Here is a 230,686-nt window from a genome sequence, read left to right on the forward strand (position 1 = left end):
CGTTGCGCGGTACCAGCGGGCTGGAGGGCAGCACCGTGTGGCCGTTCTTTTCAAAGTAGCCAAGAAACGTTGATCGGATATCGTTAAGCGTCTTCATATGCGGGGCCTTTCGAGGGGCAAAAATGCGTTGCATTCAAATAACCCTGCGGCGGGGCACTGTCCACAGGCCCATCCCACGAAAAAGGGCGCGCCGGTTGGCACGCCCAGTCTGAAATCCAGTTTTGGGGCAATTATGCCTCAAGAATGTCGATGTCATCCTTGTCTGAACCCGCGAAATCAAGCCCGTGGGCGGCGCGGATTTTATCTTCGATATCCAGCGCCATGGCTTCATTCTCTTTCAGGAAGGTTTTGGCGTTCTCGCGCCCCTGCCCGATGCGTTCGTCGCCATAGCTGAACCATGATCCCGATTTATCAACCACGCCGGCCTTGACGCCCAGATCGAGCAGTTCGCCCATTTTCGAAATGCCTTCGCCATACATGATGTCGAATTCAACCTGTTTGAACGGCGCTGCGACCTTGTTTTTCACGACCTTGACGCGCGTGGCGTTGCCGACAACTTCGTCACGATCCTTAAGCGCACCGATGCGGCGGATATCAAGCCGTACCGAGGAATAGAATTTCAGCGCATTACCGCCCGATGTCGTTTCGGGAGAACCGAACATAACGCCGATCTTCATCCGGATCTGGTTGATAAAGATCACCATGCAGTTCGAGCGAGAGATCGACCCGGTCAGTTTCCGCATCGCCTGTGACATCAGCCGCGCCTGAACACCGACTGAACTGTCGCCCATGTCGCCTTCGAGTTCCGATTTCGGCGTCAGCGCCGCAACCGAATCGATGATAACCATGTTCACGGCACCAGAACGCACCAAAGTATCAACGATTTCAAGGGCTTGCTCGCCCGTGTCGGGCTGCGAGATCAGCAATTCGTCAATATCGACGCCCAGTTTTTTCGCATATTGCGGATCAAGCGCGTGTTCCGCGTCAACGAATGCACAGACACCGCCCTGTTTTTGCTGCTCGGCAACGCAATGCAGCGTCAACGTGGTCTTGCCCGAGCTTTCGGGGCCGTAGATCTCGATGATCCGGCCCATCGGCAAACCACCGATTCCCAATGCGATATCAAGGCCAAGCGAGCCGGTTGAGCTTGATTTAATGTCCTGAATGGCACCTTCGGCACCAAGTTTCATGATCGACCCTTTGCCGAACTGGCGTTCAATCTGTGCCAGCGCGCTATCAAGGGCCTTTTGCTTTTCAGCTTGTTTCTTGTTGTCCATTGTCAAAAGATCTGCCGTTGCCATTTTAGGGTATCCCTTTACTGTCACAGTGGTCATCAAGCCGCAATCGTTGCCTGTGCCACCTGGATTTTGTTCCTTATATGTTCCGTATGGGACCAAAAGCAGAACATTTCAATCGTTTTGTTTCATGTTCCATCTTTTATCCGAAGTGATTAACATGTGGTTTACTGGGACAAGATCGGCTGAATTGAGTTTGGAATATCGTATATATGCTTGTTTTCTTTAAAGAACGCCTTGCCTTTCTATCCGTCCCCAAGACCGGGACGACGGCCTATGAAACTGCCTTGGCCCCGCGTGCAGATATGGTGATTTCCGAACCGCCGATGCTGAAACATGCCCCTGTCTACCGCTACAACCGATTCATCCGGCCGATGTTTTTAAAGGTGTGCGATGCAGAACTGGAGCTGATGGCCGTCATGCGCGAGCCGATCAGCTGGCTGGGCAGTTGGTACCGGTACCGCCGCCGGCCGTTCATGCAAGGCAAACCCAATGCGACGTTTGATGTCACCTTTGACGAGTTTATTCTGGCCTATATGAAAGGCAAAAAACCCGGATTCGCCGATGTCGGCAGTCAGCTGAACTTTATGGCCGCACAACCGAATGGCACCGGGATCACGCATTATTTCCGCTATGAAGATCAACCCAGACTTCAGCAGTTTTTATCTGATCGGCTTGGCGTAACCCTTGATCTTAAACGTGAAAACGTCTCTCCCGAGATGGAATTGACGCTGTCGCCGGATATAGAAGAACGGTTTCGCCGCAAATTCGAGGACGAATTCGCGCTTTACGATTCTATCGCCTAGTTGCGATTTGCCGGTCACCGCATTTGATTATGTACGGTCGTTGTTAAATCGGTCAGTGAAAACGGCTTTGGCAAAAACACCGAATTAGGGATTGTTGTCTGTTCGGCACCAAAGCTGTCTTCGGCATAGCCCGATACGAAAACGACAGGAACACCGGGCCGGTCTATCAGCGCTTTGCGAATCCAGCTGGGCCCGTCCATGCCCGGCATGATGACATCGGTGACGAAGACATCGATGTTCAGCGTCTCATCCTCAAGTGTCTTAAGCGCAGCTTCGGCAGATTCAGCCTCGAGCACGGTATAGCCGCGCATCCGCAGTGCACGGCTGGCAAAGGCCCGCACGGGGGCTTCGTCCTCGACCAGCAGGATGATCCCGTCGTCGAAACCGGCTGGTGGTGCCGACACGACGGCGGGCTTGGCCGGTGTGGTCAGACTATTGGCCATAACCGGGAAATAAAGGGTAAATATGGTGCCGACTCCGACGGTGCTGTCGATAAAAATGAACCCGCCAGATTGTTTGATAATGCCATAGGCTGTCGACAGGCCCAGCCCTGTCCCCTCGCCAGTGCGTTTGGTGGTGAAAAACGGCTCGAACACCTTTTGCAGTTTATCTTCGGGAATACCGACACCTTCGTCCGACACTTGCAAGGTCACATATTGCCCGGCCGGAACGGTGGCGCGGTCGCGCCTTAACGGGCTTTGCAACTTGACGCATTCGGTGGTGATCTTGATCTCCCCGCCTTCCCGCATTGCGTCGCGCGCATTGACCACCAGGTTCATAAGAACCTGTTCCAGCTGCCTTTTATCAGCCCGAATGGGTTTCAAAACCGGATCATGGCTGAGCGTCAAAGTCACCTTTTCCCCGACCAACCTGTTCAACAAATGTGTCAGGTCTGCCAGCGTGTCGCGCAGATTCAATGTTTCGGGCCGCAGGGTTTGTTTGCGCGAAAACGCCAGCAGTTGCCCCACCAAAGCGGCGGCGCGGTTGGCATTCTGGTCGATCTGGACAAGATCGCTGAAATCAGGATCCCCCTGATCATGGCGCAACAGTAACAGATCGCAATGCCCTGAAATCGCTGTCAAAAGATTGTTGAAATCATGGGCAACACCGCCGGCCAACTGCCCGATAGCTTGCATTTTCTGGCTTTGCACAAATTGCGCCTCAAGCGTTTTCAATTCGGTTGCATCGTTGAGGACCGCGATCAGCGCGGGGGCCCCCTGATCGGTCACCAGGTTCAGGGTGACCTGCACGAAAGTCTCTCGATCGTCGCGTTTCAACCGCAGGAATTCCGATTTCTGGATCAACCTGCCTTCCAAGGTGTCGGTCAGCCAATCATTGATCGACCGACCCAGCCCTTCCATGAGCGATGCCAAAAGCGCATCGGGCTGCAACCCCGGGCCAACAAGCTTTGCGGCCAGCTGATTATAGGACAGCACTGCGCCGTTCGGGGCAATCTTGACCAAGGGTATGGGCAGTTCCTGAAACACGTTCCACCCTGAATCCTGAGCGCGCGGTGCGTAAGCGGGAAGCAAATACAATGCCTTACGCCCTGCCCCCGCATCCAGTTCCGCGACCAGCATCTTTGTTTCGCCCTGTGTCGTCGTCACCTCGGCCAGATCGCCATGGGCGACAGGCAATGATTTGAACAAACGATCCAGTGTTTTCACCCGGGTACCGATAAGGGCGCGGGACGCTTCGTTCATGAACAAAACGGCACCCGACCGGCCAACCATCAACATCGGCAAGGACTGTTCAAAGTCACGCGACCGCGCGGGGCCTTTTTCCTGAACGGCTTCAAGGCGCCACAAATAACCGGTTGCCACGCGGTGGGTCGAAAGGCGCATCGGGCCAGTGCGGGTCATGATATCTTCACGTGCCGCTCCGTCTATTTCCGCGCGGTCCTGAAGACGGAACACATGCGCCGAGGGGCTTGCAAGCAGGCTTGACAGAAAGGCAGCGACAGTCGTGGTCGGGTTCGCCTTGCACAGGAGGGACGCTGCTGGATTTTGCGCGGTGACAAGCCCGTCTTCGGTCGCGAAAACACTGGGGCTGGCGTCATTTGCGATAAAGTCGGAGACAGCCTGCACATCCCGACCGATCCGTTTTTCCGTCAGGATATCAGCAATAAAACCTATCCCCGCGACACATCCAAGCGCCGCACCGGCAGAGATGAAAACGCGCGTCAGATAGGGTTGCTGCGCCACAAAGGCCGCAACAAAGGTCAAAATGGCAGCGATAAAGACGACCAGCATCCGCCTGCGTCTGACTAAGGTAACGCTGTTCAATTTTGACAAAAACGACCCTCCCCTCGCATAAACATACAAACGGTTTACGTCCAGGAAGGTTAAGGTACCGTCAATTAATGAAGCTCAACCCGATAAACACGTTCAGGTTGATCGTATACCTCATCAATCTCTTTTCAAGTGTGCCGTGAAAAACCCGTCACCGTCGTCATTCGGGTCAAAACGTTTTTGGAACCCGACAGACCAGCCGCTGTTGCGTGCCAGGAATGCGGCGATACGGTCTTCGTTTTCGCATGCCAGAACGGAACAGGTCGCGTAGACCAGAACGCCGTTCTTGGCCGTCAATGCCGTTGCGGCGTCTAGAATACTGTCTTGAATTTGAGTTAACTCGTCCAGACGTGACGCGGACAGGGTCCATTTGCCTTCTGGCGACCGGCGCCAGGCCCCGCTGCCCGAACAGGGCGCATCGCACAAGACCACATCAAACGGGGCCTCGTTCGCCAGCATGTCGGCTTCAATCTGGCGGATCGTCCTGCCTGCGCGGTCGGCACGGGCGGGCAAATCCTGCATCCGGCGGGGGTCGATATCATGGGCCATCACCGTCGCAGCCGGGTCAACGGCCAAGGCCAGCGCCTTGCCGCCGCCGCCCGCACAGTAATCCAAGATCCGGCCTGTGCCGGAAATCGCCGCGACAACCGCCTGGCTGGACGCGTCCTGAAGCTCCACATTGCCCTCCAAGTAACTGACAGAGTTGCGGATTTTCCGCTCGCCTTCGGTGACGGTCAATGCAGTTTCGGCCAGAGGATTAGCGCGCGTTTGAATGCCCTGTTCGGCCAGTTCTACCACAGCGGCAGCGGGCGTGATATTGGCTGTATTCACCCGCAAGGTGATCGGGGCACGGGCCTGAAGGGCCAATGCCACGGCTTCGGCGCGGGGGCCGAGCGACGCCTTGAACTGGGGGATAATCCAGTCCGGCAGGTTCCACTCGATTGCTTCGTCAGCCTCGGTTTCGATACCCTGCTCTGCATCGGTCAAGGGCTGTGGCGCATGGCCGACACCGTTGAAAATCGCAGCAAGATCAGCGCCTTGCGCCCGCAAAATGCCGATCATCAAGGCGCGTCCAGTCTCGCCTCCGCCCAGTTGGGCAGCGGTGCGGCGCTGGCGCAACACGGCAAAGACATGATCCCGGATTGCCGCGCGATCCTTGGAGCCCGCAAAGCGATTGCCCCTGCCCCAACGGGTCAGGGATTGCTCGGCCGGTTGGCCATCGGCCATCGCGTTCAAGATTTCGATCGCCGCTGCGACGCGCGCGCCGGGGGTCATGTAACTGCCACGTTTAGTTGCCTTTCAAAGCGAGACCGGTGAGCCATTAGCCAACCCGATAGTTCGGGCTCTCGCGGGTGATTTGAACGTCGTGCACGTGGCTCTCTTTCAGGCCCGCACCGGTGATCTTAACGAAAGAGCAATTCTTGCGCATCTCGTCCACGGTCGCACAGCCGGTATATCCCATCGCCGCGCGCAAACCGCCGACCATTTGATGCACCACAGCCGCGGCAGAGCCTTTATAGGCGACCTGACCCTCGATCCCTTCGGGGACCAGTTTGTCGCTGGCCGCATCTTTCTGGAAATACCGATCGGCAGAGCCGCTGGCCATCGCACCAAGCGACCCCATGCCACGATAGCTTTTGAAGCTACGCCCTTGATACAGAATAACTTCGCCGGGGGATTCGTCCGTGCCGGCGATCATCGAGCCGACCATGGCACAAGACGCACCCGCCGCGATTGCCTTGGCAAAATCACCCGAGAACTTGATGCCGCCATCGGCAATCACCGGAATATCACCGGCTGCTTTTGCACAATCCATGATCGCCGTCAGCTGTGGAACGCCAACGCCCGCCACCATCCGTGTGGTGCAGATAGAGCCCGGCCCGATGCCAACCTTGACCGCGTCCGCCCCCGAACCGATCAGGGCACGGGTCGCCTCGCCCGTTGCGACGTTGCCCGCCACAACCTGTACTTCGTTGCTTAGCTTTTTGGCGCGCTCGACCGCGATGGCCACGCCTTCGGAATGCCCGTGCGCAGTGTCGATCACGATCATATCCACGCCCGCATCGACCAGCGCTTGCGACCGTTCAAAACCGGCATCGCCCGTGGTGGTTGCTGCGGCCACGCGCAAACGGCCCAGACCGTCCTTGCACGCGGTGGGGTTCAGAACCGCCTGTTCGGTGTCCTTGAGGGTCAGAAGACCCGTCAATTTGCCCTCCCCGTCGGTCACCAGCAATTTCTCGATCCGGCGGGCCTTCATCAGGCTGATCGCTTCTTCGCGGTCGGCGGGTTCGTGCAAGATGGCCAGTTTGTCGACGGTCATCATCAGATGCACCGGTGTGTCATCGGCAGTGGCGAAACGCATGTCGCGGTTGGTCACAATGCCCACGACGCGGCCCTTTTCATCCACCACCGGAAAACCGGTGACGTTATAGCGCTGCTGCAATGCTTTGGCGTCCGCAAGGGTCTGGTTGGCGCGCAGGGTGATCGGGTTGTAAACGATCCCGCTTTCAAACCGTTTGACGCGGCGCACCTGTTCGGCCTGTTCGGCGATGGTCAGGTTGCGATGCACCACGCCCATGCCGCCCGCCTGGGCCATGGCAATCGCCATGCGGCTTTCGGTCACTGTGTCCATCGCCGAGCTGAGCAGCGGGATGTTCAAAGCGATCGAATTTGTCACATATGTGCGTGTGTCAGCCGTTGACGGCAACACGCTCGATGCCGCTGGCACCAGTAGTACATCATCAAAGGTCAGAGCCTCACGAATCTCCATAATTGCACCTCGGGTTGCATGGGTTCATTTGGCGGTTTCCTATTTCACGGATAGTACCGATTGGAAAGGGCCATTTGCCGCGCAGCACCATTGCAAAACCGCATAGCCCGGTCAAAGCTGGGCCAAACCGGTTTCAAAGGAGCGTCAGAATGGCAAATCACGGATATGAGGGCGGCAGGCTTGATCTGCCTTTTGTGGGCATTTCGACCTTTGGCAAGCGCCCATATCAGCCCGATTGGACGGCCTTGGATGCCGATGTCGCGATACTGGGGGCCCCGTTTGATGCGGGCACCCAATGGCGGGCGGGTGCGCGGTTTGGCCCGCGCGGGGTGCGCGAGGCGTCCACCCTGTTCAGCTTTGGCCACGCGGGGGCCTATGATCACGAAGACGATGCGGTGTATCTGCCGGGGGATGTGAACATCGTTGATATCGGCGATGCGGATATCGTGCATACCGATACAGAACAAAGCCATGCCAATATCGAAGCCGGCGTGCGGGCCATTCTGGATGCCGGTGCCCTGCCCGTGGTGATTGGCGGCGATCATTCGATCAATATCCCGTGTATCCGTGCATTCGACGGGCAAGGCGACATTCATATCCTGCAAATCGACGCGCATCTGGATTTCGTCGATGAACGCCACGGTGTGCGCCATGGCCACGGCAACCCGATGCGCCGCGCCGCCGAGCAGGACTATGTGACGGGGCTGACGCAGGTCGGCATCCGCAATGTCAGCTCGACCGCCCGCGAAGGCTATGATGATGCCCGCGCCATGGGGTCGGATATTATTTCGGTCCGGCAGGCGCGCAAGATGGGCACATTGGGCGTCTTGGCCCATGTGCCAGAGGGCGCGCGGCTGTATGTGACAATCGACATTGATGCGTTTTGCCCGTCGATTGCGCCCGGCACGGGCACGCCTTCCCACGGTGGGTTCCTGTATTACGAAGTGTTGGAACTGTTGCAGGCCGCAGCCAAGCGCCACGAGATCGTGGGCATTGATCTGGTCGAGGTGGCACCGGATTATGACCCGACGGGATCGACCAGCATTCTGGCGGCGCAGGTGTTGTTGAACTTTCTGGGGTTCATATTTCATGCACGTGGTGCGCGGGACATTTAGGGTTTGTTTCGATTGCAGGCGGTTGGGGCTCTGCCCGTCGCGCCAAAGGCGCGCCGTGATCAAGGGGCGACCCTTTGGGTCGACCCCCGGGATATTTAAGAGCCAGAGAAGCGAGGACGCGGATGCGGCATTTTGCGACGTATCTTGGCTTTCGTCTGGCGCAGCCTTCGCTATGTTGCGGCAAAGGTTTTGAGGACAGATTTGATGAGCAACGATCCACTGGTGGTATTCACGCCTTCGGGCAAGCGCGGGCATTTTCCAAAAGGAACCCCCATTCTGACGGCGGCGCGCCAGTTGGGGGTCGATCTGGATTCGGTCTGTGGCGGGCGCGGCATTTGTTCGAAATGTCAGGTGTCGCCGGGGTATGGACAGTTTCCCAAGCATGGTGTGACGGTTCAGGATGATGCGCTGAGCGAATGGAACTCGGTCGAGCAGCGCTATAAGGACAAGCGCGGTTTGATCGACGGGCGGCGGCTGGGCTGTCAGGCACAGGTGATGGGCGATGTCGTGATTGACGTGCCCGCCGAAAGCCAGGTGCACAAGCAAGTGGTGCGCAAGCGCGCCGAGGCCCGTGACATTGTGCTGAACCCGTCAACCAAGCTGTTTTACGTCGAAGTGCAAGAGCCCGACATGCATGACCCCTCGGGCGATCTGGAGCGGCTATGCGCGGCGTTGAAAGAGCAATGGCAGCTTGAGAATGTGAAAGCGGATTTGCAGATCTTGCAGGTGATGCAGAAGATTCTGCGCAAGGGCGGCTGGAAGGTCACTGTTGCCGTGCATCTGGGCGATGACGAGAACCCGCCGCGCATCATGCATCTGTGGCCGGGTTTCTACGAGGGGACTGTCTATGGGCTGGCTGTCGATCTGGGGTCTACCACCATCGCGGCGCATCTGTGCGATTTGCAAACCGGCGATGTCGTGGCGTCGTCAGGCGTAATGAACCCGCAGATCCGCTTTGGCGAAGACCTGATGAGCCGGGTCAGCTATTCCATGATGAACGAGGGTGGCGCGGAGGAGATGACCCGTTCGGTGCGTGCGGGCATGAACACCCTGTTTGACGAGATTTGCGCCGAAGGTGGCGTTGATAAAGGCCTGATCGTGGATGCGGTTTTTGTTTGCAACCCCGTCATGCACCACCTGTTTCTGGGCATCGACCCGTTCGAGCTGGGCCAAGCGCCTTTTGCCCTTGCGACGTCCAATGCGCTGCGGATGCGCGCGGTCGAGCTGGACCTGACCATTCACCCGTCAGCGCGGATATATTTCCTGCCCTGTATCGCAGGCCATGTCGGGGCGGATGCCGCTGCCGTTGCGCTGTCAGAGGCACCGGATAAATCCGACGATCTGGTCTTGATCGTCGATGTGGGCACCAATGCCGAAATCCTGCTGGGCAACCGCGACAAGGTGCTGGCCTGTTCATCGCCCACCGGACCAGCCTTTGAGGGTGCGCAGATCAGCAGCGGCCAGCGTGCCGCCCCCGGCGCAATCGAGCGGGTCGAGATTGACCCCGTGACCAAGATCGCACGGTTCAAGGTGATCGGCAGCGATTTGTGGTCTGACGATCCGGGCTTTGACGCCGCGATTGGCGCAAGCGGTGTGACTGGCATTTGCGGGTCCGGCATCATCGAGATGGTGGCCGAGATGCGCATTCACGGCATCGTGGATGCCCCCGGCCTGATTGGCACGGCCGAACAAACCGGATCGCCGATGGTCTTTGCTGACGGGCGCACCAATTCCTATCTGGTTTATGACGGCACGGCCAATGGCGGGCCGAAAATCACCGTGACCAATCGCGATATCCGCGAAATCCAGATGGCCAAGGCCGCGCTGTATTCCGGTGCGCGCCTGCTGATGGACAAGTTCGGCGTCGACAAGGTGGACCGTATCGTGCTGGCCGGTGCTTTTGGGGCGCATATCAGCACCAAACACGCGATGGTGTTGGGCATGATCCCCGATGCGCCGCTGGACAAGGTCACCTCGGCGGGGAATGCCGCAGGAACCGGCGCGCGGATTGCCCTGCTCAATAGCACCACACGGGCCGAGATCGAGGAGACCGTGCGCAATATCCACAAGATCGAGACCGCAATCGAGCCGCGTTTTCAGGAGCATTTTGTGAACGCATCGGCGATTCCGAACGCGGTTGAACCTTTCCCGATCCTTAACAGCATCGTGACCCTGCCCACGGCCACCTTTAACACCGGCGGCAGTGGCGGCGATGGTGCGGGCGGCGGGCGTCGTCGCCGGCGCGGATAAAACAGCTACAGAAAGCACCCCATGTCACAGGCAAATCACGACCAAGAAGACTTCTGGACCAATAATGCCGGGCCAACATGGGTCGCCTACGAGGCCCCCTTGGATGCGTTTCTGGCACCGGTTCTGGACGGGGTTCTTGGCCGTGCAGGGGTGCAAAACGGCCATGGGGTTCTGGATATCGGCTGCGGCACCGGCGGGTCGGCGCTGCTTGCGGGCGATGCTGTGGGCCCCGATGGTCATGTCATGGCGGTTGATATCTCGGCCACCATGGTTGCACGCGCAAAAGAACGGACAGCGGCACAGCCTTGGGTCCGTATTGAACTGACCGATGCGGCGGATCACCCGTTTCAGATGCCGCAATTCGATCACGTCATCTCGCGGTTTGGGGTGATGTTTTTTGCCGATACCGCTGCGGCGTTTGAAAACATCGGCCGGGCGATCAAACCCGGCGGCACGCTCAGCTTTGCCACATGGGGCCAGATCCCCGCGAATCCATGGTTCACCCTGCCCGCGCAGATCGCCAAGGCCGAACTGGGCGCGCCGCCAAAATCTGATCCCGATGCCCCCGGCCCTTTTGCGTTGCGCGACATCGACCGGACATGCGCCATGCTGGCGCGCGCGGGGTTCAACGATGTAATGGGTGTCGCCGAAAACATGGCCTTTACCCTGCCCGGCGGAGCCCACGAAATCGCGGCGCTGTCGATGCATGTCGGCCCTGCTGCCGGGACGATCAAACATTTCGATGCAGACGCGTCTGCGAAATCCCGCATTCAAGCGGCCATGACGGATGCATTTGCGCAATTTGACGGTCATGCCATCCCCGCCGAGATTAACTTTTTCACCGCCACCAAGTCCTGACTTGACGCTCTGCGCGCCACAACCTAAATCAGGGTCATGGCGCGCGGGTATGGTGAAAAGGTATCACGGCAGCTTCCCAAGCTTTAGTTACGAGTTCGATTCTCGTTACCCGCTCCAGCCACAATAATCTTCATAACAGACACCAACCTTGCGCTTTGCAAAGCCGCGCCCGTTTTACGCGACTTTCATGCGACTTTCTCAAGGCTGACGTCGGCTTCGGCGCTTGGCAATCTTAGGCTAAAGGTGCTGCCCTTACCCAATGTGCTGGTCAGCGAAAGCGTGCCGCCGTGCAGTGCTGCGAGTTGTTCGGAAATCGCAAGACCAAGGCCCAGCCCCCCGCTTTGACGCGTCATGGAGCCATCAACCTGTTGGAAACGCTGGAAGACCCGTTCGAGGTTTTCCTCGGAGATGCCATGGCCCGTGTCCGTCACATTGAACACGACAAAGCCGTTCTCTTTTTCCATCGACAGGTGAATGCTGCCCTTGTCGGTGAATTTGACCGCGTTGTTGATCAGGTTGTACAAGATTTGCTTCAACCGTACTTTGTCGGCCATGGCTTCGGCGGTCCAGTCACCGGAATAGGTCAGCGACAGCCCTTTCGCCTCGGCGTTGGGTTTCAGATCCTGCACCACGGAACTTGACAGCTCATCCAGTTGCAGACGCTCCATATCCAGGTCCAGCTTGCCGCGGGCAACCTTTGTCCAATCAAGCAGGTCTTCGACAAGACGGATCATGTGCTGGGCCGAATCTGCGATCCCTGCACCCTGGTCAGATACGAAGCGTTGATAATTCGTAACCGCGTTGGCCAATTCTTCGGGCGTGGTGCCCTCCGCCTCGATTGCGCTCAACAGCCGCTTGGCATGGGGCAGTTTTTCGCTGTTGCGCATGAATGTCGCGCGCCCGAAAATCACGGTCAAAGGTGTGCGCAATTCATGCGAGACGTTGTTAAGGAAATCTGTTTTCTCGCGGTCGGCGGCCTCTGCGGCCTCTTGGGCGCGTTTTTCAGCAGTCACGTCTGTCCAGATGCCCACGGTATAACCATGTGGTGTCTTTGCCTCTGTCACCTTAAGGCAATACCCGTTCCCGATTGTTTGCAGGAATGAATCGCCCGGATTGCGGAAGTCCTCCAAGCGCTGCGCAACCCATGCTTCTTTATCCTCCATATCATGAAGAATATCCTGATTTTCGACGGCCAGCCTTACGAGGCTCTCCATCGTCATTCCGGTAACCACATGATCGGCGATATCGGTATGGTAATCCAGATACTTCTGGTTCACGATCATCAGCCGTTCCTTGTCATCAAAGGCGATAAAGCCTTCGTTGATGCAACCCACGGCTTCGGCCAGCAAGGAATGTGCATTTTCTTTCTTCACCGCAAGCTTGCGATAGGCCAAAAGAACCACCAGCAGAACCAGCGCAGAGAAGAATGCGGACCCCACCAAATAGCGGCTTTCTGGCGAATAGGCGGGCCAACCGTTCGCAGGAATCGCTGTCGCTCTCCACTTGCTGCCAAGCATGCTGAATTCGTTCACAACCGGTTGGAACCGCATCGGAGTTTTCGCAACATCAAGCGACGACAAGACCTCCGGCGGCGTGCGCAGTTCATTCAGTTCGAAGACGTATTTCTCGGCATTGCCGAAATCATGCTGGTTGGCGTTCAGCAGCCCGTCCGCGTTAATAACGATTGAAATGATACCCCAAAACTTGTCGGACTTCAAAGCAGGGCTTTGCAAGAATACAGGATAGCGCAGGATGTAACCGGTGCCGCCCTGTACAAGTGCAACAGGCCCGGACACAACGGAGCTTTGGGTCCGGTAGGCTTTTGCCACGCTGGTCATCTGGGCGGGCACCTGCCAATATTTCAGACCGATCGACTTTCTGTTTTGGGTTTGTGGAAAGCTGTGCGTGATCTCCAAGCCGGGGGCCAAGGCGACAGCGATGATTGCCGGATTATGTCTTTGGAATTCTTCCACTACCCGCGAAATGTGGGTTTCCACAATCCCGCCGGACATGCTCAGGATACTTTCGACGTTTTTCGCGACCAGAACGGTCTCGAAGAACCGAAGCTGGATTTGTTCGGTGGCAGCGTAAAGCCCTTGCTCCACATCGCGTTTGACCGAGGATAAGTGGCTGTCGTGGTCCATTTTGATGATCGAATACCCGATCCCGGACACGCTCAGCATGACCACAGCGGCAACCAGAATGAATGCTTTTGATGAAATATAGTCTCTGAAATTATTGATCACGTGTAAGACCCTCCGGGAGACCTGCTAAAGTATCGCCGTCCAAATTGACGGGCTGCTAATGGGTTCAGGTTCCTCAAGGTCACTCTTTAGCAGGCGCAAGACGAATTGCGGGCGTAAAATCGGCAATTTTGTGTCTTTCCATCGGGCGGGCACGAGTGACCCCTTAAGTATCTGATTTTATTAAATACTTAGTGCAGCCCATCGTGAGGAAAATTGCGCTAATCTGTGAAAATATAAAAGGATATTCCCTGTTCAGGGGGGTATTTATCAGCTTTGGTTGAAACCCCCAAGGGTTGACGCCCCCAGAATCACACATCCATTGGTTGTTTTCCACAAGTCACAGGATGGATACGTCACGCGGACTTCGGGTCAGCGCGTTCGGCACCGGCTGTCAGCGTGCGATAACAATGTCGGCGCGCAACCCGCCCAGATCCTCGGACACCCCCAACCGCAACACACCGCCATGGGCGCGCGCGATGTCCGTGGCAATGGCAAGCCCAAGCCCGACGCCACCGCCCTTGTTCTGGTTTCGGGCGGGATCAAGCCGCGAAAACGGACGCACCGCATCCAGCCTGCGGTCTTCGGGGATACCGGGGCCGTCATCCTCTACGCGGATGCGCAAGGTCTTGTCTGTCAGCAGCACCGACACCTCGGCCTTTGCACCATAGCGCACAGCATTGGAGATCAGGTTGTCCACCGCCCGCAAAATCGCGCCTTTGCGCAGCCGCACGGTGCCTGATCCGTCACCTTGGGGTGATAACAGGGTCACGTTGCGCCCTGCCCGCTGGGCCTCGGCTACGGCAGATTTCAGCAAGGCGTGGGGATCAAGCTTTTCGAACTCGCCCTCGGCAGCCCCTTTGGCGAAATCAAGGAATTCATCCAGCATCCGCTGCATGTCTTCGACATCCTGCAGCAAGGGCCCGGCTTCGGGGTCCTCCATCATCGACAGGCTCAGCCGCATCCGCGTCAGGGGGGTGCGCAGATCGTGGCTGACCCCCGACAACATCAGCGTACGCTGTTCGATGTGCCGCTCGATCCGGGCGCGCATGTCCAGAAACGCACTGCCGGCTGCGCGCAATTCAACCGCACCGGCAGGGGTATAAGGGATGTGGCGGCCCCTACCAAAGGCTTCGGCAGCACGGGCCAACCGTTTGATCGGACGCAATTGATTGCGCAGATAGAGGAATGCAATCAGCGTCATCAAGAACCCGAAGGAAAACGTATAGACAAACAGCTGATGCGGATTGGACGCTGAAATGCGCCCGCGGTCAAAGCTGATCTGGATCGGGCCATGGTCTGTGTCGGCAAATAGATGCACCCGCCCCGGATCGGTCAGATCCAGCGTGCGGAACTCAGCAAGGCGTTCCTGAAACAAGCCGATCATGACGCGGCCCGAATAATCATACCAGGACAGCTGGTTCTGCTGCACCTGCTCCTCCGGCATGACCGGTTCCACCTGCATCATCAAAGGGGAAAGCCGTTGTCGGACCATCGGGGCAATCTGATCCGCCGATGGTGCATCTGCGGCGACGTTCAGAACCAATGCCACCTCGCGCAGCACGGTGATGGTCATTTGCGTGGTCACACCTTCGTAATTGCGCTGCGCAAAAATCACGGTCACCACCAGCTGCAAAATCACCACAGGCAACAGCAGGATCAGGGCAGCGCGCCCATAGATGCCACGGGGCATATATCGTTTGAGCCAGACAAAGAACATGTTGTAGACCTTAGCCAGCCCCCTCCCGCCGCGAAAGGCCAAACCATGCTCCCCCCCGACGAATTTGACCCACCCATAGGCGTTGCCCAGAGTCTGGAACCCGGTTTGCGCCGGATTGTGGCGGATAACCCCTCGCCGATGACCTATCGCGGGACAAACACCTATCTTGTCGGCACGCGCGGTCTGGCTGTGATCGACCCGGGCCCAGCGTCGCCGCGCCATCTGGCCGCGATTCTGGCCGCCATCGAGCCAGGCCAGCACATCAGCCATATCATCGTCACCCATACCCATCTGGACCATTCCCCCCTGGCGCGCGATCTGTCCCAAGCCAGCGGCGCGCCGGTTATTGCCTTTGGCGATGCGACCGCCGGGCGCTCTGCCGTTATGACGCAGCTGGCCCAAGGCGCACAGATTGGCGGCGGCGAAGGCATCGACGTCGATTTTCGCGCGGACCGGATCGTGGCTGACAAGGACCAGATCGAGGGCGATACATGGTCGCTGGACGTGATCCACACCCCCGGACATATCGGCAATCACATCAGTCTTCGCTGGAAAGACGCGTGTTTCACCGCAGATCACGTTATGGGCTGGGCCAGCTCGCTTGTGTCGCCACCTGATGGCGATCTGACCGATTTCATGGCCTCCTGCACAAGGCTGAATGAACAAAGCTGGCGGGTGTTCTATCCGGGCCACGGAGCCCCTGTTGATACCCCCCATGACCGTCTGGCCTGGCTCGTCGCACATCGCCAATCCCGGGAGGCCGATATTCTGGCCGCCCTCACCGCCGGCCCCGCCACGGCCCATATGCTGGCCACGCTCATCTACACCGAAACGCCCCCCGCGCTGCTGGGGGCCGCGTCCCGCAACGTCCTTGCGCATCTTGTTGATCTTACCGGAAAAAACCGCGTTTCGCCTGTCGGTGCCTTGTCAGGAGACGCCAAATTTCGACTGATTTGAAATCAATTTGGAAAAAGCTGAAAAAACTGCCGAAACCCACTGGACGCCACAAAATACCACTGCTATATCGCCCAGACCGTTCCGACGTAGCTCAGCGGTAGAGCAGTTGACTGTTAATCAATTGGTCGTAGGTTCGATCCCTACCGTCGGAGCCAATTAATTCAAGGGCTTAGCGATTATTCGCTAAGCCCTTTTATTTTATGGGTACGCAGGCGTTTCCGCTCCATTCAAAAATGAAACGCCGCCCTCCCGGACGACCTTCCTGACATTTTCCTGTGCACAATAACGCCAAGGCCAAAGATCAAGGCCAAGGCCAAGGCCCCCACTATGCCGCAAGGACTGATCGGTCCAGAATAGCGCCTGGTCTCGGTTTCGATATGGACACGTAACCGTTCCTTATCGCCGGATAAGCTACCGGCTAAGCTGACTAGGGCTGTCTTTTGTGTGTCACGCTCACCGTCATCTCCTTTGATCCGCTGGAAAAGACCTTAAAATCTGGTCACACCCACCAACCGGCACTGCGGCTCATCGCGGCGCTTTTTCCGAAACGCATCGATCCAACCCTGTCTGTCGGGCACCTTGAAAATTGCCCTACGTCAAAGGCCATCAAGGCAAGTCTACTAATAAAACACCCCAGCCGCGCGGCTCTTCCTTTTTCACTTGTGAAGACCCGCTAAGCTGTTGAAACACTTGGCGGGCGTGCGTCTGAAGAAATCTGCTAGGGTGATCGCACATGATCCCTTTGAATAGGAGACCGCAGTTGCGAAGAATCCAAGTGAAATGGAACCGGCGGGACGGCATCGTCAACTCGTTCTGGCATGGCGGCCGTTTGACCTGGATCGAGCGGGCCTGCATGCGTTCCTTTCTGGACAAGGGTATAAAATTCCGCCTTTACGCCTACGGGGAGTTGGATGGCGTTCCGGACGGGGTCCAGCTGGAGGATGCCGCCGAAATTCTGCCCGAGACTGCCATTATTACCTATCAAGGGGATGATCTGCCCGAGGCCAAAGGCACGCCCGCGCTATTCTCAAACCTGTTTCGGTACGAATTGCAGCGGTTGGGCAAAGGGTTATGGGTCGATTGTGATTTTTACTGCCTCAAGCCGTTTCGCTTTTCCAGAATGCCCTTTGTGTTCGGCTATCAGCACAACCGGACAATCGACGGTGCCGTGAATACTGCCGTTCTGAAACTGCCCAAAGACAGCCGGATATTGGCCGATCTGATCAAACTCTATCAGCCCCCCTATTCCATTCCGCCATGGGTGTTCCAAGACCACCGCGCGCGCCTGGCCAAGCAATGGGGCAGTGAGGATGTTCACCCAAGTTACCTGCCCTGGGGCAGCTTTGGCCCCAAAGCGCTGACTGCACTGATCTGGCGTCACGGGCTTGAGGAACATATTCTGGGCCGCGACCGGTTTTACCCGATTACCGTGGCCGATATTGAAAAGATGTTCGATCCGGCGGTCGACTGCGCCGATTTCTTTTCGCCCCGGACCTTTGGCGTGCATCTTTGGAATAACGAAATCCGCCATCGCGCAGCAGAAACGCCCCCCGAGGGCAGTTTCGCCCACCGGCTTTGGCTCGAAGGGCAATAGCCCCTGACGGGCCCGTGCAAGAGTGCCGACCACTGGCTTGCGCCCCGTGCAGACGGGCGTTTCCAGCGATCCTGTCGATTGATCTAACTCAATCCCGAGCGGCAGTTCTTGTCTTAGACTCGGTAAAATGGAACATATTGCCCGCACATTCACGGATCGCACTGACGCAGGTCGCCAACTGGCCAAGGTTTTGGACGCGATGGAGCTTGATCACCCGCTGATCTATGCCCTGCCCCGTGGCGGTGTGCCTGTCGCCGTCGAGGTCGCGAAATGGCTTCACGCGCCGCTGGATCTGATACTGGTGCGCAAGATCGGTGCCCCGCGAAACCCCGAAGTCGCCCTTGGCGCGATCGTCGAAGGGGCCACCGAGGAAATCGTGATCAACGAAGAGGTCAAGCGCCTGTCCGGTGCCAGCGATGCCTATCTGACCGAGGCCGTCGCCCAGCAACGCGCCGAACTGGACCGCCGGAAAAACCGGTATCTAGGTGACCGCGCAAGGCTGGACCCGACGGGGCGCACAATTGTTGTCGTCGATGACGGGCTGGCGACCGGTGCCACGATGAAGGCCGCGCTGATCGGGCTGAAACGCAGCAAACCGGCGCGGATCGTCGTTGCCCTACCTGTCGCCCCGACAGAGGCGCTGGATGACATATCGGATCAGGCCGACGACATCATTTGCCTGCATCCTGCCACGGTCTTTCAGGGGGTTGGCGGCTTTTACCGCGACTTTCACCAACTGACCGACGACGAAACGGTGGCCCTGCTGGCACAGGCATCGACCAACCTGAAAAACAACCCGCAGCCCGCCGCAGCCCCGATGCACAAACGGCAGGTGGCCATCCCGCCGCTTGGGTTGCCCGGTGATCTGACGGTCCCGAAAAATCCGCGTGGCATCGTGTTGTTTGCCCATGGCAGCGGGTCTAGCCGACACAGCCCGCGCAACCGATATGTGGCTGAAAAGCTGAACGAAAATGGGTTTGCCACCGTCTTGTTCGACCTGCTGACCCCTGAGGAAGAACAAGACCGCCGCAATGTGTTCGACATTCCGCTGCTGGCGGACCGCGTGGTCGAAGCGTCGATCTGGATCACCTCTGAACCCGACCTCGAAGATTTGCCGCTTGGCCTTTTCGGAGCAAGCACCGGCGGTGGTGCGGCCCTTGTCGCGGCGGCCGAGCTCAAGGGGCGGGTGTCTGCGGTGGTATCACGCGGCGGCCGGCCTGATCTGGCCTCGGATTTCCTGCCGCAAGTCATCAGCCCGACGTTGCTGGTTGTGGGCAGTCTGGACCATGATGTCATCAAGCTGAACCAGCAGGCTCTTGCCGCGCTGATCTGTACGAAAAGGCTGGAGATCGTGCCGGGTGCGAGCCATCTGTTCGAAGAGCAGGGCACGCTGGACCTTGCCGTTGATCATGCGGCCTTGTGGTTCAAGACCCATCTTGGGGCAGAGGTGGCAAAACGGCCCGCGCCGCCACCCCCGCTACAACCGGCGTCCGCACCGGCCATCCTTGCCGCCGCAGCAGAGCCCCTGCCCCCGATCAACGACCCCGATTTCGCCAAGGCCTTCGACCGCTTCGGATCAAAACGCGTCGTGCTTTTGGGCGAGGCATCACATGGCACATCTGAATTCTACCGCGCCCGCACCGCCATCACCCGGCGGCTGATCGAAGAACACGGGTTTTCCATCGTTGCCGTCGAAGCCGACTGGCCCGATGCCGCCGTGGTCAACCGCTATATCCGCCACAAAAGCCACCAGCCCATCAAAAGCGGGGCATTCGCGCGCTTTCCCACGTGGATGTGGCGCAACATCGAATTCGACGCCTTCACCCGCTATCTGCACCAGTATAACGGCACCAAGGACGCCAAGGATCAGGTCGCGTTCTATGGGCTTGATCTGTACAACATGAACGCCTCGATGGCTGAGGTGCTGAGCTATCTTGACCGCGTCGACGAAGGGGCCGCCGAGATTGCCCGCTCGCGCTATTCATGCCTGTCTGCCTGGTCGCATAACCCCTCCGCCTATGGCAGGGCGGCCCTGACGCCGGGGTTTTCCATGTGCGAAAAACCCGTGACGCAGATTCTGGTCGATCTGTTGAAAAAGCAGTTGGACTACAGTGCCAAAGACGGGGACCAGTTCTTTGATGCGGCGCAAAACGCGCGGCTGGTGGCCAATGCCGAACGGTATTACCGCGCGATGTATTACGGATCGCAAGTGTCCTGGAACCTGCGCGACCAGCATATGTACCAGACCCTGCGCCAAATTCAGGCCCATGCCGGAGCCGATAAAAAGATCGTGGTCTGGGCGCATAATTCCCACATCGGCGATGCGCGGTATTCGGACATGGGCCGCAGCCGGGGCGAATTGAACATCGGTCAGCTGTGCCGCGAGGCATATGGCAGCGATGCCGCCCTGATCGGTTTCGGAACCGCCACCGGCACGGTTGCTGCCGCATCCGAATGGGACTCCCCGATGGAGATCAAGACCATACGCCCGCCCCGTGGCGACAGCTACGAGGCGCTGTGCCATGACGTGGGTCACGAGCGCTTCTTGTGGGACTTCGCAAAAGACCGGTCCGGCGCGTTTTACCGGCTGCTCAGCACCCCGCGGCTGGAGCGCTATATCGGCGTGATCTACCGCCCCGAAACCGAACGCGCGAGCCATTACAGCCCCGCGTCCCTGCCCGATCAATATGACGCCTTTGTGTGGTTTGACAAAACCCAGGCCCTCAGCCCGCTGCCCGCCCTGACAAACACAACCGAAGACGAAACCTATCCTTTTGGCCTGTGATGGTCCGCATCCTGCTGGACCACAGACTGGAATATCAAAGGAGAAACGCAATGCCTGTTCGACTTTCCCGGCTTGGCCCCATCGCGCTGGCACTGTGCATTTTCACCTCGGGCCTTGCCGCGCCAGCGCTGTCACAAACCGCGGATCTCCCGCTTTACCGCAATGACCAGGGGCTGCCGACGCTGGCCCCCTTGCTGGCCAAGGTAACCCCTGCGGTCGTCAATATTTCGGTGGAAAGCCAGCAATCAACCGATCAGAACCCGCTTTTCAACGATCCGTTTTTCCGGCGGTTTTTCGATTTGCAGCCTTTGCCGCAACAGCCGCAGATGCGCCGGCAAATGAGCGCGGGTTCCGGGGTGATCTTTGATGCCGCCAAAGGCTATGTGCTGACCAACCACCATGTCGTGGAAAACGGGGAACGGATCACCGTGACCCTCAAGGACCGACGCCAGGTCGATGCAGAACTGATCGGCAGCGACCCCGGCACCGATATCGCCCTGCTGAGGATCGATGCGGCAGGGCTGAGCGCGCTTGAGATGGGCGACAGCGACCGGCTGCAAGTGGGCGATTACGTCCTTGCGATCGGAAACCCCTTTGGCCTTGGCCAGACGGTGACATCGGGGATCGTCAGTGCCTTGGGGCGCAGCGGGCTGAACATCGAAGGCTACGAAGACTTTATCCAGACCGACGCCTCGATCAATCCGGGCAATTCGGGCGGGGCCTTGGTGACGCTGGACGGTCGGCTGGTCGGGATCAACACGGCGATCATCGCGCCGTCGGGCGGCAATGTCGGGATCGGTTTCGCGGTGCCTGCAAACATGGTCAATGCCGTCGTCAGCCAGCTTATCGAATTCGGCGAGGTCCAGCGTGGCCAGCTTGGCGTGATGATCCAGGATTTCACCCCCGATCTGGCCGAGGCCTTGGGCGTGGATGCCGGTGCCGGTGCCGTGGTCACGCAGGTCGAACCCGACAGCCCCGCCGAAGCGGCGGGCGTGCAACCCGGTGATGTGATCGTGTCTGTCGATGGTCGCCCCGTGGCCAGCTCTGCCGATCTGCGCAGCCAGATCGGGCTCAAACGGTTGGGTCGGCGCATCGAAATCGGCATCCTGCGCAACGGCGAACTGCTGACCCTGCAAGCGGCATTGCACAAAGGCCCGCAATTCGGGCCAAAGTTTGGTGAACCTGCGACGGGGCGGCTTTCCGGGGCCAAATTGCGTGACCTGCAATCAGGCGATCCGCTTTATGGCGATGTTTCCGGTGTTGTTGTCATGCAAGTCGACGTCGACAGCCGCGCGGACCGCTCGGGGCTGGAAGCAGGCGATATCATTCTGGCGGCCAATCAGGTCCCCGTCGCGTCAGTTGCCGCCTTGCGCCAGCAACTTGCGTCCATCGACGGCGCGCTTGCCCTTACCATTCAACGCGGATCGGCCCGTCTATTTCTGCTTATCCGCTGATCTGCACATCCCAAAATCACGATAGGAACCCGCTATGGCAAAGAACACAAACACCCCGACCACTGACACATCTGCGTCAGGTACATCCCATGCCGCCACCCCCGATCACGCGGCAGAAATCGCGGAGCTGACGGACAAGTGGAAGCGTGCCCTTGCCGATGCAGAGAATGCCCGCAAGCGCGCCGACGCGGCCCGAATGGATGGCCGCGAACATGGCGTTGCCCTTGCCGTCGAAGCCCTTGCCCCCGCCTATGACGACATCTGCATGGCGATTGAGGCCGCACGCGCCAGCCCCGATGCCGACACACCGCAGGGATCGGCACAGCTGGAGGGTCTGAACAGAACCAAGGCCGCCTTCGAAACCGGCCTCAGGGCGCTTGGCGTCCGGCAGATTGCCCCCAAAAACACCCCCTTCGATCCGGTGCTGCATGAGGCCCTGCAAATGGAAGAAAGCGACAAAACCGAGCCGGGTCAGGTTCTGCTTTTGCATCGTCACGGATTTGCGATCGGGCAGCGGCTTATCCGGCCAGCGCATGTGACTGTCAGCGCGCGCCCCGGCACTCCGCCAAAGGAGTAATACCCCTAGCGGATCACGCCGACGCGTTTGATGTATGTCAATCGCGTCGATCCGCAGACGGGCTAGTTTTTACCAAGGCGCAGTTTGCCTTGCGCCTTGGTAGCAGACGCCCCGGAAAACGGACCTATTCGACCATCTGCACAGACCCGAAACCGGCACAAACCATCACAAGGAGGAAACCCCGATGAGAGTCAGAAATGCTTTAATCACAGCGGTTGTTCTGGGAATGGCCGCCACCACCGGTGCCGTGGCCCAAGATGAATCCGGCGAGGCATTGTATATGAATGCCTGCGCTGTGTGTCATGGCACAACAGCCGCCGGAGACGGGTCGCTGGCCGAATTCATGAATGTTCCCGTTCCCAACCTGCGTCAACTGAGCCAGAGAAACGACGGTATCTATCCGATGCTCGAAGTCATCCAGACCATTGACGGGCGTTCGGGTATTCGGGCGCACGGGTCGGAAATGCCGTTCTGGGGCGACCTGTTTAAAGCCGACGCCGTTGATGATGGCGGGATGTACGGCAGCGAAGTCATCGTGCGCGGCCAGATGTTGTCGCTCGCCCTTTATCTCGAAGAATTGCAGGAAGAATAGGAAAAATTACAAAGGAGAGACTGATGGAAGACGTTGAAAAACTGTTGAAAAACACGGTCCAGGAGTTGGACCAACTGCTCAATGCGAAAAACGTTCTTGGTGACCCGATAGAGCGCGAAGGCGCGACGGTTATCCCGATTGTCAGCTATGGCTTTGGGTTTGGCGCGGGCGGCAGTGCCACCCAGAAATCGGGCAGCTCGGCGGGAACGGGTGCAGGTGGCGGGATCAAACCCCTTGGTGCGATCATCTTTGACCAAGACGGTGCCCGTGTTGAATCCGTGAAAGGTGCATTGACCAATATCACCCAGATCGCCGCCGAGGCCGCCACCGATGTTTTGGGCAAGATGGCGACCTCAAAAGGCAAGCCGGACGCCAGTTGACCCGCCATGGCGTCGCTGATCACGATCATCCTATGGCTCGTGCTGGTGATGCTGGTTCTGGTCGTTCTGGCCGTGGTCACCCCGGTCTTGGCCAGCGTGCATCTGACCACATCGCCGCACCTGTCCTACCGGGTCGAGCTGCGGGCCTTGGCCGGGTTGGCCCCCCGCATCCGGCTCACCGGGGGGCTGCCAAAAGCCATGGCCGTCGAAACGGCTGCGAAACCGGCCAGGTCAAAGCATCATAAAAGGCCGGAATTCGGGCGCGCAAATCGCGCCGCAATCCGGCACATCCCGTTGTTGATAAGGGATATTTTACGGCGCATCCATCTGGTAGAACTTCACGTCGATGCAGAGTTTGGTCTTGGCGACCCTGCCGATACCGGGCAGGTTTACGGGCTGTTAATGCCCCTGAAATATTCAGGTCTTTTGCCCCGATCGGTGTCGCTGGACTTGCGGCCGGATTTCACCGAAACCTGCCTGTCCGGTTGCCTCACGACGGTTTTTCGCGTCACGTTGGCGGCCCTATGCGTTCCGATCCTGGGGTTCGCGTGGCAGATATACGGGCCACGCCGATGACTGTGGTTCTGGATCAGACGATGACACTGGGCCCGTTGCGGATATCTGTGCTGGCCGAATGTCGCGTCATGGCTGGCCACGCGAAGGGCGCTGTTTTCGTTTCCGCACAGAAACGGCCCGTTGCGTTTCTGATCAAGCAGGATGCGAAACTGGCGGCCTTCGGGCCCGAGGGGAGACCCATGTCGCGCGCAGAAATCGAAAGCCTGTGCGCCGGCGCGTGGCAATCAGCCCTCACACCCTAAGTGCCCCGATACCCCTGCCCCCACACGCGCAGCCACGACGATCCTCGCTTCAGTCCAGAAGCTCGCGCAATGTACGGCCCAGTTCATGCAAAGCGTAGGGTTTACGCAATATCGGATGGTCAATTCCGCCGCTTTCCCCGTTCGGTTCAATCCCTTTTTCATAGCCGGTGGTCAGCAAAATCTTGATGCCGGGCCGCAAAGCCAAAGCCTGCTTGGCGACGTCAAAGCCCGTCATCCCGCCCGGCATGACAACATCGGACAAGACCAGATCGATATCATCGCGCTTGTTCAATATCTCGATGGCCTTTGGTCCGTCCGGGGCCGCAATCACCTTGTAGTTCAATTCCTCAAGGCGGGTCACGGTCAGGCGGCGGACGTTTTTGTCATCTTCAACCACAAGAATTGTCTCGGTCCCGGTTTGCGAAGCTTGCTGGAAAGGATGGGTTTCCATATCGGCCGCAGGGCCGTCGGTGGCGGGCAGAAACAGCTTGAAGGTCGCGCCCTCGCCGATCTTGCTTTGGATCGTGACATGCCCGCCCGACTGTTGTGCAAAACCATATACCATGCTCAACCCCAGCCCGGACCCGGCACCGGGGCCCTTTGTGGTAAAGAAGGGTTCGAACACATGCGACTGTGTTTCCGGTGTCATCCCGACGCCCGTATCGGTCACAGACAGGCAGACGTAATCACCCGGCGTCACATCAACCTGCGTTGCGGCATCGGATTCATCCAGCGTGACATTGCTTGTCTCAATGGTAAGTGTCCCGCCATCGGGCATCGCATCGCGCGCATTGAGCGCAAGGTTCAAGATCACGCTTTCGATCTGACCGGGGTCCGCCACCGTCGCAGCCAGATCATTGGCAAGCCGCTTTTTGATCTCGATCTTTTCATCCAGCGTCCTTGTGAGGATCGGCAGCATGTTTTTGATCAGTTCGTTCAGCGCGATATTTTCCGGCGCAAGCAACTGCTTTTTCGCGAAAGACAGCAACTGGCTGGTCAGGGCAGCCCCCATATTTGATGCCTCCAACGCCTCTTTCAACAGCTCATGCAGCTTGGGGTCATCTGTGCGCATCTCAAGAAGTTCGAGATTGCCAATGACGACCGTCAACAGATTGTTGAAGTCATGGGCCAGACCGCCCGTCAACTGGCCCACGGCCTCCATCTTCTGGGCGCGCTGCAATTCGGCCTGGCGTTTTCTTTCGGTTGTCAGATCATGGATGATCCCCAGAAAATGGCGCGCACCGTCAATCTTCAGTTCGGACACGGTCAGCCGGATCGGAACCCGCGTGCCGTCCTTGCGTTGGGCATCCATCTCGCGACCTAACCTGACGGTCTGCTTTTCTCCGGATTTGACATAGCGCTCCAGATAACCGTCATGATCGCTGCGGTCGGGCTCTGGCATCAGCATCTTGACGTTCCGGCCCAGCACCTCCGAGGCCTTGAAGCCGAAAATACCCTCCGCTCCGGTGCTGAAAGTGCCGACAATGCCCTGCTCGTCGATTGTCAGGATCGCCTCGGGGGCCGCATCAAGAATGGCGCTCAGCCGTGCCTCGCGATCCAGAATGGCCTGTTCGTTGGATCGCTTCTCGGTGACGTCTTCGACGGCGAGCAGGATCGCCGCCTCCTCCGCAGGGGATCCCACCACCTTGCGCGCGTTCAGGATCATGTCGCGTCTTCCAAGATCACCGACATTCAACGCCAGTTCAAAGGCCTCTACCGTCGTTTTCTGGGGCAGGACGTTTTCCATCAGTTGACGCAGCTTTGGCGCATCCCATTGCCGGTCCTGGATGGAAAACAGATTTTTCCCGATAATATCAGCCGGTCTGGTGGCAAACACACGGTTGAACGCACGGCTGGCAGCAAGGATATTCAGGCCGCTGTCAAGCACCAGCATTGGTTCACGCACGGTGCTGATGATGCTTTCGGAAAACTCGCGGGCGGCCATGGATTCGCGCTGCAAGGCCTTGAGGTCGGACACTTCGGAAAAGGTCACCGCGACGCCACTGATCTTGCCGCTTTGTGTCCGATATGGATGGATGCGCCGCACGTACCACCGCCCGTCATCGCTTTCGACTTCGCGTTCGGCGGGGATCAGTGTTTCGAGAACTTTCTCGGCATCCTTGAGCAGATCGGGATCCTTGACCTTGGCCGTGATGTCACTGAACAAACGCCCGGTGTCTTTGCTGATCAGGTTGAACAATTCGCGCGTCGCAGGCGTGAACAGCATGATGTTAAAGTCAGTGTCCAGAAACAGCGTTGCAATGCCCGAACTGGACAACAGATTGTTCAGATCGTCCGATGCCCGCCGTTCGTCGTCGATCTTTTGCTGAAGCTGGGTGTTCAGCGCAGTCAACTCTTCGTTCAGCGATTGCAGCTCTTCCTTCGAGGTTTCCAGCTCTTCGTTGGTCGACTGGAACTCCTCGTTCATCGACATTGCCTCTTCGTGGGCAGCCTTCAACTCTTCGGTGGACAGCTCGTAATCGCGGATGGTTGTGCGCAGCTCTGAACGGGTGGTTTCAAGCTCTTGCTCGACCCTGCGAAAAGCCTCTGCGTTGCGTTCGTCAGGGGGGGGCGCAAGGGGGCGTTTGGGTTGGTCGGCAAAGGTCACCAGAAACAGCGTGGTATCGTCCAACGTCACAGGATGGACCTGGATCGTGACCCCTATCCTTTTGTTGCCCCGTGTGATTGTGCCGCTTTCCTTGGCCGCTGTGCCGTCTGTGCGCGCCGTCCGGATGGCGTTGTTCAAGGAGGCGCGCAGCCCCTGCCGCGCCATCGCCAACAAATCACGGCTTATTTCGCCCGATGGCACCCGCAGGTACTCATCCATTGACCCCTCGAAATACAGCGCCTCGGACTGGGCGTTGATAAGAACGGCCGCGGGGGCATATTGCTCGACCAGAAGGTTGCGGCTTAGCTCGGAGAGGTTATCCCCACCAACGGAGATGTGGTTGCGTTTCGGGGCGAATGTCCCGCTGTTGAAAGTGCGTTGCATGAAGGGCAGATCAGTGGCGCGCCTGCGTCCGTGGCCCACCCTTTTATAGACGCGGTATTTGTTCGACATCGGCTCGAACAACGCATCCTCACTGCCCGTTGTCTCGGACATCCCCAGAAACAGAATGCCCCCATCATTCAACGCGAAATGAAACATCTTGATGACGCGTTCCTGCGCACCGGGCGTCAGATAGATCATCAAATTCCGGCACGACACCAGATCAAGCCGCGAAAAAGGTGCGTCAGACAGGATGTTGTGATTGGCAAAAACGACTGCATCGCGCAGCTCTGGCGACACGCGGTAGCTGTGGTCTTCCTTGGTGAAAAACCGTTTTAGCCGGGCCGCTGATACATCATCAGCGATGGAATCCGGATACACCCCGTTGCGGGCTGTTGTGAGGGCGCGTTCATCGACATCCGTCGCAAAAATCTGCAACTTCACATCCTTGCGCAATGCCGACGCTTTTTCGATCACCAGCATCGCCAATGAATAGGCTTCTTCGCCCGTGGCACAGGCGGGCACCCATATCCGCAGCGGCTTTCCCGCCTCGTGCGACCGAAGCAGCCCGTCAAGCAGGGTTTTTTCGATGTAGTCAAAGGCGTCTTTGCCCCTGAAAAACGAGGTCACGCTGATCAAAAGATCCGCGCACAGGCCCTGCGCCTCTTCCGAGGATTCCTTTAAAAGCGCGAGGTATTCTTCTGAATCCGTAATATGCCTGAGCGCCATGCGCCGCTCGATCCGGCGCAGCAAGGTGCCATCCTTGTAGACGTTGAAATCAATCGGCGAATGGGCTTGCAGAACCTTGATGATCTGGCCCAACGACCCTTTGGCATTGTCGCCAAGGGCTTTTTGCGCCTTATCCTTTTGGACAAAGGGATGACGGATGTAATTGGTGATAATGTCGGGCATCTTGTCGATCTCGACAATATAATCGGGCACCCCGGTCGCCATCGCGCTGCGCGGCATCCCGTCAAGCGCGGCCTCGACGGGGTCTTGCACCAAGACGATGCCGCCGTGTTCCTTGATCTCGCGAATGGCCGCCGACCCGTCACTGCCCGTTCCCGATAGAATGACAGCGATGGCGTTTTTGCCAAGGTCTTTGGCAAGTGATTTCAGAAACAGGTCGATCGGCAACCGCGTGCCGCGACGGTCCGTGGGTTCCGAAAGATGCAGCACGCCTTGCCTGATCTCGAGGTAATTGTTGGGCGGAATGACATAGACATGATCTGCCTGAATGGGGCTTTGGTCCTCGGCCAGCACCACGGGCATCTTGGTGTGTTTTGTCAAAAGATCAGCCATCAGGCTTTTGTGATCCGGGTCGACATGATGGACCAGAACATAGGCCGCGCCTGTGTCGGCAGGAATAACGTCAAAAAACGCGCTGTAAGCTTGCAACGCCCCGGCAGAGGCCCCCAAGCCCACCACAGGGATCGTGGTGCGCGCATCCGGTTTTGCCACGGCTTTGGCAACAGCCGGACGCGCAGGCGTCGGTTGGCCCTGCGCTCCTGTTTGCTTGGACTTTCGCGCCATAACTTCCCAAACTCCTGCCAAGGGCATCGTGCTGCTTTGCTACACTATCTCGGAAAACCAGCACACGGTAAAGTGGAGGCTTGGAACACGCGCATATCGATTGACAGGCATCAATTCCGAGAAGTCTAGGTTACCGGACATTTTAACTAGATATCAGCCGCTTGTCGACCACTCTGCGTGCCTGTCAGCCAATCCCTTTGTGGTCCGGGGTGCTGCTTTGGCAACTCTGGCCAGCCCCCGCGCATCCGCGCCTCAACAGCTTGAGGACCATTTCGCGATCAATGGGGCATAACCGCGTCCAAAGCCCCCGCCCAAGGGCATATCTCCGCAAAACGCGCCGGTTTTTGCCAATTGCGTTGAAGATCGTCGGCAATATCCTGCCTTTGCCCGCGCGAAATTCCGGGCTTTTGATCCTGATCATTCCGCAGACAGGATTCACTGCAATTTGTATCCTGATTATGGCTGCCGTGGGACCTGCACATGAATGATAAAGACACTTCCCATATTTCTAGACTGGAATCCGGCAATGCGGCCCCATCGCCGCATGCACAAGTACCGCCCAGGATCTGCCCGCATATCGCCGAGCTTGGCGCAATGCCAAGACGGGTTTTGGAAACCTTTGTTGATCTGGGTTTGTCGGATGGCGAAATCGCGCGCTATTTCAAAATTCCCGAAACCAGCGTCAGCAAGCTGCGCAAAATCTGGCGCATCCACTGATTGGCCGAGACCCCTTGCGTTGACCACCCGACCCCGGGCGCGCGCCCGAAATCGGGTTACTTGACCACCACAACCGTCTGCGTGGCGTTGTGAATTACCTTTTGCGAAACACTTCCCAAAACAGCGCTTCTGATTTTCCCCAACCCTCTGGAACCGATCACAATCATATCGGCCCCCGCCTCGTTCGCGGCATCCAGAATTTCTTCGGCATGGTCGCCCAACCGCACCGATCCGGTGACGTTTTGCGCACCCAGTGTTTTGCAGCGCTCTTTTGCATTGGCGACCAACTGGTCCCCCAACGCCGAGATCACCCGCGCTGACCCACCATCCAAGGCACCCTGCCGCAGCATCTCGGCGGGCCGCCCGTCGGGCAGCACAAGCTGGAGCGATGGGCTGGTTTGAACCTGCTTGACCAGATGTTCGACCTCGGCCATCCGGACCAGTTCCTGCGGCGGGCGACCGTGCATCAGGACGTGAACGATCTTCAGGTCAGCCCCGAGTTTTTTGGAAAACTCGCAAGCCGTTTCCAAAGCCCGCCGCCCGTTGTCAGAGCCGTCATATGCCAGAAGGATATTGTGAAACATGGGTCCGTTCCTTTGTGAAAATCGGGGTGTTCAGCATGGTTGCGCTGCGACACCAAACCACCGGTTGCAGGCCGTGCGTGTGGCCCTTGGCAGAATGCAACTCTCTGCCGACCCATGCCCGACCTGTAGCATTGTCCTTGAATTAGGGTGGCCCCGCCCCTGCGCAGCCACCCCCGGAAATCTACTTGTCGTAGCCCACATTGATTTTCTTGGTCTTTGTGACGGCTTCCGGCGGCTTGGCAATTGTGACCTTTAAAACGCCGTCTTTCACCACGGCCTCGACCTTGTCGGGGTCGATCGTGAACGGCAATGTCATCATGCGCTCGAACGATCCCGAGGTGCGTTCAATGCGATGATAGGCGCGGCCTTCCTCGTCGCCTTTCTCTTCTTTCTCGGTTTTCTTTTCGCCCTTGATGACGATGCGGTCGCCGGTCACGGACACATCGACATCTTCTTCGGTCAGACCGGGCAATTCGGCGGTGATGGTGAATTCCTTATCGGTCTCGCTGACGTTCGAGCGCACCAACACCTTGTTCGCACCGGTGAAAATGCCGTCGCCAAAATCGTCAAACAGGCTGTCGACTTCTTTGCGCAGGGCGAAAAAGGGGTTAACGGCGGGGTTCTGGTTCCTGATCCAATTTGCAGGAAGAAAGTCTTGGTAGGACATGTGAAGTCTCCATATTACTGGTTAGGCTCTTCATCGTCTAACAAGCGAGACGTCGCGCCGATTGAGCAAAATCAAAAAACGCAATCCATTCGGGTAAAATTCATCCGCCCGCAGGCCGGGGGAATGAATTGGCGGCATCACAAAACCCTAAAGCGTATCATCCACAATGCGCCCGTCCTCCAGGGTGATGACCCTGTCGGCCTGATCAAGGATGCGGTTGTCGTGGGTGACCATGACCGTGGTGGTGCCGCGTTCATGGCCAAGGCGCTTGATCATCGCCACGACATTCGCGCCGCTTTCACGGTCCAGCGCGGCTGTGGGTTCATCGGCAAAGATCACATCGGGGTTGCCCACCAAGGCACGCGCCACGGCGACCCGTTGTTTCTGGCCGCCTGACAAATTGGCGGGCAGATACGCCAGACGGTCCCCCAGCCCGACCAGGTCCAGCACATGGTCCGCCGCAGCTTCGGCCTGACCGGCGGACAATCTGCCGTGAACATCCAGCCCCATAATCACGTTTTGCTGCGCGGTCAGGCTTTCGTGCAGGTTATGCGCCTGAAAGATGAACCCGAGCCTTCGGCGCAGGCTCGTCAGCAGCGTCGGATGCGCGCCGTGCAATTCATGCCCCAACAGGTGCACCGACCCGTCCTGCACCTCGCGCAGGCACCCCAGCAGCGTCAGCACGGTGGTCTTGCCAGACCCCGATGGCCCCACAAGAACCGTCAGGCTGCCGCGCGCCACGGTCAGGTTCACATCGAAAACCGCCTGTTTGCGGGCCTCGCCTGTGCCGAACCAGTGGTTCAGCCCCGTGACGGCGATCGGATCATTGCTGCCCATTGCGATACCCCATCAGAACAGATCGGCGGGATCAGCGCGCACCAACCGCCGCGTGGCGATGGCCCCCGACAAGGTGCAGGCGATCACGGTGCCCACAAACACCGATGCGGCCATGCCAAAGGTCATCTGCAAAGGCAGCGTGGTCGCCGCCGCCATGCCGGTCAGGATCGCCGTTCCCACAAGGAAACCCGGGATAAACCCCAACACCCCAAGGATCAGCGCTTCCTCCAGCACGATGCCAAGGAAGAAACGATGGCTGTATCCCATCGCCTTGAAGGTCGCGTATTCGCGCATGTGGTCGGACACATCAGTGGACAGCACCTGATAGACGATCACGATCCCCACCAGAATGCCGATGATCACGCCAAAGCCGAATATGATCCCCGTGGGCCGTTTGGTTTGCTGGTAGGACAGGTCTTCCTGCGCGGCGGCGGCAAAGCTGCGCACCCGCAAGCTCTTGTCCGAGATCAGCCCCGCCAAACGCGCGGCAACCGTGTCGGGATCAGCCCCCGCAGCGATGCGCAACAAGATATGATCGGGGGCCGCTGAGGTGCGCGCCGGAAAAAGCCGCAAAAAACTTTGGTCGGACAGCATCATATAGCCGTCACCGCCAAAGCCCCCGCCCCCTGCGAATGTGTCGAACAGGGTCAATGTTTCGCCCGACACCTCAAAGGACAGCGGGGTCTGGGGGCGGATCGCGGCGGCCACGTCTTTGGGCAGGCCACGGCTGAACCGGTCCAGCAACCCCGCCCCCGGCAATTGCAAAACCGCCGCTTTGCCAGCGATCGCGGGGGCAAAAAAACCGACCGTCGGGTCAAGCCCATAGGTCGTCAGGCCCAGCGTCTTGGTCGGGCGTTGCCATGATACGTTTCCGACAAAGAGCCCCGCGCCCGAAACCACCTGCGGATCGCCAAGCGCCTGAAGCAACCATTGCCGTGCGACATTGCCGCCCTCGGTCATGGAATTCGCATCCCCAGACGATATCATGATGTCGGCGTTGAAAAATCCGTAAGGCTTCATGGTCGCGGTCGCCATCGAATTCATGATCCCCAGTTGCACAAACACCAGCACATTGGCGAAGGCCACACCGGCAAGGGCGGCGGCAAAGCGCGGGCGGCTGTGGGTCAGTTGCAGCCAGCCAATCGGCAAACGTCCCAGGATCGCGCGCAACAGACGTTTCATTTCGCCACGGCCGCGTGGGTGTCGATACGGGCGATGACCTCAAGATTGGTAAAGCGCGATGCCAGCAGGGATGACGCCGCATCCAGTTCGATCAACACGCGGATCACCCGTGCATCGGTATTGGCCGCCGTATCATCCGACACCAACCCCTGCCGTCCGACCGTCAGCCCGATAAAGCTGACCCGCCCCTGAAATGTCCGGCCAAGCGCAGTCGAGACCAGCTCCACCGGTTGGCCCTTTTGAACCTGAACGATCCGGTCCTGATAAATCTCGGCCTCGGCCATCATGTGATCGGTATCGCCGATTTCCATGATGCCGTCTGCGGGCGGGCGTTGCCCCGCTGTGGCGTGGATGTTCAACACCGTCCCCTTGATCGGGGCCAGCACATCAGCGCGTGCCAGATCACGCCGCACGCGGGTCAGATCGGCCTTGACCGCATCCAGATTGCGCGCCGCCACGATCACATCGGGTTGCTGGTCCACCGCCACGGCGGCAAAACGCGCAAGGGTCGCTTGGGCTTTGGCAACCGCAAGCGATGCCTGCTGGCTGGCCGCCGATGCCGCATCCAATGTGCTGCGGGTGGCAACACCGCGGTCAAACAGCGCGCGGGTGCGGGCCAGATCGGTTTCCGCCTCGGTTGCCGCGCTGCGGGCCTGATCCAGCGCCGCCTGCGCTTCGTCACGGCTGTTTTGGACACTTGCACGGGTCTGCACCAGCGCGGCCTCGCGGATGGCAACCGTGGCCTCGGCCAGCAGAACCGCACCGGCCAGCACGTCGTGATTGTCCAGCCGCGCCACCGGCGTGCCTTTTTCGACCCTGTCGCCTTCGGCCACCAGCAGTTCCGCCACCCTTGCATCGCCCGCACCAAACGGGGCCGCCACGACCGACACATCGCCGCGTGGCATCAGCCGCGCAAGCCCCACCACATCGGTCACGCGCATGGTTTCGACCATGTCCTGAGGCAGATCAATGTCGGGCGGCAGCGCGATCGGGGACGCAGACCCGCCGCCCGGCTGCAACCCTGTCAGCGCATAGAATTTTTGCAGGCCCGGCGGCTGGAAATACATCCCGATCACCGCACCGGTAAACAGGAACACCGGCACCAGCAGCACCAGCAGATAGCGTTTGCGAAACCAGCCACGTGCCGCGACGCCTGCGGGGCTGCCCCCGTTATGATTGATGATTTCCAAGGGCAGTCCTGTATCGCTTTTATCGCTCATTCGATGCCTCGTCGGCTGGGCAATCGCCCCGCAAATTCATGAAAAACCGGGCGAAACGCTGATGGTCCTGACAGAACTCCCCACGCGGCTTTGGCGGGGCCAAGGTTAACAGCGAAAGTATGTTTCATCTCGGTGTCCTTTGGGACGGGGGTGGATCAGGCGCGGCTTTGCTCTGTGCCAAGGCCCTTTGAACGTCTCCGACGTCCCTTGATTGATGCGCCAAATACATTCGCCCATCTGAATTTGTCTTTGACACAGATCAACTTGGCCGGAAAAATGCTGCCTATCGCGCGAAATGTTTCACCCCCGCCGCCTTTGATCACAAAGTTCTCACTTGAATTCCGCGCGCGCCAAAGAGATTAAGAGCGCATGAATGGTAATTTGCACAAATCAGGACCTTGGTCCAAGCTGCGCGGGATAGGATCGTTGGTCCTTGTCCTTGCCTTGCTGATGAATGCCATTTTGCCAAGCGCCGCTGTGGCTTCGCAGGACGCGCCAACGCTGCACCAGATGGCATCCGGTCCGATGGACCATGCCGGAATGGATCATTCGGCGATGGGTCATTCGTCGATGGCACCTGCCGCGCAGAGTACGATACCAGACCACAGCGATCACGAAAATACGGTGCATTGCATGTCCTCGGTCTGCTGCTTCCAGGAAGCATCCGTGCCTGTCGCCTCGGTCGCGTCAGACGCCTTCCTCACGAATGGCCAGCCGTGTGATTATCACAGCGGCCTGCCCTCATTCCCCCGCGAGACAAAAGACCGCCCTCCTCAACAGATTTGATGAATTTCGGGTGACTGCCCCTGCTTTGCGGGCAGCACATTTGTGATTGATCAAACACGGCTTCGCGAACGAGGCCGGTGTCGAGGTGACCATGCGTGGACGATATTCAGCCCTGAGTGTTCTTGCACTCTCTGTCGGTGTGGCAGGTGGCGTATTTCTGGAAAGACTGTATCTGAACCCGTCCGAAATGGCCGGAAACGGAGCGGATGAAATCTTGTATTGGGTCGCCCCGATGGACCCGAATTTCCGGCAACCCGGCCCCGGAAAATCGCCGATGGGGATGGATCTGATCCCTGTGATGGCGGGGCAGGAACCGTCGGGCGATCCCGCAGAAGTGACGCTGTCGCGCGCCGAGATCAACGCCATCGGGGTGCGCACGGCGATTGCACAGACCGCTGAAATCTCGCCGCGCATCGAAACCGTGGGCTTTGTGCGCTATGACGAACACCTGACCAGCCATGTTCACACCCGCGTTGACGGCTGGATCGAAAAGCTGAACCTGCGTGCTGTTGGCGATCCGGTGCGCAAAGGCGATGTGCTGTTCGAGATGTTCTCGCAGGTGATCGGGTCGTCCTCGGGGGATCTGATCCGCGCGCTCGAGGCCGGTGACCGCCGCATTGTTGACGCCGCCCGCAGCAAGCTCGGCAGTCTGGGCATGTCCGAACAGCAGATCAAAAAGGTTGAAGCCAGCCGCGAAATCGCCCGAAATATCCAAGTGCTTGCCCCGCAGGACGGTGTTGTCATTTCGCTCGAGGCCGCAGAGGGTATGTATTTGCAACCCGGCGTGAGGGCGATGTCGCTGACCGATACCAGTGCGGTTTGGCTGGTCGTTGATGTGTTTGAACGCGATATCGCGCGGTTGACCGATAACATGCAGGCAGTGGCGCAGTTCGAACATCTGCACGGGCAGGTCTTTGAGGGCAAAGTCGATTATATCTATCCCGAACTTGACGCAAAGACGCGGACCTTGCCGGTGCGTCTGCGCTTTGACAATGCAAATGGCCTGCTGCGTCCCAATATGTTTGGCACCGTCACCCTGACACCGAACCAGTCGCGCATGGCGCTGACCGTCCCGACCGAAGCGATTATCCGCACAGGGTCGGCCGAACGCGTGATCCTGAAAACCGGCGAAGGCACGTTCAAACCCCGCCTGATCACCACCGGCCTGCGCGACAGTTTCGGCGAAGGGGGCCGGACCGAAGTTGTACAGGGTCTTGCCGCCGGAGAAGAGGTTGTGGCCTCTGCGCAATTCCTGATCGACAGCGAAAGCGCGCTGAATGCGGGATTGATGCGCATGGCCCCGACCGATGCAACACCTGCACGCGGCACCGGCACATTGGTGGCGCTTGACGCCAAGACGCGGGTCGCCACGATCCGCCACGGCGCGCTCGAGGCGCTGGACTGGCCTGCCATGACATCGCGCTTTGCCATCCGTGCCGACCTAGCCCTTGATCGGCTTGCGGCGGGTCAGGACGTTGCCTTTCAGGCCGCGCGCGGTGCCGATGGCCTGCTCAGCCTGATCGCCCTTGGCAGCGACGATGGCATTGCTGCCACTGGCATGGGGCGTGTTCTGGCCGTGACAAGCGACGGCAAACTGACGATGGCCCATGACCCCATTCCCGCCTTGGGCTGGCCTGCGATGCAGATGGACATGGATGTCGCGGGAATTGATGCCGCCGATGTGCCGCTTGACCAGCCTGTGGAATTCGACCTGTCCAAGGGCGAAGACGGGTTGTTCACCATTGTTGCCCTGCGCAGCGACGCGATGCCTGAAGCTGTGGCTGAACCAACGCCTGAACCTGCGGCCCCACCCATCGTGGTTTCCGGCACGATTGATGCAATAGACCCCGCCACCGGAATGGCGACGATCACCCATGGCCCCATGACCCAGATCGGCATGCCGGGCATGACGATGGGCTTTGCCGTAGACCCCGCGCTGGATACGGCTGCTCTGGCCATCGGCCAGAAAATGACCCTGACATTCGCGCGCCCTGATGGCATGACCATGATCCTGTCGGCAGCCGACCCTGCCGCCCCGCCAATCGAGGTGACAGGCACGATCAATACCGTTGATCCGGCCGCAAGGATGGCGAACATCACCCATGGGCCGATGATGGATATCGGGATGCCCGGCATGACGATGGGTTTTGCCGTTGATCCTTTGGTCGATCTGGCCAGCCTGCCGCTGGGTCAGGAAATCAACCTGCTTCTCAGCCGCAATCCTGATTTCTCGATGACGCTGGTCGGGTTCGCCAAACTGTCGGGGGCGACCCAATGATCGCCGCCCTGATCCGCGCCTCTATCGCGAACCGGGTGATCGTGATTGCCTTGGCGCTTATGATGGCTGTGGCGGGGGTCTGGGCCATCCGCACGACCCCTGTGGATGCGATCCCCGATCTGTCGGACGTGCAGGTGATTGTGCGCACGTCCTATGCCGGTCAGGCCCCGCAGGTCGTCGAGGACCAGATCACCTATCCCATTACCACCGCGATGCTCGCCGTGCCGGGGGCAAGCGACGTGCGCGGCTTTTCGTTCTTTGGCGACAGCTATGTTTACGTCGTCTTTGAAGACGGCACCGATCTGTATTGGGCGCGGACGCGGGTGCTGGAATATCTGGGCCAGATCACCGCCAATCTGCCCGAAGGGGTGGCCCCCCAGCTTGGGCCGGACGCGACCGGTGTGGGCTGGATCTATCAATATGCCCTGATCGACCGCAGCGGCGGGCATGATCTGGCTGAACTGCGAACGCTTCAGGACTGGTTCCTCAAATACGAATTACAGACCGTCGATGGTGTCTCCGAGGTGGCCACGATCGGCGGCATGGTCAAGCAATATCAGGTCGTGGTCGACCCCAACAAACTGCGCGCCTATGACATCCCGCTGGCACAGGTCAGGGCCGCCATCCAGGGCGCAAACCGCGAAACAGGCGGCAGCGTGATCGAGATGGGAGAGGCCGAATTCATGGTCCGCTCGACCGGCTATGTTGACGAATTGGCCGACCTCGCCAAAGCGCCGTTGATCGTGAACGCGCGCGGTGCCGCCATCACGCTGGGCGATGTGGCCGACATCCGGCTTGGGCCGGAAATGCGACGCGGTGTGGGTGAATTCGAGGGCGAAGGCGATGCCGTGGGCGGCGTGGTGATCCTGCGGTGGGGCGGCAATGCGCTGACCACGATCAAGGCCGTCGAGGCGCGCATAGACGTCTTGCGCGCCAGCCTGCCCGAGGGCGTGGAGATCGTGACGACCTATAACCGCGCAGGCGTGATTGAGCGCGCGATTGAAAACCTGCAACACAAGCTGACCGAAGAATTCATCGTGGTTGTGCTGGTTTGTGCTGCGTTCTTGCTGCATTTGCGATCATCGCTGGTGATCCTGCTGTCGCTGCCCTTGGGTATCTTTGCGGCGTTTATCATCATGAAGCTGCAAGGGGTGAATGCCAATATCATGTCGCTGGGCGGCATTGCCATCGCGATTGGCGCAATGGTGGATGCGGCGATTGTGATGATCGAAGCCATGCACCGAAGGCTTGAGACCGAAAAGCTGACCAACAAGAACCGCTGGCGCATCGTGACCGAGTGTTGCGAGGAAGTCGGCCCCGCGCTGTTCTTTTCGCTCGCCATTATCGCGGTCAGCTTTCTGCCGGTGTTTGTGCTGGAAAGCCAGGAAGGCCGGCTGTTCAAACCGCTCGCCTTTACCAAGACCTATGCCATGGCCGCTGCCGCGATCCTGTCGATCACGCTGGTGCCGGTGCTGATGGGGTATTTCGTGCGCGGCCGGATCATCCCCGAACGCAAGAACCCGCTCAACCGGCTGGTGATCTGGGTCTACCGCCCCTTTCTGGATGCAGCGGTTGCGTGGCCGTGGGCGACGACCGTTCTGGCAGGTGTGCTGGTGGCGTCGATGGCGTGGCCCTTGCAGCGCATCGGGACCGAATTCATGCCCGAGCTGAACGAGGGTGATTTTCTGTACATGCCCTCGCTTTACCCCGGTGTGTCGATTGGCAAGGCGCGTGAGGTGCTGCAACAGACCGACCGCCTGATCGCGACCGTGCCCGAGGTGCTGACCGTGCATGGCAAACTGGGCCGCGCCGATACCGCCACCGATCCGGCCCCCTTGACCATGATCGAGACGACGATCCAGCTGAAACCCGAAGCGCAATGGCGCGCGGGCATGACGATGGACAAGATCCGCGCCGAATTGGACCGCGTCGTGCAGATCCCCGGTGTGACCAATGTGTGGATACAGCCGATCAAGAACCGGATCGACATGCTGGCCACGGGCATCAAAACACCGGTGGGGGTGAAAATATCTGGTGCCGACCTTGGCGTGATCGAACAGATCGGGATCGAGGTCGAACGCATCACGTCCAAAATTGACGGCACGACCTCGGCCTATGCCGAACGTCCCATCGGCGGGCGGTTCATCGAGATCAACCCCAACCGCGACGCCGCCGCCCGTTTTATGATGAGCGTGCGCGACATTCAGGACGTGGTGCAAACCGCGATCGGGGGCATGCAGGTGTCTGAATCTGTCGAGGGGCTGGAACGCTTTCCGATCAATCTGCGCTATCCGCAAGACTGGCGCGACAGCCCCGAACGCTTGCGCGATCTGCCGGTGGTCACGCCGTCGGGGGCGCATGTCCCTCTGGGGGCCCTGGCCGAGATCAGCATCGTTGACGGTCCCGGCATGATCCGGTCCGAAAACGCACGGCGCACGGGGTTTGTGTTCATCGACATCGCGGGCCGCGATCTGGGTGGCTATGTCGACGAAGCCCGCGCCGCCGTGGCCGCCGGTGTCACATTGCCGGCCGGCTATTCGATCACGTGGTCGGGGCAGTATGAATACATCCAGCGCATGCAAGAGCGGCTCAAGCTGGTCGCCCCTGCAACCTTGCTGATTATCACATTGATGCTGTTCATGGCATTCAACCGTGTGATCGAAGTCGGCATCATTCTGGCCGCCCTGCCCGTCGCATTGGCGGGGGGCGTGTGGTTCTTGTGGTATCTGAGCTTTGACATCTCGGTCGCCGTTCTGGTGGGGTTCATCGCCCTTGCCGGTGTCGCGGTCGAGACCGCTATCGTCATGCTGCTCTACCTCAACCTGTCATGGGAAAAGCGCCGCAAACTGGCCGCAGCCGAAGCGCGGGCGATGACCCCGCTGGACGTCGAGGAAGTTGTCTTTGAGGGCGCATTGCTGCGTGTGCGCCCAAAGGTGATGACCGTTGCCACGATCTTTGCCGGGTTGATCCCCATCATGTACGGCACCGGCACCGGATCGGAAATCATGCAACGCATCGCAGCCCCGATGCTGGGCGGTATGGCAACCGCCACGCTGCTTACGCTTTTCGTCATTCCGTCGATCTTTGTGATCTGGAAGCGGCTGGCCCTGAAACGGGTCAACCGCAGTTTGTTGCAGCCAGACGGCATCGCCGCAGCTGCCCACCCCGCCGAATAACACCCCAACCCGAAAGGACGATTTATGAAAACCCTCTCTCTCTTGATTTCTGCACTGACCCTGACCGCGCCCATGGCGATGGCGCAAACAAACCATTCGACCATGGACCATTCCAACATGCCGATGAGCGACGCACAGATCGAAGGCGCTGTTCACGCCAAGGCCATCGTCAATGCCATCGGTGACGGCACCGTCAATGTCAGCCACGAACCGATCCCCGAAATCGGCTGGCCTGCGATGACGATGGACATGGCCCTGACCCCCGACGCCGTCATCGACGGTGTTGCGCAAGGCGATGAGGTCATCTTGATGCTGATCAAGGGCGCGGATGGCATGTATGCCGTCAACGCCATGATGCCGGAATAAACGAACACGCGGCTGGCCGGGGTTATTCTCCGGCCAGCGCCCCTTTGAGTGAAATGGAAGACAACACAATGCGCATCAAAATCGCCGTGATCACCGCCGCCGTTGCGACCCTTGGGGGCCTGTGGCTTTTATGGCCGACAGTGTCAGAACCGGTGACCGAAACCACGCCGGGCGGTCCTATGGTCACCGTAACCCTGCCTGCATCACTGAGCACGCGCGAGAAGATGGGCGAAACCGCATTCAACGCCAGCTGCGCGGATTGCCATGGCACCAACGGTGCCGGACGTGACGGCATCGCCCCGCCGCTGATCCACAAGATTTACGAACCCGGTCATCACGGCGATATATCCTTTGAGCGGGCCGCCCTGTACGGGGTAAAATCGCACCACTGGACTTTCGGCGACATGGCCCCGGTCAAGGGGCTGACCGCCGCAGACATCGGCACAATCGTGGCATATGTTCGCGCGGTGCAACGTGCTAACGGTATCAACTAGACTGTTTTAAAAGGAATTTGCCATGAGACGCCCCATAACACTTGCCGCGGTTTTCCTGTTTGCCCTGACCTTTGCAGCGGGCCAGACCGCCGCACATTCCAAAAAGCAGGCGACGGTGCCAGCGGATGGTGCGGTCCTCGCAATATCGCCCGAAACCATCGCCATGACCTTTGACATGCCCCTTCGCGTGACCCTGATTTCCTTGCGCGACCAAGACGGTACGGACCACGCGTTGACACGCAGCGATAACATGCAACCCGTCAGCGATTTTGCCGCCACACCGCCCGCGCTTTCGGCGGGTACATACACGGTGGAATGGCGCGGTCTGGCAGCGGACGGGCATCCCATGCAGGGCCAGTTCAGCTTTGACATCGCCGAGTAGAAGGCCATGTTGGATGCAATAGCAGGGGCCGACGCGCTGGTCTGGATCGCGATCTGCGTCAAGGCGCTGGTCTATGCCACGTCCCTGACTGCAGCAGGGTCCGTGTTGTCCTACGTCTCATTGCGCCCCCTGCCCGCCGTTGAGCGCGGGTGGCTTGTGCGCCTTGCGGTGTTCTGCGCGCTTGCAGCGGCGGTTTTGTCAGTCGCGCGGCTGCCCCTGCGGGCCAGCTTTTTGATGGGCGGCACCTGGGAGGGTGCTTTTGACCCGATGATTTTGACAATGGTCGCGCAAAGCCCGCTGGGGACAAGCATTGCCCTGCGCCTCCTCGGGCTGGCGCTTGTTCTGGCGCTGCTGATCCCCGCGCGCATCGGAACTGCCCTGTCGGTGATCGGCGCAGTGCTGGTTGCCGCGTCCTTTGCGTTTCGGGGGCACGCGCTGGCCGAACCGCGCATCGTGCTTGGCCTGCTGATCACCCTGCACATTGTGACCGTGGCGTTCTGGATCGGAGCCTTTGCGCCGCTTTACCGGCTTGCGGGGACGGATCGGGCAACTGCGGGGATGCTTGCCCATCGTTTCGGCCAATCTGCCGTCTGGTTTGTCGGGGTGCTTGCGGTGTCGGGCGTGGTCACCTTATGGCTTTTGACGGGCACCCCCCTGACCGCGATCACCACAGCTTACGGGCAGCTTTTCATCCTCAAGATCGGCAGTTTTACGGCGCTGCTGGGGTTGGCGGCTTGGAACAAGCTGCTTTTGACACCCGCGTTGCTGCGCCAGGATCAGGACGCCGCGGTAAAACTGCGCCGTTCCATCGCGATCGAAGCCGTCCTTGTCGCGCTTATCCTTCTAACCACCGCAACGCTGACAACGGTGACTGCCCCAGCGGGGATGTGAAGGGGCGGTCTGATCGGGTTTACCGCCCCCCGATTGCCGCCCTTAAACGCTGACCCCAAAGAGATGCCCCACAGCGGCCGTGATGGCCATGGCAGCGGCCCCCCAGAACAAGACGCGGGCCGTCGCGCGCAGCTTGGGCGCGCCGCCGACTTGTGCGCCCAAAGCACCCAGACCGGCAAGACAGATCAAGGTCGCGATCACCACGGTCGGGATAATCTTGTCACTAGGTGCCAGAATGGCTGCGATAAGCGGCAGCGCCGCGGCGATGGTAAAGGTGAAGCCCGACGCAAGTGCCGCTTGCATCGGATTGGCCGCATGGACATCGGACAGGCCAAGCTCGTCGCGGATATGCGCGCCGAGCGCGTCTTTTTCGGTCAGTTCGCGTGCCACCAATTTGGCTGTTTCAAGCGACAGTCCACGGGCATGATAGATCGAAGCCAGCTCTGCTTCTTCGGCTTCCGGCGTGTCGATCAGGGCCTGCTTTTCACGCGCGATATCGGCGCGCTCCACATCCGATTGCGAACTGACCGACACATATTCGCCAGCCGCCATAGACATTGCACCCGCCGCAAGCCCCGCCGCCCCGGCCACCAAAATCGCATTCGGGCTTGGGTCCGCCGCCGCAACACCGACGATCAGGGATGAAACCGATACGATGCCGTCATTGGCCCCCAAAACAGATGCCCGTAACCAGCCCGAGCGATTGATGTAATGCAATTCTTCATGGGCGGATTCGTAAGGTAGGTTCATGGTGATCTCCTTTGAAAAGCTGGCTGCAACACGATTGGAGCATGATCCGAGAATAACGTGTCAGGCACAGGGATGTCCAACGCAACCCTTGATCCGCCCAAAACGAGGGCCAGAAACGCACACCCCGCCGCTGGCGACAGCGACGGGGGTAATGGCGGCGATCGGGCCACAGCGGGTTTGACCAAGCCCGCAACATGCAAACAGTGGTTAGACGATTAGAAGGCGCTAAGCGTCAGCATCCCCGAGATCACATAGTCGGACTGGTTGGTCAGCGACTCTTTGATCGGGGCCGCAATCGACAAGGTGCCGCTTGCGTATTTGCTGAAGCTGTAGTTCACGCCAAGCCCTGCCGAGATCAATGTGGTGTGGCTTGGGAAGGTTGAATAGACCTCGCCGAAATCCGCAAAGACAAACCCGTCCAAGGGCTTGCCCTTCACCTCGAACTGTTTGTGCAGTTCCGAGCTGACGTAATAGCCGCTATCGCCCGCAACACCATCTGCCGGATAGCCGCGCACCGTTGTCGGGCCGCCGATCTGGAACAGCAGGTTGCCGGGCAACAGCTTGTCGTTGGAATGTTGCCATGCCCCGGAGCCCACATAGGTCAGCCCGTTGGCAAAACGGTATTGTCCGTTGAACGACCCCGCCAGCAGAAAGATATCACGGTCGGTGCTGGCGATATTATCCGTTGATTTGGCGAATACGCCCTGAATTTGTGTGGCAACCGACCCGTTATCCCCGCGATAGGACAGGGTGACGCCGGGCGCGTATTTGACGGTCTTGCTGTCCACAAGCGGCACCCCTGCGGATGCAGATGTGCTGGTTCCGGCAAAGGCCGATGCCGTGCCAAGCACCGTCCAGCGGTCATTGATGAACAACGGGTGCGACAGGCTCAGGTCTGCCGATTTGGATTTGCCCCTGATATCAAGCACCGTGGTCGGCCCTGCAACAACAGCAATGTTGGACGCCGTGACGCTTGCGGCCAGACGTGTGCCATAGGTGTTGATCGGAAACTCGTAGCGCAAAGTGCCCGAAGAGCTGCCTTCGCTGAAGGACAGATAGGTCAGGAACGTATCGTCATTGCCCATGATGCCATAGCGACGGTAAAGCGCCGACAGCTGGACTTCGCCCGTGGAGGTAACGCCTTGGTTATCCACGTAAACCTCGAGCTCGGTTTTGGGCGGCTCCGTGATGCCAAGCAGCAGATCGGTATAGCCAAACTCGGCTCCGGGCTGCAACAAAAGCCGCAGCTGGGCGCGGTTGGTCGCGTTGAAAAGTTCAATGTCCTTGCTGGCGGTGGGCACATCAACGGTGGTGCCTTTGGCAAGGGTCACACGGTCAAAGACAAATTCATCTGTCGACGTGCGTTCACCGACCAAAGCCACATTGCCCAACTGCCCTTCGACCAACCGGATCTCGAGGTTGCCTGCATTCAGGTTCTGCGGCGGCAAGATCGCGGCCGCGGTGACGATACCCTTTTCGGCGTATAGATCGTTAACATCCCGGACCAGTTCGGAAATCTGCGAGAAATCCACCCGCTTGCCACGGTATTTCGCCGCGATCGGTGCCAGTTCTTCCTGTGTCAGAAAGGCAGACTCGGGCCCGATGGTGACGCTGCGCAGCAATACGGTTGGCCCGCCGCTCGGCGGTAGATCGCGGCGGTTGATCTCGTCTGTAATAACCCCCGGCCCTGACTGCCGCGTGCTCGAACCTGCGTCTTCCTGTTCAAGGCGGCGGCGGTTTTCATCGGCAATCCGGCTTTGGATGTTGGCTTGCTGCGCGGTAACCTGGGCGGATACGGGCGTTGGCAAAGCCATCCCCCCACCGATCAGGGCCGCTGCGGATGCATGAAAGAGAATGGTACGGATGCTATTTTGCATGAAGTAACCTTCTTTGGGTTTTAGAGACGTTTTTTGATTATGCTCGATTGTTTTATGTTTCATTTTCTTCATCCGTTACTGGACCCGCAGCATGACTGCCGGACCCGAGCCGCGCACAAAGATCATGTACTCTACGCCGTTGATAACGACGACTTCGCCGTCAAACTGCGCCAGATCCAATGTATCTTCCTCATCAACGGCGACGGACCCAAAGGAACGGATCAAAGGATCATCCGCTTGTTGGATATTGCGAACCGTATCGCGGATCAAACTGATGCCGCCCAGTGGTGTTGGCAAGACGTCGATCAGTTTTGATGTTGTGTCATACTGAACCACGATGCCGTTTGTTGAGGTCGTGTTGTCATCAAGGGTCAACCCAAAGCCGAAGGACGGCACAAAGACCTGCACGTTACTGCCCGATTGCGGCACTGGCGTGCGATTATCAACCTTGATCGTCTGGATCGGCGATGTCAGCAGCAATGATCCCGGCACATAGGCATTCTTGATCTCGGTGCGTGTTGCCGTTGTCATCAAGGTTGTATCGACCACTTTGAGGTCATCCACGATAATGCCGGCAGGTGCATCAACCGTCACGGCGGCAGAGGTGCCGACCGTGTCATTCGCCCCCGTCAATGACATGTTCAACGGGCTTGGGCCGCTTGGGGTCTGTGTGACCGCCGCGCTAATCTTGTCTGCGCGCAGCTCGATCGTGTCGGCCACCTGAACATCGGTGAGGTTCAATTCATTGGTGGCTTGCAGATACAGATTGCGCCCGCCGATCACCCGGATGTTCAACGATCCGGGCAAACCGCCTGCCCCTGCGGTATTGGTCACATCGCCAATCGCGATTTCGGTATCGCCCGTGATATCGCCGGTCGATGTGATTGTTGAATCAACCCCTGTCCGGATGGCGTTAAAGGTCACACCGTCGCCCGTGATCTCGCTTGATCCGGTTGTGGTGATGTCCGTGCCGCTGACCGCCCCGGCCTTGGAGGTGATGGTGGAATCGCCCCCTGCCATGATGGTGTCAAAGACCACGCCATTGCCGTTGATGACGCTTGACCCGTTGGCATCGATATCACCACCGGTGACCGACCCGTTGACCGACGTCACGCCGATGTTTCCAACATCAGTTGGCAGGCCAGCCGCTGTCAATTTCGTAAAGGTTACAGCGTCTTGCGCGACAAAGCTCTGGCTTCCGCCAGCGGTCGCATTAACGATATCCATCGCGCCTGTACCTGTGACCGTGATCCCGCCTTGGTTTGCGGTCAGCGCGGTCAGTTTGATATCGCTCAGCGCGTCAACACTGATCGATCCGTTTGCCGCCGAAGCGTCAAGCAGACCGGTGACGATACGCAATGGATTTGCAACATCTGTAACCGTGTCATCATCGGCTGTTTCATTGGCACGGGTTTTGTCGCCAATACCCTGACCCGCGACGATCTTGACCCCTGCGCCCGCTGTTGTGGCGCTGATGTCAAAGGCACGTCCCGCAAGGGTACCGGCAAAGACCTGCCCCCCTGCATCAATATTGACCGCATCCGTCGCACCGCTGGAGGATTTGACCGCAGTAAGTTGCGCATCCCCGACCGTGGTGATGGCGACCTTGCCTGCGGCTGTCAGCGCCGCACCGTTCAACATCTTGAGCGACTCCGCGTCAACAGACGCTGCCCCCGCACCGGATGTGACTTGCGCGTTCTGACCCAGAACTTGACGCCCGCCCGCTGTCAGGATGATCGCACCTGCTGTGTCAACGACACCGTCGATGACGCTTTCGCCCGCAGCACTCAGCGTGATATCGCCGCCATTTGTTGATTTGGCTTCGGTCACGATGAATTTCGATCCCGACGGCCCGTTCAGATCAATGCTGCCTTGGGCATTTGCGGTGATCTTGCCTTTTGGGTTCACCCCGACGTTCAAGGCATTGCCCGGCGCACCGATGGTCCCGTTGGCCGCCGTCAATTCGACTTCGGTGCCCAGAATGTTGATCAGCAGATCGCCGTTCGCATTGGTCAGTGATCCGTTCAAGGCGTTCAGTTTCACATTCTGTGGCGAATAGATCGTGTCGATGGCACCACCGTTTGCAAACTCGAGGTTCACGGAGTTTTGCGCCCGTGCCGTAGTTGTGGCACCGGCGTTCAATGCAAGCCGTACCGGAACGGTGTCAGTCCCGATACCACCTTGTGACGATTCCAGGATCAGGTTGCCTGTCGAAATCATGCTGCCGCTTGCCGCGTTTGTGATGCCGTTGCGCACCTTGATGCGGGTTTCGCCTTTTGTGGTCACGGCCCCCAACAAGGCACCGCTGCGCGACGCAAGGAAGGCCTTGCCGATGTCGCTTTTCACGTCGGTCCCCGCGGCGGTTGCCACATCGAGGTTCAGCTTTTCGGCCGCAGCAAAGTTCAACGGACGTTTGCTCAGCACGGTCAGCAAGGTGTTTTCAGGCGACACCTGCCCCGCAGCCGCCGCATCAAATGCTGCTTTCTGCGTTGCGCTAAGGGTGTCGTAATCTTCCCAAAGCGGAATTTCGACATCGCCGCCCGCCGTGGTGATGGTCAGCAGCAGGTCGGTACGTTCTGCGGCAGCCAAAGCGACTTTTTGATCTGGCGTCAAAAGCGCCGGATCAAGGCTGGACCGGATGGAGACACCCAGATTGCCTGTGCTGTCTTTGACGGTTTCACCAATGCCCTTGTTGGCGAGGATCGTGACTGTCCGACCCGAAACGTTTGGATCCTTGATCACCGGGTTCGTCCCCGTGACCGTTTTCAAGGCACCCGGCGCGATGGAGAACGCCAATTCGCGCTCGGTCCAGACCGACCCGCTGGTCAATTGCGCCCGTTCATCCGTGGTGGCACCTACCTTGTGCCCCTCGACATAGACACCGCCGGTTTCGGAGCCGACCGTGGCGTCCAGTTTGCGGTAGCTCTCGGTTTGTTCGGTTTCATAGGCGCTGATCTTCAACGCGACTTCGGCATCGACTTGCGCCGTTGTATAGGCCGGATTGGCCGCCTTGATCTGGTCGCCGTAATAGCTGGTCAGCGCCTTGTGCTGGGCTGATGTCGGGTCGACTTTTACGGTGAACGCGGCATCAAATACCGTTGGGTCAGCCTGGGTTTGGCGGATTTCCCAATATTGATGGTATTGCTTGGTTTTGACGTTTTCGAACGCTTTGATGGTCTGCTCTTGCTTGAGCGCGTTATTATTGCCGATGGCATCGACGCTTTGAACAACGCCGGCACCGTCCGTTACGGTACGACCGGTGGATTTATCCAGCAAGCCAAGGCTATCCCAATACCCCAACAACTGGTTGTAAGTGCGGGTATCAATGGTTTCGACCGGATTGTTGTCAAGGATCTGACCCTTGGACGCGAGGGTGACATTGCCCCCCAGCGACAAGGCCTGATTGACCAGCATGGTACCGTCAGTCGTCGAACCATCCGTATTGCCGGCCCAGCTTCCTGAACGGATACCGATGTCGCCAGTTGCAACAGCCGTCAGACCCAGCACCGCATTTTGGGGTGTTTCGCTGAACGGACGGAAAGACTGGTCGCTGGTAAAGCCGGTGTTCACGCGCAGCAGCTTGCTTTCTTTTGCCGCGTCCCATGTGGCGGGATCATAGTCGGGGGTTTCACCGATAGATCCGCCCAAGGCCGTCAGATTGGCGCGCCAGCCCTGCACAAGCGACCCGCCAGCACCAGCAAGTGCCGGGGATGTGCTGGCAAGGATCGACCCGAAGGACACAAGGCTGACATTCCCGCGCGAGGTGGCCTCGTCCAGGGTTGCCGTGCCTGCCGCCGTGATATGGCCCGCAATAATGTCGCCGCGGCTGATCGCCGAGACGTTGCCGTTGCCAGCATTGGCCGTGAAATACCCGTTACCGGCGCTTGCGCCTGTTAGGTTCACCGCCAGTGCCAAACCGGGTGCATTTACCGGATCGGTTGGCTTCTTGATGCCACCCACAGACCCGCTTGCATTCAGGATCGCGGTTTGCGCGCTCAGCAGGGAGTTTTTCGTGCCCTGAATGATCGAGCTTTCCGTTCCGTTTGCCGTGATCGTGGTGGTGCCCGCAACGTTGGTCAGGTTGCCGTCGAGGATGACATCGCTGCCGGAGGTGATGTTGATCGAACCTTGGTCCTGACCGATAAATTCGACCGCGATCGGGTAATCCGCTCTGAGCGACTCCGTGGTGATGGTCGTATATTCCTGCGTCAGCTTTGCATAATATGTCTTTTCGGACACGATACACAGTGTCCACCAGTTACAGCTGCGTGAGCTGGAGCCAGTGTTTTCGAACTCGTTCTTTGTAAAGGTGGTGTCGTTCGCTGTGGTATACTGGGTCCCTGCATTGGCCAGGTCGGTATTTTTTGAGATGGTAGATGGCGGCTCTTGGAAATAGGCACCGTTCTTATTGGTCAGTCCCCCACCGGTTTTCGTATTGACGGTCGTGACATAGGTACCATCCTCCAGCCGGGCAATGCTCAAGCGGGCCGGGTTACTATCGAGGGTAAGGCTATTGATGCTCGCCACCGTCAGATCCGACGAGCCGAACAACTCGGTCGAGGTTTTGGAGTAGTTCGAGGTTTTCGAGAAAGTCTCGCCTGTGGTCCAGACATAGCGTTGGTTGGCTTCGGGATTAAAGGTCGCATCGCGATCTGTGCCGTCTTTTGCGACGACGCCACCCGTGAATACCAATGCGCCCGTTGCATTGTTGATCGTGCCGGTCTGCGACACGCTTTTTACGACACCGCCCGTTGCGCCAGGCGTATATTCCCGCTCATAGGTCGTCTTGCGGATCGACACGACCGGATTGGTAGGGTCCGTAACATTAACCCCGATGACATCGGTGATCTCGATCTTGCCTTTGGTGCCCCGCAGATCGCCGGCTGGGTCTTCGCCCGTGCTAAGCGATTTCAGCACAACAGGAATATTCCCGGTATTGGTGATATCAATTTTGCCGAAACCATCCAGAACATTCAGCTTACCGGCACCATCCGAGGTGTTCATGATCTGGCCGAACAGCTGGATATAGCCGCCGCGTACACTGGCCCCGTTCACAAGGTACTGTTTGTTCTTGGCGTCATAAGACGCGCCGATGTTGTTGTCCGGTCTGGTCGAAATCACCGAGAAGATGCCGTCGCCGCCATTGGCTGCGGTGTAGTTATCGGCAAAGGTCTTGTCGAATTCCAGACGGCCTTCGATCTGGCCTGACAGGTAATCCTTGATGTTGACCTGTGTGGCCACACCGCCGATTGTCAGCGTCCGCACAGGCGACGCGTCCGGGTTCTTGGCCAGTTCACCCTCATATTGCGCGTTGACCAAGGCCAGTTCTTCGGGGTCGATCCCGACAGGGACAAAGCTAAGGATCAGCCCGCCACCCAGGTCTTTGCTCAGTTCCTTGACGGTCGCGTTTTTGTTTGCGGTGACAAGCGCGTTAATTTCCGCCTGCGTGCGCCCGACCAATTCGGGTGCGCCCGTCAATTTCGGTGCCCCGTCCAGATCAAGCTTCCAATTGGCAATGCCGCTTTGGATGGTGCTGTTGATGTTCAGATACCGCGCCGCAATCGATACCGAGCCATTTGCGGTGATGCCCTTGCCTGCTTCGGTTGCGTCTTTGGGGTCCGAAAAACTGGCCGGGTCGCCGCCGATATGGTTGAACCCGTTGACATAGCTGGAGACGAAATCACCGTTTCTGGCCAGAATATCGACCGAGCCCGCGTTGATCTTGCCGCGGATATAGATGTTGCCCGATGCGCTGTCGATTTTCACCGCACCGCGGGTGTTCTCGATCACGGCACCTGTCTTCAGGATGATATCCGGTGCAAGGCGCTTGTTGGCAAGCTGGGCCTTGGCGGACCCCGGTACGTAGTAATCGGAATCCTCGGTGTTGTATTCCGAATAGATCTCGACGGCACCGCGGCTGGAATTGCGCGATGTTTCGATGTTCTTGAAATTGCCTGCGACGCCACCGGCGTTCAGGCGGGTGATATCGTCATTGTCATAGACCAACACGCCATTCAGACGCACATTGCCAGCGTCGTAATCAGGAATGATCAGGTTGTTCAGCTTCAGCGTGTTGGACGTCTGGTTGCGGATCACGATCTTGGCGTCACCTGGCGCGTTCAGATATCCCGTGCTGCTGGCAGCGGAAGTTGCGGTAGATTTCAAGACATCCGCATTGAACGACAGGTTGCCCAAACGTGCGGCTGCATCGTTGATCTCAATGGTAAACGCCGTCGGCGTGCCGCTTGAATTCGACGCGGTCGCGGCCTCGTTGGATTTGACCGCATAATCGGCGGATAGACCGTTCCAAACCGTAATATATTGCGTCAGCGACTTGTTCGGTGTCGTCGCATCTGCCGGGGTCGCAGTGACCGCGTTCAGCGTCGATACCTTGCCGTTAACGGCCGTCACGGCCGTGTTCAAAACGGTCTGAACACCGACCATGCCTGCTGCGGCCTTGTTCACCCGTGTCAGCGCGCCGTTTTGCGTCGGCACTGTGGCGCTTTCTTGCAACAGGGCTGTCTGCTTGGCAAGGTTAGCGTCGTGGTTTGCCTGAGCCGTATTTCTGGCATTCAACGCGTCTGTCTTCTGGGCTGCCGTCGATCCAGCAGCTGCATTTACCGTTGTCAGGTTCGTTTCGGCTGCCGCGAGGTTGTTGGCAGATGCAGTAATTGTCGTGTTCAACAACGAGGTCAGATTAGATTGTGCCGTCGCCGCGCGGTCTTTGGTAACCACTGATTGCGCCGACACGATAAGGTTGTTGGCAGTGATCGTATCAAGGTTTGACTTGATGACATTCTTGGCATTGCCAATGGCAAGGCTTGCCGCCGTAGCCGCAGTGGTATCGCCCACAATCAACGCCGCTGCCAAAGCTGCCTGTTGCTGGCTGATCTCGGTTGTCTTGGCGGTGATGATGCCTTGCGCCGCGACGCTATTGGCCTTGGCCGTTGCAATCTTGTCTGCTGCGGCCTTGCCTTGGGTCAAGGCTGTGTTTGTGTTGTTCACGAACGTGGCCTGGCTGCCCGTCCCAGTATAGGTCGTGATGGTGCTGATTGTGGTCAGCGTCGTTGCGCCGTTTTTGGTCAGACCGAAATTTGCGTCATCATAGCTTGTGCTGGTGAGATTGGCGTTATCAACATAATCACCCTCAATACCAAGATAGGCTGCGGCGCTTAGGTCGTTGCGCACAAGCGAGATGTTGTCGTCAATAATCGCAACTTCCTTGAGGCGCGCAGCTTTTGGAGACGGGCCGGCGTAATCACCGGGAATGTATTTGCCAGTTCCGTCAAATTCACCCAGCCCGATATCCACCAGCTTGCTTTGCAAGAAGGTGATTTCGCTTTGATAGGCCGCTTTTGCAATCGGATCGGAAGCGTAGTCTGTCAGCAGTGCATCCAGTTCGGCAACCCGATCCAGAATATTGGTGCCCACTGGCGCGCTGACGGGGGCTTTATAGGTAATATTCGATCCGGGGTCCGCAGCAAGACAGGCCGATGCATCCGCATCACATGATGTGTCCACATAGCGCAAGGTGAGTGTTTTGTAACGCTGGATACCGGTCTGGATCACACCATCGGCGGTGATCTGCGATTTGCCTGCATTCGTATGGGTCGTGCCGCCATGGTAATCAAAGGTCACATCGCCGCCGCCGAACGCGTTGGAAACAGCGCTTGCCACTTTTGCCAGTGCTTCACGGTAGATATCCTTGCCCGTGCCAACTGCCTTGGCATCAATTTCCCCACGGCTTGCGCTGACCGTGATATCGCCTGCGGCGCGCACGCCTTCGGTCAGGGTCGGGTCACTTTTCAGGATATCCACGGTGCCGGTCGAACTTACGGTCACAACCGGGTTCGGGGATGCCGGAATTGGGATCGCGGTCTTGTTAAAGATATCCAGAACCGCGTTGAAATTCAGCTGGCCATCAACGCCCGCTTCATCCTGCCCTGCCGTGATCGCGATGGTGCCGTGGCTCGGTGCCGTGCCATCCACAGGGTTCACCCCGTCAGAGACCTCGAGCAGCGCGTTTGCACCGATGGTGACTTTGTTGTCGCCGGTATAGTTGACGTCAATGTCGCCCGATGGTGCCCCGGCAAGGCCGTATGTCGTGGCCGCCGCGCGGTTGTCGATGTCGGCCGCACTCCAGGCGTTCATCACCACGTCGCCCTTATCGACGATCACCTGCGCCTTATCACCAACGCTCAGCGAGGTGTTCGATATCACACCGGTCTTGATGTCGGCATTGGCCAATGCAATCGCACCACCCGAGTCGATCTTGACCTTCTGCTGGGAGACAATATCGCTCATCGCGCTCATCTTGAGCGTCGACAGGGCCGACGCGCCCGAGGTCATCAGATGGACCGCGCTATTTGCGCCAATCGACGCATTTGTGGTGTTGTGATGGATCGTAACCGTGGCGCCGCCCGCCGGAAGATTGGCAAGACCGCCCGACGCGGAATTGACGTTAAAGGCACCACCGGCTGCGAAAGGGTTCACCGTCCGGTTTTGTGCATCAATGGTCAGGTTCGCCGCATACAGCCTCATCCCGTCGCCAAGATGCGCGTCGACATCGCTGACAACCGTATGTTTCATCGCAGCACCGCTGCCCCCAATAAGGGAGGCTTGCGTGCTGTCGACAGTGCCGCCGAATTTGCTGAGGTGTGCGGCGCTTAGCTGCGCGTCACCGCCCGTGATATCGGCGGTAAAGGTACCGTCAATGGCCGCCTTGGTATTGCTATCCGCACGTGTCGTGCCAGATGCGGCGGACCCCGCCACAAGGCCGCCACTGCCCGCGACAACCACAGCCGTGTTATCATCCGTGCCATTGGCGTTCACGGTCAAGGAACCCGCCTTGAGCGAGGTCAGACCGGTCAAGGTGGCTTGGGTTTTTGTATTGGATTTCGCCGTTGAATCGTTGAAACCGGCGGCGACAAAGCCAAGCGCAAGGCCAGATGCATCGGCATTCTGAAGCGTCGAAGACGTGGCATCGACATTCACAAGGCCCGTGGCTTTCAGCGTGCTGCCTGTCACATTCGCAAGGGTTTCAGCCTTGTTTTCTGCGGTCGATACAGTTGCCGTAAGCCCGACCAGCGCCCCTGCCGCGCCCAGCGATTTCGCTTTGGCGCTTGGGGTGGAGGTAAGTGCGGCAACCTTGATGCTGCCTGCGGTGATGTTTGCGCCGTTGATGATCGACGCTTTGGCCTTTGTGGCGATTGTCGTGTCGGCACCCGATCCGCCAACGGCCAGACCGCCCGCGACAGCCACACCAATGGAATCTGTGCTGGCCTCGGATTTGGCGGTTGCAAGCACCTCAACGGCATTGCCGGCCGTCAGAATGGCATTATCGACTGTCGCCGTGACAGTCGGGTCGATCGTTGCAATCGTCGCAGCCCCGGAAATCGCGGCACCCAGGCCACCACTTGCGGCAATCGCTTCTGCGGTGGCTTTGTCATCGGAAGATGCACTCACCGTGACGGCCCCTGCCCCGATGTCCGAATTCTTGATATAAGCATCAATCGCGCCGCCAATCGTTGCGGTTGCCACAGATGCACCAGCGCCAACCCCGAACAGGCTGACCGCCGCGCCAAAGCCCTTGAGCTTGGCCGTGCGTTTGGCATCGGCACCCACATTGACCAAGCCGCCAACGGTCATTTTCTGCCCGTCTGCAAAGGCTTTGGTGCGTGATGTGTCATTGACCACGATAACATCCGCGCTGAGCGCGACCGTCCCTGCAATGGTCCCGGCATAGCTGTCGCCGGTCAACATATGGCTGGAGAAGGCGTTGATGTTCACGCCACCGCCCGCCGTAATGCGCGGCAGGATTCCGTGTACATCAGCACCGGTTCCAACGGCCTGTGCCGTGCTGCCGGTATTGACGTTCAACACCGCAATACCCGCGCCAACCGCGCCGCCGCCAGCAGCAAAGCCGCCCGTGGTGATGTCGACTTCCAGCTCATCCGAGCTGTTCAGCGAAACGTCACCACCCGCATTGATCAGCACATTGCCAACACTTGCCGAAGTGCCACCCGGTACCGCAAGGGTCGAGGCCGCACTGGCCACATCAATCGTGTCACGCTTGGCCTTGGCCGAGGCGTTGATTGCCTTGACCCGGTCATCATCCGACGATTTCAGAAGGTCGAACACCACATCGTTCTTGGCCTGATCCTGTGCCTGTGTGTTGACCTTATCCATGTCCGCGGCACCATCACTGGAGTCGCTCAATTGCTTATCCGCTTCGCCACCCGAAGCCACGCCATCGCCGTAGCTATAGACCGAAAGACCCACAGCAAGGGCAAAGACGCCGCCCGATCCGCTGACCACTTTGGAGTCGCCCGCCTTGTTGGACAAACCACTGATCAGCACGTCGTTCTTGGCATTGATCGATACACCGTCTTCGACATAACCGGCTGTGGTTGTCTTGAACACGCCAACGTCAATCGCACCCGAAAGCCCGACAAGCCCACCCGAAACGGCCCCTGCCGCCACCGAAGACGTGGTTGAATCGCGCGCTGCGATCACGACGTCCTGGGCCGCATGACCGCTGCCGTTCGCCACGTTGATCTTGCTGTTGGCCCCGATAAAGGCCGCTGTTTTCACGGTGACCAGATCAAGCGACAGAACACCCGCGATCCCTGCATACAGCCCGCCTGCGCCCGACACGACAAGCGCCAGTGCAGATTGCTCGGACTCCGCCTGGACATTCAGACCACGTGACGCGGTTTTTGCGCCAAATCCACTGCCGTTGAACACATCGCGCGTGCCATTGCCGCCATAGGCCGACACATCTGCACTGCTGGCGATCGACGCGGTCACGGTCTTGTCGACAAGGATGACCCCCACTGCGGCACCAACGCCGGCGGTGCCACCAATGGCAACGGAACCGGCCATCATGCCGGTGCGGGTGATATCTTGTGCCAGAACGTCAACATTGCCCTGCGCCACGGCTGTGCCGCCCAGTGTCGCTGTCGTCTCGGTGGTCAGGTCAAGCGCCGACCCGCTGCCCGCAATCGCAGCAACGCCGCCGCCACTGCCCGCAATCGCCCAGATCCCGAAGTCTTCGGTGGCTTTGGCCGACACCAGAATATCATCCATCGCGGCAATATCGGATGTACCGCCGCCAACTGTGGCTTTGGTGGTTGAATTCACGATCATCGCGTTCACGCCCGCGCCGCCGCCGACGGACCCGCCAATCGCAACCGCCCCCGAGAAACCGAGCGCATAGACATCGCTGGCCGCCGCAACCGAAACCGATTGCAAGGCATCCGCAACACCGGCCATTTTGTTGATCTGGGCGTTCAGGCCGATCACCGCTTGGGTGTTCATGGTGATGACCGGAACGCTTGCCGAAATCGACACGGCAACGCTGCCCGCCGCCGTACCGGCAACCGCCATCGAGCGTACAGAACTGACACCGGAGGCGTTTACGATAACGCCCTTTGCCGCATCCAGAATGGCAACCGATTTGCGTTCTTTGGTCAGCAGATCGAAACCTGTCTGGCTTGCTCCGGCAGATGCCGTGCGTGTGCCAACATCAGCCGACTGGAACCCACCCGACCCACCATAGGCCTGGAAATCACCCCGGTAGCCGGTGGTGAACTGTTGCGTGCCGCCATTGCCAAGGGCCGTGACCCGCGCGTTATCCGCGACTTTTGCAAGGGTTGTGGCATCAATGACCGTGACACCGACCGACGCACCAATGCCCGCCGATCCGCCGCCCGCAATTGCACCATCCAGCATATCGATGCTGACCTGATCATCCGCCAGCACCGCGACGTTGCCATCGGCATAAACGCTGGCCGTATCGCCGATTTCGGCAGTTGTTTCTGTGGTCACCGCATAAACCGCAATCGCGCCGGCAAGGCCCGCAGACCCGCCGATCCCCACGCCAACCGTAATGGCGGACAGGTCTTCCACGTTCTTGGCATCCAGCACGACATTGCCCGACGCAACAACCGAAGACGCGCCGATCTTGGCGGCTGTCTTTTTGCCGATCACACCAACGCCGACACCGGCACCGGCACCCGCACTGCCCCCACCAGAGGCCGCACCACCGATCGACAGCAAGGTCGATACATCACGCGCGGTCATATCAAGCGATCCGGCGTTATGGGCATTGCCCACTTTGCCAAAGGCACCGACCAACGCTTCGGTTGTGGTATCCAGAACGTAAACGGCTGCACCTGCACCCACGGCATTGCTGCCGCCTGCGGCACCCGCTGCGGCAATCACCGTGCCGGTTTCATTTGCGGTCGCCGAAATGGCAATCGCGCCGCCTGTGTTGATCTCGGCGCGGTTGGCAACGCTTGTGCCAGCGGCCATCGCCGCGCGTGTCACGTTATTGATCGTGACCACGGCTGCGGATGCCCCAACCCCGTTCGATCCGCCACCGGCGGCCCCGCCTGCAAGGCTGAACATGCTGAAATCATTGTCGGCAATCAGGTTGACCGCCCCGGACGCGGTCACACGCGCGCCAACCCCCATCAGGGCCTCGGCGCGGTTTTGCGAGGTGATCACGGTGGCCACACCATTCACGGCATTGTTTGCCGCCGCGGCGACCGACACGCCAAAGGCCTGAATGTCCTGGGCTGCAATCGCGCTGTTGGTAAAGCGCGCGGCGTTTGTCACAACCGCATTATCGCCAAGTTTGCTGATGGTCGTTCCGGAACTGACGATGACCGATCCTGCAACGCCAACACCTGTGCCGCCACTGGCCGAAATCGCGCCGGACAGGGCTTTGGCAAGGAATTTGTTATCCGCCTGAAGGGTTACATCATTGTTGCGCGCATTGATGGCACCGCTGCCGATTGTGGCTGACACATCATCGTTGAACACCATCACCGCAAAGGATCCGGTGATAGATGTCTTGCTGCCCGCAGACCCGCCGATCGCCTCGACGTAATAGTTGTTTTCACCCAGCAACTGGCCCGTGGTCAGTTTGGTTTTCAGATCGTCAAGATCGGTGAATTTGAACAGCGTTGGAGAATCGATCTTATGATTCAACGCCTTGACGCTTAGGCCGCTGGCCGTGATGTCGCTGCCCGTCCCGATCGAGGCCGTGTAATCCTTGTCGGCAACCACAACTGCGATGGATGCACCGATCCCTGTCCCGCTGGACCCGACAGCGCCCGCAAGCGCCTTGGCGGCCAGATGGCTGGTGTTCTCGGTCTTGACCGAAACCGCGCCGCCATTGGTGATTTTGACGTTGTTGCCAATCGCCGCCTTGGTTTCGCCGGTAGAAATGCCGACCGCCATAGCCCCTGCAATGGACACCTTCTTGCCGGTAGCACCAGCGATGCCAAGTGCGGTCAGTTTCGCGCCATATCCGTCATCCGCATTTTCGCGCGATGTCGCAGAAATCGATACGCTGCCGGGGGAATTGATTGTGGCCCCGTCGCTGACGGTCGCGGCTGTTTTATTGTTGATGATCCCCAGACCCACACCGATGCCGATGCCGGTGTCGCTTTTGGGATTTGCAGCAAGACCACTGCCGGATGTTGCCATGCCAATCTGGTTGCTGGCCGTGACGGACACCGCCCCGCCCACATTCAAGGTCACGTCGCCCAATGTTGCCGACACGTTGTCCTGCGCGGCCGCGATCCCTGCGGCGGCGGCGACGGTCAGCTTGGAGCCGCTTGACTTACCCTTTGAATCGCGCTGCGATCCTTTGGTTTTGTCCATTGTGTTTGCGGATGTTGACGTGCCGCCTGTGGTCTCGTTCTTTTTCTCGTCCGTCTGGTTGAACTTGCCGCCTTCGGCCGTGGCGCTTGCTGTGGCGTCGTAGGTGCGGGCCGATGTTGCCGAAATCGCCAATGATCCCGCCGTCAGGTCGCGCGCCAGAACAGCGCTGGTCAAAGAGGTGTTCTCGAGCGCGCCATCAGATGCGCCGTTGCCCAGAATAAGGGCCGCAGATGCACCAACGCTGACCTTGGAGGATTTGTTTTCACCCTTGGATTTGGCCGTGTTTTCGCCCGTGTTGGTGGCAGAAATCGTAACCGCCCCCGCGCCCATGCCCAGACCGTTGCCCGTGCCAACCCGTGCGGTTGTGCGTTCGTCCAACATGGCCAATGCCACCGATGCATCCACCGCGATACCGCCCGCCGCCCCGGCAGAGGCGTCCGTGACCGTGTCGATGTCGGTGTTGGCGTCAACCTCAAGGCCTGTCCCGTTGGTGAATGTCGCACCGTCTTGCAGTTCGGCCGTGGTGTTGGTTGTGATCAGGTTCAACGCAACCGATGCGCCAACCCCGACCGACGCGCCCGCGCCGCCCTTGTCGCTGGGGGCCGCGATTGCTGTCGCCAGCATTTTTTCTTCGGCCTTGATGCTGGACGTCCCTGTCTTGGCGTCAACACTTGCAGCGCCTGAAATGGAGGCAGTCGTCTCCACATTGACGATGTTCAAGGCCAGCGATCCTGCGATCCCGACCTTGCTGCCGCCTGCACCCGATGTCGCCTTGGCGAATATCGTGTCGGTCGGGGTCGCTGCACCTTGCAATGCGGCGATATTCACGCCCGCAGCGCTATGGGTCCCCTGCCCGAGTTTCGCGGTATTCTTGGCCGTAATCACGTTGACCGACACGGCCACGCCGATACCGACCTTTGACTGACCACCATCCGCGCCCTTGACCGCAGACCCGTCCGAGGTTGCAGAGCCGTTGGCGTTGCTGGCCGATGAAATATTGAGCGACCCGCCAGAGGTAATGTTCACCCCGTCATTCGTGACCGCTGTGACAGAAGATTTCTGGACGTTGACGGCAACTGCCGCGGCCGCTGAAACCTTGCCTTCGGATGTTTTGGCCGAACGCCCGCTTTCATTGCCAGCCTCAGTCGATGTGGCGCTGCGTTGATCGGTCGAACCGACCTTGGCCTTGCCCTGCTTGTCAGAAGCCGAGGTCAGCTTGGTCGTGGCTGTTTTATCGACACTGTCGCCGGTGCTGGTGGGGGCGGCATTGGCATCATCGCCCTCTTTGGCACCCGAAGCTGTTGCCGTGGCCGAGAGCGTCGAGGAAGACACACCGATCGCGTTGAACGTCACCGAGCTTGCCGCGCCTGCTGCGCTGACATCACGGTCGGTTGTCGCCAATACACGATCATCAATCAGGGCCAGCGCCAGCGATGCGCCGATGGCCGCTTTGGTGCCTGCCGCAGCGGCCTTGGCCGTTGTCGTGACGGTTGAATCCTGTGTGGCGGAAACCGAAACCGCGCCGGTGGTTGCAAGGGTTGCCCCCGTGCCCAAACGCGCGGTGGTTGTGTTATTTACCAAAGACAGCGCCAGAACAGGCGTCAAAGAGAAGCCCCCGGACGACCCTGCTTCGGCGGTTGTGGTGACGGTATGTTTCGCGGAGGCGTCAACAGACACCGCACCGGCCCCTGTTACAGTGGCGGAATCAGACAATTCGGCAACGGACCGGTTTGCGATGATGTTCAGACCAACCGATGCACCGATCCCAAAGGAAGACCCCGATGCGCCGCCGCCAACGGGTTTGGCTTCGGCGGTGGTTGTGGTTTGGTTATCTGCTTTCAATGTAACAGCGCCCGCACCGGTGATGGCAACACTGGCCGCACTCGAAATCCGGGCGGTGCTTTGCGTATCAATCAGGTTCAGCGCCAGCGATCCGGCAACCCCGACTTTGCTTCCGCCCGCACCCGATGTGGCGCTGGCAAGGAATTCATCCGACTTCGTGTCTGTGCTGGCAGGGTTCGCCATCAGTTTGGCCACATCAAGGCTCAGCGCCTCGACCGTCAAGCCACCCACGGTGTGGGCTGCGACACCCAAGGTCGCGTCGTTCTTGACCTTGACCGAATTCACCGCGACTGCGGCACCGATGCCAACCTTGGACGGGTCAGGCGTGTTGCCCGCCGCATCTTTCTGGCCAACGGCGGCACCAGTTGCTGTGGTTTTGCCTGTTGCATTGCTGGCGCTGCGCAGGGTCAACATGCCCGCTGTCGAAATCACCGTGGCATCCGGCACGATGGCCGACACGGTCGCATTTTGCACGTTAATCGCCACGCCCGCCGCGACGGAAATCTTGCCTTCGCTGGTCGAGGCAGACCGGCTGTCGCCATCCGCCAGAGCCGTATCCGTGGCACCGCGTTGCTTGGTGTCGCCAACGCCCTTGCTTTTTTGCTTGTTCGAGGCCGAGGTCAATTGCGTGGTCGCAGCACTGTCTACATCGGCTTCGCCGCCCGCAGGCGCTGCGCCTGAATCGTCGGCCGCGGCGGCCCCTTGGGCGCTGGCTGCAGAGGTGACTTCGGAGGTGGACGCACCGATGGCGCTGAACGTGACGGTGCCGCCTGCGCCCGTGGTCGTGACATTGCGGTCGGTCGTGGACAGCACCTGATCGTCAACCAGCGCCAGCGCCAAGGACAAACCAACGGCTGCTTTTGCACCGGCGGCATCGGCCTTGGCCGTGGTGGTTGTGGACGCGTTTTGCGCCGCTGCAACCGACACTGCGCCAGTTGTTGACAGGCCGGACCCCGTGCCCAACCGTGCGGTGGTCGAATTGTTGACCATCGACAGCGCCAAGACAGGCGTCAACGCAAAGCCACCCGATCCGCCTGCCTCGGCTGTGGTGATAATATCATGGGTTGCCGATGCCGACAGCGTCAGTGCGCCTGCCCCTGTAACCGTTGCCCCATCGGCCACTTCGGCCCGCGACCGGTTGGCAATAATGTTCAATCCGACCGAAGCACCAAGGCCCAGCGTGTCGCCTGTGGCACCGCCGCTGGCGGGTGTCGCCGCGACTTCGGAATCCGTTTTGTTGTCGGTCGTCGCCTCGACAGCGCCGCCACCGGTGATGTTCACCGCAACGCCCGCGCCAATGGTTGCCGTGGTTTGCGTGTCGATCAAATTCAGCGCGAAAGACCCTGCAACCCCGACATTCGAAGACCCCGCACCCGAGGTGGAAGACGTCTTGAACGAATTTCCGATCTTTGAGGTAAGCGGATTGTCGGACAGCGCCGACAAATGAATGCTGCCCGCTGAAACCGCACTTGCAATGATCGCGTCATTTTTGACTTTGGCAATGTTGATGCCGATCGCGACGCCAACCCCGTTTGCCGATTTAACCGCCGTGCCATCGGCTGTTACGTCGACGTTGTTTTCGGAACTGCTGGCAACCCGAAGATCACCCGAAATCGTGGCAGATGTCGTTGAATCGTAAGCAGATTTTGTGGTCGAGGTCAGATCGGAAATCGCCAATGCGCCGGCGACCGAAAGCTTGCCCTCGCTTGTGCTGGCGTCATCACCGTATTTGGCACCGGACAGGAATGTCGCGGCTTGCGATCCTGTTGACGGCTCTGTCGCACCGCCTGCCCCTGCGACGGCTTTGACCGTGACATCAACGCCCGTGGAGGCATCAAGGTTCAGGCTGCCGGCCGTAACATTTGCATTGCCGCTCAGCTCGGTTGTGGTGATCGCGTTGATGACACTGACCCCGACACTGGCACCGAATGCCGCCGCTTGCGGCGTTGCATTGGCGACCGAGAGGATCTTGTTCATTGCCGTCACATCAATGGCATTGGTCGCCTTGACCTTTGCATCGCCGGTGATGCGCGCAATCGCGGTGCTGTTGATGGTCGATACGGCCACTGCCCCATCTGCGGCACTGTTGGCCGGTGCCAATGATTCAGTCGGGATGTTCGATGTGACGGTCGATTTTGCAGACAAAGCTACGCTGTCGGCTGTAATGTCGCTGGTGCCGCCGACCTCGACCGTGGCGGCGGAATTGGTCACAACCACCCCGACCGGCAGTGCGACGGTGGACAGGTCGCCATTCGCGGTTGCCGTTGCATTTGCGTTTAGCGCACCGGTCGCCACGATGTCACCGCTGTTGATCGTGATCTTTGCCGTGGCGGTTGGAACAGCCACCAAAAGCGCAAAGTTGTCGACCGTCGATGTCGCGTTCAGGGTAATGTTGTTGCCGTGCAGGATCGGCGCTGCCCCTGCCCCGTCACCAATGATGATCTCAGCCGTGCCGCCGCCTGTGCGGACCGCCGTCAGGGTCACGTCGCCTGTTGTCCCGGCAGTGACCGTGGACCCGTTGGCCAAGGTGATCTTGGGTGCCTCAAGCGTGATACTGCCCGCCGCACCGCCGCCACCGGTGGAATCCAAGATACCCGCCGAGGCGATGGTGATGGATTCGTCTGCCTGAAGGGTGATCGTCGCCCCGAAGCTCAGGATGCTGCCCGCGCCGTCGATGACCAGATCAATCGGGTCAAACAACAGGTCACCGGCTTTGCCGAAATCCGACCCAAGGTCAAAGCGCCCTGCGCCGATCTCGGCGAATTTGCCGCTGAGTTCGATAAAGCCGCCATTGCCAAAGCCCGCACCGCGCGCGCTGAAGGATGCGCCGCTTTCCGTCTTGAGGCTATGGCCTGCCATGAACACGATATCACCGCCGTCGCCGTCAAGCCCGGCACCATCCGCGCTCAGCTCGGCCGTGGCCTGAACCAGCGTGTTGCCGCCGGATTTCACCGAGATATTCCCGCCGCGACCGCTGGTTTCTGCCGATACCGAAGCACGCCCGCCAATTGTCGCGTCACCCGCTGCAATGATCGAAATCTGGCCGCCACGCGACACCAATGCGCCGCCCTCTTCCATACCGGTAGAATTGACGGTCGCGCCAAAGATCATGCGCTGCCCAAGGTCGTCGCCTGTCAGCGGTCCGGTGCGCCCGTTGACCATCACCGTATGGCCTTGCAAGGTAATGCCGCCCTCGGCGGTCACTTGGCCCGCAATCGAAATCACCCCGTTCGGCGAGATCGGAATTTCGCCGCGCATCAGCTGGTTTGCGACCGCGTTGTTGATCGACCCGTCTGCGCGCACAATGGTATCAAGGAAGGCTTTAGTCGGTGTGTTCACCGTCAGAGAGCCGACGTTCACCCGACCCGACTGGCCAACAATAAAGCCGTTCGAGTTGGAGAAGAAAATATTGCCGCCGATTTTACCGTCTTTGTAGGAATTCAATTCGCCATTGATAACAACCGCCCCGTTGGACACGATGTTAACCAGGCTTCCCGCCCGATCCGGCACATAAAGATCAACCCGCTGGCCTGCCGCTTCTTGGAAGTCCGAAAACGTGTTAAAACCGACACCGGCTGACACCGTGTCGGTTCTGATTTTCGTGTGGTTGCCGGTGACCTTGATCGTTGTCTTGGTTCGCCCGTCGGCAACAATATTGTTCGACGTCAATCCCCCGACATTCACCGCCTGAGCGCGCGCGCCGCTTGGCAGAACCGCGGTGACAACCGCGCCAAGGACAATGGGACTGGCCCCCGCCATGAGCCTGGCCAGCTTGGACCCTACTGTCTTGGTTTTCCTGAGGGGGTGAATGGTCTGCTTGGAAACTTTGAAAAACTGGTCCATCAGAAATTACCATCCTTAATGCGGAAAATATCGGGTGTGTCCGGATTGACCGAATACAGCAGCGCGAGCCCCGTAGGCTTCAGCGCATTGCGCCCGTTTGTGTCTTCTTCGTAATTGCCCTGAAGCAACAGAATTGCGGAACGCCCTTCGGGATCGAGCCCACGGAACAGCAAGATTCCGTTTTCGACCGCCGTTGCGGCTGTCAGCGAACCGGGTGCGTAATTACCGGCGGCAAAATGGCTGCCCAGAACGTCAGAGTTGGCAACCAGTTGGGCGTCGGTCATGGCGGGGTCGATTGTGGCATTCCACGATGCGCCGACCTGGATCAGCGCTTTGCTGGTGTAGCCGAAAATATAGGACACCTGGGCCGTGCCCCCGCCTTCCAGCAGGTCTGGCACCTTCACGGTCAACAGCTCTGTGCGTTCGACTGTGTTCTGGCCTTGCGCGATATCGGCTTCGGTGAGGCCAAAATCCTTGGTGATTGCCGCGATAACCGCCGCCTTGTCCATGCCGAATGTGGCGGAGCGAAAGCCGTTAATGGCAACGGGCGCTTGCTCTGCCTGCTGGGCTGCTGCGCTGTCAGTTTCAGTTGCAGCATACCCAACGGACGCAAAAGCCATCCCAACTGCCAAAGCACCAAGCGAGACACGCGCCCACTTTGCCAAAACGCAGAAATGCACCATAATCTTCCCCTAAAAAACACCGTGGCAAAAATCGTCTCGTGAACTCCCCAACAAGACGGCAACCACGACGTACAAATCTAAAACCGCCTGAAAAATAAGGCGGTACTCATCAGCTTTAAAATAAACTTAGCTCAAAATTATTGAACTGTTTCTCCCGCAGGCACGGACTCTTCCGCAGCTACCGAAGGCATATCCAACTGTTGTCCCAATCTCGAAATAGATCTCAGGCTCAACAAGTGGCTGTAAATAGGTTTCAAAAATCCGGCAGCGTTCAGCTTGCCCAAATCTGCATCAGACAATGCGGCCAATGCTTGTTCGCTAACGACCATCAGGCCATGCACGCTGGTTTTTTCGCCATCGGGCATCACCGCATCCAATGAGATCGACTGGAACAGCCCCATCTCGTGCAGCATCTTGGTAAAGGCATCGGTGCGGTCCGCAGAGGTTTTATAGCTTTGCGAAATCGACAGCGCGCGTAGCAGCGTCTCCTCGGACTCTCCGGTTTTTGTGAAAAACGGCTCGCCCTCTTTCTCGTTCAGACCTTCATAGGTGTCGTCGACACACAAGATCGGATCGCCACCTTCGACGTCACCGATGATGAACGGGTAGCGGCGCAAATAGGCCGGCGCATATTTCCCGTCCCACAGACCGTCTTTGGAGATGAAAACATTCGTTCCCGGCTTCAGGCCGGTGACAAATACGGCGGACGGAACGTCAGCGGCGGGCAGAAAAGCGATCGGAAGGTCGTCAAGCGCCAGATCGAATTCATCCACAAGTGCGGGAATCAGGTTCGCGTCCCGTGCAAATCCCAATGGCTGCGACTTGGTCGAAAACTTCAGGTTCTTATGGATTTCGGTGCTAAGTGGAATAACGTTCTTATAAAATAACGGGTTGGGCATGAAGTTTAGTTCCCTAAAAACAGTAAAATCACAATTAATTGAGGAAACGTTAGTAAGGTTTTATAAGTATAGCAACAATTTAGATCGTGGCACGAGCGCATGCACCCGCCCACCACCATAGATTGAAGCGCTTTTATTCCTTGGTATGCTGCCCCCGAACAGCCGTAAATCAGCCATCGCTCAAGGCCGAATTCGGATCTGCAAAGGTCAAGACATGGATGGGATCTGCATAAAAAGCGAGGATCGCATCGAAGTGGTCGCTTTGTGCATTTGGATGGAGCGGGTATCACTCGCGCCGCAAATCATGCAGCCATGATGCCCCCGCCCCTCCCAAGACACCCTCGTGAGGGCGCAGAAATTCACATCTTTCCGGGATGGCGATGCCCCCCGTGCAAACACGGAAGGCGCTTTTTTTATCTAAGGTTCAAAGGGATGCGCACCCCGACCGAAACAACCTGAGAGCTGATGTCAAACTCCAACGGATTAACCGGAGACTCCGTACCGCTTCCCGCAAGGGGCGTGCCGCCGCCTTGCGCGTTCCCAAGCGCGAAATACTGGTAGGTCAGGTCCATCTTGATCGGCCCATTCGCGTTTTTCCCGACATTCCATGAAACACCGGCACCCAGGCTCCATGCCAGATTGGTCTTACTATCCCCTTCGAAGCTACGTGAAGGCTGGGTTGCGGCCGCGTTGGTCCGTGTCCAGTTGCCCATCTTATTGGTTGCCAGACCCACACCCGCCATAAGATAGGGCTGAAATTCAAAACGCCCCTTGCCCATGTTGGGGATATCATAGGCAACGTTGGCCATCAGCGCAGTCGATTTAACGGTCGTCGCAACGTCCGCATGCGGGCCTGCAGTCGCGGGCACGGTAAAGGCCCATGGCCCCGAAATATCTCTGCTGCCAAATGCTGTCAGCGCGATCTCGCCTCTGACACCAAGACGCAACTGCCGTCCGACCGCGATGGTAGCGGCAACGCCATCAGGCTCTGACAGATTAAAGAAGACGACCGGGTCTGACCCAACCGGCGCGGCACCCGGAGGCGACCATTGGCCGTCATGAATGCCTGATTGATCAACCCCGACACCAAGGCGAAGATAGGCATTCGTAGGACCAGTCAACCAAGCGCCACCATAAAGGGGCGAGGCTTTGAGTTCTTGCTGCGCCGTCGCAGTTTGCGCAACCGTCACCATAGCCACAAAGGCCATCACTCCTAGCGATAACTTCATTATACTTCCCAGTTTCAAACAATCAAAATCACGTATCACGATATGACCAAGCCAGCAAAACGCAAGCTTGGCCTTCTTTTAGACGACGATCTATTCTCAACCGTGTCCTTCAAGTATCGCTGCCCTGATATCTTCGGCATCTTTCGCCAAAGCCTGGGATTGGGCTTCACTTAGTTCAAACCCGAGGATTGTTGACACGGCATATGCCGTCTCGGGAGAGATCGAGATCGTTTTATCAGAGGCCGCCCCCAAGAACACAGCGGCAAGAACATCAGGCGTATTCACCACCCCTTGCGCGGTCAGATCTGACGAACCGTCCAAGACGTCCCGCAGCAGACCAAGGTTCGCCACCGGAGAGTCGATCATCGACACATTGTCGAAATCGGTCTTCAGCGCCGTAATCATCTGATCCAGCGACATCGAATAGAACGCGACCGTTTCAGGTGTCAGCTTCGAGATTTCTTCGGCAGCCGCCTTGGCCAGAATACGATCGGGCGAACGCGACACATTCAAACGGCCCAGTTCAACCTCTGGAATGCCCTCTTTGGCCCAAACCGGCCTGCCCCCTTGCGACCCACCCGAAGTGCCAGCCCTTGGGCCCTTGCCGTCGGAGTCAGCGCTAGGTCCGCCCTTGCCTTGAGCACCGGCAGTGCCTTTTTTGCCTTTGCCACCACTGCTATGACCCTCGGAATCTTCCCCGGTATCGCTATGGCCGTCGCTGTCTTCATGACTTTCGTCACTATGACCGTCAGACCCGCTATGCCCGCCACCACTGGCTCCGGCACCATGACCACCACTGCCGCTCTCTGCGGCGAAGGCAACCGACCCTGTTCCGTCTGGGAATGTCATCGCCAGTGCAACGCCTAACACGGCAGCAATCGCTACCATTGAAACACCCCTGACAACGGAGCAACGCGTTTGGTTATTAGTCCAGGATTTCTGCATGATATTATACCCTTAGTTTGTTCATTAGTGACCGGGCCTGTCGCGGAATGCGGTTTTGATGTGCATCGTTTCAACGGCGATGTGACATGCGAAAAAGGCGCTCAGCATGGCGTCAGGACGACGCGACACTCTCGACTTTATTTCGTGCAAATCCGGACCGCGACAAGCGCAGTGAAGGCGCGCCGGACTGACTAGTCCAGCCCGGCGCGCCATTTACAAGCCTCTCGGCTTAACCGTGACCTTCAAGGATCGCTTCGCGAATGGCCTCTGCATCAGCGGCAAGCGATTCAGCCTGTGCGTCAGAAAGGTTGTATCCAAGGATCGTGGCGACAGCGCTTGCTGTATCCGCAGTGATTTCGACCGTCTTGTCCGAGGCAGAGCCCAAGAACACGGCAGCGAGAACATCAGCTGTGTTTACCACCCCTTCGGCGGTCAGCGAGGAAGTGCCGTCCATCACGTCTTTCAGCAGACCAAGGTTCGCAACCGGAGAGTCGATCATCGTCACATTGTCAAAATCGGTCTTCAGCGCCGTGATCATTTGGTCCAGCGACATCGAATAGAACGCAATCGCTTCGGGCGTCAGTTTAGAGATCTCTTCCTCGACCGCCTTTGCCAGAATACGATCGGGCGAACGCGCCACATTCAACCGGCCCAGTTCAACCTCTGGAATACCCTCTTGCGCCCAGACAGGCTTGCCGCCTTGTGACCCGCCAGAGCTGCCCGCCTTCGGGCCTTTGCCTTCAGAGTCAGAATCCGGTTCACCCTGACCGCTGCCAGATCCGCCTGCACCTTGACCACCGGCACCACTACCAGAGCCGCCAGCGCCTTGACCATTGCCGCCGCCTTGTCCGCTTTGCTGGGCAAATGCGAAGGCACCTGTTTCCGAAGGAAATGTGATCGGAACGATTACGGTGAGCGCGGCAGCAACCGCAAACGCCGAAACGCCTGAAGCAAGTCCGGTTGATGTCGACTTCAATGACTTAAGAATTTTCATGTGCAGTTCTCCACTTCACGTTAATTTATGAAGAACAATTACCCTCAGGGGCGACTCGCGGGATTGATATTAGTCAATTTGAATATGTTTTTCGCAGGCCGCGAAAAGAAACATTTTTGAGGTGCTGAAAACGGGTCTTGTGCGCCGGTGCTGCGCATCAGGGGCAACGTGTTCACCGGAAGGTCGGGATTGAACGCAAACCGCCACAGGTCATGCTGGGTGATGAAACGCTGCATCTCAAGGCGTTCATACTGCATTTTGGCGGGGATATTGGCATCGGCCTGCATGGGCGACTGGGTGTCCGCGCCTTTGAAAATGCCGCCCAGCAAACACGGGATATAATTCACGCGCGCGCCGGTCCGTTCGGCGATCTGCGGCAGGACCTTAAGGGCAAGGTAGGCATCGGGGCTGCCGAAATCAAAGAGGAAATCCAAGGCCTTGGTCATGTAAACCCTCCCCAGCCTTATTTCGGCAAGGGGCGCAGTCTGGCGGATGCGCCGGTAAAGATGATCCTGCCCCGCCCCCCTGTCCGCATTTTGCCCGCCACTTCGCGCCCCGTCAGAAAACCGGTGAAACAGGCCATCTCACAGACCTTGCGATACACCCGCGCAGTGGTGTCGGTGACCGTGAACCGGACGTTTGCCCCGATGTCGAACACCGCAAATTCCTGCGGGGCGACATCGGTTTCGATGCGGTCGATCTGGGTGACCATCTTGTCTTGTGCGCGTCGCGCGCGTTCGCGGGCATGGCAATCGCAGCGCCCCCATCATCGCGGATGGGCTGCGCCTATGCCTCGAGCGCATCTGCATGGCGTGACCTGCGCACAAGGCAAACGACCATCCCCTCTTTGGCAAAGGCGCGCACAACCCGGATTGGGAACCAGATCAACCGGACAGCCAGCCCGCCTTTGACGGTCCTAGTCCGACAGGCGCACGTTTTGCGATGACGTAGCCGCCGTCGCGCTGGAAAAGCCCACAACCTGCAAAATCCGGTTGGCCCCGACGGTAATGACCACAAGGGCCACGAGCGAGATCAGAAACGCTTTCATCCTACGGCTCCTTCCGGGTTGTCGACGTTGGACCGACGATTTCCTCGGCCCAAATGCTGTGATGTTCGCGGGCCCATTGTTCCTCGACTTCGCCCTTGCCCATCGCGTCAAACGCGCCTTCCATGCCGATAGACCCAAGATAGATATGTGCAAGAATGATCGCGGTCAGGATCAGGCTGACAAGCGCATGCCAGAGCTGTGCGTATTGCATTTCCTCTTGCGGAGCGAGCGGGTACGGCAGATCGGCATAACCGAACCAGCCCGGCACACCCCAGCCATTCAGCAACGAAAATGTATGGCCGAACAGGTTGAATTCAAACGGAAACAGCAGCGACAAACCGGACAGGGAAATCGACCCGCCCAACAGGATCACCGCCCAGAAAATCAGTTTCTGGCCCGCGTTGAACTTTTTCGCAGGGGGATGCCCGCCGCCCAAAAGGCCGCCACCTTTGGCCAGCCAGCGCAGGTCGGTGCGGTCGGGAATATTGTGGATGACCCAGATGGCAAACACGAAAACAAGCGCGATCATAAAGGCCCAGGAGACGTTGTTATGCACCCACTTACTGACGATCGCGACAGAGGAAAACGCCTCGTGACCAAAGGCGGGGATGATCACCTTGCGCCCGAACAATGTAATCAGGCCGGTCAGACCAAGCAGTATAAAGGACGACGCCAGCATCCAGTGGCCAAAGCGTTCAAAGGCCTTGAACCGCAGCAGCGTGCGCCCGGTCTTTTCGCCGTCGATCCGGATGCGCCCCCGGATCAGATAGAACAAGGCCAGCGCCAGCAGGGTGCCGCCCAAAAGGTAAATCGCAATGGTCTGCAATGGCCCGCGACGGAAATCCAGCCACCACATGCCGCCGTCCTGAATTAGGGTCGTGGCCGCTGGTACCCGTGCCTGGGTGGTTATGTCAGCCTCGCCAAAGCGGTAGGCGCGCCACAGATCGGCGTCAGACGCACCCCCAAGCGTGCCAAGCTGGTCGATGCCGGGCTTGGCGTTGGCAGGGTCGCCAATTTCGTGCGACCGGATGGCGTCATCAGAAGTTTTCAGACCTTCCTGACGGCGCAAGATATCCTCGAGGGTGGAAACTGCGGGGTTGGTATCAACAGTGCTTGTCTGCGGTGGCACGTTGTCCTGGGCCAGGGCCCCGGACGCGATGGACAGATAAATCATTAAAACGGCAAAAAGGCGCTGCATCATCATATCCCTTTCTTTCCCATTCGAGGGTACAAATAGGGGCGGTCCCGTAGCAGGCCGCCCCTTTGATAGTCATATCAAAACAAGCGGTTAGCCGCCCTTTTGATCATAGGCCGTGCCCCAGCCCCATGCGCCGGAGCCAAAGCCACGTGCCACAACCCGTTCGCGGTAGATGCCCGATACGACATCGCCGTCACCGGCAAGCAGCGCCTTGGTTGAACACATCTCGGCGCAGATCGGCAGCTTGCCTTCCGCGATACGGTTGCGGCCGTATTTCTGGAATTCCGCGGTGGAGTTGTTTTCTTCTGGGCCACCGGCACAGAAGGTACATTTGTCCATTTTGCCGCGCGAACCAAAGTTGCCCGCCTGCGGATACTGCGGCGCGCCAAAGGGGCACGCGTAAAAGCAGTAACCGCAGCCAATACACAGATCTTTGGAGTGCAGGACCACGCCGTCGGCTGTCTGGTAAAAACAGTCGGTCGGACAAACGGCCATACAAGGCGCGTCCGAACAGTGCATACAAGCGACCGAAATCGACCGTTCGCCTGGTTTGCCGTCATTGATGGTGACGACCTTGCGGCGGTTGATGCCCCAAGGCACTTCGTGTTCGTTTTTACATGCGGTGACACAAGCGTTGCATTCGATGCAGCGTTCAGCGTCGCAGAGGAACTTTGCTCTTCCCATCTTATCTCTCCCTTACGCTGTCCAGATTTTGCAAAGAGTAGCCTTGGTCTCTTGCATCTGGGTTACGCTGTCATAGCCATAGGTTTGTGCAGTATTGGTGCTTTCGCCCAAGACATAAGGATCGGCACCTTCAGGATATTTATCCCTAAGATCAACGCCTTCCATGTGCCCGCCAAAGTGGAACGGCATGAATGCCACGCCTTCGCCGACCCGTTCGGTGACCATAGCCATAACTTTGACCTTGCCGCCTTCGGGGCCTTCGACCCAGACCTGCTGCCCGTCACGCACGCCCAGATTATTGGCGTCGCGTGTGTTGATTTCGACAAACATGTCTTGCTGCAATTCGGCCAGCCACGGGTTCGAACGCGACTCGTCGCCCCCACCCTCGTATTCGACCAAACGGCCAGAAGTCAGGATGATCGGATAGTCCTTCGAGAAGTCCTTTTCCTGGATCGAGGCGTACATGGTGGGTACGCGCCAGAACTTCTTGTCCTCGTAGGTTGGATAATCGGCGACCAGATCGCGGCGGCTGGAATACAGCGGTTCGCGGTGGATTGGCACCGGATCCGGGAAGGTCCAGACCACGGCGCGGGCCTTGGCGTTGCCGAACGGGGCGCAACCATGCTTGATCGCGACACGCTGGATACCGCCCGAAAGGTCGGTCTTCCAGTTCACGCCACCGGTCTTTTGTGCGTAATCCGACTGGATTGCACCGGTCTGCGAGGTTTCACCGACTTCCTGGTTGGCGGTGCTGCCGCCGTCATCGGATGCGGCACCGATGCTTGGGTCACCATCAGGGAAACCCGCAACAAAGTTGATCGACGCGCGTTCTGCATCGGTCAGGTCGCCATCCCAGCCCAGATCACGCAGCATTTGCATGGTGAATTCGGGGTAACCGTCCTCGATCTCGGAACCGGCGGAAAATACGCCTTCGGCCAGCAGGTTTTCACCTTCACGTTCCACACCGAAACGGGCGCGGAAGGTCAGGCCGCCTTCGGCCACCGGCAGCGACATATCATAGAGGTTCGCAGTACCGGGGTGGTTCATCTCGGGGGTGCCCCAGGATGGCCAAGGCAGACCATAGTAATCGCCGTCAGCCGGGCCACCAACCGCGCGCAGGGTTGTGCGGTCGAACGTATGCTGGTTGGCCATGTGGGTTTTCATCCGCTCGGGGCTTTGGCCCGTATAGCCGATGGTCCACATGCCGCGGTTGAATTCGCGGGTGATGTCCTCGATATTCGGCTCGCCGCCCTCGTCCATCCCGATGTTGCGGAAGATCTTGTCATGAAAGCCGAATTTCTCGGCGAACATGGCGATGATCTTGTGATCTGGCAGCGATTCAAACAGTGGATCAACCACTTTGTCGCGCCATTGCAGCGACCGGTTGGACGCTGTGACGGACCCGCGCGTTTCGAATTGCGTACAGGCCGGCAACAGGTAAACCCCGTCGGTGCGGTCTTGCAAAACAGCCGAAACAGTCGGGTACGGATCGACCACGACAAGCATGTCGAGCTTTTCCATCGCCGTCTTCATTTCCTTTTGACGGGTCTGAGAGTTGGGCGCGTGGCCCCACAGAACCATCGCCCGGGTGTTATCGGGCTGGTCGAGGTTTTCCTTGTCTTCCAAAACGCCGTCAATCCAACGGCTTACCGGAATGCCGGTCAGGTTCATCATCGGCGTGTCGCCAATGGTTTCCGGGCTGAAACGTCCCTTGAGATACTCAAGGTCTTCTTCCCAAACGCGGGCCCAATGTGCCCAAGCGCCCGCTGACAGACCGTAGTAGCCCGGCAATGTATCGGCCAGAACGCCAAGGTCGGTCGCACCCTGCACGTTGTCGTGACCGCGGAAGATGTTGGTGCCGCCGCCTGCTGTCCCCATGTTGCCAAGGGCCAGCTGCAAGATGCAGTACGCGCGGGTGTTGTTGTTGCCATTGGTGTGCTGCGTGCCACCCATACACCAGATCACGGTGCCGGGGCGGTTGTTCGCCAGGGTGCGCGCCACGCGTTCAAGCTGGGTACCGGGGGCACCGGTCACACGCTCGACCTCCTCTGGCGTCCACTTGGACACTTCGGTCTTGATCTCTTCCATGCCCCAAACACGGGTACGGATGAATTCCTTGTCTTCCCAGCCGTTTTCAAAGATGTGCCACAAGATGCCCCAAACGAGGGCCACGTCAGAACCGGGGCGGAAGCGGACATATTCGTCAGCATGGGCCGCCGTGCGGGTAAAGCGCGGGTCACAGACGATCAGCGGCGCGTTGTTTTGTTCCTTGGCTTTCAGCAAGTGCAGCAAGGACACCGGATGCGCCTCGGCAGGGTTGCCACCGATCACAAAGATCGCCTTGCTGTTGTGGATGTCGTTGTAGCTGTTGGTCATGGCGCCGTAGCCCCATGTGTTTGCCACACCCGCAACCGTGGTGGAGTGACAGATACGCGCCTGATGGTCGACGTTGTTGGTGCCCCAATAGGCGGCAAACTTGCGGAACAGATAGGCCTGTTCGTTGTTATGCTTGGCGCTGCCCAGCCAGTAAACTGAATCCGGCCCGCTTTCCTCGCGGATTTTCATCATGCCGTCGCCGATCTCGTTGATCGCGGTCTCCCAGCTGATGCGCACCCATTCGCCGTTTTCTTTCTTCATCGGGTATTTCAGGCGGCGTTCGCCATGGGCGTGTTCACGAACAGCAGCCCCTTTGGCACAATGTGCCCCGAGGTTGAACGGGCTGTCCCAACCGGGCTCCTGCCCTGTCCAGACGCCGTTGTCGACTTCGGCGATAACCGTACAGCCGACCGAACAGTGGGTACAAATCGATTTTACCGTTTCAACCGCGCGGGTGGCGGCGGTTTGCGCGGTGGCTTTGGAGACGGAGCCGCCGGTGGCCGCGATGGCCGTCAACCCGCCAATGGCAAGGCCCGATCCGCGCAAGAACCCGCGTCTGTCGATGGTGTTTTTGCCGTTATTTACCACGATCGGCGCGCGGCCTGATCTGCGGGTATACCCGTTGGTCTTTTTCCTCAGCATGGTATTCCTCCCTTTTTCGGCCTTTGCCGGATCATTCTATGTCGCTCACCGTGCAGGCACATTGGCCGGGTGCCGGTGTGAAATTGGCTATTAGAAACGCGTGCTTTCAAGATAGGCGCGGGTGTGTGCCGTATCTTGCATGGTCTCGGATGACAGGTCTGCGGGTTGCGCTTCGGCCTGGGTTGCCCCACCGGCTGCAATCACGGCAACGGCGGCGGGGGCCGCTGTACCAGCAAATTTCAGAAAGTCGCGGCGGCTTGCGCCTTTGGTCTTGTCCGTCATTGGATGTCTTCCCTTCCTGTTGTTCGGTGGGCGTCCCCACCAGTGTTGTGCATCACCGATCCGTGGCGGCCATGCGGAATGCTTCGCGTTCGATATCCATAAAGGCAGCCCCGACGGCACCGACAGATCCATACAGAACCGACGATTTGGCCGCTTGCAGGTCGGCAAAGTAATGTGCGGCCCAGCTTCCGATATGAGCGTTAAAAAACTGTTGTTGTTGGTCAAGTGTCGCGACCCGGCCAAAGCGCCCCACGATCATGCCCGCCATCATCTCCATCAAGGAGGCGATGTTGTCTTCGGGTTCGAACACGTCTTTGGCGCGGGTCATGCCGAGGCTGGCCATGGTTCTGCGCAAATTCGCCAGCGGCTTTTCGTTCAGAAATCCGGTCAGGTAATAGCTGGCATAGGGCAGCAGTTCCCCACGGCCCAGACCGATGAACAAGGCGTTGAATTCCGTGCTGACCGATTTCGGCTTGGACACCTTTGCCACACGCGCCAGACCCTGAATGGCCTGCCCCAACGGGGTGTCGTCCCCCTCAAGACCTGCGGTCTGGTCCAGCAACATCTGGTCCGGCGGACCTGCCAGCATCACCCCAAGGTAATTATACAAATCCGCGCGCAGACGATCCTCTTGGGTCACATCTGGCAAAGGTGCGGCAACATTCATGCGGTTTTTCCTTCGATACGGAATTGCATGCGCCGGGGGGCCGGTGCCGCGAATTCCATTTCGTCTTCTTCAATACTTGGCTCAGCGTCGGTCATATCTGCGTCAAAGCCAGCGTCAGCGGCGACAAATACCCCGTCATCACCCATTGGCAGTTCTTCGGTGTCTTCGATTTCATCAAGGTCTTCGCCACCTGCATCAACGGCTGTGTCTTCGGTATTCGAACGAGCCGCCTGCCGTTCCATTTCAAGCAAATGATACAACATGCCCTTGCCGACCTGATAGCTGGTCTTGATCGGCCCCTGCCCCGTGCTGCCGGTCAGGTAATCGTCGTCATAATCGTTCAGCCCGTCCACACAGGCCAGCACCGGATTGCTGCGCCAAAGCGACCGCAAGGCCCGTTTGCGCAGATGTTGGGGGACGGTTTTGACCATGAACGCCTTGAAATCATCGCCCATCACCAAGGCATCAGGGTCAGGCAGGCCCAGTTCCTCAAGGATTTCCGCATCGGTCTTTTCGGCCAGCTCCGCCTGCTGCTCTGCGACAACGGCGTCTTCGGCCTCGCGTTTCAGCGCTTCGGCCTCTGCGGCAACAGCGGCGCGCCTGCGTGACCAGGATGAAAGTGCCGCGCTCAATTGATCACCTCGCGGCGGCGCGGGGCGCGATAGACATCGGTGGCCTGCCGGATGCGCGCATCGCCCACCCCGTCATCGGTCTGGTCAACCCGCGCGTTCTTGCGGCGGCGTTTGACAAAGGCTTCTTCCTCGTAATGCTTTTCCACGAATTCGACGACCCAGGCCAACAGCCCGTGCGGCAGCGGCAGCTTCTCGACCAGTTCTTCGGCCGAATCGCAGTAATCCTGCGCCTCGTAGGGGGATGCGGTCACAAGGGCGACGGACCACGGCAGGCCCCCGCTTTGTTCGTTCGGGCGCAGCACCGTGTAAATGGAGGGCACCCGCGCTTGCAGCTCATGCGCATAGGCTTCGGCATCCGAGACATAAAGCGTCAGGGGCAAGGTGGCTGCGTGGTATTCGGTAACATCGCCTTCGGTCCTGAGAACCTTCCAATCCGCAGCTGCGGCACCCGGCAAAACATCCGTTACAGCCCAGGCGTATTTGGCCCAACGCGTAATGCCCGGCGTGCGCCGCACGACGACGCCCACGGGAATGGTTACTGAGTTTGGGTAGCTACGCGACAAGTATCTCTCCTCGGTTGGCTGGGATCATGATGGCGCAAGATCGAAAAAACAACAAAGCTTTTTTTGTTATTTTACGCCACCAGACCGCCATGCTGCACCGCCGCATGACCCTGCGCCCACGTTTAAAGGGCTTTCCGACTAAACGCTTGCATGACAATGTTATTTCCCCGATGAATTGCTGCATCTGCAACTCAATCACAGGCAGTTGTGACCCCGATTAGCGGTTTACTGTCCAGTCATTTCCTGACTAGCTGAGCAGCAATCCGCGTCCAGCGAAAAGGGATATCATGACAAAGACATTGTTGGTTTGTGATTGCCTTGGCTCACAACACGTCGACTTCAACGCCTTGGGCGAATTGACCGGCACCGCCTGTTCGGGGTGCCATACAAGCCTGTGTACAACGCAGATCGAAACCGCAGCCAAAGCCATCAAAGCGGGGGATGTGGTGATTGCCTGCGCACAAGAAGCGCACCGTTTCACCGCCCTTGCAGAAGAGCTGGATGCGCCAGAGCCGATATGCGTCGATATTCGCGACCGGGCCGGTTGGTCAGACGACAGCGCCTCGGCCACGGCAAAGATGGCGGCGCTGATCAAGGATGCCCTGCTTGCCCCGCCTTCGCCGAAATCTGTGGATGTCATCACCGAAGGCACCTGCCTGATCATCGGTGCCGAAGAGACCGCCATCGCAGCCGCGCAAAAGCTTTCCGATACGCTGGCCGTGACCGTGCTGCTGGCCCCGGGCACCGACTTTCTGCCAACCTCTGCCTATGATGTCGTCACCGGCAGCCTGGACAAAGCCACAGGCACCTTGGGCCGGTTCGAAGTCCGAATTAACAATTTCCAGCAAAGCCTGACCGGTGGCCGTGGCACCCCTGCCCTGACCGCCCCGCAAAACGGTGCCCGGTCTGAATGCGACATCATCCTTGATCTGTCGGGCGGGCTGGCGATGTTCCCTGCCCCCGAAAAACGCGATGGGTATCTGCGTGCGGATCCGGGCAGCCAGACTGCCGTTGCGGATGCGATTTTCACCGCCAGCCAGATGGTGGGCACCTTTGAAAAGCCGCTTTATGTCCGGATGGAACCGACGCTATGTGCCCATTCGCGCGCGGAAAAGCCCGCCTGTTCGAACTGCCTGAACGTGTGCCCCACCGGGGCGATCCTGTCGGCCGGCGAAACCGTTACCATCGACCCGATGATCTGTGCCGGCTGCGGTGCCTGTGCTGCGGTGTGCCCGTCCGGTGCGATCAGCTATGACGTGCCGCCGCCCGACCACATGTTCCGCCGGATCAGCGCGCTGGCCCGGACCTATCGGACCTCGGGTGGCACAGACGCGGCGCTTTTGGTGCATGACGATCACGGTGCCGAAATGATCGGCCTTGCCGCCCGCTTTGGCCGCGGCCTGCCCGCCCATGTGATCCCGATGGAGGTCAGCGCGCTGTCCGGCTTTGGCCATGCCGAAATGCTCGCCGCCCTGGCCAGCGGTTTTTCCCGTGTCGATATCCTGCTGGGCCCCAAGACCGAACGCGACGCCCTTGACCCGCAGCTTGCGCTGGCCAATGCGATTGCACCGGATCAATCCGCCTTGCTGGACATCACCGACCCCGATGCGCTGTCGGATCATCTGTTCGGCCAAACCCCAACCCCCGCCACGACCGACCCGATCCTGCCCATCGGCAGCCGCCGTCAGGTCGCCCGTCTGGCCGCCAAGGCGCTGAACCCCGATCTGGGGGTTCTGGCCCTGCCCCAAGGTGCCCCTTACGGTGCCGTGGTGGTGGATACCGATGCCTGTACGATGTGTCTGGCCTGTGTGTCGCTGTGCCCTTCAGGGGCGCTTGGCGACAACCCAGACATGCCGCAATTGCGCTTTCAGGAAGACGCCTGCCTGCAATGCGGCCTGTGCACCAACGTCTGCCCGGAAAGCGCCATCACGCTGGAACCGCAGTTGAACCTGACCGATATGGCCCTGCAACAGGTGGTGTTGAACGAAGAAGAACCCTTTGGCTGTGTGGAATGCGGGACGCTGTTCGGGGTCAAATCAACGGTCGAAAAGATCGTCGAGAAACTGGCCGGCAAACATGCGATGTTCGCCAATCCCGAAACCGCGCGGATGATCCAGATGTGTGACGGCTGCCGGATCAATGCGCAGTATCATTCGCAAAACAACCCCTTTGCAGGCAAGGAACGCCCCCGCCCCCGCACCACCGATGATTACCTGTCAAAGCGCAAGGATCACTGATTTTGCAAAGCTGCGCCCAGATCCGCAGGCTTGACCGTCGCGACATAGGCGATGATCGACTCAAGATCGCCTTGGGTCATCTCGACCGGGACAATCGCGGGCGGCAGACCGGCGCTAAAGGGCTGGGTGATGCCCTTGACCTGGGTAAAGCTGGGATGCGGGTTGAGCACATAGAAAGTGGCGAAACGATCCTGCCAGTCGCTGAAACTGCGCATCACGGCAAAGGATGGCGTCTGTCCCATCCCCTTCATCCGGTTGGCATGGTTGACCACGTGGCACCGTCCACAATGCACCAGCGACAGGTCTTCGCCCGCGACAGGGTCACCGTCATAGCTGCGCGTGGTTTGGACTGCCTGTTCAGTGACCGCCGTGAAAACCGACGTGCCGTCGATCCTGAACCCCTCAATCGTGCGTTTGCCAATATCCGACAGCAGCCAGCTGGCAAAAAGCGCGGGGCCTTCCGCGCCGGTGTCGGCCAGATGCCAGACCCGATCCCCCGCTTGGAAAACCGCGACACCAGCGTCGCCGATCACGGCATCCCCCCCGCCGTCAACCTGTGTCACCCTCACCCCGTGCTTGAGCGCGAAACGCGGCAGCAGATAGTCCAGAAAACCTGTCTGAGTGATTTCGTCTGGCGCAGACAGGGTAAATCCGCGATCCTGCGCCAAGACCTTTATGGGCACAGTGGCCAGGGACAACAGGCACAGAACCAACCAGAAAAACCGTTTCACAATCATCACCCCACCCCCGCGCTCGCGCCAGCCTAAGCGGCCCGAAGCAATGCGGTCAAGGATACAGGAGACATCCAGATGAGCGAAGATTTCAACATGTCGATGCGCAAATTCCTCAAGCAGGTTGGCGTCACATCCCAGCAAGCCATCGAAGAGGCGCTGCGCAAGGCCGGTGACACCACGGGCAAAAGCTTTGAGGCCAAGATGGTGTTGACCATCGACGGGCTGGACATGGAACATGTCGTCACCGGCAAAATCGAAGGACAATCCTGAGGTGGCAGTTACAAGAGAACAGGTTCTGGCCATATTGGCAGACCTTACCGATCCGATCAGCGGCTCCTCCATTGTCGAGGCCGGTATCGTCAAGGCACTGACCGTCGATGACGGGGTGGTGCGTTTCGTGATGGAGGTCAGCGGCGAGCACGCGGCGGCCTATACCGCGCTCAAGGACGCGGGCGAGGCCCAGATCAAGGCGCTGGACGGCGTTAAATCGGTGTCGATCGTGTTGACGGCCCATAGCACGCCCAAAGCGCCACCCGACCTCAAGGCATCGCGCAGTTCGACCCCGTCGGGCCCGCAAAAGATACCGGGCATTGACCGGATCATCGCAGTGGCATCGGGCAAGGGCGGCGTGGGCAAATCCACGGTCGCGGCCAATCTGGCCTGCGCGCTGGCCGCCGAAGGCCGCCGCGTCGGATTGCTGGACGCCGATGTATACGGGCCGTCACAGCCGCGCATGCTGGGGGTGTCGGGCCGGCCCGCATCGCCGGATGGCAAAACGATTTTGCCGATGCGCAATTACGGCGTGACCATGATGTCGCTGGGGCTGATGACCAATGACGATCAGGCCGTTGTCTGGCGCGGGCCGATGTTGATGGGTGCCTTGCAGCAGATGTTGACGCAGGTGCAATGGGGCGCGCTGGATGTGCTGATCGTCGATCTGCCCCCCGGCACCGGCGACGTGCAGATGACCCTTGCCCAAAAGGCCGAACTGAACGGCGCGATCATCGTGTCGACCCCGCAGGACATCGCCCTGCTGGACGCCCGCAAAGGCATCGACATGTTCAACCAGCTTGGCACGCCCCTGATCGGTATGATCGAAAACATGTCGACCCATATCTGTTCGGCCTGCGGTCACGAAGAACATCTGTTCGGCCATGGGGGTGTCGCCAAGGAAGCGGAAAAGCTGAACGTGCCCTTGCTGGCTGAAATCCCGCTGCATATCGACATCCGTCTGGCGGCGGATGGCGGCGCGCCGATTGTGGTGTCCAAACCCGAAAGCACCCAAGCCATGGCGTTCCGCAAGGTGGCGAAAGACCTTATCGCGCAAGGCCATGCATGACCCGGCCTGAATTTCCACCGCTGTTTTCCGGTCAGGACGCAGAGGGCGGCGATCCCTTTGCGCTGGCCTGTGCGGCGGCGGAAGTGGGCTGCGATGCGGGGCTGGTGATCTTTGATCTGGGGGCTACCACCCTGCGGGCTGCCATCGTCTTTGCCCCGGACGTTCCACTTGCCGATGCGGCGGCGATGCTGCCGGTGTGCGGCGTGGGCTTTCAAAATGCGCTTGGCGCTTTGGCCCCGCCCGAGGTCGGCGTACATCTGGGCTGGGACGGTGGCGTTTACCTTAACGGCGGGCGTGCGGGTCACCTAGCCATGGCGGCATCCGGTAGCGACACTGGTATCGAGCCCGACTGGCTGGTGGTCGCCCTGACCCTGTCGCTCTGGCCCGATAGCGATGATACCGGCCTGACCCCTGACCAGACCGCGCTTTATGCCGAAGGCTGCGCCGATGTGGCCCCTGATCAGTTGCTTGAAGCCTGGGTGCGCCATACGCTTGTGGGTATCAACAACTGGGCCGATGGTGGCATGGCCAAGCTGCATTCCGACTGGTCCGGCATTGCCCATGGCCTTGAGGGCGAAATGACCGTGGCAGGCCGCACCGGCACTTATATCGGGCTTGATGAAAATCTGGGCCTGCTGTTGAAAATCGACAGCGAAACCGTATTGATACCGCTGACCGCAACCTTGACGAGGCCCGCATGAAACTAGCCCGCGCGATCCATTTTGACGAAAGCGACACCCGTGTTTTTCACAACCCTGCCCGCACCGGTGAATGGTGCGTTTCCGGCGGGTTCGAATTTTCGAACTGGGGCGAAGGCGATCTGGTCGGCAAGGCGCGGCAGGCCTTTGCCAACGGCTGGATGGGGATCGAAACCTTTGGCAGGGTCAGTTTTGTCGCGGTGACGCAGGTTGAACCCCACGAAAAGGATGTGCTTGCCAATCTGCTGGCCCAGCATTTCGTCGATATCTATGGCGCGCCAAGCCTTGAGGCGGCCAAAAACGTCGCGCTCGAAGAAATCGCGCAGATGGCCGAACTGGCAGAGGATCACGCGCCCAATACCCTGCTGACCGTGTCGCGCGAATTGACCCCCGCAGGGGTCAAGGAAACCTACCGCGCCATCGCCGCGCAAGAGGCGGACATCATGCAATTCGCCGTCCACGGGTCGCTGGACGAAGATGAACCCCATGATCATGGACACGATCACGGGCATCATCACCACGATCACGACCATTAAGGCGTTGCGTTAAACACGAACAACGCCTCGCCGTTGATCTTGTAGCCGTTGATCAGTGCCGCTGCGCGCGGGCTGGTCAGCCATGCTTCAAGTTTGACCGCCAAGTCGTTGCGAATACTGTCATTTTTATCAGGATTAACGGGTAGCAGCGCATATTGGTTGAACAGGGCCGGATCACCGGAATAGAGCAGCGCCAGATCGCCCTTGTTGCCAAAGTTCAACCAGCTGGCCCGGTCTGACACGATATAGGCGTTCATGCCCGACGCCGTGTTCAACGCCGCCCCCATCCCTGCCCCGACCGGACGGTACCAATCGCCAAACCCTGCAATGTCCAAGCCTGCGCTGGCCCAGATTTTCTGTTCGGCTTTGTGGGTGCCACTGTCGTCACCACGGCTGACAAAGGGGGCTTGCGCCGCCTCGATACGCTGTACCGCATCGGCGGCGCTGGCGGCGTCCACGATTGCAGCCGGATCAGCCTTCGGGCCGACAAACACGAAATCATTATACATGATCTCGCGGCGGTGGGTGCCGTGACCTGCGGCCACGAATTTTTCCTCGGCGGCCTTGGAATGGACCAACACCGCATCAACATCCCCCGCTTCGCCAAGGCGCAGCGCCTGTCCGGTACCCACCACCAACAACCGCACATCCAGATCAAGATCGGCCTTGATCGCAGGCAGCAAAACATCCGCAAGGCCCGAGTTATCAAAGGATGTCGTGACCGCCATGCGCATTTCTTCGGCACCAGAGGTCTGCGCCCATAGCAGCATGGCAACCGTTGTTAACAGCCGTTTCATCTTACGATATCTCCTCTGAGGAACGCGGCAAGCGCGGCGGTTTGCGGGGCTGCAAATTTCTCCGATGCAAGCCCGGTTTCGTGAATTTTGCCGTCCAGCACAAACACCAGATCCCGCGCCAGCCGCCGTGCCTGCCCCATGTCATGGGTGGCCATCACCAACTGCGTTCCAGCCGCTGAAATCTCTTGCAGCAGGGTCTCGATCTCGTGGGTGGCATGGCCGTCAAGGTTCGCACAGGGTTCGTCCAGAAACAGCACATCGGGCTTGCGCACCAAGGCACGGGCAATGGCCAGTTTCTGCCGCTCGCCCCCTGACAAACGGGTCGCGGGGCTGTTTTGCACCGATCCCAGCCCGATCCGGTCCAGCCAATATGCAACGGTTTCCCTGATCTGCGCGGCGGGCGTTCTGACCAGCCGCAAGGGATAGGCAAGGTTTTCAGCCACCGACCGCCGCAAGACAATCGGCGACTGGAACACAAACGCATGTTTCGACCGGTCTTGCGCGGCCCAGCTCACCGACCCCGCATTGATCCGCTCGACCCCGTGCATGACGCGCAGCAAGGTGGTTTTGCCAGATCCGTTTGGCCCGATCACGATTGTCGGCCCTTGCGGGTTCAGCACCAGATCAATCGGCCCGATGATCCGCTTGCCCTGCCTGCGCACCGCAACACCTTGTAACGTCAGGGGAAAAAGCGCGCTCACCACTGCCCCTCCCGCTCTGTGCGCGACAGGGTGTGGATCGCGAGGTTCACCACAATCGCCAGACCAATCAGAACAAAGCCCAAGCCCAGAGCCAAGGCAAAATCACCTTTCCCGGTCTCAAGCGCAATGGCGGTGGTCAGCACGCGGGTCACATGATCAATGTTGCCGCCCACAATCATGATCGCGCCGACCTCGCCTATGGCGCGGCCAAAACCGGCCAGCGCAGCCGTAAGCAAATTGCGCCGCCCGTCCCGCATCAACGTCACAATACGTTGCCATTTCGACGTGTTCAGCGAGATCAGCAAATCATGATATTCGGCCCATAGTTCACGCATGGATTGATGGGCGATGGACGCAATCACGGGCGTGATAATTACCACCTGCGCGATGATCATCGCCGTCGGAGTAAACAAAAGGTTCAGCACCCCGAACGGGCCAGCCCGCGACAACAAGATGTACACGATCAGCCCCACCACCACCGGAGGCAGCCCCATCAGCGCATTGATCATCGAAATCACGAAACGCCGATAACGGAACCGCTGCACGGCCAGATAGGTGCCCAAGGGGATGGCGATAACCGAGGCGATCACCAGCGCGGTCAGGGTCACCCGAAGCGACCTCAGGCTGATCTCCCACAACTCGGCATCAAAACTCGCGATCAACCAAAACGCAGCGCTAAACCCATCCCAAATATCAACCATAAAGCTGCGCGTTCCCGTTCCCCGTCCCTGGCAGGAACGGTCGGGTTTTCCGGCCCGAATGACAAGCAGAAACTGGACAGATCACAAGATCATACGCGGATTTCCCACGCTGCCGACACCATGATCGCGTTGGCTATTGCACGACCTGAACATCGACGGTCTGCACCCTCATATAGGCGGGTCCGAAACTGCTCAGAAACGGCACCTCGGCGGCGTCCATGCCCACACCGATGCGCACGATCTGATTGGGGGCGGCCATCCCCGTGGCATCAACCAGATGCCATGTGCCATCCAGAAACACCTCGGCGACGGCATGGAAATCCTGCGGCGTCACATAAGGCGCATAAACGCTGGCGAAACGCGCCGGGATCGCCGCCGCGCGCGCCAGCGCAATGATCACATGGGCAAAATCACGGCACACGCCCTGGCGTTGCACAAAAGTATCCAGCGCCGTTGTCAAACCGGTGCTTGATCCCGGAACATATTGAAACCGCTCGAATATCCAGTCACGCAAGGTCCCGATCAGGGCCCCGCCGCTCAGATGTCCATATTCCGCCGCGATAAAGTTCTGAAACTCGTCCGACTGGCAGTAGCGCGATGGCATCAAATACCGCACCGCATCGCTGGGCAGTTGGTGGGGCGGCGTTGCGGGCAGGTTTTCGATCGCCAAGGTCGGGCGGTTCACCTGGAACCGCGCCTGATAGCTGCACGTCAAATTCCGGTCCGTCCGGATCAACATCCGCTCGCCCAGATTGGCCTCGCCCGGGATATGCACCTTTTGAAGTGTGTCGCTGAGCCGGAAGCTTTCGCGCAGCAGAGTCTGATCGGCAAAGCCGGATGCCTGAATCTGCAGGATCAGATCGGTCGCCATGTTGATTTGATAGTCAAGCTGCACATCAATATCGAGGATCATCACAAGGCTTTCCAAGCAAAATTACCGGTGTCACTGCCGCCGTTAAGGGGATTTTGGCGCTAAAGCCAGAAGACCGCAGTACGCCAATGCCCCCCGCTCAGCAACATAGATCGCCTGCGTGCAATTGGCAGCAGATTGCCGAAAATATATCGCCCGTCCTGCCAATCCTGCCCCTGCACAGACAAAGTGACAAAGTTTTACAGAAAATTTCAAATCAGCGTATTAATGGGGTTGAAACACCAGTTGGGCTTGGATAGTAGAACGCTCACGGGTCGTTAGCTCAGTTGGTAGAGCGCTTCGTTTACACCGAAGATGTCGGGAGTTCGAGTCTCTCACGACCCACCATTCCTCCCCCCTCCCAAAATCTCGTAACCTATTGATCCAGCCTGTGTTTTACGCGCGTTTGATCTGCGTCCGGTGACAAGCCTTGCCCCCCCCCGCACACCCGCTTGGCAAGCATAGCACATCCCGCCCTCGGTTTTGCTAGCCTGCGGGCCCTGCCGCCTGTAGCCTTGTCCTTGCCTATGGTTTTTCGCGCAGATGGGGAGGTGTTCATGAGATATTTATCAAGTTTTGCTTTGGTCGCGCTGGTCACGGGGATGCCAGACCTTGTGCTTGCGCAGGAATTCGACATGTCCGTTGTGCCGGACGGTCTGGTCGCGCAGGATCAGGCCCCCAGTGGCAACTTCCTGACCGCGACCGAGGTGCGGCCGATCTTGACCGCGACCAAGGGGAGTTGGGTGGCTGTCAGGGAATACGACGGTCAGGACCTTGTCTATGTTACCCATTTATGGGCCTGGCGCTGCGGCCTGTCTGCGCTGGCCTTGTCTGTGAACGATGCGCCTTTGGCGGATTGGCCCCTGCCCGCCTGCCATCTGGACAGCGCAGCGCCCGCCGCCATTCTGCAAAGCGACGGCCTGCCCTATATGCGCTTTCCCTTGGGGTCGGTCAGTTCGGTCAAGGTGCAAGTCGTCTATGACGATCTGGGCATGGACAGCGCAACCTACGCGCGGGCATCGGTTCTGATGCCGTAGGGCCGCACGGGACGCGCAAACGCAAAAAGCCCCCGGCAGAACCGAGGGCTTTCAAAATCGAAAGATCGGCAGCGCGGCCTAAATATCGGTTTCATCCGTGGCTGCATCCGCGTCCTTTGGCTTGTCCGTCGGGGTCACCTGACGCACTTTCACGCGCATCATTTTACCATTCCCAAGGTCTTTCTCGTTCACGACCTTGAATTTCCCCATCGGCAAAAGGTTCAGCTCGCGGTTATCGGCCAAGGCTTCGCCCAGAATTTCCAGCATCGCCTCGACAACGGGCTTGGCGTCTTTTTTCTTGACGCCGGACCGTTCCACGACAGCGTCGATCAGTTCTTTCTTGCGCATGACGGGGCCGATGATCACAGCGTGCGGGGCATCGGCGTTTGTGGTGCCATCGGGGCGCGCGTTGGCGGCAGCCTGTGCCTTTGGCGATTTGTCGGCTTTCACGTTCGAAGCGTCAGACGGCTTGGCCGAGGCTGATTTCACTTTCGTCGATTTCACTGCGCTGCTCATGGGAATTTCCACTGCCTTATTGGTTAAGATACCATTTCATAGTGTGATCGCGCTGCAAAAGCCAGCAATCCTTGCGGTTAACGCCACGTGTAACACCATATTTAGGCCTTTCGCCCTGCCTTAACGCAAAAAGCCGCCCCTGTGATCAGGGGCGGCTTTCGGGACCATATCAAAGGGTTCAATGCGCGGTTGCATTGTCCCCGTTTTGGGATTTCTTGGCCAAGGCAGCGGCGGCCGCTGCGTCTTCGGCTTCCTGATCCCATTCGATGGGTTCGGGCTGCCGGACCAATGCGTGCTGAAGCACCTCGGACACATGTTTGACCGGAATGATTTTCAGGCCTTCCTTCACGTTGTCCGGGATATCCGGCAGATCCTTTTCGTTCTCTTCGGGGATCAGAACGGTCGTGATCCCGCCGCGCAATGCAGCAAGCAGTTTTTCCTTCAAACCACCGATCGGCATTGCATTGCCACGCAGCGACACCTCGCCTGTCATGGCGATGTCGCGGCGCACGGGGATCTGTGTCAGCACGGAAACAATCGACGTCACCATCGCCAGACCAGCCGACGGACCATCCTTGGGCGTTGCGCCATCGGGCACGTGCACGTGGATGTCGATCGTGTCGAACTTTGTTGGCTTCACCCCGATTGACGGGCTGATCGACCGCACATAGCTGCTGGCCGCATCGATGGATTCCTTCATCACATCGCCCAGCTTGCCTGTGGTTTTCATCCGACCCTTGCCCGGCAGGCGCAATGCCTCGATTTGCAGCAATTCGCCACCAACCGACGTATAGGCCAACCCGGTCACGACACCGACCTGATCCTCAAGCTCCGCCAGACCATAGCGGTACTTCTTAACACCAAGGAAATCCTCGATATTGTCACCCGTTACCGTGATGCTCTCGGCTTCTTTCTTGACGATCTTGGTCAGCGATTTACGGGCCACTTTCGCGATTTCACGCTCAAGGTTCCGCACGCCTGCCTCGCGGGTGTAATACCGTATCATGCTGGTCAAGGCACTGTCATCAATGGCAAATTCCTTTGCCTTGAGGCCGTGGTTCTTGATCTGCTTGGGCACAAGATGCTGTTTGGCAATCTCGCGCTTTTCTTCCTCGGTATAGCCCGACAGCGGGATAATCTCCATCCGGTCAAGCAACGGGCCCGGCATGTTGTAGCTGTTGGACGTGGTCAGGAACATCACGTTTGAAAGGTCATATTCGACCTCAAGGTAGTGATCCACAAATGTGGAGTTCTGTTCCGGATCAAGCACCTCGAGCATTGCCGACGCGGGATCGCCGCGGAAATCCTGACCCATCTTGTCGATTTCATCGAGCAAGATCAGCGGGTTGTTGGTTTTCGCCTTTTTCAGCGCCTGAATGATCTTACCGGGCATGGAGCCGATATAGGTCCGGCGGTGACCGCGGATCTCGGATTCGTCACGCACACCACCAAGGCTGATGCGAATGAATTCGCGACCCGTGGCTTTGGCAACGGATTTACCAAGCGATGTTTTACCCACACCAGGAGGGCCGACAAGGCACATGATCGGGCCTTTCAACTTGGACGACCGCTGCTGCACGGCAAGGTATTCCACGATGCGTTCTTTAACCTTTTCAAGGCCATAGTGATCATCGTCGAGCACCTGTTGTGCTTTGACCAGGTCCTTTTTGGTGCGCGATTTGACGTTCCACGGGATCGACAAGATCCAGTCGAGATAGTTGCGCACAACGGTGGCTTCCGCAGACATGGGCGACATGTTCTTGAGCTTTTTCAGCTCGGCATCGACCTTTTCTTTGGCTTCCTTGCTGAGCTTGGTGTTCGCAATGCGCGCTTCCAGCTCGGCCAGTTCGCTTTTGCCGTCCTCGCCATCGCCCAGCTCGGTCTGAATGGCCTTCATCTGCTCATTCAGATAATACTCGCGCTGTGTCTTCTCCATCTGGGATTTCACGCGGGTCTTGATCTTTTTCTCGACCTGCAAGACAGACATTTCGCCCTGCATCAGGCCGTAAACCTTCTCAAGACGCTCGGACACGGAAAGCGTTTCAAGCAGATCCTGCTTTTGTTCGACTTCAATGCCCAGGTGTCCGGCAACCAGATCGGCAAGCCGCGCAGGTTCAGTCGCTTCCGACACGGCGGCCAGCGCTTCTTCGGGGATGTTTTTCTTGACCTTGGCGTAGCGTTCGAATTCTTCGGCGACGGTCTTGATCAGCGCCCGTGTGGTGGTTTCATCACCGGGGATTTCGCTCAGATACTCGGCCGTTGCCTCGAAAAAACTATCGTTATCAAGGTATTCTGTGATGCGGACGCGGGCTTGCCCTTCGACCAGCACCTTGACGGTGCCATCGGGAAGTTTCAGCAGTTGCAGCACATTGGCCAACACACCTGTCTGAAAAATACCGTCTGCATCAGGGTCGTCAATGCCGGGGTCAACCTGACTGGACAGCAGAATCTGCTTGTCGTCGGCCATGACTTCTTCCAGCGCACGCACCGATTTTTCGCGGCCCACGAAAAGCGGGACAATCATATGAGGGAACACCACGATGTCGCGCAGGGGCAACACGGGATACGATGCGTTCAGAGGCTCTAACATGCTCTTTTCCTTTTACTGCAAGACGATACTGGCCCCTAAGCTAGGCAACCGTTTGATCGTCTCCTGTTCTAGGTAGGGTATTTGGGGACCCTACCCGCCTGTTTCAATCCCCATTCTGCCATGACCGCGTGAGGCAGGGCCATCTGATTTGGGGTTTTTTGCCAGAATGAACCGCCATCGGCGGACAGACAAGCACGGATCAGTTAATTTCCGGTCAAAAGGGTCTTTGCAAAGGTGTTTCCGGCCTGAAAAAGCATCAGGCCGGAAATCAGGGCATTATTCTGCGGTGGTTTCTTCCAGAAAGGGATAGTCGGTATATCCCTCCTTGCCACCGGCATAGAATGTCTTGGTGTCGCCTTCGTTCAGCGGCGCGTTCAGCTCAAGCCGTTTGGCAAGATCGGGGTTGGCGATATAGGGACGGCCAAAGGCGACCAGATCGGCCTTGCCCTGTTCAACCGCCTCGATCGCCATATCGCGGTCATACAGGTTGTTGGCCATATACACGCCGTCAAACAGTTGGCGCAGCTTGGCGATATCCTCGCCTTCCTTGACGTCGCGCGACTGGCCGGTCGATCCTTCGACCATGTGCAAATAGGCCAATCCGAACTTGTTCAACGCGCGGATCACATATTCGAACGTCTCTTGGGGGTTTTCATCGGCAATGTCATTGGCGGGCGAAAACGGCGACAGGCGCAGGCCGACATGGTCGCCGTCCCAGGCATTTGTCACGCCTTCCAGCACTTCGAGCAGCAGACGCGCGCGGTTCTCGACCGATCCGCCATAGGCATCGTCACGCTTGTTGCTTGAGGTCTTCATAAACTGGTCGAGCAGATAGCCATTGGCACCATGCACCTCGACCCCGTCAAAACCGGCCTTTTTCGCCATCTTGGTCGCGTGAACATAATCGGCGACAATGCGCGGCATCTCGTCCAGTTCCAAGGCGCGCGGTTCGGATGTTGGCACCATGCCTTCGCCGGTGAAGGTTTTCATATTCGCGGCAATGGCGGATGGGGCGACAGGTTTTTGGCCGTCGGGCTGGATGTCGACATGGCTGATCCGGCCAACATGCCACAGCTGGATAACGATCTTGCCGCCCGCCTTGTGCACCGCATCCGTAACCTTCTTCCATGCCGCGACCTGACCTTCGGTATAAATACCGGGGGTCTTGATATAGCCTTTGCCTTCGGGGCTGATCTGGGCGGCTTCGGTGATGATAATGCCGGCACCCGCACGTTGGGCGTAATATTCGACATGCAGATCGCCGACTTCGCCGGTGTCATTGTCGGCGCGGCTGCGGGTCAGCGGGGCCATTACGATACGGTTCTTGGCCTCGATCGCGCCAACCTTGAGCGGGGTGAAAAGCTTTTGCGTCATGGGATATGTCCCTTCCTTGTCATTTCTTGTCTTCAACAACTAACCAACAGACGCGCAACGACAAGGACCGGTTCACATGTTTATTTTTCACCCGACCGGTTGAAGTTTCAAAGCGGCTCTATATCGCCCTGCGCCCTTTGCGCATGAAAACCCGCCTGCCATGCGTCAAACGTGCCTGCGGCAATCGCCCCGCGCATACCGGCCATGAGTTCCTGAAAGTAATGCAGGTTGTGCCATGTCAGCAGCATCCCCGAAATCATCTCCTGACTGCGGAACACGTGGTGCAGATAGGCGCGGCTGTAGTTCGAACAGGCCGGGCATGTGCAGTCTTCGTCCAGCGGGCGCGGGTCGTCGGCGTGGCGGGCGTTTTTGATGTTCACAACACCGTGCCGCGTGAACGCCTGCCCCGTCCGGCCAGAACGGGACGGCAAAACGCAGTCCATCATGTCGATGCCACGGGCCACAGCCCCCACAATGTCGTCAGGCTTGCCCACCCCCATCAGATAACGCGGACGGTCCACAGGCAGCATGTCAGTCGCAAAATCAAGGCAGCCGAACATCGCCTCCTGCCCTTCACCCACCGCCAGACCGCCCACGGCATATCCGTCAAATCCGATGTCCACCAAGGCCTTGGCGCTTTCCTCGCGAAAGTCCTTCTCCAGCCCGCCTTGCTGGATGCCGAACAACGCATGACCGGGCCGGTCGCCAAAGGCATCACGGCTGCGCGCGGCCCACCGCATCGACAGGCGCATGGAGTCAGCGATCCGGTCGCGGTCGGCGGGCAAGGCAGGGCATTCGTCAAAACACATCACGATGTCGGACCCGAGCAGCTTTTGAATTTCCATCGAGCGTTCAGGGGTCAATTCATGCTTGGACCCGTCGATGTGGCTTTTGAAGGTCACACCTTTTTCGGTCAGCTTGCGCAGGTCGGCCAGGCTCATCACCTGAAAGCCGCCAGAATCCGTGAGGATCGGTTTGTGCCAGTTCATGAATTTGTGCAGCCCACCCAACCGGTCAATGCGTTCGGCCGTGGGGCGCAGCATCAAATGATAGGTATTGCCCAGCAGGATATCGGCACCGGTGGCGGCCACGCTTTCGGGCATCATCGCCTTGACGGTGGCGGCCGTGCCCACGGGCATGAACGCAGGTGTGCGAATATCGCCCCGCGGGGTCGAAATGACGCCGGTCCGGGCTGACCCGTCGCGCGCCTGAAGATCAAATGAGAATTTTTCCATGACAGCGCCTATAAGATGTCGCGCAATCGCGTGCAATCACGATGGCGCTTTGCTTTTGTGGCAAGATCGCGGAAACTGCCCCCACGCGCATCTTAAAGGAGAGCATCCCGTGCCCATCGAAGACATCCTTATCAATCTGCTGCAAAGCAACCTTCCGCTGGTTCTTCTGGCACTTTTGCTGATTATTCTGGTTGTTAAAGGGGTAAAGATCGTCCCGCAATCCGAACAACATGTGGTTGAACGGTTCGGGCGGCTGCGGGCGGTGATGGGGCCGGGCATCAATATGATCGTGCCGTTCATCGACAAGATCGCGCATAAGATTTCAATTCTGGAACGGCAATTGCCCACCGCCAGCCAGGACGCAATCACCCGCGACAACGTGTTGCTGCAGGTCGATACCTCGGTATTCTACCGCATCATCGAACCCGAAAAGACCGTCTACCGTATCCGCGATATCGATTCCGCCATCGCCACCACCGTTGCAGGCATCGTGCGCGCCGAGATCGGCAAGATGGATCTGGACGAGGTGCAATCGAACCGCACCGCCTTGATCACCACGATCAAGCTGCTGGTCGAAGATGCCGTGGATAACTGGGGGATCGAAGTCACCCGCGCCGAAATTCTGGATGTGAATCTGGATGCCGCCACCCGCGCCGCGATGATGCAACAGCTGAACGCCGAACGCGCGCGGCGCGCGCAGGTGACCGAAGCCGAAGGCAAGAAACGCGCGGTGGAGCTGGCCGCCGATGCGGAGCTTTATGCCTCCGAACAAACCGCCAAGGCCCGCCGCGTGTTGGCCGACGCCGAAGCCTATGCCACGCAGGTCGTGGCCACAGCCATTGGCGAAAACGGGCTGGAGGCCGCGCAATACCAGATCGCCCTGAAACAGGTCGAGGCGTTGAACGCGCTTGGGGCCGGTGCGGGCAACCAGACGATTGTTGTTCCCGCCCAAGCGCTTGAAGCCTTTGGCGATGCGTTCAAACTGCTGAAAGGGCGCGGCTGATGCTGGTCGATTATCTGACATTCTGGTGGGTCTGGGTTTCCATCGCGCTGTTGCTGGGGCTGATCGAAATCCTGCTGCCCGGCAATATTTTCTTAGGCTTTGCCCTTGGGGCGTTGGCGATGGTACCTGTTGTTTTCCTGCTGCCTGAGGCAGGCACATCGCTGCTGCTGGCCGCCTTTGCAGGGCTGTCGCTGCTGTGCTGGATCGCCCTGCGGCTGGTGTTTCGCAAACAATCCAGCGGGGCGCGGATTGTGACACGCGATATTAACGAAGGTTAGACCATCGTCGGTATCATGTTTGGCCAGCGTCCCGGGGCTCTGCCCCGAACCCCGGGATGATTTACCATTTGGAAGCACCGCGTCACGCCTTGAGAAGCGCCAGGTGACCTGCTAGGCGGCAGCATTGATTCATCGGTGGCGGAGTATGTGGTATGGAAGAGTTGAATTTCGGCTGGGAAGAATGGATTGCCCTGCCATCCCTTGGCCTGCCTGCGATCAAAGCCAAGATCGACACCGGTGCCAAGACATCGTCGCTGCATGCCCATGATATCGAAGTCTTCGGTTCGGACGCCAAACCAAAGGTGCGGTTCAATGTGCATCCGGTTGCCGGCAACGAAGATATCGTCATCACCTGCTCTGCCCCCATCATCGACCGCCGCGAGGTGACTTCGTCGAATGGCGAATCCGAATTGCGCTATGTGATTTCGACCACGTTGGATGTTGCCGGGCAAAGCTGGCCGATTGATATCACCCTGACCAATCGCGCAGGCATGGCCAGCCGGATGTTGCTGGGCCGGCAGGCGCTGACCGATCACATCACCATTTCCGCCACAGAAAAGCGCCTTCAGCCCGAGCTGAGCTATGACGTTTACCATTCTGCGGCCGTGCGCCACACCGCCCCCAAACGCGCGCTACGCATCGCCGTTCTAAGCCGTGAGGCCGAGAATTACTCGACCCGCCGCCTGGTCGAGGTTGGCGAGGCGCGCGGTCACACGGTCGAGGTGATCGACACCACGCGCTGCTATATGGCGATTAACGCGATGGCCCCCGAAGTGCATTATGACGGCAAACGCCTGCCCCGATATGATGCCGTGATCCCGCGTATCGGTGCGTCTGTGACGCCCTATGGCTGTGCAGTAATCCGCCAGTTCGAAACCATCGGCACCTATTGTGTGAACGGATCAGCCGGCATTCTGGCCAGCCGCGACAAGCTGCATGCCCATCAGGTGTTGGCCTCCAAGAAGATCGGCATGCCCACCACTGCATTCGCCGCCTCGCCCAAGGACACGTCGAACCTGATGGCGCTTGTCGGCACCGCGCCGCTGATCGTGAAACTGCTGGAATCGACCCAAGGCAAAGGTGTCGTTCTGGCAGAAACCAAGAAAGCCGCCGAATCCGTGATCGACGCCTTTCGCGGCCTCAAGGCGAATTTTCTGGTGCAGGATTTCGTCAAGGAAGCCGCCGGCGAAGACATCCGCTGTCTGGTGATTGACGGCAAGGTCGTCGCCGCGATGAAACGCACCGGCGCGGAGGGCGATTTCAGATCGAACCTGCACCGGGGCGGATCGGCCAAAGTGGTCCGGATCACCAAGCAGGAACGCGATACGGCCCTGCGGGCGGCGCGGGCGTTCGGCTTGGGCAAGGCGGGCGTTGACCTGCTGCGCTCCGAAACCGGGCCAAAGGTGCTTGAGGTGAATTCATCACCCGGTTTCGAGGGAATCGAGAAAGCGACCGGCAAGGATATCGTCGGGATGCTTTATGGTATGATCGAGGCCCGCGTGAAGCCGCAACCGGTGCGCAAACGCAAGGGATGATTAGGGATTTGCCCCTCTGGACGCTGGGCCCAGTAATCCCTATATAAAGTGTCAGAAATAGAAGCGAGGCCCCCGATGACCGACAGCACCCAACCCCTTGAAGGGGCACCGTTGATTGCGCCCTCTACCACCGACCATCCGCTGTACGAGCAGATCGTCGAGGCCTGCCGCACGGTCTATGACCCTGAGATTCCGGTCAATATTTACGAGCTGGGATTGATTTATACCATTGATATAAATCCCGAAAGCGAAGTGAACATCAAGATGTCGTTGACAGCGCCGGGCTGCCCTGTTGCCGGTGAAATGCCAGGTTGGGTTGCCGATGCGGTCGAACCCCTGCCCGGCGTCAAAACCGTCGATGTCGAACTGGTCTGGGAGCCACCATGGGGCATGGACATGATGTCTGACGAAGCCCGTCTCGAGCTTGGGTTCATGTAAGATCCGCTTTGCAGGCCCCTCACAGCACCATCGCATGATGTCAACATCCGGCAGCAACACAGCTCCCGGATGTTTTCAATTCCAGGGCACCCGACCTGCGGACCACAATTGCAGGCGGTTTGAGGCAATTGCAGCGGCCTCCCGCCACGCCGCCTCTCACCCGCGCCTCCGAAATGCAGCGCGGCTTTGGTCAATTTCACCGCTACCGCTTGAGAATGCGCCCACAACCCCCTATCTTTGCCGTAACAGGAGTATCAATGATGTTCGCGATCCCCGGTAAGCAAGCTGTCACAATCACCCCGAAAGCCGCCACGCAAATCAGCAAGCTGATGACGCAGGCAGGCCATGCAGGGCTGCGCATTGGCATCAAAAAGGGCGGCTGCGCGGGCATGGAATACACCATGGAATACGTCAACGAACCCGACGCCAATGACGAGGTCGTCGAACAGGACGGCGCGCGGGTGCTGATCGCCCCGATGGCGCAGATGTTCCTTTTTGGCACCGAGATTGATTACGAAACCTCGCTGCTGGAATCCGGCTTCAAATTCCGCAACCCCAACGTGACCGAAGCCTGCGGCTGCGGTGAATCAATCAAATTCGGCTGATCGCCCTGCAACTGATGCAGTGTTAGCGCTGTCACAGACACCCTAGTCGTTGCCCCGTTCCGGCCCCGCTGCTATCCCGTTGTAAAAGAACAAAAGGGATATCGTCATGCGTCGTAAACTTGCCGCCGGAAACTGGAAGATGAATGGCACGGCTGCCGCGCTGTCCGAACTGGTTGAACTGGCCCGGCAGGTGACCCCGGCCGATGCCGAAACCCTGATTTGCCCGCCTGCCCCCCTGCTTTATCCCGCCTGTGACAAACTGCGCGGCACTGCCATCGCGATTGGTGCCCAAGATTGCCACGCGCAACCCGCCGGAGCCTTTACCGGTGATATTTCGGCAGGGATGGTGGCGGATACCGGGGCGACTTACGTGATCCTTGGCCATTCGGAACGCCGCGATCTGCACGCTGAAACAGACGCCGATGTCGCCGCCAAGGCGGGCGCGGCATGGGGCGCAGGGCTGACCGCCATTATTTGCATCGGCGAAAGCGGCGAAGACCGCGCGGCGGACAAGACCCTCGATGTTATCGCTGGCCAATTGGCAGGCTCCCTGCCCGATCATGCCACGGGCGAAAATACCGTGATCGCCTATGAACCCATCTGGGCCATCGGCACGGGCAAGACCCCGACTCTCGATCAAATCATCGAGGTGCATGATTTCATCCGCGCCCGCCTGACCGGCCGATTTGGCCAGCAAACCGGTGATGCGATCCGCCTGCTCTATGGCGGCTCGGTCAAACCCGACAATGCCGCCGAAATCTTTACCGCTGAAAATGTCGATGGGGCCCTTGTTGGCGGTGCCAGCCTCAAGGCCGCTGATTTCGCCCCGATCATCAAGGCCCTCTCCCGGGCCTGATTTCATTTTGCTAAATAAACTCACGGCACCACAGACGCAAAAGGGCGGCACGTCGATCTGACATGCCGCCCTTTTTCTGTTTTCAATCCGCTGCTTGCTAGCGGACCAGAACCTCTGGCCCCATCATCAACGTCGGCAACCAGGTCGAAATGATCGGGATGTAGGTGATCATGATCAGGAACACGAACAGGACGGCGGTAAAGGGCAGTGCTGCCTTGACCACATTCATCATCGGCATGTTCGCCACGCCCGAGGTCACGAAGAGGTTCAGACCAACGGGGGGGGTAATCATCCCGATTTCCATGTTCACAACCATGATGATGCCCAGATGGATCGGGTCGATGCCCAGCTCCATCGCGATGGGGAACACCAGCGGTGCAACGATGATCAACAGGCCCGACGGCTCCATGAACTGGCCGCCGATCAACAAGATCACGTTGACGATGATCAGGAACATGATCGGTCCAAAGCCCGCGCTCAGCATCGCGGCCGAGATCTGCTGCGGGATTTGTTCGTCGGTCAGAACATGTTTCAGGATCAGCGCGTTGGCGATTATGAACATCAGCGTGACGGTCAGTTTGCCGGCCTCGAACAGGGTATCGCGAACATCGCGGTGAAAGAACACAGTGACCAGCGCCAGCGGTTTGCGCAGCAGTGACGTATTGCTGCCCTCGCCTTTGGTGTGCAACGGCCCCATGTCGCGATAGACGAAACAGGCGATAAAGAACGCATAGACAGCGGCCACAGCGGCGGCTTCGGTGGGGGTAAAGATACCGCCATAGATGCCGCCCAGAATGATCACGATCAGCATCAGGCCCCAGCCCGCTTCACGCCCCGAGGCAAAGACTTCGCCCCAGCCGCGCCATTCACCCTGTGGCAGTTTCTTGACCCGCGCCATGATGTAGATCGTCAGCATCAGCATGAAGCCAGCCATCAAGCCGGGGATCACACCCGCCAGGAACATACGGCCCACGGATACATCTGTGGCCGATGCATAGACAACCATCACGATGGAGGGTGGGATCAGGATGCCCAAGGTGCCCGCGTTGGCGATCACGCCTGCCGCGAATTCCTTGGTATAGCCGGTTTCACGCATACCTGCGATCACGATGGACCCGATGGCAACCACGGTGGCGGGCGACGACCCGGACAGGGCCGCAAACATCATACAGGCGAAAACACCCGCAATCGCCAGACCGCCCGGGAAATGCCCGACCAGCGCGATGGAGAACCGGATGATCCGTTTCGCCACCCCCCCGGTCGACATGAAGGACGAGGCCAGCACGAAGAACGGGATCGCCAGCAGGGTATAGTGCCCCGCCATCGCCTGAAAGAAGGTCTGCGCAATCGACGCCAGCGACGAATCCGACAGCACCAGCAGGAATATGATGGATGAAAAGCCGAGGCTGACAGCGATGGGCAAACCCAGCAGCATCAAGCCGACAATCATCAGAAATAGAATGAGGACTTCCATCCGGTTAATCTCCCGCGTTCATATGTTTGACGGCCTCGATATCGTCCTCGGCCTCGTGGCTGACGATCAGGCTGGTTGAGACTCCGGTGAAAATCCGCACGCCCGCCTGAATAAAACGGAACAGCAGCAACGCCATGCCCAAGGGCAGCATCGCATAGGGGATAAAACGCGGCAGTTTTTCATAGGCTTCGCCCTGGTTCATCGACGCCTCGATAAAGCGCAGCCAGTCGGGCATCGGCATATCGACGGTCGAATACCACGCCTGATCGCGGCTGTTTTCAAACCCGGTGGGGAACCAGCGGCCCGATGTGGCATCAAGCCCCGCAAACGGTGCCCAGTAATCCCATGCGCCTTTCAGCAACAGCATCGCGTAGAAGATGCAGACGACCGAAGCGATCAAGGCCAGCACGCGGCGTACAGGGGATGAGAACAGGTTGATAACGGCGTCGACACCCAGATGGCCTGTGACTTTCACCGCATAGCTCATTCCGAAAAGAACCAGCCAGGCGAATAGAAAGGTCACCGCTTCGAGGCCCCAGATCAGGCCGGTGTTGAAACCGTAGCGCAAGACGACGTTGATGAAGGTGATGATCGTCATCAGGCCCAAGATCACGGCAATCGCCGTTTCCTCGAACTCGTGCACGATCCGGCCCAAGGCCGATGTGGGTTGATATCCAGATGACATGAAAAACTCCGCTGAAATGCAGAAAGCTGGCAGGTGTGCAGGGTGCCCTGGCGGCCAGATGAAAAAATGCCCCGCCCATTACAGGCGGGACATTCATTTAAACGTTTAGTGTTTTGCGTTGATCGCTTGGGCAGCGTCGATGTTTTCCTGGCCAACATCTGCCTGGAACTCGGACCAAACCGGCATCATCGCATCAACCCAGACCTGGCGTGCATCTGCGTCCAGCTCGATGATGGTCGAACCGGCATCCAGAACCGCCTGGCGTGCGTTGCTGTCGACTTCGCCCACGGCCGCGTTACGCGCTACGGTGACTTCTTCCAGAATTGTGGCAAGCTGTGTGCGCACGTCGTCTGGCAGGCCGTTCCACCAATCGGTCGATGTCACGACCATATAGTCGATGATACCGTGGTTGGTTTCGGTGATACCGTCCTGAACTTCAAAGAACTTCTGGCCGTAGATGTTGGACCAGGTGTTTTCCTGACCGTCCACAACGCCGGTTTGCAGCGCGCCATATACTTCGGAGAACGCCATTGGCTGCGGGGAAACGCCGATCGCTTCCATCTGTGCCTTGATCACGTCAGATGCCTGAACGCGGAATTTCAGACCGTTTGCATCGGATGGTGTGTTCAGTGGCTTGTTGGCAGACATCTGCTTCATGCCGTTGTGCCAGAATTGCAGACCGGACAGACCGCGACGCTCCATCGAGGCTTTCATCGCCTGACCTGTTTCGGAGTTCTGGAACTCGTCCACCGCTTCGATGTTCTTGAACATGAACGGAAGGTCGAAGATGCGGAATTGCTTGGTGAACTGTTCGAATTTGGACAGCGAAGGTGCGGCCAGTTGAACATCGCCTTGCAGCATGGCTTCGAGAACCTGATCATCGTTGTACAATGTCGAGTTCGGGAACACTTCCATGCAGGCTTTGCCGTTCATCTCTGTGTTTACGCGCTCGGCAAGCAGGGTGGCAGCGATGCCTTTTGGGTGCTTGTCGGTGTTTGTCACGTGGCTGAACTTGATCAGGATTTCGCCGTCGTCACATGCGGCAGATACGGCACCTGCGCTCACGGAAAGGGTCAGCGCAACTGCGGCTGTTGTCAGGAATTTCATGTGGTGTCTCCTCCCAGAGAACTGATTTTAGGGTCTCGGCAATCGGGTGACCGACTGCGATGGAAAGAGTAGAACGCCAAACCGCGACCCGTACAAGCCTGTCGAGGCGGCCAGATTTTCAACCAGGAAAGCGCAATGTTTTTCGCCGCTTAGCGGATTTTCGCCGATTGGCCGGCAGAATGGCGATCTGGCGATGTGCGAAAAGCCGCACGGTGCTTTTGGCGGTTGTGCGGAAAACCGCACAAACTCAGGTGCGGTAATCCTCGGCGCGAATCCCGTAGCGTGTCAGCTTGTCATAGAATGTCTTGCGCGGCAGTTTCAGCGTCAGGGCCGCGGCACTGGCCTGCCCCCCCGCCCGCTTGAGCGCGGCCCGCAGCAGCGACTGTTCGACCTGCGCCATCTGTTCGGCCAGTCCCAGTTCCGCATCCGGTGCCGTATCCTCGGCCACCCCCATGACAAACCGCATCGCCGCCGACATCAGGGCGCGCGCATTGCCCGGCCAGTCCTGCGCCATCAGATCCGCAATCACCTGAGGCGAGATCGGCGGGACGGCAAGGCCGGATTGTTCCGCCGCCTGATCCACATAGCGCCGGAACAGGATCGGAATATCCTCGGGCCGCTCTGCCAGTGACGGTATCCGCACCGGCATCACCTCAAGCCGGTAGTACAGATCGGCGTGAAACCGTCCCTCGCCGACCAACGCGGACAAATCATGGGTGCTGCCCGCGATCAGCCGCATCTCGGTCCCGCCTTCCAGCGCTTCGATCAGGGTCAACTGGGTCTGCGCGGGCAATTGTGTCACCTCGTCCAGAAACAGACTGCCACCCGCCGCTGTGGCAAGCGCATCGGTCAGATCGGCAGGGGCCAGCCCGCCCCCTGCACGTTTGACAAACGGGGCTTTTGAGCGCGCGGAAGACAGGTGAATGACCTCGGCGATCTTGGAAATGCCCGATCCATAGGGGCCGATCACCAGCACCTCGGCATCGGTGGCGGCGGCACGGCGCACCTTGCCCCGCAAGGTTTCCGCAAGGGTCGAGCTGCCAAAGATCAGCCGCGCTGCCGGATCGCCGCTTTCGACCATTTGCAGCAGACGCCGGTTTTCCAACACCAGCATCCGGGTTTTCAACGCCCGCTCGATCACCGCCAGCAGGGCGACGGGCGCACAGGGTTTTTCCAGAAAATCAAAGGCCCCCGCCTCCATCGCGCGCACGGCCATGGGAATGTCACCTTCGCCGGTCAGCAAGATCACCGGCAGATCGGGGTCTTTATCCTGCGCGTAATCGAGCAAATGAAACCCGTCGCGCCCCGGCATCCGCATGTCTGACAGGATAATGCCGTCAAACGAAGCGGTAATCCGGTCTTTTGCCGCGACAAAAGACCCCGCCACGATGACGTCGATATCGGCCAGTTCCAGCGTCTGCGCCAAGGCCTCGCGGACATGGGAATCATCATCAACCAGCAAAACGGTTCTGCTCATGCCGCATCCTCGATCATGTCTGCACGTTCAAGCCGCACAGAAAACATTGCCCCGCCTTCGTCAAGGTTCCTGCCGCGAATTTGCCCGCCAAAGCTTTGCACGATGCCATAGCTGATCGACAGGCCAAGCCCCATGCCGCTGCTGCCGCCAACAGATTTAGTGGTATAGAACGGGTCGAACATCTTGTCCGGCATCTCTATGCCCGGACCGGTGTCGCGAAACTGCACCGACACGGCGTCGTCCAGCTCGATCCGGATCGTCAATTTGCGGGTCTGTGCCCCCGTCATGGCGTCTGCCGCGTTGGTTATCAGGTTCACAAACACCTGACCAAGCCGTACCTCGCCGCCGCGCACCCACACCGGATTTTCAGGCGCGCGATATTCAAGCGACACATCCGCCTTGGCCAGATAGGTTTCGGTCAGCTCAATCGCACTGGCAATGACCCGCGTCACGTCCACTTGGGTTTGGGGCACGCTTTCTTGTCGCGCAAAGGCCCGCAGGTTCTGGATGATCCGCGCCATACGCTCGGCCATCTGCGAAATCCGCGACAGGTTTTCGGCCACGCGCTCGGGCTTGTCACGGGCCATAAACTGACCTGCGTTTTCCGCAAATGACCGGATCGCCATCAACGGCTGGTTCAGCTCGTGGCTGATCCCCGCCGACATCTGCCCCAAAGCCGACAGCTTGCCCGCCTGCACCAGATCGGCCTGCGCCCGCTTGAGCGCCGCCTGCGCCTCTTCGCGCTCTGCCGCCTCGCGGCGCAATTCGGTGTTGCTGGCGTTCAACGCAGCGGTGCGTTTGGCGACCCGCCGTTCCAGCCGTGCATTTGCCTGCGACAGGGCGCGGCGGCGTTCGGTGGCCAGAAACAACAACGCCCCGAAGGCCAGACACAAAGCAGCCACTGCGGCTGCCTGCGACGCCGCCAAGCGCCGCGCCGGGGCCACATCAAGCAACACCTCGCCAATGAAACCCACAACCGGCAAGGGCATGGTCAGATGCAGCGCTTCATCCGGGAGATACGGCCCCCACCCCATTTTCCAGATTTCATGGCCCTTGATCCACCCGGCCTCGAACGCCGGAACGGAACCGTCAGGGGGGATCAGGCCCGGTTTGCCCGCGGGGCGCTGCCAAAACAGCATTTCCGACCGGTTCGCGATCTGCACGACGCCATCCTCATCGGTGAAAAACGCAGCCGGATTACTGCCGCGCCAGTCATAGTCGATGCCGTTCAGGTCGGTCGTTACCACCACCGCGCCTTTGACCAGACCCGCATCGTCAAACACCGGTGCCGCATGAAAATAAGCGCGATCGGTCAGCGGCAGACTGGGCCCATGCCCCCAGCCAAGCGCCCCGCGCAATGCACGGCGCACAAAGGGCTGGTCGCGCAAGACCTCTCCGGGGGGGCTTTGCGGGGATGCCATAACCCGCCCGTTGGCATCGACCACACGCACATCAAGTGCTGCCGATTTATCCGCCACATCCTGCAGGAAATCACGTGCAGCGCCGGGCAGTTTATCGGCCAAAACATCGTTGACCTGAGGGTGATCTGCCAGAAACACCGCCAGATCGCGATAGCGTTGCAATTGCCCGACCAGACGGTCACTGGCGAGCGACAAATCGGCCCGCCCCCGTGCGCTGAGCTGGTCCAGCCCTTGCCAATAGGCATAGCGCCAGACCCCCGCAGACAGGGCCGCAACAATTGTCAAAAATATCAGCCATGTCGCAAAGCGGCGACCAAATCCGGTGTTCATCTTGGTAATTTGGCACAGACACGCTTGCAAAGACCAGAGGGCGCAGTATTCCTGCGGATCATGAAAACCTTTCGCCAATCCCCGCAAGACCCTGATTTCGTGCAAAATCCCTATGCCGCCTATGCCCGCGCCCGCAGCGAAGGCCCGGTGGTGTATTGGGAAGACTATAACATGCTGGCCGCTTTTGATGCCGCCACGGTTCAGGCGTTGCTGCGCGACAGACGGTTGGGGCGTGAAATTCCTGCCGATCAACGCCAACCCGTCCCTGCGCATCTGGCCGATTTTCACGCGGTCGACCAGCATTCGATGCTGGAGCTTGAGCCCCCCACACACACCCGTTTACGCGGCCTTGTGCTGCGCGCCTTTACCTCGCGCCGGATTGCCGGACTGGCCCCCGAAATCGAAGCGGTCGCCGCGCAATTGCTGGCCGATCTGCCCCAAGGGCCGTTTGATCTGATCCCCGCCTTTTGCACGCAACTGCCCGTGCGCATCATCGCGCGGCTGTTGGGCGTACCCGAAGCCATGTGGCCCGATCTTTTGCGCTGGTCCAATGCGATGGTCGCGATCTATCAGGTCGGCCGCACCCGCGCTGTCGAAGACGCCGCCAATCAGGCCGCCGCAGATTTCAGCGATTTCCTGCGCGGCTATGTCGACCAGCGCCGTCACGACCCGCGCGATGATCTGATCACCCAGTTGATCGCCGCCGAGGAAGCAGGCGAAAAGCTCAGCACCGACGCGCTGATCGGCACCTGCATCTTGCTGCTGAATGCGGGCCACGAGGCGACCGTCCATGCGCTTGGCAACGGGGTCGCCTGCGCGCTGACCCATCAAACGCCGCTGGCGGCGTTTCAGACCGATACCATCGCCGCCACGACCGAAGAAATCCTGCGCTATGACCCGCCGCTGCATGTGTTCGAACGCTTTGCCTACGAAGACATCGACCTAGGCGGCATCCCCTTGGAAAAAGGCAAGAAAATCGCGTTGGTGCTGGGGGCTGCGGGGCGTGATCCTGCGGTCTATCCCGACCCTGACCGCTTTGATCCCGCGCGGCCCGTGAAGCCCCATGCGGCCTTTGGCGGGGGCCTGCATTTCTGCGTCGGTGCCCCGCTGGCACGGCTTGAAATGCAGATTGGCCTGCGCGCGTTGTTCGACCACGCGCCACAGTTGCGCCTGACCGAACCGCCGCGCTATGCAGACAGCTATCATTTCCACAAACTTGAACGTTTGATGGTAGAAATTTAGCCGCGCGTTACAGCGGCAGCATCGTCGTGGACTTAATCTGCTCCATCGACAAAAGCGCTGTGACGTTATGCACCCGCACCTCTGAAATCAGCGCCTGATAAAACGCGTCATAGGCCCGCGCGTTTTTGACCCGCACCTTGAGGATATAGTCGATATCGCCCGCCAGACGGTGTGCTTCCTGCACCTCGGGGCGGTCTTGCAGCGCCTTGAGGAATTTCGCCTGCCAGTCGGCTTCATGCTCTGATGTGCGGATCAGGACAAAGAAACACGCCTCAAAGCCCAAGGCCTCCGCATCCAGCACGACAGTGTGCTGCCCGATCACACCTGCCTCGCGTAATTTGCGAATCCGGTTCCAGACAGGCGTCTTGGAAGACCCGACTTCACGGGCAATATCGTCCAAAGACTGGCTCGCATCCCGTTGAAGCTGCGCCAAAATCTTCCGATCTACCTCGTCTATACGAACGTCCATTCTGCCTATCCTTTGGTTTGTGGTCTTCTGTTCTGATTGGCTGATGAAATAGAACGTATGTTCTTATGTGTCCAGACATCTAGCGCCATATCGGAATTATTTCCTATATATACCGCAAGCCAAGCGCAAGGACAGTACCATGGATCATTTCCCAATCTTCCTATCGACCAAGGGGCAACGCATTGTGTTGTCAGGCGGCGGCGAGGCCGCGCTGGCCAAGCTGCGCCTGTTGATGAAGTCCCAGGCCAAGATCAGCGTTTATGCCGCCGACCCTGCGCCCGAGTTGGTGCAATGGGCAGAGGCTGGCCGCATCACGTTGCACAAACGCGCGCTGCGCCTTGGCGATGTTCTGTGCGCGAAACTGTTCTATGCCGCCGACGAAGACGCGATAGAAGACGCCCGCACCGCCGCCATCGCGCGGGCCGAGGGCGCGTTGGTGAACATCGTCGACAACCTGCACGACAGCGCCTTTATCACCCCCGCCATTGTTGACCGTGACCCCGTCACCATCGCCATCGGCACCGAAGGGGCGGCCCCTGTGCTGGCCCGCGCGATCAAGGCCGATCTTGAGGAACGCCTTCCTGCGACGCTGGGCACGCTGGCGCGCATCGGCAAAGGGTTTCGCAAGATGGCAGATGCCCTGCCCTTTGGCCGCCCCCGCCGCGACTTCTGGCGCGACTATTACTTTAATGCGGGCCCCCGTGCCGTGGCTGATGGCGAAGCGGCTGTGACCGGAACGCTTGATACCCTGCTGGCCGACCACCTGACCCGTGCTGCCCGCCCCGGCCATATCGCCTTTGTCGGCGGTGGCCCCGGTGATCCGGAATTGCTGACGCTCAAAGCCCGCCGCGCCTTGGACGAGGCCGATGTCGTTATCTACGACCGACTGATCAGCCCCGAAATCCTCGAACTCGCCCGCCGCGAGGCGCTGATGATCGACGTCGGCAAGGAGGGCTTTGGCCCCTCCACATCGCAGGAAACCATCAATGATCTGCTGGTGGAACATGCCCAAAACGGCGCGCAAGTTGTGCGTTTGAAATCCGGCGATGCCACCGTGTTTGGCCGTCTTGACGAAGAAATCGACGCAGTTGATGCACATAACATCGGCTGGCACATCGTGCCCGGTATCACATCAGCCTCGGCTGCCGTCGCCGCCATCGGGCAAAGCCTGACCAAACGCAACCGCAACGCATCCGTCCGGTTCCTGACCGGCCACGACATGAAAGGCTTTGCCGATCACGACTGGGCCACTTTGGCGCGCCCGGGCGAAGTCGCTGCGATCTATATGGGCAAAAAATCCGCCCGCTTTATCCAGGGTCGCCTGATCATGCACGGTGCCGACCGCACCACGCCCGTCACCGTCATCGAAAACGCCTCGCGGCCCGAGCAACGCATTCTGGAAACCACGCTGGGCCGCTTGCCCGTCGATCTGACAGACGCGGACATGAACGGCCCCGCGCTCACATTCTACGGCCTTGCCCCGCGCGCGGCGGCACTGGCCTCAACGGAAATCCTGCAAGAGGAGATGGCATAATGGCCAAGCCCTTCACCCCCAAAGTTGTCACCGCAAACGCCCTGCTTGAAGGCGACGTGATCTATCAAACCGCCACCGGCTGGACCCGCGATCTGGCCCATGCCGAGTTGCTGACCGACGAGGCCGATGCCGATCTGCGCATGATCGATGCCAGCCAGCAGACCGGTCTGGTCGTCGGCGTCTATCTGGCCGATGTCGATGCCAGCGCCGCCCCCAAGCCCGTGCATTTCCGCGAAGCGTTCCGCGCGAAAGGCCCGTCAAACTATGCCCACGGCAAACAGGAGGCCCTGTAATGTACAGCTATACCGAATTCGACGATGCCTTTCTGGCCGAACGCAACGCGCAATTCCGCGCACAGGTTGAACGCCGCATTGACGGATCGTTGACCGAGGATGAATTCAAGCCGCTGCGCCTGATGAACGGTCTCTATCTGCAACTGCACGCCTATATGCTGCGCGTGGCGATCCCCTACGGCACGCTGAACGGCGCACAGATGCGCAAGCTGGCCGATATCGCGGATAAATGGGACAAGGGCTATGGCCACTTCACCACGCGCCAGAACATCCAGTACAACTGGCCGCAACTGCGCGATGTGCCCGACATGCTGGATGCGCTGGCCGAAGTGAACATGCACGCGATCCAGACCTCCGGCAACACCATCCGCAACGTGACTGCGGACCACTTTGCCGGTGCCGCCGCAGACGAGGTCGCGGACCCGCGCCCCGTGGCCGAACTGATCCGCCAATGGTCTACCGATCACCCCGAATTCCAGTTCCTGCCGCGCAAATTCAAGGTCGCCGTGTCAGGCGCGCCCCATGACCGTGCCGTGATCAAAGCGCATGATATCGGGCTGCAGATCGTCGAACAGAACGGCGTGCTCGGCTTTCAGGTGATCGTCGGCGGTGGCCTTGGCCGCACCCCGATGATCGGCAAGGTGCTCTATGATTTCGTCGCCTCCGAAGACCTGCTGCCCACCCTCGAAGCCGTGGTTTCGGTCTATAACCTGCTGGGCCGCCGCGATAATAAATACAAAGCCCGGATCAAGATCACCGTCCATGAAAATGGCATCGACGACATCCGCGCCCGCGTCGACGCACGCTATGCGCTGATCCGCCCGCAGTTTACCGGCGTCGACCAGCAGATGCTTGCGCGGATCGAGGCGGATTTCGCCAAACCGACCTTCAAGACCGCCCCACTGGACGCTTATACCCAAGCCTATGACAGCGATCCGGTCTTCCGCAGCTGGGCCGATACGAACCTGTCAGACCACCACGCGCCGGGCTATGCCATCGTGTCGATCAGCCTCAAGGCCCATGGTGCCACCCCCGGCGATGCCTCCTCGCACCAGATGCATGTGATGGCCGATCTTGCCGCGCAATACGGCCATGACGAACTGCGCATCAGCCACGAGCAGAACGTGATCCTGCCCCATGTACACCGCAATGATCTGCCGGCCCTGCACGCCGCGCTGAAAGACGCCAAACTCGCCACCGCCAACATCGGCCTGATCAGCGATATCATCGCCTGCCCCGGCATGGATTACTGCGCGCTGGCCACAGCCCGTTCGATCCCCATCGCCCAGGAAATCGCGACCCGCTTTGACGCACTCAAGCTGGAACACGAAATCGGCCCGCTCAAGATCAAGATCTCGGGCTGCATCAATGCTTGTGGTCACCACCACGTGGGCCATATCGGCATCCTCGGCCTCGACCGTGCGGGCGTCGAAAACTACCAGATCACTCTTGGTGGCGACGGCACCCAAGACGCAACCCTTGGCGAACGCGCCGGTCCCGGATTCTCGGCTGACCAGATCATTCCCGCCATCGAACGTCTGGTCCTCGGCTATTTGGATTTGCGCAGCGACCCTGCGGAAACCTTCCTGCAAACCTACCGCCGTCTCGGGTTGGCCCCTTTCAAGGCCGCCCTTTATCCGGAAGCCCGTGCCAATGCCGCGTGACACCCTTGTTCCAAATGGACAAAAAATCCTCCCCGAAGGGCCGGATCGCGTCGCGCAGCTGACCGCCAAAGTTGGTGTGCTGAACGACAGCATGCGCCATCACAGCGCCACAGACGTGCTGCGCGCGGCGATTGAAAACGTGCCAAAGCTCGCTCTGGTCTCCAGCTTTGGCGCGGAATCGGTGGCCTTGCTGCATGTGGCGGCCATGGTGAAACGCGACTTGCCGGTCGTGTTCATCGACACCGAGATGCTGTTCGCAGAAACCCTCGTCTACCAGCAAGAGCTGGCGGAACGGTTGGGCCTGCGCAACATCCAGACCATCCGGGCCGCCGATATCGCCGAGAAAGACCCCGACGGCACCTTGCATCTGCGCGATACGGATGCCTGCTGTGCGTTTCGCAAGACGGTGCCTTTGCAATCCGCCCTCAAGGAATATGACGGCTGGATCACGGGGCGCAAACGGTTCCAGTCGGGCACCCGCGCGTCTCTGCCGTTTTTCGAGGTCGAAACCCCGCCAAACGCGCCGGCCCGGATCAAGGTGAACCCGCTGGCCCATTGGCAGGCCTCGGACGTGTCCGACTACATTGACGAAAACCGCCTGCCGCGACACCCGCTGGTCGCCCAAGGCTATCCCAGCATCGGCTGCGCGCCCTGCACATCAAAGGTAAAGCCGGGCGAAGACCCCCGGGCAGGGCGTTGGCGCAACACAGAAAAAGAAGAATGCGGCATCCATTTTGTCGACGGTAAAATGGTGCGGATAGGAGCAAAGACATGACACAACTGGTAACCGATCACGGCTTTATCACAGACGACTGGGCAGCCGGTTTCACCGCGTTGGGATGCGCCAATGATGCGACCTCGCTTGATGTGCCGTCCGACGCCCGTCCCGAAGACATCCAGATCAGCTCAAGCTTGCAAATGGTGCGGATCGATTTCCCCAGCTCGGCGGACGGGCGCGGCTTTACGATCGCGCGGAACCTGCGGTTGCGCGGCTATACCGGACGGCTGCGCGCCCGTGGTCATGTCTTGGCCGATCAATATGCGATGGCGCGCCGCGCCGGATTTGACGAGGTCGAGATCCCCGATGATCTGGCCGCGCGTCAGCCGCAGGATCAGTGGCTGGCCCGTGCCAATTGGCGCGACCATGACTATCAGTCGCGGCTGCGCAGCTAAGACCGGCCTTTTCCCTCCCCCCCACTTGCCCCTATACAAAGGACGGCGGGCCAGATGCCTGTCGATGAAATCATGACCGAGCAGACAGCCTTGACCCAAACTGACGCAAAACCCGTTCCGACCTTGCCAGACGCCCAAACCGTTACTTCCGTCAAACATTGGACGGACCGCCTGTTCTCGTTCCGCGTGACACGCCCTGCGTCACTGCGCTTTCGGTCGGGTGAATTCGTGATGATCGGGCTGATGGGCGATCCCGACCCCAAGACCGGCAAGCAAAAGCCGTTGCTGCGCGCCTATTCCATCGCCTCCCCGTCTTGGGACGAAGAGCTGGAGTTCTATTCGATCAAGGTGCAAGACGGTCCGCTGACCTCGAAATTGCAGCACATCCAGCCCGGTGACGAGATCATCCTGCGCCCCAAGCCCGTTGGCACGTTGGTGCATGACGCGCTGTTGCCCGGCAAGCGCCTGTGGCTCTTTGCCACCGGCACCGGCTTTGCGCCGTTTGCATCGCTGCTGCGCGAACCTGAAACCTATGAAAACTTTGATCAGGTCATCGTGACCCACACCACCCGCGATGTGGCCGAACTGGAGTACAGCCGCAGCCTGATCGACGAAATCCAGAACGACGAGATGATGCACGAGCTGATCGGCAAGGATAATCTGGCCAAGATCGTCTATTACCCCACCACCACCCGCGAGCAGAGCCCCAAAATGGGCCGCATCACGACCTTGCTGCAAGACGGCACCGTGTTTGCGGACCTTGGAATTGACGGCATCAATGCCGAAACCGACCGTGGCATGGTGTGCGGCAGTCTGGGGTTCAACAAGGATATCAAGGAAGTCCTCGAAGGGTTCGGCCTTGAGGAAGGGGCCAATTCCGATCCCAAGCATTACGTGGTGGAAAAGGCCTTTGTCGGCTAAAAGCCCCCCTCTTTGCAGAGAAGAAAAAACCGCGCCCTCTTGCGAAGGCGCGGTTTTGTTGTTTTCAGCTGATCGGTTCAGATCACATGTTCAAGGCAGTGCGGATACGACCCAGGATCGCTTCCAATGCTTGGGGGTCGTCTTGGGCAGCAATCAGGCCACGCTTGAGCATTGTCTTGTGCAACTCTGACAAGGACGATTGATCAACAAGCGCCTGAACCTCGTCAAGGTCGAAACCTGCGACAGTTGTCAGCGCGTCCGGTGTCGCAACGGCCACCTCGGCAGAGGCAGCGGCTTCGGCGTTGACAGCGGCAGTTTCTGCTGCGGCCTCAACAGCTTGGGCTGCCTCGGCTGTTGCTTCTGCGGCGTCAGCGGCAGTGTTTTCAGCTGCGGTTGTCGCCTCGGCTGCGGCCTCGGAGGTTGCGGTTGCAGCGGCGTCGACCGCGTTTTCTGTGGTTGCCATCGCGTCAGAGGCTGCCTCGGAAGTGGCTTGTGCCGCGTCGGTTGCAGTCTCGGTCACGGCTGTTGCGGCATCGGATGCCGCTTCGGCTGCGGCTTCGGTTGCTGCTGTTGCAGTGTCAGCGATCACAGTGGCGGCATCGGATGCGGCCTCTGTTACGGCATCAGCGGCTTGCGCTGTGGCATCTACTGCCTCGGCAACGGCACCTTCGGTTGCTTCAACAGCTTCGCCAACGGCGGATGTTGCGCTTTCCAAAGCGGCGGGTGCGTTGACCGCGTCGGCGGCTTCGGTTGCGATTTCTTGAACCGAACGGCCGGAATACAGCATGTACCCCCCGATTGCGATCAAGGCCGCAATGATGATCCAGACTAGATTTTTCATGATGTTTGGTGTCCCTTTAAAAATAGCGGTTTTTTCCACGCACACGCTAAAAGCGTGCTTGTCGCGTCAAATGGGGCTTGGAATGCCTAGTTGCAAGCGTAATTGGCTATTTTTGCGCAACTATAGCGCATTTTGCGGCTTGAAGAAGGACGGTGGCGCGTTTACCTTCTGACTTCGAGAATTAGGAACAATCAAAGGACGTTCATCATCGCTCGCAGACCCCATAACGCGCCGCCACAAAGAGACACAGGCCCGCGCATTAACGAAAATATCCGCTCTAACGAAATCCGCCTGATTGGTGCCGACGGCGAAAACGTCGGGGTTGTCACGCCCGGTCGCGCCATGGAAATGGCCGAGGAAGCGGGTTTGGACTTGGTCGAGATCTCTCCCAATGCCAATCCGCCCGTGTGCAAGATCATGGATTTCGGCAAATTCAAATACGAGACCCAAAAGCGCGAAGCGGAAGCCCGCAAAAAGCAAAAGATCATCGAGATCAAAGAGGTCAAGTTCAGACCGAACACAGATACCAATGACTATCAGGTCAAAATGCGTAACGTGTTCAAGTTTCTGGACAATGGTGACAAGGTAAAGATCACGCTGCGGTTCCGCGGTCGTGAGATGGCCCACCAGAACCTGGGTCGCGAATTGCTGGAACGTGTTGCCGAAGACACCAAAGAAGTCGGCCGCGTCGAGAACTTTCCAAAGATGGAAGGCCGCCAGATGGTTATGCTGATCGGCCCCTTGCCCAGCAAGTAACCCCTATTTTTGGTATCAAAACGCAAATGCCCCCGCGATTTCTCGCGGGGGCATTTTTCGTTTCTAAGCTGCCGCTTACTGCTGAAGCAGGCTGGTGATGTTCCTCACGACCGCGCGACGGTTCGCAGGTTCCGCGTCCCGCGTGCGCACTTTCAGCGCGCTTTCACCGTAGCCTTGGGTGATCAGGTTCGCTGGCGGCACGTTGAAATACTCGGTCAGTGCCAAGGCAACGGTTTCCGCACGACGGTCGGACAGGGCAAGGTTATAGCTCTCGCTGCCCACCGCATCGGTGTGCCCTTCGACCAGAATCACCGTGCGTGGATCATTGCGAATGGCGTTGCTGATCGCGGTCCCGATCTTGGCCAATGCTTTGGCTTGCTCTGGCAAGATCGCGGCTGACCCGGTGGCAAAGCGCACGGCGTCCAGTTCGATTTCCGGTGCCAGCGCGCGCACCTGCTGGATGTCACGCACCTGCCGCAAGGAGAACCGCTGCGCTTGCTCGCCGCGCATCTGGGTTTCCAGCGCCAAACGCAAGGCTTCTTCGTTCTGCTCGCTGGCAAGGCTGTATCTTTGCTCGACCTGTGGCAGTTCGTTCACCACGATGCGACGCTCGGTGCGGGTATCGTCGAACAGCACATATTCATTGCCCTGCGGGTCGATGTTGATGCGGCGCAAGACAGTGCCGTCACGGCCCAGAATGGTCACGACCTGGCTGCCATCGGGCTTGGTCACGGTTGTGCGGGCAGACCCGTCGTTAAACGTCTCGCGGCGCACTTCGTCCCCGGCCTGACGAACCAGCGCATCGTCGTCTTTCAACACGCGCAGATCGCCATTGGCATCTTCGACAACCAGACGGTCACCCGAATTGCTGACAACCTTGGACCCGTTTTTCAACACCGCGCCAACGGCCACAGCCCCGAGACCCAGCAAAAGCGCCTTTTCAAACTTGCTCAGGCCTTTGTCTTCTTGCGGAGCAGCTTGTGCTGCCGCCTGCCCTGTCACCTGGGTTGAAAACTCCTCGTCAGAGCTGCGGGTCTGCTCGGCAGTGACTTCTTCTGTCTCTACCTGCGCTTCGGCCTGACCACTGTCTGCGGCGGCGGCAGCTTCGGCAGCAGCAGCAGCTTCAGCGGCGCGCTGTTCCTGGCGTGCTTCCTCGGCGGCTTGCTGCGCGGCCAGTTCGGCTGCGATCTGCTCTTCGGTTGGCGCAGCCTCGGTCGGTGTTGCTTCGGCTTGTGCGGCGGGTGCCACTTCAGCAGCAGGCGCTTGCGTTGCTTCGGCCTCAGCCGCCGGTTCTGGGGTTACCACGACTTCAGCTTGTGCCTCAGGTGCAGGCTCGGCCTGCGCCTCTGTGGTCACTTCGGCCTCGGCTGCAGGTGCAGGGTCAGCAGCAGGTGCCGCTTCCTGAGCCGCCGCCTGATCGACAGCGGCCTGATCGGCAGCGGCCTTCGCCTCTGCATCGGCTGCGATCTGCGCCGCAATGGCTTCTTCCTGCGCTGCTGCCGCGGCAGCATCCGCATCCGCTTGCGCTTTTTCTGCAGCCGCCCGAGCCTCCGCGGCGGCCTGTTCATCCGCAGCAGCCTGAGCCTCTGCGGCGGCTTGTGCATCTGCCTCTGCCTGCGCTTGCGCCGATACTTCAGCCTCTGCGGCGGGGGTTTCTACCGCGCCAGTCGTGTCCAGAACGCCAGAAACGGTGCCTTGCAGCTGATCGCTCAACTGCTGCGCATCCAGCACTTCGGTGCCATCCGGCAGAACACAGGGGAACACGGCTTCGCTGCCTTCGGCCGCACATGCAGCAGACGTTGATTGCGCAAACCCGCCCGTGGGCAACGCGAGCGCCACGCACATCGTCAAAGAGGTCGTTGATTTAAGAAGTCTAAACATTTCATATCCTTACGGAATTACACTCGAACGCCGTTCGGGCAGCGCTTGTTGTAAAACACATGTCCGGCCATTTGGTTCCAGCGGATATTTGCAAGACAGCGGAAAGCCGCCTTTGATCGCTCAAAGACGGCTTTCCCAAATCACATCACCAGCAGGTTCAGGCCAGCGCAGCCACGGCCCGCTTGGTCATGACACCAATCAAATGGGCGCGGTAATCACCGGTCCCGTGCAGATCACCGATCATGCCTGACCCGTCGATCTTCAAACCGGCAACCGCATCGGCACTAAAATTGCCAGACAAAGCGTCCTCCGCCTCGGTCCAACGGAACACCCCGTTTTCCGATGCACCGGTAACCGCCACACGCACACCATCCGCAAACTTGGCAACATAGACCGCAACCAAAGGAAACCGCGACGCGGGCTGGATGAACTTCTCGTAATGCGCCTTTTCAGGGATCGGGAACTTCACCTCGGTGATGATCTCGCCCTCGTCCAAAGCGGTGGCAAACATCCCCTCAAAAAAATCGTCCGCAGCGATTTCACGCGCATTGGTGACGATGGTGGCACCACTGGCCAGAACCGCCGCCGGATAGCAGGCAGAGGGATCATTATTGGCAACCGACCCGCCGATTGTGCCACGGTTGCGAACGGCAGGGTCGCCAATCCGCGCCGCAAGCCCCGCAAGGGCGGGATATTGCGCGGCCGCTTCCTTGGCGACAACCGCATGCACAGTGCCCCCGCCAATGCAAATACGCCCCGCATCATCGGTGCAAATGCCCTGCATCTCTGCAATGCCTTTCAGCGACACCAGAACCGACGGCATCGCCAAACGCGCCTTAAGCGTCGGGATCAAGGTCTGCCCGCCACTCATCGGCTGCGCTTCTTCACGCCCCAAGGCCTTGACCGCATCCGCGATGCTGGTCGGCTTTTCTACGTCGAAATTATACATCTTCCGTCCTTCCAATCAGAGAGCGCGCCATAGCCCTTACTCCCCTCTTCATTTTGCCAAGTAAACTCCGGGGGTGTGGGGGCTGGCCCCCACTCCCGTCCTCTCAAATCAGCTGTTCATCGCTGCCCATACGCGCGCGGGCGTCACGGGCATGTCGATGTGCCCCACATCCTTGCCCCCCGACCGCATCGCATCCAGCACCGCATTGACCACCGCTGGTGGCGATCCGATCGCCCCTGCCTCGCCGCAGCCTTTCACGCCCAAGGGGTTGTGCGTGCAAGGCGTCTGGCAGGAATGATCCACCGTATAGAACGGCAGGTCACTGGCGCGCGGCATTGCGTAATCCATATAGGACGCGCTCAGCAGCTGGCCATCGCTGTCATAGGTACAGTTTTCCATCAACGCCTGACCGATGCCTTGTGCCAACCCGCCATGAACCTGACCCGTCACGATCATCGGATTGACGATATTGCCAAAGTCATCTGCCGCCGAGAACCGCTCGATGGTGACATGACCTGTTTCAGGGTCCAACTCAACTTCGCAGGCATAGGCACCGGATGGATAGGTAAAGTTGGACGGATCATAGAATGCCGTCTCTTCCAGACCCGGCTCGATGTCTTCGAGCGGGTAGTTATGCGGCACGTAAGCCGCCAAAGTCACATCACCCCAGGCCACGGATTTATCCGTGCCTGCGACGCTGAACGCACCGTCCTTCAGCTCGATATCACCCTCGGAGGCTTCCAGCAGGTGGGATGCGATCTTTTTCGCCTTGGCGATGATCTTTTCCGTTGCCCGCACCATGGCCGAACCGCCCACCGCAAGGGAACGCGACCCGTAAGTCCCCATCCCCATTGGCGTATTGGCCGTATCGCCATGCACGATCTCGATCATATCCTCGGGGATGCCGATCATTTCCGCGATCACCTGCGGAAAGGAGGTCTCGTGGCCCTGGCCGTGGCTGTGCGATCCGGTCATGACGACCAGACCACCGGTTGCATTCACCCGCACGGTGGCGGATTCGTACAGACCGGCGCGCGCACCCAGTTGCCCCACAAGGTTCGACGGCGCGATGCCGCAGGCCTCGATATAGCAGTTCACGCCGAAACCGCGCAGCTTGCCTTTGGCCTCGGAGGCTTTGCGGCGGGCGGCGAAACCGGCCATGTCGGAAATCTCTTCCAGCTTGTCCATGGTCGCCACGTAATCGCCGGTATCATATTCCACCGCCACGGGCGTGGCATAGGGGAATTCGGTGATAAAGTTCTGACGGCGCAGGGCAATCGGATCGACGCCCAGTTCATGCGCGCATTTATCGACCAGACGTTCCAACTGATAGGTTGCTTCGGGGCGGCCCGCGCCGCGGTACGCATCGACAGGCACGGTGTTGGTGAACACGGCCTTTACGTTCACATAGATCAGCGGCGTTTTATAGTTGCCCGCCATCAAGGTGCCGTGCAGCCATGTGGGAACGCTTGGTGCGAAGGTCGACAGATAGGCACCCATGTTGGCGTAAGTATCTGTGCGCAAAGCGGTAAAGTTGTTGTCCTTGTCCAGCGCCATCTGGATCTTGGTCACGTGGTCGCGGCCATGGGCATCCAACATGAAGGCTTCCGACCGGCTGGAGGTCCATTTGACCGGACGGTTGCAGGCCTTGGCGGCGAAGGTACAGAACGCTTCTTCCTGATAGTGGAAGATTTTCGTGCCAAAACCGCCGCCCACATCGGGGGCGACAACGCGCAGTTTGTGTTCGGGGATGCCCAACACGAATGCACCCATCAACAAACGGATGACGTGGGGGTTTTGCGAGGTGGTATATAGCGTGTGATCGCCGGTGCCACGGGCATAGTCGCCAACGGCCACGCGCGGCTCCATCGGGTTCGCGACCAGACGGTTGTTAACCAGTTCCAGCGTGGTCACGTGGTGGGCTTCTTCGAACGCCTTATCAACGGCACCCTTGTTTTCCTCGACGAAACCCCAGTCGTAACACAGGTTCGACGTCAGATCGTCATGGACCTTGGTCGCGCCTTCCTTGACGGCTTCCTTCATGTTGATGACGGCGGGCAGATCGGTGATGTCGAGCACGATTGCTTCGGCGGCATCGCGTGCTTCGGCCAAGCTTTCAGCCACAACAGCGGCAATCGGTTCACCAACATGGCGCACCTTGCCATGGGCCAGAACAGGGTGGCGCGGTTCTTGCATGACTTCGCCATGCTTGTCCGTGATCTGCCAGCCACAAGGGATCGACCCCACCGCTTCGAAATCCGCACCGGTGAAAATCTTGACGACGCCGGGCATGGTTTCCGCCGCCGATGTATCAACCGAGTTCAGGATCCCATGCGCGATATCCGAGCGCAGAAAGAACACATAGGCCTGACCGTGCAGGTTGATATCGTCCGTATAGTTACCTTCTCCGGTCAGAAACCGGATGTCTTCGCGCCGCTTGCTGCTGGCACCAATTCCGCCATCCTTTGGCATAGTAAATCCTCCCTATGGGGTGCCACTTTGTGTCGGGCACCATCGCGTTTGCAGGTTTATTCTGTTGGTGTGGCGCCACCCAGAACCACAGGGATACGCCTTTTTGATGCGGCTTATGTGCCTGCCCCTGCCTCCTCGCAGGTGCAGATGCGCCGCTTTTTATTCGGTTTATTCAGCCGCCAATGCGCTGACGTCCTGACCGGATGCGGCCATGATCGCTTTGACGATATTGTGGTAGCCGGTGCAGCGGCAGATGTTGCCGTCCAGATAATGGCGCACTTCGGCGACGGTCGGTTTTGGGTTGTCTTTCAAAAGGGCTGATGCAGACATGACCATACCCGGCGTACAGAAACCGCATTGCAAGCCGTGGTGATCCTGAAACGCCTGCTGGATCGTGTTCAGCGATCCGTCTGCGTTTGCCATGGATTCGATCGTCTTGACGTCAGCGCCGTCGGCTTCAACCGCCAGCATGGTGCAGGCTTTGACCGCTTCGCCGTTCACATGCACCACACAGGCACCGCATTGGCTGGTATCACAGCCGATATGGGTGCCAGTCAGTTTCAGGTTGTCGCGCAGAAACGACGCCAGCAAGGTCCGGCCTTCGACGTCGCCAGACGCGGCTTTGCCGTTCACGGTCATTTTGACCTGTGTCATAGAGTTCCTCCCTTAGGTATTCTTGTTCTCGTTGTACCGAGTTAAGCACGCCCCCACGCGGTTGAGAACCAAAATTTTCGCGACGCTTGAAAACATGCACAATTTTGCACGTCTTCGGTAAGACTTAGCCGCGACGCGGTTGCGGTCGCGTCACGATTTCCTTGAGCAACCCACCAACGCCCATGCCCGCGATATCGCGGTCCGTGACCGCAATGCCGCAGACGATCCGTGACAAGACCCAATCCGCCCCGTTCAAGGCAGGAGATCGTGCGCAGCCGGGCAAACCGATCACCTGCCGGTCACCCAGATTGCCCAGAAACAGCAGATTGCCCGGATCAACCGGCATCCCGAACCGCGCAACCTTACCCCCTGCCGCACGCAGGGCAGACGGGGCCACATCGTCGATGTCAGAGGTCGCCGATCCGGTCAGGATCAGCACCAACTCAGTGTCGGCCGCCGTGATCGCCGCGCGTAACGCGTCGGTCTGATGGGGCACCATCACCACATTCTTCAGCGCGACATTCAGCGCGACAAGCCGGTTGGCGATGGCCTCGCGGCCCTTGTCCCCTGCCCCGCCCTCTATCTCGGTGATGATCAATGTCGCATCTTGCAGCTTCGGGGGGGCCAGACGGATGGCCCCGCGGGCCGCTGCGCAGGCGCGGGTCAGGTCGGCCTGATCGACCCCGTAGGAGATGATCTTGATCGTGGCGACCATGCCGCCATCCGCCATCTGCTGAAACGGCGGCACTGTGGCGAGCGTGATCATCGGATGCACGGCGTTCGCGGCCTCCAGTGCGGGGACATCCAGAACAGCCACCCCCGGCCCTTTGGCCAGCAGGTTTACCCGGCCGGTAAAGGCGTTGGTCATCTCCAGATGCCGGTCTAGATTCCCGTCCAGATCGGGCGCATCGGACAGCAAGGCCTGCGCCAGTTGCGCGGCGGCGGTGTTTTCATCCACATCCGTGGCAGCCAGCCGTGCCACCGTGATCCGGTTGATGCCAGCGCCCAGCAGATCGGCAATGTGGTGATCCTCAAGCAGAACACCCTTGCGCAGCCGCCCCTTGGGCAGGGCCACGGAATGGGCGAGGAAGGCACCTTTGGCATCGGTTGTGGGGGTTGCGCCGAACTTCACGGTTTTCTCAGGCTCTGGACCATCTGCGCCAAAATCGACACCGCGATCTCGGGCGGGCCGGATGCGCCGATATCAAGACCCACAGGCCCTGCAATCCGCGCGATATCCTCGGCGCTGAACCCTGCCGCAGACAGCCGGTCGACGCGCGACGCATGGGTGCGTGTGGACCCGAGCGCACCGATGTAAAACGCATCAGACCGCAGCGCGATGTGCAAGGCGGGATCATCCAGTTTCGGGTCATGGGTCAGCAGCACAACGGCGCTGCGGGAATCGACGCCGACCTGTTTCAACGCGGCATCGGGCCAGTCGTTGATCACGCGGGACTCGGGGAAGCGGGCTTGCGAGCCGAAAGCCTCGCGCGGGTCGATGACCACCACGTCAAACCCTGCAATCTGCGCCATCGGGGCAAGGGCCTGCGCGATATGCACCGCCCCCACGATGACCAGCCGCAGCGGCGGGTTGTGGATCGCAATAAAGGTATCACCGTCTTCAGCGACGCCGGAACGATCCATGCGGAAACGGGCTTCATAGCCGTCGCGCACCAGACGCGCACTGCCCCCTGACAGTGACACCTCGTATCCGACAGGCTGGCGCGCCGCGCGTGCCTTGACCAGATCGGACAAAACATCAAACGGCATGCCGTCATTGCCAATCGGTTCGACCAGCACGCGGATTTTTCCGCCGCAGGCCAGCCCCACGGCAAAGGCATCGCCATCGCTCACGCCATATTCCAGCAGCCGCGATGTGCCGTCCTCGATCGCCTCAAGCGCCTCGATCACCACGGCCCCTTCGACGCAACCGCCCGACACCGAGCCCTGCATTTCGCCATCGCCGGAAATCGCCAGCTGTGCGCCCACACGGCGCGGGGCAGACCCCCAGGTTTCAACAACCGTGGCCAGCGCGGCACCCCGGCCCGCCTGGGCCCATGCATAGGCGCGTTCTGGTGCGTCTTCAAAGATATCCATTGGCCTGTCTCCGGTTTTGCGATGCGGTGCAGTTCCACATATGTACTGCGCGACGGCCCATCGCTCAATCAGATAACTTGCACGCCGCCGCCCGCACTACTACATCTTGGCAATCATAACCGAACGGAGCCGCACCAATGCCGATGCAAGCCAGTGAAATCAAAGACCTTCTGCGCAAAACCTTTCCAAATGCCGAAATCGAAGTCGAAGGCAACGACGGGGTGCATATGGCTGCGATGGTCATCGACGAAAGCTTTCGCGGGAAAAACCGCGTGCAGCAGCAACGTGCCGTCTATGCCGCGCTCAAGGGCAAGATGGATGGCCCCAGCGGCGATCTGCACGCGCTGGCCCTGACCACCAAGGCACCCGACTGATATGGTAGACCCGGTCCTTGTGGTCATTCTCAGCGTTCTGGTGCTGATCGTGGCGGTGCTGCGCGGCCTTCAGGCATTGCGTCACACCCGCGGCACCGAACGCGGATCGAAACCCGGCACGGGCTATCACGAGATCGAAACAACCTATCACTCTGGCGGTGGCGGGGGCGGACATCAAACCAGTTACCGCATCCCCCGCGACCCGCAAGAATACGCCAAACGCTTTATACCAAAGGACAAATCGAAATGACCGACACAGTTACCCAGATCAAAGAAACCATCACAGCCAATGACGTTGTCTTGTTCATGAAGGGCACCAAGTCGATGCCGCAATGCGGGTTTTCGTCCCGCGTTGCAGGTGTGCTGAATTATATGGAAGTCGAATTTGCCGATGTGAACGTGCTGGCCGACGAAGCGTTGCGCCAGGGCATCAAGGATTTTTCCGACTGGCCCACCGTGCCACAGCTTTACGTCAAAGGCGAATTCGTCGGCGGGTGTGACATCATCACCGAAATGACCCTGTCCGGCGAATTGGACGCATTGTTTACCGAAAGCGGTATCAAGTTCGACCAGGACGCCGCCGATAAAATCCGCGAAGCCAACGGCTGATTTTACGGGGGCCGGCGCGACAGACGCGCCGGCCCTTTTTTTCCACTTTTCTGGCCCCCCCAATCTGCCCCCCCAAAAAAACTTGCAGCGTGTTACCTCGCTTTGCCGTGGCGATAATTATTTTGGCCACCCCCATTCCCCCCCTTGTACCCATGGCCCGCCGATCCTTATCTGAATTGCGGGCGGATGGATTGCCCCGGGAATTGTCATTTTGGATTACATCTATGTTGCGGCCGGGCTTGTGTGCCTGTTTCTGGGCGGCGACGCATTGGTGCGCGGCAGCGTCGGTATCGCGCTAAGGCTGGCAATGTCGCCCCTGCTGATCGGTCTGACCGTGGTGGGGTTTGGTACCTCGACCCCTGAATTGCTGGTGTCTGTGAATGCCGCGTGGCGTGGCGTGCCTGATATCGCCGTGGGCAATATTGTCGGGTCCAACATCGCCAATATCGCGCTTATTATGGGGGTCACGGCGCTGGTCTGGCCGATCCGTGTGTCCGGTGCCACGATGCGCCGCGATACCGGTGTGATGATCGCTGCAACTCTTGCCTTGGTGCCGGTTTTCCTGATGGGGGAAATTGGCCGGGTCGCGGGTACAGGGCTGCTGGCCGGGCTGATCGGGTATCTGGTTTGGGCCTATCTACAGCCCGGTGATGTGGCGGAAGATATCGGCAACGACAGCCCGAAACCCAACGCCATCCTGTCGGTCATCTGGATCATTGCCGGGCTCGTCGCGCTGGTTTTGGGGGCGCGGTTTCTGGTCGACGGGGCGGTTTCCATCGCCCGTGACGCGGGCCTGTCCGAGGCGTTTATCGGGCTGACGATCGTGGCGGTTGGCACGTCCCTGCCCGAATTGGCCACATCCGTTGTCGCCGCGTTCCGCCGTCAGTCAGAAATCGCGATCGGCAATGTGATCGGGTCCAACATCTTTAACGTCTTGGGTATTCTGGGCGTCACCGCTGTGATCAAGCCGATCCCCGTTGCCGATCGTTTCGTGAGCTTCGATCTGCCCGTGATGATCGCGGTGTCGCTGCTGATCACCGCGCTGCTGCTCAAGCGGGCGGTGATCGGGCGGCGGACAGGCGCGGTTTTGCTGTTGGGCTATGCCGCCTATGTGGTGCTGGCTCAGGGTTAACCCGCAGCCTTGTCCTCAATCTCTTGGGCTAATGCTTCGGCGCGGGCGGCCATTTCGGCCAGCCCGTCGTTTACGGATTGCGGAATGACCGGCACCTCGATGCGTTCGGGTTCGACCACCACATTGCGCAAACCTTCGAGTTCGGCTTCGCGTTCAGCCAGTTCCGCGCGAACTTCGCTGATCTGGTCTTCGACGCTGGCGGTTTTATCGGCCAGTAACAGGCCTGCCATCAACAACATCCGCGCCTCGGGCATCCGCCCGACCTGATCGGACAAGACCTGTGCCTCGTCGTCCAGCATCTTGGCGGCGGCGTGCAGATAGCTTTCCTCGCCCTCCTGGCACGCGACTTCGAACTGGCGACCGCCGATGGAAATAGTGACTTCGGGCATCAGGCGTTCTCCTGCGCGGCTTCAACGAGAGGGGTAAGGGCAGACAGGATCGCGTCTGCCTCTGCGATTTCGGCGGTGCGGGCGGCGCGCAGGGCGTCCAGTTCGGCAAGCATGGCCTTGTTGATCAGATGAGGATCGCCGACGCCTTCCTGGTTTGCATCACGCAAGGCCGCGCAGGCTGCGGATAATTTCGCATTGGCCCGGCGCACCCGCTGCAATTCGACATCCAGCTTGGCCATGCGGGCTTGGACCTCCTCCGTTTGTGCCAGCTGGGCCTGTGCGGCGTCCAGCGTGGCCTGCACCTCTGCGGTTTCGGTCACGAGCCGCTGCTTGAGGATTTTGACACGCTCGGTCAGCTGCGCATTGGCAAGGCGTTCGTCTTCCAGTTCTTGTGACAGGTCGGGGATGCCTTCCTTGGCCGTGCCAAGTTTCTCCAATCCGCGCGACGCACGTTCCATCGCAGCCAGAATTCGGCCCTGCAATTCTTCTATGTCGCTCATGCCCAATGTCCCTCGCAAATCAATTGTCGCAGTTTGCCAACCATCGAATCGGTGGTCAACGCTGTTGCAGCTAATCCTACCCAAACGCTGGATGAAATACTGCCCCTTTAAGAACAACACCTTGCGGCAGGCTTTTCATGCGGGAAAATAGCAAGGGCGGTTGCCCTTGATCTTTGCGGGGTGGCTGGTATTGATCCGGCAACCTCAAACCTCCCCCTGATAAGGAAGCAGCCACCGTGGACTTGAACGCACTTGCGAAAGCAAATCCTGAGCATTGGTCCAAAGCGACCGCCATTCGCGCCCTGACATTGGACGCCGTTGCCGCCGCCAATTCCGGCCACTCTGGTATGCCGATGGGCATGGCGGACGTCGCGACCGTCTTGTTTGAAAAGCACCTGAAATTCGATGCCTCCAACCCGCTGTGGCCGGATCGTGACCGTTTCATCCTGTCGGCAGGCCACGGATCGATGCTGATCTATTCGCTGCTGTACCTGGTGGGCGATGCGCAATTCCCCCTCGAAGAGATCAAGAATTTCCGCCAGATGGGCGCGCGCACTGCGGGCCACCCTGAGAATTTCCTGGCCGATGCGATTGAAACAACCACCGGCCCCTTGGGTCAGGGGATTGCGAATTCCGTGGGCTTTGCAATGGCCGAAGAAATCCAGCGCGCCCAATACGGCAAGAAAATCGTCGATCACTTTACCTATGTGATCGCTGGCGACGGCTGCCTGATGGAAGGCATCAGCCACGAGGCAATCGCGCTGGCCGGCCGTCACAAGCTGGGCAAGCTGATCGTGATGTGGGACAATAACAACATCACCATCGATGGCCCCGTCACCCTGTCCGACACCGTGGATCAGGTGGCCCGTTTCAAGGCCGCCGGTTGGCATGTCGTCGAAATCGACGGCCACAACCCCGCCGAAATCGACGCCGCCCTGACCGAGGCGCGCGCTTCCGATCTGCCATCGATGATCGCCTGCAAAACCCACATCGCCTTGGGTCACGCGGCACAAGATACCTCCAAGGGCCACGGTGCCCTGACCGATGCCGACCAGATGGCCGCTGCCAAAGCCGCCTATGGCTGGACAACCGGCCCGTTCGAAGTGCCCGCCGATGTGAAATCCGCATGGGAAGCCATCGGATCGCGCGGGGCGCAGACACGCAAAGACTGGGAAGAGCGCTTCGACGCCATGTCCCGCACCAAGCGCGAGGAATTCAACCGCGCCTTGGCCGGTGACGCGCCCAAGAAACTGTCCGCCACCATCAAGGCGTTCAAAAAGCAGATCTCCGATTCCGCCCCCAAACTGGCCACCCGCGCCAGCAGCGAAAAGACGCTCGAGGTGTTGAACCCGCTGTACACCGAAACCGTGGGCGGTTCGGCTGACCTGACCGGGTCCAACAACACCAAGACCGCCGATCTGGGCGTGTTCGACATCGACAACCGTGGTGGGCGTTACGTCTATTGGGGTGTCCGCGAACATGGCATGGCATCGGCGATGAACGGCATGGCGCTGCACGGCGGCGTGCGCCCTTACGGCGGCACGTTCATGTGTTTCACTGACTATGCGCGCCCTGCCATGCGTCTGGCCGCGTTGATGAAAATACCAACCGTTTTTGTCATGACCCATGACAGCATCGGTCTGGGCGAAGACGGCCCGACACACCAGCCCGTTGAGCATCTGGCGATCAGCCGCGCGACACCCAACACCTATGTATTCCGCCCCGCCGACACGGTTGAAACCGCCGAAGCATGGGAAATCGCGCTGACGTCGAAAGAGACCCCATCGGTGCTGTCGCTGACCCGTCAGGGCCTGCCGACCGTGCGTCTTGAGCATAAGAACAAGAACCTCACCGAACAGGGTGCTTATGTGCTGGCCGATGCCGAAGGCAAACGTCAGGTCATCCTGATCGCCACAGGTTCCGAAGTCGAAATCGCCCTCAAAGCGCGTGATATCTTGCAAGAGCAAGGCATCGGCACCCGCGTTGTGTCCATGCCCTGCATGGAACTGTTCGCCGAGCAAGATGAAGCCTACCGCCGCAAGGTTCTGCCCGCAGGCCCGGTGCGTGTCGGCGTCGAAGCTGCCGTGCGTCAGGGTTGGGATCAATGGCTCACAGGCGAGCGCGGCAAATGGAACAAGGCCGATTTCGTCGGCATGGACCGCTTCGGTGCCTCTGCCCCCGCAGAAGAGCTGTTCGAAAAGTTCGGCATCACGCCACAGAACGTCGCCGACAAAGCCAAGGCGCTGCTGTAACCCGGCCTCGCGTTCAGAGATTAAAAAAGGGGGCCGCGATGGCCCCCTTTTGCGTTTTCAGGTTGTTCTAGACCGCTGCGCATTAAATGGTGCAGTTGCAACACGCAGCCCTATTCTGCAAAGGATCGCAGAGGACGTGAAGCTTTCACAGAGTTCTTCGGGAGTGTGCACGCAAGAGGTTTCGCGGAGCCTGTCTATGTCTGGTGAGCGGACAAAGCTGCCTACCGAACTAGTCAGTTCATCAAAGACCCTTGCTGAGTTGTCCAAACGGACTTTCGCGATCATTGCGGCGACAAGATGAATATTCTGTCCTCTGTCAGCTAATTAAACTAGGATTAAAAGTGCCAGACCATGTTGGTCACGCCCATTGGGAGCTGCAGACTCATGGACAGACGCGCACCCTTGAAGCCAGTGCAACGAGCGATCCTGTTGTCTCTCGCAATCGGCCTGCCCGTCTGGTTTGTCTACGTTTTCTATCGGATGCCACGGCTTAGCAATCTTCCAAGAATGTTCTTCGTTCCTGAACCTCTTAGCGCGGCACTCCTATCACTGACTTTCGGGCTGGCGGTCTCGGCGATCCTTGTCCTTTTCATGGCGAACCGCCGCCGAATGGGGTCGGTTTTGAAACCCAACCGGGGCCGGCTGATTGTTGCAGCATTTCTGGGTTTTACCATGCACATATGGAATGCAGAGTTTATGCCGATTGTTCCTATCGGCCTCGCGATTGCACTACTGCCTGAGTCCTTTTTGTTTTTTGTACTGTTCGTCTTTCTCGGGGCGCTTCTCTCGGTCCTTTGGTACATACCTTCTTGTCTGATTGTTTCGGGTGTCAGATCGAAACCATGGCGGGTAGCCTTGGTTGCCCTGTTTTGGCTAGGGACCGCCAGCGGTTGCATTTTGATCTTCGGAGTAACTGACCTCATCTAGTATTGTTGCGTCTATCTGCCGAAACCCTGGCCGAAAACACCAAACGATCAAGGTCTGCATTCGGCTCACACCCGCCGTTCCCCACACCCACCACTCCCCGCAGATCGCTAGACCGCTGCGGGGTCTTTCTTTTTGCCGCTGAACACGGCGCGCCACAGGGGGGTGACGATTTTCTCGCCCACGGGGATCAGGATCAGGCCAAGGGCCAGCCCGAACACGCCGTCCATCGCGGCCTTGGCGATCCATTCGACAGCGCCGGTATAGTTCGCGGGTACCAGGTGGCCGACATAGGCAGCCGCGTCATGGATCAGGTGGCCCAAGGTGTCAAAGCCCAACACCTCCATGCCGTGGATGATGATCGAACCGCCCACCCACAGCATCGCCGCAGTGCCGACAATGGTCAGGGTGGTCAGGAATTTCGGCATACCGCGCACCACCGCACGGCCAATGACCCGCGTCGGGCCAAGGTTGCCGTTTTTCGCCATGTACAGCCCCACATCATCGGCCTTAACGATCAGCGCCACCGACCCGTAGACCGCCACGGTAATCATCACCGCAGCCGCAGCCAGTGCCGCCGCTTCCATCCAGAAATTCGTGACTGCAAGGTTGGACAGGATAATCGTCATGATCTCGGCCGACAGGATGAAATCGGTCTTGATCGCACCTTGGGCCTTTTGTTCTTCGAGATGAGCGGGGTCTTCTATCGTTTCTTCCTTGCCGGGGTATTCCTCGTGCCCTGCCCCGCCAACCCCCAAGGCATGGGCGACTTTCTCGGCCCCCTCAAAGCACAGATAGGCACCGCCCAACATCAGCAGCGGCGGAATGGCCCAAGGCGCGAAATTCGACAGCAGCAAACCTGCCGGCAGCAAAAACACCAACTTGTTTTTCAACGATCCCTTGGTGATCCGCCAGATGATCGGCAATTCACGCTTGGCCTCGAAACCGTGCACATATTTCGGCGTCACGGCCGCATCGTCGATCACCGCGCCCGCAGCTTTGGCGCTGGCTTTGGCAGCCTGGCCGAACACATCATCGACGCTTGCCGCCGCCACCTTGGCAATCGCTGCGACATCGTCCAACAGCGCCAGTAAACCACTCATCAAAATTCTCCAATTCAGTCAGGTGTAAACTTAACCCAGTCGCCCGCGAAGGCAAACACCCTGTGACATTTACCGCTAACATCCCTGGTTAACGCTAACATACGGAAATTATAAGCTTTTACCCTTTCAGTCACGGCCTAGCTGCCGTTATAGAGCGCGCAACGTCACCCGTATTTTTCAAAGGACGCCCCATGACCATCAAAGTCGGTATTAACGGATTTGGCCGGATTGGCCGTTGCACCCTGTCACATATCGCAGCGTCGGGCCGCGATGACATCGAAGTGGTTCGCATCAACGCAACAGGCCCGCTCGAGACAGCAGCGCATCTGATCAAATACGATTCCGTCCATGGTCGCTTTCCAAACGAGGTAAAAGTCGGCAACGGCACGCTTGATCTGGGCCGTGGCCCGATGGAGGTCATGTCGACCTACAAGATGGAAGAGCTGAACTGGGACGGCTGCGATGTGGTTCTGGAATGTACCGGCAAATTCAACGACGGTGAAAAGGCCAAGGTGCATCTTGAGCGCGGCGCAAAACGTGTGCTGCTGTCGGCACCGGGCAAAAACGTCGACCGCACAATCGTTTACGGCGTGAACGACCATGAATTGCAGGCCTCGGACACGATGATTTCAAACGGGTCCTGCACCACCAACTGCCTGGCACCGATGGCCAAGGTTTTGCAGGATGCATTCGGCATCGAATATGGCATCATGACCACGATCCACAGCTATACCGGCGACCAGCCCACGCTGGACCGCCGCCATGATGACCTGTACCGCGCCCGCGCGGCGGCCATGGCGTTGATCCCCACCTCCACCGGTGCGGCGGCTGCCTTGGGCGAAGTTCTGCCCGCGCTCAAGGGCAAGCTGGACGGTACCGCCATGCGCGTGCCCACCCCCAATGTCAGCGCGGTTGATCTTACTTTCCGTGCCTCGCGCGATGTTACCGTCGACGAAGTCAACGCCGCCATGCGTGCCGCCGCCGAAGGGCCGATGAAACGCGTTCTGGGCTATGATCCCGAAAAGAAAGTCTCCATCGACTTTAACCACACCGAAGAAAGTTCAATCTTTGCCCCCGATCAAACCATGGTCGTCGCAGACCGCATGGTGCGCGTGCTGGCGTGGTACGATAACGAATGGGGTTTCTCTGTGCGCATGGCCGATGTTGCCGTCGCCATGGGCAAACTTGGCTAAGTCTTGCAGCCCCCGCCTTGCCCTGTCATATCTGGGGTCCTGTCGTTTAAAGTCAGGGCCCCGCGCAAGGAAGATGCAAAATGAACACCCCGATCACCCTGGTTTTGGCGGCGTTGCTGACCATCGGTTTGGTTGTGGACACGTTTTATTTCGGCACTGAACACCTGATCTTTCTGACGAAAAAGTTCATGGACCTGATCGAATGGGTCGCTTTCTGGCGCTAATCGGAAACTTGCGTCCCGCATTTACCCGTCTTTTCAACAATCCCGTCCCTGATTATCCCCGCTTCGGTTGACTTTCAGTGTTTTATCGCGATGTTAGCGCTATCACACTCAGGAGGACGCCCCAATGGCTACGAAACTCGCAATCAATGGCTTTGGCCGCATTGGCCGCAACGTGCTGCGCGCCTTGATGGAACAAGGGGGCGACGACCTGCAAGTGGTCGCAATCAACGATCTGGCCCCGCTTGAGACAAACGCACATCTGTTTGAATTCGATTCCGTTCATGGCCGCTATGGCCGTCCGGTAACCTTGGGCGACGGGACCATGGATGTGGGCCAAGGGCCGATCCGCGTCACAGCAGAGCGTGACCCCGCGGCCCTGCCCTGGGGCGATGTGGACATCGCGCTGGAATGCACCGGCATTTTTGTGACCCGCGACGGTGCCGCCAAGCATCTTGCGAACGGATCGAAACGGGTCCTGATCTCGGCCCCCGGAAAAGACGCCATGAAAACAATTGTTTACGGTGTGAACCACGACATTCTTGATGCCGATGACACGGTCATGAGCAACGCATCCTGCACCACCAACTGCATGGCCCCGCTGACCAAAACGCTGAACGACGCCTTCGGCATTGTGCATGGCCACATGACAACGATCCACGCTTTTACCGGCGACCAGCCCACCCATGACACAGCCCATAGCGATCTGTACCGCGCCCGTGCTGCATCCCTGTCGATGATCCCCACCACCACCGGTGCGGCCAAGACTTTGGGCAAGGTTCTGCCGGAACTTGACGGTCTGATCGGCGGCACCGCGATCCGCGTGCCGACACCGAACGTGTCCTGCGTCGATCTGGTGATCGAAGTTGCGCGCAAGGTGACTGTGGAAGAAGTGAACCAGGTGCTGCGCAGCGCATCCGAAGGTGCCCTCAAGGGCATCATGGGCATGGTCGACAAACCGCTGGTGTCCATCGACCTGAACCACGACAGCCATTCCTGCGTCGTAGCGACCGACCAGACCTCGGTTCAAAACGGCACACAGCTGCGCGTTCTGGCGTGGTATGATAACGAATGGGGCTTTTCGAACCGGATGCTGGATACATCCCGCGTGATCGCGAAATTCCTCTAGGGGCTACCCCCTGGAGAAACGATTCTTCAGCTCGGCATTGACGGCGGGCGTCACAAATTTGCTGACGTCCCCGCCAAGCCGGGCAATTTCCTTGACCAGCTTGCTTGCAATCGCCTGATGTTCTGCCTCGGCCATCAGGAACACCGTCTCGATGCTGTCATCCAGCTTACGGTTCATGCCAACCATCTGATATTCATATTCAAAATCAGCGACAGCCCGCAGCCCGCGAATGATCATCTGCGCGCCGACATCACGGGCGCAATCAATCAGCAGGTTCTCGAACGGGTGCACCACAATGTCGGTGCCGGTCTCTTTTGACAGGGCCGCACATTCCGAATTGATCAAGGCAACGCGCTCTTCCAGCTCGAACAACGGGCCTTTGTCACGGTTGATCGCAACGCCGATGACCAGCTTGTCGACCAATGTCGCGGCACGACGGATGATATCAAGGTGGCCCAGGGTGATCGGGTCAAAGGTGCCGGGATAAAGGCCAACGCGCATAGGGAAATCCAGTCTTCTTGTGTCGTAATTTCCGCGGCAGGCAAACACTTAAGCGCCTGAAATGCAACGGCCTATTTGGATAATGGGAAAGAGACGTGGGGGCTAATGCCCCATGATCATCCCCTCAAGGGCGTCTTTTTCCATCGACAGCTCCATCAAACGGGCCTTGACCACGTCCCCCAGCGAAATCAGCCCGATCAACGCGCCGTCTTCCAAAACCGGCATATGCCGGAACCGCCCTTCGGTCATTTTGCTCAGGATAGCGTCCGACCGCTCGTCCTTGGTGCAGGTCACCAGCTTGCGTGTCATCAGGCTCTCAACGGTCATATTCAGACAGGACCCACCCTGACGCCCCAGCTCGCGTACAATATCGCGCTCGGATAGAATGCCATCGGGTGATTTGCCATCGCTCGAGATGACCAACGTACCGATCCGCTTGTCCGACAGCATCTTGGCAGCCTCCGCGATCAGCATATCCGGCTTGACCGTTGTAACACTGTCATCCGCCTTGGTTTTCAGGATTTGAGACACAAGCATTTTGGAACCCTCCGCAATATTATTGCTCTGGACCCTAGGTTCCCTTTAATACTGTTGCCTGTCAAGTATTTGCCTCAAGTCTTACCACTTCTGCCCGCACCCCTTGCGCCAACTCCTCTGCAAAGCGGCTCAACCGTTGATTCCGGCGGTCATCCTCATGCCGGATCAGGTAAAATGCGCGGCTTAACCTGACTTCGGATGTCAGAATACGCGTCACGCCGGGGGTGGCAGGCAGGCAGAAATCATGAACGATTCCAACGCCCCCACCCTGCCGGATCATATTCACCTGCACCGACACCGAATTGGACGCCAAGGGAACGCGGGTCATGCCCAATTCGGTCAGATAATCCAACTCGCGGTCGAAAATCATGTCGGGGATATAGCCGACCAACCGGTGCCCCTGCAGATCGGCGGGGGTCCGGATCGGAGCGCTTGCATCCAGATAGGTCCGGGATGCGGCCAGATGCAGTTGATAATCGGTGATCTTTTGCACCACCAACCGCCCCGCCGTGGGGGCGCTGACCCCGATCGCCATATCGGCCTCACGCCGCGACAGGTTGAACACCCGCGGCAAGGCAACAATCTGGATATCCAATTCGGGATTAGCCGCAATCAGCCGTGCACAGACCTGCGGCAACAGGTAGTTCGCGCAGCCATCCGGCGCCCCGATCCGGATCTGCCCCCGCAACCTGTCGGACGGCTCGGCCACCTCGGCTGTGGCCACGCGCATGGCCTGCTCGGCCGCCTCTGCCCGCTCCAACAACTGCACCCCGGCCTCGGTCAAGGCATATCCGGTGGGCGATTTCACAAATAGAACCACCCCCAATCCCTTTTCCACCCGCGCCATGCGCCGCCCCAGGGTCGCCGGATCAAGCCGCAAGATCTTGCCCGCCCCCGACAGGCTTTGTTCGCGCGCAACGGCCAGAAACAGACGCAAGTCATCCCAATTCCCCAACATCGCCGCTTCTCCCTTTTCATTTTGCCAAACAAACTCCGGGGGAGTCCGAAGGACGGGGGCTGGCCCCCTTCCGCCGTCAAATCCCGCAGGGCCGTCTTGCAAAAATGCAAAACAGTTTTGACTTCATGCCCCTTTCCCAATCATTTTTGCAAGCCTATCGTGCCCACAAACATAACCGGAGGATTCCCATGCAAGAGCTCACCCATTATCTGAACGGCGAACATGTCAAAGGCACGTCAGGCCGTTTTGCCGATGTTTTCAACCCTGCGACAGGCGAAGTTCAGGCCAAATGCCCCCTCGCCAACGAAGCCGAGATGGACCAGGCCGTGAAATACGCCATGGCCGCACAACCTGCCTGGGCCGCCGTGAACCCGCAGCGCCGCGCCCGCGTGATGATGAAATTCGTCGATCTGCTGAACCGCGACATGGACAAACTGGCCGAAGCGCTTTCCCGTGAGCATGGCAAGACCCTGCCCGATGCCGCTGGCGACGTACAGCGCGGCCTTGAAGTGGTCGAATACTGCATCGGCGCGCCTGAATTGCTCAAAGGCGACTACACCGACAGCGCCGGCCCCGGCATCGACATGTATTCCATGCGCCAGCCTTTGGGTGTCTCCGCCGGCATCACGCCGTTCAACTTCCCCGCGATGATCCCGATGTGGATGTTCGCCCCTGCCATCGTCTGCGGCAACGCGTTTATCCTCAAGCCATCCGAGCGTGACCCGTCCGTTCCGTTGATGCTGGCCGAACTGCTGGAAGAAGCAGGCCTGCCCAAAGGTATCATTCAGGTCGTCAACGGCGACAAGGAAGCGGTCGACGCGATCCTGCACCACCCTGTCATTCAATCCGTGGGCTTTGTCGGCTCCACCCCGATTGCCGAATATATCTATGGCACGGGTTGTGCGAATGGTAAGCGCGTTCAATGCTTTGGCGGTGCCAAGAACCACATGATCATCATGCCGGACGCCGATCTGGACCAAGCGGCAGATGCGCTGATCGGTGCCGGTTACGGTGCTGCCGGCGAACGCTGCATGGCGATTTCCGTGGCCGTGCCTGTGGGCGATGAAACAGCCGACCGTTTGATCGAAAAACTGATCCCGCGCATCGAAAAGCTGAAAGTCGGGCCATACACATCGGGCAAGGATGTCGATTACGGCCCTGTGGTGACAGCGGCGGCCAAGGCCAACATCGAACGTCTGGTTCAAACCGGCATCGACCAGGGCGCGACCTTGGTTGTCGACGGGCGTGACTTTAAATTGCAGGGCTACGAGGACGGTTTTTTTGTCGGGCCGCACCTGTTTGATAACGTCACCAAAGACATGGACATCTACAAGCACGAGATTTTCGGCCCCGTGTTGTCCACTGTGCGTGCCAAAACCTACGAAGAGGCGCTTGGCCTTGCGATGGATCACGAGATGGGCAACGGCACCGCGATCTTTACCCGTGACGGGGATGCGGCGCGCGATTTCGCGAACCGCATCAACGTGGGCATGATCGGCATCAACGTGCCAATCCCTGTGCCGCTGGCCTATCACACCTTTGGCGGCTGGAAGAAATCCGTCTTTGGAGATCTTAACCAGCACGGCCCCGATGCGTTCAAATTCTACACACGCACCAAAACCGTGACCTCGCGCTGGCCGAGCGGAATTAAAGAAGGCGGCGAGTTCAACTTCAAACCGATGGAATAATCCATCTTCTGCGGGGGTTTCGGCCCCCGCAGACCGCTTGCGCCCTGCGCAGCCCTCGTTATAATTAAACATATGTTCAATTCGACAGGTCTTGGGAGGGATCATCGCTATGGATTTCGCACTTTCAGAAGAACAATCCGCCATTTTCGATATGGCTTATGGCTTTGGCCAGGAACATATCGCCCCCTTCGCGCGCCAATGGGAAAAAGACGAAACCATCCCCAAGGAAATCTGGCCCAAGATCGCCGAGCTTGGCTTTGGCGGCCTCTATGTCTCCGAGGAGGCCGGCGGTTCCGGTCTGACGCGGCTTGATGCCACATTGGTGTTCGAGGCGCTCAGCATGGCCTGCCCCTCCGTTGCGGCCTTCCTGTCGATCCACAACATGTGCGCCAAGATGCTGGACAGCTTTGCCAGCGATGAACTGAAGGCGCGGATCATGGACGACGTCTTGTCGATGAACACCGTGCTTAGCTATTGCCTGACCGAACCAGGCTCCGGATCGGATGCTGCCGCGCTCAAGACGAAATGCGACCGCACCAATGACGGCTACACCCTGAACGGGACCAAAGCGTTTATCTCGGGTGGCGGATATTCCGACGCCTATGTCGCCATGGTCCGCACGTCGGATGACGGTGCAGCGGGTGTGTCCACGGTCTATGTCGAAGACGGCACAGCCGGCCTGTCTTTTGGCGGTCTTGAGGATAAAATGGGCTGGCGCAGCCAGCCAACCGCCCAAGTGCAGTTTGACAATTGCAACATTCCTGCCGGAAATCTGGTAGGCGAAGAGGGTAAAGGTTTCAAATATGCGATGATGGGGCTGGATGGTGGCCGTTTGAACATCGCCGCCTGTTCACTGGGTGCTGCACAGACCGCCCTGACCTCGACCCTGCATTACATGGGCGATCGCAAGGCGTTCGGGAAGTCCATCGACCAGTTCCAGGGGCTGCAATGGCGTCTGGCGGATATGGAGATCGAGCTGCAAGCCGCCCGCACCTTCCTGCGCCAAGCCGCATGGAAGCTGGATAACGGCGCGCCTGACGCGACCAAGTTCTGCGCCATGGCCAAGAAATTCGTGACCGAGGTCGGCAGCAAAACCGTTGATCAATGCCTGCAACTGCATGGCGGATATGGATATTTGGCCGATTACGGTATCGAAAAGCTCGTCCGTGACCTGCGCGTTCACCAGATCCTTGAAGGCACAAACGAGATCATGCGCGTCATTGTCGCCCGTGACATGTTGAAAAACAAATGAGCGATATCTCTATCCGCATCACGGGTCGCGCTGGTCGGATCACCCTGACCCGCCCCCATGCGTTGAACGCCATGACCTACGAGATGTGTCTGGCCATCGAAGACGCCTTTGACGCGTGGCGCGACAATGACGCGGTTGATCTGATCGTGCTGGACGCGATTGGCGACCGTGCCTTTTGTTCGGGGGGGGATATTGCCGAACTCTATGCCACCGGCACCAAGGGCGATTATGCCTATGGGCAAAAGTTCTGGGCCGATGAATACCGCCTGAACGCCAAGATTTTCGCCTATCCCAAGCCTGTCGTGTCGTTCCTGCAAGGGTTCACCATGGGCGGTGGCGTTGGCCTTGGGTGCCACGGGTCGCACCGCATTGTGGGCGAAACCAGCCAGATCGCCATGCCCGAATGCGGCATCGGATTACTGCCCGATGTTGGCGGCACCTTGATGCTGGCCCTGGCACCGGGGCGCATTGGCGAATATCTGGGCACGACCGCCACACGTATGTCCGGCGCAGACGCTATTTTTGCCGGTTTTGCAGATAGTTACATCCCGGAGTTAAACTGGCAAAAGGTCACTGAAACCCTGGAGAGCACAGGCGATATCGCGGCACTTGATGCGGCCAAAATCGATCCGCCCGCGTCGCCGCTGGCCGCACAGCAAGACGAAATTGACGTGCTTTTTGATGGCGAAACGCTGAGCGATATCCTGACCAATCTGCACGTCAAGGACAGCCCCTTTGCGCAAGAATCCCTCAAGAAGATGGGCCGGATGAGCCCGCTTGCCATGGCCAGCACCATAGAGGCCCTGCACCGCCTGCGCGGCCCGTCCCTGAGCATCGAGAAAGCCCTCGATCTTGAATACCGCTTTACCTTCCGCGCGATGGAGCATGGCGATTTCCTTGAGGGGATCCGCGCGGCAATCATCGACAAAGACCGCAATCCAAGCTGGCAGTTTGCGGATATGAATGTTCCCACAGCCGCAGTCGCCAAGATGCTGCAACCCTTGGGCAAAGACGCCCTTAAACTGGAGAAAATGACATGAGCACGTTAAATATCGGTTTCATCGGGTTGGGAAATATGGGTGCGCCGATGGCGTCCAATCTGGCCAAGGCCGGGCACACGGTTACCGGGTTCGACGTTGCCGGCACCAAGGCTGAGGGCGTTGCCGTGGCCAGTGATCTGGAAGGTGCTGTCGCAGGCATGGATGTGGTGATCACCATGCTGCCGAACGGGTCGATCCTGCGGCAGGTGGCAGCGCAGGCAATCCCGCATATGACCAAGGGGTCGCTGTTTATTGATTGCTCCACCGTGGATGTGGAAAGCGCGAAGAACACCTCGGAAGCCGCTGAAAATGCGGGTATTTTTGCAGTTGACGCTCCGGTATCAGGCGGCATCGGCGGGGCGGCTGGCGGCACGTTGACCTTTATGGCAGGCGGCACCGAAGCAGCCTTTGCCAAGGCAAAGCCGCTGTTTGATATCATGGGTCAGAAGGCCGTGCATTGCGGTGATGCGGGTGCCGGTCAGGCTGCGAAAATCTGCAACAACATGATCCTTGGCGTCACCATGATCGCCACCTGCGAGGCCTTTGCGCTGGCAGACAAGCTGGGGCTGGACCGTCAAAAAATGTTCGACGTGGTCAGCACGTCGTCGGGGTACAGCTGGTCGATGAATGCCTATTGCCCTGCCCCCGGTGTCGGCCCGACGTCGCCCGCCGATAACGGCTATGCGCCGGGGTTCGCGGCTGAACTGATGCTCAAGGATCTGGGATTGTCACAGCAGGCCGCCGAGATGGCCAATGCCGACACGCCGATGGGTGAACTGGCCCGCGCGCTTTATGCCCAATTCGTCGAGGATGAAGATGGCAAGGGCAAGGATTTCTCGGCCATGCTGCCGCGTTTCGAGAAACGCAATCGGGGATGAGTTTCTGAGGGGAAGGCCGGGGGTTTCACACCCCCGGACCCCCGTGGAGTTTATCTGGCAAAATGAACGGTGCCTTTATTCGGCGGCAACCTTGCGCGGGGCCAGCATCGGTTTGAGGTAGTGGCCTGTGTGGCTTTCCGCGACCTCGGCGACCTGTTCGGGGGTGCCTGTCGCCACCACACGGCCCCCGCCATCGCCGCCTTCGGGCCCGATGTCGATGATGTAGTCGGCGGTTTTCACCACGTCGAGGTTGTGTTCGATCACCACGACCGAATTTCCCTGATCGACCAATTCATGCAGCACTTCCAACAGCTTGCGCACGTCTTCGAAATGCAGGCCGGTGGTGGGTTCATCCAGAATATACAGCGTCCGCCCCGTGGACCGTTTGCTCAACTCCTTTGACAGCTTGACGCGCTGCGCCTCGCCGCCGGACAGGGTCGTCGCCTGCTGGCCCACCTTGATGTAGCCAAGTCCCACGCGCATCAGCGCATCCATTTTCTCGCGGATGGACGGGACGGCCTGAAAGAAGGTCTGCGCGTCTTCCACGGTCATATCCAGCACGTCGGCGATGGATTTGCCCTTGAACTTCACCTCGAGCGTTTCGCGGTTATAGCGCTTGCCCTTGCAGGTTTCGCATTCGACATAGACATCCGGCAGGAAATGCATCTCGATCTTGATGACGCCGTCCCCCTGGCACGCCTCGCAGCGCCCGCCCTTGACGTTAAAGCTGAAGCGACCGGGCTTGTAGCCGCGCGCCTTGGCTTCGGGCAGGCCCGCGAACCAGTCGCGGATCGGCGTGAAAGCCCCGGTATAGGTTGCAGGGTTCGACCGCGGGGTGCGCCCGATGGGGCGTTGGTCGATGTCGATCACCTTGTCCAGATGCTCCAACCCCTTGATCGTTTCGCAGGGTGCGGGCGTCTGGCGGGCCCCGTTCAGGTTCATGGACGCGGTTTTGAACAGGGTTTCGATGGTCAGGGTCGATTTGCCGCCGCCCGACACACCAGTGACGCAGACAAACTGCCCCAAGGGGAAGTCAACGGTGACGTCTTGCAGGTTGTTGCCCGTGGCTTTGACGACCTTGATCTTTTTCTTGTTGCCCTTGCGCCGCTTGGCCGGCACCGAGATTTCGCGTTTGCCGGTCAGGTATTGACCGGTCAAAGAGTTCGGGTCGTTGGCCACATGTTCGGGCGTGCCGTGGCTGACCACCTGACCGCCATGCACACCGGCCCCCGGACCAATGTCGAAAACATAATCGGCCTCGCGGATCGCTTCTTCGTCATGTTCGACGACAATCACGGTGTTGCCCTGGTCGCGCAGGTTCTTCAGCGTCAGCAGCAGCCGGTCGTTGTCGCGCTGGTGCAAGCCGATGGAGGGTTCATCAAGGACATAGAGAACCCCCGTCAGCCCCGACCCGATTTGCGAGGCCAGACGGATGCGCTGGCTTTCCCCACCGCTGAGCGTTCCACTTGAACGTGCCAGCGTAAGGTATTCTAATCCCACGTTATTCAGGAATCCGAGCCGCTCGCGAATTTCCTTGAGAATGGCGCGGGCGATCTCGTTCTTTTGCTTGCTCAGCTGGTCGGGAACGGCATTGCACCAGTCGAATGCCTCGCGGATCGACATCTGCACAACCTGACCTGCGTGCAGACGCTGGTCGGGGGTGCCATCGACGGGGCCGATCTTGACGGCCAGCGCTTCGGGGCGCAGTCGGTAGCCTTCGCAGGTGCCGCAGGGGCGGTTGTTCTGGTAGCGCTCGAACTCTTCGCGGATCCAGTTGCTGTCGGTCTCGCGGTAGCGGCGTTCCATGTTGGGGATCACCCCTTCAAAGACACGGCTGACCTCGTAGACGCGGCCCCCTTCATCGTAGCGGAACTTGATCTCTTCCTTGCCGGAGCCGTGCAAAAACACCTGCTGCACCTTTTCGGGCAGGTCTTTCCACTTGGTGCTTTTGTTGAATTCGTAATGTTTGGCGATGGCTTCGATGGTTTGCAGGAAATAGGGCGACTTGCCCTTGCGCCACGGGGCCAACGCGCCGTCATAAATCTTGAGATTCTGATCCGGCACGACCAGCCGTTCGTCAAAGAACAGCTCCTTGCCCAAACCGTCACAGGACGGGCAGGCCCCAAAGGGCGCGTTAAAGGAAAACAGGCGCGGTTCGATCTCGGGGATGGTGAAGCCGCTGACGGGACAGGCGAATTTCTCGCTGAAGGTCTGGCGTTCGGGGTCGCCTTCGGCGGGCGCGGTTTCGAGGATCGCAATGCCATCGGCCAGATCAAGCGCTGTGCGCAGGCTGTCGGCCAGACGTGTTTCCAGCCCCTCGCGCACGACAAGGCGGTCCACGACCACGTCGATGTCATGGCGGAATTTCTTGTCCAGCGTCGGAGGTTCGTCCAGTTCAAAGAATTCGCCGTTTACCTTGACCCGCTGGAACCCCTGCTTGCGCAGCTCGAGGAATTCCTTGCGGTATTCGCCTTTGCGGTCGCGCACGATGGGGGCCAGCAGATAGGCACGGGTGCCCTCCTCCATCATCATGATGCGGTCGACCATGTCCTGCACCTGCTGCGCCTCGATAGGTTTGCCGGTGGCGGGGGAATACGGAGTTCCGACACGGGCGAACAGCAGACGCATGTAATCGTAAATCTCGGTCACGGTGCCGACGGTCGAACGGGGGTTTTTCGACGTGGTTTTCTGTTCGATCGAGATTGCCGGCGACAGGCCGCTGATGTGGTCCACATCAGGTTTCTGCATCATATCAAGGAATTGGCGGGCATAGGCGCTTAGGCTTTCGACATAGCGGCGCTGCCCTTCGGCATATATCGTGTCGAAAGCGAGCGAGGATTTACCGGAACCTGACAGGCCCGTGATCACCACCAACTGATCGCGCGGAATATCCACGTCGATGTTCTTTAGATTATGTTCGCGCGCGCCGCGCACTTCGATGTATTTCAGCTCAGCCATCAGACACCCCCGTTAAGACTCTGTACATAGGGGCGCGTTGCGGATTCTCCAATGGAAAAATCAGAACACATCGGGAACGTTACATGCGGTTGCGCAGCCTGCCCAAAATCAGGTGCGCACAGAGCCCGCCGATACAGGCCAGACCCGCGACCACCGGCATGCCAGCATAGCCAAAGCTTAACAGCACCGAGGCGATGACCGGCGTTCCCAGCGTATTGCCCAGATTGCCCATTTGCGCCATGGCCCCGTTCGCTTGGGCTTGGGCGGCCGCAGTATCGTTCAACTGCGGAACCGCTGCAAAGCTGGCCCCCTGGATCAGCCCCAATGCCGCCGCAAGGGCAAGACAGGCCAAAGGCGCGCCGGGAACCGCCCATAGCCACGCCAGACACAGCGCCGATCCGGCAAAGCCCAGTTCGACCACGCGCACGGCTGACACATGGCGCAGCAGCCACACACCCATCGTCATGGAGACGATGATGCTGACAATCGGCATGGCGGCAAGGATCAGGTTGCGCAACTCCGGGGACAGATAGGGCGGCAGGACGGTCAGGATCGACACAAAGCAAAAGGTATAGAACAGCCAACCGGCAGCCGGTGCGCTGATATAAGGTGAGCGGTAGATCGTGCCGTGATCGCGCATGATCTGGCGCAGGTTCAGGACGGGTTGCGGCCCTTCGGGCGGAAGCCGTTTGAGCCAGCCGGATAAAAGTACCGCGAAAACAGCCATATACGCCGAATGCGCTGCAAACAATGCCGGTATTCCCCAGCCCGCAACCAAGGGCCGCCCCAGCAGCGACAACACGGCAAAGGCCACCCCAAAGAACGTCCCCCAGAGCGAAAGGGTCAACCCGCGATCCTTGGGCGCGCTGAGTTGCGCGATCAAGGTGGGGGCCGCGACAACAATGGCCAGATGCGACGCGCCCTCAATCACGCGGCTGGCCAGCAGCAGCGGCAGGTCGGGCAAAAGCGCCTGAAACGCCGACACCCCCGCCCCGATCCAAAGCGCGCTGATCAAGGCCCGCCGGTAGCGCACCCGCGCCACGACCAACCCCGCCACCACGCCAAAGACGATGCCGACCAGCCCCACCAGCGACACCACAAAGCCCAACGCGGCCCCTGCCCCCGGATAGACCGCAGGCAGCGCGTCGAAAACCACGCTGACCTTGCCATATTGCGCAGCGGCACCCAGACCCGCGCCCCATAGGGCGAATATCAACGGAAATGGTGTTTTCACGAGACGACCACCGCCGCTTCAGGTCTTTTGCGCCAAGGCCCATGCGCAGATCGGCATATCCGGGTCGTTGGAGATATCATCCGTGGCCTCGTCATATTCGGGGGGCCATTTTTCTTCCATGTTGCGCAGGGCGGCGTTGCGGTTGCCCCATTGGCTGGATTGAATGGCGTCTTCGTCGAACCCGCATTCGATCAGCAGGTTCTTCAGCCCCCGCGCAGACCAGCGCGAATTATCCGCAGGGGCCGCGTGAAATGGCACGAAAAACGGCACGGCCACCCAGAAATGGCCGCCCTTTTTCAACATCCGGCGGACGTTTTTTGTGGCGGCATAGGGACGGTCCAGATGTTCCCACACCTGATTGGCGAGGATCAGATCAAATTTGCGGGGGCGGTCCTGCGGATTGTCCATGATCGGACCGGCGCAGATGTCATATTCGGGATAGCGGAATTGTTCGTAGGATTTGAAATCGAACATCTCGCCCCATTTGCCCGAAATCTCAGCAACATCAAGCTGCTGCGGGATGAGGTTCTGGATCATCCGGCGGGATGCCGGGCCCATGACGACGCGATTTAGACTTACCATATGCAATCTATGGCAGGGGTGCGCCACTCCGTCCAGAACGGAATGGCGCGGGTCGTTTTTACATGTGGATGACTTTGCCGTAAGCGTCGAGAACGGCCTCGTGCATCATCTCGGACAGGGTCGGATGCGGGAAGACGGTGTTCATCAGGTCTTCCTCGGTTGTCTCAAGCTGACGGCCCACGACATAGCCCTGGATCAGTTCGGTCACTTCGGCCCCAACCATGTGCGCGCCCAGCAATTCGCCGGTTTTTGCGTCGAACACGGTTTTGATCATGCCCTCGGGTTCGCCCAAGGCAATCGCCTTGCCGTTGCCGATAAAGGGGAAGCGGCCTACTTTGACGTCGAAACCCAGTTCCTTGGCCTTGGCTTCGGTATAGCCCACGGACGCGATTTGCGGGTGGCAATAGGTACAGCCCGCGATGGATTCAGGTTTCACAGGATGCGCGTGTTTGCCCGCGATCAGTTCGGCCACCATGACACCTTCGTGCGACGCCTTATGCGCCAGCCACGGGGCCCCCGCGATGTCGCCAATGGCATAAAGCCCGTCAACGCCGGTCCGGCAATATTCATCGGTGACAACATGGGTGCGGTCGACTTTGACGCCCATTTCCTCAAGACCCAAGTCTTCGACGTTGCCGACGATGCCCACGGCGGAGATCACGGTATCGAATTCTTGCTTCTCGATCTTGCCGCCCACTTCGATATGGGCAGTGACCTTGTCAGCCGCGCGGTCCAGCTGTTTGACGACAGCCTTTTGCATGATCTTCATGCCCTGCTTTTCAAACTGCTTTTTCGCGAATTTGCTGATCTCCTCATCCTCGACGGGCAGGATGCGGTCCATCACTTCGACGACCGTGGTGTCAGCGCCCAAGGTGTTGTAAAAACTGGCGAATTCAATGCCGATGGCACCCGATCCGATGACCAGCAGCTTTTTCGGCATATGCGGAGGTTGCAGCGCGTCCTTGTACATCCAGACGCGTTTGCCGTCGGCCTCAAGGCCCGGCAGGTTGCGTGCGCGCGCCCCCGTGGCCAGCACGATGTTCTTGGCCGTCAGATCTTCACTGCCCTTGTCGGTCTTGACCGAAACCTTGCCCTTGCCGGCCAGTTTGGCCGCGCCCATGAACACGGTGACCTTGTTCTTTTTCATCAGATGGCCGATGCCGCCCGACAATTGCCCCGCAACCTTGCGCGACCGTTTCACAACAGCATCCAGATCATAGCCGATGTTATCCGCCTTCAACCCGAATTCGGCCGCGCGGTGCATCAGGTGGAACACTTCGGAAGACCGCAGCAGCGCCTTGGTCGGGATGCAGCCCCAGTTCAGACAGATGCCCCCCAGATGTTCGCGTTCGACGATTGCGACCGACAGCCCCAATTGTGCGCCGCGGATCGCAGCGACATAGCCGCCGGGCCCTGCACCGATCACAATCAGATCAAAGGATTTTTCAGCCATAGGGAAACCTCGCAGCATGGGAGAGAAAATATAGTTTAGCGGTAAACTATATTTTCCCGCACAGCAACCGCGAGATTCCGATGCCCCCGATCAGAGGCGTCAGGCAGCTTCGTTTTCCAGCGCGCGCACGGTGCTGCCATAGCCGCCATTGGCAATGTAGGATTGTTCCAGCGCCGTGTAGGGGCGGTCCAGCGCGTCATTGCGGTAAGGAAAGCGGCCAAACTCGCGGATCACCTTGCGGTGGGCGCGGGCGTGCAGCAGGTTGCTGGAACTGTGCGGCATCCGTTCACACATCAGACGCACGCAGCGGTCCTGATCGATCAGGTTTTCAGAATGCATCATCGGCAGGTAAAAGAACTGCCGCGCGGGCGGGTCAATGCGCATGTCCCAGCCCTTGTGGATCGATGATTTGGCGACAGCCAGCGCCGCGCGGTCCGATGCAAAGGCACGGCCCTGCCCGCGGAACATGTTGCGGGGAAACTGGTCGGTCAGGATGATATAGGCCAAGGCCCCCGCCGGATAGGTGAGCCAAAGTGAGAACTTGCCCTCGCAGGCGGCTTCCCATGTCTCAAGAAACTTGTCACGGATGACTTGGTCGAAATCCTCGTCAACGATGTACCATTTGTCTGGTCCGGCATCATCAAGCCAGAATTTCAGAATATCATCGGGGCCAATCACATTGCGTTCCTTTGCCTAGCCGTTCCCTGAACATAGGTAATGAGAAATATAACAACTTTGAAACACAAGTTTTGCAACAAAAACGTCACAAAACCAACTCTTAGGCGGCACTTTCTTCGGCTTGGTCGCTTTCGACGGCGTATTCATGCGCAACCTCGACCGCCAGTGCGGTTGTGGCGGCCGAAAACGGGACGTATTGGCTGGTTTCATCGGTAGCGACTGTGGGCCGTACAGTGGCACGGTAGAACGCATAAACGGCAAGCACTGCGAACAAGACGGCCGTAAACAGATAAAAGCCCCCCGGCCCAAGTGCCGTGCCCATCATCCAACCGGTGATAATCGGCCCCATGATCGCCCCCAAGCCATTGATAAACAACATCCCGCCGGATGCGGCCGCCATGTCTTCGAGGTCAAGGAAATCATTCGTGTGGGCGATCAGCAGCGAATACAGCGGGTTCGACATCCCCCCGACGATAAACGCCGACACCAGCAACACAGGGAACATATGGCCCATCATCATGCCCAAAACAGACCCCAGAAACCCGACAACCGATGTGATGACGATCAGCAGGCGGCGGTCCATACGGTCGGACACCCATCCGATCGGATATTGCAGCAGCATCGACCCGATGAAAAACACCGCCACAAAGACCGAAATCTGCGCGACGCTCAGCCCAGCTTCGGCCCCGTAAACGGAGGCCATGCCAAATTGCGCCGAGAACACGCCGCCCAGCAGGAACATCCCCACACAGCCCAGCGGTGAAGCGGTCATCAGGCTGCGCAGGCTCATGGGTTTGGTGGTGTCAAATGCAGGTGTCGGGCTGACGGCCAGCAAGATCGGCGTCACGGCAAGGCTGACCAGCACCGATGGAATAACAAACAAGACAAAGCCGGACGGGTCCGCTGTCAGCAGCAAGGCCTGGGCGATCACGATGCCTGCGGTTTGCACGATCATATAAAGCGACAGCGCCTGCCCGCGGTTTTCATTGGTGGCCGCGTTGTTCAGCCAGCTTTCTGCCGTGACATAGACCACCGAAAAGCAGAACCCGATCAGCACGCGGCCAAAGGACCAGACGATGATGTTGGGGAATGTGGGATAGAGGATCATCACTGCCGAAATCATCGACGCAACAGCGGCAAACACCCGCACGTGACCGACGCGCCGGATCATGCCGGGGGCCATGCGCGACCCGCCAAGGAAGCCCGCGAAATAGGCCGACATAACGATCGACATCTGCAAGGTCGAGAAATCTTCGATGCCGCCGCGGATACCCAATAGTGTGCCTTGCATGCCGTTGCCGATCATCAGCAAGCACATACCCAGCAACAGCGCCCATACGCTTGCGAAAACCTTTAGCATCTATCGAATCCCATCTTCCGTTCTGTCCCTCCCTGATCCTGTTCGAGGGATATGTCATCCCCTTGTACGACACTCAGGCGGGTTTTTGCGCCTCGGGCAAAAGCAATGATGCGTCACCGTAGGAAAAGAACCGGTAATTTGAATCAATTGCGTGGGAATAAATGTTTTTTATCGCGTCCTGCCCCATCAAAGCTGCGACCAGCATCATCAATGTGGATTTCGGCAGATGGAAATTTGTCATCAGCGCATCGGCGACATTAAAGGTGAACCCCGGCGTGATGAAGATATCGGTATCGCCTTCCCACGGCTGGATCGCCCCGCTGCGGCCTGCTGTTTCGATCAGGCGCAGCGCCGTGGTGCCCACGGGAATAATCCGACCGCCCGCCGCTTTGGTGGCTGCAATCTCGGAGGCGGCTTGAGCACTGACCTGCCCCCATTCGCTGTGCATCTTGTGGTCAGATATATCGTCTACCTTGACCGGCAGGAACGTACCCGCGCCGACATGCAGCGTGACATGGGTGAAGTCGACCCCCATCGCCGCCAGCTGCGCCAGCAGCGCGTCGTCAAAATGCAGCGATGCGGTGGGGGCGGCCACGGCCCCTTTGTTGCGGGCGAAAACCGTTTGGTAATCGGTCATGTCCTGCGCATCGGCGGGGCGTTTGGCGGCAATATAGGGCGGTAACGGCATGGCACCGGCGGCATTCAGCGCCGCGTCGAAATCATCGCCCGCGCAGTTGAACCGCAGATGCCCCTGCCCGTCTTCGATCGCCTCAAGCGTCGCCCGCAGATCATCGCTGAACACGACCTCTTCGCCGATCTTCAGCTTTTTCAACGGCTTGATCAGAGCGGCCCAGGTCCCTTCGGCACGCGGCTCAAGCAGGGTGACCTCGATACGGGCCTGCACCGGCCCTTGGGCGCTGGCGCGGTGGCGCAGCCCGTTCAGGCGTGCGGGAATAACGCGGGTGTCATTCAGCACCAGCCGGTCGCCCGCGCGCAGCCAGTCGGGCAGATCGCTGACTGTTTTATCATGCAGCACGGGGCCCTCGGCCACCAGCAAACGTGCAGAGGTGCGCGGGACTGCGGGGCGCGTGGCAATCAGCGCGTCGGGCAGATCAAAATCAAAATCGCTTAGTTTCATGGCAGCCGCTTAGCGCCCCTCATAAGGTGCTACAACCGGTTTTTCCGGCGCAGCAGGTGTGGCGGGCAAGGTCAACCCGCTGACCCCGTCGACCGGCGGCAAATCGGGGGGCGGCGCACGAAAGATCTCGCGCAGGAAACCGGGGGCCAGTGCAGAGAGCGGGTTTACCGACACTTGCGGATCTTGGGGCGTGCCGCCGAGAGTATAGTTGAACCCCAGCAAGCCTTCGCCTTTGCGGGTCAGAAAGCTGCCGATCCCGTTGAGCAGATACACCGGGGAAATCACCCCTTGCAGGGCCATGCGACCGGTATCGGTGGCAAAGACGCCATCCATCGAAATGCCCAGCGATGCGCCCGTGGCGCTTGCCTCCGCCAGGGTGATGCGGTTCGGGGTCATGCGAAACCCGGCCTCGACCGTATCGAAATAGATGCCATCGCCATTCAATTCATTCACCAGCCCGACAACCGACACCGCATTGACCAAGGCCGCAATCGCGGGGGCGTCCTTGATCCTGACATCGGTGATCTGGGCGCGCCCGTCGAACGCGCCGCCCGACCCGACCGGCACCAGGGTCAGCGACAGGTTTCCGCCGCGCACCTGTGTCAGCATATTCGCCGAGCGCAAGACCCCGCCCGCATCCGCCGAATTCAGCTGGATCGCGCTGCGCCCGTTTTGCGGCACCACGCGCCCCGACACAGGGGTGCCGCCGTTCAGGTTCGCGGTAAACCGCCCGTCAAGCCCCCAGGCCATATCAAACTGGCCGCGCATATTGGTCAGCGCGATCTTGTCGGTGACCTGAAGCCGGTCAAGCTGCACCAGCATCGGCGGGCCTTTGATGCCGCTGGGCTTCGATGTGCCAAATTCGGCCTTGCGCAGATCAAGGCTGCCGCCCCGCACGACGACCTGCACGGGCGCGTTTGGCCCCTGCCCCAACAGATCGACCGGCATGTTCAGCCAGCGTCCGACAGTCAGCGTGTCAAAGCGCACCCGCTCCAATGCGCCGCCACTGGCCAGCTTGACCGACCCCTTGGCCGCCAACCCTGCGGCTTTCGCCTCGATCAGATCAACTTGGGGGACCGGCCCCAGCTTGCCCGCCACCAGCAGCGATCCCGTGGCCGCGGCGGGTTTACTCCACCCCAGTTGCGGCACCTTGAGCTGCAACCCTTTCATATCCGAAGTGATTGAAAACGAAGGCGCGCGCCCCTTGGCCAGATCCAGCGCAAACCAGCCGCGCCCTTGGCCCGACACGCTGCCGGGGGGCAGTTTGATGTTAAAGGTATCAAGCGCTTTTTGGTTCAGCACGATATCGGCGCGCACTTCGCTGGGGGCACCGGCGCGGCCCAGGGGCTGTGACCAGCCGCCGTCAAACGCCACACCGTCAATATTGCCCGGCCCTTTGATCGTGATGTTGCTGTTTGACACCACCACGTTCATTTTTTCCGCAGCAAGGGTCCGGTCCTTGACCAGAACATCGCTGCGCAGGTCCAGCAGATCGCCGCTGATGTCAAAGACGGTCAGCTTGGGGTCCGATCCTTTTTTCATCGGAAAGGCAATCGTGCCGGACAGGTCCGCCGTCCCTTGGGCCAAAGTCACCGGCTGGTTGGCTTTGTCCATGATGCTCAGCGGCGGCAGGTTCAGCAAGGACAGCACCGAGGTGATCGAGGATTGGGTGTTCAGCCGGACAATGCCGGGCGGCGCATCCTTGATCGTCACGTCAGGCATGATGAAAGACGAGGCGCTGATCGCGATCTCGCCGCCTTGGGGGGCAGTGATCCGGCCACTGTCCACACTTGCGACAAAGCGGTTTTTCAGCAGGCTGGCATGGCCGCTGGCCTTGGTGATATTGGGCATGCTGCGCAAGAACCGCGCCTCGGTCTCCAGAAAATCAAACGCCAGATAGGTCTGCGGCCGCGCGTCCGGCTGCAATCGAAAGGCCACATCGACGTTCCTGAGCTTGCCCGCATAGACATTCTCCGCCACCCATTTGCGGGTCTTGACCTTGGCCTTCTCGGGCCACAGTTCCATGACCCGCTCGGGCGAGATTTCGTTCAGACCGGCATCGAGTGCGACCTGCCAGCCGTCCGGCCCTGCGGTTAAATCACCCCTGACGTTCAGCGTTGTATCGGCGTCGTGGATATCCATGCGCCCGAGGGTCAGGTGAAACGGGTTGAGCTTGATCTGAAGGTCCAGATCGGCCCCGTCGATGCTGATGGGCTGGGCGTAAACTTCGGCCGGATTGGCCACCAGATCCCGCAGTCGGATTTGCGCGGTCAGATCACTGAGCTTGCCGTTCTTCAACGCGCCGATGGTTGCTTCGCCTTCGATGCGCCCCGACACCCATTGGCTCTGGACCGACAGTTCATCAAATTGCAGCAGCTTTTGGTCGGGGTGATAGCTGAAATAGCTGCGCACCCCGTCAAAGGGGATCGGCGTTGCATTGGCATTGGGCTGCACCACGCCGCTGCCGATCTGCAAGGTGGCGTTCAGCGGCTCGAAGGCACCGTCGTCGTCGATGCTGCTGCGCACCGACCCCGAAATCGACGCGCGCAAGACGTTCAACCACGCAAAGGCCGGGCTTTGCACCGCGATGTCTGCGGCATCGACGCCATCAAAGGTCACGCCGAATTGCGCGGCGGTATCGCCCAGGACGCTGGTGTAATTCGCCGCCAGCGTGGCCACGTTTGCGCCGCCCCCCAACACCGCAAGATCGGCGGTCACGCTCAGGATATCGCCGTCGCGGGTCATCCGCAGACGCCCGCCATCCGCTGTCCAGACCCGCGAGGATTGCAGATCGGTATAGCTGAGGGTCAAGGCACGCACGTCGATCGACCGCAACCGGCTGAGCGCGGGCATCAGCAGCGCCTGATCCAATTGACCGATCAGCTGCGGCATGGTGGCGGCGCGCCGCTCGGCCGGGGCCTGGCCCGCACTTGCCCGCAAGGCGACGCGGCCATCCTGATCACGGCGCAAATCCGCAACGATGCCCGACAGCGCCAGATCGCGCAGTTTGATCTGCCCTTCCATCAAGGCGCGGGTTGAAAAACTGGCGCGCACCTCGCGGAAGGCGGCCAGTTCGGCCCCTTCGGGATTTGTGACCGACACATCCTGCAACCGGATGCGGGGCCGCCAGCCATCATCCACGATCAACACCATCTCGCCAAATCTGACCCGCGCTGTCGGCAAATCTTGCGCCAGCCGCGCCTCGATCCGGGTCTCGACCCATTGCGGCACAATGATGGGACTGCGGATCAGATACAGCGCCGTTCCCGCCACGGCAGCCACGCAAATCACGATGAACAACAACGACCATTTGGTCGCCTGCCACAGCCGTTTGGTTTTTTTTGCCGGTGTGCTGGCGGTTTCGTCTGACATGATCGTCCGTTTTCAGGGCTCTGGGGCTTTAAGTTCCGCCAAGCCGTTCTACTATGCCACCCTAAGATAAGGCTTCCAAGACAATAGAAAGTGACCCATGTCAGAAATATCCCAGCCCGCCCCCGATTTTACAGCCCCCGTCACCGGCGGCGGCGAGGTGACCCTGTCGGCGCTCAAGGGCAAAGCCGTTGTTTTGTACTTTTATCCCCGCGACGACACCCCCGGCTGCACCAAAGAGGCCATCGGCTTTTCCGAGCACCTGCAAGCGTTCAAGGACGCCGGAGCCGAGGTTTTCGGCGTGTCGCGCGACACGATGGCCAAGCATGACAAATTCACCGCCAAACATGAACTGACCGTGCCATTGCTGACCGATGACGATGGCACGCTGACCGAAAGCTATGGCGTCTGGGTTGAAAAGAACATGTATGGCAAGAAATCCATGGGGATCGAACGCGCGACCTATCTGATTGATGCGCAAGGCAACATCGCGCGGATCTGGCGCAAGGTCAAAGTGCCCGGTCACGTCGAAGAAGTGTTGGAAGCGGTGCGCGCGCTATGATGCCGCTGGCACAAATGGCCGAAGCCGTCTTGAGCACCGCAGATGGCCGCGAGAAGACCGCCCTGTCGCATCAGTTTGCGGCCCAGTGGCGTGCGGCCCGCGCCACGGGTGAAAAGCCCGAAATCGGCACGGCCAACCCGCCGATGCAGCCCGCACGGCCCGAAAAGCCCGAACTGCTGTCGCCCCGCGACGTGCCCCACCGCAAGCCCGGCTCCCCCGAGGGGCGCATCGCCTTGTTGCATGCTGTGGCCCATATCGAATTGAACGCCGTGGACCTGCATTGGGACATCATCGCGCGGTTTACGGACATCAAAATGCCCATCGGTTTTTATGATGACTGGGTCAAATCTGCGGATGAAGAATCCAAGCATTTCAATCTGATGTGCGATTGCCTTGAGGCCTTGGGCAGCCATTACGGGGCCTTGCCCGCCCATGCCGGCATGTGGCGCGCAGCCGAAGATACGGCGGATGATTTCATGGGCCGCCTGGCCGTTGTGCCGATGGTCCTCGAGGCGCGCGGGCTGGATGTGACGCCCAACATGATCAAGATTTTCAAACAGGCCAAAGCCACCCAGGCCGTCGAGGCGCTCGAGACGATCTATGCCGAGGAAGTGGCCCATGTGGCCTATGGGTCGAAGTGGTTTCATTTTCTGTGCGGCCGCCACGAGATGGACCCGAAAGACGCCTTTCACGCGCTGGTCCGGAAGTATTTCCACGGGCTGTTGAAACCCCCGTTCAACGAGGAAAAGCGTGCCGAAGCGGGTATCCCGCCCGATTTCTACTGGCCCCTCACCGAAACCGCATGACCCGAATTCGAATGAATGGTGCTGAACAAGTCATTGAATAGGCGGATTTTCGCCACCCTTGCGGACAAATAATTCAAAAGGCGCCCATTCAGGGGTAACAGGCTTGCCCGATTGGACACCCTTGGCTAAGCACACCTGATGCTAACAGCGCCGGCCCCGGCAGGCGAGAGCGCTGAAGCATGGAACAAGGACGGAACAAGGGATACCAAAACGTGCGAACGAGGTTGGCGATTAAAATCCATTCGGTTCTGGAAAATTATTTTCCAGAGCGACGCGTCTTTCTGAAATCAGACACCGATACCCGTTTTATTCGCCTTAGACCCGGAACCCAACTTGTCGCCTTTGCCGGATGTACCGCCCTGGTTGCCTGGGCGATCATCGCCACGGCGATCCTGCTGATGGATAGCATCGGGTCGGGTAATTTCCGCGAACAGGCGAAACGCGATCAAAGCACCTATCAGGCCCGCCTGTCCGATCTCTCCGCACAGCGCAACGGCCGCGCCGAAGAAGCGGTGGCCGCGCAGGAACGTTTCAACGCCGCGCTGAAACAGATTTCGGTCATGCAATCGGAATTGCTGGCCTCCGAAACACACCGCCGCGAGCTTGAGACCGGGATCGAAGTGATCCAATCCACCTTGCGCGACACAATGAAACAACGCGAAGAGGCCCGTGTGAAACTGGCCGCCATCGAGGGCAGCGTCGCCGAAGGTGGCACTGCGGTCGCACAGAGTTCGGGGTCTTCCGCGCCGATCAGCATTCTTGCAGATGCCCTTGCCCGCACCGCCGCGGAACGCGATCAGGTCGTGATTGATGCCCAGGACGCACTGATCCAGGCCGAGGACCTGACCCAGAAGCTGGCCGTGATGCGTGACCAGAACGATGCGATTTTCCGCCAGCTCGAGGAAGCCATGACCGTTTCCGTGGCCCCGCTGGACAAGATGTTCCGCAGTGCCGGAATGCCCACAGACCGGATGCTGGAAACCGTGCGCCGGGGATATTCCGGTCAGGGTGGCCCTTTGATGCCGCTTAGTTTTTCCACCCGTGGCGAAGAACAAACAGCCGATACAATGCGCGCCAACCGCCTGCTGAACCAGATGGACCGGCTGAACATGTACCGCATCGCGGCGCAAAAAGCGCCCTTTGCGAACCCTGTGAAAAACGCATTCCGCTTTACCAGCCAGTTCGGCTTTCGCCGCGATCCAAAGACCGGCGGACGCCGCATGCACAGCGGCGTAGACTTTGCCGCAAGTTCGGGCACACCGCTTTACTCAACGGCGGACGGTGTTGTAACACATGCAGGCTGGGGCTCAGGATATGGCCGGCTCGTCAAGATACAGCATGAGTTCGGCGTCGAGACACGATATGCGCATTTGTCAAAATTGCGTGTGAAAGTTGGCCAAAGGGTATCGCGCGGACAGCATATAGGTGATATGGGGGCCTCAGGACGGGTAACCGGTGTTCACCTTCACTATGAAGTTCGTATTGGTGGCAAGGCTGTAAATCCCATGATCTTTATCAAGGCTGCAAACGATGTTTTCTAAAAGCAAAATCAACGATCCCGCCCCAAAGCAAGACGCACCAGCGTCCGGCACGTCGGCATCTTCTTCTGCGCCAGCGGCACCTGCCGTACCCAAGGCGAATGAATTCAAAGCAAGCGCACCAAAGGCCAAGCCGCCCGCGTCTATCCTGTCGTCCGATCTGCACGTGACCGGCAACATGAAGACAACCGGCGACATTCAGGTCGAAGGCACTGTTGAGGGCGACATTCGCGCGCATCTGTTGACCATCGGTGAAACCGCCACCATCAAAGGCGAAGTGATTGCCGATGATGTTGTGATCAACGGTCGTATCGTTGGCCGTGTGCGTGGCCTCAAGGTCCGCCTGACATCGACCGCACGGGTCGAGGGCGACATCATCCACAAGACCATCGCGATCGAAAGCGGTGCGCATTTCGAAGGCTCCGTTCAGCGTCAGGACGATCCGTTGAACCCCGGTTCGAAATCCGCCCCGGTACAAAAGCCGAACCCGGCTTCCTAAGCTTTCACGCTGACAAGATTTTCACGGGCATCGCAGGCAACTGCGGTGCCCGTTTTCTTTTTTGGGGGGGGCATCCTTAGCGAAGGGCGCGTTCGAGCCGTGATTGACCGCTCCCGCGTCTTCTTCCAATGGCATCACTACGCGGAGGAAATAGGGTGAATGGTCAACATACCGTGGCATGAACAGGTCCGGCTATATGCCGGATTTTGACTTACGTCAGTGGGTCAATTTCGTCAGCGTGCTAGATACGGTGGAACTATTACGCCGCAGCATTCGTTGGTGTGGTAGAATGGAACATCGGCCGTGTTCGCCTCGACAGTCAAAGTCTTGAGGATCAGAATAATCTGTTTGATCCAGCACACCGAGTATGAAGGACTTTCAATGAAATACGCTCCCCTCGCTTTTGCAACAATCTTTGCATGCGCAACCACCCCCGCTCTTGCGGCCAGTGTTGCGCTTCCAGTTTCTGCGCTTTCCTCAGCTTCTGAAGTTTCCGTTGTGACCTTGCACTCAGCCCTGAACGACCAGATCGTCCAAGTCAAAAACGACAAGGCTGATAAGGATCAGAACAAGTCTAACGGGAACAAACCCAAAAAGCCGAAAGAACCTAAAAAGCCCAAAGAACCCAACTCGGCATCGAAAAAAGACAAGCCGAACAATCAAAAAGCCGAAAAATCCAATACGCCCGACAAAGCAAACAAGCCCGACAAGATCGTAGCTAAAGTCAAACGGTCGAAAGAAGACCGTGTGCGGATTTCGAATGAAATCCTGCAGGTGCCTGCCCCCAAGAGCCGTGACATGACCGTGCTTCTTGGTGCCGCACCGCTTGTGCTGTTGGGTTCCCAAATCAGCTTCCCCGATGTCACGGACGAGCAACTCCTGACCTATCGCAACTGCCCCCCGGGGCTCGCGAAGAAGGACCCACCGTGCGTGCCTCCCGGGCTTGCCAAGAAAGGCGTGACCTATGACGAATGGGTAGCGTATGACGCTGATCGGCTTGACGAACTCTATCTTGAGCAGCGAGGAGACTACTTGGAGCCATACGGGTCTCTTGATGACAATAACCTGCTCCTCAGTTCCGACCAGATTGCATCGCTCTACGGGCTTCGTCCCGCACCAGCAGGTAATCGCTATGCTTTGATAGACGGCCAACCGGTTTTGCTGAGTGACAAAGATTACACGTCGCTGCTGCGGATCAATGATATGGCGCGGGTTGAAAACCTTCCTGCTGGGCTGCGTGTGGCACCTACCGCCGCGCTGACCCAAAGCGAATTGCGTCAAACCTACAAGCTGCCGGAGCTTGCGCCGGGTTACAACTATGCCGTGGTGAATGGTGAGTTGGTGACTTTGCAGGACAGCGCATTTGAAACTTTGCAGTTGATCCGTATCGCACGCGCCATCTTCTGATCTGCTGCCATATTAATTTTGAAGGGGGCTGCTTTATGCGGCCCCTTTTTTTCGGATTTAGATACGGTCTTGCGATGACCCTTGGCTTATCCTTGGCCATCACCCGAGCGTCTGTTTGTATCGCCGCGTTTCTAGAACTGACATTGACGCGAACAAAGTCTTCTCTTCTGGGTAATCAGCGCTCCGCGCCAATCGGGCCGTTTTCGTTTCCGGCCTCCAAAGCCTCGGATAAACGAAAAAGGGCGGACTTTGCAGCCCGCCCCATCAAATCGTTCTAACGATGATCTCAGTCGGTAACGGTGACTGTTTTCATCATATCAGGGGTGCCCACGACAGCGCCATTGCCGCCTGTGCCACGCTTTATCGCGTCCAGCACGTCCAACCCTTCGGTAACCTTACCCACAACGGTGTACTGCCCGTTCAGGAAGTGACCTTCGTCGAACATGATAAAGAACTGCGAGTTCGCGGAATCAGGGTTCTGGCTGCGCGCCATTCCGACAATGCCACGGTCAAACGGCAGGTCCGAAAATTCGGCCGGCAGATCGTCCATGTCAGAGCCACCCATACCTGCACGCCCGGTGTCGCCACCGGCCTTGCCGAATTCGACATCGCCGGTTTGCGCCATGAAGCCGTCGATCACGCGGTGAAACACCACGCCATCATAGGCCCCTGCTTCGGCCAATGCCGTCAGGCGGGCCGCATGCTGGGGGGCCACGTCTTCGAGCAGGTCAATCCTGATCACGCCCTGGGCTTCGCCATCGACGGTGATTTCAAGCCCGCTGGCGACTGCCGCGCTGCCCATCAGGACGGTGGTGACAGCTGCTGCAAATAGCTTACGCATCTGCGGCAACTTTCACGCTGATCATGCGGTCAGGGTTCGCAGGCGGCTCGCCACGGGTGATCGCATCAACATGTTCCATGCCGGAAATGACCTGACCGTAAACGGTGTACTGACCGTTCAGGAAGTCATTGTCCTTGAAGTTGATGAAAAACTGGCTGTTGGCGCTGTCGGGGTTGGCGGAACGTGCGGCACCGATGCTGCCACGCGCATGGGGCACCTTGGAGAATTCAGCCGGTACGTTTGGCAAATCCGACCCGCCTGTGCCCGCGGCACGCAGGTTGAAGTTGTCTTCCATGTTGCCATTGGCCACGTCGCCTGTCTGCGCCATGAACCCTTCGATGACGCGGTGGAAGGCCACGTTGTCGTACTTGCCCGCGCGGGCCAGTTCTTTCATGCGCTCGACGTGCTTTGGGGCAAGGTCCGGCAGCAGTTGAATTGTGACGGTCCCGCCCTTGAGTTCCATCAGGATCGTGTTTTCTGGGTCTTTGATCTCGGCCATGCCGCTCTCCTATCCGTAAATTTGGTAAATCGTTGCCTGTTACCTAAGACGACTTGCAGCAATTGCCAAGCAGGTGCATTGACCCCGCGCGTGATAACGGCAAAACACAGGGCCAACTGCGGAATGAATTGGGAAAACAGATGAGCTGGAAAACACTGGATGACATGGACCTGCGCGGCAAGCGGGTTCTGGTGCGGGTTGATATCAATGTACCGGTCGAAAACGGACGGGTCACCGATGACACGCGCATCCAGCGGATCGTGCCCACGGTGCATGACATTCTGGCGAAAGGCGGCAAACCGCTGCTGCTGGCGCATTTTGGCCGCCCCAAGGGCAAACGCGTGCAAGACCTGAGCCTGCTGGTTGTGAAACCCGCGCTTGAGGCTGCCCTTGCCCGCAAGGTGGTGCTGGCCGAAACGCTCGAAGCAGCCGAGACCGGCACCGAGGAAATCGCGGCCGCCGATGTGGTTTTGCTGGAAAACATCCGCTTTCACCCCGGCGAGACCGCCAATGATCCCGAATTCGCGCAACGTCTGGCGGGTCTGGGCGATGTCTATTGCAACGACGCGTTTTCGGCGGCGCACCGCGCCCATGCCTCGACCGAAGGACTGGCGCGGTTGCTGCCCGCCTGTGCAGGTCGCCTGATGCAAGCCGAACTTTCCGCGCTTGAGGCGGCATTGGCCAAGCCCGAACGCCCCGTGGGTGCCGTGGTGGGCGGGGCCAAGGTGTCGACCAAGATCGAGTTGCTGGAAAACCTCGTGAACCGGCTCGACCTGCTGGTGATCGGCGGCGGCATGGCGAATACGTTTCTGGCCGCAATGGGTGCGCAGCTTGGTAAATCCTTGTCGGAGCCTGATTTTTTCGACACCGCCAAAGACATCATGGCGCAAGCCGACAAAGCCGGATGCCGCGTCTTGCTGCCTGTGGACGGGCTGGTCGCGCGCGAATTTGCGGCGGGTGCGGATCACGAGGTGGTCCAGCTGGGCCCCGATACCGTGCTCGACGACGACCAGATGGTGTTGGACGCCGGACCCGATACTGTTGAACTGGTCCAGAACGCCTTTGCCGGATTGAAAACGCTGATCTGGAACGGCCCCATGGGTGCCTTCGAGATCGCGCCCTTTGATACCGCGACCGTGGCGGCGGCACAGGCGGCAGCACGACTGACCCGCGATGGCGCGTTGATTTCGGTCGCGGGCGGCGGCGACACGGTCGCGGCGCTGAACCAAGCCGGTGCAGCGGATGATTTCACCTATATCTCGACCGCCGGTGGCGCGTTTCTGGAATGGATGGAAGGCAAGACCTTGCCGGGTGTGGCCGCTTTGGGGGGCTAGCCGTTTTCTTTCAAAGAAAACGGGCCGGAATTTTTGGAAAATTCCGGCACCCCGATGTGAACAGAATTCCGCTAACAGCGAATCAGGGGATTCCCTTTGCGAATCGCCTGTGTCATACTGGTGCCACGTCCACCAAGAGACGGTTTGAGGCAGACCCAGATGAACCGACCCCCCCGCCCCGCATTCGGCACCCTATTGTTTTTCTCGATCGCTTTCGGGCTGGCGTTGTATTTCGCTTTCGCCGCCGTGCAGGGTAATTTCGGCCTGTTTCGCCGCGCCGAGATCGTGGCCGAGGCGCAAGACCTCAAGCTGCAATTGACCCAGGTCCAGACCGATGTGACGCGCATGGAAAACCTGACCGCGCGCCTGTCCGACGATTATCTCGACCTTGATTTGCTGGACGAACAGACCCGCAAGGTTCTGGGCATGATCCGCACCGACGAGATCGTCATCCGCTAACCCCCCGTCTTTTGCACCGCCCGTGATCGTGCCAATCAAATGTGCCTGACAGCACAGTTTTAAGGTTCCGGGCAAAAGCCTCTCGCTATCAATGTTCGAATCCGTTATTAGATAGTTTAACGCTAAACTAATTTGCGCGTGCGCGGGACAACGTTACGGAGGATTTGCCTCATGGCTGCCAAGAAACCGACCAAGAAAACCAATGCCAGTGCCGATGAGCTGAAGGCCTATTACAAGACCATGCTGCTGATCCGGCGGTTCGAGGAAAAGGCGGGCCAGCTTTATGGCATGGGTCTGATCGGCGGCTTTTGCCACCTTTATATCGGGCAGGAAGCCGTTGTTGTCGGCCTTGAGGCCACCACCAAAGAAGGTGACAGCCGCATCACCACCTACCGCGACCACGGTCACATGCTGGCCTGTGGCATGAACCCTGACGGCGTCATGGCCGAGCTGACGGGCCGCGAAGGTGGCTATTCGCGCGGCAAGGGCGGTTCCATGCACATGTTCTCGAAAGAGAAAAAGTTTTACGGCGGCCACGGCATCGTGGGCGCGAACGTGCCCTTGGGCGCGGGTGTTGCCTTTGCTGACAAATACAAAGGCAATGACAACGTCACCTTTACCTATTTCGGCGACGGTGCCGCGAACCAGGGTCAGGTCTACGAGACGTTCAACATGGCGGCCCTTTGGAAGCTGCCGGTGATCTTCGTGATCGAGAACAACCAATACGCCATGGGCACCTCTCAGCAACGCTCGACCTCGAGCGCGGAAATCTGGGAACGTGGCAAGGCCTTTGGCATCCCCGGCGAAGCGGTCGATGGCATGGATGTGCTGGCGGTCAAGGATGCCGGCGAACGTGCTGTGAAACACGCGCGCAGCGGCGACGGCCCCTATATCCTCGAGATCAAGACATACCGCTACCGTGGCCATTCGATGTCGGACCCGGCCAAGTATCGCACCCGCGAAGAAGTGCAGAAAATGCGCGACGAGCGTGACCCGATCGAACAGGTCCGCAACATCCTGCTCGAGAATAAATACGCAAGCGAAGACGATCTGAAGGCGATCGACAAAGAGATCAAGAAGATCGTCAACGACAGCGCCGAATTCGCCAAGACCAGCCCCGAGCCGGCCCCGGAAGAGCTCTGGACAGATATTTACGCAACTGAAGTCCCGCAGGAGGCATAATAAATGGCAACCGAAATTCTTATGCCCGCCCTGAGCCCGACCATGGAAGAAGGCACGCTGGCCAAATGGCTGGTTAAGGAGGGCGATACCGTGTCCTCTGGTGACGTCATGTGCGAGATTGAAACCGACAAGGCCACGATGGAGTTCGAGGCCGTCGATGAAGGTGTGATCGGCAAGATCCTGATCGCCGAAGGCACCGAAGGCGTCAAGGTGAACACCGCGATTGCCGTGCTGCTGGAAGAAGGTGAAGATGCCTCTGCCGCTGACAGTGTATCGTCTGATGCGCCAGCGGCGGCCCCTGCCCCCGCAGCGCCAAGCAAACCCGCAGAGGCCAAAGCGCCCGCCGCGCCCGAAACCGACACCACCCCCGATTGGCCCGAAGGTACCAAGCTGAAAAAGCAGACCGTGCGCGAAGCCTTGCGTGACGGTATGGCCGAAGAAATGCGCCGCGACGAAAACGTGTTCCTGATGGGCGAGGAAGTTGCCGAATATCAGGGCGCTTACAAAATCTCCCAAGGGTTGCTGGATGAATTTGGTGCCAAGCGCGTCATTGACACCCCGATCACGGAACATGGTTTTGCCGGTATCGGTGTGGGTGCGGCCTTTGGTGGCCTGCGTCCGATCGTGGAATTCATGACCTGGAACTTCGCCATGCAGGCGATTGACCACATCCTGAACTCTGCCGCCAAGACGCTGTATATGTCCGGTGGCCAGATGGGTGCGCCCATGGTGTTCCGTGGCCCCAACGGTGCTGCGGCGCGTGTTGGCGCACAGCACAGCCAGGATTACGCGGCATGGTACATGCAAATCCCCGGCCTCAAGGTGGCGATGCCCTACTCCGCATCCGATGCCAAAGGCCTGATGAAATCCGCGATCCGCGATCCGAACCCCGTCGTGTTCCTTGAAAACGAGATCATGTACGGCAAGAGCTTTGATGTCCCCGATGTCGAAGACTACACCGTCCCGTTCGGCAAGGCCCGCATCTGGCGCGAAGGCAGCGATGTGACCATCGTCAGCTTTGGCATCGGCATGACCTATGCGCTTGAAGCCGCTGAGAAACTGGCCGCCGAAGGCATCGACGCCGAAGTCCTTGACCTGCGCACCCTGCGCCCGATGGACACCGCCAGCATCATCAAATCGGTGATGAAGACCAACCGCTGCGTCACCGTCGAGGAAGGCTGGCCGCAAGGCTCTGTTGGCAACTACATCACCAGCGTGATCATGCAAGAAGCGTTCGATTATCTGGACGCGCCGGTGATCAACTGCACAGGCAAGGACGTGCCCATGCCCTATGCAGCGAACCTTGAAAAGCTGGCCCTGCTGACCACGGATGACGTGATCGCAGCGGTCAAAAAAGTCACTTACAAATAAGGAGCGGACCACATGCCCATAGAAATCCTCATGCCCGCCCTCAGCCCCACAATGGAAGAAGGCACATTGGCCAAATGGCTGGTCAAAGAGGGCGACACCGTGTCCTCTGGCGATGTGATGTGCGAAATCGAAACCGATAAGGCCACGATGGAGTTCGAGGCCACCGACGAAGGTGTCATCGGCAAGATCCTGGTCGCGGATGGCACCGAAGGCGTGAAAGTGAACACGCCGATTGCTGTGCTGCTGGAAGACGGCGAAAGCGCGAGCGACATCAGTGCAGCCTCTGCCCCCGCCGCCGCATCCGCCCCTGCCCCTGCGTCGCAAGCGGCATCCGCGCCTGCCCCTGCGGCACCTACTGCGCCTGCGGCACCTAAGTCAGGCGACGGCACCCGCATTTTCGCAACCCCGTTGGCGCGGCGCATCGCTGCGGACAAAGGGTTGGACCTGTCCCAAGTCACAGGCTCCGGCCCCCATGGCCGCATCGTCAAAGCCGATGTCGAAGGCCTGTCCAAATCCGACGCCCCGAAAGCCGCAGCAGCAGCCCCGGCCGCAGCCGCAGCAGCCGCCAAACCCGCGCTCGCCGCAGGCCCATCCGCCGACGCCGTCATGAAAATGTACGAAGGCCGCGCGTATGAGGAAATCACCCTCAACGGCATGCGCAAAACCATCGCGTCGCGCCTGACCGAAGCCAAACAATCCATCCCGCATTTCTATCTGCGCCGGGACATCCAGCTGGATGCCCTGATGGCGTTCCGGGCTGACCTGAACAAACAACTCGAAACCCGCGGCGTGAAACTGTCGGTCAATGACTTCATCATCAAGGCCTGCGCCCTGGCGCTGCAAGCCGTGCCCGATGCCAATGCAGTCTGGGCCGGTGACCGCATTCTGAAACTGAAACCGTCAGATGTGGCTGTGGCAGTGGCCATCGACGGCGGGCTGTTCACCCCTGTGCTGAAAGATTCCGAGAATAAATCGCTCTCGGCCCTCTCGGCTGAAATGAAAGACCTCGCCACCCGTGCCCGCGACCGCAAACTTGCACCGCATGAATATCAGGGCGGCAGCTTTGCGATCTCCAACCTTGGCATGTTCGGCATTGATAACTTCGATGCGGTCATCAACCCGCCCCATGGCGCGATCCTCGCCGTTGGCGCGGGCGTGAAAAAACCTGTCGTCGGAAAAGATGGCGAACTGGCAGTGGCCACCGTGATGTCGGTCACCTTGTCAGTAGATCACCGCGTTATCGACGGGGCCCTCGGCGCGCAGCTGTTGACGGCAATCAAGGACAACCTTGAGAACCCCATGACCATGCTGGCCTGACCCCAAATCCAAATGGACCAAAATCCTCGGGGGGGCTTGGGGGGCAGACAGCCCCCCTTCTTCTTTTCAAAGGGATGGGGCAGACAGCCCCCCTCTTATAATAGAAACAAAGCCGGGATCATCTGATCCCGGCTTTTCCATTTTCTTACAGCGGATCGGTAAAAACCTCAGTCGCCTTGCGGGCCGATGATATGGTCCATCAAGATCGAAGGTTGGTCACAGCCCGCCTCGCCTACGACACGCGCCGGAATGCCGGCAACGGTTTTGCATGGCGGCACGGCCTCAAGCACCACTGAACCCGCTGCGATCCGGCTGCAATGCCCGACGGTGATATTGCCCAGAACCTTGGCCCCGGCACCGATCAACACACCATCTCCGATCTTGGGATGCCTGTCCTGTTCCTCTTTGCCCGTCCCGCCCAGCGTCACCGAATGCAGCATCGACACATTGTCGCCCACCACAGCGGTTTCCCCGATCACCACAGAATGCGCATGGTCGATCATGATGCCCTTGCCGATTTTGGCAGCCGGGTGAATGTCGACGCCGAAAATCTCGCTGACCCGCATCTGAACAAAATACGCCAGATCATACTGGCCCTTCATCCACAGGTGATGCCCGACCCGGTAGGCCTGAACAGCCTGATAGCCCTTGAAATACAAGATCGGCTGCAACAAACGGTGGCACGCAGGATCGCGCTCATAGATCGCGACCAGATCGGCACGGGCCGCTTTGATCAGCGATGGATCACTTGCATAGGCTTCCTGCACCATTTCACGCACAACCATCATCGACATTTCATTCGATGCCAGCTTGGCCGCAATTCGGTAGGACAGTGCTTTTTCGATGGATTTATGGTGCAAAATACACGCATGGACAAAGCCGCCCATCAACGGCTCATCGCGCACAGCCTTCTGCGCTTCGGTCAGGATCTGATCCCAAACAGGGTCAACGGATGCAATATTTCTGCGCGGTTCTGCCATGACAATATCCTTCTTTGTCCTGACAATATATCATTTCCGCGCAAAGTGCCAAACGCAAAGCCTTGATCACCCGTATCAATATCCATGATCCAAACCCCGCCTCCCTTGGGGCGACATCAGATCACCACCGACGCTGCGGGCCCTATGCCATAGCTGGCCGACACCTGCGCAACCGAAATCAGGGCAGCCCCCGCCAGACCATCGGCCAGTTGCACGGAATCATCATAATGCCAGGTCGGGCCATTGGTTCGGGTCTCGCGGATGACCCGCCCGTTTTGCGACACACGGATAAGGTATTGCTCGGTTTCTTCGCCCAAGGGCACCTCAATATTGTCCCACCCGTCCCCGTCTATGCGGGTGCGCCTGATCCAGTCAAAGGTCTTGCCGCTTTGGGTCGTCGTGCAGCGCAGGTGACAGGGGCGCAGTGGCCGCAACCCATTGCCATCAAAGGCTTGGGAACGGTGGATATAAGACGGATCATCATAGCCGCGCCGCGCAGGGCCAATCCGGTAATTCTGGACAATGCGCCGCAAATTGGGGCTTAGGGCCAGTTGCGAGGGCACGCCGTTCAGCAAAACGAATTGCGATCCCACAGGCCAGACAGGCGGCATCAGCGCATCAGACCCCGCCTGCCCGCGCAGCCGTTTGGTCAACCAATAGGTGTTCGGGGCTACCAGGTCCGCCTCGCCAAACTGGAAAACCTCCCAGTTGTCCGCCGTTCCATCCCCGATCGCCGCCAGATTTGCACCGCCAAGCAAGGCCGGGATATCAACGCTTTCCAGCGCGCCACTGGTCAGCCGCACTTGCAAGACGCTGCCATGATCCAAAACCCCCGCACGCGATGCAGCCATATCGGTTTCGGTGACGCCCATTGTCGCGCGGATTGGCAGGACTTTGTTCAATTGATAATTTTCGTCCGTAGCAGCCCCATAAACCGCGACACTGCCCGGCCAAGGCTGCGCAGTTGTGGCGACATAGGGCGCGTGTGGCACCTCGTCCCCGCGCAGCAACGGCAGATCCATGAACAATGCGGTGACCGGCACAGGCGCTGAAAACGGCCTGAGCGCGGCAAGTTCGTCATCAAACGGGGCGGGATCATAGACTTCGGGTTCAATCCGCACCGCCTCGACCAATTGCAGCTCGCCCTGCTCGACACGGTCGATGCGGTACAGCGCGTCGGCTTCCTCCCCGTCGGCGGGCAGTTCGATCACATCCCCAGCCCCGACGGACAGCATCGAGGGCGGCAAGGCCAGCCGGACCGTTTCGCGCGACACCCGCGCCTCGGTCAACCAACGTTCGATCACCTGACGCCCCTCTGCACGGGTCAGGGCCATGTTGAATTCGGACGCGGCGATTGCGTGGGTTGCGTCCTGCGCCAGAACCGCTTCCTCTGCGAGGGTGTCGAAATTCCCGTCGGCCTGCACAAACCGCAGACGTACACGGCCGGCGATTTCGGCCTGTGCTTCGCGGGTCTGCTCCATGCTACCGTTCAAATCATTGCTGACCGCCAGCAAGGTCCGATCCAGACGCACAGCATTCAACCCGTCGCGCATCACAAATTGCAGCACACCGCCCCGCTCTACCGCGTCAAACCCATAGCGCAACATCAGCGGTTGCAGGCTTGCCCGCGCATCGCTGACCTGATCCACGGCATAGCCCCGCACAACACCATAAAGCGCCGACGTATCAAACGCCTCAAGCCCCGCACGGCGACAGATTTGCGCGACCACCGCCGACAGCGGTTGCGAGGACGACCGCCCGTTCAGCCAGTGCCCCCGCGCATAATTCTGCCCGTCGCTCCATAGATTGCGGTTGTTGGGAAAATACGGATAGGGCCGCGTATCCCAAGCCCAGACAAATGCACGCGACATATCAATCATCGGTGCGCCATATTCTGTCGAAACCGGATTATGCGCGGGGTCCGACCAATAGTCGGTAAAGGCGCGCAGATATTGCATTTGCAGCAGATCGTCCCGCGCGCCGGTCGAATGGTGCGGCAGGCTGCTCTCCGAGCTTTTGAGGTCCAGAAATTTATTCGGCTGGTTGGTGCCCTTGTCTATCGCGGCACAACCGTATTCCGTAAACCAGACCGGCTTTGACCCGGGCACCCAAGCGGTCGGGTTTTCGGCGCGAACGCCGCCAATGCGGTCGTGATGCGGGTTGGACCACCAGTTGCGAATATCCTTGTAGCGATAGATCCATGGCTCATCTTCCTGCGCATCCGTGATCGGCGTGCGTATCTGCGCGGCGCGGGCCTCGTCTGAATGATAATACCACGCATATCCTTCCCCACCTTCGATGTTGGACTTGAGGTAGTCGAGGTTATGGATCGCGTCCCATTCCTGCCCGTCCAGATGATCGCGGGTTTCGCGCCAGTCCGACAGCGGCATGTAATTGTCGATGCCGATGAAATCGATGTTCGGATCGGCCCAAAGCGGATCAAGGTGGAACAAGCGATCGCCACTGCCGTCTTGGGGTTGGTATCCGAAATACTCTGTCCAATCCGCAGCATAGCTGATCTTTGTGTCTTGCCCCAACAACGCACGCGCCTGACCTGCAAGGTCGCGGAACCGCTGCACGGCGGTAAAGACGCCAGCCGCCCCCCTGATCTGGGTCAGCCCGCGCATCTCGGTGCCGATGCAAAATCCTTCGACGCCGCCCGCCGCTGCGCAAAGCGCCGCATAATGCAGGATAAACCGCGAAAGCGACCATTCGTCAGGGCCAAAGTACGTCACCTGCCCGCCCGACACCTGAAAATGCGCCGCTGTCACGGTACCAAAGAACGCTGCGACCTGCGCATCCGCCGTTACCGTCCCGTCAGGGCTGCCCGCATACCCCGGAGCCCTGGACAAGGTGATCCGACCGCGCCAGGGCAGTTTGGGCTGGCTTTGCGCATCGCTATAGGGATCAGCAAGGCTGTTGCCCGCCAGCTGATCCATCAGGATGAACGGGTAAAACAGCACCGCCTTGCCGGCAGCATTCATCGCCTGAATGGCCTCGATCACTGCGGCGTCTGCTGGCGTGCCCCCGTAAACCGGCCTGTCGTCCTCGCGTCCGATAACTTGCGCCGTTCCGCGCGTCAGCGTCGATACCCTCCAAGGCATGTTTTCACCCTCAATCGTGGGGCTTTCAACCTTGGGCCTGACCGAACAATCCCCGCAACGCAGATCGTCGCCAAACCAGGACACAACCAGCGACGCGGCCTCAAGCCGGGGCAGATCGGACGTCAAACTCTCAAGCGAAGCCAGAAAATCCGGCTTGCCCGCCGGTGTTGATACGTTTGCGCTCCATCTTGCGCCTTTCCCATCCGCATAATGCACAGGGGTCGTCGCCAGCGCATATTCGCCGGTTCCGGGGATCAGCGCGACGCCGCTCACACCATGGGTAACACTTTGCGCGCCTTCCGGTGATCCGGCTTCCTCGGGGCGTGTGACCTCGAATGAAAACTGCGGCACGCGGTTGCCAAATTGCCCAAGCGGCAGGTTGTCAAACACCACATATGCCGTCCCGCGATAGGCTGGCACGCGGTCCGCCCCTTCGATCGCGGCAATCGTGGGGTCAGGCAACTGGACGCGCGTCCCGTGATAGACGCTGATGTTCAGATCGGTTTGTGCGACTTCCTCCCCATCGGCCCAAATGCGGTGCACGCCGGTGATCTCCCCCTCGCACAAGGCGACAGCAAGGCTGACGGCGTAGCTGTATTGCGTGGTTTGCGGGGTCGATGGCGCACCCTTGCCGCCGCCCCCACTGACTGTGGTGGTCTCGGTAAAGTCCGATGCCCATATCACCTGCCCGCCGATCCGCATCCGCCCATAGAGCTGCGCAATGGCCGACCCTTCGCCCGCGTTGGTCAAACGGAAACGATCCACCTTGCCCGTTTCAACCGCTTGTGCGCCCTGACCCAGCAGGCGCTGATCCACCACCCGCCCCAAAGTCGCGCCCACAGCCCGCCCGACCGCAACCGAGGACAACCCCGCAAGCGTGCCCCCGATCGAGCCGCCAATCGCCGCACCTGCTGCAGAAAGTAAAATCGTCGCCATCAGCTCGCCTCCGTCGGAAATGCAAATCGTGCCACCACACGCCGCCGCCAGGGCGCACTTAGCGGGCTTTCGGTCACACCGTGACCGCTGTAGGCATGGATAAACGTCGCATCCGGCCCTACCTGCGCCGCCAGACCCAGATGCTTGGCGACCGCATTGCTGCGCATCCGGAACAACAACACATCACCTGCGGCGGCGTCCTCCAGCGGTTTCGCCACAAGATGCCTGAGGGCTGCTTGCCACAGCCGTTCGTCGCCTTGCGGCTCCGACCAATCCATCGAATAGGCCGGCACCGCTTCCGGCTCCGGCCCCATGACCTCGCGCCAAATGCCCCGCAACAAACCCAGACAATCGCAGCCCGCGTCTTTGACGGCACTTTGATGCACATAAGGTGTCCCGATCCAGCCCCGCGCAGCCGTGACGATCTGATCCTGAAAAGCTGTCATCGCAAGGAACCACCCGTGTTTGCGCCGGATGATTTTGGCACCGCCATCACCCAATCCTCGTTGGGAATGTCAGGAAAACCCTGGAAATTCAGCAAGTTGTTGAACTTTAACCGGCAGGTTTCCATCCGCTTGTCGCAGCCTGCCACCAGACGCACCTGCATCCCTTTCGTGACGTTGCCGCGGATCGGCTCCCACAGTTCCACCTCGCGGGAGCCGTCCAGCTTGCGGTCGTGTTTCACCATGCCCCACAAGCCAACGGCGGCCCCGTCCAGAACCTCTAGCCGCCCGCGCGCGAACCAGCCGTCGTCAAAGCCCGGCAGGTCATCCCAACGGAATATCCGGCCTTCCTCGCAGCGGTCGACAGCGGCTGAAACCGCATATCCCGGCGTTGCCAAATCAAACCCGCACCCCGCGTCGCCCAGAACGGCCGTACAGGGCTTTTGATAAATCCGGCCAAGCGGTCGGTTCAGCGCCTCGGTCAAACCGCGCAGCTCGGCCCGAAATGCCCCGCCGGAACGGTGCATTTCCCCGATACTGCCGCGAAACAACACGGTGCGCTGCGCGACATCAACCCAATTGACCCGCCAGCACGTCACTTCGGCCCCGTCAAAGCGCCCCTGCTCGATTTCATCCTCGCGGATCGCCCAATGGCTCAGCGCGCCCATTGCTTCGGTGTTATCCACCGACAAACCGGTGCTTTGCGCCAAGGCACGCGCGCTCAGACCACTGTCCGCGCGAAACGATACCCCTTCAAAGGACAACGCCCGATCGTGATCGGTAAACGCCAAGGTGACCCCGTCCTGCCTGCGGATCGCCCAGGCATGGCAAAGCGTCGTCAGCCCGGTTTTCACATGCGCATCAAGCGCTTGGTTGAACTTTGCCATCAGACCCGCACCTCGATCACCGGAACGTTGGGCACCTGTCCGGCCTGAAAACTGGCCACGCTGACCAGAATCCGGTCCGTATCAAACCGCACAGGCACGTCGAATTCAAACCCGGCCGACACAACCAGATCACTGTCCGGCGCGCTTGCAAAACGGATCACGCCCGTCGCAAGGTCGATCTCGAAATCAATCCCTTCTTGCAACTCGTCCTGCTCAATCCCCACGCGCACAGTGCCTTGTACCGGCTTGGTAATGGGCCGGTGATAGCTGTGATCGCCAGATCTATAGACCTTCACCAGTTGGAAATCCGTCAGCGTGCCATCCCCGAACCCAAGAACCTGATCGTCGAAGGCGACCGCGACGGCCGACCGGCAGGATTTGAAATCCGCCCAGTCTTTCCAGCGAAACCCATACATCTGACCGAACCGCGCCTCAAAGAACGCGGTAAGCGCCTGCACATCGTCGATCGACCGCATCCCAAGCCCTGCATCATAAACCCTGCGCGAATGGGCCCAAGGTGTGTTGCGTTCCTCAAACCCGTTCGCAAGCGTGACCACATCCGTGCGCCGCTGCGGCCCACCAACCGATCCGAAACTCAACGAGGGTGGAAATCTGATGTCGTGAAAATCCATATCGGCGCTCCTTTACCGGTTGCGGTTGCCGCTGTTCAGCGCCCGTGACATCTGCGCTGCGATCTGGCTTTGGCTGCGCTGGAACCCCTGCACATCCGGGGTCGAGATATTCATGACCACGGTCGTGCCCCCACCGCCGCCGCCCTTCACGCCCAGCTTGCCGTCCGGACCACGTGCCAGCGGCATGATCGCCTCCGGGCCCGCTTCGCCCATAACGCCCATGCCGCCGCGCATCCCGAATGCCGTCGCATTGCTGACGATCCCGCCTTGCGCAAAAGGCATGACCTTGCCCTGGGAAAACGGTGCCCCATTGGCAAAAGGCAAAATCCCCTGAACCAACGATCCGACGCCCTGACTGATCAACCCGCCAAAGTGATCGGCGACCGGTTTCATCGCGGCGTTATAGGTCGTGTTGACCATCGACCGCGCGACCGTCGACAGTGCATCCGACAGTTTCATCCCATCGAATGCCACCCCGTCAAAGGCGCGTCGCAACCCGCGGCTCAACCCCTTTTCCAAACTCGCCACGTCCTTGCCCGTGCCGGCAATCGCGGTCCGCATCCGGCGCAGTTCGCTGTCAAAACCGGATACCAAAGCGCTGGTTTCAGCCAATGTGCCGTTCAGCCGCTCCGCCCCGTCCTCAAGCCCGTCAAACGTCTCGTCTGTCATGTCTTTTCCCCTTCCGATGTGTCGGGATAGGCCGCCATCAACGCGGTCAATCCGTCGCTCAATAACGGTGCCTGTGCCCCGGTTGTGCCCAGCATCAACTGCAACTCGGCGGGCGTCAGCGCCCAGAAATCCGCAGGCGTCAGCCCCAAGCCCTTAAGGCCCGCGCGCATCAATGCTGGCCAATCAAGCCCCGTTTGCACTGTCACGAAGGCACCGCAAACGCCCGTGCCAACAGCTCGGCAGCTGCCTTGGCCGCGGCCATCGGGCCACCGTCGATCTGTGCCTGTCCCAATCCGGCTTCCGTTGTCTCGAACCCGCCCGCGCGCAAGCCGGCGACCAGCAAGCGCAACACGTCACGGCTGGAGAAACGGTTGCTTTCAAACCGCTCGACCAAAGCCACCAATGACGGCTCTTCCAGCGTCTCTTCCAATTCGGCCAATGCACCCAGGGTCAGGCGCGCCACATGACGCTGCCCGTCAATCACCAGCGCGACATCCCCCCTCCAAGGATTTGCCATGCGCTAGACCCCGGTTTGCGGGTCAACGACCACGTCGGGCGTGAACACCAACTGCCCCGCCGATTGCAGGCTCAGCTCATAAGTTGCCTCGCCGTTCAACGATCCGCCATATTCAATCGCGGCCACCTGAAACGGGCCTTCGATGATGCCAAAGCTGGGGATGATGATCTGGAAATCCGGCGTCAGCCCGTCAAAGAACAGCTGCCGTGCGCGTTCATCCGTCCCCGCATCGCGAAACACCCCCGACCCGCTGATCGCGGCGGAACGCACACCGGCACCGGCCAGCAATTCGCGCCACCCGCCGTCACTGTCCAAAGACGTGACTTCAACCGGTTCCGCGTTGAAACTGATGCGCGTGGCCCGCAAGCCCGCGATGGTTTCAAACTGACCATCCGTTGTCATATCTACTTTGACCAAAAGGTCCTTACCTGCTTGAACGCTCATCTCGGTTCTCCTTGAAAATGAAAATCATTGCTTGCCTCAGCCGTCCTGGACCCGTGCGCGAAACTGCATGTCAATCTGGCGCAGCTGCGTGGCGGCGATAAATCTGGCCGTGGCGCGCTCGAACCTGAGGCTCACCAGATGCCCCCTGCTCAGCCCAAGATCGGCGTTGTGCAAAATATCACTGACCGCAGCCGCCACCTGCTTGGCACCGGCAAATCCGGGGGCATCGCTGACAACAGAAATCCGGAACCGGTGCATGGCCCCCGCGCCTGACCCGTCAGACGCATCGCGCACGTCTTCCTCGCCCAAGCGCAGATATAGCGGCGGCACATCGCCCGTAGGGGCCGCGTCAAAGATCGCCCCCCCGACCAAACCCGCCAGACCTGCATCGGCCGTCAGCGCGGCAAACACCGCCTGCTGCAAAGGGGCTGTCATGGCATAGCTCATACGACCAGCTCCTCTTGTGCGAGGCAGATAAGATAGCGCCCCTGCGGATCACGCTCGGCCACGGTCTCAATGCTGTAAACCCGATCCCCGTCGCGAAACCGCTGCTCCGGCTTGGGCCGCTCGGCGCTGCCAAAGGGTGCTGCACGCAGGCTGATCGCATATCCCATCCGGCTGACCGCGACTCCGGCGCTGCCGTTCTCGCGGCCACTGCGCGCGACGACTTCGGCCCAGACTTCGCCCAAGGCGGTCCACGCAACCTGATACCCGCCCGCCCCGTCGCCCTGACGCGTTGGGGTCTCCAGCACCAGCCGGCGGTTCAGGTGCGGGCCCTTCATTGGACCGCTCCAAACCCTAGGCGCACCGATTTATAGCGCTCAATCAGACTGCTGACCCCGAACGGCATACACCCGTCGCTCAGGCTGGTTTCATGGCGAAACTCGTAGTAATGCGCAGCCAGCAAGAACACCGCCTGCTGTAAATCGGCAGGCACCTGCCCCCAGGCCGCGCCAAAGCCCGCGTCAATCACCAAGGTCACAGACCCGCCCTTGGGCACGCCGGGCAAAGCAGCGCCGGTCGAGCGCAAAACAGGGCGCTGCGCGTCCCGCTCCAGCCAATAGCGCTGTGGGTCGATCACCGTCTCGGCCCCGTCACGCGCCACAATGGTCACGGTACTGACAGCATGCACAGGGGCCAAGGGCAACGCTTGTGCATCCACGGCCCGCCACCCCGCTAGGGACCAGTGAAACACCCGTCGCAGCAGGGCCTTGCCGGTGCGCGCCTCGATCGCGGCCAGGGCCGCGCGCAAAAAGCTGACCAACACCTCGTCTTGCAAACTGTCGGTGCCAAAACCGCTCCCCAGCCGCAAATGCGCCTTAAAGGCATCAACGGGCAATGCGGTATCCGGCACGCTTGTCTCTTCGATCAACATCATGGAACGTCTCCAAAATTTCCGTTCTTCCCTGTCCCCTGAAAAGGAACCCGGACGCGCACCAGGCTGCATTGCTCGGTCGGAGGGAGCAGCTAGACAATGCACCCAAACCTTGCGGTACGCGCCCGGACCGGGGCCAAGTCGCCCCGGCCCCGTGTTCGACGCCGCTTTACGCGATGCCGAATTTCAAAAGCTTGATTGCCGCAAAGTCGCTGACATCGCCGCCCACACGCTTGGTGGCGTAAAACAACACATGCGGCTTGGCGCTGAACGGATCACGCAGGATGCGCAAGTCGGGCCGCTCTGCCACGGTATAGCCCGCCGCAAAGTCACCAAACGCGACCGAGAATGATCCCGTCGCCACATCCGGCATGTCCTCGGCCACCAGCACGGGATAGCCCATCAGGCGGGCTGGCTCGCCCTGCGCCAGGCCGTCCGACCACAAGAAACGCCCATCCAGATCTTTCAACTTGCGCACACGGCCGGCGGTTTTCGAACTCATGACAAAGCTCGCATTGGCGCGGTACTGCGCACCCAGCGCATAGACCAGATCAACGACTGAATCGGCCGTAACCTCGCCATCAACACCCGTCGGCACATAGCCCAGATTGCCCCAGGTCCAGATTTCGTTGTCGATCTTGCCATGCGCCAACACCCCCTTGGGCTTGTCGATACCATCGCCGCTGATAAATGCTGCCGCCTCGGCGCGCGAGAACTTGTCGGCAATTCGCCCGGCCAGCCAGCCTTCGATGTCAAAGGCGGAATCGTCCAGCAGACGCTGCGACGCCTTCGGCAAAGCGCTCAACTCGTGCAACTGCACGGTAATGCGATCAATCTGCGGCGTGTCCGTTTCCCCCACAGATCCGGCCTCCGTGGCCCAACCGGCCCCGACATCGGTGTGATCTACCAATACGTCATAGGATGTCGCCTCGACCTGCACGACCGACGCAATCGCGCGGATGGATGCCGTGGCATTCAACACCGACTTCACCCGATCCGAGGTCTGCGGATCGACCAGATACCCCCCATCCGAATTGACGGCAGAGGACAGCGATTTGCTCTCCATCTCAAGGCCGCGCAACCCGTCATCATCACCATTGCGGATATAGGCGTTCATTGCCTTTTGATGGGGCGCACCCGTTTCCACAGCACCGCCCAAAGGTGTACGCGCAGGCAAAGTCATTTTACGGTCCAACATAGTCATTCGCTCTTCTGTTTGTTGCAACTTGGTCGTCATTTCGGCCTGAAAGCCTTTGAAATCCCGCACAAAGCCGGTCACAGCCTCGCGGACTTCCTCTGCGGCGGACGCAGGTGCGCCACGCGATTTGGTTTCCATCTGATCCATTCACTTACCCTTGGTTAAAGTTGGAATTTTTTGGCGTGCCGCGATGGCCTGCATCTCGGCCCGCGCGCCTTGGAACGCCTCCGCCATCTCGTGCAGCACGTCTTCCACCGCGACGAAATCACTCTTTGCGGCAACCCGCGCTGTGGGCAGCATCGGAAAGGTCACCAGCGACACTTCCCACAGGTCCAGCTCGGTCAACATCCGCTGGCCAGCGTCGTTCTTTGCAGCCCGTACCGTGCGATAGCCGATGCTCAGCCCGTCAATGGCCCCCGCCGCGATCAAGGCCGCGGCTTCACGCCCCCGTGCCACACTGTCCAGAATACGCCCCTTGACCCACAGACCGCGCGCATCCTCGCGCACCTCGTCCCAGACGCCGATGGGCTGACCGGGATCGTGCTGCCACAGCATCTTGATCCGGCGTCCCGCCTTGCTCCCCGTGGCAAGCGACGCGGCATAGGCCCCCTTGCGCACGATATCTCCCCCCTGATCTGCCGCCCCGAACAAACTGGCGTAGCCGCTGATCTCGGTGCCACCCTCTACGGTGATCCCTTCCCCGAAACGGGCGAACTTATGCTCCAGCCCAGCGCCGTTCACAGGCAAGCCTCTCTCGTTCCCCGACCAATGGACGGGGCTAAACATGTCACTTTCCATGACTGCCTCCTTTGAAATTCATTTCCCTAGGGCTGGACCACCAGAAACGATTGCACCCCTTGCGCCAGAATGACCGCCACCACCCCATAAACCGTCAGCCACAACCGCCGCTCCAGCCGCTCCATCATCTCCTCCAGCCGGTCCAACCGCTGCAAAAGGTTCTCGTGATGGATCGCACTCACCCGCTCATGCGCCTGCAACCTCAATCCCGGCGCACATTCGAACTGGTCCAGATGGCTTGGCTCACGCATCAGCCGCCACCGCAGGCAACCCCAACAGGCTGCGCTTCTCCGCCTCACTCAGAAAATCGGCCGCAGCCACACGCGCCCATTGGGCATCGCGCTCTTGCGCCAGGGCCGATACCTGATCCAGATCCGGTTTCAACGCGACCGCCTCCCCCGAGAACCCTGACAACCACTGCGCCAATGCCGCCGTCACACGGGTCGCCAAAGGCAACACCGTCAACCGATAGAAAGCCCGATGCGCCTCCTGATAATTGGCATAGGTCGCATCCCCCGCGATCCCCAGCAACATCGGCGGCACCCCAAAGGCCAAGGCAATCTCGCGCGCGGCAGCCTCCTTGGTCTTGTGGAACTCCATATCCGAAGGCGAGAACCCCATAGGCTTCCAATCCAGCCCGCCTTCCAGCAACATCGGCCGCCCCGCATTGCGCGCGCCCTGATGATGGCTCTCCATCTCGGTGACCAAGCGGTCATACTGGTCATCACTCAACTTACCCTGACCTTCCGCCCCCCGGTAGATGATCGCACCCGACGGGCGCGCCGCATTGTCCAACAACGCCTTGCTCCACCGCGAGGCCGAATTATGCACATCCATCGCCATCGCCGCCGCCTGCATGGGGCTAAACCCGTAATGATCGTCCTGCGGATGAAAATTCTTGATGTGACATACCGGTGGCACGGACCCGCTGGCATCAAAGCGGTGCTTGCGCCCCCCGACAGCATATTCATAAGCCACAGGCCAGCCATCTGCACCGGGCACCACCGACATCCGGTCGGACCGCAACACATGCAACTCGGCCGGCACGCCTGCCTCGCCGCCCACAGCCTCGACATAACCGTTCCCCGACAACAGCAACTGCCCGTAAAGCGCCTCCAGCAACTCGGCCCGCCCTTGCGCCCCGTTGGGACGGCTCACCAACCCCATCAACGGATGCGTGTCATAGCGCCGCTCGGCATCCTGCAACACCAGTGGCAAAGCCGCGGCCGCCTCGGCAATCAACTTGACCGACCGAAAGCCGACAGGATTCCCGCAAAACCCGACCCGCGTCAGGCTCACCGCATCCCGCGGGCTCCAGGCCACACGACCACTGGTCTGATAGGCAACCACAGGCCCGGTGGCCGATGCCTTGCGCTCGGGCAGATCAACCGCCGCCCCGCGCCTTAGAAAATCAAAAACCATATCGCCCCACTCCTGTGCCCGCTTCGCTCAACTGCTGCGCATCGTCCGCATATTCAAAATGCCACCAAAGCTTTAACGCCGCCAAAACCGACCGTACGCTGCCCCCGCAACACCGCCCCCAATTCATTTTGCCAAACAAACTCTCCCCGAAGGGCCGGCCCGCCACACACGCCCCCCTCACAGCAACCGCACCCCCGGTGCCCGCCAATGCGCCGCAGGCTCGATCATCAACTCGTGCAAGGCCCACACCAAGGCATCGACCCGGTCCGGTGACCCACTCCCCTCATAGCCCCGCGCCGTCATCCGGCACATCTGGTCTTCCAACGCATCAAGGCCCGCCACATGACCGACCCGCCCCTGCTCGTACAGGGCCGCCACAGGCTCGGCCCGTGCAACCTTGCCCCGTGACGCATGAACCGACTTCAAGGGCACCAGCGGGTCGATCTGGCGCAGCACCTCGCCGACCATCAGCCCGCCCTGATTGGTCTCGACCACCAGCCGGTCGGCACCATGCTGCTCCATCGCTGAAATCGCGGCCCGCGCCCAACCTGACGGCGTGGCCCCTTGCACGGTGCAATCGGCCAGAACAACCGCCCGCCAGTTCTGCGGCGGCCCCTTGGTCTGCGCGCCAACCACCACGATCCCGCATTCATCCGACCCCGACCCGGCGGTCGTCGCAGGATCGACCCCGACGACAATCCGGTCAAACGCGGGCACGTCGCGCAGCCGTCCGCCCTCGATCATCTCCGAGGTCCACAGCGCCCCTTCGGCATCCGCCAGCAACACACCGTCCAGTTCCTGCCGCCCCAACCGCGTCCCGCGATAACGCGCACGTACTTCTTCCAGAAACGACCCCGCCAAATTCGCGGCATTCGCTTCCGTCGGCGCATGGGTGCTGACCGTTGACGGCGACGCCAACAGCTTTTTCAGCACACCGACATTGCGCGGCGTCGTGGTCACACAGACCCGTGGGTCATCCCCAAGCCGCAACGCAAACTGCAACTGGTCCCAGGTTTCCTCGGCCTTCTTCCACTTGGCCAGCTCGTCAACCCAGGCCCCGTCAAACTGTGGCCCGCGCAAGCCTTCGGGGTCATGGGCCGTATGCACCGTCGCCACCGCACCATTGGGCCAGACCAGCCGCTTGCGTGTCGCCTCCCAATCAGGCCGGCGGTCCGCAGGCGAACAGGCCAGAATGCCGCTATCCCCAAAGATCATCACCTCGCGCACCTGCTCGATCGTCTCGCCCACCAGCGCCACGCGGCGGCACCGCCCCGCATCCAGGGGCCGCGCACCTTCGACCATCGACCTTACCCATTCGGCACCGGCACGGGTTTTGCCCGCACCCCGCCCGCCCAAGATCACCCAAGACCGCCACGCGCCTTCGGGCGGCAGCTGATGCGGCATCGCCCAGAACTCGAATAAAAAAGGGAGAGCCATAAGCTCTCCCTCATCCAGTTCATTCAGAAACTGGTCTTGCAGCGCCGCATCGGCGGAGCCGATCCAGCTTGCACCCGATCTCAGCCCGTGCCCGGTCAAGATCAAGGGCATACCCCCCTCGAGCAATGCCCGCTTGTCTGTTCCTACAGTCATTCAGATAACTCTCCACTTTGACGCAGGTCGCCACCATGCCGCTGGCTTTACCCAGTGCCTTTGACGCCGCAGTTTCGTTCAGTTCCTCCCCGGATGTGGCCTGTTCTCTCAGGCTCTCGATTTCACGACGCAGGTCGCGGATTGCCGATTGAAGCGCTTTGAAATGCTCTTCGCTCGTCGCAATCTCTTGCTCCGGGGTAATCATAGTCATTTTGCTCTTACCTCTCGTTTGGAACCTCCAAATCCGAGCGAACACGAAAAAACGGCCACCGGAAATTAATCCGGGGCCGTTTGCCCATTTCGTCTAGCATGCCTAGATATCTACGTCAGAGCGGTCGCAAAGTCAAGGAAAACAAAGTTACCGAAACCTTCCAACCCCTTACGATGGTTAAGGAATTCTTAAAATCCCCACCCCACCCACAAGGCCAACCCCAAGGTCAGTCTCCCCCCGTTGATGCGTTGCCCGCCGCTGCTGCACCACGCTCGGCTTCAATCACGCGCCAGGCTGCGACATTGCGGTTATGCTCCTCCAGCGTCACCGCAAAAGCATGTCCGCCCGTGCCGTCCGCAACAAAGAAAACATATTTTTCTTCAACGGGTTGCGCCGCCGCCATCAGGCTCGCAAGACCGGGGTTTGCAATCGGCGTGGGCGGCAATGCCGGAATGACATAGGTGTTATACGGCGTCTCTGCACGCAGCTCGCTGCGGCGCAAACCACGGCCCAGAATACCCTCGCCCTTGGTGATCCCGTAGATCACCGTGGGGTCGGTCTGCAACCGCATCCCTTGGTTCAAACGGTTGATGAACACACTTGCCACCTGCCGACGTTCTTCGGGCACACCAGTCTCTTTTTCGATGATCGACGCCAAAATCAGCATTTCTTCGGGGGTTTCAATCGGCAGACCGGGGTCGCGCGCTTCCCATGCCTCTGCCAAACGCCGCTCTTGCGAGGCTTGCATCGCCGCCAAAACCGTAGTGCGATCCTGACCTTGCCGCACCTCATAGCTGTCCGGTGCCAACGTCCCCTCAGCAGGCACCGCATCAACGGAGCCTTCCAGCAAATCAATCGACTTCAACGCCTCGACCACCTGCCAGCTGGTCACACCTTCTGCCATGGCGATACGGTACCGCGTGTCGGCCTGGGCTTTGGTCTGGGTGTAAACCTCGGGCACCTCATCCACACCGGGTGTGAACTCGGCCCGCTCCACGAAACGGCTGGTTGCCGGATCCAATTCGCGCACCTGCGTGCTGATCCGGTTGATCCCGATGCGGTACACGACTTCGGTACCGCAGGTGCTGGCCCCGCCCCGTGTGACCGTGTCCACGATCTCTTTCATGCTGGCTTCGGGCTCGATCAGATAGCTGCCGAACTTCAGATCATTGGTCTTTTCTTCATACTTGGACCCAAGCCGGAAAATCGACGCCGAACGCACCGCGCCCTGCTCGGCAAGGTTATCGCCGACAGCCCGCATGTTCGATCCACGCTCGACCTGCAAACAAATCGCCTGCGACAGCGGTCCGGGCGCGTCATACTGCCCCCGGCCCCAGATAATGACGCCCCCCAAAAGGAACAGCGCCAAAATCAGGAACGTCACTGCGTTAGACGCAATATGTCTCCACATTAGGAAATCTTTCCGAACAACACGCTCGCGTTGGTGCCGCCAAACCCGAACGAGTTGCTCAGCGCGACATCAATCTTGCGCTCGACCTTCTTGTTCGGTGCCAGATCAATCTTTGTCTCGACCGCAGGATTGTCCAGGTTGATGGTGGGCGGTGCCACCTGATCACGGATCGCAAGGATCGAGAAAATCGCCTCGATCGCGCCGGCGGCCCCCAACAGGTGCCCCGTGGCGGATTTGGTCGAAGACATGGTGACGCCGCCGACAGCATCCCCCAACATCCGCTCGACCGCGCCCAGCTCGATCACATCCGCCATGGTCGATGTGCCATGCGCGTTGATATAGTCGATGTCTTTTGGCTCAAGCCCCGCACCGCGCAAGGCACTGCGCATGGACCGTTCAGCGCCGTCACCATCTTCGGCAGGTGCAGTGATGTGATAAGCGTCGCCAGACAGACCATAGCCCAGCACTTCGGCGTAAATCTTGGCACCGCGCGCTTTGGCGTGCTCGTATTCTTCCAGCACCACAATGCCCGCCCCTTCGCCCATGACGAAACCGTCACGGTCCGCATCATAGGGACGGCTGGCTTTCTTGGGGTCGTCGCCACGTTTGGTCGACAAGGCCTTGCACGCGTTAAAGCCGGCAATACCGATTTCGCAAATCGCGGCCTCGGCCCCGCCTGCAATCATCACATCGGCGTCGCCATGCATGATCAAACGGCTTGCGTCGCCGATGGCATGGGCCCCGGTGGAACAGGCCGTCACAACCGAATGGTTCGGACCACGGAAGCCATAGCGAATCGACACCTGCCCCGAGATCAGGTTGATCAACGCGCCGGGCACAAAGAACGGGCTGACGCGGCGCGGGCCTTTTTCATGCATCATGATGGCCGTGTTGGCGATGGAATTCAGACCACCAATGCCCGACCCGATCAGAACACCGGTGCGTTCCTGATCTTCGCGGTCGGTGGGCAACCAACCTGAATCCTCGATCGCCTGCTGGGCAGCGGCAACACCGAACATGATGAACGTATCAACCTTGCGCTGCTCTTTCGGCTCCATGTATTTGTCGGCATTGAACGTGCCGTCGGTGCCATCACCAAGAGGAACCTCGCAAGCGTATTGCGTGACCAAACGACTGGCATCAAAGCCCGTGATCGGCCCTGCGCCCGATTGACCGTCCAAAATTCTGGACCAGCTGGCCTCGACCCCATCGGCCAACGGCGTCACTAGCCCCAAACCTGTCACCACTACTCTGCGCATATCCAAGCCCCTTGGTGTTTTTGTGCGTTAACCGGCTATACCTTGGCAGCGTGTCGAATTTCAAGACGCGATGCATCGCTTCGATTTCAGACGGGCGGGCCTTTGCGCGTCATCAGGCACACATCCGTGCCCTCGACCGCAACTTCGCGCAGCGCGACATAACCCAAGGCCTGCGCCAGATGCAGCGACACTTTGTTCTGCACATCAATCATGCAAACCGTGCGCCCCGTGACCACGCGATCAAACCAGTCATGGGCAGCTTTCGCAGCCTCCAGCCCCAATCCGCAGCCTTGCGCATCGGGGGCCAAGACCCAACCGGCCTCGGGGAAAGGGTCGAAATCATCCCCGAATCCGCGCGACCCAAAGAAAAATCCGGTTTGCCCGGCCATTTCGCGGGTGCCATGCGGCTGGATCGCCCATTGCCCGAATCCGACAATCTGCCAATGCCCCGCATTGCGCAAAAACGCGTCCCAAGACCGCGCCTTGGGCCAGGGTTTGCCGCTGATATGGGTGACAACCTCGGGCGTGGCCCAGATTTCGGCATAGCGCGCGAAGTCTTCTGAGCGCATGGCCCGCAAGGTCAGTCTGGCAGTGTTGATCGTCGGGACAGCTCGGGACATATGGTGAATTGCTTTCACGCTGATTGTTTTGTGCCCCCACTGTCACCCAAGCCCGCCCATTGAGACAAGCAAGAACCAACCGCGCAAATGAAAAACGGCGCCCTTCCGCTGTGGAAGAACGCCGTTTCAGAATTATTCTGCCGACCAACCCGCCAGGCGGGTCAACGGCGCAAAGCTTAGGAAGCTTCTTTGATGAACTTCACGGCGTCGCCGAAAGTCTGGATGTTTTCAGCCGCATCATCAGGGATTTCGATGCCGAATTCTTCTTCGAACGCCATCACCAGCTCAACAGTGTCGAGGCTGTCTGCGCCTAGATCGTCGATGAACGATGCGTTCTCGACAACTTTGTCTTCTTCAACACCCAAGTGCTCTACAACGATCTTCTTTACGCGGTCTGCGACGTCGCTCATAATCAGTCCTCATTCATTCGGGCAACTCTTGCCCTCTTCTGTTTCCGCCCAAAGCCGAAAGGCCCGTTTGGATCGTGCCCCGAAGGGCGGCTATGGTCCTTGTTGACACAAGGCATGGGGGGCAATCAAGCCTTCCCAAATTCAAATCTGCGCCTCCTTTAGCATAAGACGCAGCTTTGGCAAACGCTTTGCAGCGCGAGGTCACAACATGGCCATACCACCGTTCACATGCAAGGTCGTTCCTGTGACATAGGCGGCTTCGGCACTGGCAAGATAAACGACAGCGGCAGCAATTTCGGATGGCTCGCCCATGCGGGCCGCCGGAATCTGCGCCATGATTCCCGCTTTCTGATCATCGGTCAACTTTTCGGTCATCGCCGTTGTGATGAACCCAGGCGCAATCGCGTTGACCGTGATCCCACGGCTGGCGACCTCATAGGCCAGTGATTTCGACATCCCCACCATGCCCGCCTTGGACGCGGCATAATTGGCCTGACCGGGGTTGCCCGTCGCCCCCACGATGCTCGAGATGTTCACGATCCGGCCCCAACGCGATTTCATCATGCCGCGCATCACGCCTTTGCACAGCTTGAAGGTCGCGGTCAGGTTGACGTTGATCACCGAATTCCATTCATCATCCGACATGCGCATGAACAGGTTGTCGCGGGTGATACCGGCGTTGTTGACCAGAATATCAACCGATCCCATCGCCTCGATCGCCTGCTTGGGCAGGGCTTCGACCGCGTCCATATCGCTCAGGTTACAGGGCAGCACATGGGCGCGCTCGCCCAACTCGGCCTTGAGCGCCTCCAGCGGCTCTGTCCGTGTGCCAGACAGCCCGACGGTCGCACCCTGCGCATGCAAACTGCGTGCGATATCCGCACCAATGCCACCGGACGCACCTGTGATAAGCGCATTTTTTCCTGTCAGATCAAACATATACCCGTCCTTTATTTCTGGTTCATCGCAGCGGCATCTGCCGCGGTGCCAACATTCACGCAAGCGATGTCTTTGTTGATGCGGCGGATCATGCCGGACAAGGCCTTGCCCGCGCCGATCTCCCAAATCTCGGTCACGCCCTGCGCGCCCATCCATTCAACCGACGACAACCAGCGCACCTGCCCGGTGACCTGTTCGATCAGCAATTTGCGAATCTGGTCCGGGTCGCTGACAGCTTGCGCGATCACATTCGCAACCACCGGCACCTTTGGCGCGTGCATGGTCACATCGGCCAGCGCGCCGGCCATTTCCTCGGCTGCGGGGGCCATCAACGCACAGTGAAACGGTGCAGAGACAGGCAACAACAAGGCCCGCTTTGCCCCTGCCGCCTTGGCCAGATCAAGCGCGCGTTCAACGGCGGCCTTGCTGCCCGATACAACATTCTGCGCGGGATCATTCTGGTTGGCGACCTGACAGACTTCGCCTTGGGCGGCCTCGGCTGCGACCTGTTCGGCCTGCTCAAAGCTAAGCCCCAGCAACGCGGCCATTGCCCCCTGCCCGACCGGCACAGCGGCCTGCATGGCGCGCCCACGGATGCGCAGCAACCGCGCGGTATCGGCCAGCGAAAACGTGCCCGCCGCACAAAGTGCTGCATATTCCCCCAAGGAATGGCCCGCAACATAGGCGGCTTTCTCGACCGTGATCCCTTCGGCGTTCAACGCGGCCATTGCCGCCATCGATGTGGCCATCAACGCAGGTTGCGCGTTTTGGGTCAGGGTCAGCGCCTCGGCGTCACCTTCCCAGATCAATGTCGACAGTTTCTCGCCAAGCGCCTCGTCGACCTCGTCAAAGACAGCCTTGGCTGCCGGATAGGCGTCTGCCAGATCGCGGCCCATACCGATGGTTTGCGCGCCTTGGCCCGGATATACGAATGCAATGCTCATAAGGTCCCCCCGTTTTTCATTGGAACGGCTTTACCGCGTGGGCTGCGCGCAAACAAGCCTGCACCGCCCCTGTGCGGATATCCAGATTGTCTGGCACCTGGAATCAATTACAGTGAACCCGAATGAAACCGGAGACCAAGATGGCCCTTAGCAACACTGCAATCCGCTACGGCGGCGTTACGAAATTCTTTCACTGGCTGACCGCCCTGCTGATCCTGTCGCTGATTGCATCCGGCATGTTCGCCGAGGATCTCCCCCATGAAACACAGATCCAGCTGACCCAGAAAGCGTGGTTCTTTTCCCTGCATAAAACCATGGGCGTCACGGTGTTTTTCGTGGCCTTGCTGCGGATCATCTGGGCCATCAGCCAACCCAAACCCGGCCTGTTGAACGCCGATAAAAAGCTGGAAAGCTGGCTGGCTGAAACCGTGCATTGGGTGCTTTATGGCTCGATCGTGATTGTGCCGCTTGCCGGTTGGATCAGCCACGCCGCGGCGTCCGGTTTCGCGCCGATCTGGTGGCCGTTTGGCCAGAACCTGCCGCTGGTCCCCAAAAGCACCTCCATCGAACATCTGTTTGGCGCGGTGCATGTGATTTCGGGCAAGGTCCTGATTGGCGCAGTCGTCCTGCATGTCGCAGGCGCGCTCAAGCATCACGTGATCGACCGCGATTCGACCCTGCGCCGCATGCTCCCCGGAGAGCCGCCCATCGGCCCCATGCCCGCACAACACCACAGCAGCGCGCCCGTCCTGACCGCCCTTGCGATCTGGGTCGCGGCCCTGGTTGTCGGGTTCGGCCTGGGCATTGCGGGCGACAAGCAAGGCGCAGAGGCATCCCAGGCACCGGCATTGGAACAGGTGGCCTCCGAATGGACGGTGGAGGACGGCACAATCACCATTTCCGTCAGCCAGTTCGGCTCAACCGTCGAAGGCAGCTTTGCTGACTGGACCTCGGCCATCGCCTTTGACGAAACCGTGCAAATCGGCAAGGCGGGCACGGTCACGACGACCATTTCCATCCCGTCACTCACCATGGGGTCGGTCACCGGTCAGGCGATGGGCCCTGATTTCTTTAACGCCGACAACTTCCCAACTGCCACGTTTGAGGCCGATATCAATGTCGCCTCCGACAGCTATCTGGCCGATGGCACGCTCACCATCAAGGACCAGTCGGTGCCGGTGTCCCTGCCCTTTACCCTGTCGGTCAGTGACGACCGGGCGGTGATGCGCGGCACCACCACATTGGACCGCCGCGCCTTTGCGATCGGTCAGGATGTGACCGACACGGCAACCTTGGGGTTTGAGGTCACAATCGAGATCAGACTGACCGCCACCCGCCCCGCGCAATAACAACACCTACCATCCAGACATAAAAACGCCGGGGTCATTGCCCCGGCGTTTTCAATTTCAACGATCGTAGTAAGGCTTACTCAGCCTTCATTGCCTCGATCGAGATGTCGATTTGCACTTCGTCGCTGACGAATGGCGCGAATTTGCCAAGGTTGAAGTCAGAGCGCAGAACAGTCGCTGTGGCATCAAAACCGGCCCAAGGCTTGCCCGCCATCGGGTGGTCGCCCATCTGGTTCAGCTTTGCGTCCAGAACAACCGATTTGGTCACGCCGTTCATGGTCAGGTCGCCAGTGATCAGGCCGGTCGTCTCGCCAGTTACTTCGATACCGGTCGATGCGAATGTCACCATGTCGCCGTCGGCTGCGCCAAAGAAGTCATCGGACATGAAGTGATCGGTGCGGGCCTGCCAGCCGGTGATCATGTCCATCACGGGAAACGATACCGACACGGAAGAATTCGCAGGCTCTGCCGCGTCCATCATGATTTCGCCGTCAAATCCGCTGAACATGGATGTGGTGGTGGAAAAACCAAGGTGGTTATAGGTGAAAACGATCTGGCTGTGGCTGGCGTCAAGAACGTATTTCTCGGCAGCGAATGCAGATGTGGCCCCAAACGCGAGCGCAGAGGCAAGAAGAACGGATTTGAAAGTCATGGCGATACTCCAGGTTGCAATTATGTATGTCCCACAATTGCGACTTATGGTCACGTAAACAATCCATCAAGGTCAAACACTGTCTGCGCAGGAATGAACAGTCAGGGTACAACACGGCGCAGGTTTCGCGCGGTTTTCGGCCGCATAGACCTGGTGCCGTTTCTAAAGCCTGACCCCTGCGTCAAGCAGACCCGAAACCAGAAAATCCATGGTTTTCGGTTCGGTCACATGCACATCAGCCAGAAATTCGCCCTGCTGATCCCAGAACTTCAACACATTCTCGGAGTTCTCGACCCGGCCCAATTGATCAAATCTGCTGCTATACACCACCAACATGGCCCCCATCGCACCGGGGCGCAGAATGCGCAGTTCGGACCGCGACACATCCAGTTCGACCTCGGTCTGGGCGGTGGGCCGGACTGCGAAGACCAGCCAGAACCCCAAAAGCAGCGCAATTGTCGACAGGCCCATCTTCATCAGCATCACATCGCCGCTGAAATCCGCGCCCGGCAACACCCAAAGCCCCGATGCCGCCGCAATCATCGAAATACCCAAGAGCCGTTGCAACATGCAAACAATGGTCCGAAGCCCGTCCGAAGACCCGTTTGCCCCCGGATAGCTTGCGCTGCCGGTCATGAAATCGGATGTTGCTGACATATGTTACCCTTTGCCTCTTGTTGGCCACCTGTCCGATGCGACCTTTCCTTAGGTCCAGAGATCGCGGCAAAATAAGGCCGTAAAAAGGAAGCATCGTGTCAGACACCGGGCAATTGCACGAAATGCGCAAGCCCGCCCGCCTGGCCGTCTGTATTGCCCCTTGCCCCGCACGCGAAACCGTGTATATCGACCCTTCGTTTTGCATCATCTTTTGAACCGCGCAGACTCTCGTGGTGAGGCCGCAAAACGCTCTTGCCTCGCCTATGAAATGCGCCTTGATATAAATAGGAGTGCACATGCCGCTTTATGAGCATGTTATGATTGCGCGTCAGGACTTGTCCAACACGCAAGCAGAAGGCCTTATCGAACATTTTGGCACAGTTTTGGCTGACAACGACGGCAAGCTCGTCGACAGCGAATACTGGGGCGTCAAAACGATGGCCTATAAGATCAACAAAAACCGCAAGGGCCACTATGCCTTCCTGCGTTCGGACGCCCCTGCGACCGCAATTCAGGAAATGGAGCGTCTGATGCGTTTGCACGACGACGTAATGCGCGTTCTGACCATCAAAGTTGATGAGCATAAAGAACTGCCATCCGTTCAAATGCAAAAACGTGACGAACGCCCCGAGCGCGGCGAGCGCCGCGAGCGCCGTTGATCATCAGCTTGAAAGAAAGGACATAAACCATGGCCGCAAAACCATTTTTCCGCCGTCGTAAAGTCTGCCCCTTCTCGGGCGACAACGCACCGGCAATCGATTACAAAGACACACGTCTTCTGCAGCGCTACATCTCTGAGCGCGGCAAAATCGTACCATCCCGCATCACAGCAGTCTCTGCGAAAAAGCAGCGTGAATTGGCCCGTGCCATCAAACGCGCCCGCTTCCTCGCCTTGCTGCCCTACGCCGTTAAGTAAGGAGAAAGCACATGCAAGTTATCCTTCTGGAACGTGTGGCCAAGCTTGGTCAAATGGGCGAAGTCGTGGACGTAAAGCCAGGCTACGCACGCAACTATCTGCTGCCACAAGGCAAAGCGCTGTCGGCTTCCAAAGCCAACATCGAAGCCTTTGAAGGCCAGAAAGCACAGCTTGAGGCGCAAAACCTCGAGACCAAAAAAGAAGCCGAATCCATGGCGGACAAGCTGAACGGTCAGCAGTTCGTTGTGATCCGTTCCGCTTCCGATTCGGGTGCTTTGTACGGTTCGGTTACAACACGTGACGCAGCCGACGTTGCAACAGCCGAAGGTTTCACAGTCGACCGCAAGCAGGTCGTTCTGCGCAACCCGATCAAAGATCTGGGCCTGCACGATGTAACAGTCAATCTGCACCCCGAAGTCGAAGCCACCATTCAGCTGAACGTCGCACGTTCCGTTGAAGAGGCCGAACTTCAGGCCGCAGGCAAATCGATCCAGGAACTGGCCGCGGAAGAAGAAGCCGCAGCAGAGTTCGAAATCTCTGAATTGTTCGACGATATCGGCTCTGCCGCGAATGATGACGAAGATCTGGCCGAAGCTGTTGAAGCGCAGGAAGACGACGAAGCGAAAGCTTAAGTCTCTCCCCGTCCAAGAAAAATTGACGCCGCTCCCGATCACTCGGGGGCGGCGTTTTCTTTTGGCCGCCCCTCGTAGGGCCTGCCCTCTTGGCTCACCCATCTGCGCTTCTACGCTCATTCAGGGGCAGTTTCGGCGACCATTTGCCCATGCAAACCGCCAAGGTTGCAGCGCACGTCAACCGATGTAGGGTCTCCAAAGCAAAAACCAGAGTTTTCAAATGCCAAACATCTCTCGCCGTCTTTTGTGCCTGATGCTCATATGCAGCACAGGCGTTGCTGCTTGTGCCACTACGCCACCAGCGCCCCCCGCCCCGGCCCCGCAAATGCAGCTCTATCCGAACGAGACGCCTGAACTGCGCAGCCTGATCAACAAATGGGCCGACTTCTACGACGTGCCCCGCCCGCTGGTCCACAAGCTGGCCATCCGCGAAAGCACACACCGCCCTGAGGCGCGCAACGGGCCCTATTTCGGGCTGTTGCAGATCCTGCCTGCCACAGCCCGAGGGATGGGTTTTCAGGGCAGCGCTGACGACTTGCTGAACCCAGACCTAAACCTGAAATACGGTGTCAAATATCTGCGCGGTGCATGGCTGCTGGCAGACGGCGATCACGCGACCGCAATCAAATGGTACGCCCGCGGCTACTATTACGAAGCAAAACGGCGAAACATGCTGGTAGAGACCGGCCTGCGCAAAGGCTGACCGGAAAATTTCAAATTTTCCGGCCCGGAATTTTTGAAAAATTCCGCCCCCGCCAAATAGCAAAAGGGCCACCCAACCGGATGGCCCTTTTCTAATTCAGCGTATCAAAGCGGTAAGACTTATTCGTCTTCCAGTGCTTCAACGGCTTTTTGCAGATCTTCTTTGGACACTTCTTTTTCGTTCAAAGTTGCCTGCTCGAACACATAGTCAACGACTTTGTCTTCAAACAATGGCGCACGCAGCTGCTGCTGCATTTGCTGGTTTTGCTGAACGAATTCAAAGAACTGACGCTCTTGGCCCGGGTACTGGCGCGCCTGGTTCATGATCGCTTGGGTCATTTCGGCGTCTGTTACCTGAACTTCGGCCTTCTGACCCAGCTCTGCCAACAGCAGGCCAAGACGAACGCGACGTGTGGCCAAAGTCTTGTGCTCTTCTGTGGTTTCGATTTCCGGGTGGTCGTGGCCCTGAACATCAGGGTTCTCTTCGTGCCACAGCTGATGCGCAATCTGGCCCGCTTCGGCATCCAGCAAGGACGGTGGCAAGTCAAAGCTGACCAGCTTGTCCAGCGCGTCCAGCAAACCACGTTTCATGACAGCGCGCGATGCGCCCATGTATTCGGCTTCCAGACGCTCGGCGATCTGACCTTTCAGGCCAGCAAGGTCTTCGGCACCGAATTTGGTGGCCAGCTCGTCGTCGATCTTGGCGGCAACAGGCTTCTTGACGTCTTTGATTTTGCACTCAAACACGGCTTCTTTGCCAGCAAGGTGAGGCGCTTGGTAATCGTCTGGGAAAGAAACGGTAACGTTCTTTTCCTCATCCGCAACAACACCGACCAGCTGCTCTTCGAAACCGGGGATAAAGGAGTTGGAGCCCAGAACCAAAGGATAATCCTCGGCGGCACCACCGTCGAACGCAACGCCGTCAACCTTACCAAGGAAGTCGAACACGATCTGGTCGCCGTCTTTGGATTTCACGCCAGCTTTGCGCGATTTGAAATCCTGTGCGGTTTCGGCAAGGTTTGCCAGCGCTTCGTCAACGGCCGCATCGTCAGCTTTGACAACCATTTTATCAAGCGTGATGGAGGTCAGATCAACTTCGGGGATCTCGGGCAGTGCTTCGTAGGTCATTGTGACCTCGACATCGTCGCCTTCTTTCCAGTCTTCGTTGGCCATCTTTACATCAGGCTGCATCGCAGGGCGATCGCCGGATTTTTCAAAGTGCTCTTGCATGGCGCCATCAATGGCTTCCTGCATGGCTTCGCCCATAACCTTCTGGCCGAACTGCTTTTTCAGCAGCGCCATAGGTACTTTACCTTTGCGAAAGCCCTTCATTTCGACTTCGGGCTGTGCTTCGGCCAGCTTCTCGTTGACCTTGGCCTCCAGTTCAGCTGCTGTCACAGTGATGGCATAGCCGCGTTTCAGACCTTCGTTCAGCGTCTCGTTGACCTGCATGTTTGCTCCATAGGGTAAGGCCGCGCGATTATTGGCGCGGGCGGAAAAATTTCCGCTCTTCTATTTGGGCCTGCGCTTGGGCGCAAGCGGATTTGGCTCTGGCGTGTCAGGGCGGGTCGTTTTCCACCCCCCCGTTGGCACATCACATGCCCAAGGCTTCTTTATACATCTCCAACACCGCTTCTTCTTCGGCGATATCGTCCTTGTCGCGTTTGCGCAGGGCAATCACCTTGCGCAGCACTTTGGTGTCATAGCCGCGGGACTTCGCCTCGGCCATGACCTCTTTTTGCTGCTCTGCCAGATCTTTCTTTTCGGAATCAAGGCGTTCGATCCGTTCAACGAACTGGCGAAGCTCGTTTGCAGTGACGCGGTAGGTCGCATCGCCAACGACGTCGGCGGATTCGGGGTTGGTGGCACTGTCGCTCATTGCGGGGTCCTGTGTCTGGAAAGGGTCAGCGCCCTGACTAACGCCGCACCTGCCCTCCCGCAAGCCACACTTGCGATACCTTGCCAATTGAGGTAGCCCGCGCCTCATGGAAAATGCATCAACTTCTCTGTTCGACATCTTGATCTGGGCCGGCGCGCTGATCTCGCTGGTGGGATTCTTTGGCCTTGTTTGGTGTATCGTCACCGTGATGCGCGCAAAACGCGCCAATCTGCCCGAGGATGACATGCGGCTGGTCTTGCAAAAAGCGCTGCCGCTAAACCTTGGCGCGCTGTTTCTGTCGGTGATCGGGCTGATGATGGTCGTGATCGGGATCATGCTGGGCTAATCGCAGTCTTTGTGATTTGCTTCTTGCCACACATTCAAAAAACTTTATGTATTATGGCGACGCGGGCCGCTTTGCGCCCTTTCTTAACGTGTGATCGGAATAAAATATGATTGAGATGGATTGGATCTGGGGCCTGATTGGCGGCCTCATCATCGGCTGCGGCGGTGCCGTCTATTTGCTGGGCAACGGGCGCATCATGGGGGCCAGCGGCATTATCGGTGGTCTGGTTGACGGGTCGGGCCGCAGCAACTGGATCGAGCGGGTATGTTTCGTCGCGGCGCTGCTTATCGCCCCTGCGGTACTGATCCTGTTTACGGGAGTTCCTGGGGAAACCAACGTGACCGATAACTATGCCTTGATCGTGATTGGCGGCCTTTTGGTCGGTGTCGGTACACGGATCGGCGGCGGCTGTACCTCCGGCCACGGGGTCTGCGGTATTTCGCGGCTGTCCCCACGCGGGATCGTGTCGACCTTGATCTATATCTTTGCGGGCGCGGTGATGGTTGCTGCCCTGCGCGCCATGACAGGAGCACTGTAAGATGCGGAATATGTTTGCCATTTTGTCCGGTGCCCTGTTCGGCATTGGCCTGTACCTTGCCGATATGACCAACACGGTCAAAGTTCAGGGGTACCTTGATTTCTTCGGTAATTGGGATCCGACTTTGGCCTTTGTTATGGGCGGCGCGATCTTGCCAATGGCCGTTGCCTGGGTTTTGACACGCAACCGCAAACCCGTGATTGGCGGCGAATTCCCTGCGCCCGCGCCGGCAAAGTTTGACCGCAAGCTGATCATCGGTGCCATTCTGTTCGGCATGGGCTGGGGTCTGGTCGGGCTTTGCCCGGGTCCGGCTGTCGCATCGCTGAGCTTTGGCGGCGTTGCAGGGTTGGTCTTTCTGGTCGCGATGCTGGCGGGCATGTTGATTGCCCCCAAAGTGTCACCACTGCTGGACAGCAAAGGCTGAGCTGGTTAAATCAAGCTATGGATATGCGCAAAATCACCCCCCGCTTCTTTGCTTCGCCTCAGATTGATCCGTCCGACATGGCCGCGATCGCCGAGGCAGGTATCACCTTGATCCTGTGCAACCGCCCGGATGCGGAAGTGCCCCCAAGCCATCAGCACGAGGCCATCAAAGCCGCCGCCGAGGCTGCGGGGATCAAATTTGCGTATCAGCCGCTGACCCATCAGACGATGACACCTGATGTCATCGCCAATAACCGCGCGATCAGCACGGCACTGGACGAAACCGTGCTGGCCTATTGCGCGTCAGGGACACGCTCTACCATTGCTTGGGCGCTTGGTCAGGCTGGCGAAGTTCCTGCCGACGAGCTGATCGAAGCCGCGCGTGCGGGGGGCTATGATCTGTCCCACATGCGCGGCGTCCTAAGCGCGTCATACGCCTAGGCGACTAGCACGCATAATTTTTCGATCAGCCGGTCTGAAACTGGCTGATCGGGTTTGCGTCATTTCCCTCCCCCTCCTCATCCTCGAAACCCGGCAGGTCCGACATGTCGGGCATCGGGGCGTTGGCAAAGCCCATTTCAGGATCAGGCAACCCTGACGATGGCAGATCCGGCATTCCTGACGATGGCAGATCCGGCATTCCTGACATTGGCATATCAGGCAACCCTGACGTTGGCAGATCCGGCATGCCTGACATTGGCATCCCTTTGTCTGGCATTCCTGACGTCGGGAAACCTGATGTCGGCAATCCGAAGTCTGGCAAACCGGCATCGGGCATCTGCGGATGCTCAGGCAATGCAGGCAGGTCTTGCACGCTATAGAAATCTTCGAATTGTGCATCTAGTGCGCCTTCGTCGCGCAATGCATTGCCGTCAGTCTCCCTTCGTCTTGGCGCATCCTGTTTTTTCGCACGGTGCTTCAAACGCAATGCGCGCTGGCCATCCTTCTGGCCCAGCACGCCTTCTCCCAATATCCGCCCCTGCCGTGTGCGCACCTGTGCCGTCTCAAAACTGACATGGCCCAAATCAAGCACCTGCCCGACCTGCAATGCCCCTGCCGCCCGGATCGACATCTTGATCTGCGTCAGTGACACGATCAAATCAGCCTTCAGGCCCAAGACATTCTCGCACAGGGTTTTTCTTGTGCCCGACACGGCACCGTCTTCACCGTCCGGGTCAGTCTGTTCGACCTTGGGCGGTGGCGCAGGTACCGGCAGACAGAACAGCATTTCGCCCTGCCGCGCCCCTTTGCACAAATCCAGCGTAAAACGCAGGATATGAAATTCATGGGCATCCAGCGCCAGCATCAGCAAGCGCACATCCTGCGCCTTGGCTCCGAACCGGAACCCCGTCAGCATCCGCTGTTCTTTTTCGGTTTCGGGCAAAGGGGCCGCGCGTTCCAACAGGCTGTTGATCAAGGGCTCGATCAGCGATGCATCCGTGGCCGTCATGGCGCGCGCGGGTCCGTCCCCCTTGACCGGATGCACTTCTCCCATTGTTTGCTGCTGGATCAGCCCCCCGACCAGCGCCGGGGCAACCATCACCGCCCCGCGTGCCCCGGCCGGACCATCCAGCAGGATCAGCAAATGATCGTCCTGAAACACGTCGACACAGGCATCGTTTTCAATAATCTCCTGCGTCGCCCCCAATGTGGCCACGGGCAGCGAAAACAGATCATTGCCGACTTTGGACAGGGTCAGCCGCAGCGCCTTGAGCACGGAAACAGTGCGCGACTGGTGCAAAGCCCGCCCCGCATGCGCCTTGCGCCGCATCACTGATTGTTGCTGCTCCGTCACTGGATACTCCGCCGGACTCAAAACCCCATTAGGTCAGGTCTAGACGGTTAATGGTAAAGATGACCTTTATGCAGATGCGGCGGCATCAATATTATCACTGGCACCGTTGCGCGGCATCGCAGGCAAAGTCACGCGAAATCCGGTGCCCTGCGCATCGGGCAAATAGGTGATATTCCCCTGCAAACGCGTGATAATTTCACGGCAGATCGCAAGGCCCAAACCCGCCCCTTCGCCGCCCTGTCCCGGAACGCGGGCAAATTTCTCAAAGATCAACGCACGCGATGCCACTTCAATGCCGCTGCCGTTGTCAATAAAATCAATCGCAACCTGATCGCCTTGCAGCATGACGTTGATCCCCAGTTCCGGCGTGTCAGAGACACAATATTTCTGCGCATTGGTGATCAGATTGATGAACACCTGCGCAAGCCGGTCCAGATCGGTCTCGAGCATCACGTCTTCGTCGGCGGGGTTTCGAATGATCTTGATCGTGCGGGTATTTGCCGCCTGTGCCGTGGTCACGGCAAGGTCAAGCACCCCGCGCAATGCGCCCTTTTGCCGGTTCAACGTGACGGCCCCGTTTTCCAGAACCGACAACCCCAGCAGATCGTCCAACAGCCGCGTCAGGCGGATCGTCTCGGAATGGATGATCGACGCATAGCGGGTCTTTTCCTCGGGGCTTAATGCTTCGGCATCGCGCAAGATTTCCGAGAACGACCGGATTGACGTCATGGGCGTGCGCAATTCATGGCTGATCTGGCTGAGAAAACTGTCTTTTTGATGCGACAACTGGGTCAACTTGTCATTGGCGCTGCGCAGTTTTTCCGCCGTATCCGACAATTCACGCGACTTGATCTCGAGTTGGCTGGAATATTCCAGCATCTGTGCGGATTCGTCGGCCACCGCCAGCAGGTCGCGTACCGATACCGATGTGCCCCCCACCAGTTGCGCCACCATCGCATGGGCCGTTGCGGCCCCCACCGATGCCGCAAGCTCGCGCTCCAGCGCCTGAACAAAGCGCGGCGTGGGTTCCGGCAATCCTTCGGCTTTTTCCTGCAACTGCGCCTGAGCGCGAAAAAACGCCTGCGCCTCGACCGGCCCCAGAATGCGCTGCGCCATGATCATCAGGTCTTCGGTTCCGGCCTCGGAGGCGGTCCAGCCGCGTGTCGGGCTTGAATGGTCAAAGATGTTGACGAATTGCGCGCCCTGCAACCGCTCCACCGGAGAGGGGAAACTGACCAGTGATCCAAAAATGAAAGCCAGCGTGTTGAGCGACAGGCTCCAGACCACGGCATGCACGGTCGGGTCCAGCCCGCTGACGCCGAACATCGCCTCGGGGCGCAGCCATGCCAGCCCCCACAACCCCTGCTCAAAGGTCTGTGCAGACAGCGCTCCGTCGGGGCCAAAGCTGGGCAAGAGCATGGTGAACACCCACACGGAAAAGCCGATGCACAGGCCGAAAACCGCCCCCGTACGGGTTGCCCCGCGCCAGAACACACCGCCCAGCAAAACCGGCAGAAACTGCGCCACCCCGCCAAAGGAAATCGTCCCGATGGCCGCCAGCGCGCCACTGCCCCCCGAGGCACGGTAATAGAAATAGCCAAGTGCGATGATAAACAGGATCGACAGCCGCCGCGACAGGATCACCACATGGCGCACGTCCCCCGACTGCTGCACGGTGCCCTGCCCGAAGGCCAGCCAGATCGGCATCACGATGTGGTTGCTGACCATTGTGGACAGCGCGAGGGTCGCCACAATCACCATCGACGTCGCTGATGAGAACCCGCCCAGAAACGCCAGCATCGCCAGATTGTTCTGCCCCTGGCTTAACGGCAGGCTCAGCACGAACAAATCGGGGTTCGACCCTTCGGGCAGCAGGTCAAGCCCGACCACCGCGATCGGCACGACGAACAGGCTCATCATCATCAGATACAGCGGAAAGGCCCAGCTGGCGATTTGCAGATGGCGTTCGTCGTCGTTTTCAACGACCAGAACCTGAAACATCCGTGGCAAACAGATCAGCGCGGCGGCGGCCAGCAAGGTCAGCGTCGCCCACCGCCCGCCATCCACCTGCCATGTTCCGATGTCAGACCGGTCGATCTGTGCCATCGCCTCGGTCACGCCGCCGGCAAGGCCCCAGACCACAAAGATACCGACGGCAATCAGCGCCAGCAGCTTTACGATGGCTTCGACCGCGATGGCGATCACAACGCCGTGGTGGCGTTCGTTGACGTTCAGGTTGCGGGTGCCGAACAGGACGGTAAACAGCCCCAGCCCCACCGCCACCCAAAACGCGGCCTGCGCGGTGTTGATCGGGTCGCCGGCCCCTCCGGTCAGGTTTGGCGGGGCGGCAAATATCGACAGGGACAAGGTAACCGACTGCAATTGCAAGGCAATATAAGGGGTCACGCCGATCACGGCCATCACCGTCACCAGAATAGCCAACAGGTTCGACTTGCCATAGCGCGATGAAATCAGATCCGCGACCGATGTCACGCGGTGGGACCGCCCGATGCGCACAAGGCGGCGCAGCAGCCACCACCAGCCGATCATCACAAGACTGGGGCCCAGATAGATCGTCACATATTCCAGCCCCGACCGCGCGGCATAGCCAACCGCGCCGTAGAACGTCCAGCCGGTGCAATAAATCGACAGCGACAAGGTATAGACCAAAGGCGAGCGCAACAGCCAGTCGCCCCGCCCTTTGACCGCCGCCCGTTCAGCCGCAAAGGCAACTGCAAACAACCCGACAACATACAGCAGGCAAACCGCAATCAGTTGGTTCAGGGACACCATCAGCTTTGGTTTTCCCGGGCAATCTGGCGCGCGGTCCGCCGCCACAGAAACACGCCCAGCACAATCATGCCCAACCAGACCCCAAAGATATAGCGCAGCGCATGAGACGTGGTCACCGCCGGATCGGACGCCTGATCAGGGACCGGCCACAAAAGCGGCACCAGCCAAAAGGCCAGCGCCAGAACCGGCAGCAGCCGCACGGCATCCATCAAGCGGCGAAACCGGTAGCTGCGCCGTGCCAGAAACAGGGGCGATCCGGGCCGGTTGGTGGTCATGACGGGGTCGGCGTCGCCGTGGTAAGCGACTGGACCGCCTCAAGCATTTCTGCATTCGAAAACGGTTTCGTCATAAAGCGGCTGACACCGGCACCTTCGGCCATCTCGCGGTCACGGGCCTGCCCGCGCGCGGTCAGCATCAGGATCGGCAGATCGGCAAATCCCGGATCGGCGCGCAATTCCTTTAAAATCTCGAACCCGCTTTTTCCGGGTAACATCACATCAAGCATCACCAGATCGGGGCGGGCCTTGCGGATCACATCGACTGCCGTCGCACCATTGGCCAATGTTTCGACCCGCCAGCCCTCGCGGCCCAGCAAAAAGCGGATCGCCTCTGCAATGTTTGTTTCATCCTCGACGAGCACCACGTGCTTTGCCATCGACATATCCCTCCCCTGAAGGTGCCTGCCGCTTTGAAAAGCGATCTTTGACACCGGTTTGAAGGATGCACCTTATTGCCGGGACTGTCAAAACACTGTTGGCGCTAACACCGCCGATACACGGGATACTAGACGCCGTCGTTCAGGATCGATGGTTCGCGCCGTGCCGGACAGTGGTCGCGCGGACAGACCCGGCAGGTCGCCCCCACATCCAGCCTGGGCCCCGCCGCCAGCCCCTGCGCGGGCAAAATCAACATCACCGACTGCACCAAGGGCTGCGCATTATAGCTGTGCGCGGATTGGACTTCGCAGGCGGCAATACAGTCGAATTCAGCGTGACTGCGGCCCAATTGCGCCAGCCGTTCCTTGACCACGACGCCGGGGTTTCCCAACACCGCAAACAGCGGCCACAGCGGGCAGCCCGCGCCAAAACGCGGCACCACGAAACCTTCGATGGATTTGCGGAAAATCACCGTTCCGGACCGGTCGCAGACCAGCAAACCGGCCCCCAGATCGGGCATTGCGGCCATCCGCCGCAGCACGCGGCCGACCGGTTGATGCAGCTGCTGCGCCAAGGCCATCGGGTCACGGCCAAGGCTCTCCATCACCTCTGCGAGCCGCGCAATCGGCAAGGCATCCGCATCCACAGCGACCTGTTGCAAGACCGTGCGCGCGATATGGCGGGCCGCGACGCTTTTCAATTCGGGCGCGGCCTGGGCCAGCGCCTCGATCGCAGTCTCGTCATGGCCGGCTTGTTCCAACACGGCAAACTGGAACCGGTGCGCCGCCAGAAAGGCCTCGACCTCTTCTTGGGGGGAACTGGCGGCGGGTGTGGTTTCGGGGTCCGCCTCAAGATAACCGACCAAAGCCTGCGCACTGTCGGCCAGACGGCGGCTGTCCTGGTCAATGTTGATGTGAAAACGGTCGCGCCATTCGGGTTCAAGCGTCTTGGTATCTGCCAGGATCGACGCCGTGGACCGGATCGCCGCCGCCGTGGTCAGCAATTCATGCATGGAGGCCGCAAGATGGGGGTCATGGGCCAGACGGTCGGTCAGGGTTTCGATGGTCCGCTCAAGCGTTGCAATGCGCCGTTGGGTGTTGGCCAGCACATCCGCCCAGCCGGGAAAACGCCCGGCGAATTCATCCGCGCGCCCGACCTCGGGGCCGCTGAGCCCTGCATCAACCGCCGCCTCGCGCAGGGTGCCAATCAGCGCGGCTTCGGCCCCTTCTGTGAGGGCCGTCGGCTCGACCCCAAGTGCTGCGGCGATGTTCAGCAACAGCTTGCCGCCGATTCTGCGGCGGTTGTGTTCGATCAGATTCAGATAGCTGGCCGAGATTCCGATGACATTGGCAAGGTCGGCTTGCTTCTGCCCTGCCATGATCCGCCGCTCGCGAATACGGCTGCCGGTCAGCGCCTCACGCAACAATAGTCTTAGATCCCGAATTAGCGCGCAATTTCAACGGCTTTCTGCAATGCAACATCATAAAGTTTACAACTTCCTCGCCTTGTTTGCGAATATATTTACAGAATAAGTGTTTTTATCAAGGGGCTTATTGATTGGTTTTCAGTTTTCCCCTCATATCGTCTTTGCACCTCTGTGCATCGTGTACATGGAAAATAACCATGACGCGGTTTCAACAATTGGGAGGAAATACATGTCATTTTCGAATTTGACACGTCGTGGTCTTATGAAGACCGGTGCCGTTGCCGGCGCTGGCCTTGCACTGCCGACGTATCTTAGCGCTGCGTCGCATTCCGGCTTTACCAACGCGCCACAGGGCGACACGGTCACGCTGGGCTTTAACGTTCCACAATCGGGCCCCTACGCGGATGAGGGCGCAGACGAACTGCGCGCATTCGAGCTCGCGGTCGAGCACCTGAACGGTGGCGGCGACGGCGGCATGCTGCAAACCTTCAGCTCCAAGGCGCTTGAAGGCAACGGTATCATGGGCAAGAAAGTCCAGTTCGTTACCGGTGACACACAGACAAAATCCGACGCGGCACGTGCTTCGGCGCAGTCGATGATCCAGAAAGACGGCGCAATCATGATCTCCGGTGGCTCGTCCTCCGGTGTGGCTGTTGCTGTTCAGGGCCTGTGCCAAGAAGCCGGCGTGATCTTCATGGCGGGTCTGACCCACTCCAACGACACAACAGGCAAAGACAAGAAGGCCAACGGTTTCCGTCACTTCTTTAACGCCTACATGTCTGCTGCCGCTCTGGCACCGGTTCTCAAGAACCTCTATGGCGACGACCGCAAGGTCTACAGCCTGACAGCCGACTACACATGGGGCTGGACACAGCAGGAATCGATCCAGGCCGCAACCGAGGCAATGGGTTGGGAAACCATCAACGACGTGCGCACACCGCTCGCCGCGACTGACTTCTCCTCCTATATCGCACCTGTTCTGAACTCCGGTGCCGATGTTCTGGTTCTGAACCACTACGGCGGGAACATGGTTAACTCGTTGACCAACGCTGTTCAGTTCGGTCTGCGCGACAAGCAGGTTAACGGCAAGAACTTCGAAATCGTTGTTCCACTCTACTCCGAGCTGATGGCTCGTGGTGCAGGCAAGAACATTGCCGGTATCGTTGGTTCGCAGAACTGGGATTGGAAGCTCGAAGACCAGCTGGGCGCACGCTACACAGGTACAAACGCCTTTGTTCAGTCGTTCGGTACCAAGTACGGCTTCCCGCCAAGCCAGGCTGCTCAGACCTGCTATGCACAGACGCTGCTTTATGCTGATGCGGTTGCCCGCGCTGGTTCGTTCAACCCATGTGCCGTTGTCGAAGCTCTTGAAGGCTTTGAATTCGACGGTCTGGGCAACGGCCCGACGCTGTACCGTGCCGGCGATCACCAGTGCTTTAAGGACGTTGTCGTTGTGAAGGGTAAAGAGAACCCAGAAAACGAATACGATCTGGTGGAAATCGTTGAAGCAACACCAGCCGAGCAGGTTACCTATGATGTCGATCACCCGATGTTTGCGGGTGGCGAATTGGGCAACTGTAACCCAGGCGCGTAAGTACAAGTCTAAGGCGGAGGGATACCTCCGCCTTTTCTTGCAGGCGGTCTGATCCGCCTTTCACTCATTAAAAATTCGAGGGCCCCGCGATGGACGCCATTCTTTTGCAACTTCTAAACGGGTTGGACAAAGGCTCAGCCTATGCGCTCATCGCGCTTGGTCTGACCCTGATCTTCGGCACGCTGGGTGTGGTCAACTTTGCACACGGCGCGATCTTTATGATCGGCGCATTCTGTGCTGTTACACTTAGCAAAATCTTCAGCTTGAGCCATCTGGCCTCCGAGCCGTCAGGCACTGATTTCTTGGGCAAGCCCAAGTACGACGATGTCCTTTATATCAAAGAATGGTTCGGCGAGAGCGCCGGTGCATGGATGCTCGACTGGTCCGTTCCGCTGTCCATCCTGTTTGCCATCCCTGTGATGATCGCCATCGGCTTCATCATGGAGCGCGGTCTGATCAAACACTTCTACAAGCGCCCTCACGCCGATCAGATCCTTGTGACCTTTGGTCTGGCGATCGTGCTTCAGGAAGTGATCAAGTATTTCTACGGTGCAAACCCGATCCCCACCGCCGCCCCCGAGGCGTTCCGCGGGTCGTTCGATTTCGGCGTGCTGCTGGGCTTTGATCCCAACGCGATCATCTACCCCTACTGGCGCCTGATCTATTTCGCCTTCTCGGCCGTGATCATCGGTGGCGTCTTTGCCTTCTTGCAGTTCACCACCTTCGGGATGGTTGTGCGCGCCGGTATGGCAGACCGCGAAACCGTCGGCCTTTTGGGGATCAACATCGACAAGCGCTTTACCATCATGTTTGGCATCGCCGCCGCAGTCGCGGGATTGGCAGGTGTCATGTACGCGCCGATTAACTCGCCCAACTATCATATGGGCATGGATTTTCTGGTTCTCAGCTTTGTTGTGGTTGTTGTCGGCGGCATGGGCTCTTTGCCCGGTGCGGTGCTGGCGGGCTTCCTTCTGGGTATCCTAGAATCCTTTGCCTCGATGAACGAAGTCAAGAATATCCTGCCGGGTATCGACCAGATCATCATTTATGTTGTCGCGATTATCATCTTGCTGACACGCCCACGGGGCCTGATGGGCCGCAAAGGCGTGATGGAGGAATAAGCCATGCTTGGACTGAACAAAAAAGACCTTGGGGTATTGTTGCTGGTGGCTCTTCTTGCCATGGCCGCACCGATCCTGCTCAACCCCTTTCCGGCTGATTCCGGCATGGCGCAATTCAACGCGGGCTATCCCGACCTGATGCAACGCTTTGTGATCTTCGGGATTTTCGCCATCGGCTATAACATCCTGTTTGGCCTGACCGGCTATCTCAGCTTCGGCCACGCCGCCTTTCTGGGTGTGGGAAGCTACTCCGCCGTCTGGATGATGAAGCTTTTGTCGATGAACGTGATCCCAGCGATCCTGTTGTCAGTGATCGTGGCGGGCCTGTTCTCGGTCGTGATCGGCTATGTGTCGCTGCGCCGTTCGGGGATCTACTTCTCGATCCTGACGCTGGCCTTTGCGCAAATGTCGTTCAACCTGGCCTATTCGGTGCTGACACCGATCACCAATGGTGAAACCGGCCTGCAAATCTCGCTCAGTGATCCGCGCATTCTGGACGGGGCCAATGCACCAAGCTACCCCAACCTCTTCGGGGCGCAGATGAACTCCGCGGCCACCATTGATGTTGGCAGCTGGTCCTTCACCTTCTCCGTTGGCTACTACCTGTGTGCCCTGCTCATGCTCGTTGCCTTCTATATCTCGATCCGCATCTTCCGCTCGCCTTTCGGGTTGATGCTGCGTGCCGTGAAATCGAACCAGCAGCGCATGAACTACACCGGCCTGAACACCAAGCCCTACACATTGGCGGCCTTTGTCATCTCGGGCATGTATGCCGGTCTTGCCGGTGGTTTGCTGGCCGCGATGGACCCGCTAGCCGGGGCCGAACGGATGCAGTGGACGGCCTCGGGCGAAGTGGTTCTGATGACGATCCTTGGCGGTGCCGGTACCCTTTTGGGGCCAGTATTGGGCGCGGGCTTTATCAAGTACTTTGAAAACATCTTCTCCAAGATCAACGACAACGTTCTGCATGGCTGGTTTTCCTTCATGCCTGACGGGATCGAGGACTTTATCATCACGATCATCCACCCCTTCGTGGGCAAAGGCTGGCACCTGACACTGGGTCTGTTGTTCATGCTGGTTGTGATCTTCCTGCCCGGTGGTCTGGTCGAGGGCGGTCAACGCATCGGTCGCCTGTTCCGCCGCAAGAAAGCGGATACCAACACGCCTGACGGCACAAAAACCCCTGCAGAATAAGGAGCGGACGCGATGAATATTCTTGAAGTCAAAAACGTCAACAAGCGCTTTGGTGGTCTGCAAGCGCTAGGCAATGTGAACCTGAATGTTGCCGAAAACACGGTCCATGCGATCATCGGACCGAACGGCGCGGGCAAATCCACCCTGCTCAACTGCCTTGTCGGCAAACTGATCCCCGATACCGGATCGGTTATGTTCGACGGGCGGTCGGTGCTGGGGCGCAAACCCTACGAGATCAACCAGATGGGCATTTCCCGCGTTTTCCAGACGCCCGAAATCTTTGGCGATCTCAGCGTGCAGGAAAACATGTTGATCCCGTGTTTTGCCAAACGTGACGGGGCTTTTGCGTTGAACGGCTACGGCTCTGTCGGCAGCCAACGCGATGTGATCGACAAAGCCGAGGAAATGCTGGTCGAGATGAAACTGGCGGATAAACGTCACATGCACGCGGCTTCCATGTCGCGTGGTGACAAACGCCGGCTCGAGATCGCGATGTGTCTGGCGCAAGACCCCCGCCTGTTGCTGCTGGATGAACCGACAGCCGGCATGGCGCGCGCCGATACCAACAACACCATTGATCTGCTCAAACAGATCAAAGAGGAGCGCGACATCACCATCGCCATCATCGAACATGACATGCATGTGGTGTTCTCGCTGGCCGAACGGATCACCGTGCTGGCCCAAGGCACGCCCCTTGTCGAAGACACCCCCGATAACATCAAGGGCCACCCCAAGGTCCGCGAAGCATATCTGGGCGAATCTCAAGACGCTGCATGACGTTGGGCGGGGCTCGGACCCGCACCCCTCGTAAGGATAGAATTATGAACACGACCCCCGATTTTTCCAATAGCGCCAACCACGCGGCGACCGCCCCCGCCTATCTGTCGGTGTGGGATATCCATGCCTATTATGGCGAAAGCTATATCGTGCAAGGTGTCAGCTTTAACGTTCACGAAGGCGAAATTCTCGCCCTTCTGGGGCGCAACGGCGCGGGCAAGACATCGACGTTGCGCACCATCGCGCAGATCGGCGACCCGGAATTGCGCAAGGGCGAAGTGTGGCTGGATCACAAACCGCTGCACAAGATGGCCAGCCACGAGGCCGCGGCCAACGGCATGGCACTGGTCCCCGAAGACCGCAGGATCATCGCCGGCCTGACGGTCGAGGAAAACCTGCAACTTGCGCAGATCGCCCCACCCATCGGCTGGTCGCTGGAACGCATCTATGAACTTTTCCCCCGCCTGAAGGAACGCCGCAAACAAGAAGGCGTGACATTGTCGGGGGGTGAACAGCAGATGCTCGCCATCGCCCGCGCATTGGCGCGTGACATCAAGGTGCTGCTGCTGGATGAACCTTACGAGGGTCTGGCCCCGGTGATTGTCGACGAGATCGAAAAGACACTGAGCTTGATCAAATCCCAAGGGATCACGACCATTCTGGTGGAACAAAACGCCGTGCGCGCGCTGAAACTGGCGGACCGTGCGGTGATCATGGACACCGGCAGCGTGGTCTTTGACGGCTCCGCCGAAGAAGTGTTGAACAATGCCGAATTGCGGGCCGAATACCTCGCCATCTAAAGCGACCGGCAGCGGGGGGCGGCGGAATTTTTCAAAATTCCGGTCCGGAAAATTCGAAATTTTCCGCCCCCGTTGCCCCTTTAGGGTTTCAACAGCAACCGCAGTTCCGTCTTTAGCACCTTGCCATAGTTGTTTTTCGGCAGGCTATCGACCCGGACATAGGTTTTGGGCCGTTTGAACCGCGCAATGCGGTCAAGGCACAACGCGTCAAGCTCGCCCTCAGGTGCCGTTCCCACAATGAAGGCCACCACTTCCTCGCCCCAATCAGCATGGGCACGCCCCACAACCGATGCTTCAATCACCCCGCCATGTTCCAGCAGGATTTCCTCGACCTCGCGGGGGTAGACGTTCGAGCCGCCGGTGATGATCACATCCTTGCTGCGGTCTTGCAGGGTGACATAGCCTTCGCCGTCCATCATCCCCACGTCCCCCGTCATCAGCCAGCCGTCTTGCAGCGTTGCATCTGTGGCGGCCGGATTATTCCAATAGCCCGGCATCACCGTCTGCCCGCGCACCATGATTTCGCCCGCGGTGCCATCGGCGACGGGCCTGCCATCCGCATCGCCGATCCGCACCTCCACCGCCGATTGCGCGCGCCCGACCGACCCCAGCCTTGCCCGCCATCCGGGGTGCGTGCGATCCGAAACAGCCGCGCGCGGCAGTGCCGTGATGCCCATGGGGCATTCGCCCTGCCCGTAAATCTGCACGAAGACCGGCCCGAAATAATCAACCGCATCAATGATATCGGCGTTGTACATCGGCCCGCCCGCATAGACGATCGTGCGCAGCCCCGTGCCGTCACGCCCCAATGCCCGCGCCCCGTCGGTCAGCCGTTTCACCATCGTGGGGGCTGCAAACATGTGAACCCGCCCAAAGTGTGCTGCCAAATCCAGAATCTCCGACACCTCAAATCCGCCCGAAGCGGGGCAGACATGGCGCGCGCCGGCCTGCACATGCATCAGATTGTACAGCCCCGCGCCGTGGCTCATCGGGGCGGCATAAAGCGCTGTATCATCGCCCGAAACCTGATCCACATCCACGCCGTAGCAAAGCGCCATCGACAGGGCCATGCCGTGGGTGATGATCACGCCCTTGGGTTTGCCCGTCGTACCCGAGGTGTAAAACAGCCATGCCAGATCATCCGCACCACGGCTCGCCACCGCGTCAACCGGCGCGGATGTCAGAATTTCATCATAACGCGCCGAAGGGGTGACAATCACATCGCTGCTTAGACCCGAACCCTCCCCCAAACCCTCGGCCAGTCCGGCACTGGCAAAGACCACGCGCGCGCCGGAATCGGCAAGGATGAAGTCCGCCTCGCGGCTGTGCAGCTTGGCGTTGATCGGCACAACGGCGGCCCCAGCATACCAGATCCCGTAGAACACGATCAGATAGTCCGGCGTGTTCTTCATAAAGATCGCCACGCGGTCGCCGGGGGTCACGCCCTGCCCGCGCAACCAACCCGCCACCGCCCGCGCACGCGCGTCAAATTCCGCATAGCTTGCAACACAGGTTTCCCCGTGAAACAGCGCAGGGCGATCCCCGCCCGTCTGCGCGCTGCGTGCCAGCCAATGTGCCAAGTTCATACCCGATGCCCCCTCGTTTTGCGCAGTTTGGCAAGGCCCTGCCCCTTAGGCAACTGGTAGCTTTCCATAACCGCGCCCATGTCCTATAAGACGTCAACTTTGGGGCACAGGCATTCGCGCCCCGCGTTATATACTGGCTGAGGAACAAAATGACTAAAAACACCCATGACGCAGATGTGGCATTTATCCGTGCGCTTGCAGAGTTGTTGAACGAAAACGACCTGACCGAGCTTCAAGTCAAACGTGATTATGCAGAAGACGACAGCCTGAATGTGCGGGTCAGCCGCAAGCCGCCTCAGCAGATCGTGGCCCCGCAGCAGATGCATGCGGCCCCTGCACTGATGGCGTCTCCGGCACCGGCTGCAATGGCGTCACCTGCGCCTGCGTCCCCCGAAAACATGGACCCGGCCTCCGATCCGGGTGCGGTTGTGTCGCCGATGGTTGGTACGATCTATATGCAAGCAGAACCCGGTGCCCCTTCCTTTATCAGCGTCGGGACGACCGTCGCCGAAGGGGACACGTTGTTGATCGTGGAAGCCATGAAAACAATGAACCACATCCCCGCCCCGCGTGCGGGCACGGTCAAGCGTATCTTGGTCGATGATGGTGCAGCCGTGGAATTTGGCGCACCTTTGGTGATCCTGGAATAAGGCGAAAACCCATGTTCAAGAAAATCCTTATCGCCAACCGGGGCGAGATCGCGTTGCGCGTGATCCGCGCCGCGCGCGAAATGGGCATCGGTTCGGTCGCCGTCCATTCGACTGCGGATAGCGACGCGATGCATGTGCGCATGGCCGACGAATCTGTCTGCATCGGCCCGCCGTCGTCCCAGCAATCCTATCTGTCGATCCCGTCGATCGTGGCTGCCTGCGAAATCACCGGTGCCGAAGCGATCCACCCCGGCTATGGCTTTCTGTCTGAAAACGCCGGTTTTGTGCAGATTCTCGAAGACCACGGCCTGACCTTTATCGGCCCAACAGCCGCGCATATCCGTATCATGGGCGACAAGATCACCGCCAAGGATACCATGAAAGAACTCGGCGTGCCTTGCGTGCCCGGATCTGACGGTGGTGTCCCGACACTGGATGACGCCAAGCGCATCGGCGCAGAAATCGGCTATCCTGTTATCATCAAGGCCACGGCTGGTGGTGGTGGCAAGGGCATGAAAGTCGCGCAGACTGCGGCCGACATGGAACGCGCCTTTATGACCGCCCGCGCCGAAGGCAAATCGAACTTTGGCAATGACGAAGTCTACATCGAGAAATATCTGACCACGCCGCGCCACATCGAAATTCAGGTGTTCGGCGATGGCAAAGGCCGCGCTGTGCATCTGGGTGAACGCGATTGTTCGCTGCAAAGGCGTCACCAAAAGGTATTCGAGGAAGCCCCCGGCCCGTCGATCAGCCAAGCCGAGCGCGACCGTATCGGCAAGGTCTGTGCCGACGCGATGGCCAACATCAACTATATCGGTGCGGGTACCATCGAATTCCTCTACGAGAACGGCGAGTTCTATTTCATCGAAATGAACACCCGTTTGCAGGTGGAACACCCTGTCACCGAAGCCATCTTTGGCGTCGATCTGGTGCGCGAACAAATCCGTGTGGCTTCCGGCATGGACATGTCGTTCAAGCAAGAAGACCTCAAGATCAACGGCCACGCGATCGAAGTGCGTATCAACGCCGAAAAACTGCCGAACTTCTCGCCCTGCCCCGGTAAGATCACGCAGTACCATGCCCCCGGTGGCCTTGGTGTGCGGATGGACAGTGCGCTGTATGACGGCTATTCGATCCCGCCCTATTACGACAGTTTGATTGGCAAGCTGATCGTGCATGGCCGTGACCGCCCCGAAGCGCTGGCGCGCCTGAAACGTGCCTTGGGTGAATTGATCGTGGATGGCGTCGATACGACGATCCCGTTGTTTCACGCGCTGTTGGAAGAAAAAGATGTGCTGACAGGGGATTACAACATCCACTGGCTGGAACATTGGCTTGAAACCAACCTGGGCAATGCCTGACCTGACGCCGGACCTGCTGTTAAAAGGCTATTCCGTGGGGATTTTCCCCATGGCAGAACACCGCGACGACCCGGAAATTTTCTGGGTCGATCCGCGGCTGCGCGGGGTGTTTCCCATCGACGGGTTTCACATCTCGCGCAGTCTGGCGCGCGCCATGCGCCGCACCAAATTCACCGTCACCATTGATACCGCCTTTGCCGATGTGGTGCGCGGTTGTGCCGACCGCGAAGACACATGGATCAACGCCGAGATTTTCACCCTGTACCAAGCGCTCCATGACCGCGGGGCGGCCCATTCCCTTGAGGTGTGGGACGGTGATGAACTGGTCGGCGGGGTGTACGGGGTCACGCTGGGGGCCGCGTTTTTCGGGGAAAGCATGTTTTCGCGCCGCGATAACGCGTCAAAAATCGCCTTGGCCTGCCTGATCGACCGGCTGAAACGGGGTGGGTTCACGCTGTTTGATACGCAGTTCCTGACGCCGCATCTTGCATCACTTGGCGCGATAGAGATCACCCGCGATGCCTATCACCGCCAACTCGACGCCGCACAGCAGCTTGAAGCAGATTTTAGCGGCCCCGCCCCTGCGACCCCTCAGGAGGTCGTGCAGCGGATGACCCAAATGTCGTAACGCGGGTGTTCAAGCGCCGACAATGCCGGGGCAGACGCGATCATCCAGCCTGAAAACAGCCGGTTCTCGCTTGCTTCTTCCCTAATCTCAAGCTCTGCAAAGGCATCGCCCGCAGGGTTGCCAGACGGAAAGCGGCAATCATTCATCTGAACTTCGAGGTTGCCGACACGGATGATCTGGCCGCGCACCATCTCGTAGTCTTTCGTGGTGCCCGATATCTTGTCCAGGGCCCGCAGGACGGCACCATTGGCGCTGGTCACCTGCTGCGCCTGAACCGGGGCGGCCAGCAGCGCCAACATAATCAGAATCTTGCGCATGGATTATTCCGGGCTCCAGGCCTCGTAATCGCCCCGATCTGCCGGTTTTGCCTGACGGATCGACCCTGCTGGCGCATAGGCCAGTGGCGTGCCGGTCAGGTTTTCCTGATGCGACTTTTCCCATGCCTTGTGCACCAGCGGGCGGTCGACAGGGGTTTGATCCCATGTGTGGTGCAGCCAGCCGTGCCAATCGGGGTTCACGCGCGACGCCTCGATCTCTCCGTTGAAGATCACCCAGCGTTTGCTGTCATCGGCGTTACGGTAGTAAATATTGCCTTGGGCATCGTCACCCACCTTGATGCCCTTGCGCCACGTAAAGAGCTGCGTGTTCAGCGTCTGGCCGTTCCACCAAGTAACGCAGCGCAAGAAAGAAGATAGAATGCCCATTTAGGTCTCCTGAAGCTTTGTTTTGTCTATGCCCGATTGGTGGGGCAACGTCTAGTAGCCGCTCGGCACGCCTGCTGCGTTTTTGTCTGCCGATCCGGTATTTTGCGCGCGTTTCCGTTCAAAAGCCGGTTTGGTGGGCGGGATATATCAAATCTTTGCTTTTTCCGTGTCGTTACCCTATATTAACACTCACGGGCATAGAAGCATGCGTGTCTGCGAGAAGAACTGGCGCGTGGGTCTTTTTCACGATATTGAACGAGTGTAGTGATTGAGGGGTAGAGCAATGACAAGCGATGGTTTCGGCAACGGCCTTCCCCGTGACGGATTCGGCAACGGCTAAGGTCGGACATCTATAGAATATGATTGCGCGCGGTTTTCTTTATACAATTTGCGCGCTCTTTGCTTTCTGCACGATCTGCATCTTCCTGTTGATCCTGATGCCATTGGCATCGGCCAGCGTATCCAGCGTTTATGCGCAGTTTCCAGAAACGCCCGCCCCCCAATATTCCGCTTTTTTAACAGCAACGGGCACGATCGTTGCCGCCATTTCTGTGATTGCCGCGATCCTGACCTTTTGGTTCAGCACCCGCGCTGCACGCCACGCGCAACGCAAGCAGCACACGATTACGGTTTTGCTTGAAACGCGGCTAAGCTCAGAATTTCAGGGCACAATTGAAAAACGGCGCGCGCATTTTCCTGAATATACCGACGTATCCTTTGAGGATTGGGACCAAGCCCGCAAGGCGACCGCGCCAGCGGATGCAACACCAGAAGTCATCCATGCGCAAAAGATCAAACGCGACAGCGCCCTCGCCCTGACGACCCTGCTGAACTATTACGAATTCCTCGCCGTCGGCATTACCGAAGGCGATCTGGACGAAGACATGCTGAAGAAAACCCTCAGATCAATCATGTGCAATCTTGTGGATGATTCCAGACATCTGATTGCCGGCATGCAAAAGGTGAACCCGAACACCTATGAGCACCTTACAATCCTCTATGGTCAATGGCGCAAGACTGATGCCCGCGACATCAACGGGAGACAGAACGAGCGCCCTATCCCCCGCCTTGTTTAGGCTGTGGGGATGCAGGCGGTGACTTCGATTTCGATGCGGTATTTGTCGTCGATCAGGCCGCATTCGATCATCGTGGCTGCGGGCGGTGTGGCACCAAAGGTTTCCGCAAGGATCGGCCAGCAGGGCTCAAATTCAGCACGGTCCGGCAGGTAATAGTTCACGCGCACGACATCGGCCATGGAACAGCCCGCTTCTTTCAACGCGCCCGTAATCGTGGCCAAAGCGGCGCGGCATTGGTCGGTGACCGTGTCGCCCTGCCCCACGGTGCCTGCAACATGCACAAACCCGCCTGCAACGACCGCGCGGCAATAGCCGATCTTGGCCTCGAATTCGCCACCCGAAAAGATACGCTGTGTCATGGTTTGTCCTTTGTGAAACATATGCAGGCCAGTCAGACCCAATAGCCGATCTGCCGTCAAGATGCCAAATACAAAAGCCCGCCAAACACCCGCCGTCAAACGAAAAAAGCGCACCCGTCAGGGCGCGCTTTGTTCAATCTTTATGCGGTTTCTGGCCGGTTGGCTTAGCTGGCTGATGCCGGTTCTTTTTCCGCGTCGGCGTGGATCATCAGCGGTGCCGCGTCAGACATCACGGCCTCTTCGTTCACCACAACCTCTGTCACGGTGTCCATGCCGGGCAGGTCGAACATCGTATCAAGCAGGATGTCTTCGAGGATGGAGCGCAGACCGCGCGCACCGGTTTTACGTTGGATCGCACGTTTGGCGATTGCCGCCAGCGCATCCTCGGTAAAGGTCAGCTGCGTGTTTTCGATCTCGAACAGGCGTTGGTACTGCTTGACCAGCGCGTTCTTGGGCTTGGTCAGAATGGTAACAAGCGCGTCTTCATCCAGATCTTCGAGCGTTGCCAATACCGGCAGACGGCCAACGAATTCCGGGATCAAACCGAACTTCAACAGATCTTCGGGTTCCAGATCGGTGAAAATCTCGCCGACGCCGCGGGCATCCTTGTCACGCACATCCGCACCAAAGCCCATGGCCGACCCTTTGCCACGTGCGGCAATGATCCGGTCAAGTCCGGCAAAAGCACCGCCACAGATGAACAGGATGTTGGTCGTGTCCACTTGCAGGAATTCCTGCTGCGGGTGCTTGCGGCCGCCTTGTGGTGGAACGGATGCAACCGTGCCTTCCATCAGCTTGAGCAGTGCCTGCTGTACGCCCTCGCCCGATACGTCACGGGTGATCGACGGGTTCTCGGATTTCCGCGTAATTTTATCGACTTCGTCGATATAGACGATGCCGCGCTGTGCGCGCTCAACGTTATATTCGGACGATTGCAGCAGTTTCAGGATAATGTTCTCAACGTCTTCGCCCACATAACCGGCTTCGGTCAGGGTGGTCGCGTCGGCCATTGTGAACGGAACATCCAGAATACGCGCCAGCGTTTGCGCCAGCAGCGTCTTGCCGCAGCCGGTTGGCCCGATCAGCAGGATGTTGGATTTCGCCAGCTCGATATCGCCGCCTTTTTGGGCGTGGTTCAAGCGTTTGTAGTGGTTGTGCACGGCAACAGACAGCACCTTTTTGGCCATCGCCTGACCGATGACATAGTCATCCAGCACGTCACAAATGTCTTTGGGAGTCGGCACGCCATCGGTGGCTTTCAGGCCGGATGCCTTTGTTTCCTCGCGGATGATGTCCATGCACAGCTCAACGCATTCATCACAGATGAATACGGTCGGCCCCGCAATCAGCTTGCGCACCTCGTGCTGGCTTTTACCACAAAAGCTGCAGTAGAGAGTGTTTTTGCTATCGCCGCTGGTCGTATTAGCCATTTCAACCCTTTCAGGTCTGTCTTGTGATCTTGCCCGCCTGTCGGCAGTGCAGTTTATTTTTTGCTCCGGAACAGCTTAGGCTAGCGATGCGCGGTCCACAATCGCAAAATCATGTACCGCGCACGCCTTATTTACTTGCCTTTTTTATCGGCGTCCGGGTCGTCCATTTTGCCGCGGTTTTCGACGATTTCGTCGATCAAACCCCAGTCTTTTGCCTCTTCGGGGGACATGAAGTTGTCCCGCTCAAGGGCGGCTTCGACTTTCTCGAGGGTCTGGCCGGTGTGCTTGACGTAGATCTCGTTCAGGCGCGTTTTCAACTTTTGGGTTTCTTGCGCGTGAATCATGATATCTGTGGCCTGCCCCTGATACCCGCCAGAGGGCTGGTGGACCATGACGCGGCTGTTGGGCAACGAGAAACGCATGCCCGGCTCGCCCGCCTGCAACAACAGAGACCCCATGGAAGCGGCCTGCCCGATAACGAGCGTGGACACCTTGGGTTTGATGTATTGCATGGTGTCATAGATCGACAGGCCCGATGTCACAACGCCGCCGGGGCTGTTGATGTACATGGAGATTTCTTTCGACGGATTTTCCGCCTCAAGGTGCAGCAGCTGCGCGACGATCAGCGAGGACATGCCATCATGCACAGGGCCCGACAGGAAAATAATCCGCTCTTTCAGCAGACGCGAGAAGATGTCGTAAGCGCGTTCGCCCCGGCTGGTCTGTTCGACCACCATCGGGACAAGCGTGTTCATGTAGGTATCATATGGATCGTTCATAAAGCCTGCCTGATTGTGCTGTCCGCAGGACCATACCCGCGAAACCGTTACCCACAGATTAGTCTCGCCCTACTTGGGGTTCAAGGGGGGGTGTCCCATCCAGTTACCCCCGCGCCGCCTTGGGCCGGGCGGCGGGCATGACAAATCTGTATTCTCCGTTTCCACCGGGCTGCGCCGCCGCATTCGACTGTTTGCGGCGGTTTGCCCCCAAAGGCGGGCAAAAATATGGCGTGGGATGGGTTTTTTACGCCCCAACGGTGATTCCGCGGCTGTTTGGGGTTTGCCGCCAAAGCGGTCACAACGCTCGCGCGGGGTTTGCGCCGATCCCGATCCTTATGTTGAAAATCATATGACAATTGGACGCATTTTTTTTCTTGCAGCACCTTCCGCATCGCCGCCGCTTTGAACCGCCGTGCTCGCGGCCTTGACCCGAACCCGCGCATCCTGTCACAAAACTTTCATCGGACATGCATATCCCTGTGACAAAACACGCCGATGTTCCGCGGGAGATCAAAGCACACATGCAGGAGCAGCCATGACACGCCATGATATCCTTAAAGACCCGTCTATCGGCAACAAGGCCGAGGCTTTTGAAGCCTTTGACGACATCCCCACAAACCCCAACCTTGAGCGCACGATTGGCGATGTGATCAACGCCCGCTATGGCCGCCGCGAGATTTTGCGCGGGATGCTGGGCGTGACGGCGACGACCACGCTGTTCGGCACCTCGGCGTTGGTGGCCCCGCATCAGGCAAACGCCGCCGGCCACGGCAGCCGCTATGCCTTTGACGAATTGACATGGGGCAACGACGAAAACCACCACGTCGCCGATGGCTATGACGCGCAGGTCTTGCTGCGGTGGGGCGATCCGATCACCGCCGATGCACCTGAATTCGACGTGATGAACCAGACCGCCGCCGCGCAGTTGAAACAGTTCGGCTATAACAACGACTATGTCGGCTTTGTGCCGCTCACTGACGATGGCCGCCGGGGTTTGCTATGTGTGAACCACGAATACACCAACGAAGAGGTCATGTTCCCCGGTCTGGGCCGTCAGGACAGCGTTGAGTTCTCCGGCATGACGCCCGAGCTGATCGACATCGAAATGGCCGCGCATGGCGGGTCGGTTGTCGAAATCGCCAAGGATGCTTCCGGCACGTGGCAGGTTGTGCGCGACGGCAAGATGAACCGCCGCATCACCCCGCTGGATACCGAAATGACGCTGGACGGCCCCGCCGCAGGGCACAAGCGTCTGCAAACCAACGACGATCCCACAGGCACCAAGGTCATCGGCACGCTGAACAATTGCGCCGGCGGTCTGACCCCTTGGGGCACATGGCTGATGGCCGAAGAAAACTTCCACGGCTATTACTGGACCGACAATCTGGATGCCGACGGCAAGCCGGTGATTGATCCCGCCAGCCGCGAAGCTGCCTCGCAGAAACGCTATGGCGTGCCGGGGATGTGGTATGCTTGGGGCCAGAAATACGACCGCTTCAACATCGATAAAGAACCCCACGCGCCAAATAAATTCGGCTGGGTTGTCGAAGTCGACCCGATGGACCCGACCTCGACCCCGATCAAGCACACTGCATTGGGCCGTTTCCGCCATGAAGGTGCCGAAACGACTGTCAGCAGCGATGGCCGTCTGGTGGTCTATATGGGCGACGACAACCGTTTTGATTATCAGTATAAATACGTCTCGGGTGGCAAGGTATCGGACGACCGCGCCGCCAATTCCAAACTGCTCAGCGACGGCACGCTCTATGTGGCGCGCTTTGACGAAGACGGCACCGTTGTCTGGTTGCCCCTGATCCACGGTGAAGGTCCGTTGACCGCAGAAAACGGCTTTGACGACCAAGGCGACGTGATGATTGACACGCGCATCGCCGCCGATCTGTTGGGTGCCACCCCGATGGACCGTCCCGAAGACGCGCAACCGCGCGGCGATGGCACGGCCTATATCATGCTGACCAACAACTCCAAACGCGGGCAAGACGATGTGAACGCTGCCAACCCCCGCGCCAAAAGCAGCTTTGGCCACATCATCGAGATCAAGGAAGACGGCGGCAACCACGCGGCAACCGCTGGCACATGGTCGATCCTGGTGAAATGCGGCGATCCATCGCTGGCCGAAGTCGGCGCGCAGTGGAACCCTGAAACATCGGAAAACGGTTGGTTCGGCAGCCCCGACAACTGTGCCATTGACGCGGACGGGCGGCTTTGGGTCAGCACCGATCAGGGCGGCAACTGGGATAAGACCGGCAAATCCGACGGGCTTTATGCGGTCGAAACCGAAGGCGAGGCGCGCGGCACGTCCAAGCTGTTCTTCCGCTGTCCCGTGGGCGGCGAGATGTGCGGCCCCTATTTTACCGATGACGGCGAAACCCTGTTTGTCGCGGTGCAGCATCCGGGCACCGATGGCACCAAGAACCTTGCCGGGTTTGAACGCAACAGCACCTTTGAAGACCCGGCAACCCGCTGGCCCGATTTCGACCCCGCCATGCCGCCGCGCCCTGCGGTGGTGGTTATCACCAAACAAGGGGGCGGAAAAATCGCGGTATAACTGCCCCTTACGCTTAGGAAGGCCCCCCATTTAAGCAGGAGTAACGCCCGAAGCCCCCGCTTCGGGCGTTTTTCTTGTGGCGGATGGATGCGGAGAACAGCGTATCGAATCATCTTTACAAAACTAGTTTTATAGTTTTATTTGATCCCATGACAAATCACATCAAAACCGCCCGCGCTCTTGCCGCCCTTGGCCATGAAACCCGTTTGACCGTCTTTCGCCTGCTGGTGCGTGCAGGCCATGAGGGGTTGAACGTGGGCGAGATCGGCCAGCATCTGGGGGCCGCACCGTCCACCCTTGCCCATCACCTGAGCACATTGGTGGATGCGGGGCTGGTGCTCCAGACCCGTCAGGGGCGGCAAATCGTCAACCGCGTGGATTTCGACGCGATGCAAGAAACCGTGGCCTTCCTGACGTCAGAATGCTGCGTCGGTGTCACCCTCAGCAAGGATCAAGCCGCATGAGCGATATCACCCTTCCCCCGCGCAACCGTGGCGTCGATCTGCTGCACCGCATCTGGACAAACGAACGGGTCTGGCTGTTTTGCGCGGCCCTGCTGGCAATGTTGTTCCTTGTGAACCCGCCACAGGCCGTCACCAGCGCGCAGTTCGCCGCCAACAACCTGTTGAATGTCGCGCCGTTTCTGATCCTGTCAATCGGGATCGCCGCCTATGCTGGGGCGACCGGGGCCGACGGGTTGATTGCGCGGGCCTTTACCGGATCGCCCGCCGTTATGATCATGATTGCCGCAATTGCGGGCGGGCTTTCACCGTTTTGTTCCTGCGGGGTGATCCCGTTGATCGCGGCCCTGCTGGCGATGGGCGTGCCGCTGTCCGCCGTCATGGCGTTCTGGCTGGCCTCGCCGGTGATGGACCCGTCGATGTTCATACTGACCACCGGCGTGCTGGGGGTCGAATTTGCCGTGGCCAAGACGCTGGCCGCCGTTGGCTTGGGCGTCTTTGGGGGCATCGTGGTGCATGTCATGTCCAAAGCGGGCGGACTGACCGACCCCTTGCGCGACGGCGTCGGCAATGGCGGCTGCGGCGCGTCAAAGGTGCGCAGCGTGCAGCCTGTGGTCTGGACGTTCTGGCAAGACAACACCCGTGTCACCAAGTTCTGGCGCGAGGCGGTGAAAACCACGTTGTTCTTGGCTAAATGGCTCACACTGGCGTTCTTGCTGGAAAGCCTGATGCTGGCTTGGGTTCCGGCAGAGCTGATCACAAATATGTTGGGCGGTACCGGCTTTGCCCCCATCGGCGTGGCCACATTGGTTGGGGTGCCGGCCTATCTCAACGGCTATGCGGCGCTGCCACTGGTGGGCGGATTGATCGGCCAAGGCATGGCACCCGGGGCGGGTCTGGCGTTCTTGGTGGCAGGCGGCGTGACATCCCTGCCCGCCGCCATCGCCGTCTGGGCCCTGGTCAAACGGCCCGTGTTTTTCCTGTACATCGCAATCGCACTGGTCGGGTCACTGACGTCAGGCATCCTGTTCCAACTTTGGATGTCGATCTGAGCGCCTTACTCGGACAGACAGTTTTCAAAGGACGTCGCCAGCCCCTGGATCACCTCGCCATAGAGCGCAGGCCCCGGGGTCAGCCCGGCCCCCAAAGGATCAAGCGGCGCGGATTTCAGACTGCGCCCGTCGGCCAGCGCAGCGACAAGGCCGGGATTGAACTGCGGTTCGGTAAAGACGCAGACGGCGTTGATCGATTGAACCACATCGCGTACATCGTCGAGGCGCGCGGCACTGGGGGCACTGCCGTCACTCAGCGACAACGCGGCGCTGGCCTCCACCCCGAAACGCGCCTCGAAATAGTGATAGGCATCGTGGAAGACCGCAAAAGGACGCCCCTGCACCGGGGCAAGCTGGGCCTGAATACGGGTTTGCAATCCGGCCAGTTCGGCCTGCCCTTTGGCGGCATTGGCGGCATAGGTCTGGGCATTGTCGGGGTCAATCTGGCCAAGCGCATCTGAAATCGCCCCCAGCCACAGGGAGGCATTGACCGGATCAAGCCAGAGATGCGGATCAATGGCACCGGCGGCGTGGTCGTGGCCCTCTTGGGTATCATGTGTATCGTGGGCTGCCTCATCCGCGTGATCGTCATGCCCCGCGTCGTCCGCGTGATCGTCATGCCCCGCGCCGTCATCCGCGTGATCATGGACCTCGAACGCGACCCCTGTGCGGTTCTCCAACACAAACGTCCCCGCGACATCCTCCAGCTCAAGATGCAGCGCAGCGCCCGCCAAAGTCTCAATCGGATCGCCCAGCCACGCCGTCAGCGACGGGCCGACCCAGACCACCAGATCTGCCCCTGCCAGCGCGCGCGCCTCGGACGGGCGCATGGCATAGCTGTGCGGGGATGCGCCCGGCGGGATCGTCAGGTCAGGCGTGCCCAGCCCTGCCATCACCTGCGCCACCAACGAATGTACCGGCGCAATATCGGTCGCCACGCGCGGCACATCCGCCCAGGCGGCTGTCGACAAAAGCAAGAAGGATACGGGCAGTAGACGGCGCATGGCGGCACTCCAAATGTTATAATATAACGCTTGTTAGATCAGATGTTATAACATATCAATACCCCACCCTGTAGCGGAGGCAAAATGACCACCATCGGCTTTGAGACCCACGACCACCACGCCTGTGTCAGCGAAACCATGGCCAAGGCGGAAAGCCGTTGCGCCGCCCAGGACCTGCGTCTGACGCCCGTGCGTCGCCGGGTGCTGGAACTGCTGCTGGCCGAGCACCGCGCGCTTGGGGCCTATGATATTCTGGGGCATCTGTCCGCCGAAGGGTTGGGCACCCAGCCCCCTGTCGCCTATCGCGCGCTGGATTTTCTGGTCAAGGCCGGCTTTGCCCACCGGATCGAAGCGTTGAATGCCTATATCGCCTGCACCCATCTGGGCAAAGACCACGCCCCCGCCTTTCTGATCTGCCGCAGTTGCCAGTCTGTTGCCGAAAGCGGCACGGCCCTGACCCAAGGCCGTCTGGGCGATGCCGCCCGCGCCGCCGGTTTCCAGATCGAACACACCGTCGTCGAAGCGCAGGGCCTGTGCCCCGCCTGCCAACCGCAGGACGCCGCATGAGCCTGATTTCAACGCAGAACCTGACCCTTGTTCTGGACGGGCAAACCGTTCTGGAAAACGTGAACATCGCCATCGAAAAAGGCGAGATCGTCACCATCGTCGGGCCGAACGGGTCCGGCAAATCCAGCTTGCTGCGCGCGCTGATCGGGGCGCTGAAACCTGCCAGCGGGTCCGTCACCCGCGCCGACGGGCTGCGCATCGGCTATGTGCCGCAAAAGCTGCAAATTGATGCGACCCTGCCCCTGACCGTTCAGGGGTTTCTGAACCTGCCCCACCGCCACCCCCGCGCCGTCGTAAATGACGCGCTTCACAAGGCGGGTGTGGGCGATCTGGCAAAACGGCAGATGGCTGATCTGTCGGGCGGGCAGTTCCAGCGGGTGCTGCTGGCCCGCGCCTTGTTGAATGCCCCCGACATCCTGATCCTCGACGAAGCGACCCAAGGGCTGGACCAGCCCGGTGCTGCTGCCTTCTATCGCCAGATCGAAGAGGTCCGCCGCGAGATGGGATGTGCGGTTTTGATGGTCAGCCATGATTTGCATGTGGTGATGGCCGCATCGGACCGCGTGTTGTGCCTGAACGGGCATGTCTGCTGCGAAGGCACGCCCGAGATCGTCGCCGATGCCCCCGAATACCGCGCCCTGTTCGGGACCGGCACCCAAGGGGCCTTGGCACTGTACCGGCATGAACACACCCATTCCCACGATCACACCCATGATCACAGCAATTGCGACGGGGCCCATTGATGTTGGATGATTTCGTACTGCGCGCAGCCCTTGCGGGCGTTGGCGTGGCGCTGGCCGCTGCCCCGTTGGGGTGCTTTGTGGTCTGGCGGCGCATGGCCTATTTCGGGGATGCAACATCGCACGCGGCCCTGCTGGGCGTGGCGCTGGCGCTGTCACTGGATCTGCCGATTTTTGGCGGCGTTCTGGTTGTGGCATTGGCGATGGCGCTGATTGTGGCCGGGCTGAACGGGCGCAATGTCAGCACCGACGCCTTGCTGGGGGTGCTGGCACATGGGGCGCTGGCCATCGGTTTGGTCGCGGTGTCCTTGCTGCCGAACCAGCGGGTTGACCTAAGTGCTTATCTGTTCGGGGAAATTCTGGCCGTGACCAAGGGCGACCTAGCCGTGATCTGGGGCGGTGCTGCGGTTTCCATCGCGCTGCTGGTCTGGCGTTGGCAGGCGCTGCTCTCGGCCACACTCAACCCCGATCTGGCCACGGCCAGCGGGCTGAACCCCAAACGCGAACAGCTGATCCTGACACTGGCGCTGGCCCTGACGGTTGCCGTGGCGCTCAAGGTCGTGGGGGCGCTGCTGATCGCTGCAATGCTGATCATCCCCGCCGCCGCTGCGCGCCCGTTTTCGCGCACGCCCGAGACGATGGCGATCATGGCAGCGATCATCGGCATGATCGCAACCTTGGGCGGGCTGGCTGCGTCCTTTGCCTTTGACACGCCGACAGGGCCAAGCATGGTCAGCGTCGCGGCGCTGCTTTTTGCCCTCTCGGCCGGTCTGGCACCTGTATTCCGGCGCTAGGCCTTTGAAATAACGGCGGTCGCCTCGATCTCGACGCGGGCTTCATCCTCGATCAGGCCCGCGACCACAACCATCGCCATGGCGGGAAAATGCCGCCCCATCACCTCGCGGTAGGCGCGGCCCACCTCGGCTTGCGCGGCCAGATATTCGGCCTTGTCGGTCACATACCAGGTCAGGCGCATGATATCTTCGGGCACGCCGCCTGCGGCCTCGACCACCGCGCGGATGTTGCGCAACGCCTGTTTCATCTGCCCGATGAAATCATGCGCCTCGAACTTCTGATCGGCAGTCCAGCCGATTTGCCCGCCCACAAACAGATGCCCGTCCGCGCTAAGCATTCCGTTGGCATAGCCTTTGGCCGGTGCCCATCCTTCGGGCTGGATCACTTGATGAGACATTGAATTTCCTTTTCAGACAGGCGCTTAGACGCCAAGATATTGATCGGCCACACTGCTATCGAGGGCATCCATGCGCCCCGACCAGACAGAGGCACCGCGTTCCAGAATGACAGCGCGATCCGCGATCTGTCGCAGTTCGGCCAGTGATTTATCGACAACCAGCAAGGCCAGTCCCGCGTCACGCTTGAGCGTGGCAACAGCGGCCCAGATTTCCTGACGCACCACAGGGGCCAGCCCCTCGGTCGCCTCGTCCAGCAGCAGCAGCGTGGGGTTGGTCATCAACGCACGGCCAATCGCCAGCATTTGCTGTTCGCCCCCCGACAACGACCCCGCAATCTGGTCACAGCGTTCGCCCAGACGGGGAAACAGGGCGCAGACTTTCTCGAAATCCCACGGGCCGGGGCGCGCGGCGGCGATCAGGTTTTCGTAAACGGTCAGCGGGCCAAAGCACCGCCGCCCTTCGGGGACCAGACCCAGCCCCGCCTGCGCAGCCTTGTAGCTGGGCAACGGGCCTATATCGCGGCCATTGAAATGCACCGTGCCGCCTGACTGTTTCAGCATCCGGCAGATCACCTTGATCGTGGTGGATTTACCCATGCCATTGCGCCCCATCAGCGCGCAAACCTCGCCTGCCTCAAGGGCCAGATCGACGCCGAACAAGGCTTGGGACGGGCCATAAGACGCCGTGATTCCTTTAAGTTCCAACAAGCTCATGCCGCATCCTCCGCACCCAGATAGGCCTCGCGCACGGCCGCGTCGCGTTTGATTTCATCGGCAGTGCCCGTGGCGATCACCTGCCCGTAGACCAAGACGCTGATCCGGTCAGCAAGGGCAAAAACCGCGTCCATATCATGTTCAACCAGCAAGATCGGGGCCTGTGCGCGCAAATCATCCAAAAACCCCGTCAGCCGTTTCGACCCCGAAGCCCCCAGCCCCGCCATCGGTTCATCCATCAAGAACACCTTGGGTTCCAGCGTCAGGGCGACAGCGACCTCAAGCAGGCGGCGTTGACCGTGGGACAGATCGGCGGTGCGTTTGGCGGCCTGATCGGCCAGCCCCACCCGCTCCAACGCTGCCATGCCGCGATCGACCAGCGCGCGGTCTTTCATCACGGGTCGGAAAAACCGCATGACAGCCCCGTCGTGGCCCAATGCGCCCAGCACAGTGTTTTGCAGCACCGTATATTCCATGGCGAGCGACGAGATCTGGAAGGTGCGACCCAGCCCTGCCCGCGCCCGCGCCACTGTCCCCAAAGGGGTCACGTCGCGGCCTGCAAATTCCACCGTACCGCTGTCAGACCGCAGCCCGCCCGCAACCTGTTTGATCAGCGTTGACTTGCCAGCCCCGTTCGGGCCGATCAGGGCGTGGATTTCGCCCGGCATCAGCGTCAGCGACACATTATCCGTCGCCTTCAGCGCGCCAAAGCTTTTGTTAAGGTCGGATAATTTCAGCAAAGGATCAGTCATGTGCCACCTCGCGTCCGGCAATCGTGCCGATCAGACCACCGCGCGCAAACAGCACGACCCCCAGCAACAACAGCCCCAGATAGACCTGCCAGAATTCGCTAATGCCGCCCAATGTATGTTCCAGCAGAATGAACAGCGCGGCCCCGGCCACAGGGCCGAACAACCGCCCCACCCCGCCCAGAATGACAAAGATCATGATTTCCCCGCTGGTGTGCCAGCTGAACATCGTAGGGCTGACGAAACGGTTAAGATCAGCAAACAGCGCCCCCGCCAGCCCCGTCACAGCCCCCGAAATCACAAAGGCCACCAGCCGGATACGAAACGGCGTAAGGCCCACGGTTTCGACCCGTTCCGCGTTTTGCCGCGCAGCCGATAGCGCCAGCCCAAAGGGGGCCTTGGCCAGACGGCCCGCGCCGAACAGGACAATGGCCAGGACCCCGAAAGCGATGGCAAAAAACTGGATCGGGTCAAGGGTGTTCAACCCCGGAAAATCGTTGCGAATATAGATAGATAGCCCGTCTTCACCGCCGTAGGCTGGCCATGAAATCGCGAAATAATACAGCATCTGCCCAAAGGCGAGCGTGATCATGATAAAGTAAACGCCCGTGGTGCGCAGGCTCAGCGCGCCAATCGCGAGGGCGGCAAGCGCTGCTGCGATGATGGCCACGCCCCAGATCACCAGCATCGATTTGGTGCCTTCGATCAGAAACGGGGTTTCCATCAGGGGCGTATAGCTTTGGGCGTGGCTGGCAAGGATGCCCATCGCATAGCCCCCCAGCCCGAAAAAGGCAGCATGGCCGAAACTGACCAGACCGCCCAGACCCAGTGCGATGTTGAGGCCAACCCCCGCCAAGGCAAGGATTGCGGCCTTGGTGGCCAGGGTGATGATAAACGGCTCGTCCAGCGCAAAGGCGGCCAGTGCGGTGACGGGCAGGATCGCGAATAGAATGACGTTCAGAAAGGTTTCGCGGGTCATGTTACGTCCCTCCAAACAGGCCGGAGGGTTTGAACAGCAACACCCCCACCATCAAGATATAAATCGCCATGGAGGCGACAGCCGACCCGACGGACGTGGCCGATGATGCCTGCATGAATATCCCCAGAAGCGGCGGCAGCAGCACGCCCCCCAAGGTATCGGTCAGGCCCACCAGCAACGATCCGACCAGCGCGCCCTTGATCGACCCGATGCCGCCGATCACGATCACCACAAAGGCAAGGATCAACACAGGTTCGCCCATGCCGACCTGCACCGACTGGATCGCGCCGACCAACGCACCGGCAAGCCCGGCAAGTGCGGCACCAAGGGCGAAAACCAGGGTATAAAGTTTTGAGATATCAACGCCCAATGCGGCAATCATCTCGCGGTCGGCCTCTCCTGCACGTATCTGGACGCCGATGCGGGTTTTGGCGATCAGCCAGAACAGCCCCAAGGCCACCAGCAAGCCCACGCCGATAATCACCAGCCGGTACAGCGGGTACAAGATACCACCCGGCAGCATCACGGGACCGGCCAGCGCCGCAGGCACATCAAGGAACAGTGGAAAGGAGCCGAAAAGCCAGCGCGTCCCTTCCGAGAAAATAAGGATCAACGCAAAGGTGGCCAGCACTTGGTCCAAATGGTCGCGGTCATAAAGGCGGCGGATCACCAGCAGTTCGACCAGCGCACCAGCAGCAGCGGCGGCAGCAAGTGCGGCGACCAAGGCCAGCGCAAAGGAACCGGTCCAGCCCGCCACCGCAGCAGCGGCAAAGGCACCGACCATATAGAGCGATCCGTGGGCCAGATTGATCAACCCCATGACGCCAAAAATCAACGTCAAACCGGCAGCCATCAAGAACAGCATTACCCCGAACTGAAGTCCGTTCAGAACCTGTTCGATCAATAATATCAGGGACATATAGGTCGTTCCTCAGGTGAATATTGCAGGCATCGACCTGTCAAAATGTGCTGCGCCGACAGAGCGGCGCAGCACGTTGGATTACATTTTGCAGTCTGCACCATAGACATCTTGATGGTTGCTGGCCGCGACCCCGATGATCTTGTTGGTCACGATGTCACCCTCTTTGACGACTTCGCGCATGTAGATATCCTGGATCGGATGGTGGTTTGGGGCAAAGGCAAACGCACCACGTACCGATGCGAAATCGGCCTCTTCCAATGCGGCCTGAAAGGCGGCGGCGTCTTTCACATCGGCTTTGCCCATCGCGCTTTGCAACAACAACGCCGTGTCATAGCCCTGTGCCGCATAAAGCGACGGCAAACGACCATACTCTGCCTGGAAATCGGCAACGAATTTCTTGTTCGCCTCGTTGTCGATGTCCTTGGACCAGTGCGATGTGTTCTTGACACCCAAGGCCGCATCACCGATCGCGCCCAGAATTCCCTGATCAAAACTGAACGCAGGGCCCATTACTTTCTTATCCACACCGGATCCGGCATATTGTTTCATAAATGAAATTCCCATGCCCCCAGGCAGGAAGAAATAGACCGTATCGGCATCTGATGCGCGTATTTGTGCAATCTCTGCGGCATAGTCTGTCTGGCCCAATTTGGTATAAACCTCGTCAACGACCTCACCTGTGAAGGTGCGTTTGAACCCGGTCATGCCATCGGTCCCCGCAGGATAGTTGGGTGCCATCAGGAATACTTTTTCGATGCCATTCTCGCTGGCCCATGACCCGCTTGCCTCGTAAAACGCATCATTCTGCCACGCCACGTTAAAGTAGAAGGGGCTACAGCCCTTGCCGGCCAGCGCCGACGGACCCGCGTTTGGTGACAGATAGAATTTGCCCTGTGCGGTGACCGCTGGCACCACGGCCATCGCAAGGTTGGACCAGATGATACCGGTCATCACATCGACCTTTTCGGACTGGATCAGCTTGTCGGCCAGTTGCACCGCGATATCCGGCTTGCGCTGGTCGTCTTCGATCACAAGCTCCAGGTTTTCATTGCCCTTGGCCGCCAGCACAAAGCCGTCGCGCACGTCGAGCCCAAGGCCCGCACCGCCGCCTGACAGGGTCGTGATCATCCCGACCTTTACCTTGCCGCCATGGGCTTCGGCATAGGCCATCCCGGCGCTTAATGCGGCAATCGAGGCCGCTGCAATCAGTGATTTCAGTTTCATAACTCTCTCCGTTGAAGTGTTGAGCCTCTTTAGACGGGCTCGTTTGGTCGTTTCACAGTGACGTTTGCGGGCTGGCCGTCAAGCAGTGCGGGCTTAAGTAACCCGCGACTTTACTTTATATTTATCGTCGTCCCACAGATTGTTGTTCATGACATCGGCGATGATCTTGACCGCCGCCGTCACGTCGGCGCTGTCGATATAAAGCGGGGTAAAGCCAAAGCGCATGATATCAGGCGCGCGGAAATCGCCGATCACACCACGGTCAATGACGGCCTGCATCGCGGCATAGCCTTGCTCAAAGCGCCAAGACACCTGACTGCCCCGGATCGCCGGATCACGGGGGCTGGCCAGCGTCAGCGCAGGCACATCACGTTCGATCTCGGCGATGAACTGCTCTTGCAGCGCGATCGACGCGGTGCGCAGATCGTTCATGTCCACATTCGCCCAAAGCTCCATCGCGACCTCGAGGGCGGTCAGCTGGATCACAGGGGGCGTGCCCACGCGCATCCGCTCGATCCCGTTACCGGGGGCGTAATTAAGATCAAATTCAAAGGGTTGACGGTGTCCCAGCCACCCTGCCAACGCAGGTTCAACGCTATCCGCCAGATCGGGCCGGACATAGATGAAACCGGGCGCGCCGGGGCCGCCATTGAGGTATTTATAGGTACAGCCCACGGCAAATTCAGCATTCGATCCAGCCATATCCACCGGCAAAGCCCCAGCCGAATGGGCCAGATCCCAGACCATCACAGCGCCCTTTGCATGCGCCAGATTGGTCATCGCCTTCATGTCGTGTTTGCGCCCCGTGCGGTAATCCACCTCGGTCAACATCACCACGGCGATGTCTTCGCTGATCGCATCCGCCACCTCTTCCGGGGCCACGGTGCGCAGCTCATAGCCCTGCTCCAGCAGCTTCACCAGCCCCTCGGCCATGTACAGATCAGACGGAAAGTTGCCCGTGTCGCTCAGGATCACGCGGCGGTCCTTGCGCAGCTTCAGCCCCGATGACAACGCCTGAAACACCTTGATCGACAGCGTGTCGCCCATGACGACGGACCCGTCCGGCGCGCCGATGATACGCGCGACCATATTGCCGACGCGGGAAGGCTGCTCCATCCAGTTGGCCTTGTTCCAGCCGCGGATCAGCATTTCGCCCCATTCATCCGCCATCATCGCCTGCACCCGTGCAGGCACGGCGCGCGGCAGCGGCCCCAGCGAATTGCCATCCAGATAGATCACGCCCTCGGGCAGGAAAAACGCCTCTTTATTCAGTATATCAGCCACTTAAAGCGCTCCTCTTACGTGCCATAATTCAGGGAAAAGTTCGACTTCGAGCATCTTGCGCAGATAGGCGACGCCATTGGTGCCCCCCGTCCCGCGTTTGAAACCGATGATCCGCTCTACGGTCGTGACATGGTTAAAACGCCAGCGGCGAAAGTAATCTTCAAGATCAACGAGTTTCTCAGCCAATTCGTAAAGCGCCCAATGTTTCGACGGGTTTTCATAGACTTGCTGCCACAGATCCTGAACCGCCGGGCGGGCCTCCCAGTTTGTGGTGCCGGGATCGCCGGCAAGGGGCGCATGGTCTAACCCCTTGCAAAGATGCGCAATTGCGACCTGATACAGACTGGGTTGCGCCAGTTCGTCTTGCAACGCCTTGAGCGCATCGGGTTTATGTTTATGCACCTGCATCAACGCGCCGTTGCGGTTGCCCAGCAGATATTCGACCAGCCGGTATTGGTGCGACTGGAACCCGCTGGAATTGCCCAAAGACGGCCGGAACGCGGTGTATTCGCTGGGGGTCATCGTGCGCAACACATCCCACGCGCTGTTAAGCTGTTCAAATATCCGCGCCACGCGCGACAGCATCTTGAAGGCCGACGCCAGATCATCCGACAGCATCACCCTGCGGGCCGCCTGCAATTCATGAATGGCCAGCCGCATCCACAGCTCGGACGTCTGGTGCTGCACGATAAACAACATCTCGTCATGGGCATCACTTAGCGGATGCTGCGAGGATAAAATCGCATCCAGCCCCAGATAATCGCCATAGGACATGTCCTTGGCAAAATCCATTTTTGCCCCTTTTGAGGCCTCTTCAAAACTGCTCATTCTTTTTCCCTCAGCGCGAAACGCTGTATTTTCCCTGTCGCGGTTTTCGGCAGAACATCAATAAAACGGATGTCCCGTGGATATTTAAACGGCGCAATGGTCGCTTTAACATGATCCTGCAACAGCTTGATTGTGCTTGTATCTTTTGGTGCGCCTTTGGTCAAAACGACATGCGCCTGCACGATGGAGCCGCGCTGCTCGTCCGGCTTCGCGACCACGGCACATTCCGCTACAAAAGGATGCGACAGCAATGCCGCCTCGACCTCGGGACCCGCAATATTATACCCGGACGAGATGATCATATCATCGTTGCGCGCGGCAAAATGCAGGTATCCATCGGCGTCCATGCTGAAACTGTCACCGGTGATGTTCCACCCGTTCTGGACGTAAACCGCCTGCCGGTCATCGGCCAGATAGCGGCACCCTGTCGGCCCCCGCACGGCAAGCCGCCCGACCTCTCCGCGCGGCAGCTCCGCACCATCTTCGCCAATTACCTTGGCCTCGTATCCGGCGACGGGCTTGCCGGTGCAGGCCGCGCGGTGATCGTCAAACCGGTTCGAGATAAAGATATGCAGCATCTCGGTCGCGCCGATCCCGTCCAGCATCGGCTTGCCGGTTTTTTCCTGCCAATCGTGGTAAACAGGCGCGGGCAAGGTTTCGCCCGCACTGACGGCCGCCCGAAGGCTTGACAGATCGGCACCACGGTCCATCGCCGCCAACATCGCGCGATAGGCGGTGGGGGCCGTGAAACACACAGTCGCCTTATATTTCTCGATGATCTCGATCATATTCGGCGGTGACGCGTTTTCCAGCAAGGTCGCTGCCGCACCGAAGCGCAAAGGAAAGATCGCCAGCCCCCCCAGGCCAAAGGTAAACGCCAGCGGCGGCGATCCTACGAACACATCGCTCGGTGTGACCTGCAAAACCTCGCGGGCATAGCCGTCAGCGATGATCAACAAATCGCGGTGAAAATGCATCGTCGCCTTGGGGCTGCCCGTCGTACCCGAGGTAAACCCAAGCAGCGCCACATCATCGACAGCCGTATCAACCGCCTGAAACTGAACGGGTTTCTCAAGCGCCAGCCGGTCCAGTTCGGCGTCATGGTTGCTGGTGCCGTCAAACCCCACAACCGATTCCAAGTATTGAGACCCCTTGGCGCAGGCCGTCATTTCATCCATCAACCGCGTATCACAAATCGCGTGGCTGATCTGGGCCTTGTCGACAATCGCCGTTAACTCTCCGGCGCGCAGCATGGGCATGGTGTTTACCACCACCGCCCCCGCTTTGGTCGCCGCCAGCCAACAGGCCACCATCGCAGGGTTGTTCGCCGACCGGATCAACACGCGGTTGCCGGGTTTCAGCCCCAGGTTCTCAACCATCGCGCGCGCCAGCTTGTTGGTCCAGTCCGTCAGTTCCTTATACGTCCGGCGGCGGCCATTTCCGATCAGCGCAGTGTGATCACCGAACCCTTTTTCCACCATTGAATCAGTAAGTTCCACACCGATATTCAAGCGATCGGAATAGTCGAACCCGTCAAGCAGCAGGTCCGGCCAACTGTCCTTGGGCGGCAGGTTGTCGCGTGAAAACCTATCGAAATGTCCTGACGGCTGCATGTCCACCTCTCCCTACATCGCGCCAATGGTCTGGCGCGCGATAACAACCCGCTGCACGTCCGATGCACCCTCATAGATGCGCAGCGCACGAATTTCGCGGTACAGGCTTTCCACCATCATCCCGTGACGGACCCCGTCACCACCAAACAGCTGAACCGCCTTGTCGATCACCAGTTGCGCGTGATCCGTGGCAAACAGCTTGGCCATCGCCGCCTCGCGGGTGACCCTCGGCGCGCCCTGATCCTTTAGCCAGGCGGCGCGGTAAATCAGCAAGGCCGAGGCATCCACATCCACAGCCATATCCGCGATATGGCCCTGTACCATCTGCAAATCCGCCAGCGGCTTGCCCTGCACCTCGCGCGTTGTCACACGCTGCAATGCCTCGTCCAGCGCCCGGCGGGCAAAACCCAAAGCGGCCGCGGCGACCGTCGAGCGGAACACATCCAAGACCGACATCGCAATGGCAAACCCCTGCCCCGGTGCGCCCAGCATGGCGGACGCAGGCACGCGGCAATCGGTGAAACGCAAGGTCGCCAAAGGATGCGGCGCAATCACCTGCAAGCGCTCGGCAATCTCGAACCCCGGCAAAGCGGCGGGCAGGATAAAAGCAGAAAGCCCCCGCGCGCCCGGTGCTTCGCCGGTCCGCGCAAAAAGCGTGTAAACATCTGCGATCCCACCATTGGAAATCCAGGTCTTCTCGCCATTCAGAACATAGTCATCCCCATCCCGCGTCGCCGTCATGGTAGAATTCGCGACATCGGAACCGGACTGCGGCTCGGTCAGGGCAAAGGCAGAAATCGCCGCGCCCGACCGCGTCTTGGGCAACCACTCGGCCTGCTGTTCAGGGGTCCCGAACAGACTGATCGCACCGGTCCCAAGCCCCTGCATGGCAAAGGCAAAATCGGCCAACCCGTCATGCCGCGCCAGGGTTTCGCGGATCAGGCACAGGCTGCGCACATCCAGCGCCTCACCGCCCTGCGCACCGGAATAGCGTAACCAACCGCCCCCGCCCAACATCGCCACCAGCGACCGACACGCCGCATCCGTATCGCTATGATCCACGCCGGCCAAAGCCCCCGCGGACCAGACATCCAAATCATCGGCCAACGCCCGATGCCGGTCCTCAAAAAACGGCCAATCCAGAAAACTGCGGTCAGACATGACGCCCCGCCCCCCTGTTCATTTTGCCAGATAAACTCCCGCCGGAGGCTCCCGTCCTCACATCAAACACCACCGCTCAATTCCCCTCGAACACGGGCCGCTGCTTGGCGACAAAAGCGTTATAGGCGCGCTCGAAATCGCCGGTTTGCATGCAGATCGCCTGCGCCTGCGCCTCGGCCTCGATCGCCTGTTCGATCGACATGGACCATTCCTGTGCCAGCATCGTCTTGGTCATCATATGGGCAAAGTTTGGACCCGACTGGATTTGCTGCGCCAGCGCCAGCGCGTCAGCCTCCAATGCATCGCCTGCCACGAGACGGTTGAAAAAGCCCCAGCGTTCGCCCTCCTCCGCCGACATGGACCGCCCGGTATAGAGCAACTCTGCCGCGCGGGTCTGGCCGATGATGCGCGGCAGGATCGCGCAGGCCCCCATGTCACAGCCCGCAAGCCCGACACGGGTGAACAAAAACGCTGTCTTCGCCTCTGGTGTGGCCAGGCGCAGGTCGGATGCCATGGCAATGATCGCGCCGGCACCAACGCAGATACCGTCCACGGCGGCGATCACCGGTTTGCCGCAGTTCACGATGGCCTTGACCAGATCGCCGGTCATGCGGGTAAAGCGCAGCATGTCTTTCATGTTCATGCGGGTCAGCGGCCCGATGATGTCATGCACATCTCCGCCCGAGCTGAAATTCCCGCCGTTCGACCCGAAAATCACCACATCCACGTCATCGGCATAGACCAGATCACGGAACCAGTCGCGCAGTTCGGCATAGCTGTCAAAGGTCAGCGGGTTCTTGCGGTCGGGGCGGTCCAGACGGACCGTGGCGATGCCGTCCTTGATTTCGCAGAGAAAGTGTTTCACGTCGCTACGCATGGCTTGGGTCATTTATTTTTTCCTTATTTTCAGCAGCTTGCGCCACCACAATTAATTGCGCGGCCATGGCGCGGGCATCTGCCGCGCTGATCCCGCTAAGCATCTCGTTGATCCAGCCCTCGTGGGCGTTGGCCTGGCGTGCGAATTCCACATTGCCTGCCGGTGTCAGCCGCAAGGTCATCGCGCGGCGGTCCCCCGGGACAGGAACCCGTTCTACCAGCCCTTCGTCGGCCAAGCGGTCGGCGATACCGGTGACATTACCGTTGGACACCCGCAACACACCTGAAAGCTGGCTCATCTTCAGGCCTTCGGGGTGGCGCGACAGGGCGGCCATCACGTCAAAGCGCGGCAGGGTGGTCTTGAAATCGACCCGCAGTTTGTCGCGCAGGTGCCCGTCCACGTGGCGGGTCAGCCGCAGCAACCGCAACCACAGGCGCAGCCGATCTTTCGACGGGCTGCTCATATCTCGCCGCCCGATACCGCCAGCGCATGGCCATTGACCATCGACGCGCCGGACGAGGCAAGAAATGCCACAGCCGCCACAACTTCGTCGGTGGTGATCATGCGCCGCATCGGGTTGCCGCCGACAACCAGTTTTTCCGCCTTTTCGCGGGGGATATCAAAGCGGGTCATCACGTTGTTCACCGCCGCCTGCCCCATATCGGTATCCACGAAACCCGGGCAGACCGCGTTGCAGGTGATGCCGTCACGGGCGACTTCCTTGGCCAGTGCGCGCACCAGCCCGATCACCCCGTGTTTTGCCGCCACATAGGCCGAGATATTGGGCCCGCCCTGCAAACCGGCGGTCGAGGCGATGGCAATCAGCCGTCCCCCTGCCTGCATCCCCGCCAAGGCGGCGCGGAAGGTCAGGAAGGT

The 230,686-nt window shown here is 59.3% G+C and carries 210 protein-coding genes and 3 tRNA genes (2 of these 213 cut by a window edge); 92 read left to right on the top strand and 121 right to left on the bottom strand.

Annotation, left to right across the window (positions count from 1 at the left end; genetic code table 11):
- Window positions 1–97: the start of an alanine--tRNA ligase gene (gene alaS / locus HGT1_RS11140; RefSeq protein WP_176250015.1), read on the bottom strand. Its footprint begins 2,561 nt before the window's first position; only the first 97 of its 2,658 coding nucleotides appear in the window; it begins with the start codon at window positions 95–97; its stop codon lies off the left edge, out of view.
- Window positions 98–230: 133 nt separating this feature from the next.
- Complete coding sequence (gene recA, locus HGT1_RS11145; RefSeq protein ID WP_176250016.1) at window positions 231–1,301, bottom strand: recombinase RecA; 1,071 nt, start codon at window positions 1,299–1,301, stop codon at window positions 231–233.
- Between the two features lie 206 nt (window positions 1,302–1,507).
- On the opposite strand from recA, the gene HGT1_RS11150 reads away from it, so the two are divergent.
- Window positions 1,508–2,101, top strand: a complete 594-nt coding sequence (locus HGT1_RS11150) for a gamma-glutamyl kinase (protein ID WP_176250017.1) — start codon at window positions 1,508–1,510, stop codon at window positions 2,099–2,101.
- Between the two features lie 14 nt (window positions 2,102–2,115).
- Here HGT1_RS11150 and HGT1_RS11155 read toward each other — a convergent pair whose 3' ends face one another.
- The 3 genes from HGT1_RS11155 to guaB form a co-directional block, all read right to left on the bottom strand.
- Window positions 2,116–4,353 carry an ATP-binding protein gene (locus HGT1_RS11155; protein WP_176250018.1) on the bottom strand — a complete coding sequence of 746 codons (2,238 nt, stop codon included), beginning with the start codon at window positions 4,351–4,353 and terminating at the stop codon, window positions 2,116–2,118.
- Window positions 4,354–4,509: 156 nt separating this feature from the next.
- On the bottom strand, window positions 4,510–5,667 hold the full coding sequence (locus tag HGT1_RS11160; RefSeq protein WP_176250019.1) for an RsmB/NOP family class I SAM-dependent RNA methyltransferase: 1,158 nt from the start codon (window positions 5,665–5,667) through the stop codon (window positions 4,510–4,512).
- Window positions 5,668–5,713: 46 nt separating this feature from the next.
- The gene (guaB, locus tag HGT1_RS11165) at window positions 5,714–7,162 is read right to left on the bottom strand and encodes an IMP dehydrogenase (protein ID WP_176250020.1); all 1,449 of its coding nucleotides are present in this window, start codon (window positions 7,160–7,162) and stop codon (window positions 5,714–5,716) included.
- Window positions 7,163–7,311: 149 nt separating this feature from the next.
- Between guaB and speB the strand changes: the two genes are divergently transcribed.
- The 4 genes from speB to HGT1_RS11185 all read left to right on the top strand — a co-directional run bounded on the left by speB (window position 7,312) and on the right by HGT1_RS11185 (window position 11,502).
- On the top strand, window positions 7,312–8,277 hold the full coding sequence (gene speB, locus HGT1_RS11170) for an agmatinase (protein ID WP_176250021.1): 966 nt from the start codon (window positions 7,312–7,314) through the stop codon (window positions 8,275–8,277).
- A 204-nt stretch (window positions 8,278–8,481) separates the two neighbouring features.
- On the top strand, window positions 8,482–10,527 hold the full coding sequence (locus HGT1_RS11175; protein WP_176250022.1) for an ASKHA domain-containing protein: 2,046 nt from the start codon (window positions 8,482–8,484) through the stop codon (window positions 10,525–10,527).
- Between the two features lie 21 nt (window positions 10,528–10,548).
- Window positions 10,549–11,385 (top strand): class I SAM-dependent methyltransferase, encoded by an 837-nt coding sequence (locus tag HGT1_RS11180; protein ID WP_176250023.1) that lies wholly within the window; start codon window positions 10,549–10,551, stop codon window positions 11,383–11,385.
- 43 nt (window positions 11,386–11,428) lie between these two features.
- Window positions 11,429–11,502, top strand: a tRNA-Gly gene (locus tag HGT1_RS11185).
- Window positions 11,503–11,570: 68 nt separating this feature from the next.
- Here the strand turns inward: HGT1_RS11185 and HGT1_RS11190 are convergent.
- Window positions 11,571–13,631 carry an ATP-binding protein gene (locus HGT1_RS11190; RefSeq protein WP_255200173.1) on the bottom strand — a complete coding sequence of 687 codons (2,061 nt, stop codon included), beginning with the start codon at window positions 13,629–13,631 and terminating at the stop codon, window positions 11,571–11,573.
- 391 nt (window positions 13,632–14,022) lie between these two features.
- Complete coding sequence (locus HGT1_RS11195; RefSeq protein WP_176250024.1) at window positions 14,023–15,348, bottom strand: ATP-binding protein; 1,326 nt, start codon at window positions 15,346–15,348, stop codon at window positions 14,023–14,025.
- Window positions 15,349–15,393: 45 nt separating this feature from the next.
- On the opposite strand from HGT1_RS11195, the gene HGT1_RS11200 reads away from it, so the two are divergent.
- The 10 genes from HGT1_RS11200 to HGT1_RS11245 all read left to right on the top strand — a co-directional run bounded on the left by HGT1_RS11200 (window position 15,394) and on the right by HGT1_RS11245 (window position 24,505).
- Entirely contained in the window at window positions 15,394–16,305 is a 912-nt protein-coding gene (locus HGT1_RS11200; protein WP_176250025.1) for an MBL fold metallo-hydrolase, read from the top strand.
- 80 nt (window positions 16,306–16,385) lie between these two features.
- A tRNA-Asn gene (locus HGT1_RS11205) sits at window positions 16,386–16,460 on the top strand.
- Window positions 16,461–17,065: 605 nt separating this feature from the next.
- A complete protein-coding gene (locus tag HGT1_RS11210) occupies window positions 17,066–17,899 on the top strand; it encodes a hypothetical protein (RefSeq protein WP_176250026.1) in 834 nt (277 codons plus the stop codon).
- A gap of 127 nt (window positions 17,900–18,026) precedes the next feature.
- On the top strand, window positions 18,027–20,684 hold the full coding sequence (locus HGT1_RS11215; protein ID WP_176250027.1) for an erythromycin esterase family protein: 2,658 nt from the start codon (window positions 18,027–18,029) through the stop codon (window positions 20,682–20,684).
- 50 nt (window positions 20,685–20,734) lie between these two features.
- Window positions 20,735–22,138 (top strand): DegQ family serine endoprotease, encoded by a 1,404-nt coding sequence (locus tag HGT1_RS11220; protein ID WP_176250028.1) that lies wholly within the window; start codon window positions 20,735–20,737, stop codon window positions 22,136–22,138.
- Between the two features lie 34 nt (window positions 22,139–22,172).
- Complete coding sequence (locus HGT1_RS11225) at window positions 22,173–22,715, top strand: nucleotide exchange factor GrpE (protein WP_176250029.1); 543 nt, start codon at window positions 22,173–22,175, stop codon at window positions 22,713–22,715.
- A gap of 184 nt (window positions 22,716–22,899) precedes the next feature.
- On the top strand, window positions 22,900–23,307 hold the full coding sequence (locus tag HGT1_RS11230; RefSeq protein ID WP_176250030.1) for a c-type cytochrome: 408 nt from the start codon (window positions 22,900–22,902) through the stop codon (window positions 23,305–23,307).
- A gap of 23 nt (window positions 23,308–23,330) precedes the next feature.
- Window positions 23,331–23,687 carry a GerW family sporulation protein gene (locus HGT1_RS11235; RefSeq protein WP_176250031.1) on the top strand — a complete coding sequence of 119 codons (357 nt, stop codon included), beginning with the start codon at window positions 23,331–23,333 and terminating at the stop codon, window positions 23,685–23,687.
- A gap of 6 nt (window positions 23,688–23,693) precedes the next feature.
- On the top strand, window positions 23,694–24,263 hold the full coding sequence (locus HGT1_RS11240; RefSeq protein WP_176250032.1) for a DUF2953 domain-containing protein: 570 nt from the start codon (window positions 23,694–23,696) through the stop codon (window positions 24,261–24,263).
- Complete coding sequence (locus HGT1_RS11245; protein ID WP_176250033.1) at window positions 24,236–24,505, top strand: hypothetical protein; 270 nt, start codon at window positions 24,236–24,238, stop codon at window positions 24,503–24,505. Before HGT1_RS11240 ends, HGT1_RS11245 begins: the two co-directional genes overlap by 28 nt.
- Before the next feature lie 49 nt (window positions 24,506–24,554).
- Here HGT1_RS11245 and HGT1_RS11250 read toward each other — a convergent pair whose 3' ends face one another.
- Entirely contained in the window at window positions 24,555–29,027 is a 4,473-nt protein-coding gene (locus HGT1_RS11250; RefSeq protein WP_176250034.1) for a chemotaxis protein CheB, read from the bottom strand.
- A 480-nt stretch (window positions 29,028–29,507) separates the two neighbouring features.
- Here HGT1_RS11250 and HGT1_RS11255 point away from each other — a divergent pair, with 480 nt between their 5' ends.
- Window positions 29,508–29,744, top strand: coding sequence for a hypothetical protein (locus tag HGT1_RS11255; RefSeq protein ID WP_176250035.1), 237 nt, complete (start codon window positions 29,508–29,510; stop codon window positions 29,742–29,744).
- 56 nt (window positions 29,745–29,800) lie between these two features.
- On the opposite strand, the gene HGT1_RS11260 is transcribed toward HGT1_RS11255, so the two are convergent.
- From HGT1_RS11260 to HGT1_RS11280, 5 genes are all read right to left on the bottom strand, one after another.
- Entirely contained in the window at window positions 29,801–30,328 is a 528-nt protein-coding gene (locus HGT1_RS11260) for a universal stress protein (protein WP_176250036.1), read from the bottom strand.
- Window positions 30,329–30,509: 181 nt separating this feature from the next.
- Window positions 30,510–30,995 (bottom strand): Hsp20/alpha crystallin family protein, encoded by a 486-nt coding sequence (locus HGT1_RS11265; protein WP_176250037.1) that lies wholly within the window; start codon window positions 30,993–30,995, stop codon window positions 30,510–30,512.
- 147 nt (window positions 30,996–31,142) lie between these two features.
- Window positions 31,143–31,832, bottom strand: a complete 690-nt coding sequence (locus HGT1_RS11270; protein WP_176250038.1) for an ATP-binding cassette domain-containing protein — start codon at window positions 31,830–31,832, stop codon at window positions 31,143–31,145.
- 12 nt (window positions 31,833–31,844) lie between these two features.
- On the bottom strand, window positions 31,845–33,014 hold the full coding sequence (locus tag HGT1_RS11275; RefSeq protein WP_176250039.1) for an FtsX-like permease family protein: 1,170 nt from the start codon (window positions 33,012–33,014) through the stop codon (window positions 31,845–31,847).
- Entirely contained in the window at window positions 33,011–34,234 is a 1,224-nt protein-coding gene (locus HGT1_RS11280) for an HlyD family efflux transporter periplasmic adaptor subunit (RefSeq protein WP_176250040.1), read from the bottom strand. The genes HGT1_RS11275 and HGT1_RS11280 overlap by 4 nt, the downstream gene beginning before the upstream one ends.
- Window positions 34,235–34,603: 369 nt before the next feature.
- Here HGT1_RS11280 and HGT1_RS11285 point away from each other — a divergent pair, with 369 nt between their 5' ends.
- From HGT1_RS11285 to HGT1_RS11315, 7 genes are all read left to right on the top strand, one after another.
- A complete protein-coding gene (locus HGT1_RS11285; RefSeq protein ID WP_176250041.1) occupies window positions 34,604–35,020 on the top strand; it encodes a hypothetical protein in 417 nt (138 codons plus the stop codon).
- A gap of 46 nt (window positions 35,021–35,066) precedes the next feature.
- A complete protein-coding gene (locus tag HGT1_RS11290) occupies window positions 35,067–37,298 on the top strand; it encodes an efflux RND transporter periplasmic adaptor subunit (RefSeq protein ID WP_308791275.1) in 2,232 nt (743 codons plus the stop codon).
- The gene (locus tag HGT1_RS11295) at window positions 37,295–40,474 is read left to right on the top strand and encodes an efflux RND transporter permease subunit (protein ID WP_176250042.1); all 3,180 of its coding nucleotides are present in this window, start codon (window positions 37,295–37,297) and stop codon (window positions 40,472–40,474) included. The genes HGT1_RS11290 and HGT1_RS11295 overlap by 4 nt, the downstream gene beginning before the upstream one ends.
- A 24-nt stretch (window positions 40,475–40,498) precedes the next feature.
- The gene (locus tag HGT1_RS11300) at window positions 40,499–40,840 is read left to right on the top strand and encodes a copper-binding protein (RefSeq protein ID WP_176250043.1); all 342 of its coding nucleotides are present in this window, start codon (window positions 40,499–40,501) and stop codon (window positions 40,838–40,840) included.
- Between the two features lie 68 nt (window positions 40,841–40,908).
- Window positions 40,909–41,334: a cytochrome c gene (locus HGT1_RS11305; RefSeq protein ID WP_176250044.1), complete on the top strand. Its 426-nt coding sequence runs from the start codon at window positions 40,909–40,911 to the stop codon at window positions 41,332–41,334.
- 22 nt (window positions 41,335–41,356) lie between these two features.
- On the top strand, window positions 41,357–41,716 hold the full coding sequence (locus tag HGT1_RS11310; protein WP_176250045.1) for a copper resistance CopC family protein: 360 nt from the start codon (window positions 41,357–41,359) through the stop codon (window positions 41,714–41,716).
- A 6-nt stretch (window positions 41,717–41,722) separates the two neighbouring features.
- A complete protein-coding gene (locus HGT1_RS11315; protein WP_176250046.1) occupies window positions 41,723–42,607 on the top strand; it encodes a copper resistance D family protein in 885 nt (294 codons plus the stop codon).
- Window positions 42,608–42,649: 42 nt separating this feature from the next.
- Here the strand turns inward: HGT1_RS11315 and HGT1_RS11320 are convergent, their stop codons facing one another.
- The 18 genes from HGT1_RS11320 to HGT1_RS11400 form a co-directional block, all read right to left on the bottom strand.
- Window positions 42,650–43,357, bottom strand: a complete 708-nt coding sequence (locus tag HGT1_RS11320; RefSeq protein ID WP_176250047.1) for a VIT family protein — start codon at window positions 43,355–43,357, stop codon at window positions 42,650–42,652.
- A gap of 215 nt (window positions 43,358–43,572) precedes the next feature.
- Entirely contained in the window at window positions 43,573–45,234 is a 1,662-nt protein-coding gene (locus tag HGT1_RS11325) for a ShlB/FhaC/HecB family hemolysin secretion/activation protein (protein ID WP_176250048.1), read from the bottom strand.
- Between the two features lie 75 nt (window positions 45,235–45,309).
- Entirely contained in the window at window positions 45,310–64,593 is a 19,284-nt protein-coding gene (locus HGT1_RS11330) for a leukotoxin LktA family filamentous adhesin (protein WP_176250049.1), read from the bottom strand.
- Window positions 64,593–65,213, bottom strand: a complete 621-nt coding sequence (locus HGT1_RS11335; protein WP_176250050.1) for a hypothetical protein — start codon at window positions 65,211–65,213, stop codon at window positions 64,593–64,595. Before HGT1_RS11335 ends, HGT1_RS11330 begins: the two co-directional genes overlap by 1 nt.
- 200 nt (window positions 65,214–65,413) lie before the next feature.
- Entirely contained in the window at window positions 65,414–66,175 is a 762-nt protein-coding gene (locus HGT1_RS11340) for a SapC family protein (protein WP_176250051.1), read from the bottom strand.
- Between the two features lie 413 nt (window positions 66,176–66,588).
- Complete coding sequence (locus HGT1_RS11345) at window positions 66,589–67,404, bottom strand: outer membrane protein (protein ID WP_176250052.1); 816 nt, start codon at window positions 67,402–67,404, stop codon at window positions 66,589–66,591.
- A 96-nt stretch (window positions 67,405–67,500) separates the two neighbouring features.
- Window positions 67,501–68,292, bottom strand: a complete 792-nt coding sequence (locus HGT1_RS11350) for a hypothetical protein (RefSeq protein ID WP_176250053.1) — start codon at window positions 68,290–68,292, stop codon at window positions 67,501–67,503.
- Between the two features lie 286 nt (window positions 68,293–68,578).
- Complete coding sequence (locus HGT1_RS11355; protein WP_176250054.1) at window positions 68,579–69,343, bottom strand: hypothetical protein; 765 nt, start codon at window positions 69,341–69,343, stop codon at window positions 68,579–68,581.
- 44 nt (window positions 69,344–69,387) lie between these two features.
- Window positions 69,388–69,789 (bottom strand): DsbA family protein, encoded by a 402-nt coding sequence (locus tag HGT1_RS11360; RefSeq protein ID WP_176250055.1) that lies wholly within the window; start codon window positions 69,787–69,789, stop codon window positions 69,388–69,390.
- 17 nt (window positions 69,790–69,806) lie between these two features.
- Entirely contained in the window at window positions 69,807–70,055 is a 249-nt protein-coding gene (locus HGT1_RS11365) for a hypothetical protein (protein ID WP_176250056.1), read from the bottom strand.
- 204 nt (window positions 70,056–70,259) lie between these two features.
- Window positions 70,260–70,391: a hypothetical protein gene (locus HGT1_RS18315; protein ID WP_255200174.1), complete on the bottom strand. Its 132-nt coding sequence runs from the start codon at window positions 70,389–70,391 to the stop codon at window positions 70,260–70,262.
- A gap of 1 nt (window position 70,392) precedes the next feature.
- Complete coding sequence (locus tag HGT1_RS11370; protein WP_176250224.1) at window positions 70,393–71,589, bottom strand: formate dehydrogenase subunit gamma; 1,197 nt, start codon at window positions 71,587–71,589, stop codon at window positions 70,393–70,395.
- Between the two features lie 90 nt (window positions 71,590–71,679).
- Window positions 71,680–72,273 carry a formate dehydrogenase FDH3 subunit beta gene (gene fdh3B / locus HGT1_RS11375; RefSeq protein WP_176250057.1) on the bottom strand — a complete coding sequence of 198 codons (594 nt, stop codon included), beginning with the start codon at window positions 72,271–72,273 and terminating at the stop codon, window positions 71,680–71,682.
- A gap of 12 nt (window positions 72,274–72,285) precedes the next feature.
- Entirely contained in the window at window positions 72,286–75,291 is a 3,006-nt protein-coding gene (locus HGT1_RS11380; RefSeq protein ID WP_176250058.1) for a formate dehydrogenase subunit alpha, read from the bottom strand.
- 90 nt (window positions 75,292–75,381) lie between these two features.
- Complete coding sequence (locus tag HGT1_RS11385) at window positions 75,382–75,573, bottom strand: twin-arginine translocation signal domain-containing protein (RefSeq protein ID WP_176250059.1); 192 nt, start codon at window positions 75,571–75,573, stop codon at window positions 75,382–75,384.
- Between the two features lie 52 nt (window positions 75,574–75,625).
- Window positions 75,626–76,240 (bottom strand): molecular chaperone, encoded by a 615-nt coding sequence (locus tag HGT1_RS11390; RefSeq protein WP_176250060.1) that lies wholly within the window; start codon window positions 76,238–76,240, stop codon window positions 75,626–75,628.
- Entirely contained in the window at window positions 76,237–76,872 is a 636-nt protein-coding gene (locus HGT1_RS11395; RefSeq protein ID WP_176250061.1) for a DUF3306 domain-containing protein, read from the bottom strand. The genes HGT1_RS11390 and HGT1_RS11395 overlap by 4 nt, the downstream gene beginning before the upstream one ends.
- Entirely contained in the window at window positions 76,869–77,435 is a 567-nt protein-coding gene (locus HGT1_RS11400) for a DUF3305 domain-containing protein (protein WP_255200175.1), read from the bottom strand. Before HGT1_RS11400 ends, HGT1_RS11395 begins: the two co-directional genes overlap by 4 nt.
- Window positions 77,436–77,461: 26 nt before the next feature.
- Here HGT1_RS11400 and HGT1_RS11405 point away from each other — a divergent pair, with 26 nt between their 5' ends.
- Together HGT1_RS11405 and HGT1_RS11410 are read left to right on the top strand one after the other, a co-directional pair.
- Window positions 77,462–77,656: a hypothetical protein gene (locus tag HGT1_RS11405; RefSeq protein WP_176250062.1), complete on the top strand. Its 195-nt coding sequence runs from the start codon at window positions 77,462–77,464 to the stop codon at window positions 77,654–77,656.
- Between the two features lie 66 nt (window positions 77,657–77,722).
- Entirely contained in the window at window positions 77,723–79,672 is a 1,950-nt protein-coding gene (locus HGT1_RS11410; protein WP_176250063.1) for a 4Fe-4S dicluster domain-containing protein, read from the top strand.
- Here HGT1_RS11410 and HGT1_RS11415 read toward each other — a convergent pair.
- Window positions 79,666–80,409 carry a hypothetical protein gene (locus tag HGT1_RS11415; protein WP_176250064.1) on the bottom strand — a complete coding sequence of 248 codons (744 nt, stop codon included), beginning with the start codon at window positions 80,407–80,409 and terminating at the stop codon, window positions 79,666–79,668. The genes HGT1_RS11410 and HGT1_RS11415 overlap by 7 nt on opposite strands.
- Window positions 80,410–80,481: 72 nt before the next feature.
- On the opposite strand from HGT1_RS11415, the gene HGT1_RS11420 reads away from it, so the two are divergent.
- From HGT1_RS11420 to HGT1_RS11435, 4 genes are read left to right on the top strand one after another with little or no spacing between them, the layout of a single operon-like run.
- A complete protein-coding gene (locus HGT1_RS11420) occupies window positions 80,482–80,676 on the top strand; it encodes a DUF6494 family protein (protein WP_176250065.1) in 195 nt (64 codons plus the stop codon).
- 1 nt (window position 80,677) lies between these two features.
- Window positions 80,678–81,745, top strand: coding sequence for an iron-sulfur cluster carrier protein ApbC (gene apbC / locus HGT1_RS11425; RefSeq protein WP_176250066.1), 1,068 nt, complete (start codon window positions 80,678–80,680; stop codon window positions 81,743–81,745).
- On the top strand, window positions 81,742–82,446 hold the full coding sequence (locus tag HGT1_RS11430) for a biotin/lipoate--protein ligase family protein (RefSeq protein WP_176250067.1): 705 nt from the start codon (window positions 81,742–81,744) through the stop codon (window positions 82,444–82,446). Before apbC ends, HGT1_RS11430 begins: the two co-directional genes overlap by 4 nt.
- A complete protein-coding gene (locus tag HGT1_RS11435; protein ID WP_176250068.1) occupies window positions 82,443–82,979 on the top strand; it encodes a DUF6505 family protein in 537 nt (178 codons plus the stop codon). Before HGT1_RS11430 ends, HGT1_RS11435 begins: the two co-directional genes overlap by 4 nt.
- Here HGT1_RS11435 and HGT1_RS11440 read toward each other — a convergent pair.
- The 4 genes from HGT1_RS11440 to HGT1_RS11455 form a co-directional block, all read right to left on the bottom strand.
- Window positions 82,976–83,776 (bottom strand): substrate-binding domain-containing protein, encoded by an 801-nt coding sequence (locus tag HGT1_RS11440; protein WP_176250069.1) that lies wholly within the window; start codon window positions 83,774–83,776, stop codon window positions 82,976–82,978. The genes HGT1_RS11435 and HGT1_RS11440 overlap by 4 nt on opposite strands.
- Window positions 83,773–84,480: an ATP-binding cassette domain-containing protein gene (locus tag HGT1_RS11445; protein WP_176250070.1), complete on the bottom strand. Its 708-nt coding sequence runs from the start codon at window positions 84,478–84,480 to the stop codon at window positions 83,773–83,775. Before HGT1_RS11445 ends, HGT1_RS11440 begins: the two co-directional genes overlap by 4 nt.
- The gene (locus tag HGT1_RS11450; RefSeq protein WP_176250071.1) at window positions 84,474–85,178 is read right to left on the bottom strand and encodes an ABC transporter permease; all 705 of its coding nucleotides are present in this window, start codon (window positions 85,176–85,178) and stop codon (window positions 84,474–84,476) included. The genes HGT1_RS11445 and HGT1_RS11450 overlap by 7 nt, the downstream gene beginning before the upstream one ends.
- Before the next feature lie 133 nt (window positions 85,179–85,311).
- Window positions 85,312–86,091, bottom strand: coding sequence for a transglutaminase family protein (locus tag HGT1_RS11455; RefSeq protein WP_176250072.1), 780 nt, complete (start codon window positions 86,089–86,091; stop codon window positions 85,312–85,314).
- A 269-nt stretch (window positions 86,092–86,360) separates the two neighbouring features.
- Here HGT1_RS11455 and HGT1_RS11460 point away from each other — a divergent pair.
- A tRNA-Val gene (locus HGT1_RS11460) sits at window positions 86,361–86,436 on the top strand.
- A gap of 209 nt (window positions 86,437–86,645) precedes the next feature.
- Window positions 86,646–87,125 (top strand): hypothetical protein, encoded by a 480-nt coding sequence (locus HGT1_RS11465; protein ID WP_255200176.1) that lies wholly within the window; start codon window positions 86,646–86,648, stop codon window positions 87,123–87,125.
- A 78-nt stretch (window positions 87,126–87,203) separates the two neighbouring features.
- Here HGT1_RS11465 and HGT1_RS18320 read toward each other — a convergent pair whose 3' ends face one another.
- The 4 genes from HGT1_RS18320 to tgt form a co-directional block, all read right to left on the bottom strand.
- Window positions 87,204–87,641, bottom strand: coding sequence for an HU family DNA-binding protein (locus tag HGT1_RS18320; RefSeq protein WP_255200177.1), 438 nt, complete (start codon window positions 87,639–87,641; stop codon window positions 87,204–87,206).
- Window positions 87,642–87,819: 178 nt separating this feature from the next.
- The gene (gene lon, locus HGT1_RS11475; protein WP_176250073.1) at window positions 87,820–90,231 is read right to left on the bottom strand and encodes an endopeptidase La; all 2,412 of its coding nucleotides are present in this window, start codon (window positions 90,229–90,231) and stop codon (window positions 87,820–87,822) included.
- Between the two features lie 276 nt (window positions 90,232–90,507).
- Window positions 90,508–91,605, bottom strand: a complete 1,098-nt coding sequence (locus HGT1_RS11480) for an alkene reductase (RefSeq protein ID WP_176250074.1) — start codon at window positions 91,603–91,605, stop codon at window positions 90,508–90,510.
- Window positions 91,606–91,712: 107 nt separating this feature from the next.
- On the bottom strand, window positions 91,713–92,840 hold the full coding sequence (tgt, locus tag HGT1_RS11485) for a tRNA guanosine(34) transglycosylase Tgt (protein WP_176250075.1): 1,128 nt from the start codon (window positions 92,838–92,840) through the stop codon (window positions 91,713–91,715).
- Between the two features lie 109 nt (window positions 92,841–92,949).
- Here tgt and HGT1_RS11490 point away from each other — a divergent pair, with 109 nt between their 5' ends.
- The 6 genes from HGT1_RS11490 to tpiA all read left to right on the top strand — a co-directional run bounded on the left by HGT1_RS11490 (window position 92,950) and on the right by tpiA (window position 97,555).
- Window positions 92,950–93,843 carry an SPFH domain-containing protein gene (locus HGT1_RS11490; protein ID WP_176250076.1) on the top strand — a complete coding sequence of 298 codons (894 nt, stop codon included), beginning with the start codon at window positions 92,950–92,952 and terminating at the stop codon, window positions 93,841–93,843.
- Window positions 93,843–94,121 carry a hypothetical protein gene (locus HGT1_RS11495; RefSeq protein ID WP_176250077.1) on the top strand — a complete coding sequence of 93 codons (279 nt, stop codon included), beginning with the start codon at window positions 93,843–93,845 and terminating at the stop codon, window positions 94,119–94,121. The genes HGT1_RS11490 and HGT1_RS11495 overlap by 1 nt, the downstream gene beginning before the upstream one ends.
- A 152-nt stretch (window positions 94,122–94,273) precedes the next feature.
- Window positions 94,274–95,656, top strand: coding sequence for a 30S ribosomal protein S6--L-glutamate ligase (gene rimK / locus HGT1_RS11500; protein ID WP_176250078.1), 1,383 nt, complete (start codon window positions 94,274–94,276; stop codon window positions 95,654–95,656).
- Window positions 95,657–95,731: 75 nt separating this feature from the next.
- Entirely contained in the window at window positions 95,732–96,094 is a 363-nt protein-coding gene (locus HGT1_RS11505) for an SUF system Fe-S cluster assembly protein (protein ID WP_176250079.1), read from the top strand.
- A 260-nt stretch (window positions 96,095–96,354) separates the two neighbouring features.
- The gene (locus HGT1_RS11510) at window positions 96,355–96,699 is read left to right on the top strand and encodes an iron-sulfur cluster assembly accessory protein (protein ID WP_176250228.1); all 345 of its coding nucleotides are present in this window, start codon (window positions 96,355–96,357) and stop codon (window positions 96,697–96,699) included.
- A 106-nt stretch (window positions 96,700–96,805) separates the two neighbouring features.
- Window positions 96,806–97,555 carry a triose-phosphate isomerase gene (gene tpiA, locus HGT1_RS11515; protein WP_176250080.1) on the top strand — a complete coding sequence of 250 codons (750 nt, stop codon included), beginning with the start codon at window positions 96,806–96,808 and terminating at the stop codon, window positions 97,553–97,555.
- A gap of 97 nt (window positions 97,556–97,652) precedes the next feature.
- Here the strand turns inward: tpiA and HGT1_RS11520 are convergent, their stop codons facing one another.
- From HGT1_RS11520 to HGT1_RS11540, 5 genes are all read right to left on the bottom strand, one after another.
- Window positions 97,653–99,029, bottom strand: a complete 1,377-nt coding sequence (locus tag HGT1_RS11520; protein ID WP_176250081.1) for a TRAP transporter large permease — start codon at window positions 99,027–99,029, stop codon at window positions 97,653–97,655.
- A 4-nt stretch (window positions 99,030–99,033) separates the two neighbouring features.
- Window positions 99,034–99,714 (bottom strand): TRAP transporter small permease, encoded by a 681-nt coding sequence (locus tag HGT1_RS11525; RefSeq protein ID WP_176250082.1) that lies wholly within the window; start codon window positions 99,712–99,714, stop codon window positions 99,034–99,036.
- A gap of 105 nt (window positions 99,715–99,819) precedes the next feature.
- Window positions 99,820–100,821, bottom strand: coding sequence for a DctP family TRAP transporter solute-binding subunit (locus tag HGT1_RS11530; RefSeq protein ID WP_176250083.1), 1,002 nt, complete (start codon window positions 100,819–100,821; stop codon window positions 99,820–99,822).
- Window positions 100,822–101,068: 247 nt separating this feature from the next.
- Window positions 101,069–102,298, bottom strand: coding sequence for a sigma-54 dependent transcriptional regulator (locus HGT1_RS11535; protein ID WP_176250084.1), 1,230 nt, complete (start codon window positions 102,296–102,298; stop codon window positions 101,069–101,071).
- Window positions 102,295–104,049, bottom strand: a complete 1,755-nt coding sequence (locus HGT1_RS11540; RefSeq protein WP_176250085.1) for an ATP-binding protein — start codon at window positions 104,047–104,049, stop codon at window positions 102,295–102,297. The genes HGT1_RS11535 and HGT1_RS11540 overlap by 4 nt, the downstream gene beginning before the upstream one ends.
- A gap of 60 nt (window positions 104,050–104,109) precedes the next feature.
- On the opposite strand from HGT1_RS11540, the gene HGT1_RS11545 reads away from it, so the two are divergent.
- Window positions 104,110–105,291, top strand: a complete 1,182-nt coding sequence (locus HGT1_RS11545; RefSeq protein WP_176250086.1) for a cytochrome P450 — start codon at window positions 104,110–104,112, stop codon at window positions 105,289–105,291.
- Between the two features lie 7 nt (window positions 105,292–105,298).
- Here the strand turns inward: HGT1_RS11545 and HGT1_RS11550 are convergent, their stop codons facing one another.
- Entirely contained in the window at window positions 105,299–105,760 is a 462-nt protein-coding gene (locus tag HGT1_RS11550; protein ID WP_176250087.1) for an Lrp/AsnC family transcriptional regulator, read from the bottom strand.
- 139 nt (window positions 105,761–105,899) lie between these two features.
- Between HGT1_RS11550 and cysG the strand changes: the two genes are divergently transcribed.
- The 6 genes from cysG to HGT1_RS11580 all read left to right on the top strand — a co-directional run bounded on the left by cysG (window position 105,900) and on the right by HGT1_RS11580 (window position 111,345).
- Entirely contained in the window at window positions 105,900–107,294 is a 1,395-nt protein-coding gene (gene cysG / locus HGT1_RS11555) for a siroheme synthase CysG (protein ID WP_176250088.1), read from the top strand.
- Window positions 107,294–107,587 (top strand): DUF2849 domain-containing protein, encoded by a 294-nt coding sequence (locus HGT1_RS11560; protein WP_176250089.1) that lies wholly within the window; start codon window positions 107,294–107,296, stop codon window positions 107,585–107,587. The genes cysG and HGT1_RS11560 overlap by 1 nt, the downstream gene beginning before the upstream one ends.
- Window positions 107,587–109,251 carry a nitrite/sulfite reductase gene (locus HGT1_RS11565; RefSeq protein WP_176250090.1) on the top strand — a complete coding sequence of 555 codons (1,665 nt, stop codon included), beginning with the start codon at window positions 107,587–107,589 and terminating at the stop codon, window positions 109,249–109,251. Before HGT1_RS11560 ends, HGT1_RS11565 begins: the two co-directional genes overlap by 1 nt.
- Window positions 109,241–110,026: a phosphoadenylyl-sulfate reductase gene (locus HGT1_RS11570; RefSeq protein ID WP_176250091.1), complete on the top strand. Its 786-nt coding sequence runs from the start codon at window positions 109,241–109,243 to the stop codon at window positions 110,024–110,026. Before HGT1_RS11565 ends, HGT1_RS11570 begins: the two co-directional genes overlap by 11 nt.
- Complete coding sequence (locus HGT1_RS11575; RefSeq protein WP_176250092.1) at window positions 110,023–110,424, top strand: DUF934 domain-containing protein; 402 nt, start codon at window positions 110,023–110,025, stop codon at window positions 110,422–110,424. Before HGT1_RS11570 ends, HGT1_RS11575 begins: the two co-directional genes overlap by 4 nt.
- Window positions 110,425–110,496: 72 nt before the next feature.
- A complete protein-coding gene (locus HGT1_RS11580; protein WP_176250229.1) occupies window positions 110,497–111,345 on the top strand; it encodes a ferredoxin--NADP reductase in 849 nt (282 codons plus the stop codon).
- An 82-nt stretch (window positions 111,346–111,427) separates the two neighbouring features.
- Here the strand turns inward: HGT1_RS11580 and HGT1_RS11585 are convergent, their stop codons facing one another.
- Window positions 111,428–112,186 (bottom strand): hypothetical protein, encoded by a 759-nt coding sequence (locus HGT1_RS11585; RefSeq protein ID WP_176250093.1) that lies wholly within the window; start codon window positions 112,184–112,186, stop codon window positions 111,428–111,430.
- 207 nt (window positions 112,187–112,393) lie between these two features.
- Here HGT1_RS11585 and infC point away from each other — a divergent pair, with 207 nt between their 5' ends.
- Window positions 112,394–112,942: a translation initiation factor IF-3 gene (gene infC, locus HGT1_RS11590; RefSeq protein ID WP_217902984.1), complete on the top strand. Its 549-nt coding sequence runs from the start codon at window positions 112,394–112,396 to the stop codon at window positions 112,940–112,942.
- A gap of 75 nt (window positions 112,943–113,017) precedes the next feature.
- On the opposite strand, the gene HGT1_RS11595 is transcribed toward infC, so the two are convergent.
- The 6 genes from HGT1_RS11595 to HGT1_RS11620 all read right to left on the bottom strand — a co-directional run bounded on the left by HGT1_RS11595 (window position 113,018) and on the right by HGT1_RS11620 (window position 120,995).
- Complete coding sequence (locus tag HGT1_RS11595; RefSeq protein ID WP_176250094.1) at window positions 113,018–114,823, bottom strand: OmpA family protein; 1,806 nt, start codon at window positions 114,821–114,823, stop codon at window positions 113,018–113,020.
- A gap of 157 nt (window positions 114,824–114,980) precedes the next feature.
- Window positions 114,981–115,772, bottom strand: coding sequence for a xanthine dehydrogenase family protein subunit M (locus HGT1_RS11600; RefSeq protein WP_176250095.1), 792 nt, complete (start codon window positions 115,770–115,772; stop codon window positions 114,981–114,983).
- 108 nt (window positions 115,773–115,880) lie between these two features.
- Window positions 115,881–118,244, bottom strand: coding sequence for a xanthine dehydrogenase family protein molybdopterin-binding subunit (locus HGT1_RS11605; protein WP_176250096.1), 2,364 nt, complete (start codon window positions 118,242–118,244; stop codon window positions 115,881–115,883).
- A gap of 168 nt (window positions 118,245–118,412) precedes the next feature.
- On the bottom strand, window positions 118,413–118,898 hold the full coding sequence (locus HGT1_RS11610) for a (2Fe-2S)-binding protein (RefSeq protein ID WP_176250097.1): 486 nt from the start codon (window positions 118,896–118,898) through the stop codon (window positions 118,413–118,415).
- Window positions 118,899–119,022: 124 nt separating this feature from the next.
- The gene (locus tag HGT1_RS11615; protein WP_176250098.1) at window positions 119,023–120,030 is read right to left on the bottom strand and encodes a molybdopterin-binding protein; all 1,008 of its coding nucleotides are present in this window, start codon (window positions 120,028–120,030) and stop codon (window positions 119,023–119,025) included.
- Complete coding sequence (locus HGT1_RS11620; protein ID WP_176250099.1) at window positions 120,027–120,995, bottom strand: XdhC family protein; 969 nt, start codon at window positions 120,993–120,995, stop codon at window positions 120,027–120,029. Before HGT1_RS11620 ends, HGT1_RS11615 begins: the two co-directional genes overlap by 4 nt.
- A 137-nt stretch (window positions 120,996–121,132) precedes the next feature.
- Between HGT1_RS11620 and HGT1_RS11625 the strand changes: the two genes are divergently transcribed.
- The 4 genes from HGT1_RS11625 to HGT1_RS11640 all read left to right on the top strand — a co-directional run bounded on the left by HGT1_RS11625 (window position 121,133) and on the right by HGT1_RS11640 (window position 123,110).
- Window positions 121,133–121,369: a BolA family protein gene (locus HGT1_RS11625; protein WP_176250100.1), complete on the top strand. Its 237-nt coding sequence runs from the start codon at window positions 121,133–121,135 to the stop codon at window positions 121,367–121,369.
- A gap of 1 nt (window position 121,370) precedes the next feature.
- Window positions 121,371–121,619 carry a hypothetical protein gene (locus HGT1_RS11630; protein WP_176250101.1) on the top strand — a complete coding sequence of 83 codons (249 nt, stop codon included), beginning with the start codon at window positions 121,371–121,373 and terminating at the stop codon, window positions 121,617–121,619.
- Entirely contained in the window at window positions 121,616–121,978 is a 363-nt protein-coding gene (gene grxD, locus HGT1_RS11635; protein ID WP_176250102.1) for a Grx4 family monothiol glutaredoxin, read from the top strand. Before HGT1_RS11630 ends, grxD begins: the two co-directional genes overlap by 4 nt.
- Before the next feature lie 211 nt (window positions 121,979–122,189).
- Window positions 122,190–123,110 carry a calcium/sodium antiporter gene (locus HGT1_RS11640; protein WP_176250103.1) on the top strand — a complete coding sequence of 307 codons (921 nt, stop codon included), beginning with the start codon at window positions 122,190–122,192 and terminating at the stop codon, window positions 123,108–123,110.
- On the opposite strand, the gene HGT1_RS11645 is transcribed toward HGT1_RS11640, so the two are convergent.
- Complete coding sequence (locus tag HGT1_RS11645) at window positions 123,107–123,499, bottom strand: cell division protein ZapA (protein ID WP_176250104.1); 393 nt, start codon at window positions 123,497–123,499, stop codon at window positions 123,107–123,109. The genes HGT1_RS11640 and HGT1_RS11645 overlap by 4 nt on opposite strands.
- Entirely contained in the window at window positions 123,499–123,999 is a 501-nt protein-coding gene (locus HGT1_RS11650) for a hypothetical protein (RefSeq protein ID WP_176250105.1), read from the bottom strand. Before HGT1_RS11650 ends, HGT1_RS11645 begins: the two co-directional genes overlap by 1 nt.
- 236 nt (window positions 124,000–124,235) lie before the next feature.
- Between HGT1_RS11650 and tkt the strand changes: the two genes are divergently transcribed.
- Together tkt and HGT1_RS11660 are read left to right on the top strand one after the other, a co-directional pair.
- Window positions 124,236–126,251, top strand: a complete 2,016-nt coding sequence (tkt, locus tag HGT1_RS11655; protein WP_176250106.1) for a transketolase — start codon at window positions 124,236–124,238, stop codon at window positions 126,249–126,251.
- Between the two features lie 384 nt (window positions 126,252–126,635).
- Window positions 126,636–127,178, top strand: a complete 543-nt coding sequence (locus HGT1_RS11660) for a hypothetical protein (protein WP_176250107.1) — start codon at window positions 126,636–126,638, stop codon at window positions 127,176–127,178.
- 107 nt (window positions 127,179–127,285) lie between these two features.
- Here the strand turns inward: HGT1_RS11660 and HGT1_RS11665 are convergent, their stop codons facing one another.
- Window positions 127,286–128,278 carry a DUF808 domain-containing protein gene (locus HGT1_RS11665; protein WP_176250108.1) on the bottom strand — a complete coding sequence of 331 codons (993 nt, stop codon included), beginning with the start codon at window positions 128,276–128,278 and terminating at the stop codon, window positions 127,286–127,288.
- Window positions 128,279–128,469: 191 nt separating this feature from the next.
- On the opposite strand from HGT1_RS11665, the gene gap (HGT1_RS11670) reads away from it, so the two are divergent.
- From gap (HGT1_RS11670) to gap (HGT1_RS11680), 3 genes are all read left to right on the top strand, one after another.
- Window positions 128,470–129,471 carry a type I glyceraldehyde-3-phosphate dehydrogenase gene (gene gap, locus HGT1_RS11670; RefSeq protein WP_176250109.1) on the top strand — a complete coding sequence of 334 codons (1,002 nt, stop codon included), beginning with the start codon at window positions 128,470–128,472 and terminating at the stop codon, window positions 129,469–129,471.
- Window positions 129,472–129,551: 80 nt separating this feature from the next.
- Window positions 129,552–129,695, top strand: a complete 144-nt coding sequence (locus tag HGT1_RS11675) for a hypothetical protein (RefSeq protein WP_176250110.1) — start codon at window positions 129,552–129,554, stop codon at window positions 129,693–129,695.
- A 124-nt stretch (window positions 129,696–129,819) separates the two neighbouring features.
- Complete coding sequence (gap, locus tag HGT1_RS11680) at window positions 129,820–130,821, top strand: type I glyceraldehyde-3-phosphate dehydrogenase (protein WP_176250111.1); 1,002 nt, start codon at window positions 129,820–129,822, stop codon at window positions 130,819–130,821.
- 3 nt (window positions 130,822–130,824) lie between these two features.
- Here the strand turns inward: gap (HGT1_RS11680) and coaD are convergent, their stop codons facing one another.
- The 3 genes from coaD to HGT1_RS11695 form a co-directional block, all read right to left on the bottom strand.
- On the bottom strand, window positions 130,825–131,322 hold the full coding sequence (coaD, locus tag HGT1_RS11685) for a pantetheine-phosphate adenylyltransferase (protein ID WP_176250112.1): 498 nt from the start codon (window positions 131,320–131,322) through the stop codon (window positions 130,825–130,827).
- 102 nt (window positions 131,323–131,424) lie between these two features.
- Complete coding sequence (locus HGT1_RS11690; protein ID WP_176250113.1) at window positions 131,425–131,859, bottom strand: CBS domain-containing protein; 435 nt, start codon at window positions 131,857–131,859, stop codon at window positions 131,425–131,427.
- A gap of 61 nt (window positions 131,860–131,920) precedes the next feature.
- On the bottom strand, window positions 131,921–132,817 hold the full coding sequence (locus HGT1_RS11695) for a LysR family transcriptional regulator (protein ID WP_176250114.1): 897 nt from the start codon (window positions 132,815–132,817) through the stop codon (window positions 131,921–131,923).
- A gap of 188 nt (window positions 132,818–133,005) precedes the next feature.
- On the opposite strand from HGT1_RS11695, the gene HGT1_RS11700 reads away from it, so the two are divergent.
- The 4 genes from HGT1_RS11700 to mmsB all read left to right on the top strand — a co-directional run bounded on the left by HGT1_RS11700 (window position 133,006) and on the right by mmsB (window position 137,675).
- A complete protein-coding gene (locus tag HGT1_RS11700) occupies window positions 133,006–134,505 on the top strand; it encodes a CoA-acylating methylmalonate-semialdehyde dehydrogenase (RefSeq protein WP_176250115.1) in 1,500 nt (499 codons plus the stop codon).
- 109 nt (window positions 134,506–134,614) lie between these two features.
- Window positions 134,615–135,757, top strand: coding sequence for an acyl-CoA dehydrogenase family protein (locus tag HGT1_RS11705; RefSeq protein WP_176250116.1), 1,143 nt, complete (start codon window positions 134,615–134,617; stop codon window positions 135,755–135,757).
- Window positions 135,754–136,797 carry an enoyl-CoA hydratase/isomerase family protein gene (locus HGT1_RS11710; RefSeq protein ID WP_176250117.1) on the top strand — a complete coding sequence of 348 codons (1,044 nt, stop codon included), beginning with the start codon at window positions 135,754–135,756 and terminating at the stop codon, window positions 136,795–136,797. Before HGT1_RS11705 ends, HGT1_RS11710 begins: the two co-directional genes overlap by 4 nt.
- A complete protein-coding gene (gene mmsB / locus HGT1_RS11715) occupies window positions 136,794–137,675 on the top strand; it encodes a 3-hydroxyisobutyrate dehydrogenase (RefSeq protein ID WP_176250118.1) in 882 nt (293 codons plus the stop codon). Before HGT1_RS11710 ends, mmsB begins: the two co-directional genes overlap by 4 nt.
- 75 nt (window positions 137,676–137,750) lie before the next feature.
- Here mmsB and uvrA read toward each other — a convergent pair whose 3' ends face one another.
- From uvrA to HGT1_RS11755, 8 genes are all read right to left on the bottom strand, one after another.
- Window positions 137,751–140,633, bottom strand: coding sequence for an excinuclease ABC subunit UvrA (gene uvrA / locus HGT1_RS11720; protein WP_176250119.1), 2,883 nt, complete (start codon window positions 140,631–140,633; stop codon window positions 137,751–137,753).
- 79 nt (window positions 140,634–140,712) lie between these two features.
- Entirely contained in the window at window positions 140,713–141,867 is a 1,155-nt protein-coding gene (locus HGT1_RS11725) for an MFS transporter (protein ID WP_255200179.1), read from the bottom strand.
- A gap of 18 nt (window positions 141,868–141,885) precedes the next feature.
- The gene (locus tag HGT1_RS11730) at window positions 141,886–142,449 is read right to left on the bottom strand and encodes a methyltransferase domain-containing protein (protein WP_176250120.1); all 564 of its coding nucleotides are present in this window, start codon (window positions 142,447–142,449) and stop codon (window positions 141,886–141,888) included.
- A gap of 58 nt (window positions 142,450–142,507) precedes the next feature.
- Window positions 142,508–143,902 (bottom strand): dihydrolipoyl dehydrogenase, encoded by a 1,395-nt coding sequence (gene lpdA, locus HGT1_RS11735; protein ID WP_176250121.1) that lies wholly within the window; start codon window positions 143,900–143,902, stop codon window positions 142,508–142,510.
- 99 nt (window positions 143,903–144,001) lie between these two features.
- Window positions 144,002–144,580 (bottom strand): DUF924 family protein, encoded by a 579-nt coding sequence (locus HGT1_RS11740; RefSeq protein ID WP_176250122.1) that lies wholly within the window; start codon window positions 144,578–144,580, stop codon window positions 144,002–144,004.
- Window positions 144,581–144,680: 100 nt separating this feature from the next.
- Complete coding sequence (locus HGT1_RS11745) at window positions 144,681–145,940, bottom strand: MFS transporter (protein WP_176250123.1); 1,260 nt, start codon at window positions 145,938–145,940, stop codon at window positions 144,681–144,683.
- Between the two features lie 73 nt (window positions 145,941–146,013).
- Entirely contained in the window at window positions 146,014–147,078 is a 1,065-nt protein-coding gene (queA, locus tag HGT1_RS11750) for a tRNA preQ1(34) S-adenosylmethionine ribosyltransferase-isomerase QueA (RefSeq protein WP_176250124.1), read from the bottom strand.
- 9 nt (window positions 147,079–147,087) lie between these two features.
- A complete protein-coding gene (locus HGT1_RS11755) occupies window positions 147,088–150,450 on the bottom strand; it encodes an AsmA-like C-terminal region-containing protein (RefSeq protein WP_176250125.1) in 3,363 nt (1,120 codons plus the stop codon).
- Between the two features lie 97 nt (window positions 150,451–150,547).
- Between HGT1_RS11755 and HGT1_RS11760 the strand changes: the two genes are divergently transcribed.
- From HGT1_RS11760 to HGT1_RS11780, 5 genes are all read left to right on the top strand, one after another.
- Window positions 150,548–151,009 (top strand): peroxiredoxin, encoded by a 462-nt coding sequence (locus HGT1_RS11760; RefSeq protein WP_176250126.1) that lies wholly within the window; start codon window positions 150,548–150,550, stop codon window positions 151,007–151,009.
- Window positions 151,006–151,815 carry a ferritin-like domain-containing protein gene (locus HGT1_RS11765; protein WP_176250127.1) on the top strand — a complete coding sequence of 270 codons (810 nt, stop codon included), beginning with the start codon at window positions 151,006–151,008 and terminating at the stop codon, window positions 151,813–151,815. The genes HGT1_RS11760 and HGT1_RS11765 overlap by 4 nt, the downstream gene beginning before the upstream one ends.
- A 212-nt stretch (window positions 151,816–152,027) precedes the next feature.
- Window positions 152,028–153,356 carry a M23 family metallopeptidase gene (locus HGT1_RS11770; RefSeq protein ID WP_176250128.1) on the top strand — a complete coding sequence of 443 codons (1,329 nt, stop codon included), beginning with the start codon at window positions 152,028–152,030 and terminating at the stop codon, window positions 153,354–153,356.
- Window positions 153,346–153,852: a polymer-forming cytoskeletal protein gene (locus HGT1_RS11775; RefSeq protein WP_176250129.1), complete on the top strand. Its 507-nt coding sequence runs from the start codon at window positions 153,346–153,348 to the stop codon at window positions 153,850–153,852. Before HGT1_RS11770 ends, HGT1_RS11775 begins: the two co-directional genes overlap by 11 nt.
- Window positions 153,853–154,233: 381 nt before the next feature.
- Complete coding sequence (locus HGT1_RS11780) at window positions 154,234–155,259, top strand: transketolase (RefSeq protein WP_255200180.1); 1,026 nt, start codon at window positions 154,234–154,236, stop codon at window positions 155,257–155,259.
- Window positions 155,260–155,545: 286 nt separating this feature from the next.
- Here HGT1_RS11780 and HGT1_RS11785 read toward each other — a convergent pair whose 3' ends face one another.
- Window positions 155,546–156,100 (bottom strand): peptidylprolyl isomerase, encoded by a 555-nt coding sequence (locus tag HGT1_RS11785; RefSeq protein ID WP_176250130.1) that lies wholly within the window; start codon window positions 156,098–156,100, stop codon window positions 155,546–155,548.
- On the bottom strand, window positions 156,093–156,599 hold the full coding sequence (locus HGT1_RS11790) for a peptidylprolyl isomerase (protein ID WP_176250131.1): 507 nt from the start codon (window positions 156,597–156,599) through the stop codon (window positions 156,093–156,095). The genes HGT1_RS11785 and HGT1_RS11790 overlap by 8 nt, the downstream gene beginning before the upstream one ends.
- Window positions 156,600–156,739: 140 nt before the next feature.
- On the opposite strand from HGT1_RS11790, the gene HGT1_RS11795 reads away from it, so the two are divergent.
- From HGT1_RS11795 to HGT1_RS11815, 5 genes are all read left to right on the top strand, one after another.
- On the top strand, window positions 156,740–157,933 hold the full coding sequence (locus HGT1_RS11795) for a phosphoglycerate kinase (RefSeq protein WP_176250132.1): 1,194 nt from the start codon (window positions 156,740–156,742) through the stop codon (window positions 157,931–157,933).
- A 159-nt stretch (window positions 157,934–158,092) separates the two neighbouring features.
- Window positions 158,093–158,392, top strand: a complete 300-nt coding sequence (locus tag HGT1_RS11800) for a septum formation initiator family protein (protein ID WP_176250133.1) — start codon at window positions 158,093–158,095, stop codon at window positions 158,390–158,392.
- A gap of 171 nt (window positions 158,393–158,563) precedes the next feature.
- Window positions 158,564–159,574, top strand: coding sequence for a pyruvate dehydrogenase (acetyl-transferring) E1 component subunit alpha (gene pdhA, locus HGT1_RS11805; RefSeq protein ID WP_176250134.1), 1,011 nt, complete (start codon window positions 158,564–158,566; stop codon window positions 159,572–159,574).
- 3 nt (window positions 159,575–159,577) lie between these two features.
- Window positions 159,578–160,945, top strand: a complete 1,368-nt coding sequence (locus HGT1_RS11810) for a pyruvate dehydrogenase complex E1 component subunit beta (RefSeq protein ID WP_176250135.1) — start codon at window positions 159,578–159,580, stop codon at window positions 160,943–160,945.
- Window positions 160,946–160,957: 12 nt separating this feature from the next.
- On the top strand, window positions 160,958–162,262 hold the full coding sequence (locus tag HGT1_RS11815) for a pyruvate dehydrogenase complex dihydrolipoamide acetyltransferase (protein WP_176250136.1): 1,305 nt from the start codon (window positions 160,958–160,960) through the stop codon (window positions 162,260–162,262).
- Between the two features lie 167 nt (window positions 162,263–162,429).
- On the opposite strand, the gene cysE is transcribed toward HGT1_RS11815, so the two are convergent.
- From cysE to fabD, 23 genes are all read right to left on the bottom strand, one after another.
- Window positions 162,430–163,242 carry a serine O-acetyltransferase gene (gene cysE / locus HGT1_RS11820; protein ID WP_176250137.1) on the bottom strand — a complete coding sequence of 271 codons (813 nt, stop codon included), beginning with the start codon at window positions 163,240–163,242 and terminating at the stop codon, window positions 162,430–162,432.
- A 116-nt stretch (window positions 163,243–163,358) separates the two neighbouring features.
- Window positions 163,359–167,282, bottom strand: coding sequence for a glycoside hydrolase/phage tail family protein (locus HGT1_RS11825; protein WP_176250138.1), 3,924 nt, complete (start codon window positions 167,280–167,282; stop codon window positions 163,359–163,361).
- The gene (locus HGT1_RS11830) at window positions 167,282–167,728 is read right to left on the bottom strand and encodes an NlpC/P60 family protein (RefSeq protein ID WP_176250139.1); all 447 of its coding nucleotides are present in this window, start codon (window positions 167,726–167,728) and stop codon (window positions 167,282–167,284) included. Before HGT1_RS11830 ends, HGT1_RS11825 begins: the two co-directional genes overlap by 1 nt.
- Window positions 167,725–168,612, bottom strand: coding sequence for a DUF2163 domain-containing protein (locus tag HGT1_RS11835; protein ID WP_176250140.1), 888 nt, complete (start codon window positions 168,610–168,612; stop codon window positions 167,725–167,727). Before HGT1_RS11835 ends, HGT1_RS11830 begins: the two co-directional genes overlap by 4 nt.
- Window positions 168,612–169,244 carry a DUF2460 domain-containing protein gene (locus HGT1_RS11840; RefSeq protein WP_176250141.1) on the bottom strand — a complete coding sequence of 211 codons (633 nt, stop codon included), beginning with the start codon at window positions 169,242–169,244 and terminating at the stop codon, window positions 168,612–168,614. The genes HGT1_RS11835 and HGT1_RS11840 overlap by 1 nt, the downstream gene beginning before the upstream one ends.
- Window positions 169,245–169,256: 12 nt before the next feature.
- A complete protein-coding gene (locus HGT1_RS11845; RefSeq protein WP_176250142.1) occupies window positions 169,257–169,913 on the bottom strand; it encodes a phage tail tape measure protein in 657 nt (218 codons plus the stop codon).
- Window positions 169,910–170,083, bottom strand: a complete 174-nt coding sequence (locus HGT1_RS11850) for a rcc01693 family protein (RefSeq protein ID WP_176250233.1) — start codon at window positions 170,081–170,083, stop codon at window positions 169,910–169,912. The genes HGT1_RS11845 and HGT1_RS11850 overlap by 4 nt, the downstream gene beginning before the upstream one ends.
- A gap of 32 nt (window positions 170,084–170,115) precedes the next feature.
- Window positions 170,116–170,430: a gene transfer agent family protein gene (locus tag HGT1_RS11855; protein ID WP_176250143.1), complete on the bottom strand. Its 315-nt coding sequence runs from the start codon at window positions 170,428–170,430 to the stop codon at window positions 170,116–170,118.
- A gap of 3 nt (window positions 170,431–170,433) precedes the next feature.
- Window positions 170,434–170,874 (bottom strand): phage major tail protein, TP901-1 family, encoded by a 441-nt coding sequence (locus HGT1_RS11860; protein WP_176250144.1) that lies wholly within the window; start codon window positions 170,872–170,874, stop codon window positions 170,434–170,436.
- A 36-nt stretch (window positions 170,875–170,910) separates the two neighbouring features.
- Window positions 170,911–171,321 carry a DUF3168 domain-containing protein gene (locus HGT1_RS11865; RefSeq protein WP_176250145.1) on the bottom strand — a complete coding sequence of 137 codons (411 nt, stop codon included), beginning with the start codon at window positions 171,319–171,321 and terminating at the stop codon, window positions 170,911–170,913.
- Window positions 171,318–171,656 carry a head-tail adaptor protein gene (locus HGT1_RS11870; RefSeq protein WP_176250146.1) on the bottom strand — a complete coding sequence of 113 codons (339 nt, stop codon included), beginning with the start codon at window positions 171,654–171,656 and terminating at the stop codon, window positions 171,318–171,320. The genes HGT1_RS11865 and HGT1_RS11870 overlap by 4 nt, the downstream gene beginning before the upstream one ends.
- Window positions 171,653–172,252, bottom strand: coding sequence for a hypothetical protein (locus HGT1_RS11875; RefSeq protein WP_176250147.1), 600 nt, complete (start codon window positions 172,250–172,252; stop codon window positions 171,653–171,655). Before HGT1_RS11875 ends, HGT1_RS11870 begins: the two co-directional genes overlap by 4 nt.
- A gap of 166 nt (window positions 172,253–172,418) precedes the next feature.
- The gene (locus tag HGT1_RS11880; RefSeq protein WP_176250148.1) at window positions 172,419–173,594 is read right to left on the bottom strand and encodes a phage major capsid protein; all 1,176 of its coding nucleotides are present in this window, start codon (window positions 173,592–173,594) and stop codon (window positions 172,419–172,421) included.
- Window positions 173,595–174,233, bottom strand: a complete 639-nt coding sequence (locus HGT1_RS11885; protein ID WP_255200183.1) for an HK97 family phage prohead protease — start codon at window positions 174,231–174,233, stop codon at window positions 173,595–173,597. It abuts the gene before it with no gap.
- A gap of 38 nt (window positions 174,234–174,271) precedes the next feature.
- Window positions 174,272–174,496, bottom strand: coding sequence for a hypothetical protein (locus tag HGT1_RS11890; RefSeq protein WP_176250150.1), 225 nt, complete (start codon window positions 174,494–174,496; stop codon window positions 174,272–174,274).
- Window positions 174,489–175,667 carry a phage portal protein gene (locus HGT1_RS11895; RefSeq protein ID WP_176250151.1) on the bottom strand — a complete coding sequence of 393 codons (1,179 nt, stop codon included), beginning with the start codon at window positions 175,665–175,667 and terminating at the stop codon, window positions 174,489–174,491. The genes HGT1_RS11890 and HGT1_RS11895 overlap by 8 nt, the downstream gene beginning before the upstream one ends.
- Window positions 175,668–175,844: 177 nt before the next feature.
- Window positions 175,845–177,071 carry a DNA-packaging protein gene (locus tag HGT1_RS11900; RefSeq protein WP_176250234.1) on the bottom strand — a complete coding sequence of 409 codons (1,227 nt, stop codon included), beginning with the start codon at window positions 177,069–177,071 and terminating at the stop codon, window positions 175,845–175,847.
- Between the two features lie 623 nt (window positions 177,072–177,694).
- On the bottom strand, window positions 177,695–178,879 hold the full coding sequence (mltG, locus tag HGT1_RS11905; protein ID WP_176250152.1) for an endolytic transglycosylase MltG: 1,185 nt from the start codon (window positions 178,877–178,879) through the stop codon (window positions 177,695–177,697).
- Window positions 178,879–180,138 carry a beta-ketoacyl-ACP synthase II gene (gene fabF, locus HGT1_RS11910; RefSeq protein ID WP_176250153.1) on the bottom strand — a complete coding sequence of 420 codons (1,260 nt, stop codon included), beginning with the start codon at window positions 180,136–180,138 and terminating at the stop codon, window positions 178,879–178,881. The genes mltG and fabF overlap by 1 nt, the downstream gene beginning before the upstream one ends.
- A gap of 86 nt (window positions 180,139–180,224) precedes the next feature.
- A complete protein-coding gene (locus HGT1_RS11915; RefSeq protein ID WP_176250154.1) occupies window positions 180,225–180,758 on the bottom strand; it encodes a GNAT family N-acetyltransferase in 534 nt (177 codons plus the stop codon).
- A 176-nt stretch (window positions 180,759–180,934) separates the two neighbouring features.
- A complete protein-coding gene (locus tag HGT1_RS11920; RefSeq protein ID WP_005852881.1) occupies window positions 180,935–181,168 on the bottom strand; it encodes an acyl carrier protein in 234 nt (77 codons plus the stop codon).
- Between the two features lie 201 nt (window positions 181,169–181,369).
- Window positions 181,370–182,107 (bottom strand): 3-oxoacyl-[acyl-carrier-protein] reductase, encoded by a 738-nt coding sequence (fabG, locus tag HGT1_RS11925; protein ID WP_176250155.1) that lies wholly within the window; start codon window positions 182,105–182,107, stop codon window positions 181,370–181,372.
- 11 nt (window positions 182,108–182,118) lie between these two features.
- A complete protein-coding gene (gene fabD / locus HGT1_RS11930) occupies window positions 182,119–183,051 on the bottom strand; it encodes an ACP S-malonyltransferase (protein ID WP_176250156.1) in 933 nt (310 codons plus the stop codon).
- Between the two features lie 140 nt (window positions 183,052–183,191).
- Here fabD and HGT1_RS11935 point away from each other — a divergent pair, with 140 nt between their 5' ends.
- On the top strand, window positions 183,192–184,400 hold the full coding sequence (locus tag HGT1_RS11935; protein WP_176250157.1) for a cytochrome b/b6 domain-containing protein: 1,209 nt from the start codon (window positions 183,192–183,194) through the stop codon (window positions 184,398–184,400).
- A 76-nt stretch (window positions 184,401–184,476) separates the two neighbouring features.
- Here the strand turns inward: HGT1_RS11935 and HGT1_RS11940 are convergent, their stop codons facing one another.
- Entirely contained in the window at window positions 184,477–185,052 is a 576-nt protein-coding gene (locus HGT1_RS11940; protein WP_176250158.1) for a YceI family protein, read from the bottom strand.
- 162 nt (window positions 185,053–185,214) lie between these two features.
- Window positions 185,215–185,709, bottom strand: coding sequence for a hypothetical protein (locus HGT1_RS11945; RefSeq protein WP_176250159.1), 495 nt, complete (start codon window positions 185,707–185,709; stop codon window positions 185,215–185,217).
- Between the two features lie 296 nt (window positions 185,710–186,005).
- On the opposite strand from HGT1_RS11945, the gene rpsF reads away from it, so the two are divergent.
- From rpsF to HGT1_RS11965, 4 genes are all read left to right on the top strand, one after another.
- Complete coding sequence (rpsF, locus tag HGT1_RS11950; RefSeq protein ID WP_008228007.1) at window positions 186,006–186,368, top strand: 30S ribosomal protein S6; 363 nt, start codon at window positions 186,006–186,008, stop codon at window positions 186,366–186,368.
- A gap of 29 nt (window positions 186,369–186,397) precedes the next feature.
- Window positions 186,398–186,625 carry a 30S ribosomal protein S18 gene (gene rpsR, locus HGT1_RS11955; protein WP_005852865.1) on the top strand — a complete coding sequence of 76 codons (228 nt, stop codon included), beginning with the start codon at window positions 186,398–186,400 and terminating at the stop codon, window positions 186,623–186,625.
- Window positions 186,626–186,636: 11 nt separating this feature from the next.
- Window positions 186,637–187,257, top strand: a complete 621-nt coding sequence (gene rplI / locus HGT1_RS11960) for a 50S ribosomal protein L9 (RefSeq protein WP_176250160.1) — start codon at window positions 186,637–186,639, stop codon at window positions 187,255–187,257.
- A gap of 220 nt (window positions 187,258–187,477) precedes the next feature.
- A complete protein-coding gene (locus HGT1_RS11965) occupies window positions 187,478–187,960 on the top strand; it encodes a transglycosylase SLT domain-containing protein (protein ID WP_373027917.1) in 483 nt (160 codons plus the stop codon).
- Between the two features lie 119 nt (window positions 187,961–188,079).
- Here the strand turns inward: HGT1_RS11965 and tig are convergent, their stop codons facing one another.
- Window positions 188,080–189,411: a trigger factor gene (gene tig, locus HGT1_RS11970; RefSeq protein ID WP_176250161.1), complete on the bottom strand. Its 1,332-nt coding sequence runs from the start codon at window positions 189,409–189,411 to the stop codon at window positions 188,080–188,082.
- Window positions 189,412–189,553: 142 nt separating this feature from the next.
- On the bottom strand, window positions 189,554–189,838 hold the full coding sequence (locus HGT1_RS11975; protein ID WP_176250162.1) for a DUF2312 domain-containing protein: 285 nt from the start codon (window positions 189,836–189,838) through the stop codon (window positions 189,554–189,556).
- 106 nt (window positions 189,839–189,944) lie between these two features.
- On the opposite strand from HGT1_RS11975, the gene HGT1_RS11980 reads away from it, so the two are divergent.
- From HGT1_RS11980 to HGT1_RS11995, 4 genes are all read left to right on the top strand, one after another.
- The gene (locus HGT1_RS11980; RefSeq protein WP_176250163.1) at window positions 189,945–190,184 is read left to right on the top strand and encodes a hypothetical protein; all 240 of its coding nucleotides are present in this window, start codon (window positions 189,945–189,947) and stop codon (window positions 190,182–190,184) included.
- A gap of 106 nt (window positions 190,185–190,290) precedes the next feature.
- The gene (locus HGT1_RS11985; RefSeq protein WP_176250164.1) at window positions 190,291–190,722 is read left to right on the top strand and encodes a YeeE/YedE family protein; all 432 of its coding nucleotides are present in this window, start codon (window positions 190,291–190,293) and stop codon (window positions 190,720–190,722) included.
- Between the two features lies 1 nt (window position 190,723).
- On the top strand, window positions 190,724–191,146 hold the full coding sequence (locus HGT1_RS11990; RefSeq protein WP_176250165.1) for a DUF6691 family protein: 423 nt from the start codon (window positions 190,724–190,726) through the stop codon (window positions 191,144–191,146).
- Between the two features lie 17 nt (window positions 191,147–191,163).
- A complete protein-coding gene (locus tag HGT1_RS11995; RefSeq protein WP_176250166.1) occupies window positions 191,164–191,586 on the top strand; it encodes a TIGR01244 family sulfur transferase in 423 nt (140 codons plus the stop codon).
- A gap of 25 nt (window positions 191,587–191,611) precedes the next feature.
- On the opposite strand, the gene HGT1_RS12000 is transcribed toward HGT1_RS11995, so the two are convergent.
- The 5 genes from HGT1_RS12000 to HGT1_RS12020 all read right to left on the bottom strand — a co-directional run bounded on the left by HGT1_RS12000 (window position 191,612) and on the right by HGT1_RS12020 (window position 197,815).
- Window positions 191,612–192,940, bottom strand: coding sequence for a FliM/FliN family flagellar motor switch protein (locus tag HGT1_RS12000; RefSeq protein ID WP_176250167.1), 1,329 nt, complete (start codon window positions 192,938–192,940; stop codon window positions 191,612–191,614).
- Window positions 192,941–193,006: 66 nt separating this feature from the next.
- Window positions 193,007–195,733 carry an ATP-binding protein gene (locus HGT1_RS12005; protein ID WP_176250168.1) on the bottom strand — a complete coding sequence of 909 codons (2,727 nt, stop codon included), beginning with the start codon at window positions 195,731–195,733 and terminating at the stop codon, window positions 193,007–193,009.
- Window positions 195,733–196,008, bottom strand: a complete 276-nt coding sequence (locus tag HGT1_RS12010) for a hypothetical protein (RefSeq protein WP_176250169.1) — start codon at window positions 196,006–196,008, stop codon at window positions 195,733–195,735. The genes HGT1_RS12005 and HGT1_RS12010 overlap by 1 nt, the downstream gene beginning before the upstream one ends.
- The gene (locus HGT1_RS12015; RefSeq protein WP_176250170.1) at window positions 196,005–196,388 is read right to left on the bottom strand and encodes a response regulator transcription factor; all 384 of its coding nucleotides are present in this window, start codon (window positions 196,386–196,388) and stop codon (window positions 196,005–196,007) included. Before HGT1_RS12015 ends, HGT1_RS12010 begins: the two co-directional genes overlap by 4 nt.
- 128 nt (window positions 196,389–196,516) lie before the next feature.
- Window positions 196,517–197,815, bottom strand: a complete 1,299-nt coding sequence (locus tag HGT1_RS12020; protein WP_176250171.1) for a helix-turn-helix transcriptional regulator — start codon at window positions 197,813–197,815, stop codon at window positions 196,517–196,519.
- A 229-nt stretch (window positions 197,816–198,044) separates the two neighbouring features.
- Between HGT1_RS12020 and HGT1_RS12025 the strand changes: the two genes are divergently transcribed.
- The 5 genes from HGT1_RS12025 to HGT1_RS12045 all read left to right on the top strand — a co-directional run bounded on the left by HGT1_RS12025 (window position 198,045) and on the right by HGT1_RS12045 (window position 203,301).
- Window positions 198,045–199,409, top strand: coding sequence for a substrate-binding protein (locus HGT1_RS12025; protein WP_176250172.1), 1,365 nt, complete (start codon window positions 198,045–198,047; stop codon window positions 199,407–199,409).
- Between the two features lie 89 nt (window positions 199,410–199,498).
- Entirely contained in the window at window positions 199,499–200,530 is a 1,032-nt protein-coding gene (locus tag HGT1_RS12030; RefSeq protein WP_176250173.1) for a branched-chain amino acid ABC transporter permease, read from the top strand.
- Window positions 200,531–200,533: 3 nt separating this feature from the next.
- Entirely contained in the window at window positions 200,534–201,724 is a 1,191-nt protein-coding gene (locus HGT1_RS12035; protein WP_176250174.1) for a branched-chain amino acid ABC transporter permease, read from the top strand.
- A gap of 12 nt (window positions 201,725–201,736) precedes the next feature.
- Window positions 201,737–202,501, top strand: coding sequence for an ABC transporter ATP-binding protein (locus HGT1_RS12040; protein ID WP_176250175.1), 765 nt, complete (start codon window positions 201,737–201,739; stop codon window positions 202,499–202,501).
- A 44-nt stretch (window positions 202,502–202,545) separates the two neighbouring features.
- Window positions 202,546–203,301 carry an ABC transporter ATP-binding protein gene (locus HGT1_RS12045; protein ID WP_176250176.1) on the top strand — a complete coding sequence of 252 codons (756 nt, stop codon included), beginning with the start codon at window positions 202,546–202,548 and terminating at the stop codon, window positions 203,299–203,301.
- An 80-nt stretch (window positions 203,302–203,381) separates the two neighbouring features.
- Here HGT1_RS12045 and HGT1_RS12050 read toward each other — a convergent pair whose 3' ends face one another.
- The gene (locus HGT1_RS12050; RefSeq protein WP_176250177.1) at window positions 203,382–204,887 is read right to left on the bottom strand and encodes an AMP-binding protein; all 1,506 of its coding nucleotides are present in this window, start codon (window positions 204,885–204,887) and stop codon (window positions 203,382–203,384) included.
- 149 nt (window positions 204,888–205,036) lie between these two features.
- Between HGT1_RS12050 and accB the strand changes: the two genes are divergently transcribed.
- The 3 genes from accB to aat are packed head-to-tail and all read left to right on the top strand — an operon-like array spanning window position 205,037 to window position 207,529.
- Window positions 205,037–205,537 (top strand): acetyl-CoA carboxylase biotin carboxyl carrier protein, encoded by a 501-nt coding sequence (accB, locus tag HGT1_RS12055; RefSeq protein ID WP_176250178.1) that lies wholly within the window; start codon window positions 205,037–205,039, stop codon window positions 205,535–205,537.
- 11 nt (window positions 205,538–205,548) lie between these two features.
- Window positions 205,549–206,901, top strand: coding sequence for an acetyl-CoA carboxylase biotin carboxylase subunit (gene accC, locus HGT1_RS12060; RefSeq protein ID WP_176250179.1), 1,353 nt, complete (start codon window positions 205,549–205,551; stop codon window positions 206,899–206,901).
- Entirely contained in the window at window positions 206,894–207,529 is a 636-nt protein-coding gene (gene aat, locus HGT1_RS12065; protein WP_176250236.1) for a leucyl/phenylalanyl-tRNA--protein transferase, read from the top strand. The genes accC and aat overlap by 8 nt, the downstream gene beginning before the upstream one ends.
- On the opposite strand, the gene HGT1_RS12070 is transcribed toward aat, so the two are convergent.
- The gene (locus HGT1_RS12070; RefSeq protein ID WP_176250180.1) at window positions 207,493–207,846 is read right to left on the bottom strand and encodes a DUF2155 domain-containing protein; all 354 of its coding nucleotides are present in this window, start codon (window positions 207,844–207,846) and stop codon (window positions 207,493–207,495) included. The two genes, aat and HGT1_RS12070, sit on opposite strands and share 37 nt — an antisense overlap.
- Before the next feature lie 3 nt (window positions 207,847–207,849).
- Complete coding sequence (locus tag HGT1_RS12075; protein ID WP_176250181.1) at window positions 207,850–208,233, bottom strand: NADH:ubiquinone oxidoreductase subunit NDUFA12; 384 nt, start codon at window positions 208,231–208,233, stop codon at window positions 207,850–207,852.
- A 437-nt stretch (window positions 208,234–208,670) separates the two neighbouring features.
- Here HGT1_RS12075 and HGT1_RS12080 point away from each other — a divergent pair, with 437 nt between their 5' ends.
- Entirely contained in the window at window positions 208,671–209,309 is a 639-nt protein-coding gene (locus HGT1_RS12080) for a DUF4760 domain-containing protein (protein WP_255200184.1), read from the top strand.
- Here HGT1_RS12080 and HGT1_RS12085 read toward each other — a convergent pair.
- The 3 genes from HGT1_RS12085 to HGT1_RS12095 all read right to left on the bottom strand — a co-directional run bounded on the left by HGT1_RS12085 (window position 209,306) and on the right by HGT1_RS12095 (window position 211,877).
- Window positions 209,306–209,668 carry a RidA family protein gene (locus HGT1_RS12085; protein ID WP_176250183.1) on the bottom strand — a complete coding sequence of 121 codons (363 nt, stop codon included), beginning with the start codon at window positions 209,666–209,668 and terminating at the stop codon, window positions 209,306–209,308. The two genes, HGT1_RS12080 and HGT1_RS12085, sit on opposite strands and share 4 nt — an antisense overlap.
- Before the next feature lie 164 nt (window positions 209,669–209,832).
- Complete coding sequence (gene clpX / locus HGT1_RS12090; RefSeq protein ID WP_176250184.1) at window positions 209,833–211,098, bottom strand: ATP-dependent Clp protease ATP-binding subunit ClpX; 1,266 nt, start codon at window positions 211,096–211,098, stop codon at window positions 209,833–209,835.
- 131 nt (window positions 211,099–211,229) lie between these two features.
- Complete coding sequence (locus tag HGT1_RS12095) at window positions 211,230–211,877, bottom strand: ATP-dependent Clp protease proteolytic subunit (protein ID WP_176250185.1); 648 nt, start codon at window positions 211,875–211,877, stop codon at window positions 211,230–211,232.
- 535 nt (window positions 211,878–212,412) lie between these two features.
- On the opposite strand from HGT1_RS12095, the gene HGT1_RS12100 reads away from it, so the two are divergent.
- From HGT1_RS12100 to HGT1_RS12110, 3 genes are all read left to right on the top strand, one after another.
- On the top strand, window positions 212,413–214,443 hold the full coding sequence (locus HGT1_RS12100) for a PhoX family phosphatase (RefSeq protein WP_176250186.1): 2,031 nt from the start codon (window positions 212,413–212,415) through the stop codon (window positions 214,441–214,443).
- 149 nt (window positions 214,444–214,592) lie between these two features.
- The gene (locus HGT1_RS12105) at window positions 214,593–214,907 is read left to right on the top strand and encodes a helix-turn-helix transcriptional regulator (protein ID WP_176250187.1); all 315 of its coding nucleotides are present in this window, start codon (window positions 214,593–214,595) and stop codon (window positions 214,905–214,907) included.
- A complete protein-coding gene (locus HGT1_RS12110) occupies window positions 214,904–215,956 on the top strand; it encodes a permease (RefSeq protein ID WP_176250188.1) in 1,053 nt (350 codons plus the stop codon). Before HGT1_RS12105 ends, HGT1_RS12110 begins: the two co-directional genes overlap by 4 nt.
- A gap of 5 nt (window positions 215,957–215,961) precedes the next feature.
- Here the strand turns inward: HGT1_RS12110 and HGT1_RS12115 are convergent, their stop codons facing one another.
- A complete protein-coding gene (locus tag HGT1_RS12115; protein ID WP_176250189.1) occupies window positions 215,962–216,960 on the bottom strand; it encodes a zinc ABC transporter substrate-binding protein in 999 nt (332 codons plus the stop codon).
- A gap of 84 nt (window positions 216,961–217,044) precedes the next feature.
- Here HGT1_RS12115 and HGT1_RS12120 point away from each other — a divergent pair, with 84 nt between their 5' ends.
- Genes HGT1_RS12120 through HGT1_RS12130 form a run of 3 tightly spaced genes read left to right on the top strand, consistent with a single transcriptional unit; the run spans window position 217,045 to window position 219,061 of the window.
- A complete protein-coding gene (locus HGT1_RS12120; RefSeq protein WP_176250190.1) occupies window positions 217,045–217,527 on the top strand; it encodes a transcriptional repressor in 483 nt (160 codons plus the stop codon).
- Window positions 217,524–218,270: a metal ABC transporter ATP-binding protein gene (locus HGT1_RS12125; protein ID WP_176250191.1), complete on the top strand. Its 747-nt coding sequence runs from the start codon at window positions 217,524–217,526 to the stop codon at window positions 218,268–218,270. Before HGT1_RS12120 ends, HGT1_RS12125 begins: the two co-directional genes overlap by 4 nt.
- Window positions 218,270–219,061, top strand: coding sequence for an iron chelate uptake ABC transporter family permease subunit (locus HGT1_RS12130; protein ID WP_176250192.1), 792 nt, complete (start codon window positions 218,270–218,272; stop codon window positions 219,059–219,061). The genes HGT1_RS12125 and HGT1_RS12130 overlap by 1 nt, the downstream gene beginning before the upstream one ends.
- Here HGT1_RS12130 and HGT1_RS12135 read toward each other — a convergent pair.
- The 13 genes from HGT1_RS12135 to HGT1_RS12195 form a co-directional block, all read right to left on the bottom strand.
- The gene (locus tag HGT1_RS12135; protein WP_176250193.1) at window positions 219,058–219,459 is read right to left on the bottom strand and encodes a RidA family protein; all 402 of its coding nucleotides are present in this window, start codon (window positions 219,457–219,459) and stop codon (window positions 219,058–219,060) included. The two genes, HGT1_RS12130 and HGT1_RS12135, sit on opposite strands and share 4 nt — an antisense overlap.
- A gap of 24 nt (window positions 219,460–219,483) precedes the next feature.
- On the bottom strand, window positions 219,484–220,173 hold the full coding sequence (locus HGT1_RS12140; protein ID WP_176250194.1) for an ABC transporter ATP-binding protein: 690 nt from the start codon (window positions 220,171–220,173) through the stop codon (window positions 219,484–219,486).
- Window positions 220,170–220,925 (bottom strand): ABC transporter ATP-binding protein, encoded by a 756-nt coding sequence (locus tag HGT1_RS12145; protein ID WP_176250195.1) that lies wholly within the window; start codon window positions 220,923–220,925, stop codon window positions 220,170–220,172. The genes HGT1_RS12140 and HGT1_RS12145 overlap by 4 nt, the downstream gene beginning before the upstream one ends.
- On the bottom strand, window positions 220,918–221,901 hold the full coding sequence (locus HGT1_RS12150) for a branched-chain amino acid ABC transporter permease (RefSeq protein WP_176250196.1): 984 nt from the start codon (window positions 221,899–221,901) through the stop codon (window positions 220,918–220,920). Before HGT1_RS12150 ends, HGT1_RS12145 begins: the two co-directional genes overlap by 8 nt.
- Window position 221,902: 1 nt before the next feature.
- On the bottom strand, window positions 221,903–222,820 hold the full coding sequence (locus HGT1_RS12155; protein WP_176250197.1) for a branched-chain amino acid ABC transporter permease: 918 nt from the start codon (window positions 222,818–222,820) through the stop codon (window positions 221,903–221,905).
- A gap of 81 nt (window positions 222,821–222,901) precedes the next feature.
- A complete protein-coding gene (locus tag HGT1_RS12160; protein WP_176250198.1) occupies window positions 222,902–224,047 on the bottom strand; it encodes an ABC transporter substrate-binding protein in 1,146 nt (381 codons plus the stop codon).
- A gap of 93 nt (window positions 224,048–224,140) precedes the next feature.
- A complete protein-coding gene (kynU, locus tag HGT1_RS12165; protein WP_176250199.1) occupies window positions 224,141–225,331 on the bottom strand; it encodes a kynureninase in 1,191 nt (396 codons plus the stop codon).
- Window positions 225,332–226,159 (bottom strand): tryptophan 2,3-dioxygenase, encoded by an 828-nt coding sequence (locus tag HGT1_RS12170; protein ID WP_176250201.1) that lies wholly within the window; start codon window positions 226,157–226,159, stop codon window positions 225,332–225,334.
- Entirely contained in the window at window positions 226,156–227,772 is a 1,617-nt protein-coding gene (locus HGT1_RS12175) for an AMP-binding protein (protein ID WP_176250202.1), read from the bottom strand. The genes HGT1_RS12170 and HGT1_RS12175 overlap by 4 nt, the downstream gene beginning before the upstream one ends.
- A 12-nt stretch (window positions 227,773–227,784) precedes the next feature.
- Entirely contained in the window at window positions 227,785–228,933 is a 1,149-nt protein-coding gene (locus HGT1_RS12180) for an acyl-CoA dehydrogenase family protein (protein ID WP_176250203.1), read from the bottom strand.
- A 76-nt stretch (window positions 228,934–229,009) separates the two neighbouring features.
- The gene (locus HGT1_RS12185; RefSeq protein ID WP_176250237.1) at window positions 229,010–229,810 is read right to left on the bottom strand and encodes an enoyl-CoA hydratase family protein; all 801 of its coding nucleotides are present in this window, start codon (window positions 229,808–229,810) and stop codon (window positions 229,010–229,012) included.
- The gene (locus HGT1_RS12190; RefSeq protein ID WP_176250204.1) at window positions 229,803–230,273 is read right to left on the bottom strand and encodes a MarR family winged helix-turn-helix transcriptional regulator; all 471 of its coding nucleotides are present in this window, start codon (window positions 230,271–230,273) and stop codon (window positions 229,803–229,805) included. Before HGT1_RS12190 ends, HGT1_RS12185 begins: the two co-directional genes overlap by 8 nt.
- Window positions 230,270–230,686, bottom strand: the 3' portion of a protein-coding gene (locus HGT1_RS12195) for an SDR family NAD(P)-dependent oxidoreductase (protein ID WP_176250205.1). The gene runs 303 nt beyond the window's last position; the window shows 417 of its 720 coding nt (coding positions 304–720); the start codon falls outside the window, past its right edge — the gene reads right to left on this strand; the stop codon is at window positions 230,270–230,272. The genes HGT1_RS12190 and HGT1_RS12195 overlap by 4 nt, the downstream gene beginning before the upstream one ends.

Origin of the sequence: Sulfitobacter sp. HGT1 (assembly GCF_013282155.1) — a bacterium.
Taxonomy (GTDB): Bacteria; Pseudomonadota; Alphaproteobacteria; order Rhodobacterales; family Rhodobacteraceae; genus Sulfitobacter.

Coding starts and splice junctions, on each gene's coding strand:
- HGT1_RS12075 (WP_176250181.1), bottom strand. CDS start 208,233: ATGGGCATTCTATCTTCTTTCTTGCGCTGCGTTACTTGGTGGAACGGC.
- HGT1_RS11270 (WP_176250038.1), bottom strand. CDS start 31,832: ATGGGCAGCAATGATCCGATCGCCGTCACGGGGCTGAACCACTGGTTC.
- rplI (WP_176250160.1), top strand. CDS start 186,637: ATGCAAGTTATCCTTCTGGAACGTGTGGCCAAGCTTGGTCAAATGGGC.
- HGT1_RS12050 (WP_176250177.1), bottom strand. CDS start 204,887: ATGAACTTGGCACATTGGCTGGCACGCAGCGCGCAGACGGGCGGGGAT.
- HGT1_RS12160 (WP_176250198.1), bottom strand. CDS start 224,047: ATGAAACTGAAATCACTGATTGCAGCGGCCTCGATTGCCGCATTAAGC.
- HGT1_RS11850 (WP_176250233.1), bottom strand. CDS start 170,083: ATGCGCGCGGGCCTTAAGGGCTTGGGGCTGACGCCTGCGGATTTCTGG.
- HGT1_RS11280 (WP_176250040.1), bottom strand. CDS start 34,234: ATGAGCGATAAAAGCGATACAGGACTGCCCTTGGAAATCATCAATCAT.
- HGT1_RS11345 (WP_176250052.1), bottom strand. CDS start 67,404: ATGAAGTTATCGCTAGGAGTGATGGCCTTTGTGGCTATGGTGACGGTT.
- HGT1_RS12155 (WP_176250197.1), bottom strand. CDS start 222,820: ATGTCCCTGATATTATTGATCGAACAGGTTCTGAACGGACTTCAGTTC.
- rpsF (WP_008228007.1), top strand. CDS start 186,006: ATGCCGCTTTATGAGCATGTTATGATTGCGCGTCAGGACTTGTCCAAC.
- HGT1_RS11580 (WP_176250229.1), top strand. CDS start 110,497: ATGACCGAGCAGACAGCCTTGACCCAAACTGACGCAAAACCCGTTCCG.
- HGT1_RS11435 (WP_176250068.1), top strand. CDS start 82,443: ATGAAACTAGCCCGCGCGATCCATTTTGACGAAAGCGACACCCGTGTT.
- HGT1_RS11415 (WP_176250064.1), bottom strand. CDS start 80,409: ATGATTGTGAAACGGTTTTTCTGGTTGGTTCTGTGCCTGTTGTCCCTG.
- HGT1_RS11230 (WP_176250030.1), top strand. CDS start 22,900: ATGAGAGTCAGAAATGCTTTAATCACAGCGGTTGTTCTGGGAATGGCC.
- HGT1_RS11255 (WP_176250035.1), top strand. CDS start 29,508: ATGAATGATAAAGACACTTCCCATATTTCTAGACTGGAATCCGGCAAT.
- HGT1_RS11730 (WP_176250120.1), bottom strand. CDS start 142,449: ATGGTAAGTCTAAATCGCGTCGTCATGGGCCCGGCATCCCGCCGGATG.
- HGT1_RS11700 (WP_176250115.1), top strand. CDS start 133,006: ATGCAAGAGCTCACCCATTATCTGAACGGCGAACATGTCAAAGGCACG.
- HGT1_RS11510 (WP_176250228.1), top strand. CDS start 96,355: ATGTTCGCGATCCCCGGTAAGCAAGCTGTCACAATCACCCCGAAAGCC.
- speB (WP_176250021.1), top strand. CDS start 7,312: ATGGCAAATCACGGATATGAGGGCGGCAGGCTTGATCTGCCTTTTGTG.
- HGT1_RS12170 (WP_176250201.1), bottom strand. CDS start 226,159: ATGAGCAGTTTTGAAGAGGCCTCAAAAGGGGCAAAAATGGATTTTGCC.
- HGT1_RS11660 (WP_176250107.1), top strand. CDS start 126,636: ATGGACAGACGCGCACCCTTGAAGCCAGTGCAACGAGCGATCCTGTTG.
- rimK (WP_176250078.1), top strand. CDS start 94,274: ATGGAAGAGTTGAATTTCGGCTGGGAAGAATGGATTGCCCTGCCATCC.
- HGT1_RS18315 (WP_255200174.1), bottom strand. CDS start 70,391: ATGAAAGCGTTTCTGATCTCGCTCGTGGCCCTTGTGGTCATTACCGTC.
- HGT1_RS12095 (WP_176250185.1), bottom strand. CDS start 211,877: ATGAACGATCCATATGATACCTACATGAACACGCTTGTCCCGATGGTG.
- HGT1_RS11975 (WP_176250162.1), bottom strand. CDS start 189,838: ATGAGCGACAGTGCCACCAACCCCGAATCCGCCGACGTCGTTGGCGAT.
- HGT1_RS11595 (WP_176250094.1), bottom strand. CDS start 114,823: ATGTTTAGACTTCTTAAATCAACGACCTCTTTGACGATGTGCGTGGCG.
- HGT1_RS12135 (WP_176250193.1), bottom strand. CDS start 219,459: ATGTCTCATCAAGTGATCCAGCCCGAAGGATGGGCACCGGCCAAAGGC.
- HGT1_RS11785 (WP_176250130.1), bottom strand. CDS start 156,100: ATGCGTAAGCTATTTGCAGCAGCTGTCACCACCGTCCTGATGGGCAGC.
- HGT1_RS11895 (WP_176250151.1), bottom strand. CDS start 175,667: ATGGTTTTTGATTTTCTAAGGCGCGGGGCGGCGGTTGATCTGCCCGAG.
- HGT1_RS11760 (WP_176250126.1), top strand. CDS start 150,548: ATGTCAGAAATATCCCAGCCCGCCCCCGATTTTACAGCCCCCGTCACC.
- tig (WP_176250161.1), bottom strand. CDS start 189,411: ATGCAGGTCAACGAGACGCTGAACGAAGGTCTGAAACGCGGCTATGCC.
- HGT1_RS11550 (WP_176250087.1), bottom strand. CDS start 105,760: ATGGACGTTCGTATAGACGAGGTAGATCGGAAGATTTTGGCGCAGCTT.
- HGT1_RS11215 (WP_176250027.1), top strand. CDS start 18,027: ATGGAACATATTGCCCGCACATTCACGGATCGCACTGACGCAGGTCGC.
- HGT1_RS12190 (WP_176250204.1), bottom strand. CDS start 230,273: ATGAGCAGCCCGTCGAAAGATCGGCTGCGCCTGTGGTTGCGGTTGCTG.
- HGT1_RS11570 (WP_176250091.1), top strand. CDS start 109,241: ATGCCGCGTGACACCCTTGTTCCAAATGGACAAAAAATCCTCCCCGAA.
- HGT1_RS11755 (WP_176250125.1), bottom strand. CDS start 150,450: ATGTCAGACGAAACCGCCAGCACACCGGCAAAAAAAACCAAACGGCTG.
- HGT1_RS12080 (WP_255200184.1), top strand. CDS start 208,671: ATGCCATTGGCATCGGCCAGCGTATCCAGCGTTTATGCGCAGTTTCCA.
- HGT1_RS11390 (WP_176250060.1), bottom strand. CDS start 76,240: ATGAATGTTGCCGCACCTTTGCCAGATGTGACCCAAGAGGATCGTCTG.
- HGT1_RS11480 (WP_176250074.1), bottom strand. CDS start 91,605: ATGACGCAAAAGCTTTTCACCCCGCTCAAGGTTGGCGCGATCGAGGCC.
- HGT1_RS11690 (WP_176250113.1), bottom strand. CDS start 131,859: ATGCTTGTGTCTCAAATCCTGAAAACCAAGGCGGATGACAGTGTTACA.
- HGT1_RS11600 (WP_176250095.1), bottom strand. CDS start 115,772: ATGTATAATTTCGACGTAGAAAAGCCGACCAGCATCGCGGATGCGGTC.
- HGT1_RS11965 (WP_373027917.1), top strand. CDS start 187,478: ATGCCAAACATCTCTCGCCGTCTTTTGTGCCTGATGCTCATATGCAGC.
- HGT1_RS11825 (WP_176250138.1), bottom strand. CDS start 167,282: ATGGCGACGATTTTACTTTCTGCAGCAGGTGCGGCGATTGGCGGCTCG.
- HGT1_RS11540 (WP_176250085.1), bottom strand. CDS start 104,049: ATGAACACCGGATTTGGTCGCCGCTTTGCGACATGGCTGATATTTTTG.
- HGT1_RS11870 (WP_176250146.1), bottom strand. CDS start 171,656: ATGAAGGGCCCGCACCTGAACCGCCGGCTGGTGCTGGAGACCCCAACG.
- HGT1_RS12105 (WP_176250187.1), top strand. CDS start 214,593: ATGACAAATCACATCAAAACCGCCCGCGCTCTTGCCGCCCTTGGCCAT.
- queA (WP_176250124.1), bottom strand. CDS start 147,078: ATGAAACTAAGCGATTTTGATTTTGATCTGCCCGACGCGCTGATTGCC.
- HGT1_RS11370 (WP_176250224.1), bottom strand. CDS start 71,589: ATGCAGCGCCTTTTTGCCGTTTTAATGATTTATCTGTCCATCGCGTCC.
- HGT1_RS11565 (WP_176250090.1), top strand. CDS start 107,587: ATGTACAGCTATACCGAATTCGACGATGCCTTTCTGGCCGAACGCAAC.
- HGT1_RS12030 (WP_176250173.1), top strand. CDS start 199,499: ATGGACGCCATTCTTTTGCAACTTCTAAACGGGTTGGACAAAGGCTCA.
- HGT1_RS11450 (WP_176250071.1), bottom strand. CDS start 85,178: ATGGTTGATATTTGGGATGGGTTTAGCGCTGCGTTTTGGTTGATCGCG.
- HGT1_RS11855 (WP_176250143.1), bottom strand. CDS start 170,430: ATGGCAAATCCTTGGAGGGGGGATGTCGCGCTGGTGATTGACGGGCAG.
- HGT1_RS11355 (WP_176250054.1), bottom strand. CDS start 69,343: ATGAAAATTCTTAAGTCATTGAAGTCGACATCAACCGGACTTGCTTCA.
- HGT1_RS11315 (WP_176250046.1), top strand. CDS start 41,723: ATGTTGGATGCAATAGCAGGGGCCGACGCGCTGGTCTGGATCGCGATC.
- HGT1_RS11915 (WP_176250154.1), bottom strand. CDS start 180,758: ATGTCCCGAGCTGTCCCGACGATCAACACTGCCAGACTGACCTTGCGG.
- HGT1_RS11560 (WP_176250089.1), top strand. CDS start 107,294: ATGGCCAAGCCCTTCACCCCCAAAGTTGTCACCGCAAACGCCCTGCTT.
- HGT1_RS11295 (WP_176250042.1), top strand. CDS start 37,295: ATGATCGCCGCCCTGATCCGCGCCTCTATCGCGAACCGGGTGATCGTG.
- HGT1_RS11250 (WP_176250034.1), bottom strand. CDS start 29,027: ATGGCGCGAAAGTCCAAGCAAACAGGAGCGCAGGGCCAACCGACGCCT.
- HGT1_RS11945 (WP_176250159.1), bottom strand. CDS start 185,709: ATGTCAGCAACATCCGATTTCATGACCGGCAGCGCAAGCTATCCGGGG.
- HGT1_RS11920 (WP_005852881.1), bottom strand. CDS start 181,168: ATGAGCGACGTCGCAGACCGCGTAAAGAAGATCGTTGTAGAGCACTTG.
- lpdA (WP_176250121.1), bottom strand. CDS start 143,902: ATGGCTGAAAAATCCTTTGATCTGATTGTGATCGGTGCAGGGCCCGGC.
- HGT1_RS11360 (WP_176250055.1), bottom strand. CDS start 69,789: ATGACCAAGGCCTTGGATTTCCTCTTTGATTTCGGCAGCCCCGATGCC.
- HGT1_RS12140 (WP_176250194.1), bottom strand. CDS start 220,173: ATGAGCTTGTTGGAACTTAAAGGAATCACGGCGTCTTATGGCCCGTCC.
- HGT1_RS11610 (WP_176250097.1), bottom strand. CDS start 118,898: ATGACACAGGTCAAAATGACCGTGAACGGCAAAGCCGCGTCTGGCGAC.
- HGT1_RS11620 (WP_176250099.1), bottom strand. CDS start 120,995: ATGGATATCTTTGAAGACGCACCAGAACGCGCCTATGCATGGGCCCAG.
- HGT1_RS12015 (WP_176250170.1), bottom strand. CDS start 196,388: ATGGCAAAGCACGTGGTGCTCGTCGAGGATGAAACAAACATTGCAGAG.
- rpsR (WP_005852865.1), top strand. CDS start 186,398: ATGGCCGCAAAACCATTTTTCCGCCGTCGTAAAGTCTGCCCCTTCTCG.
- HGT1_RS11940 (WP_176250158.1), bottom strand. CDS start 185,052: ATGACTTTCAAATCCGTTCTTCTTGCCTCTGCGCTCGCGTTTGGGGCC.
- HGT1_RS11800 (WP_176250133.1), top strand. CDS start 158,093: ATGAACCGACCCCCCCGCCCCGCATTCGGCACCCTATTGTTTTTCTCG.
- HGT1_RS12070 (WP_176250180.1), bottom strand. CDS start 207,846: ATGCGCAAGATTCTGATTATGTTGGCGCTGCTGGCCGCCCCGGTTCAG.
- HGT1_RS11505 (WP_176250079.1), top strand. CDS start 95,732: ATGACCGACAGCACCCAACCCCTTGAAGGGGCACCGTTGATTGCGCCC.
- recA (WP_176250016.1), bottom strand. CDS start 1,301: ATGGCAACGGCAGATCTTTTGACAATGGACAACAAGAAACAAGCTGAA.
- HGT1_RS11265 (WP_176250037.1), bottom strand. CDS start 30,995: ATGTCCTACCAAGACTTTCTTCCTGCAAATTGGATCAGGAACCAGAAC.
- HGT1_RS12130 (WP_176250192.1), top strand. CDS start 218,270: ATGTTGGATGATTTCGTACTGCGCGCAGCCCTTGCGGGCGTTGGCGTG.
- HGT1_RS11810 (WP_176250135.1), top strand. CDS start 159,578: ATGGCAACCGAAATTCTTATGCCCGCCCTGAGCCCGACCATGGAAGAA.
- HGT1_RS11790 (WP_176250131.1), bottom strand. CDS start 156,599: ATGGCCGAGATCAAAGACCCAGAAAACACGATCCTGATGGAACTCAAG.
- HGT1_RS11535 (WP_176250084.1), bottom strand. CDS start 102,298: ATGAGCAGAACCGTTTTGCTGGTTGATGATGATTCCCATGTCCGCGAG.
- HGT1_RS11745 (WP_176250123.1), bottom strand. CDS start 145,940: ATGCTAAAGGTTTTCGCAAGCGTATGGGCGCTGTTGCTGGGTATGTGC.
- HGT1_RS12175 (WP_176250202.1), bottom strand. CDS start 227,772: ATGCAGCCGTCAGGACATTTCGATAGGTTTTCACGCGACAACCTGCCG.
- guaB (WP_176250020.1), bottom strand. CDS start 7,162: ATGGAGATTCGTGAGGCTCTGACCTTTGATGATGTACTACTGGTGCCA.
- mmsB (WP_176250118.1), top strand. CDS start 136,794: ATGAGCACGTTAAATATCGGTTTCATCGGGTTGGGAAATATGGGTGCG.
- HGT1_RS11365 (WP_176250056.1), bottom strand. CDS start 70,055: ATGGTCACCCAGATCGACCGCATCGAAACCGATGTCGCCCCGCAGGAA.
- HGT1_RS11665 (WP_176250108.1), bottom strand. CDS start 128,278: ATGAGTGGTTTACTGGCGCTGTTGGACGATGTCGCAGCGATTGCCAAG.
- HGT1_RS11150 (WP_176250017.1), top strand. CDS start 1,508: ATGCTTGTTTTCTTTAAAGAACGCCTTGCCTTTCTATCCGTCCCCAAG.
- HGT1_RS11710 (WP_176250117.1), top strand. CDS start 135,754: ATGAGCGATATCTCTATCCGCATCACGGGTCGCGCTGGTCGGATCACC.
- HGT1_RS11300 (WP_176250043.1), top strand. CDS start 40,499: ATGAAAACCCTCTCTCTCTTGATTTCTGCACTGACCCTGACCGCGCCC.
- HGT1_RS11380 (WP_176250058.1), bottom strand. CDS start 75,291: ATGCTGAGGAAAAAGACCAACGGGTATACCCGCAGATCAGGCCGCGCG.
- HGT1_RS11240 (WP_176250032.1), top strand. CDS start 23,694: ATGGCGTCGCTGATCACGATCATCCTATGGCTCGTGCTGGTGATGCTG.
- HGT1_RS11220 (WP_176250028.1), top strand. CDS start 20,735: ATGCCTGTTCGACTTTCCCGGCTTGGCCCCATCGCGCTGGCACTGTGC.
- HGT1_RS11350 (WP_176250053.1), bottom strand. CDS start 68,292: ATGGTAGCGATTGCTGCCGTGTTAGGCGTTGCACTGGCGATGACATTC.
- HGT1_RS11275 (WP_176250039.1), bottom strand. CDS start 33,014: ATGAAACGTCTGTTGCGCGCGATCCTGGGACGTTTGCCGATTGGCTGG.
- HGT1_RS12115 (WP_176250189.1), bottom strand. CDS start 216,960: ATGCGCCGTCTACTGCCCGTATCCTTCTTGCTTTTGTCGACAGCCGCC.
- HGT1_RS11935 (WP_176250157.1), top strand. CDS start 183,192: ATGGCCCTTAGCAACACTGCAATCCGCTACGGCGGCGTTACGAAATTC.
- HGT1_RS11180 (WP_176250023.1), top strand. CDS start 10,549: ATGTCACAGGCAAATCACGACCAAGAAGACTTCTGGACCAATAATGCC.
- HGT1_RS11980 (WP_176250163.1), top strand. CDS start 189,945: ATGGAAAATGCATCAACTTCTCTGTTCGACATCTTGATCTGGGCCGGC.
- HGT1_RS11310 (WP_176250045.1), top strand. CDS start 41,357: ATGAGACGCCCCATAACACTTGCCGCGGTTTTCCTGTTTGCCCTGACC.
- HGT1_RS12010 (WP_176250169.1), bottom strand. CDS start 196,008: ATGACCACCAACCGGCCCGGATCGCCCCTGTTTCTGGCACGGCGCAGC.
- accC (WP_176250179.1), top strand. CDS start 205,549: ATGTTCAAGAAAATCCTTATCGCCAACCGGGGCGAGATCGCGTTGCGC.
- HGT1_RS11865 (WP_176250145.1), bottom strand. CDS start 171,321: ATGAGCTATGCCATGACAGCCCCTTTGCAGCAGGCGGTGTTTGCCGCG.
- HGT1_RS11705 (WP_176250116.1), top strand. CDS start 134,615: ATGGATTTCGCACTTTCAGAAGAACAATCCGCCATTTTCGATATGGCT.
- HGT1_RS11420 (WP_176250065.1), top strand. CDS start 80,482: ATGAGCGAAGATTTCAACATGTCGATGCGCAAATTCCTCAAGCAGGTT.
- HGT1_RS11385 (WP_176250059.1), bottom strand. CDS start 75,573: ATGACGGACAAGACCAAAGGCGCAAGCCGCCGCGACTTTCTGAAATTT.
- HGT1_RS12180 (WP_176250203.1), bottom strand. CDS start 228,933: ATGTCTGACCGCAGTTTTCTGGATTGGCCGTTTTTTGAGGACCGGCAT.
- HGT1_RS12125 (WP_176250191.1), top strand. CDS start 217,524: ATGAGCCTGATTTCAACGCAGAACCTGACCCTTGTTCTGGACGGGCAA.
- fabD (WP_176250156.1), bottom strand. CDS start 183,051: ATGAGCATTGCATTCGTATATCCGGGCCAAGGCGCGCAAACCATCGGT.
- cysG (WP_176250088.1), top strand. CDS start 105,900: ATGGATCATTTCCCAATCTTCCTATCGACCAAGGGGCAACGCATTGTG.
- HGT1_RS11285 (WP_176250041.1), top strand. CDS start 34,604: ATGAATGGTAATTTGCACAAATCAGGACCTTGGTCCAAGCTGCGCGGG.
- HGT1_RS12120 (WP_176250190.1), top strand. CDS start 217,045: ATGACCACCATCGGCTTTGAGACCCACGACCACCACGCCTGTGTCAGC.
- HGT1_RS11575 (WP_176250092.1), top strand. CDS start 110,023: ATGACACAACTGGTAACCGATCACGGCTTTATCACAGACGACTGGGCA.
- HGT1_RS11645 (WP_176250104.1), bottom strand. CDS start 123,499: ATGCCCGAAGTCACTATTTCCATCGGCGGTCGCCAGTTCGAAGTCGCG.
- HGT1_RS18320 (WP_255200177.1), bottom strand. CDS start 87,641: ATGAGCAGCGCAGTGAAATCGACGAAAGTGAAATCAGCCTCGGCCAAG.
- lon (WP_176250073.1), bottom strand. CDS start 90,231: ATGTTAGAGCCTCTGAACGCATCGTATCCCGTGTTGCCCCTGCGCGAC.
- HGT1_RS11885 (WP_255200183.1), bottom strand. CDS start 174,233: ATGTTTAGCCCCGTCCATTGGTCGGGGAACGAGAGAGGCTTGCCTGTG.
- HGT1_RS12005 (WP_176250168.1), bottom strand. CDS start 195,733: ATGGTGTCCCTGAACCAACTGATTGCGGTTTGCCTGCTGTATGTTGTC.
- HGT1_RS12185 (WP_176250237.1), bottom strand. CDS start 229,810: ATGCGTAGCGACGTGAAACACTTTCTCTGCGAAATCAAGGACGGCATC.
- HGT1_RS12085 (WP_176250183.1), bottom strand. CDS start 209,668: ATGACACAGCGTATCTTTTCGGGTGGCGAATTCGAGGCCAAGATCGGC.
- HGT1_RS11340 (WP_176250051.1), bottom strand. CDS start 66,175: ATGCCCAACCCGTTATTTTATAAGAACGTTATTCCACTTAGCACCGAA.
- HGT1_RS11325 (WP_176250048.1), bottom strand. CDS start 45,234: ATGCAAAATAGCATCCGTACCATTCTCTTTCATGCATCCGCAGCGGCC.
- HGT1_RS11675 (WP_176250110.1), top strand. CDS start 129,552: ATGAACACCCCGATCACCCTGGTTTTGGCGGCGTTGCTGACCATCGGT.
- cysE (WP_176250137.1), bottom strand. CDS start 163,242: ATGGCAGAACCGCGCAGAAATATTGCATCCGTTGACCCTGTTTGGGAT.
- pdhA (WP_176250134.1), top strand. CDS start 158,564: ATGGCTGCCAAGAAACCGACCAAGAAAACCAATGCCAGTGCCGATGAG.
- coaD (WP_176250112.1), bottom strand. CDS start 131,322: ATGCGCGTTGGCCTTTATCCCGGCACCTTTGACCCGATCACCCTGGGC.
- HGT1_RS12100 (WP_176250186.1), top strand. CDS start 212,413: ATGACACGCCATGATATCCTTAAAGACCCGTCTATCGGCAACAAGGCC.
- HGT1_RS11525 (WP_176250082.1), bottom strand. CDS start 99,714: ATGTCATCTGGATATCAACCCACATCGGCCTTGGGCCGGATCGTGCAC.
- HGT1_RS11335 (WP_176250050.1), bottom strand. CDS start 65,213: ATGGCTTTTGCGTCCGTTGGGTATGCTGCAACTGAAACTGACAGCGCA.
- HGT1_RS11200 (WP_176250025.1), top strand. CDS start 15,394: ATGCTCCCCCCCGACGAATTTGACCCACCCATAGGCGTTGCCCAGAGT.
- HGT1_RS11650 (WP_176250105.1), bottom strand. CDS start 123,999: ATGAGCGACATAGAAGAATTGCAGGGCCGAATTCTGGCTGCGATGGAA.
- HGT1_RS11900 (WP_176250234.1), bottom strand. CDS start 177,071: ATGCCGCATCAGCTGCCGCCCGAAGGCGCGTGGCGGTCTTGGGTGATC.
- HGT1_RS11880 (WP_176250148.1), bottom strand. CDS start 173,594: ATGGATCAGATGGAAACCAAATCGCGTGGCGCACCTGCGTCCGCCGCA.
- HGT1_RS11155 (WP_176250018.1), bottom strand. CDS start 4,353: ATGCTGGTCGTCTTTATCGCTGCCATTTTGACCTTTGTTGCGGCCTTT.
- HGT1_RS11520 (WP_176250081.1), bottom strand. CDS start 99,029: ATGGAAGTCCTCATTCTATTTCTGATGATTGTCGGCTTGATGCTGCTG.
- mltG (WP_176250152.1), bottom strand. CDS start 178,879: ATGTGGAGACATATTGCGTCTAACGCAGTGACGTTCCTGATTTTGGCG.
- HGT1_RS11765 (WP_176250127.1), top strand. CDS start 151,006: ATGATGCCGCTGGCACAAATGGCCGAAGCCGTCTTGAGCACCGCAGAT.
- HGT1_RS11695 (WP_176250114.1), bottom strand. CDS start 132,817: ATGTTGGGGAATTGGGATGACTTGCGTCTGTTTCTGGCCGTTGCGCGC.
- fdh3B (WP_176250057.1), bottom strand. CDS start 72,273: ATGGGAAGAGCAAAGTTCCTCTGCGACGCTGAACGCTGCATCGAATGC.
- fabF (WP_176250153.1), bottom strand. CDS start 180,138: ATGCGCAGAGTAGTGGTGACAGGTTTGGGGCTAGTGACGCCGTTGGCC.
- HGT1_RS11260 (WP_176250036.1), bottom strand. CDS start 30,328: ATGTTTCACAATATCCTTCTGGCATATGACGGCTCTGACAACGGGCGG.
- HGT1_RS11175 (WP_176250022.1), top strand. CDS start 8,482: ATGAGCAACGATCCACTGGTGGTATTCACGCCTTCGGGCAAGCGCGGG.
- tgt (WP_176250075.1), bottom strand. CDS start 92,840: ATGGAAAAATTCTCATTTGATCTTCAGGCGCGCGACGGGTCAGCCCGG.
- HGT1_RS11890 (WP_176250150.1), bottom strand. CDS start 174,496: ATGCGTGAGCCAAGCCATCTGGACCAGTTCGAATGTGCGCCGGGATTG.
- HGT1_RS11430 (WP_176250067.1), top strand. CDS start 81,742: ATGACCCGGCCTGAATTTCCACCGCTGTTTTCCGGTCAGGACGCAGAG.
- HGT1_RS11630 (WP_176250101.1), top strand. CDS start 121,371: ATGGTAGACCCGGTCCTTGTGGTCATTCTCAGCGTTCTGGTGCTGATC.
- fabG (WP_176250155.1), bottom strand. CDS start 182,107: ATGTTTGATCTGACAGGAAAAAATGCGCTTATCACAGGTGCGTCCGGT.
- HGT1_RS11780 (WP_255200180.1), top strand. CDS start 154,234: ATGAAATACGCTCCCCTCGCTTTTGCAACAATCTTTGCATGCGCAACC.
- HGT1_RS12025 (WP_176250172.1), top strand. CDS start 198,045: ATGTCATTTTCGAATTTGACACGTCGTGGTCTTATGAAGACCGGTGCC.
- HGT1_RS11875 (WP_176250147.1), bottom strand. CDS start 172,252: ATGATGTTGATCGAAGAGACAAGCGTGCCGGATACCGCATTGCCCGTT.
- clpX (WP_176250184.1), bottom strand. CDS start 211,098: ATGGCTAATACGACCAGCGGCGATAGCAAAAACACTCTCTACTGCAGC.
- HGT1_RS11225 (WP_176250029.1), top strand. CDS start 22,173: ATGGCAAAGAACACAAACACCCCGACCACTGACACATCTGCGTCAGGT.
- HGT1_RS11995 (WP_176250166.1), top strand. CDS start 191,164: ATGGATATGCGCAAAATCACCCCCCGCTTCTTTGCTTCGCCTCAGATT.
- HGT1_RS11835 (WP_176250140.1), bottom strand. CDS start 168,612: ATGGCAAAGTTCAACCAAGCGCTTGATGCGCATGTGAAAACCGGGCTG.
- HGT1_RS11795 (WP_176250132.1), top strand. CDS start 156,740: ATGAGCTGGAAAACACTGGATGACATGGACCTGCGCGGCAAGCGGGTT.
- HGT1_RS11440 (WP_176250069.1), bottom strand. CDS start 83,776: ATGAAACGGCTGTTAACAACGGTTGCCATGCTGCTATGGGCGCAGACC.
- HGT1_RS12150 (WP_176250196.1), bottom strand. CDS start 221,901: ATGACCCGCGAAACCTTTCTGAACGTCATTCTATTCGCGATCCTGCCC.
- HGT1_RS11625 (WP_176250100.1), top strand. CDS start 121,133: ATGCCGATGCAAGCCAGTGAAATCAAAGACCTTCTGCGCAAAACCTTT.
- HGT1_RS11830 (WP_176250139.1), bottom strand. CDS start 167,728: ATGACAGCTTTTCAGGATCAGATCGTCACGGCTGCGCGGGGCTGGATC.
- HGT1_RS11455 (WP_176250072.1), bottom strand. CDS start 86,091: ATGATCCTCGATATTGATGTGCAGCTTGACTATCAAATCAACATGGCG.
- HGT1_RS11405 (WP_176250062.1), top strand. CDS start 77,462: ATGATGGCGCAAGATCGAAAAAACAACAAAGCTTTTTTTGTTATTTTA.
- HGT1_RS12110 (WP_176250188.1), top strand. CDS start 214,904: ATGAGCGATATCACCCTTCCCCCGCGCAACCGTGGCGTCGATCTGCTG.
- HGT1_RS11195 (WP_176250024.1), bottom strand. CDS start 15,348: ATGTTCTTTGTCTGGCTCAAACGATATATGCCCCGTGGCATCTATGGG.
- HGT1_RS12035 (WP_176250174.1), top strand. CDS start 200,534: ATGCTTGGACTGAACAAAAAAGACCTTGGGGTATTGTTGCTGGTGGCT.
- gap (WP_176250109.1), top strand. CDS start 128,470: ATGACCATCAAAGTCGGTATTAACGGATTTGGCCGGATTGGCCGTTGC.
- HGT1_RS11840 (WP_176250141.1), bottom strand. CDS start 169,244: ATGGATTTTCACGACATCAGATTTCCACCCTCGTTGAGTTTCGGATCG.
- aat (WP_176250236.1), top strand. CDS start 206,894: ATGCCTGACCTGACGCCGGACCTGCTGTTAAAAGGCTATTCCGTGGGG.
- HGT1_RS11465 (WP_255200176.1), top strand. CDS start 86,646: ATGAGATATTTATCAAGTTTTGCTTTGGTCGCGCTGGTCACGGGGATG.
- grxD (WP_176250102.1), top strand. CDS start 121,616: ATGACCGACACAGTTACCCAGATCAAAGAAACCATCACAGCCAATGAC.
- HGT1_RS12045 (WP_176250176.1), top strand. CDS start 202,546: ATGAACACGACCCCCGATTTTTCCAATAGCGCCAACCACGCGGCGACC.
- gap (WP_176250111.1), top strand. CDS start 129,820: ATGGCTACGAAACTCGCAATCAATGGCTTTGGCCGCATTGGCCGCAAC.
- HGT1_RS12145 (WP_176250195.1), bottom strand. CDS start 220,925: ATGACTGATCCTTTGCTGAAATTATCCGACCTTAACAAAAGCTTTGGC.
- HGT1_RS11860 (WP_176250144.1), bottom strand. CDS start 170,874: ATGAGCGTTCAAGCAGGTAAGGACCTTTTGGTCAAAGTAGATATGACA.
- HGT1_RS11775 (WP_176250129.1), top strand. CDS start 153,346: ATGTTTTCTAAAAGCAAAATCAACGATCCCGCCCCAAAGCAAGACGCA.
- uvrA (WP_176250119.1), bottom strand. CDS start 140,633: ATGGCTGAGCTGAAATACATCGAAGTGCGCGGCGCGCGCGAACATAAT.
- HGT1_RS11845 (WP_176250142.1), bottom strand. CDS start 169,913: ATGACAGACGAGACGTTTGACGGGCTTGAGGACGGGGCGGAGCGGCTG.
- HGT1_RS11545 (WP_176250086.1), top strand. CDS start 104,110: ATGAAAACCTTTCGCCAATCCCCGCAAGACCCTGATTTCGTGCAAAAT.
- HGT1_RS11985 (WP_176250164.1), top strand. CDS start 190,291: ATGATTGAGATGGATTGGATCTGGGGCCTGATTGGCGGCCTCATCATC.
- HGT1_RS11160 (WP_176250019.1), bottom strand. CDS start 5,667: ATGACCCCCGGCGCGCGCGTCGCAGCGGCGATCGAAATCTTGAACGCG.
- HGT1_RS11235 (WP_176250031.1), top strand. CDS start 23,331: ATGGAAGACGTTGAAAAACTGTTGAAAAACACGGTCCAGGAGTTGGAC.
- HGT1_RS11495 (WP_176250077.1), top strand. CDS start 93,843: ATGCTGGTCGATTATCTGACATTCTGGTGGGTCTGGGTTTCCATCGCG.
- HGT1_RS11320 (WP_176250047.1), bottom strand. CDS start 43,357: ATGAACCTACCTTACGAATCCGCCCATGAAGAATTGCATTACATCAAT.
- tpiA (WP_176250080.1), top strand. CDS start 96,806: ATGCGTCGTAAACTTGCCGCCGGAAACTGGAAGATGAATGGCACGGCT.
- HGT1_RS11815 (WP_176250136.1), top strand. CDS start 160,958: ATGCCCATAGAAATCCTCATGCCCGCCCTCAGCCCCACAATGGAAGAA.
- HGT1_RS11605 (WP_176250096.1), bottom strand. CDS start 118,244: ATGCCAAAGGATGGCGGAATTGGTGCCAGCAGCAAGCGGCGCGAAGAC.
- HGT1_RS11305 (WP_176250044.1), top strand. CDS start 40,909: ATGCGCATCAAAATCGCCGTGATCACCGCCGCCGTTGCGACCCTTGGG.
- accB (WP_176250178.1), top strand. CDS start 205,037: ATGACTAAAAACACCCATGACGCAGATGTGGCATTTATCCGTGCGCTT.
- HGT1_RS11990 (WP_176250165.1), top strand. CDS start 190,724: ATGCGGAATATGTTTGCCATTTTGTCCGGTGCCCTGTTCGGCATTGGC.
- HGT1_RS11530 (WP_176250083.1), bottom strand. CDS start 100,821: ATGAAATTCCTGACAACAGCCGCAGTTGCGCTGACCCTTTCCGTGAGC.
- HGT1_RS11585 (WP_176250093.1), bottom strand. CDS start 112,186: ATGAAAAATCTAGTCTGGATCATCATTGCGGCCTTGATCGCAATCGGG.
- HGT1_RS11330 (WP_176250049.1), bottom strand. CDS start 64,593: ATGGACCAGTTTTTCAAAGTTTCCAAGCAGACCATTCACCCCCTCAGG.
- HGT1_RS11410 (WP_176250063.1), top strand. CDS start 77,723: ATGACAAAGACATTGTTGGTTTGTGATTGCCTTGGCTCACAACACGTC.
- HGT1_RS12040 (WP_176250175.1), top strand. CDS start 201,737: ATGAATATTCTTGAAGTCAAAAACGTCAACAAGCGCTTTGGTGGTCTG.